The 230,686-nt window shown below is 69.8% G+C and carries 174 protein-coding genes, 1 tRNA gene, 2 pseudogenes and 1 riboswitch (2 of these 178 only partly in view); of the genes and pseudogenes, 100 read left to right on the top strand and 77 right to left on the bottom strand.

What is annotated here, in order from left to right:
• The 4 genes from dgoD to OG912_RS33310 form a co-directional block, all read left to right on the top strand.
• Nucleotides 1-591: the 3' portion of a galactonate dehydratase gene (gene dgoD, locus OG912_RS33295; protein WP_327712519.1), read on the top strand. 555 nt of this gene lie to the left of the window's left edge; only the last 591 of its 1,146 coding nucleotides appear in the window; its start codon lies off the left edge, out of view; it ends in the stop codon at nucleotides 589-591.
• Nucleotides 592-678: 87 nt separating this feature from the next.
• Nucleotides 679-1,320, top strand: a complete 642-nt coding sequence (locus OG912_RS33300; protein WP_327712520.1) for a bifunctional 4-hydroxy-2-oxoglutarate aldolase/2-dehydro-3-deoxy-phosphogluconate aldolase — start codon at nucleotides 679-681, stop codon at nucleotides 1,318-1,320.
• Nucleotides 1,317-2,324, top strand: a complete 1,008-nt coding sequence (locus OG912_RS33305; RefSeq protein WP_327712521.1) for a sugar kinase — start codon at nucleotides 1,317-1,319, stop codon at nucleotides 2,322-2,324. The genes OG912_RS33300 and OG912_RS33305 overlap by 4 nt, the downstream gene beginning before the upstream one ends.
• Before the next feature lie 33 nt (nucleotides 2,325-2,357).
• Nucleotides 2,358-3,281 carry an SMP-30/gluconolactonase/LRE family protein gene (locus tag OG912_RS33310; RefSeq protein ID WP_327712522.1) on the top strand — a complete coding sequence of 308 codons (924 nt, stop codon included), beginning with the start codon at nucleotides 2,358-2,360 and terminating at the stop codon, nucleotides 3,279-3,281.
• Between the two features lie 79 nt (nucleotides 3,282-3,360).
• Here the strand turns inward: OG912_RS33310 and OG912_RS33315 are convergent, their stop codons facing one another.
• Nucleotides 3,361-4,638, bottom strand: coding sequence for a cellulase-like family protein (locus OG912_RS33315; RefSeq protein ID WP_327712523.1), 1,278 nt, complete (start codon nucleotides 4,636-4,638; stop codon nucleotides 3,361-3,363).
• Between the two features lie 75 nt (nucleotides 4,639-4,713).
• Nucleotides 4,714-6,042, bottom strand: coding sequence for an ABC transporter substrate-binding protein (locus OG912_RS33320; RefSeq protein WP_327712524.1), 1,329 nt, complete (start codon nucleotides 6,040-6,042; stop codon nucleotides 4,714-4,716).
• A gap of 259 nt (nucleotides 6,043-6,301) precedes the next feature.
• On the opposite strand from OG912_RS33320, the gene OG912_RS33325 reads away from it, so the two are divergent.
• Nucleotides 6,302-7,039, top strand: coding sequence for a FadR/GntR family transcriptional regulator (locus OG912_RS33325; RefSeq protein WP_327713603.1), 738 nt, complete (start codon nucleotides 6,302-6,304; stop codon nucleotides 7,037-7,039).
• 248 nt (nucleotides 7,040-7,287) lie between these two features.
• Here OG912_RS33325 and OG912_RS33330 read toward each other — a convergent pair whose 3' ends face one another.
• The 3 genes from OG912_RS33330 to OG912_RS33340 form a co-directional block, all read right to left on the bottom strand.
• A complete protein-coding gene (locus OG912_RS33330; RefSeq protein WP_327712525.1) occupies nucleotides 7,288-8,604 on the bottom strand; it encodes a right-handed parallel beta-helix repeat-containing protein in 1,317 nt (438 codons plus the stop codon).
• Between the two features lie 253 nt (nucleotides 8,605-8,857).
• Nucleotides 8,858-9,958 carry a GDSL-type esterase/lipase family protein gene (locus tag OG912_RS33335; protein ID WP_327712526.1) on the bottom strand — a complete coding sequence of 367 codons (1,101 nt, stop codon included), beginning with the start codon at nucleotides 9,956-9,958 and terminating at the stop codon, nucleotides 8,858-8,860.
• A 62-nt stretch (nucleotides 9,959-10,020) separates the two neighbouring features.
• Nucleotides 10,021-12,750 (bottom strand): exo-rhamnogalacturonan lyase family protein, encoded by a 2,730-nt coding sequence (locus tag OG912_RS33340; protein ID WP_327712527.1) that lies wholly within the window; start codon nucleotides 12,748-12,750, stop codon nucleotides 10,021-10,023.
• A 986-nt stretch (nucleotides 12,751-13,736) separates the two neighbouring features.
• On the opposite strand from OG912_RS33340, the gene OG912_RS33345 reads away from it, so the two are divergent.
• From OG912_RS33345 to OG912_RS33360, 4 genes are all read left to right on the top strand, one after another.
• The gene (locus OG912_RS33345; RefSeq protein ID WP_327712528.1) at nucleotides 13,737-14,249 is read left to right on the top strand and encodes a hypothetical protein; all 513 of its coding nucleotides are present in this window, start codon (nucleotides 13,737-13,739) and stop codon (nucleotides 14,247-14,249) included.
• Nucleotides 14,250-14,529: 280 nt separating this feature from the next.
• On the top strand, nucleotides 14,530-14,904 hold the full coding sequence (locus tag OG912_RS33350; protein WP_327713604.1) for a hypothetical protein: 375 nt from the start codon (nucleotides 14,530-14,532) through the stop codon (nucleotides 14,902-14,904).
• 94 nt (nucleotides 14,905-14,998) lie between these two features.
• Nucleotides 14,999-17,038 carry a beta-galactosidase gene (locus tag OG912_RS33355; protein WP_327712529.1) on the top strand — a complete coding sequence of 680 codons (2,040 nt, stop codon included), beginning with the start codon at nucleotides 14,999-15,001 and terminating at the stop codon, nucleotides 17,036-17,038.
• A gap of 400 nt (nucleotides 17,039-17,438) precedes the next feature.
• The gene (locus OG912_RS33360) at nucleotides 17,439-18,578 is read left to right on the top strand and encodes a right-handed parallel beta-helix repeat-containing protein (RefSeq protein WP_327712530.1); all 1,140 of its coding nucleotides are present in this window, start codon (nucleotides 17,439-17,441) and stop codon (nucleotides 18,576-18,578) included.
• 251 nt (nucleotides 18,579-18,829) lie between these two features.
• Here the strand turns inward: OG912_RS33360 and OG912_RS33365 are convergent, their stop codons facing one another.
• From OG912_RS33365 to OG912_RS33375, 3 genes are all read right to left on the bottom strand, one after another.
• Nucleotides 18,830-20,998 (bottom strand): polysaccharide lyase family protein, encoded by a 2,169-nt coding sequence (locus tag OG912_RS33365; RefSeq protein ID WP_327712531.1) that lies wholly within the window; start codon nucleotides 20,996-20,998, stop codon nucleotides 18,830-18,832.
• Between the two features lie 462 nt (nucleotides 20,999-21,460).
• On the bottom strand, nucleotides 21,461-22,729 hold the full coding sequence (locus tag OG912_RS33370) for an ABC transporter substrate-binding protein (protein WP_327712532.1): 1,269 nt from the start codon (nucleotides 22,727-22,729) through the stop codon (nucleotides 21,461-21,463).
• Nucleotides 22,730-23,561: 832 nt separating this feature from the next.
• Nucleotides 23,562-24,563, bottom strand: a complete 1,002-nt coding sequence (locus OG912_RS33375; protein ID WP_327712533.1) for a LacI family DNA-binding transcriptional regulator — start codon at nucleotides 24,561-24,563, stop codon at nucleotides 23,562-23,564.
• A 263-nt stretch (nucleotides 24,564-24,826) separates the two neighbouring features.
• Here OG912_RS33375 and OG912_RS33380 point away from each other — a divergent pair, with 263 nt between their 5' ends.
• The 10 genes from OG912_RS33380 (at nucleotide 24,827) to OG912_RS33425 (ending at nucleotide 36,352) form a co-directional block, all read left to right on the top strand.
• The gene (locus OG912_RS33380; protein ID WP_327712534.1) at nucleotides 24,827-26,092 is read left to right on the top strand and encodes an ABC transporter substrate-binding protein; all 1,266 of its coding nucleotides are present in this window, start codon (nucleotides 24,827-24,829) and stop codon (nucleotides 26,090-26,092) included.
• 54 nt (nucleotides 26,093-26,146) lie between these two features.
• Nucleotides 26,147-27,118 carry a carbohydrate ABC transporter permease gene (locus OG912_RS33385; RefSeq protein WP_327712535.1) on the top strand — a complete coding sequence of 324 codons (972 nt, stop codon included), beginning with the start codon at nucleotides 26,147-26,149 and terminating at the stop codon, nucleotides 27,116-27,118.
• Nucleotides 27,115-28,002: a carbohydrate ABC transporter permease gene (locus tag OG912_RS33390; protein WP_327712536.1), complete on the top strand. Its 888-nt coding sequence runs from the start codon at nucleotides 27,115-27,117 to the stop codon at nucleotides 28,000-28,002. The genes OG912_RS33385 and OG912_RS33390 overlap by 4 nt, the downstream gene beginning before the upstream one ends.
• 2 nt (nucleotides 28,003-28,004) lie before the next feature.
• Entirely contained in the window at nucleotides 28,005-28,601 is a 597-nt protein-coding gene (locus OG912_RS33395) for a hypothetical protein (protein WP_327712537.1), read from the top strand.
• On the top strand, nucleotides 28,598-29,710 hold the full coding sequence (locus OG912_RS33400) for a Gfo/Idh/MocA family protein (protein ID WP_327712538.1): 1,113 nt from the start codon (nucleotides 28,598-28,600) through the stop codon (nucleotides 29,708-29,710). Before OG912_RS33395 ends, OG912_RS33400 begins: the two co-directional genes overlap by 4 nt.
• A gap of 194 nt (nucleotides 29,711-29,904) precedes the next feature.
• Nucleotides 29,905-31,893: a polysaccharide lyase family protein gene (locus OG912_RS33405; protein WP_327712539.1), complete on the top strand. Its 1,989-nt coding sequence runs from the start codon at nucleotides 29,905-29,907 to the stop codon at nucleotides 31,891-31,893.
• Between the two features lie 134 nt (nucleotides 31,894-32,027).
• Nucleotides 32,028-33,074, top strand: coding sequence for a family 43 glycosylhydrolase (locus OG912_RS33410; protein ID WP_327712540.1), 1,047 nt, complete (start codon nucleotides 32,028-32,030; stop codon nucleotides 33,072-33,074).
• Between the two features lie 284 nt (nucleotides 33,075-33,358).
• On the top strand, nucleotides 33,359-33,898 hold the full coding sequence (locus OG912_RS33415) for a LacI family DNA-binding transcriptional regulator (protein WP_327712541.1): 540 nt from the start codon (nucleotides 33,359-33,361) through the stop codon (nucleotides 33,896-33,898).
• 175 nt (nucleotides 33,899-34,073) lie between these two features.
• Nucleotides 34,074-35,003, top strand: a complete 930-nt coding sequence (locus OG912_RS33420) for a PmoA family protein (RefSeq protein WP_327712542.1) — start codon at nucleotides 34,074-34,076, stop codon at nucleotides 35,001-35,003.
• A gap of 191 nt (nucleotides 35,004-35,194) precedes the next feature.
• Nucleotides 35,195-36,352, top strand: a complete 1,158-nt coding sequence (locus OG912_RS33425; protein ID WP_327712543.1) for a hypothetical protein — start codon at nucleotides 35,195-35,197, stop codon at nucleotides 36,350-36,352.
• A 97-nt stretch (nucleotides 36,353-36,449) separates the two neighbouring features.
• On the opposite strand, the gene OG912_RS33430 is transcribed toward OG912_RS33425, so the two are convergent.
• Nucleotides 36,450-37,601, bottom strand: coding sequence for an ISAs1 family transposase (locus OG912_RS33430; RefSeq protein WP_327712544.1), 1,152 nt, complete (start codon nucleotides 37,599-37,601; stop codon nucleotides 36,450-36,452).
• Nucleotides 37,602-37,887: 286 nt separating this feature from the next.
• Between OG912_RS33430 and OG912_RS33435 the strand changes: the two genes are divergently transcribed.
• Nucleotides 37,888-38,238, top strand: coding sequence for a hypothetical protein (locus OG912_RS33435; protein ID WP_327712546.1), 351 nt, complete (start codon nucleotides 37,888-37,890; stop codon nucleotides 38,236-38,238).
• Between the two features lie 520 nt (nucleotides 38,239-38,758).
• Here OG912_RS33435 and OG912_RS33440 read toward each other — a convergent pair.
• The 3 genes from OG912_RS33440 to OG912_RS33450 all read right to left on the bottom strand — a co-directional run bounded on the left by OG912_RS33440 (nucleotide 38,759) and on the right by OG912_RS33450 (nucleotide 43,394).
• Nucleotides 38,759-39,154 (bottom strand): S8 family serine peptidase, encoded by a 396-nt coding sequence (locus OG912_RS33440; RefSeq protein ID WP_327712548.1) that lies wholly within the window; start codon nucleotides 39,152-39,154, stop codon nucleotides 38,759-38,761.
• A gap of 593 nt (nucleotides 39,155-39,747) precedes the next feature.
• Nucleotides 39,748-42,972, bottom strand: a complete 3,225-nt coding sequence (locus OG912_RS33445; RefSeq protein WP_327712549.1) for a S8 family peptidase — start codon at nucleotides 42,970-42,972, stop codon at nucleotides 39,748-39,750.
• Nucleotides 42,973-43,061: 89 nt separating this feature from the next.
• Nucleotides 43,062-43,394 (bottom strand): sulfurtransferase TusA family protein, encoded by a 333-nt coding sequence (locus OG912_RS33450; protein ID WP_327712550.1) that lies wholly within the window; start codon nucleotides 43,392-43,394, stop codon nucleotides 43,062-43,064.
• A gap of 223 nt (nucleotides 43,395-43,617) precedes the next feature.
• Between OG912_RS33450 and OG912_RS33455 the strand changes: the two genes are divergently transcribed.
• Nucleotides 43,618-44,628 carry a LuxR C-terminal-related transcriptional regulator gene (locus OG912_RS33455; protein ID WP_327712551.1) on the top strand — a complete coding sequence of 337 codons (1,011 nt, stop codon included), beginning with the start codon at nucleotides 43,618-43,620 and terminating at the stop codon, nucleotides 44,626-44,628.
• Nucleotides 44,629-44,719: 91 nt separating this feature from the next.
• Here the strand turns inward: OG912_RS33455 and OG912_RS33460 are convergent, their stop codons facing one another.
• Nucleotides 44,720-45,184, bottom strand: a complete 465-nt coding sequence (locus OG912_RS33460) for a MarR family winged helix-turn-helix transcriptional regulator (RefSeq protein WP_327712552.1) — start codon at nucleotides 45,182-45,184, stop codon at nucleotides 44,720-44,722.
• An 87-nt stretch (nucleotides 45,185-45,271) separates the two neighbouring features.
• On the opposite strand from OG912_RS33460, the gene OG912_RS33465 reads away from it, so the two are divergent.
• Together OG912_RS33465 and OG912_RS33470 are read left to right on the top strand one after the other, a co-directional pair.
• Nucleotides 45,272-46,354 carry a hypothetical protein gene (locus OG912_RS33465; RefSeq protein ID WP_327712553.1) on the top strand — a complete coding sequence of 361 codons (1,083 nt, stop codon included), beginning with the start codon at nucleotides 45,272-45,274 and terminating at the stop codon, nucleotides 46,352-46,354.
• Nucleotides 46,355-46,547: 193 nt separating this feature from the next.
• A pseudogene (locus OG912_RS33470) lies at nucleotides 46,548-46,955 on the top strand (transposase); the annotation flags it as partial.
• Between the two features lie 173 nt (nucleotides 46,956-47,128).
• Here the strand turns inward: OG912_RS33470 and OG912_RS33475 are convergent.
• From OG912_RS33475 to OG912_RS33485, 3 genes are all read right to left on the bottom strand, one after another.
• Nucleotides 47,129-50,839, bottom strand: a complete 3,711-nt coding sequence (locus OG912_RS33475; RefSeq protein ID WP_327712554.1) for a S8 family serine peptidase — start codon at nucleotides 50,837-50,839, stop codon at nucleotides 47,129-47,131.
• 445 nt (nucleotides 50,840-51,284) lie between these two features.
• On the bottom strand, nucleotides 51,285-53,960 hold the full coding sequence (locus OG912_RS33480) for a M4 family metallopeptidase (protein WP_327712555.1): 2,676 nt from the start codon (nucleotides 53,958-53,960) through the stop codon (nucleotides 51,285-51,287).
• Nucleotides 53,961-54,262: 302 nt separating this feature from the next.
• Nucleotides 54,263-58,051 carry a S8 family serine peptidase gene (locus OG912_RS33485; RefSeq protein WP_327712556.1) on the bottom strand — a complete coding sequence of 1,263 codons (3,789 nt, stop codon included), beginning with the start codon at nucleotides 58,049-58,051 and terminating at the stop codon, nucleotides 54,263-54,265.
• Between the two features lie 252 nt (nucleotides 58,052-58,303).
• On the opposite strand from OG912_RS33485, the gene OG912_RS33490 reads away from it, so the two are divergent.
• On the top strand, nucleotides 58,304-60,226 hold the full coding sequence (locus OG912_RS33490) for an AAA family ATPase (RefSeq protein WP_327712557.1): 1,923 nt from the start codon (nucleotides 58,304-58,306) through the stop codon (nucleotides 60,224-60,226).
• On the opposite strand, the gene OG912_RS33495 is transcribed toward OG912_RS33490, so the two are convergent.
• Nucleotides 60,129-61,139, bottom strand: a complete 1,011-nt coding sequence (locus OG912_RS33495) for a helix-turn-helix domain-containing protein (protein WP_327712558.1) — start codon at nucleotides 61,137-61,139, stop codon at nucleotides 60,129-60,131. The genes OG912_RS33490 and OG912_RS33495 overlap by 98 nt on opposite strands.
• A 162-nt stretch (nucleotides 61,140-61,301) precedes the next feature.
• Here OG912_RS33495 and OG912_RS33500 point away from each other — a divergent pair, with 162 nt between their 5' ends.
• The gene (locus tag OG912_RS33500) at nucleotides 61,302-64,415 is read left to right on the top strand and encodes an ATP-binding protein (RefSeq protein ID WP_327712559.1); all 3,114 of its coding nucleotides are present in this window, start codon (nucleotides 61,302-61,304) and stop codon (nucleotides 64,413-64,415) included.
• Between the two features lie 400 nt (nucleotides 64,416-64,815).
• On the opposite strand, the gene OG912_RS33505 is transcribed toward OG912_RS33500, so the two are convergent.
• A complete protein-coding gene (locus tag OG912_RS33505) occupies nucleotides 64,816-66,810 on the bottom strand; it encodes a hypothetical protein (RefSeq protein WP_327712560.1) in 1,995 nt (664 codons plus the stop codon).
• Between the two features lie 655 nt (nucleotides 66,811-67,465).
• On the opposite strand from OG912_RS33505, the gene OG912_RS33510 reads away from it, so the two are divergent.
• From OG912_RS33510 to OG912_RS33550, 9 genes are all read left to right on the top strand, one after another.
• Entirely contained in the window at nucleotides 67,466-68,167 is a 702-nt protein-coding gene (locus tag OG912_RS33510; RefSeq protein WP_327712561.1) for a hypothetical protein, read from the top strand.
• Nucleotides 68,168-68,174: 7 nt separating this feature from the next.
• The gene (locus tag OG912_RS33515) at nucleotides 68,175-68,810 is read left to right on the top strand and encodes a MauE/DoxX family redox-associated membrane protein (RefSeq protein ID WP_327712563.1); all 636 of its coding nucleotides are present in this window, start codon (nucleotides 68,175-68,177) and stop codon (nucleotides 68,808-68,810) included.
• On the top strand, nucleotides 68,786-69,334 hold the full coding sequence (locus tag OG912_RS33520; RefSeq protein ID WP_327712564.1) for a hypothetical protein: 549 nt from the start codon (nucleotides 68,786-68,788) through the stop codon (nucleotides 69,332-69,334). Before OG912_RS33515 ends, OG912_RS33520 begins: the two co-directional genes overlap by 25 nt.
• Entirely contained in the window at nucleotides 69,331-70,248 is a 918-nt protein-coding gene (locus OG912_RS33525) for a peptidoglycan-binding domain-containing protein (RefSeq protein WP_327712565.1), read from the top strand. Before OG912_RS33520 ends, OG912_RS33525 begins: the two co-directional genes overlap by 4 nt.
• Entirely contained in the window at nucleotides 70,249-70,437 is a 189-nt protein-coding gene (locus OG912_RS33530; RefSeq protein ID WP_327712566.1) for a hypothetical protein, read from the top strand.
• Between the two features lie 72 nt (nucleotides 70,438-70,509).
• The gene (locus OG912_RS33535; protein WP_327712568.1) at nucleotides 70,510-71,013 is read left to right on the top strand and encodes a hypothetical protein; all 504 of its coding nucleotides are present in this window, start codon (nucleotides 70,510-70,512) and stop codon (nucleotides 71,011-71,013) included.
• A gap of 185 nt (nucleotides 71,014-71,198) precedes the next feature.
• Nucleotides 71,199-71,933 (top strand): D-Ala-D-Ala carboxypeptidase family metallohydrolase, encoded by a 735-nt coding sequence (locus tag OG912_RS33540; RefSeq protein ID WP_327712569.1) that lies wholly within the window; start codon nucleotides 71,199-71,201, stop codon nucleotides 71,931-71,933.
• A 209-nt stretch (nucleotides 71,934-72,142) separates the two neighbouring features.
• Entirely contained in the window at nucleotides 72,143-73,891 is a 1,749-nt protein-coding gene (locus OG912_RS33545; RefSeq protein ID WP_327712571.1) for a glycoside hydrolase domain-containing protein, read from the top strand.
• 34 nt (nucleotides 73,892-73,925) lie between these two features.
• Nucleotides 73,926-74,864: a penicillin-insensitive murein endopeptidase gene (locus OG912_RS33550; protein WP_327712572.1), complete on the top strand. Its 939-nt coding sequence runs from the start codon at nucleotides 73,926-73,928 to the stop codon at nucleotides 74,862-74,864.
• A 55-nt stretch (nucleotides 74,865-74,919) separates the two neighbouring features.
• On the opposite strand, the gene selD is transcribed toward OG912_RS33550, so the two are convergent.
• Complete coding sequence (gene selD, locus OG912_RS33555; protein ID WP_327712573.1) at nucleotides 74,920-75,963, bottom strand: selenide, water dikinase SelD; 1,044 nt, start codon at nucleotides 75,961-75,963, stop codon at nucleotides 74,920-74,922.
• A 56-nt stretch (nucleotides 75,964-76,019) separates the two neighbouring features.
• Between selD and OG912_RS33560 the strand changes: the two genes are divergently transcribed.
• From OG912_RS33560 to selB, 3 genes are all read left to right on the top strand, one after another.
• Nucleotides 76,020-76,113: transfer RNA gene (locus OG912_RS33560), tRNA-Sec, on the top strand.
• A 23-nt stretch (nucleotides 76,114-76,136) separates the two neighbouring features.
• Nucleotides 76,137-77,456 carry an L-seryl-tRNA(Sec) selenium transferase gene (gene selA / locus OG912_RS33565; RefSeq protein ID WP_327712574.1) on the top strand — a complete coding sequence of 440 codons (1,320 nt, stop codon included), beginning with the start codon at nucleotides 76,137-76,139 and terminating at the stop codon, nucleotides 77,454-77,456.
• A gap of 2 nt (nucleotides 77,457-77,458) precedes the next feature.
• A complete protein-coding gene (gene selB / locus OG912_RS33570) occupies nucleotides 77,459-79,228 on the top strand; it encodes a selenocysteine-specific translation elongation factor (RefSeq protein ID WP_327712575.1) in 1,770 nt (589 codons plus the stop codon).
• A 29-nt stretch (nucleotides 79,229-79,257) separates the two neighbouring features.
• On the opposite strand, the gene OG912_RS33575 is transcribed toward selB, so the two are convergent.
• Complete coding sequence (locus OG912_RS33575; RefSeq protein ID WP_327712576.1) at nucleotides 79,258-79,437, bottom strand: hypothetical protein; 180 nt, start codon at nucleotides 79,435-79,437, stop codon at nucleotides 79,258-79,260.
• A 403-nt stretch (nucleotides 79,438-79,840) separates the two neighbouring features.
• Nucleotides 79,841-80,014 (bottom strand): hypothetical protein, encoded by a 174-nt coding sequence (locus tag OG912_RS33580; protein ID WP_327712577.1) that lies wholly within the window; start codon nucleotides 80,012-80,014, stop codon nucleotides 79,841-79,843.
• Between the two features lie 166 nt (nucleotides 80,015-80,180).
• On the opposite strand from OG912_RS33580, the gene OG912_RS33585 reads away from it, so the two are divergent.
• On the top strand, nucleotides 80,181-80,621 hold the full coding sequence (locus OG912_RS33585; RefSeq protein ID WP_327712578.1) for an ATP-binding protein: 441 nt from the start codon (nucleotides 80,181-80,183) through the stop codon (nucleotides 80,619-80,621).
• Nucleotides 80,622-81,029: 408 nt separating this feature from the next.
• On the opposite strand, the gene OG912_RS33590 is transcribed toward OG912_RS33585, so the two are convergent.
• Nucleotides 81,030-82,022, bottom strand: a complete 993-nt coding sequence (locus tag OG912_RS33590) for an AraC family transcriptional regulator (protein WP_327712579.1) — start codon at nucleotides 82,020-82,022, stop codon at nucleotides 81,030-81,032.
• A 126-nt stretch (nucleotides 82,023-82,148) separates the two neighbouring features.
• On the opposite strand from OG912_RS33590, the gene OG912_RS33595 reads away from it, so the two are divergent.
• The 9 genes from OG912_RS33595 (at nucleotide 82,149) to OG912_RS33635 (ending at nucleotide 90,656) form a co-directional block, all read left to right on the top strand.
• Entirely contained in the window at nucleotides 82,149-83,123 is a 975-nt protein-coding gene (locus OG912_RS33595; protein ID WP_327712580.1) for a quinone oxidoreductase family protein, read from the top strand.
• Between the two features lie 105 nt (nucleotides 83,124-83,228).
• A complete protein-coding gene (locus tag OG912_RS33600; RefSeq protein ID WP_327712581.1) occupies nucleotides 83,229-84,107 on the top strand; it encodes a TauD/TfdA dioxygenase family protein in 879 nt (292 codons plus the stop codon).
• 57 nt (nucleotides 84,108-84,164) lie between these two features.
• Entirely contained in the window at nucleotides 84,165-85,217 is a 1,053-nt protein-coding gene (locus OG912_RS33605; RefSeq protein WP_327712582.1) for a 3-keto-5-aminohexanoate cleavage protein, read from the top strand.
• 92 nt (nucleotides 85,218-85,309) lie between these two features.
• On the top strand, nucleotides 85,310-86,659 hold the full coding sequence (locus OG912_RS33610; protein ID WP_327712583.1) for an MFS transporter: 1,350 nt from the start codon (nucleotides 85,310-85,312) through the stop codon (nucleotides 86,657-86,659).
• Between the two features lie 41 nt (nucleotides 86,660-86,700).
• Nucleotides 86,701-87,291: an RBBP9/YdeN family alpha/beta hydrolase gene (locus OG912_RS33615; RefSeq protein WP_327712584.1), complete on the top strand. Its 591-nt coding sequence runs from the start codon at nucleotides 86,701-86,703 to the stop codon at nucleotides 87,289-87,291.
• A complete protein-coding gene (locus OG912_RS33620; RefSeq protein WP_327712585.1) occupies nucleotides 87,288-88,052 on the top strand; it encodes a CoA transferase subunit A in 765 nt (254 codons plus the stop codon). Before OG912_RS33615 ends, OG912_RS33620 begins: the two co-directional genes overlap by 4 nt.
• Nucleotides 88,049-88,741: a 3-oxoacid CoA-transferase subunit B gene (locus OG912_RS33625; RefSeq protein WP_327712586.1), complete on the top strand. Its 693-nt coding sequence runs from the start codon at nucleotides 88,049-88,051 to the stop codon at nucleotides 88,739-88,741. The genes OG912_RS33620 and OG912_RS33625 overlap by 4 nt, the downstream gene beginning before the upstream one ends.
• Entirely contained in the window at nucleotides 88,741-90,270 is a 1,530-nt protein-coding gene (locus OG912_RS33630) for a long-chain-fatty-acid--CoA ligase (protein WP_327712587.1), read from the top strand. The genes OG912_RS33625 and OG912_RS33630 overlap by 1 nt, the downstream gene beginning before the upstream one ends.
• The gene (locus OG912_RS33635; RefSeq protein ID WP_327712588.1) at nucleotides 90,267-90,656 is read left to right on the top strand and encodes a carboxymuconolactone decarboxylase family protein; all 390 of its coding nucleotides are present in this window, start codon (nucleotides 90,267-90,269) and stop codon (nucleotides 90,654-90,656) included. The genes OG912_RS33630 and OG912_RS33635 overlap by 4 nt, the downstream gene beginning before the upstream one ends.
• A gap of 155 nt (nucleotides 90,657-90,811) precedes the next feature.
• Here the strand turns inward: OG912_RS33635 and OG912_RS33640 are convergent, their stop codons facing one another.
• The 5 genes from OG912_RS33640 to OG912_RS33660 form a co-directional block, all read right to left on the bottom strand.
• Complete coding sequence (locus tag OG912_RS33640; RefSeq protein ID WP_327712589.1) at nucleotides 90,812-91,243, bottom strand: hypothetical protein; 432 nt, start codon at nucleotides 91,241-91,243, stop codon at nucleotides 90,812-90,814.
• A 54-nt stretch (nucleotides 91,244-91,297) separates the two neighbouring features.
• A complete protein-coding gene (locus OG912_RS33645; protein WP_327712590.1) occupies nucleotides 91,298-91,528 on the bottom strand; it encodes a hypothetical protein in 231 nt (76 codons plus the stop codon).
• A 239-nt stretch (nucleotides 91,529-91,767) separates the two neighbouring features.
• Nucleotides 91,768-94,545, bottom strand: a complete 2,778-nt coding sequence (locus OG912_RS33650; RefSeq protein ID WP_327712591.1) for a CDP-glycerol glycerophosphotransferase family protein — start codon at nucleotides 94,543-94,545, stop codon at nucleotides 91,768-91,770.
• Between the two features lie 309 nt (nucleotides 94,546-94,854).
• Complete coding sequence (locus tag OG912_RS33655; protein ID WP_327712592.1) at nucleotides 94,855-95,856, bottom strand: PIN domain-containing protein; 1,002 nt, start codon at nucleotides 95,854-95,856, stop codon at nucleotides 94,855-94,857.
• A 420-nt stretch (nucleotides 95,857-96,276) separates the two neighbouring features.
• Nucleotides 96,277-96,834: a TetR/AcrR family transcriptional regulator gene (locus tag OG912_RS33660; protein ID WP_443061115.1), complete on the bottom strand. Its 558-nt coding sequence runs from the start codon at nucleotides 96,832-96,834 to the stop codon at nucleotides 96,277-96,279.
• A 90-nt stretch (nucleotides 96,835-96,924) separates the two neighbouring features.
• Between OG912_RS33660 and OG912_RS33665 the strand changes: the two genes are divergently transcribed.
• Nucleotides 96,925-97,974 carry a zinc-binding dehydrogenase gene (locus OG912_RS33665; protein WP_327712594.1) on the top strand — a complete coding sequence of 350 codons (1,050 nt, stop codon included), beginning with the start codon at nucleotides 96,925-96,927 and terminating at the stop codon, nucleotides 97,972-97,974.
• 113 nt (nucleotides 97,975-98,087) lie between these two features.
• Here the strand turns inward: OG912_RS33665 and OG912_RS33670 are convergent, their stop codons facing one another.
• Nucleotides 98,088-98,792, bottom strand: a complete 705-nt coding sequence (locus OG912_RS33670) for a hypothetical protein (protein ID WP_327712595.1) — start codon at nucleotides 98,790-98,792, stop codon at nucleotides 98,088-98,090.
• Between the two features lie 299 nt (nucleotides 98,793-99,091).
• On the opposite strand from OG912_RS33670, the gene OG912_RS33675 reads away from it, so the two are divergent.
• Nucleotides 99,092-99,643 (top strand): hypothetical protein, encoded by a 552-nt coding sequence (locus tag OG912_RS33675; protein ID WP_327712596.1) that lies wholly within the window; start codon nucleotides 99,092-99,094, stop codon nucleotides 99,641-99,643.
• A 42-nt stretch (nucleotides 99,644-99,685) separates the two neighbouring features.
• Nucleotides 99,686-102,673, top strand: coding sequence for an ATP-binding protein (locus tag OG912_RS33680; protein WP_327713605.1), 2,988 nt, complete (start codon nucleotides 99,686-99,688; stop codon nucleotides 102,671-102,673).
• Between the two features lie 49 nt (nucleotides 102,674-102,722).
• Here OG912_RS33680 and OG912_RS33685 read toward each other — a convergent pair whose 3' ends face one another.
• Entirely contained in the window at nucleotides 102,723-103,163 is a 441-nt protein-coding gene (locus tag OG912_RS33685; protein WP_327712597.1) for a hypothetical protein, read from the bottom strand.
• Nucleotides 103,164-103,310: 147 nt separating this feature from the next.
• Nucleotides 103,311-105,215: a family 20 glycosylhydrolase gene (locus OG912_RS33690; RefSeq protein WP_327712598.1), complete on the bottom strand. Its 1,905-nt coding sequence runs from the start codon at nucleotides 105,213-105,215 to the stop codon at nucleotides 103,311-103,313.
• Between the two features lie 426 nt (nucleotides 105,216-105,641).
• On the opposite strand from OG912_RS33690, the gene OG912_RS33695 reads away from it, so the two are divergent.
• The 6 genes from OG912_RS33695 to OG912_RS33720 all read left to right on the top strand — a co-directional run bounded on the left by OG912_RS33695 (nucleotide 105,642) and on the right by OG912_RS33720 (nucleotide 112,757).
• On the top strand, nucleotides 105,642-106,247 hold the full coding sequence (locus tag OG912_RS33695; RefSeq protein ID WP_327712599.1) for a class I SAM-dependent methyltransferase: 606 nt from the start codon (nucleotides 105,642-105,644) through the stop codon (nucleotides 106,245-106,247).
• Nucleotides 106,248-106,340: 93 nt separating this feature from the next.
• Complete coding sequence (locus OG912_RS33700; RefSeq protein WP_327712600.1) at nucleotides 106,341-107,180, top strand: helix-turn-helix domain-containing protein; 840 nt, start codon at nucleotides 106,341-106,343, stop codon at nucleotides 107,178-107,180.
• Nucleotides 107,181-107,385: 205 nt separating this feature from the next.
• Nucleotides 107,386-108,249 carry an ABC transporter ATP-binding protein gene (locus OG912_RS33705; protein WP_327712601.1) on the top strand — a complete coding sequence of 288 codons (864 nt, stop codon included), beginning with the start codon at nucleotides 107,386-107,388 and terminating at the stop codon, nucleotides 108,247-108,249.
• Nucleotides 108,250-108,375: 126 nt separating this feature from the next.
• Nucleotides 108,376-109,443, top strand: a complete 1,068-nt coding sequence (locus OG912_RS33710; protein ID WP_326734678.1) for an iron-siderophore ABC transporter substrate-binding protein — start codon at nucleotides 108,376-108,378, stop codon at nucleotides 109,441-109,443.
• Nucleotides 109,440-111,542, top strand: coding sequence for an iron ABC transporter permease (locus OG912_RS33715; RefSeq protein WP_327712602.1), 2,103 nt, complete (start codon nucleotides 109,440-109,442; stop codon nucleotides 111,540-111,542). The genes OG912_RS33710 and OG912_RS33715 overlap by 4 nt, the downstream gene beginning before the upstream one ends.
• Nucleotides 111,543-111,638: 96 nt before the next feature.
• On the top strand, nucleotides 111,639-112,757 hold the full coding sequence (locus tag OG912_RS33720) for a peptidase C39 family protein (protein WP_327712603.1): 1,119 nt from the start codon (nucleotides 111,639-111,641) through the stop codon (nucleotides 112,755-112,757).
• Here the strand turns inward: OG912_RS33720 and OG912_RS33725 are convergent.
• Nucleotides 112,724-114,232 (bottom strand): DUF4246 domain-containing protein, encoded by a 1,509-nt coding sequence (locus OG912_RS33725; RefSeq protein ID WP_327712604.1) that lies wholly within the window; start codon nucleotides 114,230-114,232, stop codon nucleotides 112,724-112,726. The two genes, OG912_RS33720 and OG912_RS33725, sit on opposite strands and share 34 nt — an antisense overlap.
• 45 nt (nucleotides 114,233-114,277) lie before the next feature.
• Entirely contained in the window at nucleotides 114,278-114,451 is a 174-nt protein-coding gene (locus tag OG912_RS33730) for a hypothetical protein (protein ID WP_327713662.1), read from the bottom strand.
• Between the two features lie 117 nt (nucleotides 114,452-114,568).
• Here OG912_RS33730 and OG912_RS33735 point away from each other — a divergent pair, with 117 nt between their 5' ends.
• From OG912_RS33735 to OG912_RS33745, 3 genes and pseudogenes are all read left to right on the top strand, one after another.
• Nucleotides 114,569-115,231 (top strand): DUF4230 domain-containing protein, encoded by a 663-nt coding sequence (locus tag OG912_RS33735; RefSeq protein ID WP_327712605.1) that lies wholly within the window; start codon nucleotides 114,569-114,571, stop codon nucleotides 115,229-115,231.
• Nucleotides 115,232-115,434: 203 nt separating this feature from the next.
• Nucleotides 115,435-116,610, top strand: coding sequence for a cellulose-binding domain-containing protein (locus OG912_RS33740; RefSeq protein ID WP_327712606.1), 1,176 nt, complete (start codon nucleotides 115,435-115,437; stop codon nucleotides 116,608-116,610).
• A gap of 463 nt (nucleotides 116,611-117,073) precedes the next feature.
• Nucleotides 117,074-117,619: pseudogene (locus tag OG912_RS33745) on the top strand (non-reducing end alpha-L-arabinofuranosidase family hydrolase); the annotation flags it as partial.
• Nucleotides 117,620-117,839: 220 nt separating this feature from the next.
• Here the strand turns inward: OG912_RS33745 and OG912_RS33750 are convergent.
• The 9 genes from OG912_RS33750 to OG912_RS33790 all read right to left on the bottom strand — a co-directional run bounded on the left by OG912_RS33750 (nucleotide 117,840) and on the right by OG912_RS33790 (nucleotide 132,988).
• Nucleotides 117,840-118,703, bottom strand: a complete 864-nt coding sequence (locus tag OG912_RS33750; protein WP_327712607.1) for a hypothetical protein — start codon at nucleotides 118,701-118,703, stop codon at nucleotides 117,840-117,842.
• Nucleotides 118,700-119,953 (bottom strand): glycosyltransferase family 4 protein, encoded by a 1,254-nt coding sequence (locus OG912_RS33755; RefSeq protein WP_327712608.1) that lies wholly within the window; start codon nucleotides 119,951-119,953, stop codon nucleotides 118,700-118,702. Before OG912_RS33755 ends, OG912_RS33750 begins: the two co-directional genes overlap by 4 nt.
• Before the next feature lie 57 nt (nucleotides 119,954-120,010).
• Entirely contained in the window at nucleotides 120,011-121,693 is a 1,683-nt protein-coding gene (locus tag OG912_RS33760) for a SulP family inorganic anion transporter (RefSeq protein WP_327712609.1), read from the bottom strand.
• A 255-nt stretch (nucleotides 121,694-121,948) separates the two neighbouring features.
• Entirely contained in the window at nucleotides 121,949-125,248 is a 3,300-nt protein-coding gene (locus OG912_RS33765) for an ATP-binding protein (RefSeq protein WP_327712610.1), read from the bottom strand.
• A gap of 311 nt (nucleotides 125,249-125,559) precedes the next feature.
• Nucleotides 125,560-129,816 carry a bifunctional nitrate reductase/sulfite reductase flavoprotein subunit alpha gene (locus tag OG912_RS33770; protein ID WP_327712611.1) on the bottom strand — a complete coding sequence of 1,419 codons (4,257 nt, stop codon included), beginning with the start codon at nucleotides 129,814-129,816 and terminating at the stop codon, nucleotides 125,560-125,562.
• Nucleotides 129,817-130,013: 197 nt separating this feature from the next.
• Nucleotides 130,014-131,102 (bottom strand): ABC transporter ATP-binding protein, encoded by a 1,089-nt coding sequence (locus OG912_RS33775; protein WP_327712612.1) that lies wholly within the window; start codon nucleotides 131,100-131,102, stop codon nucleotides 130,014-130,016.
• Nucleotides 131,099-131,959, bottom strand: coding sequence for a molybdate ABC transporter permease subunit (modB, locus tag OG912_RS33780; RefSeq protein WP_327712613.1), 861 nt, complete (start codon nucleotides 131,957-131,959; stop codon nucleotides 131,099-131,101). Before modB ends, OG912_RS33775 begins: the two co-directional genes overlap by 4 nt.
• Entirely contained in the window at nucleotides 131,956-132,771 is an 816-nt protein-coding gene (modA, locus tag OG912_RS33785; protein ID WP_327713606.1) for a molybdate ABC transporter substrate-binding protein, read from the bottom strand. The genes modB and modA overlap by 4 nt, the downstream gene beginning before the upstream one ends.
• A 34-nt stretch (nucleotides 132,772-132,805) precedes the next feature.
• The gene (locus tag OG912_RS33790; RefSeq protein WP_327712614.1) at nucleotides 132,806-132,988 is read right to left on the bottom strand and encodes a hypothetical protein; all 183 of its coding nucleotides are present in this window, start codon (nucleotides 132,986-132,988) and stop codon (nucleotides 132,806-132,808) included.
• A 255-nt stretch (nucleotides 132,989-133,243) separates the two neighbouring features.
• Between OG912_RS33790 and OG912_RS33795 the strand changes: the two genes are divergently transcribed.
• Nucleotides 133,244-133,831 (top strand): hypothetical protein, encoded by a 588-nt coding sequence (locus OG912_RS33795; RefSeq protein ID WP_327712616.1) that lies wholly within the window; start codon nucleotides 133,244-133,246, stop codon nucleotides 133,829-133,831.
• A 54-nt stretch (nucleotides 133,832-133,885) separates the two neighbouring features.
• Here the strand turns inward: OG912_RS33795 and OG912_RS33800 are convergent, their stop codons facing one another.
• The 4 genes from OG912_RS33800 to OG912_RS33815 all read right to left on the bottom strand — a co-directional run bounded on the left by OG912_RS33800 (nucleotide 133,886) and on the right by OG912_RS33815 (nucleotide 138,943).
• Complete coding sequence (locus OG912_RS33800) at nucleotides 133,886-134,323, bottom strand: tail fiber domain-containing protein (RefSeq protein ID WP_327712617.1); 438 nt, start codon at nucleotides 134,321-134,323, stop codon at nucleotides 133,886-133,888.
• Entirely contained in the window at nucleotides 134,320-134,634 is a 315-nt protein-coding gene (locus tag OG912_RS33805) for a hypothetical protein (protein ID WP_327712618.1), read from the bottom strand. The genes OG912_RS33800 and OG912_RS33805 overlap by 4 nt, the downstream gene beginning before the upstream one ends.
• A 108-nt stretch (nucleotides 134,635-134,742) precedes the next feature.
• On the bottom strand, nucleotides 134,743-136,590 hold the full coding sequence (locus OG912_RS33810) for a WD40 repeat domain-containing serine/threonine protein kinase (protein WP_327712620.1): 1,848 nt from the start codon (nucleotides 136,588-136,590) through the stop codon (nucleotides 134,743-134,745).
• A gap of 223 nt (nucleotides 136,591-136,813) precedes the next feature.
• Nucleotides 136,814-138,943, bottom strand: a complete 2,130-nt coding sequence (locus OG912_RS33815) for a sigma-70 family RNA polymerase sigma factor (RefSeq protein ID WP_327712621.1) — start codon at nucleotides 138,941-138,943, stop codon at nucleotides 136,814-136,816.
• A 381-nt stretch (nucleotides 138,944-139,324) separates the two neighbouring features.
• On the opposite strand from OG912_RS33815, the gene OG912_RS33820 reads away from it, so the two are divergent.
• Nucleotides 139,325-140,806 carry a pectinesterase family protein gene (locus OG912_RS33820; RefSeq protein WP_327712622.1) on the top strand — a complete coding sequence of 494 codons (1,482 nt, stop codon included), beginning with the start codon at nucleotides 139,325-139,327 and terminating at the stop codon, nucleotides 140,804-140,806.
• 44 nt (nucleotides 140,807-140,850) lie between these two features.
• On the top strand, nucleotides 140,851-142,302 hold the full coding sequence (locus OG912_RS33825; RefSeq protein ID WP_327712623.1) for an RICIN domain-containing protein: 1,452 nt from the start codon (nucleotides 140,851-140,853) through the stop codon (nucleotides 142,300-142,302).
• Nucleotides 142,303-142,368: 66 nt separating this feature from the next.
• Here the strand turns inward: OG912_RS33825 and OG912_RS33830 are convergent, their stop codons facing one another.
• Entirely contained in the window at nucleotides 142,369-143,586 is a 1,218-nt protein-coding gene (locus OG912_RS33830; RefSeq protein ID WP_327712624.1) for a cysteine desulfurase-like protein, read from the bottom strand.
• 198 nt (nucleotides 143,587-143,784) lie between these two features.
• Between OG912_RS33830 and OG912_RS33835 the strand changes: the two genes are divergently transcribed.
• Nucleotides 143,785-144,171, top strand: a complete 387-nt coding sequence (locus tag OG912_RS33835) for a VOC family protein (RefSeq protein ID WP_327713607.1) — start codon at nucleotides 143,785-143,787, stop codon at nucleotides 144,169-144,171.
• Between the two features lie 48 nt (nucleotides 144,172-144,219).
• Here the strand turns inward: OG912_RS33835 and OG912_RS33840 are convergent, their stop codons facing one another.
• The 3 genes from OG912_RS33840 to OG912_RS33850 are packed head-to-tail and all read right to left on the bottom strand — an operon-like array spanning nucleotide 144,220 to nucleotide 148,337.
• Nucleotides 144,220-145,788, bottom strand: coding sequence for a mucoidy inhibitor MuiA family protein (locus OG912_RS33840; RefSeq protein WP_327712625.1), 1,569 nt, complete (start codon nucleotides 145,786-145,788; stop codon nucleotides 144,220-144,222).
• Between the two features lie 8 nt (nucleotides 145,789-145,796).
• Entirely contained in the window at nucleotides 145,797-147,851 is a 2,055-nt protein-coding gene (locus OG912_RS33845) for a DUF4139 domain-containing protein (protein WP_327712626.1), read from the bottom strand.
• 36 nt (nucleotides 147,852-147,887) lie between these two features.
• Nucleotides 147,888-148,337, bottom strand: a complete 450-nt coding sequence (locus OG912_RS33850) for a Fur family transcriptional regulator (protein WP_327712628.1) — start codon at nucleotides 148,335-148,337, stop codon at nucleotides 147,888-147,890.
• Nucleotides 148,338-148,575: 238 nt separating this feature from the next.
• Here OG912_RS33850 and katG point away from each other — a divergent pair, with 238 nt between their 5' ends.
• On the top strand, nucleotides 148,576-150,807 hold the full coding sequence (gene katG, locus OG912_RS33855) for a catalase/peroxidase HPI (RefSeq protein ID WP_327712629.1): 2,232 nt from the start codon (nucleotides 148,576-148,578) through the stop codon (nucleotides 150,805-150,807).
• Nucleotides 150,808-150,935: 128 nt separating this feature from the next.
• Here katG and OG912_RS33860 read toward each other — a convergent pair whose 3' ends face one another.
• On the bottom strand, nucleotides 150,936-151,559 hold the full coding sequence (locus OG912_RS33860; protein ID WP_327712631.1) for a hypothetical protein: 624 nt from the start codon (nucleotides 151,557-151,559) through the stop codon (nucleotides 150,936-150,938).
• Between the two features lie 417 nt (nucleotides 151,560-151,976).
• On the opposite strand from OG912_RS33860, the gene OG912_RS33865 reads away from it, so the two are divergent.
• Nucleotides 151,977-152,525 (top strand): FABP family protein, encoded by a 549-nt coding sequence (locus OG912_RS33865; RefSeq protein ID WP_327712632.1) that lies wholly within the window; start codon nucleotides 151,977-151,979, stop codon nucleotides 152,523-152,525.
• 74 nt (nucleotides 152,526-152,599) lie between these two features.
• Nucleotides 152,600-153,034 carry a hypothetical protein gene (locus tag OG912_RS33870; RefSeq protein WP_327713608.1) on the top strand — a complete coding sequence of 145 codons (435 nt, stop codon included), beginning with the start codon at nucleotides 152,600-152,602 and terminating at the stop codon, nucleotides 153,032-153,034.
• Between the two features lie 6 nt (nucleotides 153,035-153,040).
• Here the strand turns inward: OG912_RS33870 and OG912_RS33875 are convergent, their stop codons facing one another.
• Both OG912_RS33875 and OG912_RS33880 read right to left on the bottom strand, forming a co-directional pair.
• Nucleotides 153,041-155,251: a HelD family protein gene (locus OG912_RS33875; protein ID WP_327712633.1), complete on the bottom strand. Its 2,211-nt coding sequence runs from the start codon at nucleotides 155,249-155,251 to the stop codon at nucleotides 153,041-153,043.
• 187 nt (nucleotides 155,252-155,438) lie between these two features.
• A complete protein-coding gene (locus tag OG912_RS33880) occupies nucleotides 155,439-156,305 on the bottom strand; it encodes a peptidoglycan DD-metalloendopeptidase family protein (RefSeq protein WP_327712634.1) in 867 nt (288 codons plus the stop codon).
• 144 nt (nucleotides 156,306-156,449) lie between these two features.
• Here OG912_RS33880 and OG912_RS33885 point away from each other — a divergent pair, with 144 nt between their 5' ends.
• The gene (locus OG912_RS33885; protein WP_327712635.1) at nucleotides 156,450-157,532 is read left to right on the top strand and encodes a GH25 family lysozyme; all 1,083 of its coding nucleotides are present in this window, start codon (nucleotides 156,450-156,452) and stop codon (nucleotides 157,530-157,532) included.
• 79 nt (nucleotides 157,533-157,611) lie between these two features.
• On the opposite strand, the gene OG912_RS33890 is transcribed toward OG912_RS33885, so the two are convergent.
• Nucleotides 157,612-158,427, bottom strand: a complete 816-nt coding sequence (locus OG912_RS33890) for an alpha/beta fold hydrolase (RefSeq protein WP_327712636.1) — start codon at nucleotides 158,425-158,427, stop codon at nucleotides 157,612-157,614.
• 142 nt (nucleotides 158,428-158,569) lie between these two features.
• On the opposite strand from OG912_RS33890, the gene OG912_RS33895 reads away from it, so the two are divergent.
• The 4 genes from OG912_RS33895 (at nucleotide 158,570) to OG912_RS33910 (ending at nucleotide 161,167) form a co-directional block, all read left to right on the top strand.
• On the top strand, nucleotides 158,570-159,028 hold the full coding sequence (locus OG912_RS33895) for a MarR family transcriptional regulator (protein ID WP_327713609.1): 459 nt from the start codon (nucleotides 158,570-158,572) through the stop codon (nucleotides 159,026-159,028).
• A 171-nt stretch (nucleotides 159,029-159,199) separates the two neighbouring features.
• On the top strand, nucleotides 159,200-159,604 hold the full coding sequence (locus tag OG912_RS33900) for a VOC family protein (RefSeq protein WP_327713610.1): 405 nt from the start codon (nucleotides 159,200-159,202) through the stop codon (nucleotides 159,602-159,604).
• Nucleotides 159,605-159,828: 224 nt separating this feature from the next.
• Nucleotides 159,829-160,398 carry a PadR family transcriptional regulator gene (locus tag OG912_RS33905; protein WP_327712637.1) on the top strand — a complete coding sequence of 190 codons (570 nt, stop codon included), beginning with the start codon at nucleotides 159,829-159,831 and terminating at the stop codon, nucleotides 160,396-160,398.
• Nucleotides 160,385-161,167 (top strand): SGNH/GDSL hydrolase family protein, encoded by a 783-nt coding sequence (locus tag OG912_RS33910; RefSeq protein ID WP_327712638.1) that lies wholly within the window; start codon nucleotides 160,385-160,387, stop codon nucleotides 161,165-161,167. The genes OG912_RS33905 and OG912_RS33910 overlap by 14 nt, the downstream gene beginning before the upstream one ends.
• Nucleotides 161,168-161,245: 78 nt before the next feature.
• Here OG912_RS33910 and OG912_RS33915 read toward each other — a convergent pair whose 3' ends face one another.
• Nucleotides 161,246-161,677 carry a DUF6083 domain-containing protein gene (locus OG912_RS33915; RefSeq protein ID WP_327712639.1) on the bottom strand — a complete coding sequence of 144 codons (432 nt, stop codon included), beginning with the start codon at nucleotides 161,675-161,677 and terminating at the stop codon, nucleotides 161,246-161,248.
• A gap of 242 nt (nucleotides 161,678-161,919) precedes the next feature.
• Between OG912_RS33915 and OG912_RS33920 the strand changes: the two genes are divergently transcribed.
• The 5 genes from OG912_RS33920 to OG912_RS33940 are packed head-to-tail and all read left to right on the top strand — an operon-like array spanning nucleotide 161,920 to nucleotide 169,158.
• Nucleotides 161,920-162,423 (top strand): hypothetical protein, encoded by a 504-nt coding sequence (locus OG912_RS33920; protein WP_327712640.1) that lies wholly within the window; start codon nucleotides 161,920-161,922, stop codon nucleotides 162,421-162,423.
• The gene (locus OG912_RS33925) at nucleotides 162,423-163,811 is read left to right on the top strand and encodes a hypothetical protein (protein ID WP_443061116.1); all 1,389 of its coding nucleotides are present in this window, start codon (nucleotides 162,423-162,425) and stop codon (nucleotides 163,809-163,811) included. The genes OG912_RS33920 and OG912_RS33925 overlap by 1 nt, the downstream gene beginning before the upstream one ends.
• Nucleotides 163,808-165,238: a VWA domain-containing protein gene (locus tag OG912_RS33930; RefSeq protein ID WP_327712642.1), complete on the top strand. Its 1,431-nt coding sequence runs from the start codon at nucleotides 163,808-163,810 to the stop codon at nucleotides 165,236-165,238. The genes OG912_RS33925 and OG912_RS33930 overlap by 4 nt, the downstream gene beginning before the upstream one ends.
• Before the next feature lie 12 nt (nucleotides 165,239-165,250).
• Entirely contained in the window at nucleotides 165,251-166,363 is a 1,113-nt protein-coding gene (locus OG912_RS33935) for an ATP-binding protein (protein WP_327712643.1), read from the top strand.
• Nucleotides 166,360-169,158 carry a hypothetical protein gene (locus tag OG912_RS33940; RefSeq protein ID WP_327712644.1) on the top strand — a complete coding sequence of 933 codons (2,799 nt, stop codon included), beginning with the start codon at nucleotides 166,360-166,362 and terminating at the stop codon, nucleotides 169,156-169,158. Before OG912_RS33935 ends, OG912_RS33940 begins: the two co-directional genes overlap by 4 nt.
• An 88-nt stretch (nucleotides 169,159-169,246) precedes the next feature.
• Here OG912_RS33940 and OG912_RS33945 read toward each other — a convergent pair whose 3' ends face one another.
• Nucleotides 169,247-170,308: a YncE family protein gene (locus OG912_RS33945; protein WP_327712645.1), complete on the bottom strand. Its 1,062-nt coding sequence runs from the start codon at nucleotides 170,306-170,308 to the stop codon at nucleotides 169,247-169,249.
• Between the two features lie 175 nt (nucleotides 170,309-170,483).
• On the opposite strand from OG912_RS33945, the gene fes reads away from it, so the two are divergent.
• Complete coding sequence (gene fes / locus OG912_RS33950) at nucleotides 170,484-171,752, top strand: enterochelin esterase (protein WP_327712646.1); 1,269 nt, start codon at nucleotides 170,484-170,486, stop codon at nucleotides 171,750-171,752.
• 25 nt (nucleotides 171,753-171,777) lie between these two features.
• On the opposite strand, the gene OG912_RS33955 is transcribed toward fes, so the two are convergent.
• The 7 genes from OG912_RS33955 to OG912_RS33985 form a co-directional block, all read right to left on the bottom strand.
• Nucleotides 171,778-175,716: an amino acid adenylation domain-containing protein gene (locus tag OG912_RS33955; protein ID WP_327712647.1), complete on the bottom strand. Its 3,939-nt coding sequence runs from the start codon at nucleotides 175,714-175,716 to the stop codon at nucleotides 171,778-171,780.
• Nucleotides 175,713-175,940, bottom strand: coding sequence for a phosphopantetheine-binding protein (locus tag OG912_RS33960; RefSeq protein WP_327712648.1), 228 nt, complete (start codon nucleotides 175,938-175,940; stop codon nucleotides 175,713-175,715). Before OG912_RS33960 ends, OG912_RS33955 begins: the two co-directional genes overlap by 4 nt.
• A gap of 5 nt (nucleotides 175,941-175,945) precedes the next feature.
• Nucleotides 175,946-176,578 (bottom strand): isochorismatase family protein, encoded by a 633-nt coding sequence (locus tag OG912_RS33965; protein WP_327712649.1) that lies wholly within the window; start codon nucleotides 176,576-176,578, stop codon nucleotides 175,946-175,948.
• Between the two features lie 11 nt (nucleotides 176,579-176,589).
• The gene (locus OG912_RS33970; RefSeq protein ID WP_327712650.1) at nucleotides 176,590-178,293 is read right to left on the bottom strand and encodes a (2,3-dihydroxybenzoyl)adenylate synthase; all 1,704 of its coding nucleotides are present in this window, start codon (nucleotides 178,291-178,293) and stop codon (nucleotides 176,590-176,592) included.
• Nucleotides 178,290-179,495, bottom strand: a complete 1,206-nt coding sequence (locus tag OG912_RS33975) for an isochorismate synthase (protein ID WP_327712651.1) — start codon at nucleotides 179,493-179,495, stop codon at nucleotides 178,290-178,292. Before OG912_RS33975 ends, OG912_RS33970 begins: the two co-directional genes overlap by 4 nt.
• Nucleotides 179,496-179,634: 139 nt before the next feature.
• Nucleotides 179,635-180,432 (bottom strand): 2,3-dihydro-2,3-dihydroxybenzoate dehydrogenase, encoded by a 798-nt coding sequence (locus OG912_RS33980; RefSeq protein WP_327712652.1) that lies wholly within the window; start codon nucleotides 180,430-180,432, stop codon nucleotides 179,635-179,637.
• Nucleotides 180,429-181,424, bottom strand: a complete 996-nt coding sequence (locus OG912_RS33985; protein ID WP_327712653.1) for an ABC transporter substrate-binding protein — start codon at nucleotides 181,422-181,424, stop codon at nucleotides 180,429-180,431. The genes OG912_RS33980 and OG912_RS33985 overlap by 4 nt, the downstream gene beginning before the upstream one ends.
• A gap of 161 nt (nucleotides 181,425-181,585) precedes the next feature.
• On the opposite strand from OG912_RS33985, the gene OG912_RS33990 reads away from it, so the two are divergent.
• The 7 genes from OG912_RS33990 (at nucleotide 181,586) to OG912_RS34020 (ending at nucleotide 189,269) form a co-directional block, all read left to right on the top strand.
• On the top strand, nucleotides 181,586-182,668 hold the full coding sequence (locus OG912_RS33990; protein WP_327712654.1) for a FecCD family ABC transporter permease: 1,083 nt from the start codon (nucleotides 181,586-181,588) through the stop codon (nucleotides 182,666-182,668).
• A complete protein-coding gene (locus tag OG912_RS33995) occupies nucleotides 182,665-183,714 on the top strand; it encodes a FecCD family ABC transporter permease (protein WP_327712655.1) in 1,050 nt (349 codons plus the stop codon). The genes OG912_RS33990 and OG912_RS33995 overlap by 4 nt, the downstream gene beginning before the upstream one ends.
• 7 nt (nucleotides 183,715-183,721) lie before the next feature.
• Nucleotides 183,722-184,555 (top strand): ABC transporter ATP-binding protein, encoded by an 834-nt coding sequence (locus OG912_RS34000; protein WP_327712656.1) that lies wholly within the window; start codon nucleotides 183,722-183,724, stop codon nucleotides 184,553-184,555.
• 296 nt (nucleotides 184,556-184,851) lie between these two features.
• Nucleotides 184,852-185,036: riboswitch (cyclic di-AMP (ydaO/yuaA leader) on the top strand.
• 3 nt (nucleotides 185,037-185,039) lie between these two features.
• Nucleotides 185,040-185,918, top strand: coding sequence for a LysM peptidoglycan-binding domain-containing protein (locus OG912_RS34005; RefSeq protein WP_327712657.1), 879 nt, complete (start codon nucleotides 185,040-185,042; stop codon nucleotides 185,916-185,918).
• Between the two features lie 197 nt (nucleotides 185,919-186,115).
• A complete protein-coding gene (locus tag OG912_RS34010) occupies nucleotides 186,116-187,591 on the top strand; it encodes an FG-GAP repeat protein (RefSeq protein WP_327712658.1) in 1,476 nt (491 codons plus the stop codon).
• 122 nt (nucleotides 187,592-187,713) lie between these two features.
• Nucleotides 187,714-188,793, top strand: a complete 1,080-nt coding sequence (locus tag OG912_RS34015; protein WP_327712659.1) for an NAD(P)H-dependent amine dehydrogenase family protein — start codon at nucleotides 187,714-187,716, stop codon at nucleotides 188,791-188,793.
• Entirely contained in the window at nucleotides 188,790-189,269 is a 480-nt protein-coding gene (locus tag OG912_RS34020; RefSeq protein ID WP_326734625.1) for a carboxymuconolactone decarboxylase family protein, read from the top strand. The genes OG912_RS34015 and OG912_RS34020 overlap by 4 nt, the downstream gene beginning before the upstream one ends.
• A gap of 91 nt (nucleotides 189,270-189,360) precedes the next feature.
• On the opposite strand, the gene OG912_RS34025 is transcribed toward OG912_RS34020, so the two are convergent.
• Nucleotides 189,361-190,947, bottom strand: a complete 1,587-nt coding sequence (locus tag OG912_RS34025) for a GMC oxidoreductase (protein WP_443061047.1) — start codon at nucleotides 190,945-190,947, stop codon at nucleotides 189,361-189,363.
• A gap of 265 nt (nucleotides 190,948-191,212) precedes the next feature.
• On the opposite strand from OG912_RS34025, the gene OG912_RS34030 reads away from it, so the two are divergent.
• A complete protein-coding gene (locus tag OG912_RS34030; RefSeq protein ID WP_327712661.1) occupies nucleotides 191,213-191,401 on the top strand; it encodes an antitoxin in 189 nt (62 codons plus the stop codon).
• 199 nt (nucleotides 191,402-191,600) lie between these two features.
• Here the strand turns inward: OG912_RS34030 and OG912_RS34035 are convergent, their stop codons facing one another.
• Nucleotides 191,601-191,771: a hypothetical protein gene (locus tag OG912_RS34035; RefSeq protein WP_326734622.1), complete on the bottom strand. Its 171-nt coding sequence runs from the start codon at nucleotides 191,769-191,771 to the stop codon at nucleotides 191,601-191,603.
• A gap of 134 nt (nucleotides 191,772-191,905) precedes the next feature.
• Here OG912_RS34035 and OG912_RS34040 point away from each other — a divergent pair, with 134 nt between their 5' ends.
• Nucleotides 191,906-194,416, top strand: coding sequence for a SpoIIE family protein phosphatase (locus OG912_RS34040; RefSeq protein WP_327712662.1), 2,511 nt, complete (start codon nucleotides 191,906-191,908; stop codon nucleotides 194,414-194,416).
• A gap of 64 nt (nucleotides 194,417-194,480) precedes the next feature.
• Here OG912_RS34040 and OG912_RS34045 read toward each other — a convergent pair whose 3' ends face one another.
• A complete protein-coding gene (locus tag OG912_RS34045; protein ID WP_327712663.1) occupies nucleotides 194,481-195,941 on the bottom strand; it encodes a DHA2 family efflux MFS transporter permease subunit in 1,461 nt (486 codons plus the stop codon).
• Nucleotides 195,942-196,020: 79 nt separating this feature from the next.
• Between OG912_RS34045 and OG912_RS34050 the strand changes: the two genes are divergently transcribed.
• The gene (locus OG912_RS34050) at nucleotides 196,021-196,719 is read left to right on the top strand and encodes a TetR/AcrR family transcriptional regulator (RefSeq protein ID WP_326734619.1); all 699 of its coding nucleotides are present in this window, start codon (nucleotides 196,021-196,023) and stop codon (nucleotides 196,717-196,719) included.
• Nucleotides 196,720-196,732: 13 nt separating this feature from the next.
• Here OG912_RS34050 and OG912_RS34055 read toward each other — a convergent pair whose 3' ends face one another.
• Entirely contained in the window at nucleotides 196,733-198,061 is a 1,329-nt protein-coding gene (locus OG912_RS34055; protein WP_327712664.1) for a geranylgeranyl reductase family protein, read from the bottom strand.
• A gap of 604 nt (nucleotides 198,062-198,665) precedes the next feature.
• Between OG912_RS34055 and OG912_RS34060 the strand changes: the two genes are divergently transcribed.
• Nucleotides 198,666-201,260, top strand: coding sequence for a SpoIIE family protein phosphatase (locus tag OG912_RS34060; RefSeq protein WP_327713611.1), 2,595 nt, complete (start codon nucleotides 198,666-198,668; stop codon nucleotides 201,258-201,260).
• 70 nt (nucleotides 201,261-201,330) lie between these two features.
• Here OG912_RS34060 and OG912_RS34065 read toward each other — a convergent pair whose 3' ends face one another.
• Nucleotides 201,331-203,514, bottom strand: a complete 2,184-nt coding sequence (locus OG912_RS34065; protein ID WP_327712665.1) for a discoidin domain-containing protein — start codon at nucleotides 203,512-203,514, stop codon at nucleotides 201,331-201,333.
• 488 nt (nucleotides 203,515-204,002) lie between these two features.
• Between OG912_RS34065 and OG912_RS34070 the strand changes: the two genes are divergently transcribed.
• Nucleotides 204,003-205,421, top strand: a complete 1,419-nt coding sequence (locus OG912_RS34070) for a helix-turn-helix transcriptional regulator (RefSeq protein WP_327712666.1) — start codon at nucleotides 204,003-204,005, stop codon at nucleotides 205,419-205,421.
• A 161-nt stretch (nucleotides 205,422-205,582) separates the two neighbouring features.
• Here OG912_RS34070 and OG912_RS34075 read toward each other — a convergent pair whose 3' ends face one another.
• On the bottom strand, nucleotides 205,583-209,065 hold the full coding sequence (locus OG912_RS34075; RefSeq protein WP_327713612.1) for a M28 family peptidase: 3,483 nt from the start codon (nucleotides 209,063-209,065) through the stop codon (nucleotides 205,583-205,585).
• 479 nt (nucleotides 209,066-209,544) lie between these two features.
• Here OG912_RS34075 and OG912_RS34080 point away from each other — a divergent pair, with 479 nt between their 5' ends.
• Together OG912_RS34080 and OG912_RS34085 are read left to right on the top strand one after the other, a co-directional pair.
• Nucleotides 209,545-210,459, top strand: a complete 915-nt coding sequence (locus OG912_RS34080; protein ID WP_327712667.1) for an aldo/keto reductase — start codon at nucleotides 209,545-209,547, stop codon at nucleotides 210,457-210,459.
• A 99-nt stretch (nucleotides 210,460-210,558) separates the two neighbouring features.
• Complete coding sequence (locus tag OG912_RS34085) at nucleotides 210,559-211,551, top strand: aldo/keto reductase (RefSeq protein ID WP_327712668.1); 993 nt, start codon at nucleotides 210,559-210,561, stop codon at nucleotides 211,549-211,551.
• A 9-nt stretch (nucleotides 211,552-211,560) separates the two neighbouring features.
• Here the strand turns inward: OG912_RS34085 and OG912_RS34090 are convergent, their stop codons facing one another.
• From OG912_RS34090 to OG912_RS34100, 3 genes are all read right to left on the bottom strand, one after another.
• Nucleotides 211,561-212,697: a serine/threonine-protein kinase gene (locus OG912_RS34090; RefSeq protein ID WP_443061048.1), complete on the bottom strand. Its 1,137-nt coding sequence runs from the start codon at nucleotides 212,695-212,697 to the stop codon at nucleotides 211,561-211,563.
• A gap of 473 nt (nucleotides 212,698-213,170) precedes the next feature.
• Nucleotides 213,171-213,656 (bottom strand): Lrp/AsnC family transcriptional regulator, encoded by a 486-nt coding sequence (locus OG912_RS34095; RefSeq protein ID WP_327712670.1) that lies wholly within the window; start codon nucleotides 213,654-213,656, stop codon nucleotides 213,171-213,173.
• Nucleotides 213,657-213,792: 136 nt separating this feature from the next.
• Complete coding sequence (locus tag OG912_RS34100; protein ID WP_326734611.1) at nucleotides 213,793-214,383, bottom strand: lytic polysaccharide monooxygenase auxiliary activity family 9 protein; 591 nt, start codon at nucleotides 214,381-214,383, stop codon at nucleotides 213,793-213,795.
• A gap of 173 nt (nucleotides 214,384-214,556) precedes the next feature.
• Here OG912_RS34100 and OG912_RS34105 point away from each other — a divergent pair, with 173 nt between their 5' ends.
• Nucleotides 214,557-214,715 carry a hypothetical protein gene (locus OG912_RS34105; RefSeq protein WP_327712671.1) on the top strand — a complete coding sequence of 53 codons (159 nt, stop codon included), beginning with the start codon at nucleotides 214,557-214,559 and terminating at the stop codon, nucleotides 214,713-214,715.
• Between the two features lie 327 nt (nucleotides 214,716-215,042).
• Nucleotides 215,043-216,554, top strand: a complete 1,512-nt coding sequence (locus OG912_RS34110) for an FUSC family protein (protein ID WP_327712672.1) — start codon at nucleotides 215,043-215,045, stop codon at nucleotides 216,552-216,554.
• Between the two features lie 318 nt (nucleotides 216,555-216,872).
• Here the strand turns inward: OG912_RS34110 and OG912_RS34115 are convergent, their stop codons facing one another.
• Entirely contained in the window at nucleotides 216,873-217,325 is a 453-nt protein-coding gene (locus OG912_RS34115; protein ID WP_327712673.1) for a winged helix-turn-helix transcriptional regulator, read from the bottom strand.
• 111 nt (nucleotides 217,326-217,436) lie between these two features.
• On the opposite strand from OG912_RS34115, the gene OG912_RS34120 reads away from it, so the two are divergent.
• Together OG912_RS34120 and OG912_RS34125 are read left to right on the top strand one after the other, a co-directional pair.
• Complete coding sequence (locus OG912_RS34120) at nucleotides 217,437-218,687, top strand: MFS transporter (RefSeq protein WP_327712674.1); 1,251 nt, start codon at nucleotides 217,437-217,439, stop codon at nucleotides 218,685-218,687.
• A 184-nt stretch (nucleotides 218,688-218,871) separates the two neighbouring features.
• The gene (locus tag OG912_RS34125; RefSeq protein ID WP_327712675.1) at nucleotides 218,872-219,942 is read left to right on the top strand and encodes a lactonase family protein; all 1,071 of its coding nucleotides are present in this window, start codon (nucleotides 218,872-218,874) and stop codon (nucleotides 219,940-219,942) included.
• A 112-nt stretch (nucleotides 219,943-220,054) separates the two neighbouring features.
• Here OG912_RS34125 and OG912_RS34130 read toward each other — a convergent pair whose 3' ends face one another.
• Together OG912_RS34130 and OG912_RS34135 are read right to left on the bottom strand one after the other, a co-directional pair.
• Entirely contained in the window at nucleotides 220,055-220,978 is a 924-nt protein-coding gene (locus OG912_RS34130) for a sirohydrochlorin chelatase (RefSeq protein ID WP_327712676.1), read from the bottom strand.
• A 112-nt stretch (nucleotides 220,979-221,090) separates the two neighbouring features.
• Nucleotides 221,091-222,119 (bottom strand): N-acetylglucosamine kinase, encoded by a 1,029-nt coding sequence (locus OG912_RS34135; RefSeq protein ID WP_327712677.1) that lies wholly within the window; start codon nucleotides 222,117-222,119, stop codon nucleotides 221,091-221,093.
• A 157-nt stretch (nucleotides 222,120-222,276) separates the two neighbouring features.
• On the opposite strand from OG912_RS34135, the gene OG912_RS34140 reads away from it, so the two are divergent.
• The gene (locus OG912_RS34140; RefSeq protein WP_326734596.1) at nucleotides 222,277-222,954 is read left to right on the top strand and encodes a uracil-DNA glycosylase; all 678 of its coding nucleotides are present in this window, start codon (nucleotides 222,277-222,279) and stop codon (nucleotides 222,952-222,954) included.
• Nucleotides 222,955-222,991: 37 nt separating this feature from the next.
• On the opposite strand, the gene OG912_RS34145 is transcribed toward OG912_RS34140, so the two are convergent.
• The 3 genes from OG912_RS34145 to OG912_RS34155 all read right to left on the bottom strand — a co-directional run bounded on the left by OG912_RS34145 (nucleotide 222,992) and on the right by OG912_RS34155 (nucleotide 225,844).
• Entirely contained in the window at nucleotides 222,992-224,080 is a 1,089-nt protein-coding gene (locus tag OG912_RS34145; protein WP_327712679.1) for a WD40/YVTN/BNR-like repeat-containing protein, read from the bottom strand.
• A 131-nt stretch (nucleotides 224,081-224,211) separates the two neighbouring features.
• Nucleotides 224,212-224,739: a GNAT family N-acetyltransferase gene (locus OG912_RS34150; protein WP_327712681.1), complete on the bottom strand. Its 528-nt coding sequence runs from the start codon at nucleotides 224,737-224,739 to the stop codon at nucleotides 224,212-224,214.
• Nucleotides 224,740-224,785: 46 nt separating this feature from the next.
• Nucleotides 224,786-225,844, bottom strand: a complete 1,059-nt coding sequence (locus OG912_RS34155) for a LacI family DNA-binding transcriptional regulator (RefSeq protein WP_327712682.1) — start codon at nucleotides 225,842-225,844, stop codon at nucleotides 224,786-224,788.
• Nucleotides 225,845-226,058: 214 nt separating this feature from the next.
• Between OG912_RS34155 and OG912_RS34160 the strand changes: the two genes are divergently transcribed.
• The 4 genes in view from OG912_RS34160 to OG912_RS34175 are tightly spaced (at most 51 nt apart) and all read left to right on the top strand, a layout consistent with a single transcriptional unit that may run on beyond the window.
• Nucleotides 226,059-227,306, top strand: a complete 1,248-nt coding sequence (locus OG912_RS34160; RefSeq protein ID WP_327713613.1) for an extracellular solute-binding protein — start codon at nucleotides 226,059-226,061, stop codon at nucleotides 227,304-227,306.
• Between the two features lie 2 nt (nucleotides 227,307-227,308).
• Nucleotides 227,309-228,238: a carbohydrate ABC transporter permease gene (locus OG912_RS34165; protein WP_326734592.1), complete on the top strand. Its 930-nt coding sequence runs from the start codon at nucleotides 227,309-227,311 to the stop codon at nucleotides 228,236-228,238.
• Nucleotides 228,239-228,242: 4 nt separating this feature from the next.
• Nucleotides 228,243-229,136: a carbohydrate ABC transporter permease gene (locus OG912_RS34170; RefSeq protein ID WP_327712683.1), complete on the top strand. Its 894-nt coding sequence runs from the start codon at nucleotides 228,243-228,245 to the stop codon at nucleotides 229,134-229,136.
• A 51-nt stretch (nucleotides 229,137-229,187) separates the two neighbouring features.
• Nucleotides 229,188-230,686 carry the 5' portion of a glycoside hydrolase family 3 N-terminal domain-containing protein gene (locus OG912_RS34175; protein ID WP_327712684.1) on the top strand. The gene runs 916 nt beyond the window's last position, so 1,499 of the gene's 2,415 nt are visible here — the first part of the coding sequence; it begins with the start codon at nucleotides 229,188-229,190; the stop codon falls past the right edge of the window.

Genomic DNA, 230,686 nt, shown 5'->3' on the forward strand with positions numbered 1-230,686 from the left:
GGCCGGTTCAACGTGGCCAACTCCCGCCGGGTCCTGCCGTATCTCGCGCCGCTCAACCCGCTGTTCGTGGAGGAGCCTCTGCTGCCCGAGTACACCCATCGACTGCAGGATGTCGTGGCCGCGTCGCCGGTTCCCGTGGCCACGGGTGAGCGGCTCTATTCCCGGACCGACGCGCTGCCCGCGCTCCAGGCGGGTATCGCCGTTCTGCAGCCGGATCTCTCGCACGCCGGCGGCATTTCCGAGGTGCGCCGCATGGCGGCACTGGCGGAGACCTTCGACGTGCTGGTGGCACCGCACTGCCCACTCGGGCCCCTCTCCCTCGCCGCGAGCCTTCAGATCGCCTTCTCCGTACCGAACTTCCTCATCCAGGAACAGAGCATCGGCATCCACTACAACGCAGGAGCCGAGGTGCTCGACTACGTGGTCGATCGCGAGGTGTTCCGCTTCGACGAAGGACATCTGAACCGGCCCACCGGCCCGGGACTGGGGGTCGAGGTCGATGAGAAGGCCGTACGGGCGGCCGATGGGAACGCACCGGACTGGCGCGGTCCGATCTGGCGGCATCCGGACGGCTCCTTCGCGGAGTGGTGATCGGCCGCGCGCTGTCCTGACCACCGCACCGGCACCCGTACCGGCCACACACGTAACGTCACCATCTCACCGGAGCAGCGAACACACATGGAAACAGACGATTTCACCACCCGGCTGCGCCGCGACCGACTCGTCGCGATCGTGCGGGGTCGCGATGCCGAAGCCTCGCTGCGCACGGTGCTGACCCTCGCGGAGGAGGGCATCCGGCTCATCGAGGTGTCCCTGAACACGGCCGACGCCCTCACTGTCATCTCCCGATCGGTGAACGCTGTAGACCCCTCCATCGCGATCGGGGTGGGGACCGTCGTATCCGCCGACGACGCCCGGCGTGCGCAGGAGGCAGGTGCGACCTGGATCGTCACTCCTGCGCTCGGCGGCGGGTTCGCGGAAGCCGTTGCCCGGCACGTGCCCGTGCTGGCTGGCGCGCTGACCCCGTCCGAGGCGGTCGCGGCGAGCGCCGGAGGCGCGAGCGCCGTCAAGCTATTCCCCGCCTCGCTGGGCGGTCCCGCATACCTTCGCGCCCTGAGTGACCCCTTCCCGGACCTGCCGTTCGTACCGGTCGGGGGCGTTGACGCCCGGGCAGCCGCGGAGTACTTCGAGGCAGGGGCTGTCGCCGTGGGAGTGGGAAGCCCGCTGGCCGGGGACGCCCCGCACGGCGGCGACCTTGCCGCCCTGCGACAGCGGGCGAGGGACTTCCTGAGCGTCTGCCGTACGGAGGCGGGCACGTGAACTCCCCAGCCGTGGAGGTCCTCACCTTCGGAGAGGCCATGCTCTCGTTGCAGACCGAGGGCCCGCTGGGCGCGGGCGGTTCGGCGCGTACGACAGTGGCGGGGGCCGAGTTCAATGTCGCGGTGGGTGTGGCGCGGCTGGGCCACCGGGTGTCGTGGGCCGGACGCACCGGCAGGGACGAGCCGGGCCGGCTGATCCTTCGCACGTTGCGCGGCGAGGGCGTCGTGACCAGCCACGCCACGACAGACCCGCAGGCACCGACCGGTGCCATGCTCCGGGAGCGACGCGTCGCCGACCTGGCCCGTGTGCACTACTGGCGGTCACGATCCGCTGCTTCGCGCCAGCGGCCCGAGGACCTGGTCCCCGCCCTGGAAGCGGGGGCCCGCATCCTGCACCTGACCGGCATCACGTGCGCGCTGGGCGACGGTCCTCTGGCAGCGGTGAGGGCCGCCGCCGCGTATGCCGCCGAGCACGGCTGGACGGTCACCCTCGACGTCAATCACCGCGCGCGACTGTGGAGCGAGGAGGCCGCCACAACGGCGCTGCGCCCCCTTCTGCCGTACGTGGATGTCGTGATCGCATCTGACGACGAACTTCCCCTGCTTTCCGCCGCCTCCGGGGAGTCACCCGACGGAGGAGAAGCAGACCTGATCGCGGAACTGTTCGGTGCGGGAATCGGAGAAGTCGTCGTCAAACGCGGAGCTGACGGCGCCGACCTGCACCTTCCCGGGGCGGCCCCGGCGCACGCAGCCGCCCGCGGGGTGCCGGTAGCCGACACCGTCGGTGCAGGCGACGCCTTCTGCGCCGGGTATCTCTCCGGAATGCTCGACACCCTCGGTCCCGCCGCCAGGCTCCACCGTGCGACCACCACCGCGGCCTTCGCAGTCGCCTCCAACGGTGACTGGGAAGGGCTGCCCCACCGTGACGAACTGGCCCTGCTGGACGCGCCCCCCCGGCAGTGCCGTCCGCTGATCCTGCCCGAGCGACGACGCGCTCCGCGGTGACACGGGCCCCGGGGCGGACAGAGAGGTTGTGCCATGACGGCGTACGACGTGCCCACGGTCGGCACCTTCCGGCCGATGACGAAGGACCGGCTGGAACTCGGCGAGGGACCGCGCCTCCTTGCCGACGGGACGGTGGTGCTGGTCGACATCCTGGCGGGCCGACTGCTGAGAGCACCGGCCGAAGTCGACTGGCCATTGGAGGAGATGGCCCGGCTCGACGAACCCCTCGGCGCCGTGGCCCCGCTCGTCGAGGGCACGACAGGAGTAACCGGCCGAATCGGGTGGCTGGCCGCCGCCGGGACGGGATTCGTCGTGCTCGACAGTTCCGGGCAGGTCGTCCGGCGCATCGGTGGGCCCGAAGGGACCGGCCCCGCCTTTCGTATGAACGATGCGGTATGTGACCGGGCCGGGCGGATGTGGGCAGGCACGATGGCGTACGACGGCACCCCTGGGTCGGGCGCCCTGCACCTGCTCGACACCGACGGGTCGATGCGGACGGTGCTCGAGGACCTGACCGTCCCGAACGGCCCGGCCTTCAGCCCCGACGGCTGCACGATGTACCTGGCCGACAGCGCGGTGGGCACCGTCGACGCCTTTACGGTCGACCCCGCCGACGGCACGCTTTCCGACCGCCGCCCGGTGTTCCGGGTCGACCCGGCGGGAGGCAGCCCGGACGGCATGACCGTGGACACCGAGGGCCGGTTGTGGAGCGCCATCTGGGGCGCCGGGCAGATTCGCTGTTACGCCCCCGACGGAACGCTCCTGCTGGCGGTCCCGGTGCCGGCCGTCCAGCCGTCCAGCATCTGCCTGACCGGTGAGCACATTGTTGTGACCACGGCCGCCATCGGCCTGGAGAAGCCGGAGCCGCTGGACGGCGCAGTACTGATGGCTCGGTGCGACGCCACCGCGCCGGCCGCTTGCCCTGCGTTGTCAGTCTTCGCTGATCCGGTTCTCTGACCGGTCCCGAGACAGGAGCAACACCCGGCAATTGAGTGTGGCCGTGCGGCCGTGCCCGGCCCGCACGGCCACGGGCATGTCACACGACGGGGCGGTCGCGCAGCAGGGCGTTGCAATCCTGCTGGAGGCGGATGTCCTGCCACATGGGGTGCTGCGGGGCGGCGTTGGAGCACACGATGGACCCGCGTGCTCCGGCCCTGGCGGCCTCGATGACGGCGCGGCGGCAGAACGAGGCGCCGACCGGCCCCTCCTCGAAGGTGCCGTGCAGGGGTGTGTAGCCGATCCACCCTTCGCCGAAGACGAAGGGCACACCGGTCTCGGCGGCCCAGTCGGCGGCAGCCGCGATCCAGATGCCGAGCTTCGCCTCCATCGCGGAGCGGTGAACGGCGTAGCGGTCGTAGAGCCAGGCGTCGAAGAGGTCCGGGTCGCACCAGTCGTGGAGGTAGACCTCGCGCAGGCCGACGACGGTCGCTTCCAGACGCCAGCGGTCCTCCTCCGGCGGCGCCCAGTCCTCCAGGGCGGGCGCTCCGGCGCGCAGAAGCTCCCGGGCTGCGCGTTCCTGCGGGAAGGGCCTGGAGAAGTCACGCAAGGCGTAGGCGTCGAGGAGTTCGTCGAGGACGCCGTAGACATAGGGGTGGAAGACGGCTACGTCGATGTCGCGGGGGATGCCTCGCATGGAGCCGACAGGCACATGGGCGTAGTTGACGGTGACCGGCCGGCCGGGGTGCCGCTTGCGAAATTGGTCCAGGCCGCGTTGCAGACGGGGGCGGAGGGCCACGACGGTGTCGTCACCGGCGAGCCCTTCGGCCAGGCGGCCCGCCTGGACCTCGTTGTGCAGCTCGGTGAAGGCGATGCGATCGTCCAGGCCGTCGTGGGCGGCCAGGAAGTCGATGAGGTCGGCCAGTGCGTCGGCGAGTGCTTCCGCACGGCGCTCGGGAGCGATCGCCATGATCGCGTCGAACCAGGAACGGTCTCCCGCGAAGGAGGGTGACTGCTGGTACTCCCAGCTGGAAAGGATGACGAAGCAGTCGTGCCGCCTGGCCGCCTCGAACAGGGCGAGCAGATGGGCACGGGCGTCGATCTCAGTGGTCCCGCCCACGTCGTACCAGCGCACCCGCTGCCCGTACTCACCACCGAGGGGGCCGAGCCGGAGCTCGGTGGTGTCGAGGCCGGTACCGAACAGAAGCAGCGGCATGGCACAGATGCGGACGGTGTTGTAACCGCGCTCTACCGCTTGGGCGAAGGCCCGGTCAAGGTCGGCGAACGGCTCGTCGGGGCCGGTACGGGTGTACCAGGTGAAGTCCCACAGAGAGATGGTGAGGGTGGCGGGAAGATGGCCGGGCAGCGGGGTGGGCATGGGTGGAGCGCGCCTTCCATGGTCGGCTTGCGGGTGAGCGGGGGCGGGGAACAGTGACGGGGGCGGAGGATGTGGTCATCGCTTCACCTGCTGCCGATAGGCGTCGAGCCCGGCCTTGATCGCGGCGGCTGCGGAGGTACGGCCCTTGAGCGCGTCGAGAACGGGACCGCCGAGGACGTCGCTCAGGATCTGCATCCCGGGCGCCTGGTAGAAGAGGGGCAGGTCGGCAGCGGCTCGACCGTAGACGTCGAACACCTGCTGGCCGTCCAGGAAGGCGTCCTTGACGCCGAGGAGCTCGGGGTCCCGGTACAGCGGCTTCAGAGTCGGCAGGAAGCCCCCGGACCTGTAGCGCAGGATCTGTCCCTCACGGCTGAGGTAGACGCGCCGCAGCAGCTCCAGGGCCGCATCCGTATGGGGCTTGCCTTTCAGCACAGTGAAAGCGGTGCCACCCAAGGTAGACGCAAGATGGCCGCCGCCGGCGAAGCGCGGCAGTGTCCGCATCCGCCACCTTCCCTTCTGGTCAGGCACGTTGGCCTGCAGGCCGTAGGCGTTGTACCAGTTGGGCATGGCCGTGGCTGCCAGCCGCCCGGACTTGAGCGCTGCGGCGCACGCACTGCCGTACGGGTCCGGAAGGGCGAGAAGGACACCGGTGCGCACACCGTGGCTCATGAACTCCAGCACCTCGACGGCCTCGGGGGAGTCCAGCACCAGTTCGCCGGTAGCGTCGAAGAGGCCACCGCCCCGTTGCAGCAGGAGTTGCAGGAATCCGTTGACGATGGATCCGTTGTCGCCGGTCGCGACCATGCCCAGGCTGATGCGGTGGCGGGAGAACAGCCGCTCGCCGATCGCGGCCAGTTCCTCCCACGTCTCGATGTCCTCGGGGACGCGGTATTTGTCGAAGAGGTCCTGCCGGTAGTAGAGGACGGTGATCGAGTTGTCGGAGTCCAGGCCGTAGGGGATGCCATCGACCACGTAGGGGGCGAGCTTGAGAAGGTCGTCGCCCGACGGACGTACGGTTTCCGTCAGGTCGACGAACAGGTTCTCGGCGATGGAGGAGCCCATCACACGGGGGAACTGGTCAATGACGATGCCTGCGAGGTCGGGGGTGTTTCCGTCGGCGACCGCTTGGGCGATCATCCGGGTGACCACATCGGAGGGGGCCGAACTGGTGGCCCGAATGCGATAGTCGAAGTGCGAACCGCGCATCAGCGCAGGGTTCTTCACCGCTGTCTCGAATGTCTTGATGTAGCCGGGGTCATGGGTCCACAGGCTGACGCCCACCCTGCCGGACTCGACCAAGGTGGCGTCGGCGCTACCGCACGCGGCGAGGGCCGGGGCAGTCAGCAGACTCAGGCCGAGACCGCCGGCGCCGCGTAGCAAGGCTCTGCGGCCGAGGCCGGTCACAGCTCCTCGCGCCCTTGCGAGCCGCGCTTCGGAAGGTGCCCGGAGAACTGTGCGTGTGACTTTCGGACGGGCAACGACAACATGACAGGCGGCTCCTGCGTGTGTGGCTCGGTGAAGTGGCTTCATCGTGAGCGCGAGCCCCTACCGTGTCAAGATGTATTCATAATTAATGCATGCCGGTAGGATGTGATCACTCTGCATGCGCGGCAGTACCCACACCGCGCGCACCACGGTGCGCGTATCGAGAGGAGAGCGCGACATGGCGTCCTACAGTGGACGAGGTGTCCACGGTCAGGTTGTGCACATCCTCGGAGCACGCATCGTGAGCGGCGGCATCCCGGTGGGAGCGACCCTGGACATTCGCGCCCTGGGCGAGGAACTCGACGTGAGCCTCACCGTCATGCGTGAATCGCTCAAGGTCCTTGCGAGCAAAGGGCTCATCGACGCACGTCAGAAGCGAGGAACGTTCGTCACCGAGCGCAGCCGCTGGAACCTCCTCGATGCGGACATCATCCGCTGGAGAGTCGATGGTGGCGGGGGCGAACGACTGATGCGCGACCTCGCGGACGTCCGTTCCATCGTCGAGCCCGCGGCCGCGCACCGCGCCGCCCTGTACCGAACGGACGCAGACCTGGCCGCGCTCCGGGACGCCCTGGATGCCATGGGACGGGCCCAGGCTGATTCGACCGCTGCGGCAGAGGCCGACGCAGCCTTTCACCGGGCGCTGTTGGCTGCCACCGGCAATGAAATGCTGACCCGCATGGACATGTTGCTCGAACCAGGTCTCCGGGAACGTGACCGGCTCGTCCACACCCATGCCGCGGCCGACGACCCGGTGCCCAGCCATCAGGCAGTGCTGGACGCGGTCCGGGAGCGTGACCCGGCGCGTGCGGAGCTCGCCATGCTCGATCTCCTGGCCAAGGCAGCGCACGACCTCGATCAGATAGCCGTGAGTTCCGAGGACTCGCTGACGCAAAGGCCTGCCGCGGACCGCTGAGCCAGGCATTGTCGAAACTCTGATTCGTGGCGTGGCCGAGGTGTCTCCCGTCACCTGCTGCGGCGTTCCGGGAAGCCTTTTTCGGCGAACTGACCGGCGAAACGCCTTGTTCGTGGCTCTGAGGTGCGCAGACCCGGGTTTCCGGGTGTGATCGCCGGGTTTGGGCCGGTCACACCCGGAACGTTGATCCGTTGTGCCCTGGGAGTCAACAGTGCCTCAGCGCGATGGGATGGGCAGCTGAGGATGACTCAGGAGACTTCGAAAGCGCCGAGGTCGGGAGCAATGCCCTTGTACGACAGCCCGACGTCGGTGCCCTGGTCGATCAGGCCGCCCGCCTTCGCGGGGCGCAGGTACGGGAGCGACGGAAGGGAGCCGTCAGCCTTCCTGGGGGCATCCCACCCGGTGGTGGCCACGCTCTGGAACTGATCGTCGGACAGCGGCGTACCGAGGTCCCAGGTGTTGTGGGCGGAGTCGGTTCCCGTCATGTGCGAGGTGAGGGTGCCCCCGTAGGCGATGTCGTTGCGCAGGGTGCCCATGCCGACGGCGCCACCGCTCGAATCGACACCGAGCATGTTGAAGTCAGGGTGATTGTTGTACCCGGTGTCGTTGAAGAAGTCGTTCGCCACCGTGTGGTGGTTCGCGTAGAAGCCCGCTGCCCCATTGTTGAAGGCTACGGACTGGCGCACGGTGTGTTTGACCCCGTAGTCGACGTACCCGCCGCCGTAGCCGCCGGCCTTGAAGCCGTTGCCGTCTCCAGCCCGCGTGCTGGTTCCCGGCACGTATCCGCTGGACCACGCCTGCGACGACTCGATGGTTACCGAGGAGCGGGCGTTGATGAGGTCGAACCCGTCGTCCGAATCGTTCCAGGCCCGGCACCCCCGGAACACGTTGCCGGGTTTGTTCGCAGGCATGTGCGCGCCGAAGCCATCGGCGTTGGTTCCTGCGCCGCTCGAGCTGTTCGCGTCGTAGTTGTCGTGCGAGTCCGTGTTGAGGACCAGGTTGCCGCCGCCGTCCTGGAGAAACACGCCCGGACCCATGATGTGGTGCACGTCGAGCTGCTCGAACGTGTTGTTGCTTCCGGAGTTCCAGATACCCCAGGACTCGTGGTTGAGGGTGTTGTTCTGCGGAGTCCCGGTGACTTCCAGGCTCTTGAGGTGGATCCAGCTGCCGGTGACGTCGAACCCCTTTATCCGGCAGTCGTCCGTCATGCCCGAGAAGTCGAAGACAGGCTTCTCCCCGGGGTAGGCCCAGTAACGGATCGGGCTGCCGGCAGTGCCGCTCTTGTTCAGCGTGACCGCGTCGACGCGGGCGGTCTGGCTCGCGCAAGTGGAGTTCGCATGGGTGTAGGCGTAGGTGCCGCCGCGGAAGTAAACCGTGTCGCCAGGCTGAACGACGTCCTGGGCATGGGCGAACGACCCCCAGGGAGACTGCTCCGTGCCCGCTGCGCTGTCGCTGCCGCCCGGTGCGACGTAGTACACGCCGGCGGCCTTTAGATGCGCATGGTGATGCCTTGCGTCATGCGCGACTGCCGGGCTGGTGACGGCTGCGAGGACGCTCACGATCACGGCTGAGCTCAGCAGAACCTGTACAGCGTGCCTGGATGTTCTCATGCACTCACTCCGAATCATGTGATCCTGCTTATGAGTTGCGGTGCACCGGGACCGACAGGACCTGCGCACCGCATGTGGATGGCCAGCAGCCCCCGCGCGCGGGTGGACGTCGCTCGCTCGCCCGAGTGGGCCCGGCTGCTGATCGGCGTCCGTGGACCGCCCCGCGGCAGCATTTCGCACACGCCACGTGCCGGCCCACGCTCGTGGCCTATTGCTCGTCCGCCTCCGACGACGCCTTGACGAAGCCCGCTGCCGGCAGGTGCGCACGGTCGATCTCCCGTGCCACCAGACCGGCCACGGTGGTGGCGCCCGAGGCATTGAAGTGAGTCTGGCTGCGGCCGGCCGGAAGGTCGGCGTACATCTGCCAAGAGGCATCCGGGCCGAGCTGTTCGAGGAGCGTTTCGCTGTCGGCCGTCAGGTCCAGCAACGGTATGTCCTGCAGCTGAGCGACGTCACGCATCACTGCGGGGAGGTCCACGCCCAGGCTGTTCACTATCCGCCCAGTCGGGGTGATCCTCCCGTTGGCGTCGAACAGGTGCCGCACCGGCGGGGTGACCAGGACGGGCCGGCCTCCTCTGGACCGCACGCCGTCGATCAGGCTGAGAAGGTTGGCGCGGTACGTGTCCTCGGGTGTGGTCTTGTCGTTGTGCGCGAGCTGGATGAGTACCTCGTCGCCCGAATGGACCTGGGGCTTGAGGGCCGCGAAGAGGGTGGAGCTGTGCAGCCAGGACACGGTGCTTGAGCCGGAGACGGCCCAGTTGGCGACATCGAGGCCCGGGCCGAAGTACTGCGGCAGCTCTTGCGCCCAGCCGCGTTGCACGGTGTTCAGCCAGTCAGCCGCCGTCGAGTCGCTGACCACGAAGAGCCGTGGGGCGTGCGGACGGGGGGTTACCCGCAAGCCGGCGAGAGCGGGGGCCGATCCGGTGAACCTGAGCTGCAGGCCCGGAGTTCCTTCGCCTTCCTGGCCGTCGGGCATGCTCTCCGGGGTGCGCACATCGACGGTGGCGGACCGTACGACCGTGTGGCCGGACCGGGTGGTCACCGGGGCGATCACGGACCGGTTCGCCTCGACCTCGAGCCCGGTGTTCGCGGCGGCGGTGCGGCTACCCAGCACGACGCTCACTTGGTACGCGCCGGGCGGGACATTGAACGAGCAGTTCAGAACGGTGCCGTCGGCGTTGTGGGTGCAGTTCCGGGCGATGGGACCGGGGGGCAGCGGCGCACCGGCGGCCGCGACAGCGGTTCCCGGCGCGACCGTGGCGGCCAATCCGACAGCCGCTGCGGCCAGTGAACGGCCGAATCTGCGCATGAGTGATCCCTTTCATGAGGGCGGGCGGGAAACAGGTGCGGCGTGGACGGGCCGGCCCGCCGTCAGGGAGCCTGGTCGGGGGCGACGGCGAGCAGCGCGATGATCGCCAGGTTGTTCTGCGCGATCCCGTTGGTGCTGAAGCCGGCCTGGGGCAGCTCGTCGACCTTGCTGAACGCCGCAGTCCCGTTGACGTGCACGGGTGCGGGCCAGCTCGTGCCCCCGCCGTCCTTGGTGAACGCATCCCAGCCGCGCTGCTGCACAGCGGGCTCCTTGGTCTGCTCGCCCGCCCACGCCGTCATCCGCGAGTAGAACACCCCGGGCGCGCCGGTGCTGAACTTGAAGCCGTAGTGATCGGTGAGTTCGGAGGCCGGAGCCTGGACGTAGCGGCAGAACTCGACCAGCTTCGCCCGGAATTCGGGCACCTCGATCAGGCTGATCGTCTCCCACAGGATCTGTTCGCCGCAGAAGACCATCGTCAGGTTGACCTTGCCCCAGTCGCCGCCGAGCTTGAGGTCGCTGATGTGGCCGGTGGCGGGGTCGTAGCCGACCGCGCCACCCTGCTGGCCGGTGAACAGCCCGGCCGGAAGCTGGGCGATGTCCCGCATGCCGGTGACGATGCGGTCGCGCCATTTGGTGTCGCCGGTACGTTCCCATTCGGTGAGCCAGTTGCTGACGAGCGCGTACCAGTCGGGGCCGAGACGGATCACGGTGGGGACCCCCGCAGGTGGGGCGAGGTAGTCACGCAGCGGCGGATACTTCAGCAGGGTGGAGTCCAGCTGCAGGGGCACGCGCATGGCGTCACCGATGAACTCGTCCGCGGTCAGGTAGTACATGAAGCGCTTGGTGTAGGCCTCGGAGACACGGGGCTCCTTGCCGCCGTCGGCGAAATGCTGCACGTCGTGGCGTGAACCGAGCCCGGCGAAGGGGCCGGTGTGGATGGTGTCCGTCTCGGTCACGTGCCGGGTCATCGCGCGCGCGAGGTGGAATGTCTGTGGGTCTCCCGTTCTGAGGAACTGGTACCACAGTGCCGCGTCCGAGCCGAGTTCCGCGTTGTCCCAGGCGAAGCCGCCGACGTCGTAGCGCCAGGTGTGCCGGTCGCTGTCGTAGGTGTGCATGATGTCGCCGTAGTCCCAGAACCCATACCACTGACGCTGCTTGACCTGCTCGGCGTAGAACGAAACGCTGCTGGCGATCGAGTCCTCGAGCCGCGTGCGGCCCGGGGTGCTTCGGTTGGGCAGGCTCCAGCGGCCGAACACGTTGATGCCGTGGTAGGTCTCCGGGGTGGCGACCAACTGCGGGCGGTCGAGGGCGGCGGCGAGGACGGCCACCCGCTCCCGGGACGGTGTGGCGTCGAGTGCCCACAGCTGCATGTCCGTGGACCGGGCCATGCCGGTGGACATGCCGAAGCCGTAGCGGTCGTCCTCGTAGGCCAGATCAAGGCCGTGGCTGGCGGCATCGTAGGAGCGCAGGTCCATCGCCTCGGCGTGCGGCGACCAGGACCACAAGGTGACCGTCGCCGTGTCCGTGTTCGCGTCACGGATGTCGAGGGCGCGCGGGAACTGTTGCCAGAAGTCCCGCAGGCCGACCCCCAGCCCACCGCTGACCCCGCCGACGTACCCGAAGCCGGGCGCGTGGTCGGCGAAACCGGCGTGCTTGAGGAAGGCGGCCTCGGACGACGTCCGCTTCCACACCGCGCATTGGGCCGCCGAGTGCTGCACCAGGCTGAAGTCCGCCCACTGAGGCAGGTCCTTCCAGCCGGCCTGCACCGTGGACTCCCACTGCGCTACGGGCGGTGTCGCCGTCCCGGCGATCTGGGCCGCCCGTACCGCGGCACCCGGGTCACGGCGCAGCCCGGTGAGCCCGACGACCGCCTCGCCCCATACCCCCTTGTCCGGGCCGGCGAAGCGGACATGGCGGTCGTAGAACTGGTCCCTCATCGGCACGGCCAGCTGAAGACCCAGCCCGCGGATGAAGTCGGCTGACGCATCGCCGTCCCAGACGAACTGGTGCATCACCCGCAGCGACTCGTCCTCGGCACCGAGGTACACCCGCATCGTCCAAGGAAGGATCGCCCGGCCGCCGATGCCGTGTCGCGAGGACGAGTCCTGCCGATAGCGACCCGTCAGCTTGACCACGGCACGCACCGGCCCGGACTGCTCGATCTCGGCCTTCTCAACGACCCCGCTCCATGAGGTGTGCCGCGGGTTCTTCGTGTCGTCAGGCTTGTTCTGCAGCATCAGCACCAGGCGGCCGTCGTGCGCCTTGGTCCTCCCGCCACGAGTGATCGACCGGATCGCCACCGGGCCGCTGCGCGCGAGTCGGATGTCCACGATGCCGTTGCCCAGCTGGATCTCATCCCCGTTGCGCTTCGCCGTCACCGGCTGTTTCGGGGCGGCGGGCGTGCCCGGAGCCAGATGGAATCCCTCGGCGACGGCGCTGGAGGACACGGCGTGGCCAGTCCATTTCAGTGACCCGTCCGGCCAGTACGCCAGTGGCCAGGACTGCACGGGTACCTGGTCACCGCCCTGGTCCTGCAGCGCGAAACCTGTGTCGGCGGCGACCTTGCCCTGGGGCCACGGCACGCCCCAGGCCGTGCCGGTGGTGGCGTCAGGTTTGCCGTCCAGCCAATGCAGATCCACCCCCGAAACCGTCTCGCCCGACGACGTGCCCGATGCGGAAGCCGGCTGACCGGCGGCGGCCGCCGGGCTGCTCTGGCCGAGGGCGAGTGCGGCCGCGGCGATGGTTGCGCCGCTCAGAAATGTGCGGCGGTTGAGTGGGGATCCCTCGGACATGGGCAGTCTCCAGTCGGGTCACAATGGTGTAGGTGAGGGTGGTGAGTGAACGGCAGGTGCCGGTCTGTGCCTATGTCGACAGGAGGCCCCGGTGGCTGAGGCTGGGCCGACCAGGCGCCTTATCAGGCACGGTCAGTGAATGACTGTCAGGTAGTGGCGCTCATGCGGCCGGGCACGGCTGACCTCTGCGGGAGTCTCGGGCGAAGCGTCCTCGTCGAGGTACCTGCGCGGTTCGCGACCTGTCTCTCCATCAGGGGGCCGACGTTGGAGTGGCCCGCGGGGACGGCCGAGTGGCAGACGATCGACCCGCTCCCGGCATGTCCATTGGACAGATGGAACTCGGCGGCGCCGAGGGCGTGCGACACCACGCGCGCCGGTGCCGGCAGGCCACCAGCAACTGCGGTGGGAAGAACAGCGCAACGTGCCCTTGCGTTCCGCGAGATGGGCATCGGCATGGCTGTGAACCTTTGCTGTCTTGGCGCCGCCGTTCCGTCGCCCGTCGGCCGTTGAGCTTCGGGGAGCGGGGAAGCGAGCCAGTTCGGGGCGCGTGGGGTGATGCCCATGGCCAGGCTGGGGTCTTGGGCACGGAAGGGAACAGAGGGCCGGGGTACTTGCGATCTGGCGACTGGTACTTTGATTCAGATCTGTGCGGCCGTCAATATCTAGAGCAGATTGATTCATGAGGCCTGCTGATGAGCAACCGCGTCGAGGGCGGCTCCGCGGAACCAGAATCCATCTTGACCAGGCAACTTAGAGCAAGGAGGGCTCGTGGCTGGTATCCGTGGAGTTCACAGTCATCGCGCACGATGCCTCACTCTGCTCGTATTGGTTCAGTCGGTGCGGTGCCCTTATCGAGGGCGCCGACGCCAGCTGGGCGTCACAGGTGGGGGCAAACGGTGTACCTGGGGCAACAGGGATGGCGGGCAGCAGGACCTGCTGACCATCCTGGAGTCGTATGGCGCCACCGCGATAAGCTCCGTACCTTCGTGAGCCCGTCCGACGACCCGCACGACAGCCACTGCTCCATAGAAGAGACCGCCGCGATGGCGGTGCGTGCGAAGAATGCCGGGATGCATGTGGTGATCAACTACATCTTCGACGACACCTGGAACTCCCGTCGGCAGGCAAGTAACGCCGGCTGCCTGAGCCTCGATGACGGACAGGCAGATGCGCGAGGCCATGGCCGAGTACGTCTACCGCTCCATGAACGTTCTCAAGCACTACGGTCAGCCCGACAGGGGTGGCGATCGGGTGCCTCTACGGCAAGCCCGGTGGTGCACGTCGAGTATGGCGGCCTGTCGGGCAAGCCGGCACGGGTGCGCGACTCGTTGAGCGCCTTCATTACCGGGCGCAGGACTTCGGCGGGCTGGCACCTTCTTCTGGGGGCGTCGAGGCTATGCACCGTTCAGGGTGGCTGCAACAGTTGCGCCTGGGATCCCACCACGCTTCGCCCCGCCGCCGCTTTTGCCGGCATGCGGTGTCCCGCCATCTCCTCTTGACGTGTTCCGGCGGCGCATCCATGCCGCTGTGACAAGTCTTGACGGTCATGTAGCGCCGCCGTAGCGTCTGCGTGCACTGGCCGTGAACGCTCACGGTCCGCATGTCAAGGTTGCCCGAGAGGGCGCCGGATGAAAGCGCGCGGAGAAGAGGCAATGTCGCGTGATGGCAGCATCATGCGTCGATGGCGCGGAGAAGAGGCGACCGCTGTGGGCAGCAGAGGAAAGCGGAGCCACGGCGGGCTCCCTGGTTGCCGACGTCCTGGGTGACTGGCGGGAAGGAATGTTCCTGGCAACACCCGACAGCTCCGCTATGCGGATCTACGCCGGCAGCGAGCTGACCGACCATAGGTGTACACGATCATGCATGACCCGCAGTGCCAGGCTGAGCTGGCGCGCCAGCAGACCACCTAAGGGGCTGTTTCGCAATCCCTGGCAGGCGCACGGCGGCGGCTACGGCACCTCACCGCGTTGTCAGAACGCCCGATTACATCCAGTATGCGGATGCCCCTCCGCCTTGCGATGCACAGCGTATGACGCCGCGCGCCGTCCACCAGTAACTACGGGACAGCCCATAGAACCAGCTTTCCTGCACCGGCTTCTACCTCGCCTCCGACATGGACTGGGCGCAGGTCCCGATCCGCGGTCGCCCTGCTGAGCAGAAGCCACCGCCGGGCGAATGATCGTCAACCGGCGTGTCCCCGATGGGGGAGACACGTATTTCCAGGACCGAAAACCACGGGAGCTTCTTGATGACCTATCAGGTCGAGCGGGGTGAGTGCTCGCCCGCCAAGTTGTATGTCGGAGCCAACTACCATCCGCATGATTCGGATCCACGGCAGTGGGAACGCGACATCCGCCTGATGAAGGAGGCCGGCCTCACCGTCGTGCGCCTCGGCCACCTGGCTTGGGACAGTTTCGAGCCCACGGATGGTCAATTCGAGTTCACCTGGTTCGACCAGGTCATGGACTTGATGCACGACGCGGGAATTGAGGTGATTCTCGACATCGCCGTCCGGCCGGCCCCGATCTGGCTCCACCGGAAGTGCCCGAGCATCAGCATCACGGACTCGAGCGGCAATCGTCTGTACCCCAACACTCGCTACATGGTGGATGTCGGCGACCCCGCGTTCCGCGAACACGCGCTCCGCTTCGCCGACACACTGACCCGTCACTACGCCGACCACCCGGCTCTGCTTGCCTTCGGCGTCGACAACGAGCCGGGTGACGGACCCTACTCGTACTCGGAGACGGTTCGCTCGCGCTTCGCCTCCTGGCTGCGAGGGCGGTACTCGACCGTCGACAAGCTCAACCATGCCTGGGCAGGCCAACGGTGGTCCCGTCGTATCGGCGATTTCGACGAAGTCGGACTGCCGGTATCAGGCAAGGTCGAGGGCGCCCCGGAACGTCTGTTGGACTTCCGGCGCTTCGTCTCCAGTGAAATAAACGAGTTCCTGCTCTCCGTCGTCAGCCGCGTCGAGGAGAACGCGCCCGCCGTGCACCGCACCGGAAACTCCTGGTACTACACGGAGGCTGGGCGCTACTTCGACTACGCGGAGATCGCCTACTCAGGAAGGATGAACCGCGACGGCATGGGGTTCTACCCGGGGCCGTCGCTCGTCGATAACAAAGGTCTCCACGAAGCCCTACTTGGGATCGCCCGGATTCGCTTCGAGGCCGACACCCCTTTCTGGTGCACAGAGTTCACGACCATGACCGCGGCCCCCGGCTCGGTGCGGAAGTCCGCTTACGCATCGCTGATCATGGGCAACCAGATGGTCTGCGGCTGGACCTGGCAGTCGATGCACGGGGGAGAAGAGCAATACCTGCAGGGGATGGTGGACTGGGACGGCGTACCCAACCGGAAGTACGACGAGTACCGACAACTTGCCGAGGAGTTCGCCAGGATCCAGGACTGCGGTTTCCCGTACCGGTCACGGGCCGAGATCGGACTCGCCTTCTCCTTTCCGAGCCAGCTTGCGAGCGCCTCCCTGCCGGAGAAGCACGACGTCCAGCTCCAGACATGCTTCGATGCGGTCCTCGAGCGGAATCTCGACCAGCGCGTGGTCGATGTGAGCCGTAGCAGTCTGGAATACCAGATCCTCGTCCTCCCGGGCGTCGCACTCATGGACGAGGAATCGGCAGCGCGCATCCGGCGCTTCGTCGCCGACGGCGGAACGGCCGTCATGACCTCCTACTCAGCTTTCGTCAATGTGACCGGACAGGTCTTCGACACCACCAGGCCGGGCCACCTCGACGACGTGTTCGGCATCAGGCTCGGGTCCTACCAGGAGCCACATGTGCTCAACGAGCTGACTGGCGGAAAGCTGAGGGGCGAGGAGCTGGACATCGTCTACGGGGACAGGCGCCTTCGCGTCGAGGCCCCGCGCATCGACGAGATCCACCCCCGTACGGCACGCGTAGCAGCCTCCGCAGTCGGACTCGACCGCGACTACCCGGTGGTCACGGTCAACTCTTACGGGAAGGGCCGCGCCATCTATGTCGGCACGCCGGCGCGGCGCGCGCTCATCGATATCGTCCTCGAATCCGAGATCGACCTGAGGGGTATCCGCCCCGACCTCATGGTGCCGCAGGGTGTCCTGGCGCGAGCCATCGACGCTTCGCACCTGCTGTACGTGAACCTAGGCGGCGAAAGTAAGGCGATCACCACCCCCGGGCCGTCCCGCAGCGTGTTGCACGACCATGCCTATGGCGAAGACGGCTTCACGCTCGCTCCGTTCGACTCCGATCTCATCGAGCTCGTCCAGCCGGCAGCACCTGCAACAAGCTGACAATTCAATTCGCCGGCGAAACGACCCTCCGGACGTACCAGCGAGGTGTTGGAGACCATGTGCGACTTCGTTCGCCATGCTGCTGCGACCCTTGCCGGACCGTTCACCCCCGAGCGGAGCCCCCAGTCCCGGCCGAGCGCTGCTGTGCACCCTTCAGCCGCAACGGCCGAAGCAGACACCCGACACCGTCCACGACTGGGCAGTTCAACGCCACGCGTGTGGGCGAGTTTGACCGCACAGGGTGCGGGTCGTGCAGCAGCACGCCCCCACGAACAGCCCGTACCCCACCATCCCTCCACGACTGCAAGGAACCCGAATCATGCGACACAACAGGACTCAGCACCGGAGTCGGCGTAGGACCCGTTCGATCACGGCGGCGAGTGCCACGGTACTGGCTGTCGTGGCGGCGACCGCGGCGGTGCAGAGCAACGCCTTCGGCACAGAAGAGGAGCCAACTGCCGTGTCGCAGTCGCCGACCGAGGCGCAGGCACAGGATTGCGGTGCGGGCACGTTCCAGGCCCAGGTCGCGAAGGCGGGGGACACATGGAAGGCCCGTCACGGCGACACGGTCCTCTACACGGGCGACGACATGTTCGCTGCCATGAACGCCGGCCTGGACAGCCTGACGCCGAACCGCACGACCAAAGAGCGCTTGGTTGTTCTGGGATCCGGGACGATCAGCGCATCGGAGCGGCTCAAGCTGCCCAGCTACACCGTCCTGGACGTCTGCGGCACCATCAATGCGACCGGCGCCGTCGCGACCGATACCGGGCCCATCTTCTCAAGGGACACGACCGACGTCGAGGTGCAGCATGCCAAGATCACCGGCGCCCCGATGTATGGGATGTTCTTCCGCAGCGTCAGCAACCTCACCTTGGGGCAGATCGACATGCGCTTGAGCGGTGGCCTGGGCATCCGGATCGACAACGGCAGCAAGACCACCCCCGCGACCAACACCCGGATCGACGACGTCTATGTCTCGGGCGCCAGCTCCCACGCGGTCGAAACCGCCGGCTTGGACGGCGTCACCATCGGCACGGTGACAGCCCGCGACGTGGGTGAAGCCGGTCTGCTACTGAACACCACCACGCATGCAGAGGTGGGGACGGTGGACGCCCAGAACGTTGGCACCGGAACCGGATACGCAGCCTTCCGGATGGCCAATCGGAACGGCCGGATCGGTGACGGCTACGAAAACAACATCCACGTCAATCAGGTGATCGCTCGGGGAGGCGGGCGCGGCATCTTCTGTGTCTCCGAGAGCGGGGGAGCGGTGATTGACCGTGTCGACATCGCTGACACCGGTAACAACGCGATTCTGGTGGAGAACTGCTACAACGTCACCATCGCGGCGGAGGGCGGCACCGTTTCCGGGGCCGGAGGCATCCGGATTGCGGCGCGGGACGAATTCGCGAACACCAGCGATGTCACGCTGGAGAACCTGACCGTGACGGACTCATTCATCAAGGAAAGCCCGTGTGCTGAGAACACCGTCATCAAGAATGTCGAGTTGGTGAACACCACGAAGGACGTCTGCTGATCCCTCACACGATCCAGTGCCGCGGGCCCCGGCCGCCCGGGGCCCGCGGCACTGGATCGTGTGAGGGCGATTCATGAGTCTTTGCGTGTCCCCGCTGTCACTTGGTGGTGCGGGGGCGATGGCTTCGAGCGTGCGGTTGGCCTGCAGTCAGGGATAAGCGGCTGCCCGCTGGACCGTCACCGGCCGGTCCCTGCGCGCGGGGGCCCCTCCCGTCTGCGCCGAGGGGCACCCGCAGGAACTGGCAGAGAGTGTCAGGGGTGTACCTGGAGACGGATGGTGTCGTACATGACACCGGCCATGGGCTGCATCCAATTGTCGGTCGTGGGTGCTTCTGCCGGTGCCGCGGGGGCAAGAGCCAGGACGTTTTCGCCACGGTGGATGAGGTTGGCGGGGAAGCTGATGGTCTGGAGCCGACGGTGCATGCCGCGGACGGCCAGTCGGTAGCTGCAGGCATCGCGGTTCACACCGGGGACGGGATCGAACGAGGCGATTGCTGTGCCATTGAGCGTCACAGCGAGTGTGCCGAAGACGGCCCCGGTCAGATGGATGTCGAGATAGCCGGTTCCGCGGCGGTAGCCGTTGGAGTCGAAGCGAATCTTCCAGGTTTCGAGGGAGCTGTCGCCTGTTGTGCCGCGCCACGCCAGCTGGGTGGGAGTCCCCGGCGTCCTGACGGCGGGGTGGAAGTAGTTCCAATCGGTTGCCGGGTCGTCGACGCCGACCTTGAAGTCGACCCCCGCGGGGAAGTCGTAGGGGTACTCCAGCCACGTCAGGGTGTCGCTGTAGCCGTGCTTGCCGCCGGAGATGTGGAATTCCTGGGCGGAGCGGTTGGGGGTGCCTATCTGCCAGAGCGTGGTGCCGTGGCTCGTGGGGGCCCAGACATGGGTGCCCGTGCTGACTGTTGAGGACGCAGGCACCTTGATGCCAGGGCGGCGGTATTCGCCGAGAACGCCATCGGAGAAGGCAGCGAGTGTGTACGTGCCGGGCCGGACGGCGGGGATGGTGAATCGGCCGTCCCTGCCGATCTTCGCAGAGTAGACATATCCGTGCCCGTTGTGCTGCCAGTCGTTGCCGTCGAGCGTGGCGCTCTGCCATTCGCGGTCGGGTTCGGGCTGGTAGAGCAGCGCCCAGCCGTTGTCGGCGGGGCCGTGGGACGAGATCACGAGCTGGCCGCTCACGGTGGAGCGCGTGGTCGCTGCGTAAGTGGGATCGGTAATCCACCGGTAGGGCCAGGACTTCTGCTCCTGTGCAGCAGCTTGCTTGGCGTCCTCCCAGAGAGTGGCGACGTTGGTCCTCTCGTCGCCGGCCGAGACTTCTCCGACGTGCAGGTAGGAGGGGCCGTAGACCTTTTCCCAGCCCTTGGGCGGCTGAACGTCAATGCCGTAGTGGCTCGAGACCGGGTGCCAGAGCAGGATCATGCCCTTGTAATAGTCGTGGGTGGTCAGCTCCTGCCGCGTCGGGCCGCCGAACCAGTCCTTGTTGGCCTGGATGAGGGAGAGACCCACCCGGCCGTTGGACATCATGAAGACATTGCTGTCTCCTTCGAGGTTCGACTTGTTCTGGTACTTGGAGTAGATGGAACCGTCCGGCAGGGCGTAGACCGAGTCCTGGAGGGTGACCCCGTTCTCCAGCTCTTCCGCGGTCGGGCGCTGCTGGACCCCGCGGTCGTCGTCGACGACGAACCAGCGGAACGCCGGGTCGTCGGCGGAGTATGCGTATCGCAACTGCCCCAACGAGAGGTCGTCGGGCATGGTCTCGGGGTACTTGATGATCCAGTAGTTGTACAGACCCGATCGCCCGCGCTCGAGGACCAGACGGATGTCGAGGTAGAAGCCAAGCAGCGCGGGGTCGTTGTCGAGCATGGAGATCTCGACTCGCTCGGCCGTTTCAGTGATGACGCTGTAGGCGGCGTTCTTCAGGCCGACGGCGCCTGGCGCTCCGGAGTAGTTGATGGTGGTGTAACCGTGGCCGCTGCGGCCGCCCGGGAGCAGGTTGGTGTCGCTGTTGCCGTGGCTGCTGGCGAGGAGACGGAGGTCGGTGATTTCGGCGGTGGCCTTGACGACGGTGAACTGGATGATGCCGTTGGCGAGTGTGGCGGTGGTGCCGTTGTCGACGAGCGTCACGCTGGGCCCGTCTGAGGAGCTTGCCGGGGTGGAGGCGAACGCGGTGGCCGCAGGGAAAGAGAGGGCTGCTGTTCCAGCGGCTGCGCCTATGAGACCAAGCGCGCTGCGGCGGGTGAGAGGGCTGGGCATGGTTGTTTCCCTTCGAACTTCGTTATTGCCTGAGAGGTGGGACTCGGCTCGACAGCCCGACGGGGCACATGAGCCGGCTCGTGCCAGGCCGGCCGACTGCGTGCAGGGCGGCACGCCTGTCGACCAAGTGACTGAGGAGAAGGGGCAGCGAATGCTCCGCTGCCCGGGCATGTCCGTTCAGCCAACGCTCGATTGGCTGCTTGCCGGGCAGAGCAGCCACCCCTGCCGTCGAGTTCGGCGAGCACCGCCTGCCGGTCGGCCGCCGCGAGTGCCTGGGCGACTGCGGGCGCTCAGGGAAGGGCACCCAGGGAAGGGCCCTCATTCCTCACCCTCGTGCACGATGCACCGGACACCCGGGGGAGAGTGTGCGGGCGGTCCTCAGCCCATGTGAAGGTGGCGGACGCTGTGATGCCGTGGTGAGCGAGAAGACAGGGATGTAGAGGTGGGCGAGGAGGTTGCGCCGGGAGGAAGGTGCGCGGAACGAGGCTCGGCCAGATGCCTAGGATGCGGCCACTACTCGTAGTGCAGCCGGCCCTTGCCGATGCTCAACCGGCCTCATGCCGACTGCGCCAACTGCTGTCGAGCTGGATGATCCGGTTCTGCCGCGGACGCGATTTCCACAGAAGTCGATGCTTACCTGTCCAGACCCTGCTCGGCGTTCTCCACGACCTTGTCCGCGCCGGCGGACACGCTTGTCTTGCCGAAGATCACGTCGTCGTAGACCCGCTGGAAGTCGGACTTGAGCGCAGCGCTACCGCTGGGCCAGAACCAGGAATCCGACGGCATGAGCCGGTCGGCCACCTTCGTCTGGAAGTCGCATGTCTGCTTGTCAGGACCGGTTGCCTGAGCACATACAGCGTTCTTGTTGTCGGAGTTGGGCGGTGTGCCGCGGGTCGTCCCCAGGATCTTGCTGGCCTCGGCGTCGTTGACAAGGAAATTCAGCAGAAGTGCGGCGGCTTCCTTGTGAGAGGACTGCTTGCTGACCCCGTAGTACACCGGCGGCAGCGCAGGCATGCCGGACGCGGTTGTGCTGTCGCTCGGCAGAGGCGCGAGTCCGAGCTCGCCACCCTGGTAGCTGGAGACGTAGCTGGACACCCCGGAGTCGTAGGAGGTCTCCGAGGCCGATTCCTTGGCGATCAGAGGGGAGTTCTGAACCGAGCCATCTGACTTGGTGGTGACCTCGGCGGAGGTGATGCCCTTCTTCTGGCGCAAGGACCCCAGCATGTTCCAGTACTTGGCGAGGTCGTCCTTGGTGAAGCCAAGCTCCGTGCTGCTGGTGTAGAGGGCCTTGCCCTGCTGGTGAAGCCATGTCTCGAACAAGTCTGCCGACCAGCCGAAGTCCGACGCCCCCGCCTGGCCGGTCTTGGTGTGGACCTTGGTCATGTCAGCGGCGAACTGCTTCCACGTCCAGCCGTCTTCGGGGATACTCACGCCGGCCTTGGCAAAGATGTCCTTGTCGTAGACGAAGAGCTCGGTCGTGAGCCCGGCGGGCATCGCGTACTGCTTGCCGTCGGCCTTGCCACCGGCAAGGAGGCTGGCGGGGATCTTCTCGGTCTTGAGTGACTTGCCGACGTAGGGCGTCAGGTCGGCAAGCTGGCGCTTTTGCTGGTACTCGCCGAAAGTGGGGCGGTCCAACTGCAGCAGGTCCGGCGCGGCACCGCCGGCGATCTGCGTGGTCAGCTTCTGTACGTAGGCGGGGTATCCGCTGAACTCGGTCTGGACCTTGATGTTCGGGTGTTCCTTCTCGAACATGGCCACCACCTTCTTGGTGGCTGCCGCTCGGTCCTCGTTGCCCCACCAGACGAAGCGGATGGTCTGTTTGGAGTCACTGCTGACGTCGTCCGACGACGACGAACACGCGGTGAGCGTTCCCGCCAGGGTGAAGGCGGCTACGACAAGCACGCTCCAACGGCCCCGACTGGGGGTGCGACCTCTCATGGGAGTCCCTTTTGCTTTCGACAGTAGTCTGCTTCGGTCGGTAGGAGTGACTCGCTCGGCTGAGGTACGAGTTCTCCTCGATCCGTGATCGCTCACGTGAACGCTCACGGAGGATCGGCGGAGACGTTACGTCCGTGGGTCTGCAGCGTCAATAGTTTGTTCAGAGCTGTGAGTTGGCGCGGCTGCGTCCTTCGGCAAGGGCTCAGGTCCGGCTGACCGAGGCAGGCGGACCTGGACGCTTCGGTGATGTGCTGAGCATGCGCAGATCGTGGTGTGGACAGGGCTCATCGCGGGCGCAACGCCGCCGCGATCTGAAGGGGGGCCCGTGTCAGGGGCCCCGGTTTGCCACAGTCGCAGAACTCTCCTCCGACGGGGCCTGATCAGGCATGAACCCTCAATGAGGGGCGGCGGTGCATGTGGCCGACGTTGGGTTCGCTCCCGCGGGCTGTCAGCTTTGCCACCAGGTCATTGCGGAACCGACGGTGGTGACGGTGCCCCTCTGGGGTCGAGGATGCCGCCCTACAGCAGGTGTCTCGCCTGTGAGTTCGGCGAGGCACGGTTCCTCGGAGGAGGCAGCCGTCTGAAACGCTGAAGAAGTCCTGGTCGCCGATGAGGCGGCGGCCAGGAGAGCGGGCGGGGCGGACCCATGCGGGCAGCTGAACCGGGGCTGATCGGCGGCCGGGGAGCCTACCGGTCGTGCATGTGCGCCAAGGACTCGTGCCTCGTCGGTCAGTATCGGCGGAGAGTTGCGCAGCCCGGCAGCCCGGCAGCCCGGCAGCCGGCGGATCGGGTGGAATCAGGCGGATTCGCGCCACAGGGGTCGTGGAGTGACCGTGCGGACGATCGACTCGTGCGGCCCGGCATCATGCTTCTTGATGAGCGTGTCGACGATGTCCGCTGCTGCTTTTGCCACGGCGAGTCGGTCGATGGACAGCGTGGACAGTGAGGGCGTGGTGACGCTGCCGAGCGAGAGTCCGTCGATGCCCACGATGCGTACGTCGGCGGGGATGGAAACGCCAAGCGTGTGGGCGCTGTGGACGGCTCCCATTGCCATGAGGTCGTTGAACACGAGCACTGCGTCGAGCCCGGGGGAGGAATTCCACAACCGCTTGAAGCCGTCGGCCCCGCCGCGCATCGACTCCTCGGCCACGACGATCGAGGGGAGGGACTCGGGTCCCGCAAGCTTCTCGTACGCGCGTCGGCGCTGTGTGGGCTCATACGGGCTGGGGCCCGTTGCGGCGTCGGATTCGATGAGGCCGAAGCGGGAGGCGCCGCGATTCCTGAGCTCTGTCAGTAGCTCTTCGAGCCCTTGCTCGAAGTCGAGGTCGACCGAGTGCAGCCCGGGCACGGCGGCTGTTCGCTCGAACATCACCACAGGGACCCCCCGGGCGGCGGCTGCCAGGGAGGCCTGGTCAGGGGCGACGAAGTAGCCGAATATGGCATCCACCTGCCCGGCCAGCGTGGAGATCAGTTCGAGATCGGTGCCCTGCTCGCGCGAGCACACGACCACTTGCCAGCCGCGAGCCGTGGCGACGTCCAGAACCTCTGCGGCCAGCTCCGTGTAGTACGGATTGCGGAAAGAAGCGATCACGAGTCCGATCGCGTGGCTCCTCTGGCGTGAGGCAAGGTTGCTGGCGAACCGGCTCGGGCGATACCCGAGTGCTTCCGCCGCTTCCAGTACGCGCTGCCGGGTCTCGGGCCTGATCTCCGCCATGTCGTTCATGGCCCGTGTGACGGTCTGGCGTGAGACCCCAGCCGCCTGGGCTACGTCCTCGATCGTGATCCGCTGTTTGGCCACTGTCTCTCCCCGCTGATGGACGACGTTCATTATGCAGGTGCGCCGTTCGTCAACTCGTCACGCTCGCGTCACCTATTGACGCTGCCGACTCACGGACGTAACGTCTCCGCCAGCCTACCGTGAGCGTTCACGTGAACGTTCACGGGCGCGGGAAGCGGCTCTTGAGACGGTCGAGGGCTTCCTCCGTCCATTCAACCGATACACCGTCGAAAGCAAAAGGGACTCCCATGAGTGGTCGCACCCCCAGTCGGGGCCGTTGGAGCGTGCTTGTCGTAGCCGCCTTCACCCTGGCGGGAACGCTCACCGCGTGTTCGTCGTCGTCGGACGACGTCAGCAGTGACTCCAAACAGACCATCCGCTTCGTCTGGTGGGGCAACGAGGACCGAGCGGCAGCCACCAAGAAGGTGGTGGCCATGTTCGAGAAGGAACACCCGAACATCAAGGTCCAGACCGAGTTCAGCGGATACCCCGCCTACGTACAGAAGCTGACCACGCAGATCGCCGGCGGTGCCGCGCCGGACCTGCTGCAGTTGGACCGCCCCACTTTCGGCGAGTACCAGCAAAAGCGCCAGCTTGCCGACCTGACGCCCTACGTCGGCAAGTCACTCAAGACCGAGAAGATCCCCGCCAGCCTCCTTGCCGGTGGCAAGGCCGACGGCAAGCAGTACGCGATGCCCGCCGGGCTCACGACCGAGCTCTTCGTCTACGACAAGGACATCTTTGCCAAGGCCGGCGTGAGTATCCCCGAAGACGGCTGGACGTGGAAGCAGTTCGCCGCTGACATGACCAAGGTCCACACCAAGACCGGCCAGGCGGGTACCACAGACTTCGGCTGGGCGATCGACTGGTTCGAGAGCTGGCTGCACCAGAACGGTAAGCAGCTCTACACCAGCGACCGCAAGCTCGGCTTCACCGAGGGTGACCTCGAGCAGTACTGGAGCATGCTTGCTTCAATGCGGAAGCAGAAGGCTGTGACTGCTGCTGAGGACACCACGAAGATGGACGGCTCGGCGCAGAACTCGGCGCTCGTGGCGAAGCAGTCCAGCTCCGAGATCGCATACGACTCCAGCGTGACCAGCTACGTGTCGACCTACCAGGGGAAGCTGGGATACGCGCCACTGCCGAGCGACAGCAAGACGGAATCGGGCATGGCTGCCCTGCCTCCCGTCTACTACGGCGTCGCCAAGACGTCGTCCCACAAGGACGCGGCCGCGCTTCTGCTCGACTTCATTCTCAACGATCCCGAAGCGGGCAAGGCGCTCGGGGCCACTCGCGGTACGCCTCCGAACTCCGATGTCGCGAAGACCGTATGCTCCTCGGCCGCCAGTGCCGACAAGGAGGTCTGTGACTTCCAGGCCAAGGTCTCGGACAAGCTCAGCCCCTCCGATACCTGGCTGTGGCCGAGTGGGAGCTCGGCCATCAAGTCCGACTTCCAGCGGATCTACGACGACGTGATCTTCGGAAAGAGCAGCGTTTCCGCGGGCGCGGCGAAGGTTGTCGAGAACGCCAAGCAGTCCCTCGGACAGTAAGACACGCGTTGCCGGCGGTCCGCCGCGACCGCGAGGTGCAGAAAGGATCACGCGATGCCAACCATCGCACGGGCTCGTTCCGTAGGAGAGCGAGCCGAGGCCTCCGCGGCCAAAGTGCCAGCACAACCGCCCCAGCGCCGGCGACAGCGGAGCGGAGCAGCGTATGTCTTCCTCTCGCCATGGCTCATCGGTGCGGCGCTGCTGACCGTCGGCCCCATGCTGGCCTCGCTCTACCTGTCCTTCACCGACTACAACCTCTTCGACACCCCCCGGTGGGTCGGCCTGCGGAACTTCGAGCGCATGTTCACCCAGGATGACCGCTACTGGAACTCCGTTTGGGTCACCGTGAAGTTCGCGCTGATATCGGTGCCGCTCAAACTCGCTGTCGCACTCGGCATCGCGCTGCTCCTCAACAAGCCGCGACGCGGAACAGCGTTCTACCGTTCCGCCTTCTATGCGCCGTCGCTCTTGGGCGCCAGTGTCAGCGTGGCACTCGTCTGGCGTTCCCTGTTCGGATCCAACGGCGCGGTCGACCACTTCCTGGGCATCTTCGGCATCCACGTCGGCAGCCTGGTCGACCAGCCCCGCTACGCGCTGCTCACCGTGATCGCGCTTGCGGTCTGGCAGTTCGGGGCACCGATGGTGATCTTCCTGGCTGGCTTGAAGCAGGTACCCAGTGAGCTCTACGAGGCGGCGGCCCTGGACGGTGCCGGCCCGGCTCGACGCTTCTTTTCGGTCACGTTGCCCATGATCACTCCGGTGCTCCTGTTCAACCTCGTTCTGGAGATCATCCAGGCGTTCCAGTCGTTCACCGGCGCCTTCGTCATCGGTAGCGGACGCGGAGGTCCCAGTGACTCGGCGCTCCTCTACACGCTCTACCTGTACCAGCGCGGCTTCAACAACTTCGAGATGGGCTACGCCTCTGCCATGGCCTGGGTGCTGCTCGTCGTGATCGCCATCATTACCGTCCTGCTGTTCCGCAGCTCGCGGAAGTGGGTCTTCTATGCCGGGGAGGGAACCCGATGAGTGTCCAGACAGCGGCTCCTGCTCCCTCCACCTCAGTCACCAAACCGCGGGGTCCCGCAGCGCGCAGCGCGCTGTGGCACGTGACGGTCATCGTGCTGGTCCTGGCGCTGATGTACCCCGTGCTGTGGCTTGTCTCCAGCTCGTTCAAGCCGGCCAACGAGGTGCTTTCCAACCTCTCGTTGCTCCCCGACCACGGCACCGCCTCCAACTACAGCCAGGTGTTCGACGGCGTAGCCGGCTACAGCGTGTGGCGGTACTTCGGTAACTCGCTGCTGGTCTCCGGGCTTGCCGTTATCGGCAATGTCCTGTCCTGCGCGCTGGCCGGATACGTGTTCGGCCGGCTGCAGTTCCGCGGCCGAGGACCGCTCTTCGCCTTCATGCTCTCCACGATCATGCTGCCGCACCACGTCGTGCTGATCCCGCAGTACATCATCTTCCAGAAGCTCGACATGGTGAACACGTTCTGGCCGCTGGTGCTGCCGAAGTTCTTCGCCACGGATGCCTTCTTTGTCTTCCTGATGGTGCAGTTCGTACGCGGCCTTCCCAAGGAACTGGACGAGAGTGCCACCATCGACGGGTGCGGACCGTTCCGCACCTTCTGGTACGTGATCCTTCCGCTGCTGCGACCGGCCATCATCACGACGTCGATCTTTACGTTCATCTGGACCTGGAACGACTTCTTCAGCCAGCTGATCTACCTGAACGACCCGTCGAAGTTCACGCTGCCGCTCGGCCTGCAGATGTACGTAGACCAGACCAGCCAGTCGGCATTCGGACCGATGTTCGCCATGTCCGTCCTAGCCCTCATTCCCATCGGGCTCTTCTTCATCGCCTTCCAGCGCTTCATCGTCGACGGCGTCTCCACCTCGGGCCTGAAGGGCTGACCATGCAGACGACTGCCCCGCGGGCCGCCGGCCGCGATAGGCGTACCGGCCTGATGCGCCATGTGGAACTGCCCGCCGAGGTCCTGCTCATCGGCGTTCTGGTCAGCATCGCCTCATTGCCCCTGGTGACCTCCCTTGCCGCGGCGGGGGCCGGCGCAACTCTGCTGCGAGAGATGACAGAAACGGAGCGAACTCCAACCCTGCGGCGCTTCGGCGCGCTGATCATCGAGTCCGTGCGGCAGCCGATCGTGGTGCTCGCCCCCATTGCCGCGGTCGCGGTGGCAGGCATGGACCTGCTGGCGCTGGCGGCCGGGTTGCCCGGAGGGCGGCCGATAGGCGTACTGACAGCCCTGGCTCTGGTGTTCGTCGTCCTCGTCGCCATCCGCAGTGCCGCCCAGTGGCGGCCCGGGACGGCGTGGCGAGATGCTCTGGCCAGTGCCATCGAGTCCGTTCAGCGGGACTGGAGGGGCAGCACCATGCTGGTCGGCGCCGTCGTGGTGATCGGGGTCGTGGCGTTCGAGGTGCCGGCGTTCATATTGATCCTCCCCGGCCTTCTCGTGCTGGCCGCAGTTGCTGTGGAAGCGAGGCCGACCTCGTGACCAGGACGATCGTGCTCGCGGGTGCGGCGGGATACGGCGGCACCTACCTGCGTGAGATCGCCGAGCTGGAAGCACGGGGGCGCGTTCGTCTTGTGGGGCTGTGCGATCTGCACCCCTTGGACACGGACACGCACAAGCAGTTCGGTGACCGGCCCTTCGATAGCCGCCTCGATCGCCTTCTCGCCGAGACCAAACCTGACCTGGCCATCGTCGCCACCCCCATCCACACCCACCTGCCCTTGAGCCGGCACGTGCTGAACGCCGGCAGCCACCTGTTGCTGGAGAAGCCGCCCGCCCCGAGTGCCGCCGAATGGCGCGAGGTCCTGACGCTCGCCCGGCACAAGGGCCTGAGCTGCCAGGTCGGCTTCCAGAGCCTCGGCTCCGGGGCCTACGCCCGGCTCGCCAAGCTGATGGCCGCCGGGGAACTCGGGGAGATCCGCGGCATCGGCTGCTACGGCGCGTGGTCACGCGACGCTGCGTACTACCAGCGTGCCGCCTGGGCCGGTCGACGGGAGCTCGACGGTGTCCCCGTCGCGGACGGCGCACTGACCAACCCCTTCGCCCACGCCGTGGCCACAGCTCTGGCCCTGGACCGCAGCACCGGTTGGGACGACGTGGCCGACCTGGACGCGGAACTCCTGCGGGTCCGCGACATTCAGGTCGATGACACCTCATGCCTTCGGCTGAGGACCCGACACAACACGGTGATCACCATTGCGGTCACCCTTGCCGCGCAAACGCCCACGGAACCGGTCGTCGTCGTCCACGGCACCCAGCGCAGAGCAGAGCTGCACTACACGCGCGACCTCCTGGTGCTCGACGGACAGCTCGAGCACCACGGTCGCACCTCCCCGCTGGAGAACCTCCTGGCGCACCTGGACGACGGGGCCCGACTCCAGTGCGACATCGAGGCGTGTGGCGCGTTCACACGAGTCCTCGAGCACATCAATGCCACCCCTGCACCCAGGCTGATCAGCGAACAATGGCTCACGCGCGAAGGTGACGGACCCACGGCCCGGACTCACATCCCTGGCGTGGAGCAAGCGGTTCGTGCGTCGGCCGAGAAACTTGCGACGTTTACGGAGCTCGCCGAGTCATGGGCGCTCTGAACGCAGCCGCACCAAGGGGTCGTGCCACTGCTGCCCGCTGAATCGTGCAGCACAACCGGCACCACGGCGGCCTCGGCTGATAGATCCGGACCGGCTCACCGCCTCACAACGTCGCCTGGCCTGTGAACTCCCACCTCGGCGCTGGTTCTCAGCGCTGTCCTTCACCCAGCAATGACGCTCGAAGGGAATCATCCATGTCTTCTCCGATAGCCCGACGCACTGTGCTCGGCCTGATGGGCGCAGCAGCCTTGTCGATTCCGCACGCCACCGCCGCTGTCGCATCAGGGCCTGCGCCGGCAGTGGCCGGACCCGACGTCACGCTCGTGGACAACGGCAGTTCCGTCACCCTGTCGAATGGCCTCATCCAGTTCACCGTCGTCAAGAGCACCGCGAGGATCACCGATCTTCGCCTGCTCGCCGGGCCTCAGGCGGACAGCAGCACCAACCTGTTCGCAGGTGCTCACGGCAATGGCTACACGGAGTTCAACTACTCCGGCGCGCCGAAGGCCGTGGCCCTCACCGGCGCCGTTTTCAGCGTCGTCTCGCAGACGTCCGACCGTGTCGAGATATCCATGCTCGCTGACGATCCCTCGAGCCTGGGCTTCTACGTGGACATCCGGATGGCCATCGAACGCGGTCGGCCCGGCATCTACAACTACTGGATCGTCAAGTACCCCGAGGACATGCCGGACGGCCTCACTCTCACCCAACTCCGTTATGCCTACGCCGCGGACACTCCGGCTTTCCGCTGGTTCGTCGTGGATGACGAGCGCGGTGTCCAGCAACGCCCGACCGCAGCTGAGCTCAAGGAAGCCGTCACTCTCCAGGACTCCACCGTCGTCCTCCCTGACGGCACCCTTTACTCCAAGTACCAGAACAAGTCGAACCTTGAAGGCGACAACCACGTCTTCATGATCTCCGACGGCAAGGTCGGACTCTCTCTCGTGCAGGCGAGCAAGGAGTCCTTCGGAAGTCCCACGCGTCAGGAACTGACCTGCCACGACTACTACGACGGCATGATTCTGCTCTGGCACCCGATCGCGAGCCACTACACGGCGAACGTGGAGGTCTCCAGGGGATGGGCGAAGGTCTACGGGCCCTCGTACCTCCACGTCAGCGGGACTGCGGTCGGAGACGAGCGGGCGAATGTCGAAGCCCTGTGGAAGGACGCCAAGCGGGCCGCCGCACGTGAGCAGGCGGAATGGCCGTACAAGTGGATCACGGACGCCACCTACGCCGCCACTGAGCGGTCCACCGTCAGCGGCAAGCTGTCCATCGCCTCGCTCGGCACCGTCGCCAACGGCTGGGCCGTGCTCTACCAGCCCGAGCCCGACCGTCAGTACCAAGAGATCACCCTCGACGGAAACGACTGGCAGTACGCCGGCCGCGGATACGTCTACGCTGCGAAGATCGCCCCGAACGGCCGATTCGCCATCCCTGCGGTTCGGCCCGGAACATACACCCTCGCCGCATTCGCGAAGGGCGCCATGGGCGAGTACCGGCACTCGGGCATCAAGGTTCCGGCCGCGGCCACCGTCAACGTGGGCAACCACGTCTGGAAGCCGACCAGCCATGGCAAGACCCTCTGGCAGATCGGCAACCCGGACCGCACGTCCCAGGACTTCCACATCCATGGTGGCGACAACGGCTACTACAAGTCCCTCACCTGGCTCGAGTACCCGTACGAGTTCCCCAACGGAGTCGACTTCAAGGTCGGCGTCGACGATCCGGCGACCGACTGGAACTACTTCCATCCTGCGGTCAGGACCCCAGGGACCCCCGCCCAGCTGCAGTGGCGAGGAACCAATCCGGACAGCACGCTCGAAGCCTGGAAGATCCGGTTCGACGCCCGGCGCTACCGGCGCGGCACCGGCTACCTCGACATCTCCCTGGCCGCTTCGGTTTTCAGCACCCTGGCCGTGACTCTCAACGGCGAGGAGATCGCCTCCTTCGCACCCGTCCCCGGAGTCCGGGGAGACGGCAGCTCCTACCGTCTCGCGGCGCGGGCAGCACACCGTCAGCTCCCCACCATCACGTTCCCCGCCGGCCTCATCCGGGCCGGCGAGAACGTTCTGACCCTCACGCCTGTAAGCCCCGCCGAGGCTCCGACGGCCGACAACTGGATGCAGCCCATGTCCGGTGTCATGTACGACGCGATCAGGCTGCAGGTCGACAGGACCTGATCCGTACTGACCGATCCCGACCGCGCCGCGTCAGGTGTGCAACCGGCACCCTGGCCCGGCGTCGGCCATCGGCTTCACGAAACCCCGCTGTCGTGCGGATGCCGTTCACGATCAACGTAATGAAAGAGTAGGGAATGTACGACTCCATCCGCCCGGGCCAGATCTGGCTGGACACCAACGGCAACCGCATCCACGCACACGCGGGCTCCTTGCTCTTCGAGGACGGCACCTACTACTGGTACGGGGAGAACAAGGAGCACTCGAAACCGGGCGACAACGTCTGGACGTGGGGGATCCGGTGCTATTCCTCGACGGATCTCTACAACTGGACCGACCTTGGACTCATCATCCCCCCGGACCTCGATGACCCCGAGTCGCCCCTGCACCCGTCGCAGTTGATCGACCGTCCGCACATCATTCGCAACCCGCGAACCGGAAAGTACGTCTGCTGGCTCAAGATCATGGGGGAAGGTGAGGAACAACTCTGTACAGTCCTCATCGCCGATTCGCTGCTGGGACCCTACGAGGTCGTCCGCACGGGATTCAGCCCGCTGGGGATGTTCGCCGGCGACTTCGATCTCGTCGTTGATCCGGTGGACGGCAAGGGCTACTACTATTTCGAGCGGGTCCATAGCGAGATGATCTGCGCCGACCTCACCGACGACTTCACGGACGTCACCGGGTACTACTCGACGCACTTCCCGCAGCCGCACCCTCCCCTGGTACGTGAGGCACCCGCGTACTTCCGGCGGAATGGTAAGCACTACCTCGTCACTTCCGGTACGACGTGGTACTACCCGAACCCCTCGGAGGTCGCCGTGGCGGACACCTACCACGGGCCCTACACCGTCATCGGCAATCCCCATCCGCAGGCCGACACCCGCACCTCCTACCGGTCCCAGATCAGTTCGGTCTTCAAGCACCCGACGCAGGAAGACCTCTATATAGCCCTCGCGGACCGATGGCTCCCGCAACTTTCGGAGGAGGAGTCGGACCAGGACGACTTCTTCCACCAGCACTATTCCGAGAGAGCAGCCGGAAGGAGTGTCGCACCCATGCAGTTGCCGGATGCTGACACCTCAGTCGCCGACTACGTATGGCTTCCCATCCGATTCGACGGGGAGACTCCGGTGATCGCGTGGCAGGACGAATGGCGTATCGAAGACGCCAAGACACCATGACCGCAGGAGTGAACTCTCAGGATCGTGAACTCTCCTGAGAGCGGACGTGATCCGGGCCGGGGTTCCAGGAGGCATTCACCCGGCCCGATGGCGCCCCAGCGATTGGCGGCCGGCCCATTCGTGGCCGGCCGCCAACAAGTGACTTTCGTCAGGCCGAGTGAGAATGCGGCAGATGCTTGTCGAACCCGCCCCGACCCGAGATTGGCCAACCGGACGTCTCAGTGAGGTCAGACGAGCGATGCAGGCCGACGAGCAGAAGGGAGTACAGCAGGATGCAGCCACGCGTGGGCATCGCGGATGTTGCCCGAGAGGCTGGTGTGTCCAGCGGTACGGTTTCCAACGTGTACAACAGGCCGGACATCGTCGCGCCTGCTACGCGTGCCCGTGTGGTGTCGGCCATAGAGCGCCTTGGATACGTCCGCAGCGAGAATGCCCGAGTGCTGCGCGGACAGCCCTCCCGCATCATTGCCATCCTCGTCCACGACCTCACGAACCCTTACTGCATGAACCTCGTCCACGGAGCAGAGGAGGCAGCTCGCGCGGCGGGGCTGGCTTTGATGGTGTGCACAAGTCCCCGGAACACCGCTGAAGAAGCAAGCCGCCTCGCCCTACTGGCAGAGCATCAGGTGCGAGGCGTGCTGATCATGCGGACAGACATTTCCACCGACTTCATGGTCGCCCTGGAGCGATCCGGCATCCCGTGCGTTCTGATGGATCACGATGCACGGCAAGGGCGCCCGCGTGCGTGTTCCGTAGCGTCCGGCGACGCCACCGGTGGACGGCTGGCTGTACAGCACCTCCTGGCCAGCGGCCATCGCACGTAGGCTTCATCGGCGATCCGCCCTGTCGAACGTCGGGCAGATGTGCTTGAGGCCCTGGCCCAGGGGCGTATGGCCACTGCCAGGCAGCGGTCGAAATGCCCGCCGTACCTTCGAGTTCGCTGCAAACAACCCCTAGTACCGGGCCGTGTACGGCCGCCCCTGACTGGAGACCCAAGCGATGACGATTCAGGTCACCCATAGCCGTGGCGAGCACATCACCGTCCGGTCGGGCGACGTCGAGCTGCTCAGGTATGTCTATGCGCCGGACGCGAACGCCTTCGAGGCCCGCAAGCCGTACATCCACCCCTTGCGCACCCTCGCTGGACATCAGGTCTCGGGGTACCGCCCGAATGACCACCGCTGGCACAAGGGTCTTCAGATGACCGCGAGCCATCTGTCGGGACAGAACTTCTGGGGTGGCAACTCCTATGTCCACGGCAAGGGCTATCTGCGCCTGCCGGAGCGGATCGGATCCATGCGTCATGACGACTTTCCCGCTCTCGACATCGAGAGCGAACGCTTCCACCTCGCTGAAGCGCTGACCTGGATTGAGAACGGCGGCAACGAATGGGCCAGGGAGCAGCGCGGCATCACCGTCCACTCGGTCGACGAGAAGGCCGGATCTTGGGCCCTTGACTGGACGATCCGGCTGACCAACACCCGCGGTGAGCCCCTGCGCTTCGGGTCACCGACCACTGCTGGACGCGAGATGGCCGGCTACACGGGCCTGCAGTGGCGCGGACCGCGCGACTTCTCCGGCGGCACTGTGTTCGGTCCCGACGACGACGTCACGGCCGGCACGGCCGAACTGATGGGCACCCAGAGCCCATGGCTGGCCTTCACCGCCGAACACGACGACGTGGATGCGCACTCCACCCTCGTCTTCGCGCACGCACCTGAGAACCTCGATGGCGCGAGCGCGATCCACGATTCGCACTGGTTCGTACGCTCCGAACCAAACCCCACTGTTGCCTTCTCATGGGCGTTCTTCGAGGAGTTCGAGCTGGCTCCCGGTGCCTCCTTCGCCTATCGATACCGGGTCGTGGTCGCCGACGGTGTCTGGGATCGTGATCAGGTGGCCACGCACCTGCAGGGGCTGACATGGTGAGCCTGCCGCACACGCCCGACTCAGGCCGAACGCGGAGAGGGCCTCGTTTCTGGGTCTTCCAAGATTCTCGTAAGAGGCTCCTCCCGTGCCGATGGCTGGCTGGTTTCGGGCCGTTGCGGAGGGGTAGCGCACCCTCGGGCTATCGGTTGTTGTGGCGCCAGCGTGTCAGTGCCCCGCAGTAGCCTTGGCGCATGAGGGCCAGCGACTTCTTCCGAACGGTCAGCACCGGCACTGGCGGCTGGGGAGAGCCATTGACGGCCTCTGCGTTCGAGATTGAACTTGTGGAGCGGCTACGCAAGGGGCCCCTGGAAGGCACCTTGGACCGTGCTGCAGCCGAGGGCTTGTCCACGCTGGTGCACTCGGAGTTGGAGCACTGCGGAACCGACAGCGGGCAACGGCTGGACGATGAGGAGATCGCCGCTGCGATCAGGTGTCTGAAGGCCATCCTTCGTCGGCTTGGCATCCCGTTCAACCCGCCTTTCCGGGACTTTCGAGGGTTTCACGGCTATTGGAGCGCCCAGGGGATGGGCGGCGAAGGCGGCTGGGCCGCACGTCGCGGATACCTGAACATGCTCTTCTCGCCGGTTTGGCTGGCCCTGGACGAGTTGGAAGCGACTGAGGACGAGGGTATCGGTTTCCGCGGAGTCGACGGAGCGCCCAAGAACATCATCTTCGCCTCCACCGGGTTCAAACCCGAGATCGTCATGAGTCAGGTCATCGACGGGGCAATCGATATCGTGGAGCACGAAGATAACTGTCTGGTCTACGACCGGCCCTTGACAGAGGCTGGAATGACATGGGGGCAGCTTGTTGACTGGTGGCGTGAGCGGAACGACATGGGTGATGCAGATGATCGCGCCGTGGCCCTCTCGCTGTATGAGCGACTCAAGGCGTCCCTGGCCTCGGACGCTGAACGGTATGTCTTTCACGCATTCGGCAGCCGTTATGCCGGGCCCAACGCCTTGCAGGAGCCCGCTCTGCTGCCGCAGGTGTATCTACACTTCGATCCGCTCACGGAGCGGCAGCGACGGGTCCTGAACAAGCCCCGTCGGCTCGGCCGTGAGCGAATGGACTTCCTCCTGCTGTTGCCCGGTGGGGTTCGCGTCGTGATCGAGGTGGATGGAAAGCATCACTATGCACGAGAGGTTCCCCCCGAATCGGGAAGGTGGGAGGTGGCTGCAGACCTCTACTCCGAGATGGTCGCAGAGGACCGCGAGCTACGCCTCAAGGGCTACGAGGTCTTCCGCTTCGGTGGGAGAGAGATACTCGAATCCCGTGAGGACCTCAGCTCTATTCGCCGATTCTTCGGTGACCTGGAGGCCCGATACTGGCCCGTAGTAGGGCCATGAACTTTGCTGTTCCGGTTCGACATGCTCCAGGGCCCGGCGGTCGTACCGGCAGGGCCAGGGTTGATTCAAAGTCTTGGTGATCTTTCTGCGCTGCAGGTCAGGGGATCTGCAGGGGGTTCAGGGGGCGGGTGAAGGGCTCGTAGGAGAGGTGGCGGAGTCCGGCGGCGATGCTGTGGTGGCCGTGATCTCGGAGGGTGTTGATCGCCAGGTTGCGCAGGGCGGTCATGTTCTCTGGTCCGTGTCCGGTGCGGACCTTGGAGGCGTCCTCGCGGTAGGCGGTGTCGCGGACGAAGTGGAGTCGGTTCTCGATGGTCCACTGTGCGCGGGCGAGTTCCCCGATGCGTTGAGGTGATGCCTGCTGGTGCGTCAGGTCGGTGAGCACGTAGACGGTTTGTCGGGGCAGCCTTCCTGTCTTTATGTCGGTTCGGTAGCGGGTGATCCGGGCGGCTTGGACTGCGTGGGGGAAGTCCAGGCCCAAGTCGGTGATGGTGAGCGCGCGCACCGCGCGGGTCTCTCGGCGACCGTGCCCGCGTCCGCGCTGGTAGTGGCGGGCGCTCACTTTGGGCCAGGGCAGTGACCGCAGTGCCGCGAACAGCGCCGGCTGGTTGGCCTTTACGACCAGCAGGTAGTGCGCCTGCTTCTGTTCGACCAGGAACCTGGCGTGGGCGCGCTGAGTGTGGAGCGCGTCGGCGGTCACCGTTACCTCGTGCAGGTCGAACGGGGCCAAAAGTGCAGCGAAGCAGGTGATCTCGTTGGTGCGGTCCGGCACCCGCAGTTGTCCGATCGTCTGCCCGCTGCCGGTTACCGCCGCGAGCAGGTGAGCTGCCAGTTCCTGGTCGTGCCGTGAGCCCCGCGCCGCTTTGCCGTCCACGGCCAGCGAAGAGGCACCGTCTGGATCCGCGCCGGTCAGCTCGGCCAGGCCGCCGGGGCAGACCAACGAGATCACGCGGCGGATCGTGGCGGTGCTGGGTGCTACCCGCACGCCGAGCAGGCCGACGGTACGGGCGCCGAGGCGGACCAGCGTGTGCTGGGGAGCGGAGGCGGCCCACTGCCCGATCGCGGCATAGGAGCACGCCCCGGCCAGCACCGCCGCGGCGGCCAGCAACGGCACACTGACCAGGGAGTGCCGCCGGCCTCGACGGCCACGCGGGTCGGGAAGTGCGACCAGTCGCCCCATCAGCGTTCCGGCCCCGCGCTCGGCGCGTGTCGGAGTCTTGGTCAGACAGACGGTGGCAGACTGGCGGCACATCGAAACTCCGGCTGGCGTGGGCGACTTGGCGGTCACCTGGGCCAACCGGAGTTCCGTTGCTTTCGTGGCGGTCTGCCAGCAACGGGCCACGTGCCGCTTGCCTGCAGCTTCACATGATCACCTGGGCCCTGGGCAGGTGCTGCCGCCTCGCGACCATGCAGACGGCGCCTGAACAGCAAGTATTCGCTTGCAGGGACGGGCCACGGCGGTGAGGATCGTCGGTTGTCCAGGTCTTGGGCACCCGGTCGACCATGCCCATCGCGGTGTGTCATTCAAGGAGATCACCATGACAGCCGCGGACATGGCAGACGAGACGTCCTGGTATGCGGTGCGCTGCGTGTTCCAGTGGGATGCCTGGGAGGGCGCACCGTACGAGGAGCGCCTGACGTTGTGGCAGGCCGTCTCGATGGACCAGGCCATCGCCAGGGCCGAGGACGAGGCACGAACCTATGCCGGGGACAACGGCCATCGTTACCTGGAGATGGCCCAGTGCTATCGCCTGGCCACGGCAGGACGGCCGGACGACGGCGACGAGGTCTTCTCGCTCTTGCGCGACAGTCCCCTCGGCAAGGAAGCGTATCTGGACCACTACTTCGATACCGGGCACGAGCACCAGGGCACCCCGACCGAGGACTGACGGCCGCACCGGGTCCGGGCTGCGAAGCATTATGGGGTCAGCCCCCAGCGGATGTGCCCGCTGAGTCGCTGCCCGGCCTCCACCCCACCTGAGTCGATCCTTCCCCCAGGATCGACCTCCTGGATGCCCTCTGACCAGCCGACGGGCTTGATCACCAGGACTTTGAATCAGCCCTGCCGGCAGGGCTGCCGGATAGGGGCTCGAGGAGAGCCCGGTGCTACGGCGATTTGCGTCCACCTCGGGAACCGGCGACGACGCGAATAAGTTGCGTTCACCTTCGTGGTCCGAGCGATAGTCAAGAGTTGTGGATGGGGCCTCCGGTGCGGTGATCTCGGCGGCCGCGAGCCGGGCGTTCTCGCGCACCTTCGAGGCGGTATCGGCGGACAACGGTGCGGCGGTAGCCCCCAGTATGACAACATCAACGCATGGGCATCTTCGACTCCATCGCGCGTGGCCTCGGTAGCCTCCGCCCGCCGTCCGACGCGGAACTCGAAGACGAGCGCGAGGCGCTGCGACAGCGTTACGTATCTAGCGGGGATGCGTGCAGTCCGCCCGCTGTTCGCCCGGCTGGTGGAGGTACGGCCTGACTCATCGGGTCGGTGCCGTCGGTGGAGGTGTCCGCCCCGAGACTCATGCTGACGACTTTGGCGCCACTGTGCGCGGCCCACTCCATGCCTGCGAGCACCCCGGACTCGGTCCCGGAGCCGTCGTATCCGGCGGCCCACGCGGTGGGGGCCCCGATCTGCGGCACGCTCTTGTCGAGGGTGGGGGTGACCTTTCCGTCGAGCCACACCTTCCGCACACCGTCGGCCAGCCGCTTCGCCGTGGCACCGTCCTGCTTGTTCCGCAGCCCTGCCCAGAACCTCTGCGCCTGCTCCGGATCGACCGCCGCGGCCGTGGCCTTGATGGCCGGCAACCGCCGCACCTGCCGGGAGTTGGCCGGCGTCTTCCCCGCCGGGACATCACGGTCGTCCCGGCGGAGGTCCGGCCGCTACTGGACGCCGGCGTAGGATCGACGCGGTCCCGGTCGGGCTGTCGGAGTCGGGGGCGAACGACACCTGGCGGTTGGCACCACTGCCGGTCACCACGACCCGGTCGCCGGTCACCAGTCGCACCGTATGGGCGGAACTCGTCACCTTCGAGGGCTTGAGGACGGACACGGACGAAAGATCGTCCGAGGAAGCGCCCGCCGGAGAGGCGAGGCTTACGGCCAGTAGAGCCGCCAATACCGCCACGGCCGGCAGGGGTCCCTGTCTGAAGGGTCTGTGCATGGTGAGGAAAACTCCTTCGCGTCGGGTGGGCAGGGACGCAACTCTTGCAACTCACCCGCCGCGCATAGGTGAGTTCGTGGCGTGTGCGCGTCAGTGTCCGAGCACGCCAAGGTACCCAACGGGACTTGTATGTCATGGAGTTCAGGTGCACGGCCGCCCGGGAGGCTGCCCGGTCACGACATGACGGTGCCACCACCCCTCCGGGGGTGGTGGCACCGTCATGTCATGCCGTGCGGGGTCAGCTGACGGGGATCGCCCGGGGAAGGGCGGAATCCACGGTGTTGCCGTGCTTGTCCTCGGCCGTCACGCGCACGCCCAGGAAACCACCCGGCTTCAGCGCCGTGTGCGGCGCGAGGAACCGGTACTCACCGTCGTGGCCGAGGATCACGACCTGCTTCCAGGTCGCACCGTTGTCGGAGGTGACCCAGGCGCGGACCTTGCGCAGGCCGTCGACCGCACCGGTGACATCGGCCTTGACCAGCAGCGGGAGGCCGGCGCGTGCCTGGTTCAGGTTGTTCAGCGGCGCGTCGAACGACACGTTGAGGAGGTTCACCGGTGTCGCTGTCTCACCCGTGCCGCCGGCGGTGAAGGTCCACTTGGAGGTGGCCTCGCCGCCCATCGGGAAGATCCCCGCGGAGGTGTAGGTGCGCCGGAGTTCGTACGACGCCTTGTCGGCGTCCGCGAATGTCTTGTCGATCATCGCGCCGGTGCCGGCGACCAGCGTGCCGTTGCGGGAGAGCTGGCTCGTGGACTGGGCGCGCTGCGGGACGTTGAAGTCGCCGAGCTGTGGGGCGAGCCCCTTCGGGTTGACGGCGTCGTCCACCTTCAGCTGGAGACGGGCACCCGTTGCCTGGCCCGTGGTGCGCACCGAGAGCGGTCCGCCGAACCAGGTGTCCTTCGTGGAGGTTTCCGGCTTGTACGTGCAATTGACCGGCGCGTAGTTCATCGCCACGCCGCCCTGGTTGCGGTAGCTGAACCGCATCCAGGTCCTGTCCTCGGCCTGGATGTACTCCGTGCGCTCGCGCGGGACGGTCAGGTAGGACGGCGAGGAGGTGTTGAGGCCGTTCAGCCCGGTCCCGTACGGTGTACTGCCCTCCTGGTAGCGGAGCTTCTCGTTCATACCGCGGTACGTCGTGCGGACCTTGGCGAACTTCTCGATCTCACGGCGGGTCAGCCGGCGCTCGGGATTGTCGGCTACCTCGGTCCGGGCGTAGGCCGCGTCATAGAGCACGGACGTGTCGCCCACGGTGTTGTCACTGTCCGCGTCCGCGAGGCGCCAGCGCTCGTTGAACGCGACCTTGCCGAGGTGGGCCTCGGTGGTCGGAGTGATCCAGAGGGCGTCCTTGGGGAAGGCCCCGTAGGCGCCGCCGGCCAGCATGCTGTGACGGATGCCGTACTGGCCGTCGTCGGTGGTGCGGGACAGGTTGCCCATCATGAACTCGGGGCGGGTGTCCTTGCCTTCGACCGAGGCGGTCCAGCGACGGGCCTTGCGGGCGTCGAAGACGATCTCGTTCGTGCCGGCCTTGAGGTCGGCGCTCACGATCGCGATCTGCTGGATGCCGTCGATGGTCATGCGGATCGTCGCCAGGCCCAAGTAGGTGCCCTCGGGGACCCGCAGGTCACGGGTTCCCTCGGCGCGGACCTCCGCGTTCAGCGAGGCGCCGCTCTCCGCGTTGAGCAGGGAGATCTGGGCGGGGGCGGGCTTGCCCGCGCGGTCGAGCGTGGTGACCTTGACGGACTGTGCCCGGTCCAGGAGTAGCGGGATGCGCAGCGCCTGGCCGCCGCCGTCGGGGAGCGCCGTCAGCGCACCACTGTACGTACCGGTCGGTGTGTCCGTGGCGTCGACGGTCAGGGCGACGTCGGTGGTCTCGCCGGCGCCCAACGTCACGGAGGAGGCGGACAGTTCCAGCATGCCGTCCGGTGGAGTCGAACCGGCGGCGGCCAGCGCGCCCGTGAGGTTCAGGGTGACGGCCGCGTTGCCCTTGTTGGTGAGCTTCACGGTACGGGTCGCGGTGTCGTCGGTAACGTCCAGGTGCCCGAAGTCGACGGCGCCGGTGTCGGCCACGACGGTCTGCCTGAGGGCCGCGGGAAGGTTCACCACGCCGGTGCCGACGTCGTACAGCGACTGACCGCTCTGCGGAGCCGTCGTGGTGCCCATCAGGGTGTGCTTGATCTGGTCCGGGGTCCAGTCGGGGTGCTCCTGCGAGAGCAGGGCCGCGGCGCCCGTGATGTGCGGGGCGGCCATCGACGTACCGGACAGTGCAGTGTACGCGGGGTCGCTCTGGACGGTGCCGAGGTTCGTGCCCGCGGCGCGTGCCGCGACGATGTTGACGCCGGGGGCGGCTATCTCGGGCTTGACCGTGCCGTTGAACGACGGTCCGCGGCTGGAGAACGAGGCGGTTCCGCCCGTGAAGTCCACCGCCGCGACCGACAGGGCGTGCGGGGCGATCGACGGGGCCGACACGGTGCTGATGTTGGGACCGTTGTTGCCCGCCGAGACCACGAACAGGGTGCCGGACGAAGTGGCCAGCGCTTCGAGCGACTGGGTGACCGGATCCTGGCCGTTCGTGGGCCCGCTGCCCAGCGACATGTTGACGACCTTGGCGCCCTGCGCGACGGCCCACTCCATACCGGCGATGACGGACGAGTCCGAACCGGACCCGTCGTCGCCCAGGACCTTGCCGACGATCAGGTCGGCGTCCGGTGCTACGCCGGAGCGCGTACCCGCCGCTCCTGCGCCGCTGCCTGCCACGGTCGCCGCGACGTGCGTGCCGTGGCCCTGCTTGTCGAGCGTGTTGCCGCTGCCCGAGAAGTCCTTGGTCTCGCTGATCCGACCCGCCAGGTCCGCGTGCGTCTGATCGACACCGGTGTCCAGCACGGCGACCTTGACACCCTTGCCCGTGCGGCCGGCCTGCCAGGCGCTGTCGGCGCCGATCTGCGTGAGGTTGCGGTCCAGCGCGTCGGCGTGGACCTTGCCGTCGAGCCAGATGCTCTTGACGCCGTCCAGCGCGTCCTTGCTGTCGAGGGCGTCGCCGACCTCGGCCGCGTCGTCCTTGTCGAGGACCGCCGTGCTCGCCCTGAGGGCGTGGAAGTCCCGCTTGGCGGGCATCAGTCCGTCGCTCGCGAGCGCTTCCGGACGGTCGGCGCCGGTGCGCCGCACGATCAGCGGGAGCGCGTCGACGCGGGAGTCGTCGTAACCGTCCCGGACCAGGCCGTCGACGTTGAACAGTTGCGGGTCCAGGAGTGAGCCGACCTTGCCGATCACATCGCTCGGGTAGAAGTACGCGTCGCCGTCGATGTCCGTACGGGCCAGAACCGTGCCCGGAGCCGAGTCCGCCGCGGGCACCGCGCTGTACGACTTCCGGCCGTCCGGTGTGGTGGTGACCGTCACCCGGTCACCCGTGATGAGCGTGACCGTGTGGTTCACCGACGCGCCGAACGCGGCGGTGGTCGGCTCCGGCACGGGCGTGGCGGTCGCCGTAGGGACAACGGCAGGCGAGCACAGGGCGGCTACGCTGACCGCCGCAACAAGTCTGGCGCGGGCAAAGGGTTTCACGGGGACTCCGGCTTCGGGACGGGGAACGGTGTCGGTGTGCCGTGCACGGGGGGCGGCGGCAGCTTGATGCGGTACGCACTCACATCGCGCGTCTCCTCCTCGGCGAGCAGAGTGGAACCGGTGAGCCGGCACCACTCCCGTACGGAGGAGCGGACCTGAGGGTTGGCACTGTGCAGTTCCAGCACGCTGCCGAGTGGCAGCTCGCACCGGCGCCGCTCCAGCAGACCGAGGATCCGTGACCACGGTTCGCCGCCTGCGTCCACGACGGCACGGACCGAGTCATCCGGACCTGTCGCGTCGGACGACGCGGCGGGCGAGGCAGCACTCATGGGCAGTTCATCCTCGGCGGGCGGGAGCGGGTACACACCCCGCGGGTCGGGGTTGCCCAGACCGTAGGCAACGCCCGTTACCCGCGAATTACCGCTCGGAGCGGCACCTCAGCACCGGGTACGGCCTTGACGCCGGGCACTTGGTCATGGCAACGCCCGGGTAACGGGTGTGGTCTAGCGTCCGCTGCCCGAGGAGAAACACGGCAGGGAACCGGGGTGGGAGATGCGGCGCGCACGACGCCGGAGCAAGGAGACCTCAGATGTCGGACTCGCAGCCCTGGGGGTGACCATGGCCGACGAGGAGCTCTACCGGCACCTGCTGCGCTCCGGCCCGGCGTCCGTCGAGGAGCTGGCCGATGCGCTGCTGGAGCCGCACGCGGAAGTGGCGCGGCAGACCGAGGCGTTGGCTGCACTGCAGCTGGTTGCCCTGACCGCCGGCGAGCCTGAGCGGTGGGTGGCCGCGGCTCCCGACGTGGCGGTCGAGCGGCTCATGGAGTGCCGCCAGCGGGAGCTGAACCGGGCCCGCAGTGGTCTGGCCCGGCTCATGGGCGAGTACAGGTCGGGCCACCGGACGGGTGCGGTGGAAGGTCCGGTCGAGGTGGTCGAGGGCGCGGAGCGATGCAGGCGCCGGTACGCGGAGACCGTGGCGAACACCGCCCGCGAACTCCTCGTGCTCAGCAGACCGCCGTTCGTCATCCACGGTGGTGTCTCCCTCGATGTCCTGAGCATTCTCGACCGGAACGTCCGCTGCCGGTCGATCTACGACCGGCGCGCCCTGGACCTGCCGCACTCGGTCGCCGACATAAGTTCCTACCAGGCCGCGGGCGAGCAGGTACGCGTCGTCGACGAACTCCCCTTGAAGCTGCTGATCTCGGACCGGACGACGGCGCTTCTCCCCGGCGGCGACGACCGGCCCGGCGAGTGGTTCGTGGTCTCCGGCAGCACGCTCGTGGAAGGTCTGGTGTCGTTGTTCGAGCTGCTGTGGGAACGCAGCGTCCCGCTCGTCCCGGTGGAGGCCGAGACCGACGTGACGGAGGCCGGACTGCCGTCGTCCGACATCCAACTGCTCGGCCTGCTGTTCGCCGGGCTCACGGACGCGGCGATCGCCCGCCAGCTCAGTACGAGCGTGCGCACCGTGCAGCGCCGCCTGACCCGCCTGATGGAGCGTGCGGGGGTGGGGAACCGCGCACAGCTCGCCTGGCACGCGGCGCGCGGCGGGTGGCTCACCCCTTAGAAGCCACCTCCGCCATGAACGACAGCTACCGAACCAGCCAAATGAGCCGTCTTCCAAGGCCCTGCCCTGGGGGTGTTCGGGAGGTCGTGGGTCAGCCGGTCGGCTGTTGCGGACTGTCGGGATCACCGGCCGAGTTGTAGCGGAGCAGGTGCGTGGCGAAGAGGGCGAGGTCCTCGGCCGTCCAGTCCGCGAGCCGCTCCTGGTAGGCGGCGCGTCGGCTGGCCTGGGTCGAGGCGAGTGCCTGGGTGCCGGACTCGGTGGGATGAAGCACCTGGATGCGGTGATCGCCCGGATCCGCATGGCGCTCGACCAGGCCCAGTTTCTCCAGGGTGCCGAGCTGCCGGCTGACAGTGGACTTGTCGAGCATGTAGTGCGCCGCCAGATCCGTGGCGCGGCAGCCGTGCTGGTCGTCGATGTGCGCCAGCAAGGTGTACGACACCAGGGGCAGCTCGGGATGGAGCCTGGCCGCGGCGGCGCGCGCCCTGCGGGCGAAGGCGGTCAGTTCGCGCTGGATGACGTCCAGCGACTCTTCGCGTTCTCCGGGGGTGCCTGGCATGCGTCGCCTTCCTCGAGTTCAGTTGTATAGTACAACGGAATGTGAGTTGTAAAAGCCAACCATCTGTCGATCGTCTGGAGAGTTCCGATGTCCACAGGCCCGAGCACCGCTGCCGGCTCCACTTCCGCCGCCCTGCGTCATGTGCTGAGCCACCTCGTCACGCCACTGCTGATGTGTGTGGGCATGGGGCTCGCCTACCTCGGGGCGTTCCACGCCCCGGAACCGCACGATCTGCGGGTGGACGTGGTCGGCTCGGGACCGAGTGCGCAGGTGCTGGCGCAGACCCTCCAGGACAAGGGGCACGGAGCGCTGAGCGTCCGTACGGTCGCGGACCGGGCCGCGGCGGTCGACCACCTGAGGACGCAGGACAGCTACGGCGCCTATGTGCCGGGCCGGAGCCCCGAACTGCTGGTGGCCACGGCGTCCTCCGACACCAGCGCGACCGTGGTGGAGAAGGTCTTCACAGAGGTGGCGGCGGGACAGGGCGCTCCGCTGAAGGTCACGGACACGGCACCCACCGCGGACGGTGACCCGACCGGGCAGGGGATCTTCTTCCTGCTCGTCGCGGTGAGCATCGGCTCGTACGCCTCCGTCGCCGTGATCGGCGGAGCCGGCGGGGTGCTGCCCCTGCGGATCCGGGCGGCGCTGGCCGTTGCCGCCTCGCTGGTGGTGAGCGTGATCGGGGCGGTGTTCGCCGGCCCGCTCTTCGGCCTCGTCGATCACGGGCTCGGGGGGCTGTGGGCGATGGCGTGGCTCTACGCGGCAGGCATTCTGCTGATCGGTGTCGGGCTGCACACCTTCCTCAAGCGGTGGACCACGCTCGGCGTCATGGTGTTGTTCGTCATGCTGAACTTCACCAGCTCCGGCGGCATCTTCCGGCCCGAGATGCAGCCGGGGTTCTTCGGCGCGCTGCACGCGTTCTGGAACGGAGCGGGCTTCGTCGAAGGTGTTCGCAGTCATGTGTACTTCGGCGGGCACGCGCTCGGCGGACATCTGCTGGTGCTCGCCCTCTGGTTCGTGGCCGGCATCGTGGCGATGGCGCTGGCGGGTCTGGCCGAGCGGAAGCGGCGGGGCGCCGGGACGGTCGCCGCGCCGTCGGCGGGAGAACTGCTTGGGGTACAGGCCGGCGCGGAGACAGAAGAGGAGATCGAGGAGGCGGTGGCCGTCTGATGCGGCCGCCTGCCCGAGTCGTCTGACGAGGCCGTCCAACCAGGGCCTTGGCCGGGCCGGACGGTGGGGTTCTCGGCCTGGTCGGGATGCGGGGCGGGCGTTGCCCCCAGGCGTCCCGGTCGGTTGTTCAGTTGTCCCCGGGGCCAGACGGATATCGGCGGACGGCGGCACCGTCATCGGCAGTTGATGCTGGATCGATTTGCTCACCGAGCGAACCGGTCTGCCCCTGTCCGTCGCAATCCCGGGGGCCAGCCTGCACGACAGCCAGGCTCTGATCCCGCTGGTGCAAGGATTACCTCCGATCCGCTCGCGCCGCGGACCGCGGTGCCGCAAGCCCGCAAAGCTCCACGCGGACCAGGGCTACGAGTGCTCCTGCCTGCGGCGATGGTTACGTCAGCGTGGCATTCCGCAACGCATCGCACCCAAGGGAATCGAGCTGTCACAGCGACTGGGACGCCACCGCTGTACCGTCGAACGCACCATGTCGTGGCTCGCCGGCTGTCGCCGTCTCCGCCGCCGCTACGAGCGCAAAGCCAAGCACTTCCTCGCCTTCCCAAGCATCGCCTGCACCCTCATCTGCTACCGCAGACTCCCCAAATGAGATGGACCCGTCACGCGAGAGGGCCGTCGCCCGCATCAGCGGGCGACGGCCCTCCCTTTCACCGTGCGTCGCGGGTTCACGCACGAGGGCCGGACTCCGGTGTACTTCACCGTGAGTCCGGCCCCGTTCACGGCCGCGCGTTGCCGCCGGCCGGCCCCGGCGTTCTGTTCACGTCACTTCGCGACGCGCACCGCGTTGATGACGGTCTGCTCGATGCGACTGCCCGCGGCGTTCTCCCCCTTCACGCGGAGGGAGACCGAAGCGGCCCCCTTCGGAGCCCTCAGCTGCACTGCCGCCGCCCGTGAGGTCGTCTGCGAGGCCGCGCGGTGCCAGGTCTTCCCACCGTCGTACGAGACCTCGACCGACGCGGACCTGAGCGGCGACCGCGAACCGTCGCCGCTGCGGAAGGAGACGGTGAGCTTGTGTGCCGCCAGTGGCTTGACCGAGCTGTCGAGCGCTACTCCCCGGAGGTCGTAGTCGGCGTGGAGCAGGGGAAGCGTGTGCCAGTCGACGCCCTCCGGTTGCGCGGAGTCGAAGGTCCACGCGGTGTGCGTCTCCGTGCTGGTCTGCCACCACGCCTGGGTCCGCTTCGCGTCGAGCTCGAAACGGTACCGGGACTTCTGCGCCGGCAGTCCGGTGATCGTCGCGAACGGGTAGGGCGCGGTACCGATCAGCGTACCGTCGCGGTAGACGCGGAACTCGTCCACATCGCCCTCCGCCATGGAGCTGCCCTCGTAGAAGTGCCCGTCCGGCGAGGCCCACACCGGGATCTGGACGACCATCTCCTCACTGTTCCGCGACGGCGTCATGCCGGTCCCGGGGGCGTAGACGTCGACGGGCGACGTCGGACGTTGTACCGGCTTGAACCACTCCTCCGAAACCTCCTTGCCCGGTGTGTACGGCCGCAGCATGGAGACCATGGAGGCGCCGTTGCCCGGCAGGACGAGGCGCTGCCACTTGGCGTTGTCGGTGTTCACGTACACGTGCTGCGTCGTGCCGAACGCCATGTCGGCGAACGCCCCCGCACCGCGCTGCGAGACGGTGCTGTATCCGAGCCAGCCGTCCTGGTTGTTGCGGATGTCGTCGGGGTTCGCGGCCGGCGAGTAGGTCTTGACCGCGATGTCGGCGAACGTGCGCCGGTCGGGGTCGAAGGTCTGGTCGGCGGCGATGCCGTCGTCCTCACCGCGCACCAGACCGTAGAGGTACGACGGGTTCTTCTCGACGGTGAGCTGGACACGGACCGGGCCCCGAGTGAGGGCCTGGGCCAGCAGGTCGCCCCGGCTCTTCGGGACGCCGAAGACGGGCACCGGGGCGGGGATCGAACCAGGGAGGCGTTCGTCGGCCGAGTTGACCACCATGATCGCGGCGGCGCCGGCCTCGACCAGGTGCGGCAGGACCGTGTACACGTCGGCGGTCCGCCGCACCATCGCCAGCTTGCCCTTGACGTCGACGGCCGCGAGCTCGGCGGCCGATCCGGTGCCTACGTCGGCGACGGTCAGGCGGCGCTTGCCGTCGAAGCGGCCCGAGAAGCTGAACGACTCGGCCTGCAGGTCCATGTCGTCGCGCAACTGCGCCTTGGCGATGATCGGAGGGCTCTGCAGGATCCAGTTGACGTTCGTCCCGAACGTGCCGTCCTTGGGCTTGGCGCTCGGCAGGGCCCACTGGTGGCCACCGGCGCGGCCGAGCACGAAGGTGGAGGAGGCGCCGGTGGACTGCTCTTCGGACCGGCGGCCCACGGAGAGGATCAGGCTGCGCAGTTCGCTGCGCTGGGGTGTCTCCGCCTTGATGGGTCGGGCTTTGCGGCCGTCGGCGGAGACGGCGACGTCCTGCTCGCCCACCTCGATGTCGGGAATCCCGAAAGTGACGAAGTCGCTGTCCTTACGGAGGTGGCCGAAGATCGTGTATCGCCCCGGCTTGACGTGTGCCGTGGCCACACCGTCGGCTCCCACCCGAAGGAACGCCGGCGGGCCCGAGTTGGTGAGATCGCGCAGCGTGACGACGCTGGCGCCGGTCGCGGGAGTTCCGTCAGGCATCAGCCCTGTCAGCGTCACCTTCACCGTGGGCTGTTCGCGGTTCAGCGCCACGGTCGCGTGTGCGGTGACGCCCTCTCCGGTCGCGGTGATGGTGCCCGTGTACGTGCCGTAGGCGGTGGCGAGGTCGGGGGTCATGGTGACGTCCACGTCGGCGCTGCCGCCTGCGGGAACGGTCACGGTCTTGGCGCCCAGGGTCAGCGCGTCGGCGTCCACGGAGCCCGAGCCCGCGTCGAGCGTGAGGTCCGACGTCAGTGCGAGGGTCACCTCCCGGTCGGCGGTGTTGTGGAACGTGACCTTGCGGGTGCTCGGGGCCGCGGAGTCATGGCCGGTGACGGTGCCGAAGGACGCGTTGGTGGCCCAGACGGTCTCGTCCAGAGCGGCCGGGATGTCGACGCGCCCCGAGCCCTCGGCGAAGGCTCCGCCCGCCAGTGTCTTCGCGCTCGACATCAACGCGCCCTTGAGGTCGGCGGCTTTCCACTCGGGGTGGGCCTGGGCGAGGATGGCGGCGGCTCCGGCCACGTGCGGGGTGGCCATCGACGTACCGCTGGCGGTGGTGTACCGGTCGCTGACGGGCGTACCCATGGTGGTTCCGGCCGCCCGCGCCGCGACGATGTCGACTCCGGGGGCTGCGATGTCGGGCTTGAGTGCGTTGTCCCCGAAGCGCGGGCCCCGGCTGGAGAACGAGGCGAGCTGGTCCTGCTTGTCGACGGCGGCGACGGTCAGCGCCGCATCGGCGGAGCCGGGCGATCCGATCGTGGTCTGGTCGGGGCCGGTGTTGCCGGCCGCGATCACGAACAGCGTGCCCGTCTCGGCGGTGAGCTCGTCCACGGCGGCACTGAGCGGATCGGTGCCGTCGGAGGGCTCGTCGGAGCCCAGGCTCATGCTGACGACCCTGGCGCCGCTGTGCGCGGCCCACTCCATGCCGGCGAGGACCATTGAGTCGGTGCCCGACCCCTTGTCGTTCAGGACCTTTCCGACGAGCAGCTCCGCACCCGGCGCGACGCCCTTTTCCTTTCCTTCGGAGGCGGCTCCCGAGCCGATGATCGTGGACGCGACGTGTGTGCCGTGACCGTGGTGGTCGACCGCGTCGTCGGCGTCGCTGAAGTTTCGGGCCTCGCTGACCCGTCCTGCCAGGTCGGGATGGGTCTGGTCCACCCCGGTGTCCAGCACGGCGACCTTGACCCCGGTGCCGTCCTTGCCCGCCGCCCAGGCCTCGGGAGCGCCGATCTGCGCAACGCTGTCGGCCAGGGTGGCCTTCACCTTGCCGTCCAGCCAGACCTTCTCGACGCCGGTGGCAAGCTTCTTGGCCGAGGCGCCCTTCTGCTTCGACCGCAGCCCGGACCAGAACGTACCGGTGTGGCCCGGTGCGACGTGTGTCGCGGCCGACTTCAGCGCGCGCAGCTTGTGCACCTTCCCGGCACCCTGCGGGAGCGGCACGTCCGCTGTGCTGCCCTGGACGATCAGCGGCAGTTCGGCGCCGTTGTCGTAGCCCTGCGCGATCAGCGCGTCGATGTCGAACAGGCGGGGGTCGAGGCTTCCGGCGTCGAGGAGCGGGCGCACCTCGTCGGGGATCACGGTGATCTGGTTACCGGTCTGGTCGATGCGCGCGATGCCGTCGGGGCTGTCCGCGTCGGGCTTGAAGGACACGATCTGTTCGGCGCCGGTGCCGGTGACCACGACGGTGTCACCGGTGATGAGACGGACGGTGTGGATGGCCGTCGACGTCGAGGGGCTCAGGGCGCTCACCCCGGGTTCTCGCGCAGAGTCGGCTCCGAGGGCGGCGGGCGCCGTGGTGCCTATCAGCGCGGCGAGCGCGACGGCTGTCGATGCTCTGAGTATGGGTCGGTGCATGGCAGTGATGTCTCCTGTAGGAAAGAGTGGCCGGGGCCGCACACCCACTGCGGGGCACGGCCTCGGACGGTCGTCGGGAAGCGAATCGCTCACGCCTGTGGGTCGGGCGAGGTCATGCAGGTGAATGCGCGGTGCGGTTCGCCGTGCGCACGCACGTGGCGAGGGCCGCTCAACGACCCCGGATCGCAGCCGATGTGGCGGCTGATCCGGGAGGAACGGTTCCAGTTCGGCGCCGCTCCGTACAGACATTCCGCTGGCACGTCGGCGTCAGTGACCTCAACACGCCACCTGATGCGCTTCTGCTCAGGTCCACGGGCTCTCGCGTCCCGGCGGCTACCCGCGAACCCTGCGTACTGGCGACAGCGAGGGTTCTCAGCATCATTCGGCCGCCGGCTGGGATGTACGGCCGTGGGCCAGGCCTGTGGAGTCCACGGCCGCGGTGTCGTCAGCAGCGGGTGCGGTGGACGTCCCGGGTCACCAGGCTGGTGTCGCCGAACGTCGAGTCGAGCCATAGGACCCGTCGGCCCTCACCCAGGACCGGTGCCTCCTGCGCGCCGGGGTTGCAGCTCACCGGTTCGGCGGTCCCGCCCTTGACCGGCATGATCCACAGATTGGGCAGCATGTCCTCGGTGGCGGTGTCCGAGGTGTAGTAGCCGCGGTAGTCGCTGTAGACCAGCCACTTGTCGTTCACCGTGATCTGGGGTGCGAAGGGGGTGTCGGGAGTGCCCTGGGGGACGAGCACCCGGTCGTCACCGCCGTCGGCATCGGCGCTGCGGAGCTGGAGGTCCTCGTCGAAGTCCGTCTCCGACCAGACGACCCGGGTGCCGTTGGTGTCCACCTGCACCGCGTATGCCATCGGGTTGCCGGAGGGGTCCTTGCCCGCGGGCAGGATCGTGCGGCGGTCGGTGGCCAGGTCGTACGTCGCTGCGTTGCGGCCGTTGAAGGAGCCCGCCACGTGGATGTAGGCGATCGTGTCGCCGGAGATCCGGGGGAAGTAGCCCTGGACCCTCTGATCAGGAGTGAGGTTGGTGACCGGCGCGTCGCCGGACTTCACGAACAGGTCGTTGTGGTCGCCCGTTCCGCCCAGGGGTTCGTCCCCGCTCCACACGAACGTGTCACCGGAGACATCGGCGTTGCCCTGCATGCCGCCACCGGGGTGCAGGGCGGTGACCGTACCGCCGTCGAACGAGCCGCGGACGACATCGGCGTTCACCCAGTACGGGTTGACCCGGGTCAGCCGGGTCCACACCACGGTGTCGCCGCTGATCCGCGGAGCGGTGTTGCCGATGACGCCGTTCACCGTCCTGGACCCCGTGATGGGCTCCGAGATGACCCGGGTCCGTGTGCTGCCCAGGGTGCCGACCCTGATCTGCGGGTCACCCGTGACGGGGTCCGTCTCACCGATCACCCAACGCTTGCCGTCCACGTCCGGGGCGCCGCTCGCCTGTACGCCGCTCAGCACGGTCCGGGAGTCGTGCGGCAGGCGCTGCTGCCAGGACCTGGTGATGCCGTGAGCGTCGAATGCCTTTAATATGGAGACGAGTTCACGCTGACTCGAGCCGAGGGACCGGGCCGCGTCGAGGACCGCCAGCCGGCCCGCGTAGAAGTCGGTGAACGGGGTGAAGTACTGGGTGAGCGCGGTGTAGATGATCTTGTCGGCGGTCTTCGGGTCGAGCTTCTCCCTGATGTCCCACAGGGCTCCGGAGAAGATGGTCGAGTTGAGGTGCACTCCGCCGTTGTCCACATCGGGCGGCAGCGACAGGTAGTCGCGCTCGGCCCTGCGGCCGTCGTTCATGTCGCGCAGCGCGCACTCCTGCGGGGAGGTCCCCGGGCAGAGGTCCTCTCCCAGGAGTCCGGCGGCCGGATCGCCCATGGGGGTACGGGAGTCGGTGACGTCGATGGCGTTTCCGAAGTAGTCGGAGACGGCCTCGTTGATGGCGCCGGACTGCTGGAGGTAGATCAGTCCTCCGGAGTGATCGGTGACGCCGTGGGTCATCTCGTGGCCCACGACGTCGAGGTCCGCGGCGAAGGACCGTCCGTTGGACGACCGGCCGTAGACCATCTTCGTGCCGTCCCAGAAGGCGTTGTCGAACGGGCGGCCCCCGTAGGTGACGTCGACGACCGAGCTCATGGAGCCGCCCTTGCCGTCGATGCCGTCGCGGCCGAGGGAACGGTAGAAGTCGTACACCTGGCCCGCGCCCCAGTGGGCGTCCACCGCACCGGAGTCGGTGTTCGTGCCGTCGAAGTGTGCGGCGCCCGAGAGGGCGAGCTTGGCATCGGAGGGCATCGTGCCCTGGTACTTGGCGATGCTTGCCCCCGCCGCGTCGTAAGTGAGGATCTCGCCGCCCCGACCGGCCCACATGGGCTTGGAACGGTCGCGCAGCTCATACCCGCTGTCCGTGTCGTACACCGCGAGGGGCTTGGTCACGCCCTGCTGGTCCACACCGGTGCCGTCGGCCGGGCCCGCCTGCTGAAGATTGTCGTAGCCGAGCGCGAGGGTGCCGTGGTGAGCGTCCAGGTACACCTCGCGGCGGCTGGGCTTGCCTGCCGGAGTCAGCCCGGTGACGGTCAGGTGGTAGGCGAGCGTGCCGGTTCCGTCGGGAAGGACCACGAGCCCGTGTCCCTCGGTCTCGCGCGTGCCGTCCGTGTACGGGGTGGTGTCCACGAACGGGAGGAGGCTGATGGCCGCCTGCTCGGTGAAGGCCGGTTCGGTGTCCACGGTCAGATCGGTGAAGAGCGATCCGGCGGCGCTGGTGACGCCCGACGTGTCCGCGTGCACGAGATACGTGCCGCCGAGCACAGGAACACCGTGGTGGCGCTGGATGAAACGGACGGTCGTGGTGTCTCCGGCCACGGACGTTCCCGCGGCGGCGAGGCCGAGGCCACGTGCGTGGTACACGTCCTCATGGTCGGCAAGATGCCGACGGGCCCGCTCCTGCGGGGAGGCAGAGGCGGTCGGGGTCTCGCCTTCCAGACCCGTGACGTGGGTGGGCGTACGGGAGTTCAGACCGGCGATGATGTCCGGCGGTGGCTCGTCGGCTGCGGCAGAGATACCCCCGAATGCGAGGGGCACAGCGAATGCGGCGGCCATACCGGCACCGGCAAGGCGTCTGAGACGCATGGCTTTTCGGCCTCCAGGTCGGGAACAGTTGCCGCACGTTAGGCAGCCGCCGTTACCCGGCGATTACCAGCGCCGCTCCATGGAGGCCGACGAAAGGAGGGGGCGGGCCGTCGCTCGATCCGTGCCCCTGGAGCGTCGCGTCCGCCGCAGGCACTCTGATCCGCCCGCGCCGACGCTCGGCTGGAAGCCCCAGCCGAGCGTCGGCACAAGCTGTTCGCGGCCTGATCAGCGTAAACACGTGTTGCGACAACCCCTGGGAACCGTCCTTCGGCGGAGAGACGGTGCCGTTTGTGCCAGCAGGGTCAGTCCAGGGCGTACGCCCGCTTGATGGTCTGCGTCGTGCGGTTGCCCGCGTCGTCCCACACCTCGACGCGCAGGGCCACGAATCCGTTGGTCTCCGCACGACTCGGGTGGCGGACGCTCACGCGGTGGCTCCCGTCGTCGCCGACCCGCACGTCGGCGTCACGCCAGGTGGCGCCGTCGTCGTAGGAGACGGAGACCTTGGCACCGGTGATGTCCTTGTCCCCGGTGTATCCGGCCTGGCGGGAGGTGGTGAGTGTGAATCCGAACCGCTTGCCCGCCTCAGCCCGGTTGAACACGTCCACCGGCACGTCGAAGCCGGTGAGGATCACCGGCAGGGTCGAGCAGTCCGTCGGAGCCCCGTACGCGGCGCGGCACTCCTCGGACTGGACACCCTTCGGCGCGGCCGAGCGGAACGTCCAGGCCGTCTTCTGCTCCGTGCCGAGCCGGACGCCCGAGCCCAGGGCCCGGGTGACGTCGTACTCCATCCGGTAGCTGGCTTCCTCGGGAACGAGCAGCTCCGCGAGGTTGTCGATCTTTGTGTCGTTGCGGTAGTAGCGAGCCGTCATCGCCGTCGCGCCGTACATCCCCCAGTGCGATGACTCGGAGTCTCCGGCAGTCGTGTAGGCGAAGGTGATCCGCTCCGGGGTGCGGCAGAACGCGCACGGCGTGAGCTGCGGCGTCGCGGCGTGCACGGGCCCGCGGTACCAGTCCCGCTCGCGATTCTGACCGGCCTTGAAGGAGGCGACGGGCTCGCGCATCTCGGTGCCCGGCCGACCGGAGTTGACGGACTGCTGGTACGTCATGCCGGGCGCGTACACGTAGTCCTGCCGGGTGGCGGGGGCGTTCAGGTAGGCCTTGGTGCGGAAGGCATAACCGCCCCACGGGTGCCAGGCGCTCATCGTCTCGTTGGCGAGGCGTGGTTCGAGGTCGCTGTAGAAGTGGTTCTCCGTGACGGCGTACTGCTTCCTGTAGGTGGTCATGACGGGCTTTGCGGGCAGGGCGCCCTGGAAGGCAAGCGGGACGAGGTAGGTGAAGCGGCTCTCGGCACGCGTGGCCACCTCCACCGTGACGGGCCTGCGGGCCAGTTCGCGCAGCAACTGCCGGCTGGAGGCCCGGGTGGTCGCGAAGACGGGGATCCTGCGGCCCTCGGTGTCCGTGATCGCCCCGGAACCCGGTTCGGTACGGGCGATCAGCACACCGGCCGCACCCTTGGCCACCGCCGTGTCGACGAGCTTCGACACGTCGACGGCCATGGTGGTGACCACGGCCAGCCGGCCGCGTACATCGCGTCCGGAGTATTCGGCGTCCGAACCGCCGCCTACCGGGACCGACTTGAGGTGGTGTGAGGTGTCCTTCCGCATGCCCAGCGCCGGCGTCACGATGTTCAGGCGGTCCGAGCCCGGCAGGTCCGCCTCGGCGGTGACGAGTGGGTCACGGAGGCCGGTGTCCCGGCCGAAGGTGAGCGTGCCCGTCTCGGCCGTCGACTCCGACGGGATGACGCCTTCGGTGACGACCCGGTCTCCGGCGAGGCCGTAGCTGGTCAGCGAGCCGACGAAGTTCCCCGGACGGGTACGCGTCAGCGACGTCGAGTACCAGGAGTCGGCCGTCGGCCGCTTCTCGTCGGCCACATGCGCCCTCACATCGGCCGCCTTGCGGGCGTCGATGCTGAACTCCATGTCCTTGGCCAGGTCGATTTCGGGCTCGGCGTAGAAGTCGGAGGCGGACTCCGTGCCGTTCACGTCCGTACGGAGCCGGGCGATCACCGAGTAGCGGCCCTTGGGAACGGTGACGGAGTACGAGTCCTGGTTCTGCAGAGTCGCGCTGCGGAACACGACGTCGTCCGTGACCATGTCGAACACCTGGATCGTCGCCAGCGCGGGCGCCTTGCCGTTGCGGTCGGCCAGGTGCACCGTGACATCCGCCTGCGGGGCCCACCTGATGTAGCCGACCGCCGTGACGAGTCGGACGCCGTCGGCGGTGGCGTGCACGAAGCCACTGTGGTAGCTGAAAGCCCCGAGGAACTGGTCGACGGAGAGCGTCACATCGGCGGCACCGTGCGCGGGCACGGTGACGGTGCCGGAGGAGAGGCGGACCTCGTCCTCGACCGTGTCGACACCGCGGTCCATGTCGAGCCCGAGCGAGAGTGTGACGTCCTTGTCGCCGATGTTGGTGTAGGTGAGGGTGCGGTTGAGGGGATCCGTCGGCGTGTCGGAGGCGATGAACGTCCCGAAGTCGGCCTTGGCGCTGGCGAAGACCGTCGACCTGATGCCGTTGGTGAGGTCGACGCGGCCCGCGCCCTCTTCGAAGGGGGTGACCACGGGGAGGTTCTTCGCGGTGCTGGCCAGGGCGTTCTTGAGCTGCTCGCCGGTCATGTCCGGGTGCTTCTGCGCCATGAGCGCGGCGGCGCCCGCGACATGCGGGGTCGCCATCGAGGTGCCGCTGAGCGTCGTGTAGTGGTCGTCGACCGGCGTGCCCAGGGTGGTACCGGCGGCGCGCGCGGCGACGATGTCGACGCCCGGCGCGGAGATCTCGGGCTTCAGCGACCCGCCGCTGTTGCCGGGCCCCCGGCTGGAGAAGTACGCCATCTTGTCGTCGCGGTCGACGGCGCCGACGGTCAGCGCCTTGGCTGCCAGGCCGGGTGATCTGACTGTGCCGGCAGCGGGTCCGGCGTTGCCGGCGGCGATGACGAACAGCGTGCCGTACTGCGCGCTGAGCCGGTTGACGGCCTGGCTCAGGACGTCGTTGGGGGTGCCGTCGCCGCCGAGGCTCATGCTGACGATGTCGGCACCCTGTGCCGCGGCCCACTCCATACCGGCGAGCACCCACGAGTCCTCACCGGAACCGACGTTGCTGAGGACCTTTCCGACGAGCAGGTCGGCGCCGGGCGCGACACCCTTGCGCAGTCCGCCGGACGCGGCACCCGAGCCGACGATGGTCGACGCGACGTGCGTGCCGTGCCCCTGCTTGTCAGTGACGGTCTCGGTCGGTACGAAGCTCTCCGAGGCAGAGATCCTGCCTGCCAGGTCGGGGTGGTCGAGGTCGGCCCCGGTGTCGAGGACGGCGACCTTCACACCCTTGCCGTCGTACCCGGCGGCCCATGCGTCGGGTGCGCCTATCTGCGGCACGCTCTTCTCGAGGAGCGGCTTGACCTGCTGGTCGAGCCACACCTTCTTGATTTCGCGGGCGGCTTTCGCGGGCTGGTCGCCGCCGGTACCGAGTGCGTCGAAGAACTCGTCCGTGTCCTTCTTGCCGAGAGTGGTGGCCGCCGCGGCGATGGACGTGAGGGGACGTGCGCTCGCGTCGGCGAGCGTCTCGGTCCGCGTGTCGAGCGTGCGGGCGGACGGCTTGTCCTTGTAACTGACGATGACGGGGATGGTGGCGCGGTGGGCGTCGTCGTATCCGGCGGCTATCAGCCCCGTGACGTTGAAGAGTTCACGGTCGAGCTTGCCGGAGGCGATGCCGCCCAGTGCGCTGTCCGGGTAGACGTACACGTCGCCGTCGGGCGTCGTCTCACTCTGGAACGACGTGGCCTGCCGGTCCCCGGGGGCGGCCGTCACCGACGTACGGCCGCCCGCCGTGGTGACGTTGACGGTGTCGCCGGTGAGCAGGGTGACGGCGGCCGTGGTCGACCTGGCGGCAGTGGAGGGACTTCGGTCCGTTCCGTAGGCATGCCCCGCGGGCTCGGCCGCGGCGGGTGTCACCGGGCTGATCGCCGAGACCGCGATCGTTGCGGCGACTGCGGCACTGCCGAGCGCCGCGCGCACCGGTCTTCTACGTGTTGGTCGCATGATGAGGTTGTCTCCGGTTCAGTTGCAGTCGGGACCAGGATGCTTGCGGATGTCACGGCCACTGGCGACAGATCCGAGTGGCCGGGTTGTGCCAATGACGCAAGTGCGCCGTGCTGCTCGAGTCCCGAAGTGGCACGCGGGGTGCGACTGCTCGCGCGGGAGGGCCCGGGTGCCGCACTCGGGTAATGACGGGGTAACGCGGGCTTCGTACCGTCTGCCTCCACGTGGTCGTCCGATGCGGGGAGGAACGTCGTGGAATCGGCGGAAGCACCCGTTGTCACCGTCCGCGTTCTCGGCGGATTCCGGGTCGAGTGCCAGGGACGGGAACTGCATCCCGACCGGTGGGTGCGGCTCAGTTCGCGACGCCTGCTGAAAGCCATGGCGCTCGCCGAGGGGACTCGCATGCACCGGACGCGGCTGGCCGCGATGCTGTGGCCCGGTGCCGCACCCCGAGCCGCGGCCGGAAGTCTCCGCGTGGCGCTGCACGCCGTACGCCGCACGCTGGAGCCGGAACTGACGGAGGGCAGACGTTCGGCCTACGTCCTGTCGCACCGGGACGGGTCGGTCTCCCTCGCCGAAGGCCGCGTGGAGGTCGATCTCGGGTCCGCCCTCGCGATCGCCTCGGAGGCGCCGCAGCATGCGGCCCGCGCTCTCCTGGCCGAGGTGCTCCCCGACGACGGGCACGAACCCTTCGTCCTGGCGGCCCGTCGTGCCCACGCCGAGCTGCGGCGCAGGACGGCTCTGGCCTGTGCCGCCCGGCTGCCGGAACGCGAGCTGATCCGCCTCCTGAGGGACGTGCTCCTCATTGATCCGCTCGCGGGAGAGGTGTGCCAGACGCTCCTCGACCGCCTGATCGCGGCGGAGCGCCCCGGAGAGGCGGTGCGCCAGTACCACACGTATCGCGGGGCTCTGCTCGACGCCTGCGGCATGGAGCCCGACCCGCCCTTGCGGGAACTGTTCGCACAGGCCCAGGCCGCGTCCACTGCCCTGCCGCCGCCCCGCGAGGAGGTCCGCCGGACTCCCCTGGTCGGTCGTGACGCCGAGCTGGCCTTCCTGACGAGGCCGCCGGGCCCCGGCGCTTCCCGGGTCGTCGCGGTCACCGGTGAACCCGGTATCGGGCTGACCCGCCTCCTCGATGAGACCGCCTCACATCTGAGGCGGGGAAAGGCCGTCCACGTCCTGCGCGCGAACCCCGCGGACGGGCCCGCGGACGGGCCGTTCGCCGCGGTCCTCGCTGCCGTCGACGCCGGTGTGGCACGGCTGACCCCAGGGGCACGCACCGCCCTGGCTGCGGCACACCCCGGCGCGGCGGCCGTTCTGCCGGCCTTGGACGGAGCCATGGGCCGGGCAACACCCGGAACAGCCTCGGACATTCACGCGCTGGTCGGGACGCTGGCCCGCCGTCTCCCTGTTGTGTGGCTCCTCGACGACCTTCACCAGGCCTCCGCGCCCGCCCTGCGGATGATGGGGAACCTGATCCGTAGGGCGGCCGGACTTCCCGTCCGGTTCGTGTTCTCCCACCGGTTCGCCGGACTGCGGCCACCGCGGGTGCTGGCGGCCGCGCACCCCCTCGTCCTGCGCAGACTCACCCGCGACCAGTGCGTCCTGATGGCCCGTGACCCGGCCGGAGGACACGTCATGTATCTCGCTTCCCGGGGAAACCCGTTGTGCGCGGTGGAGCCGGGGCGTGTGCGGCAGCGGCTGGCACGTGAACCGGCCGCGGTGGTCGAGGTCGTCGACAGGCTGTCGGCGCATTCCGACGGCCTTTCCTACGTAGCTCTGGTGCGGGAGATCGAGCCGGGCCGGAGAACCGGCTTCCTGCAGGGCCTCGAGCAGGCTCTCCGTACGGGATGGGTGGTCGCTGGACGGGGAGCGGCCGGCCCGCACTACGAGGTCGCCCTGCCCGCCGCGCGAGCGGTGACCGAACCGACGAGGGACGAACGGCCCGAAGCGGAGCCTGCGCAAGGCGCGGGCTCCGAGCCCGTACCCGCGGTGGCGGAGACGGTCCGGATGCTGGTCTCGGCCCGGCCTCCTCTCCAGGCGGACGAGCCCGCCTCCCATTCCCCGCCGCGCGATGTCAGTGGCCTTCGGGCCAATGGGACCACCCTTGTCGTGCCGCGTACCAGCCCAGCTGCATACGTGTCGACGCGCCCGCCCGGTCCATCAGTGCCTTGACCCGGCGCAGGACCGTCCTCCTCCCCAGGCCCAGGTGACGGGCGATACCGTCGTCGGTCAACCCGCTGAGCAGGAGGGTGAGTAACTGGGCGTCCTCCTCGAACAGTTCGCCGGCAGACAGTTCGCGGCCGGGGGGACGGCCGGCCAGAGCGGCCAGGGAGATACCGGTGTCCCAGAACCGTTCGAACAGGGCGATCAGGCCGCTGAGCAGGGGACTCGGGCGCACCAGTACCGAGCCGAGGCCGCCCGGGGCATCGTCGTTCGACGCGGGGAGGATCGCCAGTTCCCGGTCGACGATCATCAGTTTCATGGGGAGAACGGGACCCGACCTCGCCTCCTCGCCCGCCTCGACGTAGCGGCTGATCCGGACGATCGCGCTGGGCGCCTCCAGGGCCCGGGGGTCGTACAGAGTGCGGTAGCGCACACCGGCCGACAACTGCTCCAGCTCCCGGACGTTTGACGCTCGAGCGTCGCCGCCGTGCCGGATGACGTACGGCGGCACATCGAAGATGAGGACCTCGTCACGTGCTTTGCTCTGGATCTGGTCGACACGCTGGGCGACCGCCTCGTCCGGCGTGAACTCGACGGACAGGTCCGTGTCCGGTCCGTGGGCGGGCGCCGGGTGGGCGAGGGCGAGCCGGCTCAGCGCCGCGTGAGCGGTGTGCACCTCCTGCAGCCGCCGCAGCAACAGGACTTCGCCCGCGATGTCCGGTGGGGACGCGATGACACGGGGCTGTGCGCCGGCCGTGCGGCTCAGCAGGCCGAGATCCGTCAGATTCGTCAGTACCGCCTCTACCCGCTCCGCCGCCAGCCCGACGAGGCCGGGCAGGCGGCGGATCTCACACGGGCCCGTGCGTATCAGCTCGCTGTAGACGCGGGTCTCTTCCTCCGAAAGTCCGAGTGCTTCGAGCACGACAACCCCTCCGTGTCAGGTGCCTTCGTGAGGAGCCTCGGGGCTGCCGGGCGCGTACGGAACCATGCCGTCCGTGTCGGGTGCGCACAGTAACGCTCGAGTAACACCAAGGTGGCCCCCTGCCTGTCGTCAGGCATCGAGCGGGTGGTTATGGTGTGCGCCATGTCAGGACCCGCCCGATTCCCCGCCGCCGCGCAGCTGTCGCTGAACCTCCTCGGCGGGTTCACGGCGGTGCGCGACGACGACGTGGACATACCCCGGCGATGGCGGCGCAGCACGGCCCAGACTCTGGTGAAGCTCCTCGCGGTGGCCCCCGGCCTGCGGCGGCACCGCGAAGAGGTGATGGAGCTGCTCTGGCCGGGTGTGTCCATGGAAGCGGCCGCCAGGAACCTCCGCGTCACCCTGCACGCCGCCCGGCACGCGCTGGAGCCGGAACTCGCTCCCCGCACCCCGTCTTCGTTCCTCCTGACCGAAGGCGACCTGCTGCTGCTCCCGGCCGACCGGGTGCGGGTGGACGTGGACGAGGCCGAGGAAGCGGCCCGTTCCGCCCTTGCCTCCGGCGATGTACGGGCGCTCGATACCGTTCTGGTTGTCTTGGGCCACGAACTTCTGCCGGAGGACCGGTACGCCGACTGGGCGGGCGAACGACGGCGGCGCCTCGACGTCCTGCGCGAGCGGCTCGTCAAGGCACTCGCCGAACGACTCCTGGCCGACGACCGGACGGACGAAGCGGTCGCCGTGCTCCAGGTGGCGGTGGACCGCACCCCGACCGACGAGGCCCTCCACCTGCTGCTGGCCCGCACATGGTGCGCCATGGGCCGGCCGCGTCAGGCCATTCGTCAGTACCACGCCTGCCGTGAGGCCCTCGCCGACGAACTGGGCACCCGTCCCGGCGCCGGCCTCGAAAGCGTGCACCGCGCCGCCCTGGCGGCCCTCGACACACTCGGGACCGCGTCGGTCGCCCGCCCCGCCACGAACTCCGTGCCGCTGCCCGCGGCCATCCGCCGCCCTGAGCGGCTCCCGCTCTTCGGCCGGGAGCGCCCGCTCGACCTCCTCGTCCGGCACGCCATGTCCGGCCCTGACGAGACTCCGCTCGTCGTGGTGCGCGGAGAGGCGGGAATCGGGAAGACCCGGCTTGTCGCGGAAGCGGCCCGCCGAGCTGCCGCGGAGGGCGTCCGCGTGCTGTGGGGCACGGGACACGAGGCCGAAGGCCAGACACCGTACGGCGTCTTCGCCGACGCGCTCGACGGCCACCTCGCGCAGTACGGCGCTGACGAACGGTCCCGGCTCAGCGCCGAGCACGTCGGTCTCGCCGCCCTCGTACCTTCGCTGGGCGCCGCACCGCCCGCCGCCGCGAGCCCGGAGGAGGAGCGGGCCAGGCTGTTCCGCGCCGTCGACGGAGTGCTCACCGACCTCGCGGCGGACCGGCCGGTTCTCGTCGTCCTGGACGACCTGCACGCCGCCGACCCCGGGTCGCTCGGGCTCCTGCACCACCTGGTGCGGACGGGGCAGGGCCGGCGCCGACGGTTCATCGCCACGTACCGGGACGAGATGCTCGCGGCGGACGACCCGCGCCGACAGGTCCTCGACGGCATCGTCCGTCAGCGCATGGCGGTCGATATCGACCTTCTCCGGCTGAGCCGCGCCGACTGCGCGGGACTCGCCACCGCGGCGTCGGACCTCGCCGGACGAGCCACCGACCGCAGAGCCGCCTCGCGCCTCTTCCGGCTCTCACTCGGCAATCCGCTCTTCGCCCTGGAACTGGCCACCAGCCCGGACGGGGACCTGGAACGCCTGGCGCCGGCCCACCCGACGCCGGCCGAGCCCGGCACGGACGCCGTTCCGGACAGCATCCGCCAACTCGTCCGCGGCCGGCTCGCCCGTCTGCCCGAGGACGCGCGGCGCGCACTGAGCGCCCTGTCGGTCGCGGTGGGGGCCGCCGTCTCGCTCGTCGAGATCGAGACCGTGGCGGCTGACGGCCTCCACCCGCCTCTCACCGGACCCGAGGTGACGACAGCACTGGACGCCGCACTGGACGCAGGCGTCATCGAGGAGCGGGACGTCGTCCTCGGCGGAAGATCCGCACTCGGCTACGCCTTCCGGCACCCCCTGGTGCGACTCGCATGCGCCGAGCAACTGAGCCGGGCGAGCCGCAGGAGGATCCACCAGAGCTACGCCGACGTCCTGCTGCGCCTGCGCCCGGACGCCGTCGACGCGCTGGCCCACCACATGTCGGTGGCCCAGGACCCCCGCGCACCCCTCCAGTTGCGGGCGGCCGCCGACCGTGCGGCCGCCCTCTACGCCAACGACAGCGCCTGCGTCTACTACCAGGAGCTGCTGGCATGCCTCGACGCGACCGACCCCGCCGCGGCACCCGAAGCGCGGCTGGCCTGGGGCCGGGTGCTGTGGCGGGCAGCCCGCTACGCCGAGGCCGAAGACGTACTCCGACGCGCCTACGACGACCTCATGACGGCAGCGGACCACGTCGGAGCCCTGCGGGCCGCGGTGTCCCTGGCCGAGGCGCTCGGGCGCGCCGGGCGCCCTCTGGACGGTCTCGCCGTCCTTGCGGCAGCGCCCGAATCGCCCCGGTCCGCGGCGGCCGACCGCGCCCGCCGGGAGCTCGCTGTGGGCGCCCTCAGTTTCTACGCCGGGCGCTACGACGACACGCTGGCTGCCCTGGACCGTGCCGAAGGGGAGACCGCCGACCTCGCAAGCCGCGACCGCTTGCCCCTCCTCGCGCGTCTGTTCACGATCCGCGCCGCCGCGCAGCTCGTCTCGGGACGGCTCATCGAGAGCCGTGAGGCCGCCCAAGAAGCCCTGCGCGCCGCCGAGAAGAGCGATGACGCCACCCTGCTCTCCAGCGCCCTGTCCGTCGTAGGCGAACTGGCACGCGAAGAGGGACGGCTGGACGCGGCGCGGGACATCGCGCGGCGCGCCGTGTCCACGGCCAGGCGGACGGGGGACCCGACCCTGCTCGCCTTCGACCAGAGCAATCTCGCCGGTGCGGAGCTCCTCGCGGGCGACCAGGTGCGTGCCGCGGCACTGGCCGACGCCGCTGTCCGACTGGCCCGTTCGCTGGGCTCTTCGTGGGTGCTGCCCTACGCCCTGGTGGTGCTCGCCGAGGTGGAACTGCGGTGCGGGCGCCTGCCGCAGGCGGAGGCGGCGCTCGGCGAATGCGCCGAAGCCGTCGCGCTCACGAGGGATCCGCAGGTGCTCGACGGCATGCGACGGCTGTCGGAGGAGCTCGCCGCAGCCTGGACCCGGCGGTCCGGGTGAGGGAGTGCGCCGGCGGTGGTGCCGATTTGATGGCGCCGTTCCATGGACAGGTATTCACCGGCGAGACGGCGCGGGAACCGGCCCCGGCTGCGGCCGTCGCTCCATGCTCACCCTCAATGGCCGGCTTCCGGCCACCCTCCCGCCCGACCTCGTGGACCTCACCCCGGCCGAGATCCGCCGTCTACTGGCAACTGCCCACCCCTGTCCACCCTCTACCGCCCCGGCTGTCCTCCCCCGACCGGCCGGGGCTTTCTCCAAGGGCTGTCGTCCCCGTGCTGCGGCTCCTCCGGAGTGGGGATGTGGGCGTGCGGACGCCGGCAACGGCGAACGCCCGGCGGCACGACCGCCGGCGCGCTTCGAAGGCGTCGGGGGAGGACCCCGACGCCTTCGTGTCGTTGTCCTATCCTTGGCGGCGCCGGCGGATCATCAGCAGAGTGCCGAGCCCGACGCAGCAGACCGCGATGGCGGCGAGTAGGCCCAACGGGCGGTCACCGCTGCCGGTGTCGGGGAGCATGTCGTGCGGGTGGGGGTGCGGGTGCGGTGGAACGGGGCCCGTGTGGGTCGGCGTCGGGGTCGGAGTGGGGGTCGGGGTCGGAGTGGGGGTCGGGGTCGGAGTGGGGGTCGGACTGGGCCCGGCCTTCACGAGGACGGTCTCCGCCTGAAGGCCGAGGCCATGGCCCACGGGCACCTGGCCGCCGGTCAGGGCGTCGTGAGTCACCTCGGCGTCGAAGCTGTAGCAACCGGCGGCTTCTGGGTGTGCGGCGTCGGTCGTCTTCGTACCGTCCGAGGTGAACACCAGGGGGGTGAGGCGGGCCGCCACCGGCAGGTCCGGCGCGGACCAGTCGATGCCGGCGCAGGTGCCGTCGGCGCCGGGCGCGAGGGGTCCGTAGAGCGTGACGGCGGCGGTCAGCGTGCGGCTGCCGGGCAGGCCGGACACCGTGACGTCGTCGCTCACACTGTCGCCCGCCTGCACGGTGGTGGCAGACGCCCGGGTGGTGACGGAGAGAACGGGCGGTACGTACCGGGGCTCGACCAGGAACGTCTCGTGCGGTTCGCCCGGGGCGAAGGAGACGTCCTCGCCGACGGCCGGGTCCAAGGTGGCGCCGAAGGAGTAGCAGCCCGGCTCGTCCATGGTCTGTTCCGGCGTGGTGGTGCGGTCGGAACCGGTCAGCGTCACCGAGTCGAAGCGACGCGCGACGGGCGGTGTGCCGGTCCAGTCGACGTCGGCGCAGCCACCGTTCACCGCGCTCAGGGGCCCGTAGAGAGTGATGTCGAGCGAGCCATTCCCGGTGAGGCCGGAAACGATGACGGTGTCGGTGACGGTCTCACCGGTGGTGAGCGTGGCAGCGGAGACCTCGCTGGTCATCCGGGGCGGGTCGCCGGCCGCGATGTCCACGGTCACGGCCGACTTGCCCTTGAGCGGCAGTGCCTCGGCGAGCATCATCGCCTGCACCTTGTAGGCGGGGTCGCCCTTCATGAGGGTGCCGATCTGTGCCGTCACCGGCCCGGTGGCGGCCAGGGTTGCGGAGGCGGGCGTGACCGAACGCAGCCAGAGCAGGCCACCGGGAGCGACGGTGCCCCCGCTCGTGAACGGCTGGGTGCCCGCGGCGTCGGTGAACGCTTCGGCGCCCTCGACGGTGACGGTGACCGGACCGGTCGCGTTGGCACCGATGGTGAACGGGCCGATCAGCTCTCCGGCCGCGCCGCCGTCGGGGCCCTCGATCGTTGGGGTGGGATCGGCGGCGGCTGGGGCCGGGCCGGCGGCCAGCACGTCGGTGACGATCTTCTGCACGACCTCGTAGAGCGCCTTGTCCTGGTAGTCCGGCGGCATCACGATGCCGTCGGTGAAGTAGTGGATGGCCATCGCTACCGTGCCCGAGCGCTGACGGTTGGCCACCGTCGCATTGGTGGAGGGCACCGCGGGCAGGTCCGTGGCGGGCCAGTACTCCTGCAGGATGCGCTGGACGTAGCCCGCGTTGCGGATGGTTCCGGCCGGCTCCGGGTCATAGCCGGTCCCGGTGCGCTGGCCCTGCGCCCACTGGACGCAGTAGGCGGAGCCGATCACCGTCGTTCCGGTGGCATCGCGGAAGTTGTAGCGGCAGGCGTTGGTGCCGTTGGTGACGGTGAAGCCGAGGCCGGCCGGGTCGTAGCCGAAGTCCGGGTAGGCGTGGGCGGTCGGGTCGTAACTCTCGGGGGCCGCGTACGGCTTGGGCTGGGTCTCCCGTACACCGACCTCGATGCAGCCGTTCGTGCCGTACTGCACGGCGGCGAACGGCTCGGAGGGCGGCACCTCATCCGCCTTCGCACGGGGCAGAACCGCCACGGCGCAGGTCATCAGGACGCCGAGGACGAGTGCCAGAGAGGTGACGAACGTGCCGATGCGTGAGCGCGGCATGAAGCAGCCTTCCGTTGAGAAAATATGACAAAACAGACTCTCGGTCAGTGCCGGCCGGTACAGGACCGTCCACGCCGGACACGCCTCAGCGATCCCCCGGCTGCCGCATTCGAGGTCGCGGCCGGGACTGAGCGTCTGCCAGTACCAGTCCGTCTCGTCGTTGTCAGGGCTGCTCCCACCCTCACCGGCACTTCCCGGATCAGGCTGCCCTCAGCTCTAACCGTCTGCTATGACAGAACGGCCGAGTAGATCTCTCACCCAACTTCGGAATCACGACGCCTCATGGCGCACAGCTCTGCGAGTCTTCTCGCTGCTCGAGTCGGAGGGCCCTCCGGCCTTCGTGGAGAGCGCTGGGACGTTGGCCCACACGGCGAACTGGAGTAGTCGCCAGGTCCCCTGGTGGTGAGCGTGCCTTCCTGGATGCGCGGGAGGCGTTTGCGCGCGCAGCCCAGGCAACTCTCGCACGATAGAGACCCAGCGCGGACACGGCTGCGCGCCCCGAACCACGGCGCGGGCACGCCTCGTTCAGGCGACGAGCCGGCTCGGCTTCGTCGGCTCTGGGCGACCCCAAGGGATTGACAGGGGCATGACTTATGTCTAGCTTCCTCAGCGGCTGCGGTGTCACATCAGACCCCCTGCCCCCGGGAGGATGCACATGGCCGCATCGTTCGCCACTCATCGCGCACTCGATGGTGGGACGTACCACTTGGAGGGCGACATCGACCTCCAGGCGCCGTGCACTTCGGCTGTCGAGGTCCTGGCCGGTGGCCGGCTGGTCGAATTCACCGCCGGCCCGGCCTCTCTGGGGGACGATGTCGCCGCCTCCCTGGGTATCGGGTCACCCGAATCCGAGCTCACCTTCCAGAAGGGCGCGCTGCGCATCTTCCGGTCGGTCGAGCGCGAGCCGCGCTCGGGGCTCGTGGAGCGGCCGTCGCTCGTCGTGTGGCGTGGCGAGCGCCACTCACTCGTGACCCGGTTGTACGGCATGGGCGTGGCCGAGGTGCTCGGGCTGCTCCGGTCGGTGCGTATCGGGGAGAGCGAGTACGGGCTCACCCTCCAGCCGGACCCCTCGGCCGGAAGCGCCTTCGCGCGTCCCGCGACGCTGATCAAGGAGGTACCCGGCCTCGGGCTGCTGGAGCTGTCGCGGCGCACGAAGGAGCACACCGCCCAGCTCCCGCCTTGGAAGGGGGTGGCGGTCGCGTCCGGCGAGCTTTTCCGCGACACGCTCTCCGACGGCAGCCCGTTCTTCGTGCTCTCCTCCACCGCGATCTGGGCCACGGTGGTGCCACTGGCGTCGACTCCCGTCGAGAGGGTGCCCGAACTCGTCGGGCGACTCACGCTGCGGCACACCGGGTGATCCGCCGGTGATCGGCTTCTGCGGCGGGCTGACCGCCTCCCTCGTCATCCTGACCCTGCTCATGGGTGCGGGCTCCCATGCCGCCAGTCCGGCTGCCCTGGGCGACGCGCTGTGGGCGCACGGCGTGCTGGGTCCGCGGTTCCGCAGGTCGGCGGCCGTCGTGCTGCCGGTCGCGGAGGGTGTCCTGGGGGCGGCCGGCGCGGCCGCGCTCGTTACAGGTCACCAGCGGGGGCTGCAGGCCGTACTCGTCGCGGGAGCCGCCGTCTTCGCGCTCTACGCCGGCTATACGCGTCACGTCCTCGCCCTCGGCCGTGGAGGGCCGTGCGGCTGTTCCGGCCAGGATGTGCCCCTGAGCCGCTGGGTGACCCGGCGGGCCGCGGCCCTCGCCGTGTTCGCGATGAGCGGCGCCGCCGTCGTCGGGGCCGGCCCCGTACGCCTCTCCACGGCGGAGCTGATCACTCTGCTGCTCGCGGCTCCCGCCTGCACAACGCTGCTGTGGTACCTGCCCGCTGCCATGCACGAGCCGACCCCAGCCTCCGTCCACCCGCCGACCAGGGCCACTGCTCACCAGCAGGACAGGGCCACCGTGCACCGGACCGCCGAAGGAGTGCCAACGCGATGGACTTCACCACCAGCGCCCTGATTGCCTCGTGGGCGGCGATCGCGCTGCTCGCGCTGGTCGTCTCGGGGCTCATCAGGCAGGTGCACCAGCTGTCACGAACGCAGCCGCACCGCCCCGGGCGGGTGGGCATCGCCCCCGGCGCACAGGCGCCCGGGCTCGATGCGACCCGGCCCGATCCGGCAGGGCTCGACGGCCTCCTGACACCGGGCCGCGCCGCGCTGCTGCTCTTCCTCGACGCGGACTGCCGCACCTGCGGCCAGGTGCTCGCCGAGGCCGGTGCCTGGACGGTCCGCCAGAGCGACGCGGCCGCCCCGCAGGTACTCGGGCTCTACGCGGGCGCCGGGCCGCAGGCCGGCGACGGCGCCGTCCCGGTCAGGGACCACCGTCCGGAGCTGTTCACGGCCTACGACATCCCCGCCACCCCCTACGCGGTGGCCATCGATCCGGAACTCCGGATCGTGCGTTCCGAGCCGCTCGGTTCACCCACCGCGCTGCTGCGGCTGCTCGACGACATCGCACCCGCAACGCCGAGGAGCCGGCCGTGACTTCACTGCAGGACGTGCCCACGCTGCGCCGCTCAGGGAGCGGTGGCCGCCGCTCCCGGACCGGGCGCGGGGCCCTTCCCGCCTTCGCGCCGTCCAGGCGCACCGTGCTGCAGGCGGCGACCGCCGCGGGCTTCGCCGCGCTGGGAGTGTTCTCCGCCGCCCGGGAGGCGTACGCCGACGGATACGACATCTGGACCGGTGCATGCCCGAGTTACGCCGAGGACCACAACTGCTCCCCGGGCTGCGGGCCCAGCACCATCTATGCCGACGCGTGCGTGACCTCGGGGACGAACACCGGCTTCCACCGGACGGACGGAGTCACCTGGACCCTGCGGCCCAACCAGTGCTACGCCGGTACCTACGACGGCTGGCTGTGGCGCTACAGCGCGGCTTGCGGCAGTTGCGGCTGCGGTATCGAGAGGCGGTGCCACGACGGGTACCGCAACACCGGCTCCGGCTGGGTGAAGTCCATCTGCCGCTGGACCACCGACTGCGACTGCCCCGGCTCCGTCACCTGGCCGACCATCGGCAGCGGTGCCACCGGGCCCGACGTCTTCACCATCCAGCATCTGCTCACCCACCACGGGCATCCCACGGATGTCGACGGCATCTTCGGTACGGACACCGAGGCGCAGGTCGAGGCGTTCCAGTCGGCGAACGGACTCAGCCCCACGGGAAGCGTCAGCGCGGCGACCTGGCCGGTCCTGGTGGTCACCGTGCGCCAAGGAGACGTGAACGATGGCGTACGGGGCGCGCAGCGGCAGCTCAACAAGCACGGTTCCGCACTGACCGTCGACGGCAACTTCGGTTCGCTCACCCGGCAGGCCGTCGTCTCGTTCCAGTCCCTGCACGGCCTGACCGCCGACGGAGTGGTCGGCCCGAACACCTGGCTCACACTGACCGGGACGGTCTAGGTGGGCGAGTCCGTCCGTCCCGCGGACCGGCCGAGCGGCGCCCGTGCCGTACGGGTGCTGCTCACCGACCCCGTTCTGCCCGTGGCGGCCCTGGGGATCGCGGTGATCGCCGCCGTCCTCCACGCCCCCGTGCTGACCTGGGCGATCACCGGTGGTCTGGCCGGCTACTCGCTCTCCGGCTCCGTTTGAACGCGTAACAGCGCTTTCGCGCTGGCCTCGCCAGGTTGGCGGGCAACGTACAGACAGGCGCTGGTCCTCGGCGTGTTCACCTGTGGTCTGCTGGCCGGAGGGGTGCTTTCGGCCGGGGTGCTGTGGCTCGTATCCGGTCTCTTCACGCCGCTTCCGGTCGGCGTGCGGCAAGGGCTGATCGTGGCTGTCGCGCTGCTCGCCGCGTTGCGTGACGCGGGCAAGCTGTCGCTGCGGCTGCCGCAGAACGCCCGGCAGATACCGCAGGACGTCCTGCGGCGTCATCTTGCGCGCGGAGCACTGCAGTTCGGCTTCGAGCTCGGCACGGGCGTGCGCACCTACGTCTCGGCGAGTGCGCCGTACGCGATGGCGGTAGCAGTGCTGCTGTCCGGGGGCTCTTACGCGCCCGCCCTGGCCGCCGGACTCGGCTTCGGAGCCGGCCGGGCACTCACCCCGGCCCTGCGCAGGCTCTCCGGAGACGGGGAGTGCTGGGACGACCGCCTCGCGGAGCGGCTGAGCGGCATGACCGTCGTGTGCTCCGTGCTGATGGCCGCTGCCGCCTGCGGGGTCTGGCGGTAGTGGCTTCGCCCTGCCTCGGCCAGGAGCCGGGCACCTCATCGCGCCAGGTGGCGTCTGCAGGCCGGTTGTGCCGTAGGTCTGGTCCTGTGGCAGATGGTGATGGTGTGGACACGTCACGCAGGGGGAGGCCAAACTCGCCTCAACCCTCTAGCGGGGAATCGGGAAGGACTCACAACGGAGGCGCCATGTTGAGGCGTACGATCCAACTCGCTCTCGCATTTGTCATGATCATGGCTGCATCGGTAGGGGGAGTGCTGGCCACCGCCGGCCCTGCCCAGGCCGACGAGTGCTACAGCTGGGGCCGCACGCTGTTGGAAGGCATGTCGGGAGCCGACGTGACCCAGCTGCAGATCCGGGTGGCCGGGCATGTCGACTACGGCGAGATCCTCTCCGTCGACGGCAACTTCGGCCCGCGGACCAAGGCCGCGGTCATCAAGTTCCAGCAGGCGTACGGACTCGGAGCGGACGGCATCGCGGGCTCCCAGACGTTCAGCAAGATCTACGCACTGCAGGACCCGGACTGCACCCCCATCCACTTCACCTACGCCGAGCTGAACAACTGCAACTCCGACTGGTCCGGTGGTGCGGTGAGCGCCGCGACGGCCAAGTCCAACGGCCTGCGCACGATGTGGAAGCTGGAGGCACTGCGGCACGCGATGGGAGACGTGCCCATCGTCGTGTCGAGCGGATTCCGCTCCACGGCCTGCAACAATGCGGCGGGCGGTGTGTCGAACAGCAGGCACCTCTACGGTGACGCCGCCGACCTGATCGGCAGCCCGTCGTTCTGCGCACTCGCCCAGCGGGCTCGCTCGCACGGCTTCGGCGGCATCTACGGCCCCGGCTACCCGAACCACAACGACCACACCCACGTGGATGGCAGCACCAGCCGCTCCTGGTCAGCCCCCAACTGCGGGGTCTGACCGGCACGTCGCCACCGTACCCGCACAGCAGCCCGCCTTCCCGGGGCCGGAGTCCGGCCCGGGGAAGGCGGGCCCGTACCGGCCGCAGGGTGCGCGGCCGATCAGGCTCCGGTTCGTCCACGGGCAGGCACCGCCGTGGACGGACCGGAGCAGACCTGCTGAGCCGCTGCCCCTCACTCTCCCCCCCGCATTCGAGTAGGAGTGAACCGATGTCCTCCCGGATCCCCTGGCGTGCCCGCGCCGGAACTGCCCTGCTGGCGGTGCTCGCCGGTACCGGCGCGTTCGCCGCCCCCGTTCCCGCCCAGGCAGATTCCCAGCCCGAGAGCCTGCGGAGCGTCACCTACCACGGCTACCGCATCGAGGTGCCCGCCGACTGGCAGGTGGTCGATCTGGCCGAGAACCCGCGTGCCTGCCTCCGGTTCGACAGACCCGCCGTCTACCTGGGTGAGCCCGCCGAGCAGAACGACTGCCCCGCCGGAGTCGTCGGCCGTTCGGCGGGCATCGTCGTGGAGCCCATCACCGCCCGCTCCGCCGGGCAGGCGACGGCGGCGACCGCACGGACCCAGCGCGGCAAGGCCATCGCCCCGTCCGCCGCTTCCAGCAACGACACCATCCAGATCGCGGTCGAGGACGCCGGCGTCCTCGTGACCGCCGCCCACACAGCGGAGACGGAGAACCTCGTACGCGGCGTTCTCGCCTCCGCCGAGCTGACCGAGGGCGCCGAGCGCACCGCGCTGCCGGGCGCGGCCCAGCGCTCAGATGCCACCCCCCTGGCCGCGGCCGGACCGCAACCCGGCAGTTACCAGGGCAAGGGCTTCGACGCCTGCGCCGCTCCCTCGCAGGCCGCGATGAACGCCTGGCAGGCGAGTTCGCCGTACAGCGCGGTCGGCGTCTACATCAGCGGATCCTTCCGCGGCTGCGCCCAGCCGAATCTGACGGCGAGCTGGGTGACCAGCCAGACCGCCAACGGATGGCGTCTGTTCCCCATCGACGTCGGCCGCCAGGCCCCCTGCACCAGCTACTCGCTGAAGATGTCCACCGACCCGGCCACGGCCAAGTCCCAGGGCGTCACCGCGGCCGCCGGTGCCATCACCGCCGCGTCGAACCTCGGCATCCCGGCGGGCAGCGCCATCTACAGCGACATCGAGGCGTACACCTCCACGGCCTCCTGCAAGGCGTCCGTGCTGTCGTACCTGTCCGGCTGGACCGAACGGCTGCACAGCAGCGGCTACCTGTCGGGCTTCTACTCCAGCGCCGCCTCCGGCATCAAGGACGCCGCCGCCGAGTACAACAACGGCGCCTACACACGCGTCGACCACCTCTTCTACGCGTGGTGGAACGGCGCCGCCGACACCAACACCGGTTCCTACGTGCCGTCCTCCTACTGGTCCAACCACCAGCGGATCCACCAGTACGCGGGTGAGGTCACCGAGTCCTACGGCGGCTACTCGATCAACATCGACCGCGACTACCTGGACGTCGGCAACGGCTCCACGCCCACACCCGGCTGCAGCGGGGCGAACCTCGACTTCACCGCGTACTCCACCGTCCGGAGCGGCTCGACCGGAGACCGGGTCAAGGCCGCCCAGTGCCTGCTCAAGGCCGCCGGATTCGACCCGGGTACCCCCGACGGGATTTTCGGGCCCGACACGACCGCCGCCGCCCGGAACTTCCAGGCCGGCAAGGGGCTCACGGCGGACGGTGTGGTCGGCGCGAAGACCTGGACGGCCCTGCTGTCCCGCGGATCCACCCCGACCGTCCAGAGCGGCTCGACGGGCGAGGCCGTCACCCGGCTCCAGCGCGCCCTGACCGCCGCGCTCGGCCGGACGGTGGCCATCGACGGCGTCTTCGGCTCGGGCACCGCCCAGGCCGTACGCGACTACCAGTCCTCGCGCGGGCTGGGCGCCGACGGCATCGTCGGCCCCGCCACCTGGGGCGCCCTCCAGTCCGGAAAGTGAGCGGGCGAATGAACAGGAATGTGAGGCAGAGACCGTGAGACGACTCGCACGCATCATCACGCTGTTCACTGCTCTGACGGGCCTGTTCCTCGGGCTTGGCGTCCCCGCGCAGGCCTTCCCGCAGGCGGCGTTCCCGCTGACCAGCAACGGCAACCGGGGTTCCGACGTCGTCGCGCTGCAGCACCTGCTTGCCGCGCACGGCCGCTCCGTGGCGGTGGACGGCGCCTTCGGCTCGGGCACGCAGAGCGCCGTGGTGGGCTTCCAGCAGTCCAAAGGCCTGACCGCGGACGGCGTTGTGGGGCCCGCTACCTGGGGCGCCCTCGCCATCACCGTCCGCCAGGGTGACAACGGGCCTGCGGTGGCAGCCCTCCAGTCGCTGCTCAACGCCAAGCGGGGCGCCGGACTCTCGGCCGACGGGGCATTCGGACCCGCCACCGGCACCGCCGTCCGTGCCTTCCAGTCCCATGCGGGGATCAGCGCGGACGGCGTCGTCGGGCCGACCACCTGGCAGAACCTGCTGTGGCACTACGAGAACATCGACTTCGGCGGCAGCACGATGTGCGCACAGAGCCCCGACGGCAACACGGGTGCCCACTGGGCGACAGCCGGCGCCGTCGGCCAGCTGGAGGCCGCCGCCGCCACCTTCGCCGCCACAGGGAACGGCAGACTGCCGGTGGGCGACGCCGGCTTCGAGCACGGCGGGGACATTCCCGGCCACGGCAGCCACGAAGTCGGGATGGACATCGACGTGTGGCCCGCCCGCACCGACTCGGCGCAGTGCACCGCGGGGCGCATCACCTGGCAGTCGAGCACGTACGACCGGGCGGCCACCCGCAGGCTCGTGCAGGAGATCCGCGCGAAGGCCCCCGGCCACGTCCAGCTGATCTTCTTCAACGACCCGCAGCTGATCTCGGAAGGGCTGACCACGAGCTACGCCAACCACGACAACCACCTGCACATCCGCTACCGGTAGCGGCCCGGCCGCGGGACCCGGGCCTCGCCCGCGGACCCGCGGCCGTCCGCAGCGCTCAGCGGATCACCAGTGTGGTGCCGGCCACGGCGGGAACCAGTTCCCCGATGACCAGATGTCCGGGTACCTCCCCGGCGATCAGCAGCCCGCCGGAGGTCTGTGCGTCGGCAAGCAGGTGCAGCTCGTCCTGGCTCGCCCGTCCCGCGTCAAGGTGCGGGCGCACCCAGTCGAGGTTGCGCCGGGTGCCGCCGCTGACGTACCCGGCCCGCAGGGACTCCCGGGCGCCGTCGAGCACGGGGACGGCGGCGGCGTTCACCACGGCCGTGACGCCGCTGGCCCTGGCCAGCTTGTGCAGATGGCCGAGCAGCCCGAATCCGGTCACATCGGTGGCGCACACGGCGCCGACCTCCAGGGCAGCCGCGGCTGCCCTGTCGTTGAGCATTGTCATGGTGGCGACGGCGTGTGCGAAGACCTCGCCGGTCCGTTTGTGGCGGTTGTTGAGTATGCCGACGCCCAGCGGTTTGGTCAGGGTCAGCGGCACGCCCGGCCGGCCGGCGTCGTTGCGCAGCAGCCGGTCCGGGTCCACCAGGCCCGTCACGGCCATCCCGTAGAGCGGTTCCGGGCTGTCGATGCTGTGGCCGCCGCCGACGAAGCAGCCGGCTTCGCGGGCCACTTCGAGCGCTCCCGCCAGGACCTCCCGGGCCAGCTCCGCGGGCAGTACGTCACGGGGCCAGCCCAGCAGGTTGAGCCCGACGACGGGCCGGCCGCCCATCGCGTAGACGTCGGACAGGGCGTTGGCCGCGGCGATCCGGCCCCAGTCGCGGGCGTCGTCGACGACGGGTGTGAAGAAGTCGGCCGTCGACACCAGGGCCGTGCCGTCACCGGTGAGCACCACGGCGGCGTCGTCACCGTCGTCGAGTCCGACCAGCAGCCGGTTCTTGTTGCCGCCGAGGGCCTGCCCGGGGTTCCCGGGCGGCAGCAGTCCCGCGACCATCGCCTCCAGTTCCCCCGGAGGAATCTTGCAGGCGCAGCCGCCTCCGTGTGCGAACTGGGTCAACCGCACGGGCGCGGCCGGTACGGCGGCGGGGCCAACTGTCGTCATACGGCGATCCTTTCACCCCTTGCCCCAGCAGTGTGCGGGGACCACAATCTTGCTCCGGAGGCGTTGGGCGGGCTGGTGCCCCTCCCGATCTTCAAAATCGGTGTGGTCCGGGAACCGGGCCAGGCGGGTTCGATTCCCGTCCGCCTCCGCTGACTTCGATCGGGGTGGCACGGGTGGCGGACAAGACGGACGAGCCGCCCGCGGACATCCGGAGGCAGGTGCCGAGCACCACGGTGCTCCTCGGCGACCCCCGGCTGAGCGAGGCATCCGCACGGCTGGGCAGGCCGCTCGTCAAGGCCGCGGTCGGTACCGCCCAACAACTCGTACGCGAAGGACGGATCGGACCGGGCGACGCGGTCCACGCCGCACTCGCCGCGCTCCCCGCACACACAGGCGGACTGAGGCCCGTGCACAACGCCACCGGCGTCGTACTGCACACCAACCTGGGACGGGCCCCGCTGTCGCGGTCCGCACTGGAGGCCGTGGCGGCGGCAGGCGGATACACGGACGTCGAGCTGGACCTGAGCACCGGCAGACGGGCGCCACGCGGCCGCGGCGCCATGGCCGCCCTGCGGGAAGCGGTGCCGGCCGCGGAGGCGGTGCACGTGGTCAACAACGGAGCCGCCGCCCTGGCCCTGGCGGCGGTGACGCTGGCCCCGGGGCGCGACATCCTGCTCAGCCGGGGCGAGTTCGTCGAGATCGGCGACGGATTCCGGATACCCGAACTGCTGGTCTCCTGCGGCGCACGGATACGCGAGGTCGGCACCACCAACCGGACCCGTCTCGGCGACTACGCGGACGCCGCGGGCCCGGACACAGGTTTCATCCTCAAGGTCCACCCGTCGAACTTCACGGTGAGCGGCTTCACCGGGGGAGTGGAAACCGAGGAACTGGCGTCCCTCGGCCTTCCCGTCGTCGTCGACATCGGCTCCGGCCTCCTCGCTCCCGACCCGGTGCTGCCGGACGAGCCCGACGCGGCCACGGCCCTGCGCGACGGGGCCACCCTGGTCACCGCCAGCGGGGACAAATTGCTCGGCGGGCCGCAAGCCGGGCTGGTCCTCGGCGTGGCCGCCGTCGTGGAACGGATGCGCCGCCATCCGCTGGCCCGAGCCCTGCGCGTGGACAAGTTCACCCTGGCCGCGCTGGAAGCGACACTGCGCGGTCCCGAACCTCCCGTGCACACAGCCGTGCACATGCCGCTGCCGCAGCTGCGCATCCGCACGCTGCGCCTGGCCGAGGAGGCTGCCCGCCGAGGCCTGGACGTGCGCGTCGTACCCCACGAGGCGGTGGTCGGAGGAGGCGGTGCGCCCGGGACCGTTCTGCCGTCCTGTGCGCTCAGCATCCCCGACAACCTGGCAGAATCCCTGCGCACCGGTGAACCGGCCGTGCTCGGGCGGGTGGTGCGCGGCCGGCTGCTGCTGGACCTCCGGTGCGTACCGGAGGAGTCCGACAGCGACATCCTCGCCGCGGTGCTTCGCGCGGCGGGGCGGTGAACATGCGGGTCATCGCGACGGCCGGGCATGTCGACCACGGCAAGAGCACACTGATCCACGCGCTGACCGGCACCCACCCCGACCGGCTGGCGGAGGAGCGGCGCCGTGGCCTGACCATCGACCTGGGCTTCGCATGGACGGATCTGCCATCGGGCGAACGGCTGGCGTTCGTCGACGTCCCCGGACACGAGAGGTTCGTGCCCACCATGCTGGCCGGCGTGGGACCCGTGCCCGCGGTGCTGTTCGTCGTCGCCGCCGACGAAGGCTGGAAGCCCCAGTCCGCCGAACACCTCGCCGCCGTGAACGCCCTCGGCGTACGGCACGGACTGCTCGTCATCACCCGCTGCGACATGGCCGACCCCGGTCCGGCCACGGTGCAGGCACGGGACCGGATCCGGTCCAGCACCCTCGGCAGCGTCGAGGCCGTGGCCGTCAGCGCCCGCACCGGCGCGGGAATCGCCGAGCTGCGCGCCGCCCTCGACCGGCTGGTCGCGCGGCTGCCGGACGGGGACGCCGAATCCCTGGTGCGGCTGTGGATCGACCGGTCCTTCACCGTGCGCGGCAGCGGGCTGGTGGTCACCGGCACCCTCGGGGCGGGGCGGATCCGCAGGGGCGACGTCCTGGTGACCGCACGCTCCGGCAGCCCCGTGCGCGTCAGAGGGCTGCAGGCCCTCGGCGAGGAGACCACCCTGGTGCGGGCCACCGCCCGCGTCGCCGTCAACCTCCGAGGCCTCGAAAAGGAGTCGACGGGCCGTGGTGACGCCCTCCTCACACCCGACAGTTTCCTCCCCTGCCTGAGCTGCGACGTGCGCGTACACGGCGGAACACCTGCCACAGAACTGCCCCGCACCGCTGTCGCCCACATCGGCTCGGCGGCGGTGCCCGTGCGCGTACGGACGCTCGGTCCGGACCTCGTCCGCCTGACCCTGCCGGAACCACTGCCGCTGCGCATCGGCGACCGCGCGGTGCTGCGCGATCCCGGCCTGCGACGGGTGCTCGCCGGTCTGACGGTGCTCGACCCCCAGCCGCCGGAACTGCGGCGCCGCGGCGCGGCGGCACGGCGGGCCGCCGAGCTGGGCGACGCCCACGGCGCGCCGGCCGAGGCCGCCGAGCTGCGGCGCCGACTTCTGGTCAGGCGGGGGCAGTTGACCGCGATGGGGGTGGCAGTCCACACCGCGCCTGTCGTGGGGGACTGGCTCGCCGACCCTGCACACTGGACCACCCTGCGCGCCCGGCTGGCCGAACTGGTGGCGGCGTACCTCTCCGAGCGGCCCACCGAGGACGGCATACCGGTGGAGGCCGCCCGACATCGTCTGGGGCTGCCCGCGGTCTCCCTCGTTGAGGCACTGGTCACGCCGCCCCTGCGGATGAGCCGCGGGCGCGTGACCGCCGGGCCCACGGCACAGCCTGCCCCTGTGGCGGACGCGGTGCGCCGGCTCACCGCTGAACTCGACGGGCGGCCCTTCGCCGCCCCCAACGCCCAGCGGCTCCTGGAACTCGGCTTCGGCCGCCGTGAGCTCGCCGCGGCGGTGCGCCACGGAGCGGTACTGCGGCTCGCGGAGCACGTGGTGCTGCTGCCGGACGCCCCCCGACTGGCGGCCGACCGGCTGAGCGAACTCGACCAACCGTTCACCGTGGGAACGGCGAGTCGCGCCCTGGACACCAGCCGACGCGTCACCGTTCCCCTGCTGGAGCACTGTGACGGTCAGGGCATCACCCAGGTGCTTCCTGACAAGCGCCGCCGGTGCACGCACCAGCGGCGGTCGGCGTGACGGCAGGGTGCAGCCGGTACCCCATGTAGTCAGCCTTGGGGTTCGGCGCCGCGGTATGCCGAGCACATGCCGATGAGCCCGCCGTTCCTGGTAAGGGCGAAGTTGTAGGCATCGTCGCGGTCCCATGGCATCGTCGCGCTCACTTCGCGTCGGGGCGGTGGCTGGGACTGCTTGTACTCCTCGAACTCCGGTCCCTGGCCGGATCGCACTTCGCCGCTCCGCCGCAGGCCGGGCACGTGCACTCTGTCCTTGCGCCATGACGTGCGGCGGCCGGGACCGCCAAGGTCCCGGCCGGTCCGCGGTTCACGCGGAGGTACCACACGATGACAGCGCCTCGGCCCTCAAAGGGGCCTCCCCGTCCGCACAGGGAGCGGCAACACGCCCCACCTCTCTCATGCGCCGGACGGCCGCGCGCATCGTGGAGCGCAGTGCGTCCGGCGGACCGGCCGTCGGCACACGCCTGGTCGAACGGGCGCTCGCCGATGCAGAACACCAAGGTCCGGCTGAAGTACCGGGGTGGATTTGCCTTTACGGGGTTGGGAGACACGTTCTGCGTGGTGCGGGGGAGGAGCCCTGATGGCGCGCTCCTCCGCCGGGTTCCCGCCGGTGCCGTCAGCGTCTGCGGGAGGGGCGGCGGCCGGCTCCGATTCCCGCTATGTGCAGGGCCAGAAGTGCCAGACCCAGGAGCATGAGGTTCACGGAGGAGAAGACGTCGTTGGTGGTGATGTCTGCTGCGTTGATCAGGAAAGCGATGACGAACAGGACGGCTGCGGCTATGCCGAGCATGGAGTGCTCCTCTCGAAGGCGTGCAGTGCGTGTGCCCTGATATCCCAAGGGCAGACCCCGATTCCGCCTTGGCTTCGAGACGGCGACCGGGCTGTGTGTGGGGGTTCCGGGGGTGTGCTTCGCAGCCGGGGGTAGGAGAGGGAGGAGAGCGGAGTGAGGAGGATCGATGGCGAAGGACGCGTCGCTGCGCGCAGTTGGATGGGCGCAATCGTTTCCGGTGTCGCAAGGCGTGCGGGCCGGCCGTCGGTGGACGCGGGAACACCTGATGTCCCTGGAGTGGACCGGGAGCGCCCCCGAGACGGTGGACGCCATACTGCTCAGTGTCTCCGAGCTGATCACCAACGCGCACATACACGCGCACAGCGACGCCCAGCTGGTACTCACCTGGGACAGCCACTGCCTGCACGTGAGTGTCCACGACTCCGACCCTGTTCCTCCTGCCAAGCAGTCCGAGGACCTCACGACGACCGGAGGGCGGGGACTGGCCATCGTCGATGCGCTCGCCGATGGCTGGGCCACGCATCCGCAGGCATCGGGCAAGACTGTCACCGCGTGCTTCGTGCCACCAGGTGCTCCGAAGCCTCGGCATGGCGGGGACGTCAGCTGAGGTCCGGGCGGAAGCGACCCGGAGTTGGAGGAAGGGCGCCCCGGTCCGACCTGGCGCACGCCTCACGCCCGTGCCGCCCGACATGCTCGTTGCCAGGCCGTGCCGGGCGGATCGTGGAGAGGGTGCGTCGCGCTCTCAGGAGCCAGTGCTTGAAGGCCCCTTTCACCTTCTCCGGCCTGTGACGTGGAGCCCGCAGTCTGCGGCAATCCGAGGTTGCCTTAACGGACGTTGGTGGATGCCCACCAGGACAATCCTCGGCGGCAGGTCCGGTTGTCGTTCCTTGGGTGACGAGGGGTGCCGACCGCAGGCGGGAGGATGCGGCAGTGCGCGAATGATTCGTGGGCTAGGCCGCTGAACTGGCCGCTACAGAGGGTGAGTTGCGCCCCGGGGTCCCGAGATGCGTCGGTCCTAATGTGTCGGCCAGTGGCTGGGGGCGCAGCCGAAACGAGTGCGGAACCAGCGGGAGAAGTTGCTCGGCGCCGAGAAGGAGAGGAGTTCGGCAACCTCGGTCTGCGAGTATCGCCGGCTCTCCAGCAGCCGGACGGCGAGCTCGGCCCGCGTGTCGTTGAGGACGCTGGTGAACGTCTGTCCGTGCAGGGCAAGTTGGCGGTGGACGGTTCTGCGGTCGACGCCGAGGCTGCGGGCGACCTGCTCCATCGAGCAGCGCCCGGTGGGCAGCAGGAGCTCGATCAGCTCGCGGACGCGCTCGAGCACGGTCGTGTCCTTTGAGGGCTCCAGGCCGTCCAGGAACTGAAGTGCGTAGGCGAGGAGTTGCGGGTCCGACATCCGGTTCGGCGCGTTCAGGTCTGCCGCCTCGAAGGCGATCCCCGTGAAGGCGTGGTCGAAGGTGACGGCCGGACCGAAGATCCGCTGATGGGTGGATGGATCATCGGGCGGTCCATGGGTGAAGCACACGGCCAGTGGCTGCCAGTGGGGCGCGAGGAACCCGCGCAGCAGTCGGTGCAGGACGTTCACCGCGAGTTCCACGGACTGCCTGGTCTCCATGTGTTCGCCCGGTTCCAGGCGGACCCGGATGACGGCAGAACCGTTGGCCTCGGACAGGTGCAGGCGCAGCGCCTCGTTGTAGACGTGCTCGTAGCGGATGAGGACCTGCAGGGCGCTGCGCACATCGGGTTCTTCCCGGATCACCAGGCTCAGCGGTCCGAGGTTGGAGAAGCGACGCAACTCCCCGAGCCGCAAACCGAAATCCTGACGTCCGGACTCCGCCGCCGACTCTTCGAGAAGTCGGATCACCGCGGCCGAGGGCAGCCAGCGGTCCTGCAGGCTCATGCTCGCCGGATCGAGTCCGTTCGCCCGCATGAGCCGCGCCGGATCGATGCCGGCCGAGCGGCTCAGGTCGAGGTAGCCGCTGAGGGACGCGTATCGGGACTGTGGTTTCAACGGACCTCCGATGTCCCCAAAGGATAAATCTGATGGCCGTTGAGGATAAGCACGTTTCGGCTGTCACGCCTAGCGTCTTAAACGTCAAACCCCGGTTCGACCAGTACACAGCGCGAGGAGAACACCGTGGCGCACGCCATCCGCTTCTACGAACCCGGTGCCCCAGAAGTGATGCGGTGGGAGGCCGTCGAGGTCGGTGAGCCCGGGCCCGGAGAGGTGCGGGTGCGGCACTCCGCGGTCGGGCTCAACTTCGCCGACACCTATTTCCGTACCGGTCTGTACCCGGCCGCCCTGCCCGCCGGCCTCGGCGTGGAGGGCGCGGGCGTCATCGAGGCCGTGGGTCCGGGAGTCATGGACTTCGCCGCCGGGGACCGCGTCACGTACACCGGCAGTCCCCTCGGCGCGTACAGCACGGAACGGGTGTTGCCGACCGCATCGCTGATCAAACTGCCGGAGGTCATTCCCTTCGACACCGCGGCGGCGATGACGATGCGGGGTCTGACGACCGCCTACCTGCTGCGCCGCATTCATCCGCTGAAGGCCGGGGACACCGTGCTGCTGCACGCCGCGGCGGGCGGCGTGGGGCTGATCTTCTGCCAGTGGGCGAAGCTGCTCGGCATCCGCGTCATCGGCTCCGTCTCCACTGAGGAGAAGGCCGAGGTCGCCAGGGAGCACGGCTGCGACGAGGTCGTTCTGTATCCGCGGGAGAAGGTGGCGGACCGTGTGCGCGAGCTGACGGATGGCGCGGGCGTCCCCGTGGTGTTCGACAGCATCGGCGCCGCCACGTATGCGACATCGCTTGAGTCGTTGTCCGCACGCGGACTGCTGGTCTGCTTCGGCACCGCCTCCGGCCCCGTACCGCCGATCGACGCCATGCAACTCGCGGTCAAGGGCTCGCTGTTCGTGACCAGGCCGGCCTTGGCCGACTACATCGCCGACCCCGAGGAGCGTGCCCGGTTGGTCGGTGAGCTGTTCGGTCACGTCGGGTCGGGGCGCATCCGCATCGAGATCAATCAGCGGTACGCCCTTGCCGATGCCGCCCAGGCGCACCGTGACCTGGAGGCCGGCCGGAGCACCGGCTCCTCGGTCTTCTCGCTCTGAGAGGGCCGACGAGGGCCGACGAAGGCCGACGAGGGCCTACGTGGGCCGACGTGGTCCCCCCGGACCCTGCCCGTTCCCCCTGTACCCCGACGAGAGGAGACAGCGATGAGCACGGCGACCAGTGTCGCTACCACGATCACGGCACAGCCCCTCACCTGCCATATCGGAGCCGAGCTGTTCGATGTGGACCTCGGTGACGTCGCCCGCGACGACACGCTGTTCGCGGAGCTGAAGGCGCTGCTGCTGAAGCACAAAGTGCTGTTCCTGCGTGATCAGCACTTCACCCGTGCCGAACACGTCGCACTGGCCGAGCGGTTCGGGTCGCTCGAGGACCACCCGGTGGCGGGAAGCGATCCGGACCACCCCGGACTCGTCCGGATCTACAAGGACCTGGACAGCCCGCCGGAGCACTACGAGAACGCGTACCACTGCGATGCCACCTGGCGGGAGAACCCGCCCATGGGCTGCGTGCTGCGAAGTGTGGAGGCACCTTCTGTCGGGGGCGACACCATCTGGGTCGACATGGCCGCGGCGTACGAGAAGCTGCCGGCCGAGGTCAGGAATCGGATCGACGGACTGCGCGCCCGGCACAGCATCGAGGCGTCCTTCGGTGCCGCACTGCCGGAGGAACAGCGCCACGAGCTCAAGCGACGGTTCCCCGACGCGGAGCACCCCGTGGTGCGCACCCATCCGGAGACCGGGGAGCGGATCCTCTTCGTCAACGCGTTCACCACGCACTTCGTCAACTACCACACCCCGCAGAACATCCGGTGCGGCATCGACTACGCACCCGGTGCCGCCCACTTGCTCAGCTACCTGATCAGCCAGGCCACCATCCCGGAGTACCAGGTGAGGTGGCGGTGGACGCCGAACAGCGTCGCCATCTGGGACAACCGCTCCACGCAGCACTACGCCGTCCAGGACTACTGGCCGGCCGTCCGCAAGATGGAGCGCGCCGGGATCATCGGCGACCGCCCCTTCTGAGCGGCTCGAACCTCCTTCTCAACCACCCGCACGAGCACCCGTGAACGGAGTACACCCATGCATTTCCACGATGATGCGCTCTTCCCCGAGAACCAGGACAAGCTGGTCATCACCAGTGCGCCCTACGGCCCGGAATGGGAGCCGGACGACTTCCGTGAGGACCTGCCGCTGACCATGGACGAGCACGTCCAGCAAGCGGTGGACTGCTTCGAGGCGGGCGCCACCGTCCTGCACATCCACGTGCGGGAACTGGACGGCAAGGGCTCCAAGCGGCTGTCGAAGTTCAACGAACTGCTCGGGCGGCTGCGGGAGGCGGTGCCGGAGATGATCCTTCAGGTCGGCGGGTCGATCTCGTTCGCGCCCGAGGGCTCGGGCGCCGATGCCAAGTGGTTGTCCGACGACACCCGCCACATGCTGGCCGAGCTCGACCCCAAGCCCGACCAGGTGACCATCGCGATCAACACCAGCCAGATGAACATCATGGAGCTGATGACCCCCGACGACATCGCGGGTACCTCCATGACGCGTCCCGAACTCGCCGAGGCATATCGGGAGATGACGGTGCCGGCCGGTCCCGCCTGGGTCGAGGAGCACCTGCGCAGGCTGCAGGCGGCGGGCATCCAGCCGCACTTCCAGCTGTCGAGCATCCCGCAGCTGGAAACCGTCGAGCGGCTGATCCGCAGGGGCGTCTACACCGGCCCGCTGAACGTCACCTGGGTGGGCATCGGGGGTGGATTCGACGGCCCGAACCCGTACAACATCATGCAGTTCATCAACCGGGTGCCGGACGGGGCGATCCTCACCCTGGAGACCCTCATGCGCAGCGTCCTACCGGTCAACGCGATGGCGATCGCCATGGGACTGCACACGCGGTGCGGCAACGAGGACACTCTGTGGGGCCGCCAGGGCGCCAAGGCCACCTCCGTCGAGCAGATCAAGCAGCTGGTCCGGATCGCCGGTGAGCTCGGCCGCGAGGTAGCCACCGCGAAGGACGCCCACGAGATCTACAAGATCGGTACCAGCTACGCGGATGCCGACGAGACGCTGGCCAAGCTCGGTTATGCGCCGAACCGCAGGCCCGGCCAGGTCGGTTTCACCCACCACGCCTGACCGGTCGACAGCGACCGTCACCTGCCCCCGGCCCGGTGTGCCGCCGGCCGGGGGCGAACCACCGGCAGTTCCCGCAGCTGTGAGGAGTGACCGTGACATCGCGCGAAACCATGGGCGGGGCGCCGACGCCACCCACCGCAACCGCAACCGCAACGGGTGCTGGTGCTGGTCCCGGTACAGGGACCAGCAGAACGTACCCCTGGCTCGTCTTCGCCCTGGCCTTCGGGCTGCTGCTTTCGGACTACATGTCCCGGCAGGTGCTCAGCGCCGTCTTCCCTGTCCTGAAGACCGAGTGGTCGTTGTCCGACGCCCACCTGGCCTCGCTGAGCAGCGTCGTGGCGCTGATGGTCGGGCTGCTCACCCTGCCGCTCTCACTCGTGGCCGACCGCTGGGGCCGGGTCAGGAGCCTGGCCGTGATGGCGGTGGTGTGGAGCGTGGCCACGCTCCTGTGCGCGGTCGCGGGGAACTACCACGAGATGCTCGCCGCACGGTTCCTCGTCGGGGTCGGCGAGGCCGCCTACGGCAGCGTCGGAATCGCGGTGGTGCTCAGCGTCTTCGCCCCACGAGTCCACGCCACGCTCGGCGGGGCGTTCATGGCCGGCGGGTCCTTCGGCTCGGTGGTCGGCGTCGCCGTCGGCGGCAGTCTCGCCGTGCACGTGGGCTGGCGCTGGTCCTTCGCAGCCATGGCGGCCTTCGGGCTGCTGCTGGTCGCCGTGTTCCGGGCCGTGGTGAGCGAGCAGAAGCTGGACCAGTACGCGGTCGAGCCGAGATCCCCCGCGGCGCCGGCCGGTGGCCGCGCACCGTTCACGAGCCTGTTCACCAACCCGGCACTGCTGTGCGCCTACATCGGCGGCGGGCTGCAGATGTTCACTCCGGCCGTGCTGCTCTCCTGGACACCGAGCTACTTCAACCGCTACTACCACCTTCAGACGGATGAGGCTTCCGTTATCGCCGCGGTCTTCGTCCTGCTCATCGGCAGCGGCATGGTGATCTGCGGAATCATCTCCGATCGGTTCACCCGCTCACGCTCCGACGCCTCCGGCCAGTGGACCGCAGGAGTGGCGTTCTGCGTCGTATCGCTGGTCTGCCTGTCGGCCGGCTTCGGCCTGGCGCCCGGTGCGGCGTCGCTGATCCTCATCGGCTGCGGGTCGTTCTTCGCCGCCGGTTCATCGGGGCCCACCGCCGCCGTCGTCGCCGAACTGTCCCACCGTTCCGTACGGGCGACCGGGCTCGGGACGCTCACGGTTGCCAACAACGTGCTGGGTCTTGCCCTCGGCCCCTTCGCCGTCGGGATGGTCGCCGATCACCTCGGACTGGCCGGAGCCCTGCGCCTCGCCCCGCTGATGTACCTCGCCGCCATCGCCGTGCTGCTGCTCGGCAGGCGGCTCGCCCCGGCCGGAAAGCTCCACCTCGACCGGCTCGCCCTGCCCACCGCCCGCTGAACCCCGAACCAGCCGAATCCCCCGATCCATCAGGGACGAACATGACAGACACCCCGCCACCGACCGTGGTGATCGTGCCCGGACTGCGTGACCACGTCGCCGACCACTGGCAGACCTACCTGGCCGATCGGCTCGACGGCGCGCGTACCGTACCCCCGCTCGTGCACGACAGGCTCAGTCGGGCCGCCCATGTCGCCGCCCTCGACGAGGTGCTCGCCTCGGTCTCTGGCCCCGTCGTACTCGTCGCCCACAGCGCCGGGGTCATCACCACCGTGCACTGGGCCCGCAAGCCGACCCGGCAGATCCACGGTGCTCTGCTGGCGACCCCCGCAGATCTGGAACGACCGCTTCCCGAGGGCCATCCCTCCGTGCGGGAACTTGAGCGCGAAGGGTGGCTGCCCGTGCCACGCTGCCAACTGCCTTTCCCCAGCATCCTCGGCATCAGCAGCAACGACCCGCTCGCCGCGCGTCGGCATGTCGCCGGTCTTGCGGAGGTATGGGGCAGCCGTCCGGTCGACCTCGGGCGGGTCGGGCACCTCAACCCGGCTTCCGGGCACGGGTACTGGCCGCGCGCGGAGGAGCTGGTGCGACAGTTGCTCGGCAGCCGGGAGACCGAGAGGGCAGCCTCGTGACCCAGGTCTGTGCAACAGCGGCCGAGGCGGTCGCCGACATCCCCGACGGCGCCTCGCTCACCGTCGGCGGCTTCGGCCTCTGCGGTGTCCCCGACGCCCTGATCGCGGCCGTGGCCGCCGGGCCGGCCACCGGGCTCCACGTGATCTCCAACAACTGCGGGACGGACGGCCACGGGCTCGGGCAACTGCTGCGGCGAAGGCGGGTCCGGCGGGTGACGGCCTCGTACGTCGGCGAGAACGCCGAGTTCGCCCGGCAGTACCTGGCGGGGGAGTTGGAGGTCGAACTGACTCCTCAGGGCACCCTGGCCGAGAAGCTCCGCGCCGGCGGGGCGGGCATCCCCGCCTTCTTCACCCCGGCCGGGGTCGACACCCCCGTCTCCGACGGAGGGCTGCCCTGGCGCTACGACGCCGACGGCTCGGTGGCGGTGGCCTCCCCGCCCAAGGAGACACGCGAGTACGGCGGGCGGCGCCACGTCCTCGAGGAGTCGATCACCGCCGACTTCGCCCTCGTGCACGCCCTGATCGGGGATACCGAGGGGAACCTGCTGTTCGACAAGTCCGCACGGAACTTCAACCCGCTCGCGGCGACGGCCGGGCGGGTCTGCATCGCCCAGGTCGAACACCTCGTGCAGCCAGGCGAGTTGGACCCCGGACTCGTACATCTGCCCGGAATCTTCGTCGACCGGATCGTCCACACGGGCGTCCAGGACAAGCAGATCGAAAAGCGCACGGTGACAACGGCGAAGGAGAACGGCGCATGAGCGCGACAACGGCGGCGCCGACGAGTGCGGCACCCGGCAGGACACACGGCTGGACCCGGGACCAGATGGCGGCAAGGGCCGCCTGCGAACTCGTACCGGGCGAGTACGTCAACCTCGGCATCGGACTGCCGACGCTCATCCCCGACCATCTGCAGCCCGGCCTCGGCATCGTCCTGCACAGCGAGAACGGGATCCTGGGCACGGGCGCCTACCCCGACGAGGACTCCGTGGACCCGGACCTGATCAATGCGGGCAAGGAGACCGTGACCGTCAATCCGGGCGCCTCCTTCTTCGACTCCGCGCTGTCCTTCGCGATGATCCGCGGCGGCCACATCGACACCGCGGTCCTCGGTGGCATGCAGGTCTCCGCGGCCGGCGACCTGGCGAACTGGATGGTGCCCGGCGCGATGGTCAAGGGGATGGGCGGGGCGATGGACCTCGTGCACGGCGCCCGCCGGGTGATCGTGCTCATGGAACACACCAGCAGGTCCGGGGCGTCGAAGGTCGTGCGCCGGTGCACCTTGCCGTTGACGGGGCGGGGTGTCGTCCATCGGATCATCACCGACCTCGCCGTCATCGACGTCACCGGACAGGGGCTGGTGCTGCGTGAATGCGCGCCCGGGGTATGCGAGGACACCGTACGTGCGGCCACCGACGCTCCGCTGGCACGACCGAAGGCGAGCTCCTGATGCTGAACCTGTCCGTCGTCCTGGAGGACTCCGTCCGGCGCTGTCCCCGTCGCGTGGCACTGGTAGCCGGTGACCGTCGGCTCAGCTACGCCGAGGTCGACGCCCGAGCCTCCCGGGTCGCGCATCTGCTGGTGGCGCGCGGTGTCAGGCCGGGGGACCGGGTGGCCCTCTCCTGTCCGAACCTGCCCGAGTTCCCGATCGTCTACTTCGGCATCCTCAAGGCCGGCGCGGTGGTCGTACCACTGAACATCCTGCTCAAGCCCCGCGAGATCGCCTACCACCTGGCGGACTCCGGAGCCGTGCTGTACTTCTGCCACGAAGGCACGGCGGACCTGCCGATGGGGGAATACGGGCGGGAAGGCTTCGAGGCGACCGCCGGTTGCCGGGAGATGTTCCTGATCACCGACGACATGTTCCGGGACAGGCCCGAAACCTTCGAGTCCGTACCGCGCGAGCCCACGGACACGGCGGTGATCCTTTACACCAGCGGCACCACCGGACGGCCCAAAGGCGCCGAACTGTCGCACGCCAACATGGTGCTCAACGCCCTGACGGCCACCCGTCTCTTCGACAGTTCTCCGGCCCGGCCCGACATTCATCTGCTGGCACTTCCGCTGTTCCACTCCTTCGGACAGAGCGTGAGCATGAACGCGGGCCTGTCAGCCGGCGCCACCCTGGTACTGATGCCGCGCTTCGAACCACAGGCGGCGCTACGGCTGATGCACGAGGAGCGGATCACTGCGTTCGCCGGTGTGCCCACCATGTACTGGGGGCTGCTCGGCGCGCTCGATCACCACACCGACGACGTCGACCACCTCACCCGCAACCTCCGCCTGGCGGTCTCCGGTGGCTCCGCGCTGCCGGTGGAGATCCACACCCGGTTCGCCGAGCGGTTCGGCGTCCGGATCCGCGAGGGCTACGGCCTGTCCGAAACTTCTCCACTGGCCCTGTTCACGGACCCGGAGGGCGAACCGAGACCCGGTTCGATCGGGGTGCCCGTCTGGGGCGTCGAGGCCCGGCTCGTCGACAGGGAAGGGGAGAGGATCACCGGCGACGGGCAGGTCGGCGAGCTCGTGCTGCGCGGCCACAACGTCATGAAGGGCTACCACAACCGCCCCGAGGAGACCGCCCGCACACTGCGCGACGGCTGGCTCCACACAGGTGACTTGGCGCGCGTCGACGAGGACGGCCACTACTACATCGTCGACCGCACCAAGGACCTGATCATCCGAGGCGGGTACAACGTCTACCCGCGCGAGATCGAGGAGGTGCTGATGAGCCACCCCGACGTGTCCCTGGCATCCGTCATCGGCGTCCCGGACGCACGTAACGGCGAGGAGGTCAAAGCCTTCGTCATCCTCGAAGCGACCGCCCTGATCACCGAGACGGAGCTGATCGCCTGGTGCAAGGAGCAGATGGCGGGATACAAGTACCCGAGGTCCGTCGTCTTCAGCAGCTCGCTGCCGATGACCGCCACGGGAAAGATCCTCAAACGGGAACTGAGCGGCCGAACGGGGGCGGGCGCATGACCGAAGCCTCCGATGCCGTAACTCCCTTCCTCGACCGGATGCGCGAGCGCGGTGAATGGAACCCGTTGTGGGACGGGCTGGCCGAGCTGGACCCGCACTGGACCGAGGACTACCTGCGGACGGCCACTCAACCGTGGCGCAGCGGAGTCCTCCCGCCGAAGGTGATCGAGCTGCTCTGCATCGCCGTGGACGCGGCCTGCACCCACATGTACGCGCCCGGGGTGCGCCGTCACATCCGAGCCGCCCTCGACCTCGGCGTCACCGCCGAGGAGATCCTCGAAGTCCTCAAGCTTGCCACCGTGATCGGCATTCACTCCTGCAACATCGGCGCACCGATACTGATGGAAGAGCTCGACGCGCGGGAAAAGGGAGCCGCCTCCCCGTGAACGAGCCGTCCTGAGCATGAATGGTGTGGTGGGTTCTGTCGCGGTTTCAAGGCCGACGAGGCCCACGCCCCCCCCGGGCTGCATATCCGAAGGTCAACGGTGGCAGAGGCGTTCTGCGGCGGCTCAGCCGGGCACTGCACAGGAACGCGAGGCGCTCAGGCCGCGGCTTCGCCGCCGTCCTCTTCCTCCGAGGCGTCGTCCAGGTACATCCATCGGCGAACCACGGTGTAACCGGACGGGAGCTCGTTGCCCGTCAGCTCTCTGTACCTCGCCTTTGCCGCATCGCTGGCCCGATGCCCAGGAGGGAGCCTCCGAAGGAAGGGATCGCGGTCCGGGTCGAGGGAGGACTGACGCGGCTCCGTGGGCTCACTGCCGGACTCATGCTCGGGGGAATCCTCGATGTCCCCGGATTCGTATTCTTCGCCGTCCTTGCGCAGGTAGAGATGGGCGACGACGACTAGGCCTACGGCCAGAGTCACGCCGAAGGCGACACGGATCTTCGGCTCGTGCTTCTTGTACCAGTCCTTCGTCTTCTGACCGAAGGAGGTGGGCTCGTCGTCCTCGGGCGTCAAGTCAGTCACGCGCACACATCTACCGGACGCATCCCGCACCTGTCAGCCAATCAGCTGACTTCGCCCTATTCACAGGGCGAAGTACGTCTGTACGTCTTCTGTGCATGCAAGTACGTAAGTCGCAAGGCTTGAGCCCATTCCGGGGCTCGCCGGCCGAGCGGTCTCCGCCAGGACCGCGTCGACCAGCTCGACCAGCTCGAACGGCACGACGGCCGTCGGCTCGCACAGATGCCCGGGCGCGAACCGACCCGCGGCCGCCGTGACCGTAGGGGTGATGGCCGTCGGGGGCCGACAGGCCATGATGAAACGGCAACGGAGCTCCTCAAGTACAAGCTGTCCTGGATGGCTGCCTGTACCGACGAGCTCCGTTGCTCTGCGTCGAAAATCCTTCAACTGGCTTGCATGACCTGCGAAAACGCTAACTGCCCGGCCTTGGGGCAAGGTCCGTCCACCCCGGCCGCGCCCGCATGCTCGCACAGCACTTCAGCCTCTGGATCCGAGGTGACCTGCACGGACGGGGTATTCGGCACACACAGCGCTCAGGCGTCGGTCGGGGCGGCGGCGTGCGGTCCGTCGACGAGCATGCGGTCCACGACCCGGGCTGTCGCGAGACCGTCCCCGGGCTCGCAGAAGTCCCTCTTGAACTGAGCGTACTTCTCCCGGTACTCCGCTTCGACGGAATCGACGTCGCGCAGGGCCTTGAGTAGTTCTTCGGAGGTCTCCAGCAGCGGGCCGGGCGCCCGGGTGGTGAAGTCGAAGTACAAGCCGCGCAGCGAGTCCCGGTAGTGCTCCAGGTCATAGGTGAAGAACAGCATCGGCTTACCCGAGTGCGCGAAGTCGAAGAGCGCCGAGGAGTAGTCGGTGATCAGGACATCGGCGACGAGGTACAGATCGGCGATGTCCGGGTAGCGGGTGACATCCCACACGAAGCCCCGGCCGGCGCCCGGTACGTTGTCATGGACCCTCGGGTGCTTGCGGAAGAGCAGCACATGGTCCTGACCGAGTTCGGTCTGGGCCGCGGCCAGGTCGATCCGCAGATCGAGTTTGTACAGATTGCTCGCGTGCCGCTGGTCTTCCCGCCAGGTGGGAGCGTAGAGCACCACCTTCTTGCCCTCGGGCAGGCCGAGCCGCTCCCTGACCCGCGCGGCCCGCGCGTCACGGTCGGGGGCGTGGAAGGCGTCGTTGCGCGGATAGCCGCTCTCGAGCAGGTCGCCCTCGATGGAGTACGCCCTGCGCATGATCTCCGTGGTGTACGCGTTCGGCGACACCACGAAGTCGAACTGCCGGTAGCTGTGCGGCAGGCCGGCGATATAGGAGGGACTCGACTGGGGAGAGCCGAGCAGGTCCTTGCCGATCTTCTTCAGCGGCGTGCCGTGCCAGGTCTGCACGACCCGTTGCCCGGGGCGGGTGACGAACCAGTCGCCCACCGCCGTGTTGACGACGACGTAGCGGCTGCGTGCCAGTGCCTCGTACCACTCGCGGCTGCCCCAGCCCACCACACGCGCTTCCGGCGGCATCTCGGGCAGCCCCGCGTCCGTGGTCCAGATGTGCTCGACCTCGACCCCCCGGCGCACCAGCTCCTCGTAGACCGCCCGCGGGGAGTCCGAGAACTGCTTGCCCCCGAGGCTTATGTAGAGGACCGCGTCGCGCAGGGGGAGCTCGCGCTGCTCCTGGAAGTACGTCTCGCGCAGAATGCGCTGCCGGTAGGCGCCGTGCTCATCGGGGCCGAGCAGCCGTTCCGGCTCGATGAAGATGCGGTCGAAGTAGCGGCGGTCCACGGTGTAAGCACGCTGCGGGCCATTCGAGCGCAGGGGCAGCTCCTGCACCTGCTCCGGACGCAAGGTCACCGGGACGTCCCCGGACTTGTCCCAGGCGTCCGCGTCGCGGAAGAACAGATACCAGCGACCGGGGCACAGGGGAAGCTCGGGGCCGTGTGTCTGGGGGGCCGCCTCGGGCTTGATCCGAAGAGTGAACCGCCCGTCGGTGAGCTCGACCGGCAGCTCCTTCTCCTCGAAGCGGACGCCGTGCCGCAGGATGAACTTCTTCCCGGCCGCCGCCTCACCGGGATACGTGCCTGCGAGCACCAGCTCCCCCGATCCCTCGACGGTCATCGCGTCGACGACGGGTCGTACTGCTCGCGTCGCCAGCATCAGCCTGCCGGGCCCGTCGCGGTGAATGGCCAGCTCGCGGCCGGGGGCAAGCCCATGCCTTGCAGTCGTGAAGCCCTCGGCGAGGGTGGCCTCCTGGCCCTGCCCGTCTTCTCCGCGCAAGGTCACTTTGAACTGACGGGTCCTGATTCCCGGCAGGTCGTTCTCGGCCAGCCGGGCGAGGCTGAAGACCGCTTGGTAGCGCCGGAACGCGTCAGAGGAACCGGCCAGGGGAGTGAGCGGGCCGTCGAGTCTGTCGTCGCCTTCGACGATCCTCACGGCGGTGGGGGCCTCGGCGCCACTCCGCGCCCTGGCGACGATTCGCAGTTCGCCGTCCGCGACGGTGCAGGACTCGACCTCGACAGCGGGCTGCTGCACCGTGATGCTCACGGCGTCCTTGGTGAAGCCGACCACGAGACGTGAGCCGTCCGCCAGATGGCGAACCTGGTTGTGCCCGGCCGTGCCCGCGTCGCGCTGGCGCACCCGGGCGCCGTAGGTCCCGCCCGGTCCCAGTATCCCGATGCGCAGAAACCACTGGCCGGCACCGCGCCCCGCGAGCTCGCTCAGCCGACGAGCAGGGACGACGACTTCGAAGCCCGTGTGGTCGTAGCAGTGCAGCGCCTGTCCGGAGGCGACGGTGGCCTGTTCGTTTCTGGTGCGGCGCATGCGCAGCTTGATGCGGCGGCCGGTCTCGCCGTGCTCCAGCAGCGCGAATCGGCCGATGACGCGGCCCGATGGGCGCGGCAGGTTCGCGGCAAACGCGTACCCTTCCCACACCAGATCGTCGCCGCGCCAGTCGACCGAGGTGAGCTGCGCCGTCACCGGCAAGTCGCGAGGCTTGAGCGCTGCTATCCGTTCAGGCAGTGCAAGGCCCCGCAGCCCCGGCAGCACCAGGCGGGGGCGGCGGGCGCCTGCCACGAGGAAGGCGCCCGGGTCCCTGCGCTGGTTCCGGACCACCTCGACAAGATCCTCGGCACGCCCCTCGGCAGCGAGGTACCACATGACGCGCTTGGTCGCAGGGAGGCGAGTGAGCACCCCCTCACCGTGGACGTCGAGCAGTTCCCGCGCCGTGGCACGCAACTCCTCGCGCTCGGCCTGCGAGCTCTCGGGAAAGAATCGCAAGATTCTCTGCACTCTTGCCGATGCGAGATCGGCGAGAGACTGCGCCATGAATATGGCCCTTCTTCTTCGATGTGGCGGTTGACTTAAGTAATTGAACGTCAAGCGAGTAACTCGCGTGCCGCACTCTTCGCGTGATAACAGCACGGGCACATGAGGCGTGGATCCGTCGAACTTGTGGGGCTCTTTTATGAATGATCGAGGCTGGATAGCCTCTCCGCCCTCAAAGATCAGGTCGACCACTCCTGCTTGGGGGGCAAGGGTCACATTGAAGATCAACCGCGCCGGCTGCGTGATGTAGGCCCAGACCATGTGGTCGTTCCCATGGGAGTCGTGCACCTCCAAGCCGTCAAGATCAGCCTACTTCTGTGCGAAGCCGTCGAACTGCACCTCTGCCTCGACGGTGACTGAAGCCAACTGGGTTCCCTCTTCGTACGTTTCATAGACGGACCAGTCGAGCGTGCCTTCACCGAGATCTATGTATTCGATCATTGGATTCTCCAGTGCGCCCGGAAGGCTCAAACCCTCGAAGGTGTAACCGCTGGAGAAGTCATCGTCGTTGACACCGGCACCTGGGAGCGACTTCTCGCAGGCGTTCTTCACCCATTCAAGAATGGCTTCACGCGTGCTCGTCGCCGGATCGATGAGGAGCTCTCCGACTCCGTCGGTTACGGAGACCTCCGGCAAGCCGTCCAGTGCATGCTGGAGAGCGGCACATCGCTTCACCTGCGGAACTGGTACGGGCAGGTCAGCCAGAAGACTGGAACTGACCGAGGTGTCATCCTTTGTTCCGTCGCAGAAGTCACTGTGTTTCGCCGTAACAAAAACCAACAAGTCCGAGCTGGAGAGGGCAGTTGCCGCCTCTGCGATACTCAGCCAAATCAACACGTCTCGATACCCGTCGGGCCCTTTGTTTTCCGGGTCGCGAGCTTTCATTCGGAATGGATTTGTTTCGCTCATGGCCCGCCTCGGAAGCACCTCGTGAGGAACTGAGGGGAACGGCAGGATCGTCGCGCCGGCGTTGCTGAGAGCCGACCGTAGCCGCGTCTCGTAACCCTCCGCCTTGCTTCGAACGCTCTGTTCGAGCTCGTCGTGGTCCGGAACGATGCCTTCGGTCAAGCGCAGACCGCGTACGCCACTCAGGCCGGTCCGCATGTTCCGAATCGCCTCTTCGAGCCTTCGAGCGTGCAGGCGGACAACCTCACGAACGACCACTTCCGGTATCCAGAGCCGGAGTTGCCCTCGACTGCACCGCAGGAGAGTCGTGTTCCAGGCCTGGTTCTGCAACTCAAGATCGCCATAGAACGCGTTCGTATCCACAGCCAGGACGGGCGGGACCCGCACGTCTGAAGTCTCCGGCACGACACTCCTTCTCCGGAGCCGGGTCGCATACGCACTCGGCACCGGCAGTTTGAAAGATGGATCTTGTCCCTAGACAGGCCATGCCACCAAATGGTTGTATGCCGCCCAAAAATCGTCTGTTCCGCCCGGCCCATCGGCTGGTCCAAGCCGGCCCGGCCTGCGCGCGACGGTCGAGTTGGCGGACGACGGTCGACCTTCAGGCTGCAGGAGAGGTCGTCGAAGAAATTCCACGTGTCCAGCAGCAGTCCTGCCGGGGCCGCGCCAAGGTCAGGGTGCTCGACCCGTCGGGTGTGGTGGCGGTGGAGCCATCGGAAGGCGTCGAGTCAAGCCCGGTGCTCGAGGGAAGAGGGACGGGGTGCGCGCCGGACCGCGTCGGACGCGCCCAGCCCGGTGGACGGCGGCGGCTTGTCGAGAGAGCGGCTACGGGCGGGGCGGTGCGCTGGATCGAACCAAAACTCGTGCCAAGGCGGCGCTCTCCGGGACGCAGTCGAGCGAGAGGGGCTGCGTGGCGACGGCGCCCTCGTGCAGTACGAGGAGTTGGGTGGCGAGGGTGGCCGGGTGCGAGCAACCCGCCGCGGTGGCGAGTTCCTTGAACAGGTCGAGCAGCCAGAGCTTCTGGTTCGCGGCGATGCGGTGGGCAGGATGCGAGGGGTCCGGGAGTTCGGCCAGTGCGTTGATGAAGGCGCATCCGCGGGTGCTGGTCCCGGTCCAGGTCCGCAGGGCCTCGAAGGGTGCGGTGACGGCCCCGGCGGGAGTGTCGGCGGCGTCGACGGAGGCCCGGACGAGCGAACGCCAGCGTCGGTCGCGTTCCGCGAGACAGATCGCCACGAGGTGGTCCTTCGAACCGAACTGGTTGTACAGGGTCCGCTTGGTCACGCCTGAGTGCTCGGCGATCAGATCCACGCCGACCGCGGTGATTCCGCGGCTGTAGAACAACTCGTCGGCAGCCGCCACGATGCGGCGGCCGGCCGGCGTCAGAGGCCGCACTTCCTGCACGAGATTCCTTCACTGATCGGTGTACGGTGGGAGAGGTTCACAGATCAGTATACCTGTCAGGAGGTTCAAGCGATGAGTGTGGCCGATTCCATGCGAGTGGTGCGCATCACCAGGCACGGAGGACCGGAGGTCCTTGAGCCGGCGGAGGTCGCCGTCCCCGCGCTTCAGGCAGGGGAGGTGCTGGTCCAGGTCGGTGCGGTGGCGCTGAACAACACCGACCTGTGGACCCGGGAGGGCGCCTACGGTCGTCCGGACGACCCGAAGGCGCTGTCGGGGTGGCGGGGCCCGGTCGACTTCCCGCGCATCCAGGGCGCCGACGTGGCCGGCCGGGTCGTGGCCGTCGGGGCCGGAGTGCAGGGGAGCCTCGTCGGACGCCGCGTGGTCGTCGACCCCGCGATCTACGACAGCGAGGGGCCGCACGCCAACCCGGTGGGCCTGATGGGGAGCGAACGCGACGGCGGATACGCCGAGTACGTGACAGCGCCGGCGAAGCGCGTGCACGGCGTGACGGATTCCCCGCTCACGGACGACCAGCTCGCGGCATTGCCGACCGCGTACGGCACAGCGCTGGGCATGATCGAGCGAGGCCGGCTGCGGCAGGGAGAGACCGCCCTGGTCTCGGGCGCGTCCGGCGGCGTCGGCCTCGCGCTGGTGCAGATCGCCCGCGCGCGCGGCGCGAGGGTGATCGTCATCAGCAGCGGGCCGAAAATCGACGCGGTGCGCGAGGCGGGCGCGCACGAAGTCGTCGACCGCGCAGGAGACATCGCCGAGCAGATCCGCGCCATCGCTCCGGAGGGAATCGACGTCGCACTCGATGTCGTGGCCGGTGAGCTGGTGAGTGAGGGGCTTCCGCTTCTGCGCGAAGGGGGCCGGTGGGTCATCGCCGGCGCACTCGGTGGATACGGCGTGACCTTTGACGTGCGCCGGCTCTACCTGCACAACGCCCAGGTCATCGGTTCCGCGATGCATACGCCGACACACTTCGATCTCCTCATGGACCTGGCCCGCCGGGCAGAGGTCCAGCCCGTCGTCGCCGCGGCCTTCCCCCTGGACCAGGCCGCTCAGGCGCAGGAGGAACTGTCACGCAGGGGGCATGTGGGAAAGATCGTCATGCATCCCTGAGGTTCCGTCCGAGGATCGCGGGCGGAACCAGGAGCCATGAGCGGACCGCCGCGACGGTGACGGTGCCGTGGAAGGCGGAGTCCTCCTGTCGCGGCGGGTGGAGGAGCGAGGGATCAGTCGAGGGGAAGACCCTGTATCTGCCCGAGCGTGCGCGCTCCCGAGCCGTGGAGCAGAGTGCCGTCACAGGCGGGCAGTTCGCCCTGCACCTTCTCCATGTGCCGGGCATCCACATAGCCCACGGAGATGTCTCCCTTGTCGGTGAAGACCTTGGTGTAGCTGCGGTCGTGATCCGTCCCCATGGCCAGCAGGCGCTTGCTGTCGAGGAGTACGCCGTAGTACAGCCTGTCGGAGTTCAGCCTGTCCACGGAGGAACAGAGCACGGGGACCTCTTCGCCACGTTGCGGGTGGCAGTCGGGCTTTGCCTGGTTGCACAGTTCGCGATCACCGACCTTGATCACCTTGCAGCTCTCCTCGGACTCGCCCGTGCAGGAGACCGGCATGATGTTGAGGGGCGGGCTCACGGTGGGGTGGCTGTAGACGCTGACCCAGGCCGCGCGGACGGCTGTGCGATGCACTTCGGGACGCGCACACAGATCGATGTCCGCCGTCCCCCCGAACTTGTCGTCCTGCACGGTCACCGCGTGCTTGTCGGGGCAGTCCCCGGACGCGCCCTCGTCGGCCGCACGCCCCTCCGGTGCACTGCCCGCAGACGTCGAGCCCGGGACGGCCGGGTCCTTGTCCGCCGTGGATCCGCAGCCGGCGAGGGACAGCGCCAGGACCACTCCGAGCATGGGGGAGACGGGGACGCGGTGTGACACGAGAGCACCTCCTGATTGATGGGCGAATCATCCGCATGCCGACAGCGACGGCGCGTTGCTGCACCGCGGCACGAGGGCCGATGCTCGCAGGAGCCGCTGCCGCCCTGCGTCGGTGGAACCACGTACTTCGCTACGTAAAGGGTGGGCGGACGACCGCACACGCTCTGAATTACGTAGCGCACGTCAGGGAAACCACGGACTCGCGGCACCCGTAACGGGTGGGAGGGTCGTTTCGGTCGGGGAGCCGAACCCAGCACAGGTGGTCTGTGTGACGGCCGCCTTCGAGGAGGGCAGGCGGTGTGGCGCGAGCGGCAGGGACATGGCAGCGGAGAGTGGGCCTGACCGGAGCGGTGCTGAGTCTCGCTGTCGCGGGGTGGTTGATCTGGCTCTTCCCGGCAGCCCACCTGGCGGCCGTCCTGGGGCTCGGCCCCGTGGACGGCGTCATGACGATCACTTCCTGCTACGAGGCCACTGACGCGCAGGGAAGCCAGGTCGGCACCAACTGCCGAGGCACGTACGAGCCTCGTGCGGCGGGGGAGCCCCGGCGCCAGGTCACGCTGGACAAGGCCGCCGGGCCGCACGAGCCCGGCAGCACCGTTGAGGTGCGGATGGCGCGAGGCAGAGCCCACGAGCTGTCGGGCTACGCGCTGGGTACGTGGGTCACCGTCACCGGCGTCATCCTCGCCCCGTTCCTCGCCCTGTCGCTGTCGTTCCGCGCCTGCGCGCGGGATGCCACGTGGCGCCACCACGGTGACTACGTCTTCGTCTTCATCGTCGCCGAGCTCGCCGCCCTCGTCCTCGGCGTCGTGGTGGGCGTCCTCGTCTCGATCGCCCTGGCCCTGTTCGGCTGACGGGGCGGGGCGATGCAGGACCCCGCATGTTCGGCGGAGGTGATGGACGCGGCGTGTGCGCGACTCCCGAACAGCCGTACGCTCAACGTGGTAGACAATGCCGTGGAGTTAGGTGGAGAGATCGCACGCGGGGGAGCATCGGAGGATGCTGCCGGGCATCACGGAAGCGGGAGCCCCCTCGTCGGCCGCACGGCCGAACTGGGTCTGCTCGACACGGTGATCGACCGACTGGGTCATGGGGCGCCGCCCTTCGTCGACATCACCGGCGCGGCAGGGATCGGCAAGAGCCGGTTGATGGCGGAGTTCTGCCTGCGGGCACGGCGACGCGGGGTGACCGTGCTGCGCGGCCGGGCGGCCGAGTACGAGCGGCACCTCCCCTTCCATCCGTTCGCCGACGCGTTCGCCGATCTGGCCGACGGCCCGCCGCATGCGCCCGGCCTGCTGGACGCGGTCTCCCGTATCCGCGGCGGCCGGGCCGCCGAGCCGTCCCCCGGACCGGTGCAGCCCGCCGCCGACCGCTTCGGTCTCCATCGGTCGGTGGCTGCCCGGTTGGCACAGCTCGGCCGGGCCGGCGGCCTGGTGGTGGCACTGGACGACGTGCACTGGGCGGACCCGGCGTCACTGGAGCTCCTGGACCATCTCGTCCGGCATCCCGTACCCGGCCCGGTCGTTCTCGTCGTCGCCCGCCGCGACCGGCAGACTCCGACCGCACTCACCGCGGCGCTCACCCGCGAAGCCGACACTGATGCGGTGCTCCGAATCGCTCTGGCACCGCTCGCGGAAGAGGAATGCATCGAAGGGCTCGCCCCCGATCTGCCGCGCGAACGGTCCGCGCAACTGTACGCCGCAGGGGAGGGCAATCCGCTCTACTTCCTCTCCCTCCTGCACGCACACCGCGAGGACGCCGCGCGGCGTCGTGCGTCCTCCGCCCAGGCCTCCGCCGGGAACAGCCTCGGCGAACTGCCCACCGGACTCGGGGCGGTGCTGATGAACGAACTGGCACCGCTGACCCCGTCGCAGCACCGGACCCTGGAGGCGATCGCCGTGCTGGGCGATCACGCCATGTCCCGGGTGATCCGCAGGGCGACCGGACATACCGATGCCGAGCTCGACGACGATCTGGACAGTCTGGCGCGACGCGACCTGGTGCGGCCCGGTCCGGGCGGCCGGATGATGCTCCGCCACCCGGTGATCCGGACCCTGGTCCACGAGTCCACCGCCGCCCGGCGGCGCGTCGAGATCCATCGTGCCGCCGCCGTCGAGCTGTCCCGCACCGGCGCACCGGCCGTCGAGCAGGCCCGGCACATCGAACGGTCGGTGACCTCGTGGGACCCGCAGGCGTACGCCGTACTGAGGCAGGCGGCCGAGCAGACCGCGTCGACGGCTCCCACGAGCTGCGCACACTGGCTCCGGGCCGCACTCACGCTGCTGCCCGACACGGTCGAGCGCGGGGCCGAGCGGCGCGATCTGATGCTGCGGCGCGCCCGCGCACTCGGTGTCGCCGGTGGGCTGCGGGAGAGCCGCGACCTGTTGCACAAGGTGATCAGCACGGCCGGTCCCGACGAGACCGGCGTCAGGACGTCGGCGGTCGTGCTGTGCGCCCTGACGGAGCGGCACCTCGGAAGATATCCCGAGGCGATCGCGCTCCTGCGCCGCGAGCTGAGCAGGCAGCCGGAACTGTCACCGTCCGACCGGGTGTCGATCGGTCTCGAACTGAGCTCGTCCGCACCGCACAACGTCTCCTATCCGCAGATGCGGGGCGAAGTCGCACGGACCCTCGCGGATGCCCGCGCCCTCGGCAACGAACTCGGCGAGGCGGGGGCACTGGCGGTCGCGGCGTTCGGCGAGGCCTACGAGGGCGGTGTGCCCGCGGCGAGCGCGTACGCCGCGCAGGCGGCCGGGTTGCTCGACGGTCTGCCCGACGACGACCTCACGGCGCTGTGTGAACCGCTGGGCAGACTGGGCTGGGCGGAGGCGTTCCTCGGCCGCTTCGCCGATGCCGAGCGCCACGCCGACCGGGGCCTGGGGATTGCCCGGCGCAGCGGGCAGGTCTACCTCCTGCCGCTCCTGCTGCTGTGCAAGGCACACGTACGCATCCAGACCTGCCGACTGCCGTCGGCCTGCGAACTCGCCGACGAGGCCGAGGACATCGCCCGGGGCATCGGCAGCAGCGAACTCCTTGCCTTCGTCCTGGCCAACAAGGCCCAGGTGCGCATCGCGGCGTCCGCCCCCGGTGACCCGGAGGCACTGGCGGCCGCCGAGGAGGCCGTTGCGACCATGGGGCCGAGCGACAACTGGCGGGCCTCCATGGCGTGGTGCATGCTCGGCTACGCCGCGCTCACCGGCGGCGATCCGCACCGCGCCCGGGACGCCCTCCTCCGGGCCGGCGGCGACGACCTGGGCGGCCTGCAACCCTCGATGCGCCCCCTCCTGTCGGAACTTCTCGTCACGGCGGCCCTCGCCACCGGCGACGTCGGCTCGGCGTCCGCATGGGCCGAGCGGGCACGCCACGAGGCGGAGCAGCTCGGCCTGCCCGTGCAGCGCGCCTCCGCGATGCGGAGTGCGGCACAGCTCGCACTGCACGGTGGCGACCCCGCCGGGGCGGCGACGCTGCTCTCCGAGGCGGCGGCGCTGTGCGCACGGGCCGGTGCGGCGTTCTGGGAGGCGCGGTCGCTGCTGCTTGCGGCCCCGGTGATGACGGCTGCCGGGCTCGGAGCACGCGGTGCGGCCATGTGGGAGCAGGGCCACCGGCTGGCCACCGGCGGAGGCGCGGGCCTGCTGGTCGGCCTGGCGGAGATGACTCGGCCGTCCGAACCCTGCACGTCCGCCACCGCCCCGCCGTGGCTGGCCTCCTTGACGGCACGCGAACGGGAGGTCGCCGAGCTGGTGGCCGAGGGGCTCACCAACCAGGCGATCGCCACGAGGCTCTACCTCAGTCCGCGTACCGTCGAGACCCACCTCTCCCGGGTGTTCCGCAAGACCGACGTCGCCACCCGCGCTGCGCTCGCCGCACTGGTGGCCCGTTCCTGACACCGGGAAGCGTCCCTGGGCGGCACGTCCAGGCGCGCCGCCGTGTGGGTCAGCGGCGGCCGGCGGCCAAGATGACGAGGAACTGGCCGCCGCCCGGCTCGATGTCGGCCGTCACGGGCAGCCCCGGTACCAGTCGGGAGAACCGGTCCACCAGCCAGTCCGCCGCCTCCTGGGCGTCCCGCCTGGTCGGACAACGGCCCACCATCTCGCGGCCCCCCTTGCGCTCCAGCCTCCCGGCCACGGTGATCAGCGGCGCGGGTTCGACCACGTACACGTGGTCCGGCCAGGCGATGGTCACCTTGACCGCGCCCTTGCGGGTGTTGCATCCGCGGTGCGCGAGCCGCTCGGCGACCTTGGCCTTACGGTCGGCGGTCCGGCTGTCGACGCTGGGGCCCCGCGGGTCGTTCACCGACTCGTCGGGGTCGACCGCTTCGTCACACACCCAGCATCGCCAGCCGTCGCGCTCGGCCACATCATCAAGGAGACTCATCCGAGCAAACTAGCCTGCCCGGCCGCCACCCCGCGCATCCGGGCCCCGTAGCCCGCTGTGCGGGGGCGGCTGTGCCGAGCGCGCTGAGAGAGCAAGGGGCACCGGCACGGCTCAACGGCGACTCCGTGCACCGTTGAGCCGTGCGACTCAGGCCAGGACCTCGAAGGAGTAGAGGGAGTAGCCGTAGCCGGTGGCGCGGGTGATGCCCTGCATGCGGACATGGCGCGCCGTGGTGGCGGGGAACGTCAGCGTGTCGACGCCGGCCGTGGCCAGGCCGCGGCGCTGAGCCACGGTCCGCCACGTCGTACCGTCGTCGGAGACCTGGATGTCGTAGTCCTTGCCGTAGGCCGGCTCCCAGTCGAGGTTGACCTTCGAGAACGGCTGACGGCTGCCGAGGTCGACGCTCAGCCACTGACCGTCGGTGTACTGGCTCGCCCAGCGCGTGCTGGGGATACCGTCCACCGCGTTCGACGGCACCAGGCTCGACGTCTCCGACGAGGAGGCCGTTGCCGCCCGGTTGAAGGCGAGGTCTCCGGGAGTCGGCTCGGGCTTGGGGAGCGTGTCGGGAAGGTAAGCGGTTCCCGGTCCCTGGCCGACGGTGCCCACCCGGTTCAGGAACGCGGCGTAGTTGGTGCCTCCGCGAGTGCCGGACCACATCTTCTGGGCAAGTGCGGCAAAGCTCTTCTCGACCAGGCCGTGTACCTGGAGTTCGGTGTACGTGGCGCGGACAAGGTCGTTCCACACGGCCGGCATGGCGCCGAGAAGCATCGGATCCTGGAAGGTGAGATCACTGGTTTCGCCGAAGACGTGCGGTTCCCAGCTGTCGAAGATGTACTGCCCGTCCAGCCCCTGGCCGTGGTAGTAGTTCGCGAACGGGACCACGTAGAGCAGGCCGTCGTTGGAGTTGATGACCTTGTAGCCGTCCGCGACAGCGGCCTTGGGCGAGTACCAGCCGTTGTTCCAGCTGTTGATCACCATGTTCTTGTCGTAGCCCGCTCCGCTGCCCGACATGGCACTGAAGCTTCCCCAGGCATTGACCTTCTTGCCCAGTGACCGCACGTACGGGGCGATGGCGTTGACGTACGTCTTGTACTGCGAGACCAGCGACGCCGGATACTCGTCGATGCCGATGTGCACCGTCGGCCCGCGGAACCACGGCGCGAACTCGGCATAGACACTCTTCATGAACTCGGTGGCGGCCGGATTGCTCAGGTCCAGGTGGTCGGAATTGCCACCGTCGAGCCCGATCTCGGGCTTGAACCTGACGAAGGCGCGCGCATGGGCAGGGGCATCGATCTCGGGGATGATGGTGACGCCATGCGCGGCGGCGGTGTCCTCGAAGGAATCCCAGTCCTGCCGCGTGTACCCCTGGTCGGCGCCGAGTCCGGCGAAGGCGGGATTGCTGCTCTTGAGCCGGAACGCGGACACGGCCTGCGACCAGTCACCGTCCGGTGCCTGGATCTCGTTGTCGTTGAGGTGCAGTTGGAAGGTGTTGAGCTTCAGCCAGCCCATCCAGCGCAGATAGGACTTGATGAACTCGGGCGTGAAGTACCGTCGCCCGACATCGAGCATGAAACCGCGTACGGCGTAGTTGGGGTAGTCCACGGCGGTGCCGACCGGGATGCTGTTGCCGTCGGCGGACCCGAGGACCGACTGCAGGAGAGTGCGGGTGCCGTAGTACGCACCCTTCTGACCTCCGCCGACGATCTCGGCAGAGCGGCCGGTCACGGTGAGGCGGTACGCCTCGGGGCGCAGTTCGCTCTTCGCGGAGCCGAAGTCGGCGGCGGGATCGATGCGCAGGAGGATGTCGCCCGCGCGAGGGTTTCCCGTGGTCGTGGTGAGCCGCAACGAGGTCAGTTCGGCGGCCTCGGCGGCAACCTGGACCGCCAGCGCCTTCAGAGCCGCCGACGCGCCGCGGGGGACGACGACGCGGCTCGACGAGGTCAGGGTGAGGTTGCCGGTGCCACCGGTCCACTGCTGCAGCGCGGGCACCACGCCGGGAGGTGCTGTGTTGACCTTCGCGGCGGCGGGGGAGGTACCGGTGAGGGTCACGATGGGTATGAGCAGGAAGCTGCCCAGAATGGTTCTACGCGCCGGTTTCCGTTGATTCACAGATCTCTCCGGGGATGGGCGTGAAAGGGGCGTGAGTTGCCTTCACCGACAGGCGGAGGCAGCGTTCGAGAACGTGCCAGGAGCGGTGCCCACAGGGTTGCGGCGCGCCCTCGCACGGTCAAGAGGTGTAGACCTCTCGATCGGTACTGCTGCCGCCCGGCCATGGACGAACGGCAGAAGGCGCAGGTGGGGACTTCGGGCGCCGGAGTGCCGGCATCGAAAAGTCCAAGCACTCCGACGTGGGAGTCCATGCTCACGCGGTGGGCGGCTTCCCGGGAAACCTGACGTCCGGCACTCGCTGCTCCTTCCGCGCTGCGACTCCAGCCGCTTCTTCGCGCAGTCGTGCGGGCCCCTATAGTTGGCCCCATGAGCCGTTGGTCGGATTTGGCCGGGAAAGCCTCCGGAGAGGACTACGCCGCACGATTCGCGGCCCTGGCCCGCAGCGGCAAGAACGTGCACGGTGAGGCGCGGTTCTGTGCGGCTCTCGTGCCCGTCGGAGGGCGGGTGCTGGACGCCGGGTGCGGTACCGGACGCGTCATGATCCGGCTCGCGGAACTCGGGTACGACTGTGTCGGGGTGGATCTTGACGCGTCGATGCTGGCCGTGGCGCGGAAGCAGGCGCCCGGACTGCCGTGGTTCCAGGTTGATCTGGCCGAGTTCGAGCCGGACTCGCTGGGCATCGCGGGGGGCTTCGACCTTGTCGTCGCTGCGGGCAATATCTTCCCGTTGCTCGCCCCCGGCACCGAGAGCGTGGTGGTGGAGCGCCTGTCCGCGGCACTGCGTCCGGGCGGCCTGCTGGTCGCAGGCTTCGGTCTGGACGAAGCCCACCTGCCGGTGCTGCCCAACCTCACGCTGTCCGATTACGACGACTGGTGCGCCGCGGCCGGACTCACTCTCGTCGACCGGTTCGCCACCTGGGATGCCGACCCCTACGGCGGCGGCGGTTATGCCGTCACTGTCCACCGCCGGTGAGGGTGTACGCGACGTCTTGTCGGCCGCGTCCGCCAGGCGGGCACGGGGCCACGGGCCGGGGAGGGATCACGGGCCGGGGATAGACTCGGCCGCATGGTCCGATCGTCCTGCGGTGAAGCGATGCCCGGGATGTGGCGGCGCGAGGCGGGCACTGTGGTGCGCAGCGCCGTGCCGGCTTCGGACCAGGGAGTGGCCCCCTTCGCCATCAGCGCCGGATTCCGGATTCCGCGCGTTCCCACGGAGTGGGAGCCGCACTCGCATCCTCTGCACGAACTCGTCTGGGTACGCGGGGGAACGCTGACGTCCCACGTGGGGGACCGCATCTTCACCGTGTTCGAGGGCAACGGGCTGTGGATGCCCGCGGGAGTGGTGCACGGTGGCCGGGCGACGGCGGGTGCGGAGTTCCACGACGCCCTCTTCGCCCCTGACCGGACGCCGTTCGCGTTCGGGGAGCCGAAGGCGATCGAGATGACGCCTTTGCTCGAGTCGCTGCTTGCCCACCTGTCCCGCACGGATCTCGACGCACCGGCCAGGGCGCGGGCCGAGTCGGTGGTGTTCGATGTGATCCGGCCGTCGCCGCGCCAGTTCGCCTTGCAGTTGCCGGGTGATTCCCGGATCGACGCGATGGCCGAAGCGCTGCTGGACGATCCTGCCGACGGCCGCTCACTGGAGGACTGGGCCCGGCTGCTGGGGACCAGCGAACGCACGATCACCCGCGCGTTCCGCCAGGCGACAGGTCTCTCCTTCGCCCAGTGGCGGCAGATGCTGCGGGTCCATCGGGCCCTGATGCTCCTTGCCGAGGGTTTCGATGTGATGACGGTTTCCGAGACGCTCGGCTACGCGCAGCCCAGTTCCTTCATCGCCGCTTTCCGCCGAGTCATGGGTACGACGCCGGGCGCCTTCTTCGACGCGGCGCCCGACATCGCCTCGTGAAATGTCCGGAATCCCGTATCGCGTGTCCAGAACACCTGGTTGTCGACACGGCGAGCGGAATATAACCTTCTCGGAGTTAGGTAACCCTTAGTTGTTGCTTGCCGCGAACGGTGCTGCCCGTACGCGGGAGAGTTCGCTGTCCGGCTCGTGAAGACCGGACGGAGGGTGCCGCAGTCCTCACCCCTTCGAAACTCCGGACGCATCAATGTTCACAAGCCCCTTCCGGCAAGCCGCCGCCCCCGTGGCAGACCCCGCCGCGCCGGCGGCCGCGCTCAACGGGCACGACCTGGTGCTGAGCTACGGCGGCAAGCCGGTCGTCCACGGCGTCTCGCTCGCCCTGGAACCCGGCCGTGCGACCGCACTGGTGGGGCCCAACGGCAGCGGCAAATCCACGGTATTGCGTGCACTCTCGCGACTGCACCGGGTGGACGGCGGCCGGACGACGCTCGGCGCCCCCGGCACAGCGGACGAGCGCGACACCGCACTGCTCAGCGCCCGCCGATTCGCCCGTGAGGTCACGCTGTTCTCCCAGTCGAGGCCCGCGCCCCAAGGGCTGACGGTCAAGGAGGTCGTGGCCTTCGGGCGCCACCCGTACCGGCGTGGTTTCGCAGGGCTGACGGCCGAGGACCGGAGCGCCGTCGACCGCGCCATGGGCGTCACCGGCGTACGGGACATGTCAGACCGGCCGGTCGGGGAACTCTCCGGCGGCGAGATGCAGCGGGTATGGCTGTCGGCCTGCCTGGCCCAGGAAACCGGCGTCGTGCTGCTGGACGAACCGACCAACCACCTGGACCTGCGCTACCAGATCGAGACCCTCGACCTGGTGCGCGATCTCGTCGAGACGCACAAGATCGCCGTCGGGATCGTGCTGCACGACCTCGACCACGCATCCCGCGTCGCGGACACGTTGGTCCTGATGCGCTCCGGTTACGTGCACGCGGTGGGAACACCCGCCGATGTCCTCACCGCGCAGAACATCAGCGAGGTCTACGACATCCGTGTCGAAGTCGGCATCGACCCCCGCACGGGCCGTCTCCGTATCGACCCGATCGGACGCCACCCCGTCTGAACCCCCGCGCCCACCCCCTCTCGGACCTTGGGCCCACCCCGTCCGGAACGGCCGGACCGCACTCGCCTGCAGTCGCGGCGGTGCATCATGCGCCGCTGCAACTCATCGTAAGAAAGAGGATCGTTCATGAACCGTGCCCACCGCCTGGCGGCGTCAGCCTCCGCGGGGCTCATAGCCCTCGCCGCAACGGCTTGCGGCACGACCTCCGTCGACAAGACCGACGCCGCCGGCAGCAGTGCCAGCGCGGCGCCCGCGTCGGCGAGCTGCGCCGAGGACACCACGACCACCTCGACGAAGCCGGTCTCCTTCAAGGACGGCGTCGGCCGGCAGGTGAAGCTGGACAAGCCCGCCAAGCGGATCGCGGTCCTGGAATGGCAGCAGGTCGAGGACGCGCTGACCCTGTGCGTCACCCCCACCGCGGTCTCCGACGCCAAGGGATACAGCACCTGGGTCAGCGCGGAGAAGCTTCCCAGCGGCGTGACCGACATCGGCACCCGTGAGGAGCCCGACCTGGACACCCTCTACGCGGCGAAGCCCGACCTCATCGTCGTGGAGGCGTTCAAGGCCGACGACGAGACCATCGCGAAGCTGGAGAAGCGGGGCGTGCCCGTGATGGCCACGCTGGGGGCGAACCCGAAGGACCCGATCGGGAACATGCAGGACGTGTTCAGCATGATCGGCAAGGCGACGGGGCGCACCGAGCGCGCCAACCAGGTGATCAAGGAGTTCGACGACCACCTCGCGACGGCGAAGAAGCAGGTCGCCGACGCCGATCTGCCGACGAACGACTTCCTGTTCTTCGACGGATGGCTGGAGGGAGGCAACCTCACCGTCCGCCCCTACGGCAAGGGCGCCCTGTTCACCCAGATCGGCGAAGAGCTCGGCATGAAGCCGGTGTGGACCGACGACGTCAACAAGGCCCATGGCGACGGCGGCGTCGATCCCTCCTACGGCCTCGCGCAGACCGATGTCGAGGGGCTCACCGCGGTGGGAGACGCCAACTTCTTCTACGCCAATGACGACGGGGCCGGCGGGTACGTCGCCGCGCTGGAGAAGAACCCGCTCTGGAAGACCATCCCGGCCGTGAAGGAAGGCCGCGCGCACGCGTTCCCGTCAGGGGTGTGGGGCGCAGGCGGTCCGCGCTCCTGCGAGCAGGCGATCGACGCCTTCGTCGACGTACTCGACAAGAAGTGAGCACCTCTCAGACATCGGCACCCCGGAGGGAAACGCTGCCGCGCACCGAGCGCGGCAGCGGTCCCACCGGGGCGGCCGTCCTGGCCGTCCTGACCGTCCTGACCGTCCTGGTGGGCATGTGGCACCTGACACAGGGAACGTCGGGTGTCGGCGTCGGAGACCTGGTGAGGTACTTCACCGGGGAACGGGAGAACGCCGGCGGAGCGCCGGTCGGTGAGATCCTCATCGGCTCGCGTCTGCCGCGCCTGCTCGCGGGTGTGGCGGTGGGATTCGCCCTCGGATCGGCCGGCACGCTGCTGCAGTCCGTCACACACAACACACTCGCCTCCCCGGACACCCTCGCGGTCACGGCCGGCTCCTATTTCACGCTCTCCCTCGTCGCCGCCTTCGGTCTCACCGTCCCCCTCTGGGCGTCGGGCGCCGTGGCGTTCACCGGTGGCCTGGCCGCGGCGGCACTCGTGCTGCTCCTCGCGGGCCGGGCAGCGGGCACCTCGGGTACCCGCCTCATCCTCGCCGGGTCGGCGATAGCGATGGCCCTGGACTCGGCGACCGCGATGGTCCTCATCCTGTTCAAGGAGAACACCACCGGTCTCTTCGCCTGGGGGAGCGGTTCGCTCGCCCAGATGAACATCGACGCATCGGTACGCGCCCTCCCGGTCGTGGCCGTCGTGCTGTGCGTCGCCCTGGCACTGTCCCGGCGACTCGACGTGATGAACCTCGGCGACGACGCCGCGTCCACCCTCGGCGTGCCGATCCGGGCGACCCGTGTGATCGCCGTGATCTGCGCGGTGGTCCTGACCGGCACGGCAGTGACACTCGCGGGCCCGATCGCCTTCGTCGGCCTCGGCGCCCCCGTGTTCGCCCGGCTGATCGCGGGACGGGTCCGGGCGCTGCGCCGCCACCTCTTCCTGGTGCCCGCGGCCGGACTGCTCGGCGCGCTGCTCATCCTGCTCGCGGACGCGACCCTGCGTGCGGTGCAGGGCGCGGACGGGGCCGCCTCCATTCCCACCGGCGTGCCGACCGCGCTGCTCGGTTCCGTCGTGATCGTGGTCCTCGCGATGCGTCTCCGTGACACGGGCCATCTCCGCCAACCACCGCACGCACGGGTCGCCGCACGATCGCGCCGCGCGTACCTCCTCGTCCTGTTCGCCGCGGTGGCGCTCCTGCTCGTGGCGGCCGTCGTGGCCGTCCTGGCCGGAAGCCTCTGGCTGCGGACCGGCGACATCACGCTCTGGGTCCGGGGCGCCGCCCCCGACCTGATCGGACAGGCCCTCGACGACCGGGTCCCGCGTGTGGTCGCCGCGATCCTCGCCGGCGCGGCACTCGGACTGGCCGGCTGCGTCGTACAGGGCGCGGTACGCAATCCGCTGGCGGAGCCGGGCGTGCTGGGCATCACGGCCGGCTCCGGCCTCGGCGCCGTGGTCATCGTCACGTCGGGGCTGTCCGGCGGTCGTACGCTGCTCATCGTGGCCGCCGTCGTGACGGGCCTCGCCACCTTCGGGCTGATCGCCCTGCTGTCCTGGCGCGGCGGCTTCCTGCCCGACCGGTTCGTACTGATCGGCATCGGCTGCGGGTACGGCCTCAGTTCCATCACCACCTTCCTCCTGCTGCGCGCCGACCCGTGGAACACGCCCCGGATCTTCACCTGGCTCTCCGGTACGACCTACGGGCGCACGTTCCCCGACGTCGTACCGGTCGCGGTGGCGCTGGCGCTCGCGCTCCCCGTGCTGCTCGCCATGCGAAACCGACTGGACCTGCTCGCCGTCGACGAGGACACCCCGCGCATCGTCGGCATCAGGCCGGTACGCGTACGCTTCGCGGCACTGGCGATCGCCGCGGTGCTCGCGGCGCTCAGCGTGGCCGCCGTCGGCGTCGTCGGCTTCGTGGGTCTGGTCGCCCCGCACCTCGCCCGGTCACTGGTGGGTGCTCGGCACGGGCGGTCGATCCCGGTCGCGATGCTGCTCGGCGGACTGCTGGTCTGTGTGGCCGACGCCCTCGGCCGCACCGTCGTCGCCCCGTCCCAGGTGCCGGCGGGCCTCATGATCGCCCTGGTCGGTGCCCCGTACTTCGTCTGGGTGCTCCGGCAGTCCCGCGCGTGACACCGGGCGGCGGTCCGTCTCCGCACAGCGACGTACCCGGGAGTGAATGCCCGTCCTCCTTCCCCCTTCCCTCTCCGTCCCACGAGGAGCACTGGAATGTCGTCCCAGCAGGAAACGCCAGTGAAGAGCATCGTCGTCCCGTTCGTGCCCGATGATTCGCCGGCCTTGTCGAGGCGGCTCGGAGGACATCGGGTGCCCGAGCGCTGGCAGGCGGTCGACCGCTCGGTTCATGCCCCTCACATCGTTGCCGTTGCGAGTGACGACGGTGAGGAGTGGACCGCTGCCGCGCTTGTGACGGCACGCCCGAACACGGCCTATCTGAAGATCGTCGATGCCGTCGGCGATGTGCAGGCAGCCATTGCGGCAGTCGTCGCACTCGCACGCGACCGGGAGCTCGCGCAGGTCAAGTGGGAAGGCTGGACGGCAGACCCCGAGGACGCCGCTGCCGCCGGCTTCGCCCCCCTGAGCCCTCCGCTCTCGCAGTCGGAGGGTGCGGACGGACCCGTTTCCGGTTACGTCCGCTGGCTGAGCGACGGCGTGGTCGCCGAACCCCCGTACTACGGGCAGACCACGCACTTCACGTGCGGTGCCGTCACCGCCCTGGTCGCGCAGGCGCACGCGGGAACGCTGCCGGGGGAGGCCCTCGACCGCCGGGCGGAGCTGACGCTGTGGCGAGACGCGAACAACTTCCTCGCATGCGAGCCGGTCGGACTGGGCGTTGCCGTGCGCCGGGCCTGGCCGTCGTCCCCCGTCGAGGTCCACCTCGACACGGAACGGCCCGTCCTGCTCGACCATCACCCGGAGAAGGAACAGGAGTGGCGTGCCCTGCTCCAGCTCGCGTCGCGTACGGACGCCGGACGGATGGGTGTCCCGATCGACCCGGGCCACCTTTCCATGACCCGGATCCGGGACGCGATCGGCCGACGGGAGCACGTGCTGCTCCTGCTCTCGCTCGCCGACATGCAGGGGTTCGACGTGCCGCACTGGGTGCTCTGCCACGGGCTCGTACCAGGCGCTGTCGTGATCGAGGATCCGTGGGCCAATGCGGCAACGGGGGACACCTGGGTCGATGCCCACCTTCTGCCGGTCCCCGACGCGTCGCTCGACACGATGTCGACGCTCTCACCGGACCGCTTCCGGGGTGCCGTGACCATCGGCCGCCCGGAGCGGCACGGTGTGGTTCAGTGCTCGCAGAGGGAGAACTCTCGTTCGTAGACCTGCTCGTTGTGCTCGTCGACGAAGAACTTGCGTTCCTGCATGAGCTGTTCGCGAAAGCCCTTGGCCTGTTCAAGCGTCATCGTCGAGGTGTCGGACCATGGTTGTTGCGATGGCACATCGGATGTCGAAACGATCTTCTCCGACGGGTCGACGAGGAAGAACGCGAGAATTTTGCGAGATCCCGGGCGGGTGGGGTCCGCGAGGCGGAACGATTCGACACGGTGTTGCAGGATGTTCGGGAATGCCAGGCAGCGGCCCGCCGGGGTCGATGCCGATCCCAGCGTCTGGTTCAGGGCGTCTTCGTCCTCCAGACCGTAGACCTCACGCAGACCGTTGTCGTCGTTCTGCTCGTAGCGCGGGTCAGCGAGTGCTGCCCGGAAGCTCAGCCGGCTTTCGGTGATGTTCTCGCTGTCCCAGTAGTAGATGCCGGTCGACACGATCCGCTCGTTCAGCATCCCCTCGACATGCCAGGAGCCGCCGGGGTATTCGGGCTCGTCCGAAGTGAGATGAATGGTGGCGAGCTTGACGATCACCTGGAGACGGCGGCCGCGCAGGTCGACCCGGGCGGATGGATCGGGCAGCTCGGGCGGGGTGAAGACCGGGGCGTCCGGGATGGCCGGGCGGCGGTTCTCCCACCAGGTCTCCTGAGCCTCCTCCCATGCGTCGAGGGCCTCTTCGTAGGCCCCCTTGTCGCTGTAGGAGGACTGGTCCGGATACTCCGGCTCCGAGTCGTACCACCCGTAGGGATCGGCCTCGATCCGCAGGGGCCGCGGATGGCGCAGATCGGTGAGTACGTTCTCGAACAGAGGGCGCAGGCACGCGAACAAGTCCGGCAGGACGGAGGCCAGTTCGTGATGAGTCTCGGGGTGGACGTTGTTGACGTACGAACGGAAGGTGACGTCGCCCTCGGTACTGACGTCCACGTCGGTGGGCAGCCACTGGAACTTCTCCGAGAATTCGTACGTCGAGTAGCGGTTCGTCGGGTTCTGCCAAGCCCGCTCGGGCGCGCCGCTCACCTCTCTCACCAGACAGAACAGTGAGGGATGGACCAGATCCAATACCTGGCCGTCGGATCCGGGATGCCAGTCCTGTTCTGCTTCGGGGACCTGTTCCAGAACCCGAACCGCCTCGCGCAGCCGGGATCCGAGCTTTTCATCGACCAGTGTGTCCGACTGCCACACCCCGTCGACGGCGGAGACCTCGATGCCGGTCCGCCCGTCCCGCAGCGTCGCGTAATGCACAAGTTCGGCAAGGACGAAGCGGACCTGCGCTTCGGTGAGCCCCTGGGCGACCGCTTCCCGCGTCCACCTGTCGAGGATGTCGGCGTCGTTCATCTTGTCGAACCACCCCGGCTTCGCCCGGATGTGCGAGCTGCACTGCATCATCTGCAGTTCCCGCAGCGTCCGGGGGGTCGCGAACGATATGGCGCGGGTGGCGCGAAAGGGCAGCGGGAAGGCGGACTGGGCGGTCAATTCTCTTGGTCCTCCGAGTCGGTGTGTGGTGGCGGGAACGATACTTCAGCCGACTGACACCTCCCGCTCGACCTCCTGCCGTCCCGGCTGGGCGCGGTAGAGGTCGGCCGGCGCGGACCAGTCGTACGGGGGGTGGCGAGCGAGCAGTACGGCCATCAGGTCCGCCGCCGAGAGACTGGAGGTGGGGTGCCCGGATCCTGCGGACGTGCTGGAGCGCACCGTCCGCACCGCCCCTTTCCCCGCCCGAATCCGCGGGCTTCCTTGTGCGTTCCTCAACTCGCCTGTCTCGTAAGGGTTTCTGGGGGCATCCGAAGTACAGGAAAGGAGGGCCGTCGGATGACGATTTCCCCCAGTTACCTGCCCAGACGCATGCCCGCTTGGGCGAAGGTGGTGACCGCCTTCGTGCTGGTGCTCGTGGTGCTGTTCGCCGGAATCAGGCTGGCCGTACTGCCGGGCATCAAGGATCTGTTCGGAACCGAGACGACCGACCGCTCGGGCCCCGCTGTCCTCAAGTCCATCAAGGACATGAGCCGTTTCGACGCCGCCTCCGGAAACTTCCAGGTGGTGGTCGACCTCGAGAAGGACACCAAGTATCTACCGGACGCAGTGCGCGGCTCCCGCACGCTCTATGTGGGTGCGGGCACGGTGGAGGCGTACGTCGACCTCGCCGACGTGGGCGGGAACGGCGTGACGGTGAACGACGACCGCACCTCCGCCACACTGCGGCTCCCGCACGCGCAACTCGGCAAGCCCGCCCTGGACGCTGACCACTCCTACGCCGTCTCCAAACAACGGGGCCTGCTCGACCGCCTCGGAGACGTGTTCTCGGACAATCCCAACAGCGAACACGCCGTCCAGAAACTCGCGGTCTCGCACATCGCCGATGCGGCCAAGGACAGCGGACTGACCACGAGGGCCGAAGCCAACACCACCAGAATGCTTGAGGGTCTCCTGCACTCCCTGGGCTTCAAGGACGTGCACATCTCCTACGGGCCCTGACAGCGCCCCTGGAACGGAGATTCCGCCACGTTCTCGGCATCGGCGGCCGAATCGCCCTCTGGTCGCCCACGGCAATCGTGCCGCGCCCGGGGGCGGGTTAACTCGGGCGGACCATCATCTTGACAGTACGCAGTCATGTCGATGAGATAAATGGGAGCGCTCCCATCATCTGTCCTACGGTTCCCCACCCCGAGGAGGCGCACATGTCGAATCTTCTCCCGCGATTACTGCACAGACCCTGGACGGCGGCCGCGGCCGCTCTCGCGCTGGTGTTCTCGGTCTTCGTCGTGGTGCCTGCCAGCGGTTCGGACATGGCGTCCGGATGCCGGGTCGACTACACCGCCAACGAGTGGACCGGCGGCTATACGGCCCAGGTGCGCATCACCAACACCGGTTCGGCGCTCAGCGACTGGCAGTTGGCGTGGACGTACGGCGGCGACCGGCACGTCACCTCCGCCTGGAACGCTACCGTCACTCAGGCCGGCCACTCCGTGACCGCCGTCAATACTGTCTGGAACGGAGTGCTGGCCGGCGGCGGTTCCGTCGACTTCGGTCTGCAAGGGGTCGGGCAGTCGGCCGAATCGGTGCCCACCGACTTCACCCTCAACGGCGTGTCCTGTGGTGGTGAGGACACCTCGCCGCCGACCACGCCGCCTCCCACGACACCACCCCCCACCACACCGCCCTCTGCGGAGTGCGATGACGCCGCTGTCTGTGAGGACTTCGAGGACCAGGCCGGTCCTGCCCCGGCAGGGAACTGGCGGTTCACGGCGCCCGACTGCCAGGGCTCGGGCACGGCCGCAGTCGACACGGAAATCGCGCACAGTGGCACGCAGTCGCTGCGTCTGGACGGGCGGGCCGGCTACTGCAACCACGCCTTCGTGGCCGCCACCGCGGACTTGTCGTCGGTCGGCCCGGTGCTGCACGTCCGCATGTGGGTGCGGCACACCACCGCGTTCCCGGCCGCGCACGTCACCTTCGTGTCGATGCCGGACAGCTCCCAGGGCGGAAAGGCGCTGCGGATCGGCGGACAGAACGGAGCCCTGCAGTGGAACCGGGAAAGTGATGACGCCACGCTCCCCGCGCAGAGCCCGGTCGGGGTGGGGCTGAGCCGGCCTCTGCCGACGGGCAGCTGGCAGTGCCTGCGGTTCGCGGTCGACACCTCGGCACCGCAACTCGACACCTGGCTCAACGACGAGCAGGTGCCGGGGCTGCACGCCGACGGCGTACCGACGCAGGACGTCGATCAGCAGTGGCTCTCCCGGTCCACTCCGCCGAGACCGCTCTCCCTGCGGCTGGGCTGGGAGAGTTACGGGACCGGTGACGACACCCTGTGGTTCGACGATGTGGTCGTAGGCTCCTCGCCGATCGGCTGCTGACGACCGGCTGCCCGGCGGGCGGAGGAGTGCCGGTGACGGAGGGCCGGTGACGGAGGGCCGGTGACGACGGGCCGGTGATGGCTCCGCGAGGGCGGAGTCCGTCAGCCCGTCTTCGCCGGTTCTCGCCCGTGGTGGGTCAGGGAGTGCCGACAGTCACCAACTCGTGGGGTCGAAGGAGATATCCCGGCCCCTTCCCTCGGTCACCTGAACGGGGTCGAAAGTTCGGACTCCACCCTGAAATTTGTGGTGGCCTGATGCCAGGGAGGTCGTCAACTGCGCCGACCCTGTGTGCGGAAATGGGTCGCCTCGCGGTTTGGTTCTGGTGCTCTGCTCGCTTGAACTGTGCCTTCTCATCCACCAACCTTCTCGAATCTTTCGCAGCGACTGGCGAATCCTGCGTGAGGTGTTGACGCCGTGACTCGAGTGCCTATGCCATGTCCGACCAGTTCGTGAAGGGAACAAACTGTTCACCGGCAGCATCTCCGGCTCCGGCACCGGCCCGATCGACCAGACCCTGATCGGTGACGGCCAGAACATGTACCTGTTCTTCGCCGGTGACAACGGCAAGATCTACCGGGCGAGCATGCCGATCGGGAACTTTCCGGGCAGCTTCGGCTCGTCGTACACGACGATCATGAGCGACTCGACGAACAACCTGTTCGAGGGTGTGCAGGTCTACAAGGTTCAGGACCAGAACCAGTACCTCATGATCGTTGAGGCGATGGGTGCGAACGGGCGCTACTTCCGTTCGTTCACGGCCGCCGGCCTGGGCGGTTCGTGGACCCCGCAGGCCGGCACCGAGAACAACCCCTTCGCGGGCAAGGCCAACAGCGGTGCCACCTGGACCAATGACATCAGCCACGGTGACCTGGTCCGCAACAACCCTGACCAGACCATGACCATCGACCCCTGCAACCTGCAGCTTCTCTACCAGGGCAAGTCCCCTACCGCGGAAGGCCCTTACGATCAACTGCCGTGGCGGCCGGGCGTCCTTACCCTGCAGCGCTGATCTTCCTGATTCACGGCGAATGCGATGGGCGCGGTCTGACGGCGCGTGGACGAGCGGTTCACGGCCTGGGTGGCTCCACCTGCTGACCGGTACTCACTGCCTTGTGGAACCCCGGCCGTGTCGGCTGGGGTTCCACTCTTCTCCGGGCGCTTCTCCGGACACTCGTGGGAAAGGCCCTAGGAGGCCACGGGGGACACTCGTCGCCGGCCGCGCACCGTGTTCACCCTGTCCGCCGCGGCGCGACCTCCACGGAGAGGTCGTTGTCGACCGTGTAGTACGGACGTGCCGATACCCCGTCGAGCAGCGCGGCCGGGTAGACGAAGACCGCCTTGCGTTCCGCGATGTCGTCCAGCAGCCGGCCCACCCGGATCCGCGGCGCGCCGGTGGCCGGGCGGACGTACACGTCCCAGAACACCGGTGCCTCCCCGGCTCCCGGCCCTCCGCCCTCGGCTACGAGCTCCTTGTAGTCGACGGTGAACGAGAACTCCTGGCCCCCCTCCGCCCGGAGTGCGATCTGCCGTACGACGGAGCCCTGCCCCCGTCGGTGCACCGTCGCCGCCGCACCCTCCCCGAGCCGCGCGCCGAACAGCCGTGCCGTCACGGTCATCGAGTCATCCGCCGGATCGATCCGGCCGGCCTCCGCGTGCATGGCCCGCCACCAGGCACGCACGGCGAGCCGCCCGTCCTTGGTGGCGTACGGGATCCGGACCGCCACCGGCGTGGCCCGGCCGTCGCCCCCGCCGGACACCAGCGCGCGCAGATCACGCAGGCCGGGCAGCAGGGGTGTGCGCTCTTCTTCCGGCGCGCCCACGACGTAGGCGTCCCAGTGGCCTTCCTCAAGAGCCGGGGCCGCCTCCAGCACGGCCCGCCACTGGTCTGGCCCCGCGGGCTCCAGCTCCACATAGTGGCCGGTCCCCTCCGGCTTGCCCTTCTTCGGGCGCAGCTGAAGCAGCAGCCGGGGACGTGCCGAGGCGGGCAGCGGCAACCGTACGCCTACGGTCAACCGCCCTTCCGCCTCCACCGTTACCTCCGCGCGGGGCCTCTCCACCGGTCCGTTCACGCCATCGCTGTCGCTGCTGCTCATCGTCGCGCCTTTCGTACGATCCTCGCGACGCTGCCGGCCGCGACGAGCATCGTGTCCCTGGCCGCGTAACCGCCACTCAGCAAGGAGCGGTCGGTCCCGCGTACCGACCGGCCGTCGCTCCGGGCCGCCAGCAGTTCCTCGAACAGCCGCTCCGCCTGGGCCACGACGGGGGCGGGGGCGTAACGCCGGGAGTTCTCCAGCGCGGCGCGCCCCATGCGCCGGCGCAGCTCGTCATCGCCCACGAGGTCCAGCAGAGCACCGGCCAGTGCGTTCCGGTCTCCGACGGGAACGAGCCGGCCGTCCTCACCGGGGGCGATGATCTCGCCGGGGCCGTACGCACAGTCGGTGCTCACGACAGGCAGCCCGCAGCGCATCGCCTCGACGATGGTCATGCCGAAGGGCTCGAAACTGGACGTCGCCGCCCCGATCGAGCCCTTGACCCACTCGGCTTCCATCGGGGCCACCGCGCCCATAAGGAAAACGTTGTTGTAGAGCCCGAGCCGGTCGATGAGACCACGCAGCCGCTGCTGCTCCTCGCCCCTGCCGTAAATGCGCAACTTCCAGTCGGGATACTCCGCGGCGACCGCGGCGAAGGCCTCGATCAGCAGGTCGAACCGCTTCACCGGCACCAGCCGTCCGGCCGCGACCACGACGCGCTCGCGGCCGTCCGCCGGGGGGAGGGTCGGGGTCGGGACACTGTTGGGCAGCGCCTGCACCCGTACGCCCGGCAGCCGCATCTTGCGTCGGTAGGCGGCGGCGTCGGTCTCCGTGACGGGCGTGATCGCGTCCAGGCGCGGATAGACCTGGCGCAGCGTGTTGCGCAGTCGCGGCGGGTGGTTGTCGAGCGTGAGGTGTTCCTGCCCGACCCGTACCGTTCGCGCGGGGGCCTGGAGGGCCAGGTGGACGTTGAGGCCGGGGCGGGTACCTACGGCCACGTCGGCGTCGAGCGACGCGAGCGCCTCGCTGATGCGCTCATCGGTGAGCGCGCTGTACTCCCGGTAGCGGTACTCGGACGAGGGAAAGACCTTCGCCGGTGTCAGATGCCGCGGGTCGTTCTTCTCGTGCCGCAGATCCACCAGGGGGCGCAGCCGCACGCGCGGGTCGGGTGTGAGGTTCGGTCGTTCCCGTGTCCGGAGAACCGAGATGATCTCCACGTCGTGCCGATCGGCCAGCGCTCGGGCCAAGTTGAACGTAGTAGTGATCGTCCCTCCTATCCCATACGCGTTGTGTATAAGGAATGAGATTTTCATGCCGTACATGACGGTCGGCAGCTACGGAAGGTTGCCTGTGCATCACCTTCGAGTGCCTCACACCTGTCCGCCGGCCGCCGCCGAGACGGCGTCGTCCACCGTGCGATGGCGGCCGTGCGGTCCGAGATGATCCGCCAGGGCGTGCCGGGCCAGGTCCTGTTCCGCGCGTGACCGTACGTGAGCCAGGTGCAGGGCGATGTCCTTCCTGGCCAGTTCCTCTCTCAGCTCGTCGAGTTCGTCGAGGACCGGAATGCTGAGCCGGTAGCTTCCGGTCAGGTCCAGGACGACGGCTCGTGGCAGAGGCGTCGTACCCGCGACCCGGTCGCGGACGGCGAGACGGACGCGGTTGACGTTGCCGAAGAACAGGCTTCCGTCGGGCCGCACGGCCAGCACGCCGGAGACCGTGGCGGCGTCCGGGTGCTGCGCCGTGTCGCCGTACAGGCGGGTTCCGGGCAGGAGCCCGAGGACGGCGACGTTGCGGCGGCTGGCCGCGGCGATGAACAGCACGAGGGAGAGCGCCACGGCGAGAAGCAGTCCGGGCAGCAGGTCGAAGAGCAGCACCCCGATCAGCGCGGTGAGCGCCACCCAGAGGCTGCGCCGGTCGTACGCCGCGTAGCGTCGCAGTTCGCCCACCCTCATGAAGCTGCGTACGGCCACGATCACGATGGCGCCCAGGACCGGCTCGGGGAGGTCCGTGAAGAGCGGCGTGAGGAAGGCCCCCGTCAAGAGGACCAGGGCGGCGGCGACCAGGGACACCATCGGGGTGCGGCCGCCCGCGCCGATCGCGGCGGCGCTGCGTGACGCGCTGCCCGAGACGGCGAAGCCCCGGACCAGGCCGACGGCGATGTTGCTGAGGCCGACCGCGGCCATCTCCCGGTCGGCGTCGACCTCCTGGCCGTGCTCGCGCGCGAAGCGGTTGGCGATGCTGAACGCTTCGGCGAAGACCACCAGGGCGACGCCGAGCGCGCCTGCGGCCAGGGCGATCCAGTCCTCTGCCGGGATGCCCGGCAGATGCGGAACCGGGACGGCGGAGGGGATCTTGCCGACAGTGTCCACGCCGTGGCCCTCCAGGCCCAGCGCGGCGGACAGGCCGAGGCCCAGGACGAGCACGATCAGCGCGGCGGGGAGGCGGGGTACGAAGCGTTCGAGCAGGAACAGCAGGGCCAGTGCGGCCGCTCCGACGGCGAGTGTGGCGAGCGACCAGTCGGGCGCCTTGCTCAGGAGGGTCCACAGCCGCTCGAAGAAGTCGCCGTCCCCGCTGGAGACACCGACGAGCTTGGCGCACTGGCGCACGACGATGGTCAGGGCCATCCCGAACAGGAAGCCGACCAGGGCGGGTTCGGCGAGGAAGTTGGTGATGAACCCGAGGCGGGCGATACCGGCGACCAACAGCACCACTCCGACGATGACCGCGAGAGCGGCCGACAGGCCGACGGCGTCCTTGGGGTCGCCGCTGATCTCGGACACCGCTGCGGCGGACAGGACCGCTGCCGCCGATGTCGCCCCGATGATGAGGAAGTTGGAGCGCCCGAACAGCGCGTACACCAGCAGAGCCACCGGGGCCGCGTAGAACGCGTTCTGCGGAGGCACGCCGGCGATCTGCGCGTAGGCGACACTTTCGGGGACGATGAGGGCCCATGCGGTGAGTGCTCCCAGCAGGTCGCCCCGTAGCCTGCCCTTGCGGTAGTTCCCCAGCCAGCCGGCCACCGGCAGGCTCCGTCGGCTCTGCCCTGCGCTCATGCGCACCCTCCCTCAGGAGCGTTCGCGAGCGGCAACGGCGTGCCCCTCGTGTTCCACATCCTCGCGCAACTCCCTCACGCCAAGGGGTCCACACACCCCACCGCCCGGCCCTGGGACGCCGAACCCGGACCCGGCGTCCTGTTCATTACGCCTTCTCGTGCGGCCGACCGCGCACGCTGTAACCCGAACAGGTGAATGGGTGATCTGTTCGCGGGCGGCAGCATCAGCCGCCCGGACGCGCCCGGTGCGAAGCCGCTACGGGCCGAACCGCAGGCCGCGGGCCTCGGCGACTCCGAGGGCACCGGCCGGGTAGGGGAGCTCCTCGGAGAGGGCCGCAGCCCTGTCGAACTCCTCCGTGGCCTCGCGCTGCCGGCCCAGGGCCATGAGCGCGGCGGCGCGCACCGTGCGTGCCTCGGTTTCCGCGAGACGCTCGCCTGCCCGCTCCGCGCGCGCCGTCTCCTCGGCGGCGTGTTCGGCCGCCCGCTCCGGCTGACCTGACAGCAGCTCGGCCCAGGCAGCCAGATGAGCGGCGCCGGGGCCACTGCCGTGGGCCAGCAGCGCGAGCGCCTCCGCCGGGCTCCCGGACCGTATGAGCAGTTCGGCCCTTGCGGTCCGCACCTCGTGCACGGCCTGCTGGTCGCCCTGCGCCGCAGCCACCTCTCCCGCGCGGGTGAGCAGCTCCACCGCTCCCGGCTCGCCGGTCCTGATCAGGACCCGGGCGAGAGCGGCCAGGGCGTAGGGGGTGCACCACTCGTCCCGACCGTCCGTCTCGCGCACCGCGGCTCTGGCGGAGCTTTCCGCCTCGGGGAGCTCGCGCAGCAGGAGGTGGAGTTCCGCCAGGTTGGCGCGTTCGAAGGCGATCGCCGTCGGGTCTCCCGTCTGCTCGGCCAGGCCCAGTGCCCGTCGGCCGGTGGCGACGGCTTCGTCGAGGTGGCCCGAGCGCCGGGCATGCTCCCGCTGCACGGAGAGAACCGTCACGAGGAGTTCACGGTCGCCGTACGCCTCCGCGTGCGGCAGCGCCAGGTCGGCCGCCGGACGCGCCTCGGCCAGCCGGCCCGCCAGGCCCAGCGAGGTGGCCTGCACGCCCAGGGCACGGGCCAGCAGCCCGCGCCGTCCGCTGCCCGATACCGCGTCGGCCGCCTGCTGAGCGGTGCGGGCGGCGATGTGCGCGTCCTCGTAGGCACCCGTCACGAACGCGAGTATGGCGGAGGCCAGGTGGTAGGCCGCCACCGTGAGCGGGGGTGTGTCCGGGCCGGGCGGATACGCGCGAAGGAGTTGCTCACCCTCGTTCGTGGAGCGGTGCTTCACCAGGACCTCGGTCAGCCGGGCCGCGGCCAGCACCTGGCCGTCGTGGTCGCCGCGCCGCACCGTGTCGGCCAGCGCCTCGCGGAGCACCGTCGCGGCCTCGCTGTACCGCGCCATCCTCCGCAGCACGGCTCCGCGGTCGATCCGGGCCTGCGCGGCGTCGGCGGCCAGCGCGTCCAGCCGGCCGGTGAGTTCGGCGTAGTAGCGGTCCGCCGTGTCGTTGGCGCACAGTGCGGCGGCGCGCTCGGCAGCCTGCCGAAGATAGTGCGTGGCGCGTGGATCGTCGGCGCGTGTCAGGTGCGAGGCCAGCGTGTCGACGGCGTCCGGCCGGCTGCGCAGGACCGCCTCCGCGTACGCCGCGTGCAGATGGCGGCGACGGGCCTCGGACAGTCCGTCGTAGCAGGTGAGACGGACCAGTGGGTGCCGGAAGGCGAGCCCGGCCAGTGGCCGTCCGCCGACCACGACGGGCTGTTCCGTGACCACGGAGGCTGCGACGGCCGCGTCCACCGCGTCCGTCGCCTCGGCGGCCGAAAGCGGCGGGTGCAGCCCGTGCTCCGCGACGTCGAGCACCTCGGACAGAGCGGCGCCCCCACCCGCCACGGAGACCGCCTCGACCACCCGCCGTGAAGCGGGACCCAGCCGGGCCAGCCGCGTGGCGACCAACTGCCGTACCCCTTCCGGGGCGCTGATCGACGCCGGGTCCGTTCCCTCGTCGACGGTACGGGCGAGTTCGAGTGCGAAGAGCGGATTGCCGAGCGACAGCTCCCAGATCCGGCTCAGTCCGGTCCTGGCCCCCGCGTCCTCGGCGACGGCAACACATGCCTCGCGGCCGAGCCGCGCCAGCTCGACGGGGCGGGCGAGCTCCTGGCGTATCAGGGTGTCCAGCGCCGCACGCCGGGGGTCCGTCGCGTCGAACTCCTCGGCGCGGTACGTCACGAGGAACCGCCAGTCGGCTCGGGTGGCCACGGCGCGGCGGGCCAGATGGCTCAGCAGCTGGTACGAGCCGATGTCCGCGGCGTGCAGATCGTCCAGGACGAGCAGGACGGGGGCGGTCACCGCGAGGTCGCCCAGCAGGCCGGCCGCGGCCCGGAACAGCCGGTCGCGCTCCCTCTCGGGACTGCGCTCCGCACCTGCCCCGATCTGGCCCAGCGAGGGAAGCACCGCGGCGAGTTCCGGGTACTCGCTGCCGGCCCTGGCCCGCTCGGCCGCAGGCCGGTCGGCGAGCCAGGCGTCCACCGCCTCGACGAACACGCCGTACGGGGTGTGTCCCTCGGCGTCGTGGCCCGCCCCCCACAGGACGGTGGCCCCGGACCCGGCCGCGCTCCGGGCCGCCTCCGCCGTCAGACGTGTCTTGCCGACGCCCGCCTCTCCGCAGATGAGCCGCACCGGGGGCCCGTCGGCGGTGAGCAGTACGTCGAGTTCTTCGGCCCGGCCGCGCAGCGGGGGGCCGGGCGGGGTGCGTATCGGGGGAGGGAGGACCGGCGAGGAGAGGAGGGGCGGCACAGTCGTGGCGGCGTCGAGTGCGAGCAGGTGCAAACGTTCGGTGGCGGGCCCGGGACGTACGCCGAGTTCCGCGTCGAGGGCTTCCCTGCACAGGTGGTACTGGCGGGCGGCCTGCCTGCGCAGCCCCTGGCGCAGATAGGCGTCGATCAGCACCCGGTGCGCGCGCTCCTCGGCGGGAGCGTCAGCCAGTGCGCGCAAAGCCACTTCCGTGGCCAGCTCGGTCTCACCATCCGCCAGATGGGCCTCGGCGAGTGTGAGCCGGACCCGGTCCCGGAGCGTCGACAGCTGCTTGCGCCGGGTGTCGGCCCACGGTGCGTAACGGTCCTCCGGCAGCAGTTCACCGGTGAACGCCGCGAGGGCCTCGGCCAGCGGGGCGGCCGCCCCTTCGGCCAGCGCACGCTCGGCAAGAGCCTCGGCGACATCGGCGTCGATCACGACGGTCTGCGGGTCGAGCCGCAGCAGAGTGCCTTCGCTGGTCAGATAGGACGAGGAGGCGCGAGGGGCCAGCTCGGGCTCGATCGCGTGGCGGGCGGCGTGCAGCGCCACCCGCAGACTGCCGAGCGCGGCCTGCGTACCGGAGTCGCGCCAGCAGATCTCCATGGCCTGCTCGCGGTGGAGGCTGTGGCCGGGGGAGACGGCGAGGAGCTTGACCAGGGAGCGGGCGCTGGGGCGGGCCCATTTGTCCGCGAGTGGGGCGCCACCGTCACGCTCGACCTTGAATCCACCGAAAAGGTACACACGGAGCATGGGGGGATCATGCGGAGTGCTCGGTGCCGTTTCGTACGGATGTGCTGCTGCCATGAGAGCAGCCACTCTAACCACCGGTTCCGCGCCCTTTGCCGGGGCGCGGTAACGGTGGTGTGAACGGCGCAGGTCAGGAGCGGGTCGGCTTCGGGACGACCGGGTCGGGCAGGCCGTCGTCGGCCGGTCGGATCCGGATGCTGCCGGTACGGCGGGGCTGGGCCCTGTGTCACCCAACGCCACGTGGGTCATCTCGATCTGCGCCGTACCCCTGGCCGCCCACCCGCGGCCCGGTGCCGGCCCTGTGCGCCGGCTCGTCAGTAGACGTCGCGTACATAGCGTTTGTCCGCGGCCAGGCGCCTGACGTAGGCGGCGGCTTCGTCGTGCTCCATGCCTCCGTGGGTGGCGACGATCTCCGTGAGCGCCCGGTCGACGTCCTTGGCCATGCGCGCCGCGTCGCCGCAGACGTAGAAGTGGGCCCCGTTGTGGAGCCACTGCCACAGGCGCGGGCCGTGTTCGCGCATCCGGTCCTGGATGTAGATCTTGTTGCGCTGGTCGCGGGAGAACGCGAGGTCGAGGCGGTCGAGGTGACCGGATGCCCGGTAGGCCTCCAGGTCCTCGCGGTAATAGAAGTCGGTGGCCTGGCGCTGTTCGCCGAAGAAGAGCCAGTTGGGGCCGGTGTGGCCGCGGGCCCGGCGGTCCTCGAGGAAGCCGAGGAAGGGGGCCACGCCGGTTCCGGGCCCGACCATGATCATGGGAGTGGCGGGGTCGGCGGGCGGGCGGAAGTGCGGGGAGCGCTGCACGAAGACCTGGACCGGGCCGTCGTCCGCGCAGTCGGCGAGGTAGGTGGAGCACACCCCCGTGCGGTCCCGGCCGACGTCGTTGGTGTAGCGGACGACGGAGACCGTGAGGCGGACCTCGCCGGGGTGGGCGAGCGGGCTGGAGGAGATGGAGTACAGGCGGGGCTGGAGCCGCTTGAGGACCCCCGCCCACTCCGCTGCCGAAGCCCGGACGGGGAATGCCGCGACGACGTCGGCCGCCTGGCGGCTCCAGCTCCACTTCGCGAGGGCGTCCTTGTTGTCGGGGCGCAGCAGGCGCTTCAGGTCGTGACTTCCGGTGCGGTCCGCTGTGAACTTGAGCAGCCCGGTGGTGATGCGGGCGATGTCCAGGCGGGTGCGCAGTGCTTCTTCCAGGGGGATGGGTGCGCTGTCGCCGAGGTCGACCGGCTCGGCGGGGTCGAGTCCGGTGAGGGCGAGCCATTCGGCGACGAGCGGCGTGCTGTTGGTCGGCCAGACGCCGAGAGCGTCGCCGGCGTCATAGGCGAGTTTGCCGTCACGGGTGTCGAAGGCGAACTGCCGGACCTCTTTCGCGGAACCGGGCAGGCTCAGCAGCCTGTTGCCGACGAGCAGGGTGGCGAAGGGGGATGCCTTGGTGTAGCCGGTCGGTACGGGCTTCGGTGAGGGCGCGGCGTCGGCCGGTGGGGCCTCGACGGTCGTGGTGACGGAGGGTGCGGTGGGCGTGAGCGCGGTCGTCGCGGCAGCGCCTGCGGTGACGGGTCGCAGATCGTCGGCTGCGGCCAGAGCGGTGATGACCTGGCCGAGCCACTGTTCGGCGGCCTCCTCGAAGTCGGGTTCGCAGTCGGTACGGGGGGCGAGCCGGGTGGCCCCGAGGGCGTCGAGGCGTTCGTCGAGCCGGCGGCCGTGGCCGCAGAAGTCGGCGTAGTCGGAGTCGCCGAACGCGAGGACCGCGTACCGGATTCCCTCCATCCGCCCGGCGTCCGGTTCGGACAGCGACTGCCAGAAGTCGGCGCCGTTGTCGGGGGCGTCCCCGTCGCCGAAGGTGCTGGTGACAAGAAGGAGGTCCGTGCCGGGAGTGAGATGTGCCGCGGACGCGTCGGCCATCGGGATCAGTGCGGGGGTGTGGCCTGCCCGGGTGAGGCGGGTGGCTGCGACCTCGGTGAACTCCTCGGCGTTGCCGGTCTGCGAGGCCCACAGGATGACCAGGCGGCGGGCCGGTCCGGCCGTGCCGGCGGCGGGTGCTCCGGCCTGTTCGGGCACGCGGGCGGGGGCCGTGGCAGTGGGCATGGCGGTACGGGAGAACATGCCGGCGAGGACCCCGTCGACCCACTGGGCGTGGCCCGGTTCGAACGGGGCGTCCGGCGGCAGGACGGGAACGCGTCCGTCGGGCGGCGTCAGGGCGAGACCGGAGAGGTAGCCGGACAGGTAGTGGCGTTCGTGCTCGACCAGGGGCGCGGGAGCGAAGTCGGTGATGCCGAACAGGGTGGCGAGCGCATGGACGGGGGAGACCGCGGCGGCCGATGCCGGCACGGGGGCGGGAGGCACGGGCGTGGTCTCCGGCCGGGTGCTCGGATGGGAGGCCGGTACGGGGGCGGCTGTCCTGGCGAGGGTGACGGCGCAGACCTTGAACTCGGGCTGGAAGGAGACCGGGTCGACGGCGTCGTTGGTGACGGCGTTGATGCTGAGGTATTCGCCGAACAGATCGTTCCAGTGGAACGGTGCGAAACAGTTGCCCGGACGTACGCGGTCGGTGACCACCGCGGGCAGGACGGCGCGCCCTCGGCGGGAGGCGACCTCCAGATGATCGCCCTCCGCGATCCCGAGGGCGTCGGCGTCCGCGGGGTGGACCTCCACGAACGGACCGGGGTTGAGCTTGTTGAGCTTGGCGACCTTGCCGGTCTTGGTCATCGTGTGCCACTGGTGCTGCAGGCGGCCGGTGTTGAGAACGAACGGGTAGTCGTCGTCGGGGAGTTCCGCCGCCGGGAGGTGCGGGCGGGCGAAGAACTGCGCGCGTCCGCTCGCGGTCGGAAAGGCCAGACGGGGGCGGGTGCCGTCCTCGCGCTCCAGCAGAGCCTGACTGATGCCGTCGTTGAGGTAGCGGATCGGGTTGCGGTCCGGGCCGTCGGCGGCCGCTGCCGGCCACTGGACCGGTGTGGCGCGCAGCCGCTCGTACGTCACGCCACGCAGGTCCCACCCCGTCCTGGGATTCCACGCCTGCTTGAGCTCCTCGAACACCTCCTCGGCGCAGGTGTACGTGAACCCTTCGGCGAACCCCATCTCGCAGGCGACCCGGGCGATCAGTTTCCAGTCGGGCAGCGCCTGCTCCGGCGGGTCGACGACGCCCTGGACGAGGGTGAGATTCCGCTCGGAGTTGATCATGATGCCGTCGGACTCCGCCCACAGCGTCGCGGGCAGTACGACATCGGCGTAGGCGTTGGTCTCGGTCTCGGCGAACACATCCTGGGTGATGACGAGTTCGGCGGCCTCCAGGCCGGCGATGACGGTCCTGCGGTTGGCGACCGAGGCCACGGGGTTGGTGCAGATGATCCAGCATGCCTTGATGTCACCGGCGGCCATCCGCTCGAACATCTCCACCGTGCCGCGACCGGCCTCGGTGCGCAGCGAGCCCTTCGGGATACTCCACAGGTTCTCGATGAAGGCGCGCTCGGCCTCGGCCAGGACGGAGCGCTGGCCGGGCAGGCCGGGGCCCATGTAACCCATGTCCCGCCCGCCCATGGCGTTGGGCTGGCCGGTGAGGGAGAGGGGTCCGGAGCCCGGGCGGCAGATGGCGCCGGTGGCGAGGTGCAGGTTGACGAGGGCGTTGGTGTTCCAGGTGCCGTGCGTGGACTGGTTCAGGCCCATGGTCCAGCAGCTCATCCACTGACCCGCCTCGCCGATCCACTGTGCGGCCTGCCGGATGTCGCTCTCGGGAATGCCGGTGATCTCCGCGACCTTCGCGGGCGGGTAGTCCCCGAGGAAGTCGGGGATCCCCTCCCAGCCCTCGGTGAACTCGGCGATGAACGCCTCGTCGGTGTGGCCGTTCGCGACCAGCAGGTGCAGCAGGCCGTTGAGCAGCGCGAGGTCGGTGCCGGGCTTGATCTGGAGGAAGAGATCGGCCTTGTCGGCGGTGGCGTTGCGGCGCGGGTCGACGACGATCAACCGGGCCCCGGCCGATTTGATCCGGTCCATCATGCGCAGGAAGAGAATCGGGTGGCAGTCGGCCATGTTGGCGCCGATCACGAAGAACGCGTCCGCGTGATCGAAGTCCTCGTAGGAGCCGGGAGGGCCGTCCGCACCCAGCGACAGCTTGTAGCCGGTTCCCGCGGAGGCCATGCACAACCGGGAGTTCGACTCGATCTGGTTCGTCCGGACGAAGCCCTTGGCCAGCTTGTTCGCCAGGTACTGCGCCTCCAGGGACATCTGTCCGGACACGTAGAAGGACAGGGCGTCCGGCCCGTGCTCGTCCAGGATCGCCCGCAGCCTGCCGGCCACGGACGCTATCGCCTCGTCCACGTGCGCCTCGGCGGGCTGGACGCCTCGCTCCGTGCGAACCAGGGCCCTGGCGGCACGCCCGGACGCGGCCATCATGTCCGCGCTCGTCGAGCCCTTGGTGCACAAGCGGCCGGCGTTGGTGGGATGGGCCTTGTCCCCGGAAGCCTTCGACGCACGCCGCCGGCCGTCGGCGGGGTCCCGGGTGATGTCGAGCACGATTCCGCAGCCGACCCCGCAGTACGAACAGACCGTACGGACACTGTCCTTCTTCGAGCCAGCTGGCACCGAACCTCCACTTTCCGGCCTGCATGCCGCTTGAGTGGGCCCGCGCGGTGTGCTGCGGCCGGCCCCTTGACCAGCACCGTAGAAAGATCCGGTTTCCGCTCGGTCACGCGCCGGGAGCGCCCGGGATTACGCCTCACGCACACGCCCCGGCGTCGGCATGTGAGGGCGCCGGCTCGTCCCGCCGCTGCGGCGCGCCCTCAGACCGGGTAGGCGTGGGTCTGTGTCGCCTTCACCGTCGCCCAGACTGCCGCGCCCGGGTGCAGATCGAGCTCGGCGGCGGCGACCGTGGTCAGGTCGGCGGCGAGCGGGAGCTCTCCGGTGAGGTCGGCGCGGATCTGGTCCCCGTGGGTCTCCAGGCCCGCGATCTCGCAGTGCCAGAGGTTGCGGGCGCTGGCGCCGGCGGGCCGGTCGCGGTGGAGGGTGACCGCGTTCGGCGGGAAGGCCACGAAGACCGGGCCGGACAGCGATTCCGTGGTGGTGATGCCGGGGCCGACGTCGAGGCGGACGGTGTGTCCGTCGGCTGTGCCCCGGTAGAGGTTCAGGCCGACCAGCTGGGCGATGTAGTCCGTCCGGGGATGACGGGCGATGTGGGACGGTGCGCCTTCCTGGACGACCCGGCCGTCCTCGACCACGACCAGACGGTCGGCCAGCACCATGGCGTCCAGTGGATCGTGCGTGACCAGGACGGCGACGGCCTCGAAATCGGCCAGGTGCCGCCGGAGTTGCGACCTGACCTCCAGGCGGGTGCGGGCGTCCAGCGCCGCCAAGGGCTCGTCCAGGAGCAGCAGGCGCGGTCGGGTGGCCAGTGCGCGGGCCAGGGCGACCCGCTGGGCCTGGCCGCCGGACAGCCTGCGTGGCTTGGCGCCGACGTGGTCCGCGAGACCCAGACGGTCGAGCCACTCGGCGGCCTGGGCCCGGGCCGCCGGTTTGGACACGCCGTGGCAGCGCGGTCCGAAGGCCACGTTGTCCAGGGCGGTGAGGTGTGGGAAGAGCAGATAGTCCTGGAAGACGACGCCGACCGGGCGGGATTCCGGCGGCGTACGGTCCAACGCCGCTCCGTCCAGCCGCAGATGGCCACCGGTGAGCGGTGTCAGGCCGGCGAGGGCCCGCAGGGCCGTGGTCTTGCCGGCTCCGTTGGGGCCGAGCAGCGCGACGACCTCGCCGGGCGCGGCGCTGAGCGTCACGTCGAGACGGAAGGCGCCGCGCTCGACGACGAGATGGGCATCGAGGCCCTCTTCGGATGCACCGGAGCGGGCGCTGCGGGTGGAATCGGGGGTCTGGGTCATCCTGCTGTCATCCAACGGTCGCGCAGGCCGGCCAGCACCGCGACGGACACGGCGAGCAGGACCAGGCTGAGGGCGATGGCCGCCTCCGGATCGCTCTGCAGCGCCAGGTACACGGCCAGCGGCATGGTCTGGGTGCGGCCGGGGAAGTTGCCGGCGAACGTGATCGTCGCACCGAATTCACCCAGAGCGCGGGCCCAGGCCAGCACGGCGCCCGCGGCGATGCCGGGCGCGATCATCGGCAGTGTGACCCGGCGGAACGCGGTGAAGCGGGAGGCGCCCAGCGTGGCGGCAGCCTCCTCGAAGCGAGGATCGGCGGCGCGCAGGGTGCCCTCGACGCTGATGACGAGGAACGGCATCGCGACGAACGCCTCTGCGATCACGACTCCCGCCGTGGTGAACGGCAGGGTGATCCCGAACCAGTCGTCCAGGGACTTCCCGACGATGCCGTTGCGGCCGAGCGCCATCAGCAGTGCCACACCGCCGACCACGGGAGGAAGGACGAGCGGCAGGGTGACGAGCGCCCGTACGAGGCCGCGGCCGGGGAACTCGACGCGGGCCAGCAGCCAGGCCAGTGGCACACCGATGACCAGACTCACCGCGGTGGCGGCCGTGGCGCAGATCAGCGACAGCTGGAGCGCCTGCCACACCTCGGCGCTGGTCAGCAGCTCGGGCAGGCTGCGCCAGGGAGCCCGTACGAGCAGGGCGACCAGCGGCACGATCAGGAACGCCAGGCCGAGCAGTGCGGGCACCAGAAGCGGCAGCGGCACGGCCCGGCTGCCGCCCGTCCGGACGCGCCGACGCTGCGGCTCGCCCGGGACGGGGCTGGTCGCGGCGCCGGACCTGTCGAGCTTCGTCACGGCTTGAGGAACCCGGCCCCGGTCAGGATCTCCTGGCCCCCGGAGGACTGCACCAGGGCGATGAACGCCTTGGCGGCCTCGGCGTTCTCCGTGTCCTTGAGCTGGACGATCGGGTAGTCATTGATGGCGTCTGCCGACTCGGGGAAGTCCACACCCTCCACCTTGTCACCCGCCGCGTGGACATCCGTCTTGTACACGACGGCCGCGTCGGCCTCCTTCAGCTCGACCTTGGTCAGGGCGGACTTCACGTCCTGCTCGTAGGAGACGGGGGTGAGCTTGAGCTTGCTGGCGTCGAGGGCCTTCTGGGCGGCCGCGCCACAGGGCACCTCCTTGTCGCAGAGGACCACCTTGAGGCCGGACTTGGTGAGGTCCTTCAGAGAGGCGATCTTGTCAGGGTTGCCCGGCAGAGTGGCGATCTCCAGTTGGTTGCGGACGAAGGTGGCGGGTGTGCCGGAGGCGCCCCCCGCGTCGGTGACGATCTTCATCGTCTTGGGACTGGCCGAGGCGAACACATCGGCGGGGGCGCCGCCGGTGATGCTCGCGGCGAGGGAGTCGCTGCCGCCGAAGCTGAAGGCGACCTTCGTGCCGGGGTGCGCCTTCTCGAACTGCTTGCCCAGGGCCGTGAAGCTCTCCTTGAGGGAGGCGGCGGCGAACACGGTGACCGTCCCGGACAGCTTGCCGGACGCGGAGGAGTCCGACGTCGCCGACGAGGTGTCGTCGGACGACGAACACGCGCTCAGCACCAGCAGGGCGGCGGTTCCTGCACCGGCCATCCGAAGAGTCCGGCGGGTCCGGCGCGCGGTACGGGTTATCACGGGTCTGCTCCCTCTTGTCCTGACGGACACATCACCTGCGGTCCTCGCGGACCGTGCACGGCTTCTCGACGACCACGTTGGCCGACTCGATCACGGCAATCACCGGAGCGCCGGGCTCCGGCTTCAGTTCCTCAACCGACTCGCGGTTGCCGGCGCCACCCGCCGGACCGGCCCGGCGGGTGCGCAGGTGCTGATGATACTTCCGCAGGTGCAAGGAAAAAGTCTCCTGTTGGTTTGCATGAGTCGGAATCATGATTGTCATGGCTGGTATGTGCGTTTGTACGGGGAGTGGGTCCGGGTACGGTCACCCGGGAGGTGGTAGCCCATGGGTCAGTCCCTCTCGGTAGCCGGTACGACCGCCGGCAGGGTGCCGGAGCTCGCCCTCGGCGGCGACCTGGCCCGGCGATCCGGCACCGTCCGGCCTGGGTCGACGCAGCCCTGTCATCCTTGACCTGACCGAGGAGGGCGTATGGCATTCGCGGAACACTTGGAACGGGCTGTCGGTGAGGTGGTCGGAGAGTTCCCGGCCGATGCCGGAATCTACGCCGTGACGTTCCGGATCGACAGTACCGATCAGGATCCGCGGTATCCGTACGTATCGGTCGGCTACGCGACCGAGGCCGATGCCGCGAAGTCGGCGCGGACGGCGTCGGACGCCTGGGAAGCGCGCTGGAGTCATGCGTACTTCCCCGAGACGGGGCTCGAAGGCGTGCGGGTCGTCGGGTGTGATCCGGAAGGTGCGGAGGCGCACCGGCGGGAGGCGGAGCGCCGGGGGCTCTGGTACGAAGGCGACGAAGAGCCGTACGGACGAGACGAGTTGCTGGTCGAATGGTTCTACGAGGTGTGCGTCGGAGTGGCTCGGCGCCTCCACGGGAGTGGTCGGATCGTGGAGGCGCTGGGGCGGCCGGTTCCGGTGATCCTCTACGACATGTTCGACCTGGACGCGATGTTCCGGCTGACCGCGGATGCCAATCCGGCCGAGCTCGTGTTGGAGTTCATGGCCGAGGACGCGGGTGCGGACCTGACCGTCGGATCCGGTGAATCGCCAGGGGCCTGATCGGGGGCGGATGTCCCGTGATACGTAGGTCGGTTCATGTTCTGGGCCGGCCATTCATTCCGGGTCGGTGGCTCCAGGACCGCCGGGGAGGTGTGCCGGGGAACTGCGGGCCTTCAGGGCCGCGACTTCGCTTCGTAGTTCGGCCAGCTCCCGGTGCAGTGCCTGGATGGCGACGATGGCCACCCCGTTGGCATCGGTGCAACAGATTGTCCGGTCGTTCTCACCGACCCCGAATGCCCGCCACCAGTCCTGTGCCATGGGGCCCAGATGGCGTACGTGCGGCGGGTCCCAGTGGTACCGCCATGTGCTGACCGGAAGCTGCACCACCTGCTCCAGCACCTGGTAACCATTGACCGGATCGCCGCCGCGCACCGCACCCGACACGGCATCGGACGCCAGACCGGCCGCGGAAGCACCCTGCCGCAGGCGCGTCCTGACCGGCGTGGACGTCCGGATCCTGGCCAGGGCCCCTCTCAACCGCCGGTAGCTCATCGCTCCCAGACCACCGCGGTAACCTCGGTCTTCAGTTCGCGATCCGAGAAGAGCAGGCTGCCCCCACCACCGCGGTTCTCGGGGCTGCTCACGGGCAGCTGGACCAGACCGCTGCCCACCCCGCTGCTGTAGGCCGTCACGCCAACTGCCGTGACCTCACGTTCCTTGTTGACCATCGTGGTGTCGTGAGCGGAGTTGCCGGCCGCCAGGATGTTCGTGCTCGCCATGGCCGGAACGCTCAATGCACCTACACCGGTGGCCGCCGTGGCTGTCAGCACCAGCAGGCGGCGGGTAACGCGTTTCGTGGGCATCAGGCATCCTTCCGGCCGGAACGCCGAGTGCGTCCGCGACACCCCTAACGGCGTAGTGATCGAAAGGACACGTAGCACGGTCTGCCCCGAGGAACCGGTCCTGACGGCTCAGTTACGGGTCGCCCAGAGGCGGATGCTCCCGTCGAAGCAGCCCACGGCGAGTGTCCGGCCGTCCGGGCTGAAAGCGAGCGCACGGACCCTCTCGGACCGCTCGGGCAGGATCAGGAGCTGCGCGCCGGAGCGGGCGTCCCGGACGATGACCGTGCCCCCGTGATCGCCGGACACGAGCAGCCTGCCGTCCGGGCTGTAAGCCAGCGCGGCCACATCGTCCGTGTGCCCGGTGAGGCGGCGGTGCCCCCGCCCGGTGCGCGCGTCCAGTACGTTGACCAGCCCCTTGTCCTCGGAGGCGAGCGGTGAGCAGACGGCGGCGATGCTGTGGCCGTCCGGGCTGAACGCGAGGAGACGGACCTGACCGTTCGGCTTGAGGGACCTGGGCCTGTGCGACTTGCCGGAACGCGAGTTCCAGCGGCGCACGTAGCCTTCGGTGCCGCCCGACACGAGGAGGCGGCCGTCGGTGCTGAACGCTGCCGGGCCCGTGGCCCCGGGCAGGTCGGTGATGTGCTTCGCGGTGTCCGCGTTCCAGAGGCGCAGCGCCGCGTAGCTGCCGACGGCGAGGGTGTGACCGTCCGGAGCGAACACCACGTCCGTGACGGTTCCCGTGTGCCCGGTGAGCTGGGCCCTGAGCGCGTCTGTGCGGCCGTCCCACAGACGTACCACCGGGCCTTCGCCCCCCGTGGCAAGCGTGCGGCCGTCGGGTGTGAACGCCAGGGAGTGGACGCGGTCTTCGGTGCCGGCAAGGCGACGGAGCACCTTGCCCGTGTTCGGGTCCACCAGACGGACGCCCGAGTGGCTGTGGCTGGTGGCGAGGGCCCGCCCGTCGGGGCTGAATGCCAATGCGTCGACACAACCGCCGGATGCGCTCTTCAGGGTGCGAAGCAGCCCGAACACCGGGCTCGCGGCGTCGTCCCGTGCCGGGTTCGCCGCGAGTGTGGGTGTCCGAGGTGTCCGGGGCCGCCGGCCGCGGTCGTGCCGGGAACCCCGCACGGATCCGGCCTCCGCGGTCGGCAGGGAGTCCCGGGTGGCCAACTCCGCCAGTTCCTCGGCCACTTCCCGGGTGTCCGGCCGGCGTACGGGATCCTTGGCCAGCAGCCCCATGACCAGCTTCTCCAACTCGCGCGGGATACCGGGGCGCAAGGCGCTGGGGCGTGGCGGGGCGACCTCCACGTGCTGGCGCATCAGCGCGTAGAGGGGCTGGTCGACGGGGAACGGGAGGACGCCCGTGAGCATCTCGAACATCACGACGCCCAGGGAGTAGAGATCGGTGCGCGCGTCCGCCGTCCGCCCCTGGTGCTGCTCGGGCGACATGTACGCAGGCGTACCGAGTACCGGACCCGTCGAGGTCAGTGTCTCGGACGTGTCGGCGACGCGGGCGATGCCGAAGTCGCAGACCTTCACGCGGTCGCCCGCCTGCACGAACAGGTTGGCCGGCTTCAGGTCGCGGTGGACCACCCCGTGCCGGTGGGCCGCCGCCATGGCATCGACCGTCTGGCTCGTCAGGTCCACCACACGGCTGAACGACAGGTGCCCCGGGTGCTCGCAAAGCAGCTGGGCCAGGTCGTGGCCGATCAGCAGTTCCATGACGATGAAGCGGTACGTGTCATGGCGGCCCGCGTCGTGCACCACCGTGATCCCCGGGTGGTGCAGCCCGGCAAGGATTTCGGCCTCCCGCTGGAAGCGCCGTTCCGACACGGTGTCCCGCGCGACGGGCATCACCTTGACCGCGACCTCGCGTCCCAGCACCGAGTCCCGGCCCAGCCACACCTCGCCCATGCCACCGCGGCCCAGCAGCCGGCGCAGCGTGTACCGGTCGGCAAGGGTCACCCCGGCCGTCGCCATCCCAGACTCCACCATCGGCTCCGTTTCGCAGGCTCCGTGCACCTCGGACATCGTGCGGCACCGGCCTTTCGACCGGTGACCATCCAAGCGTGTGACATCCGGCAGGTCGAGAGGATCGGATGACGCCGAGCGTGCGGGCGGGGCGGCGAAGGGGGAAGCGGATCGGTCAGGAAACGATGGAGTGCCGGTCCGATGCCGCGTGCTGCTCTCGCGCCCGGTGCGGTCAGGAGACGGTCATCGTTGCCCCGCGCGCCGTGTCGCCCGGAGTGCGCGGGCGGAGGAAGGACGTCGGTGGCAGACCGCCACCCGCCGGCCGGGCAGACCTGACGGTGGCCGGGTCGGTTGAGAGGAACAGCCCGGTGCCCCCGACGCCACCGTCCCAGGTGTTCCCCGTTGAACGGATGCCGTCGCCGAGCGCCGCGTCGCGCCCGTTGGCCACCGCCGCGTTGGCGTGTGCGAGCGCGGCGGCCGTGGGGAGGTGGAAGCCGTCGACCCCATTGCGGTAGGCCGTGTTACGGGTCAGCGCGATCCGGCCCGGATTCCCCTCGTCGTTGAAGCCGAGGCCGGTGTTGTCCCAGGCGGCGTTGTTCCGTACGACGTGGGCGACGGCGGCCCGGGTGCCGCCGCCGCCGAGGGTGAACCCGTTGCCGTTGCCCTGCCAGTCCGCGTCCTGCCACCGGTTCACGCCGTTGCCGAAGGACCAGTTGCTCTCCACCGTCACCGCACTGGTGAAGCCACCGAGGTCCAGGCCGTCGTTGGCGTTGTCGTACGTACGGCAGCCCCGCACCACGTTGCCCCCGCCCGAGCCGAACTTGATCGCCAGTCCGACCCCGCTGCGGCCGTGGTCCTCGGTGCCCCGGTTGGCGTAGAAGTCGCTGTCGAGAACGGAGTTGGCCACCGTCCCGCTGCCTCGAAGCGTGAGGCCGGATTCGGCGTTGTCGTGCAGGGACAGGCGCTCGAACACCGTGTGGGCGCAGCTGGTGCAGACGTACGCGTGGCTGGCGGAGCCGCGGATCTCCAGCCCCCGCACGGTCCACCAGCTCGCGGTCTGGGTGATCGTCCAGGACGGGGCGGGCAGAGCGGAGGCATCCAGTACCGGGCGTTCGCCCGGGTAGTTGGTGAGGGTGATCCGCTGCCGCGCGGTGCCCGGCGTGGAGATCTTCACCGGCGTGGTGGGCCGGTAGGTACCGCCGCGCAGATAGATGGTTCGGCCCGGCCGTACCCGGGACACCGCTTCACCGAGGGTGGCGAACGGGTGGTCGAGGCTGCCGTCGCCCGCGTCCGAACCGCCGGGAGCCACATAGAGGTCCTGGGCGACGACGTCGTTGCCGGCCGACGGCGTCCCCGCGCCGGGCTGTGCGGGCGTCGTGGCCGGGGGCGCCGGAGCGGCGTCGGGCGGAGAGGTCGGTGACTGCCACAGCAGGATGCCGACCGTCCCGGCCGCCAGGGCCGCCGCGGCTGCCGCAGCCGCCTTCGCGGCGACGGGGTGCAGAGCCTCGCGGACTCGGTCGAGGAGGGTGGGGGCGAGGGATCCGGCGGCTCCGGCGGACGCCGTCGTGTGCCGGAGCGCCGCGAGGAGCACAGCAGGCACGGCGACCAGCCCGATGCCGGGCAGCAGATTCTCCGGCGCGACGAGGCCGCGTGCGTGGGTGCCGCACTCCTCGCAGGTCCGCACATGGCGGGTGAGCCGCTTGCGCCACAGCGGGCTGCTCGTGCCGTCCCACTCCCGCGCCTCGGACCTGAGCCGGGGGCAGCGAGGCGCGGCCGCGAGCGCGTGGACCAGGGTGCGCGCGGCGTCGAGCCGCTCCTTCATCCGCTGGAGCCGCACGGCCGTGTGGTTGCGGTCGAGGCCGAGAGCCCCGGCGACCTCGGACCGTGTGAGGCGCCCCGCGGCCTCCTCCCAGTACAGGGCGAGAAGGCGGCGGTCGTCGGGTTCCAGCCAGCGGGTGGCATGGGACAGGTGCCGTCGCTGGCCGGTCAGTGCCAGCTCGGCGACCGTGCGCTCGGCGAAGTCGGGAAGCGGATCGGCCACGCTCTCGACATCCCGGCGGGACGGTGCCGCACTCGCTCCGCGCCGCTGGTGCTGCTGGATCTCGCGGTACGCGATGGTCACGGCCCAGGAGCGGAACCGTTCCGGCTCGCGGAGCTTCGGCAGACCCCGGACGATCCGCAGCATCGTCTCCTGGACGAGATCGTCGACGTCGGCATGCCCGTCGAGCGCCCGGCCGATGATGCCGTAGAGCAGGTCCAGGTGCAGGGCGACGAGTCGTTCCACTGCCTCCGGATCACCGCTCCGCGCGGCGTTCGCCAGGGAGGTGACGTCCTCCGCGGCATCGGAACGGCGCTCTGCCATGGTTTCCGCCCTACCGGTCATTCATCCGATCGATCATGCCGAGCGCCCGCATCGTGGCACAGCGTCGGGGGACTGTAAAGATCCGGTTGCGTGGTGCCGGCACCGTTCACCGGAGGCATGAACTTCCCCTCGTCAGCGCCCGGTCGGCCCGATGTGGAGCGAGGCTGCGGCGACCCGGGTGGCAGCCGGGTCGCTGGACCGCCGGAGGTGTCCCGGCCGCCCTGTCTCCCAATCGGTCCGCTCTTTCCAGAAGATTTCTCGGAGATTTCTGTTATCCCCTTCCGGCCCACGCATCTACCAGGACACCGCGGCCCTTCCCGCCGCGGCCGGCGCCGGGCGAAGCCGCCCGCGTGCCGCACCCGCTGTCCGAAGGAGCATCAGATGTGGCGTGAACCGGAGAACCGGCCCGGCCCCGGGGAGGGGCACCGGCACCGGAGAACCGCGACCCGTTTGGGTGCAGTGGTGGTGGCGTTCGTGCTGGGGGTGTGGGGCCTGTTGGCCGGTGGTGCGGTGTTTCCGGCTGCTGCTGCCGAGCTGCCGGCTGCGGGCGGGGTGTACCAGCTGGCGGTGACGAAGAGCGGTAAGTGCATTGACGTACCGGCTGCTTCGACGGCGAACGGTGCGTTGCTTCAGCAGTGGGGTTGTACGGCCGATTCGCCGTGGCAGCAGTTCACTCTCGCCTCGGCGGGCTCGGGTTCGTACCGGCTCGTCAATGTGCACAGTGGTAAGTGTGTGGACGTGCCGGACTTCTCCACGGCGAGCGGTGCCCGGCTTCAGCAGTACAGCTGTGCGGGGCAGACCAATCAGATGTGGACGCTGACCGCGAGCGGGTCGGGCACGTATCAGATCGTCAACGTGAACAGCGGTCTGTGCATCAGTGACCAGGGCGCCTCGACCACCAACGGCACCGCGATCATCCAGGAGACCTGCACCGCCAACAGCAACAAGCAATGGGCCTTCAAGCCCGTCTCCGGCACCCGCGACACGGTCGCCGCCGACGGCACGGGCACGTACACCACGGTGCAGGCGGCGGTGGACGCCGTGGGCACGGGCAACGCGAGCCGCGTGGTCATCACCATCAAGCCGGGCATCTACCGCCAACCCGTGAAGATTCCGGCCGACAAGCCCTTCATCACCCTCCAGGGCTCCGGCGATTCCCCCGACGACGTCCTGCTCGTCGGCAACCGCAACGCGGGGGACTACGGCACGGCGGGCAGCGCCACCGTTGTGGCACTCGGCCACGACTTCGCCGCGACCAACCTCACCATGTCCAACGACTTCGACGAGAACAGTTCGGACACCGGCGACCAGGCCCTCGCGCTGTATCTCGACGCCGACCGCGCGGTCCTGGACGACGTACGCCTCCTCGGTGACCAGGACACCTTCCTGGTGAACAACAACGCCCGCGTCTATGTATGGAATTCGTACGTGGAAGGCACGGTGGACTTCATCTACGGCGGCGGGATCGCCGTGTTCCACAACAGCCGGATCCACGAGAAGCGGACCACCGGCGGCCCGATCACCGCGGCCAGCACCCCGGCCGAGCGCGCCTACGGCTTCCTCTTCTACAAGTCGTCGGTCACCGGGGCCGTCGCGGGCACGACCCAGCTGGGCCGGCCGTGGCGTCAGGACGCCCAGGTCCTCTACCGCGAGTGCACCCTGTCCGCGGCCGTAGCCACCGGCCAGCCGTGGACGAACATGTCCACGAGCACCTGGCAGAACGCCAGGTTCCGCGAGTACCGCAACACCGGCGCCGGGGCCACCGTCAACGGCAACCGCCCGCAGCTCGCCGACGCGCAGGCGGCCTCGTACACCCCGCAGAAGTACCTGGCGGGCACCGACGGCTGGAACCCCGTCCGATGACACCGACTTCGTCGTTCCCGACGGCCGAGAAGAAGGAGCAGAACATGGCAGGAAGCAGAACGACCCGTTTGGGTGCGGTGGTGGTGGCGTTCGTGCTGGGGGTGTGGGGTCTGCTGGCCGGTGGTGCGGTGTCTCCGGCTGCTGCTGCCGAGCTGCCGGCTGCGGGCGGGGTGTATCAGCTGGCGGTGACGAAGAGCGGTAAGTGCATTGACGTACCGGCTGCTTCGACGGCGAACGGTGCGTTGCTTCAGCAGTGGGGTTGTACGGCCGATTCGCCGTGGCAGCAGTTCACTCTCGCCTCGGCGGGCTCGGGTTCGTACCGGCTCGTCAACGTGCACAGTGGTAAGTGTGTGGACGTGCCGGACTATTCCACGGCGAGCGGTGCCCGGCTTCAGCAGTACAGCTGTGCGGGGCAGACCAATCAGATGTGGACGCTGACCGCGAGCGGGTCGGGCACGTATCAGATCGTCAACGTGAACAGCGGTCTGTGCATCAGTGACCAGGGCGCCTCGACCACCAACGGCACCGCGATCATCCAGGAGACCTGCACCGCCAACAGCAACAAGCAATGGGCCTTCAAGCCGGCCGGGAGCGGCAGGGTCTGGTCCGACAAGGCGGACGGGTTCGCCTCGACTGGCGGCGGGACCACGGGCGGGGCGGCCGGGAGCACCGTCACCGTGACCACCTACGCCGACCTGGTCAAGTACTCCACCGCCTCCGCCCCGTACGTCATCAAGGTCGCAGCGGCCGTCACGGCCAGCCCGTACGGGCACGAGATTCCGGTGACGTCCGACAAGACGATCGTCGGCGTCGGCACGAAGGGCGAGATCGTGCACGGCGGCTTCTTCCTGGGCACCGGCGTCCACAACGTGATCATCCGGAATCTCACCATCCGCGACGCGCAGATGACCGACGACGACCCGGACGACAAGGTCTACGACTACGACGGCATCCAGATGGACACCGCCGACCACATCTGGATCGACCACAACCGGATCGAGCGGATGAACGACGGTCTCATCGACAGCCGGAAGGACACCAGCTACCTCACCATCTCCTGGAACGTCATGGGCTCGGAGAACAAGGCGCTCGGCATCGGCTGGACGGACAACGTCACGGCCCGGATGACCATTCACCACAACTGGATCCACGACACCAACCAGCGCAACCCGAGCATCGACAACGTGGCGCTCGCCCACCTCTACAACAACTACCTCCAGAACGTCACCTCCTACGGGAACCTGTCCCGTGGTGCCTCGAAGACCGTGGTGCAGAACAGCTACTTCGAGAACGTCGCCAACCCGTTCAACGTCGACACCTCGGCGGCGTCCCTGACGCAGTCGGGCAGCATCATGGTCGGCTGCACGGGGAAGCAGGTGACCAACGGCACGACGTTCGACCCGGGCAGCTACTACTCCTACGCCCTCGACCCGGCGAAGGACGTCCCCACCCTGCTCAAGCAGTACGCCGGACCGCAAGCCTCCATCGGCGGCTGAGCCCCACCGGCACCCTGCCCGCCCGTCTCCCGCGTCCGCGGAAGGCGGGCGGGTGTGGGGCCGGGGTCAGCCGCGCGGGGTCTGCGCCAGGAAGGCCGCCAGACCCTCCAGCAGCCGGTCGGTGTCCTCATCGCTGCTGTACGGGGCCAGGCCGATCCTCAGCCCTCCCGCGTCGCCGAGCCCCAGATGACGCGAGGCCTCCAGGGCGTAGAACGAGCCCGCGGGCGCGTCGACACCGTGCTCCGCCAGGAACCGAGAGGCGTCCGCCGCCGACCGTCCCGGGAAGGTGACCAGCAGCGTGGGGGTGCGTACGGCCGCGCGCGAGTGCACGACGACGCCGTCGAGAGCGGACAGACCCTTCTCGATACGGAGCCGCAGGGCGTCCTCGTGGGCCTCGATCTCCTCGAAGGCCGCGGCCAGCCGCTCCCGGCGGGTGCCGTCGACGCCCGCAGCGAGCGAGGCGAGGAAGTCCACCGCGGCCCGGGCCGCGGCCAGGAACTCGTACGGCAGGGTGCCCAGCTCCAGTCGCTCCGGGACCGCGTCGGTCGACGGCAGCAGCTTGTCGGGCCGCAGGGTCTCCAGCAGTTCGGGGCGGCTCGCCAGTACGCCCATGTGCGGGCCGAGGAACTTGTACGGGGAGCAGACGAGGAAGTCGGCGCCGAGCGCGTCCAGCCGGACGGAGGCGTGGGCCGCCAGGTGCACGGCATCCACGTGCAGAAGGGCGCCTGCCCGGTGGACGATCTCCGCGATCGCCGGGAGGTCGGGACGGGTGCCGATGAGGTTGGACGCCCCGGTGACAGCGACCAGGCGGGTCCGCGCGGACAGCACCTCGGCGAACCTGGCGGGCAGCAGCTCCCCGCTGTCCGGCTCGAAGTCGACCCACCGGACCGTCGCGCCGACGGCCTCCGCCGCCTGCACCCAGGGGCGGATGTTGGCGTCGTGGTCGAGACGGCTGACCACTACCTCGTCCCCCGGCCCCCAGCCCTTGGCCAGGGTCCGCGCCAGGTCGTACGTGAGCTGGGTGGAACTGCGTCCGAACACGATGCCACGAGGCTCCGCGCCCACCAGGTCCGCGAGCGCCGACCGCGCCCCGGTCACGATCGCCTCCGCGTTCCGCTCGCCCTCGTTCTGCGTGCCCCGTACGGCGAGCGGGCGGGACAGGGCGTCCACGATCGCGTCGATCACCGGTTGCGGAGTCTGGGTGCCACCGGGCGCGTCGAAACGGGCCGACCCGGCAGTCAGGGCCGGAATCTGCGCGCGGAGCGCTGGAACGTCGAGGGGCATGCGCGTTCTCCTGGGCATGAGCGAGGCTGGACCTGGACGGCCCGGGGGCGGCGGCTGCGGCTCCCGAAGGCGATCCTGCCCTGTGCGTGTACAGGGCACGCGGCCGGGGCGCCGACTGCGGTGTCGCCCGTTTCGTTGACGGAGGAATCGGCGCGATCCGGTGGTGCGGCCGGCGTTGCCTGGGGCAGGCTCATCTCCATGATCTCGGTAGTGCAGAACATTGCGATCGATTGTGCGGATGCCTACGCCCTGGCTCGGTTCTGGAGCGAGGTGGTGGGATGCCCACTGCATCCGGAGGACGAACCGGGTGCGGTGGAGACCGAGGTGATGCTGCCGGTGGGTCCGCTGCTGCACTTCAACCAGGTACCGGAGCCGAAGACGATCAAGAACAGGGTGCACCTGTGCCTGCGTCCGACGAGTTCTCGCGAGGAGGAGGTTGCGCGGCTGCTGGGTATCGGCGCCACCCTTGTCACTGATCGCCGGGAACCCGACGGCGCCGGCTGGGCGGTCCTGGCGGACCCTGAGGGCAATGAGTTCTGCGTGCTCCGCAGTGAAGCCGAGCGGGCGGCGATGCCCCCGTCCTGAGGTGGCCGAGGGCAGGCCGCTGCGCCGGTGTGCAGCGGCCTGCCGGCCTCAGAGCCCGGTGACCTTGGCGCTCGCCGACAGCTCGTAGACCAGGGTCACCGTGCGCCGGCCGCCGGGCGGAAGGGCGACGTCCCAGCGGGCGATGCCCTCGGCGTCGATCACGTCGGGTGGCGGGGAGCAGGATTCCTTGTGTACGCGTATGTTCACTGCCGCGACTTCGGAGACGGGGACGCGCTCCCGAAGCGCGACCACCCGGTCGCCGTGCTCGCCGGGGGCGGAGAACCGGGACAGGTGCAGCCGGACCGTGCGAGTGACCACGGTCCGCTGGGTGAGGGCGGCCACGTCGCGGGACTCCGTCGCGCGGCGGACCACCCGGTAGTCGTCGCGGCTGCCGAAGGCCAGTTCGGCAGGGGCGCCGGGGGCGGTGAAGTCCAGGGTGCCGCGGCCGCTGAATCCGTTGCCGCGGACCAGGTCCACAGGTCCGGCGAGCAGCGCGTGGCCGGACAGGTTGTCGAACCGCACCACCTGGGTGACCAGGGGAGACAACTCCGGTGAGCAGGCGTACTCGCTGGGCGCGGTCGCCGTGAACGCGGAGAGGCGCACCCGGTGGGCGCGGCCGTCACCGGGTACGGAGACCGGTGTGGGGGACTTCAGCACCCGCGCCTCGCCGCCGTCGTCCACCCCCGGCAGCCCGAGCACCGAGGCCGGCCCGAGGTCTCCGATCTCCTCCTCGCGCAGTTCGACGTCGACCGTGCGGCGCTCCGCCGCGGAGCGGTCCTTGAGCGTCAGCCGGTCCTCGTCCAGCCGTGGCGGCTCGGCGGCCAGTGCCGAGCGGGCCGTTGACAAGGTCAGCCGTACGCCGGACCAGTCCTCACCGGTGCGCTGCCAGACCATCGCGTCGGTCTCCAGGGTCAGCGAGTCCCCTTCGAGCACGGCCCGGTAGGCGGGGCGCCACAGCGCACACGGGGTGAGGTGGCTCAGGCGCAGCCCGACGGGCCCGGCGACCGCGGCCTCCACGGTCAGCTCGATATGAGCGACCAGCTCGGCCGGTTCCTCCTCCGAGAGATGCAGTGTTCGCCGGACGTCCGTGAGTTCGGCGGTAAGAGAGGTCAATCGGGCCTCCAACGCGCGGAGTTGCTCACCGTGCGTGTCGCGCTCGGTGTCGACCCGGTCCAGCTCGTGGGCCCAGCGCTCCCGCTCCGACTCCCCGGATCCGGCGCCTTCGCCGATCTCCCGCAGCAGATCGGCGGCGAGGCGGCCGAGCAGGTCCAGGCGGGCGTGGAGCCGGTCGCGTCGCTGTCCCAGGGCCAGTTGCTCATCTTCGAGGGTGTGTACGCGCCGGCGCAGAGCGGAGTCGTCGGCCGTGGAGGACGACGGATCGCGCGGCGTCCAGCTACGGACGATCCGCACGTCGAGCACGGTCGCGGGGTGATCGGAGGCCAGCTCGGCATGGAGGGTCCGGTCGACGGCCAGCGCACTGACCGGCCCCAGACGCAGCCGCTGGACCCCGGCCTCCAGGTCGAGCACGGCGGCGCGCTCGACGTGGGCGCGATCCTCCAGGCAGGTGACGGCGGTGACGGGAAGGGCGACCGGGTTCGGCTTCGGTTCCGTGGACATGGGGTGAGTCAGCTCCTGCGGTTGCCGCCGACCAGGGCCTTGCCGGTCGGGATGCGGATCTCGTAGCCGCCGTCGAGAGCGGCAGTGGCGCCTGCGGGCAGATCCAGCCGCCAGAGCCGGGTGCCCGGGGCGTGCCGGTCCGGGCCCGCGCCGTCGTCGGGTGCGGTCCAGTCGGCCCGTTCCTCGATCCTGACGTCCGGTTCGGAGGTGACCGGCACCCGCTCGTGGACCTCCACGGTGACGGGCCTCGCGAGCCGGTTGGCCAGCTCCACGTGGACGCGGTGGTCGAGCACGGTGGTGTTGTTGCGCAGACCCGCGGTCGACTCGTGCACGCTCGTACGGTGTGTCACCCGGATGCCCTCGGCCGGCCCGAGCCCCACCCGGCGGACACCGCCGGGGGCCAGCGTGGGCAGCGCGGTGGTCAGCAGGAACTCGTCGTCGACGGTGACCTCCACCGGGCCCGCCAGCAGCGCCTGGTCGGTGGCGTTGGAGAGCAGCAGCGTGGCGTACACGACCTGCTCCACGGACGGAACGCAGAGGTACTCGGTGCGCAGTCCGACCGGGATCTCGCCGACGGTGACGGTGTGCCAGGTGCCGTCCGACGGAATGTCGGCGCGCGCGGTGGCATCGAAACGGTGGTCGAAGGATCCCGCCGACTCGCGGGGCCGCACGGCCTGTCCGGGCAAGGGCAGCGAGGCCACCGACTCGGCGCGGCGGCGGTACTCGGCCGCCACCGGGTCGAAGGAGGATCCGGGGAACAGTCGGCCTCTGCGACCACCCTGCTCTTCCGGGCCGCACAGCGTGAGGGCGGCGTAGTCGAGCTCGGCGCCGCTCGGCTGCGGCGGGCCGGCCACCGGGGCCGGAGGGGGCGGCGCGGCCATTCCGGGAGCCGGGGGCGCGGGGGCGTCTGCGACGGGGCTGCCGCCGGATCGCGTCCTGTTGCGGGGCAGGCCTGTTGCCGGCTGCGCGAGGGCAGGCATCCCGCTGCCGTAGGCCGCCGGCGGAGCGCCGCCCGGCGCCGCCGGCATCGGCGGGGGAGGCGGCGGACCGGGACGGTACGCGGATCCGCCCGCTGCGCCCACGGGTGCGGCGCCGGCCCCGACAGCCACGGGTCCGGTGGTCCTCTCCGGGGCGGGGCCCGCCGCGTCGTATCCGCTGAACAGGTCGACGAGTCCCGCCGGGGGTTCGCGCCAGCCGGAGGGCGCGGGGGCGGGCTGACTGCGGCCGATCCGGACCGAGCGGAGCCTCGGCAGGTCGGTGCGGCGCCGAAGGTCGGCGGTGGCCAGGGCGATACGTACGCCGGTCCAGTCCTCGCCCGTCCGCTGAGCGACCGAAGCACGCAGCACCAGCCGGCCGCTGCCGTCTCCCTGACGGTGAGCGAGGCGGTACGCAGGCACCCAGACAGCGCCGGGTACCCCGTATTCCAGCTCCAGTTCCACCTCGGCGCCGCCCGCGGCACCGGCACCGTCGAGCGTCAGGAGTGCGCAGACCGTGGTCTCCACGTGCGCTGACGGCGCGTCGGTGGAGCCGCGCTCGAACCTGTCCGTGGCGACCGTGAGCTCGTGCTCGGCGGTGCGCAGCGCCTCCTCCAGCTCGGCGAGGCGGTCGTGCAGCCCCGTCAGCCGCTCGTCGACGAAGTCGGCGAGCCCCAGCCATGCGTCGACCGGGGTGCGGCGGTGCGGGTCCTCGCGTTTGCGGGCAGGCGGGACCGGGTGAAGAGCCCTGACCTCCTCGATCACGCTCAGCTGTCGGTCCCGGCGTGCCCGCGCCGCGGCGTACGCGTCGCTCAGCCGCTCGTATGCGCGCCGCAACGTGTCCGGCGCGTCCGCGCCCGGCAACTCGGCCTCGACTTCCACCCGGGCCTCGGTGACCCGCACCCCTGGGGCGCCCACGACCTGGACCCGCAACGAGCCCGGGTCCAGCGACCGGGGCAGCCCCGTCACCCGCACCCGGCCGTCGGACGGCACGCCGCCCCGGGCCAGGCGGCGGCAGAGCGCGCCCTGTGCGTACACCACGACGGAATCGAGGGTCGATCCCCACCTCTGTGCTGCTTCAGCCGTCATGCGCTCCGCCCCCGCCGCGTCCATGGTCAGCGAATCCTACGCCCGGGGCCGACTGCTCGTCGGCGTCACCGAGGAGGGGCCGCAGCCCGGGCACAGGCCCCGGTAGGTCACCTCCGCCGCGGAGACGGTGAAGCCGAACCGTTCGGACTCCGGCAGTTCCGCCAGGAGATCGCCGGCGGGATGGACGTCCCGGATGATGCCGCAGCCGGAGCACACCAGGTGCTGGTGGGGGTGGTGGGCGTTCGGGTCGTAGCGCTTGGCGCGGCCGTCGGTGGCCACCTCGGTCACCTCGCCCAGCGCGACGAGCTCGCCGAGGGTGTTGTACACGGTGGCGCGGGATATCTCCGGCAGCCGGGAGGTGGCGCGTGCGAGCACTTCGTCCGCGGTGAAATGGACGTGTTCGCCGGCGAGCACCTCGGCAACCACCCTGCGCTGAGCGGTCATCCGCCAGCCACGTGCGCGAAGCCGTTGCAGCAGGTCACTCATGCCCACCAGCCTAACTGTGCGTTGTCCGACGAATGGATCCGTACACGCCTGTCGTTCGTATTGACTTGGACTATGTCCATCGTAGGATCGGTTCCGGCCAACAGCCAAGGGACAGGACAGCAGCGCGGAAAAGTACGTACGTCAGGAGACGGGGCCGCCGGCCCCGGCATCCCGGCCCGGCTCTTCCACCGTCCGAAGTTCCTCAGCACCGCGATCCGCCCCGTCCGGAAGGATTTCCATGACTGAGAACCACGACGCGATCGTCACCGACCCGAAGGCAGAGGAGACCGGCGGCTGCCCGGTCGCGCACGGTCGCGCGCCGCACCCGACCCAGGGCGGCGGCAACCGCCAGTGGTGGCCGGAGCGGCTCAACCTGAAGATCCTCGCCAAGAACCCCGCCGTGGCCAATCCACTCGGTGAGGAGTTCGACTACGCCGAGGCGTTCAAGAGCCTCGACCTCCCGACGGTGAAGCGGGACATCGCCGAGGTGCTGACGACGTCGCAGGACTGGTGGCCCGCCGACTTCGGCAACTACGGCCCGTTCATGGTCCGGATGGCCTGGCACAGCGCCGGCACCTACCGGATCAGTGACGGGCGCGGCGGCGCCGGAGCCGGTCAGCAGCGCTTCGCCCCGCTCAACAGCTGGCCGGACAACGCGAGCCTCGACAAGGCCCGCCGACTGCTGTGGCCGGTCAAGAAGAAGTACGGCAAGAACCTCTCGTGGGCCGACCTCATCGTCCTCACCGGCAACGTCGCCCTGGAGACGATGGGCCTGGAGACCTTCGGCTTCGGCGGCGGCCGGGCGGATGTGTGGGAGCCCGACGAGGACGTCTACTGGGGCCCCGAGACCACCTGGCTGGGCGACGAGCGCTACACCGGTGACCGGGAGCTGGAGAACCCCCTCGGCGCCGTGCAGATGGGCCTCATCTACGTCAATCCCGAGGGCCCCAACGGCACCCCGGACCCGATCGCCGCGGCCCGCGACATCCGGGAGACGTTCCGCCGCATGGCGATGAATGACGAGGAGACGGTCGCCCTGATCGCGGGCGGACACACCTTCGGCAAGACGCACGGTGCGGGCCCGGCGGACAACGTCGGCCCCGACCCCGAGGCCGCCCCGATCGAACAGCAGGGCCTCGGCTGGAAGAGCACGTACGGCACCGGCAAGGGCGCCGACACCATCACCAGTGGTCTCGAAGGCATCTGGACCGACACCCCGACCACCTGGGACAACAGCTTCTTCGACATCCTCTTCGGCTACGAGTGGGAGCTGTTCAAGAGCCCCGCGGGCGCCCACCAGTGGCGGCCGAAGGACGGCGCAGGCGCGGGTACGGTCCCCGACGCGCACGACCCGTCGAAGACCCACGCGCCGACGATGCTGACGACGGACCTCTCGCTCCGGCTCGACCCCGCCTACGAGGAGATCTCGCGGCGCTTCCACCAGAACCCCGACCAGTTCGCCGACGCCTTCGCCCGCGCATGGTTCAAGCTGACGCACCGTGACATGGGTCCGGTCGTCCGTTACCTCGGTCCGGAAGTCCCGGCGGAGACCCTGGTGTGGCAGGACCCGCTTCCCGCCCGGACGCACGAGCTGGTCGACGCGGCGGACATCGCCTCCCTCAAGGCGCAGGTCCTCGCCTCGGACCTGTCAGGGTCCGAACTCGTCTCCACCGCGTGGGCGTCCGCCTCGTCCTTCCGTGGCAGTGACAAGCGGGGCGGCGCCAACGGCGCACGCATCCGCCTCGAACCGCAGAACGGCTGGGAGGTCAACGACCCGGACCGGCTGGCGACGGTGCTGCGCACCCTCCAGGGGATCCAGGAGTCCTTCAACTCCGCCCAGTCGGGCGGCAAGCAGGTCTCCCTCGCCGACCTCATCGTGATCGCGGGTGCCGCGGCCGTCGAGAAGGCCGCCGGGGACGCCGGCTTCGCCGTCGAGGTCCCCTTCACCCCGGGCCGCGTCGACGCGTCGCAGGAGCAGACGGACGTGGAGTCGTTCGTGGAACTGGAACCGTCCGCCGACGGATTCCGCAACTACCTCGGCAAGGGCAACCGGCTCCCCGCCGAGTACCTGCTGCTCGACCGGGCGAACCTGCTGACCCTCAGTGCCCCCGAACTGACGGTCCTCGTCGGCGGTCTGCGCGTCCTGGGCGCCAACTACCAGCAGTCGTCACTCGGTGTCCTCACCGAGACGCCCGGGGCACTGACCAACGACTTCTTCGTCAACCTGCTCGACCTGGGCACGACGTGGAAGGCCACGTCCGACGACGCGAGCACCTTCGAGGGCCGCGACGCCGCCACCGGCCAGGTCAAGTGGACCGGCAGCCGCGCCGACCTCGTCTTCGGCTCGAACTCCGAGCTGCGCGCGGTCGCGGAGGTCTACGCGAGCGACGACGCGAAGGAGAAGTTCGTCAAGGACTTCGTCGCCGCGTGGGACAAGGTGATGAACCTGGACCGGTTCGACCTGGTCTGAGCGTGACATCCGGGCCGGCCCCACGCGGGCCGGCCCGGGACCGCCACCGGGCTACCCGAGCCGGGCGGGTGCCCGCCCGGATGGCAGGAGGGGGGAACCGTCCGGCGGTGCAGGCTGCGCGCCGAGGGTCATTGCGCCTGGGACATCTGCCAAACCGTCAGCTCGAAGTTGAGCGGTGGCAGAGATCCGCTTCCCTTGCCGACGTACCGAATCCACGCCACGTTCTCGTCGTCGGACACAATGCAGAATGCGTCACCGGGCTTCAGGTCGGAATGATCGAGTTCGCCGATCGCGCTGCGCTCGGCATCCTGAATGCATTCTTCCGCGCTGCTCGGGCGCTGGGCAGATGATTTCCCGACGAAGGCGTCGTTGTCCGCCTTCAACTGACCCCAGGTGGAGTCGTATACGAGTTCCGCGCCATCCTTTCCGCCACGACTGGCTCTGATCCTGTCGATGTCCAACTTGCCCGGAGCGTACGTGTCCGGCTTGGGCAGGCTGATGGCGACCCGATCTGCCTTGATCGCGTACGCGGGCAGCGGAGACTCGGCAACCGGCGAGACGGACGCCTCGGACGGCGGAGCCGAAGTGGCTCCCGCGGGCGAAGGAGTCGGCGTCGTCGGTACCTGCGCCGATGGTGACGCCGCAGCCGGCCCGGGACTCGCCTTGTTCGAGCCGTCAGGCTGGAACAGTCCGGTCACGACAGCGGCAGTGACCGCCGCCGCGAAGGCTGCCACCCCGCCGATGACGGCCACGAGTATCTTGATCTTCTCTTCCCTGGGAAGAGCTCCGAACCTCGCCGCCGGCGTCCGCCTTGCACGAGGTCCGGGCGGCGGTGCGCCCGGACCTGGCACCGGCGGGCCACTGCTTGCCATGCCTTCCCCAATCGTCGTACGGACAGCAGATGGCAGACACGGTCCCAGACGCCCATCCTGCTTACGCTCAGTACTCAGGATTTGGCATATGCCATCACTCAAGCCTGTGATGGCCAACCAAATAAGGGTTACTCACGCGGCGTCATCGAATACGCTCTGCAATTTTGGTGCGCCCCTGTACGAGCGAAGTCGGGCAACGGTCTCGCGGTGCAGGCGCCGGCAGGACCCTCCGTCTCACGGGGCGGGACAGCCCTTAGGCTGCGAACCGGCAACGGCCCCGACCCAGGAGCGCACCTCATGTTCGACCCCGCCCGGAAGCACCCGTACGGCGATGCCCTTCGGCCGGACCAACTGCCCGCACCGCACCCCCTGTTGGAACCTCTGCTCGGATTCCTGGGCAGCTGGACCGGCGGGGGCCGCGGTGGGTATCCGACCCTTGCCGAGGAATTCGTGTACGGGCAGGAGGTCACCTTCAGTCATGACGGGCGGCCGTTCCTCCACTACGAGGCGCGCGCCTGGCTGCTGGACGCGGACGGTGACCCGCTGCGCCCTTCGGCGCGGGAGAGCGGCTGGTGGCGGATGCAGCCGGACGGGCGTGTAGAGGCGCTGATCACCCAGCCCACCGGCGTCGCGGAGATTCTGACCGGCCGTGCGGCCGACGGAGCGGCCGACCTCGCCACCCACCGAGTCGCCCTCACCCCCACTGCCAAGCAGGTCGACGCCACCCGTCGGCGCTATACGCTCAACGACGACGACACGCTCGACTTCACCCACGACCTCGCGGCGGTCGGCCTGCCCCTCCAGCACCACCTCTCGGCGCAACTGCGCCGCGCGGGCCGCGACTGACCTGCTGTCGGGGAACGCAACGGACTCGTGCCGTGGGCACGGGACCACGAAATCGGTGGGGTGGGTCCGTGGGAATGGTCGGGCGGCTGTGGGCGGCCGGAGAGATGCCCTACGAGGACGCGCTGTACCGGCCGGACGACACCGCCCCGGAGATCCATGTGGATGGTCCCGGGGCCTACCACCCGGACGCCGGACGGCCGATCCCGTTCCGTCTCGGCGGGCCGGTCGACGTGGCCCAGCTCATCGAGTTGAGCGGGACCACCGAGGTGGACCCCCACTTCGAGAGCCTGCTGCCGGACGGAACGGGATGGATGTGCGGCGGCGGCAGCGGGATGGGCAACGTCGGCTACCTCGCCCGTCTCGGCAGCGACCACTCCTTGCGGTGGGTGGCCGTCATGTGGAACTCCAATCCCTTCGTGGGGGTGCACTACGAGGGCGCGACCGCCGTTTTCACCAATGACTGGAGAAACCGGCTGCGCCTCGACCTCACGGACCCAGCTCTGGCCTGAGTGGACTCAGCGCAGCGCCTCGGGCAGCTTCTCCCGGTGGATGATGCCCAGGCACTGCGTGGCCCGGGTCAGGGCCACGTACAGATCACTGGTCCCGAACAGCGCAGGCTCCACGACCAGCACATGGTCGAATTCGAGCCCCTTGGCCTGCCGGGGATCGAGCAGGACCACCGGGTGGGTCAGATCGGGCTCGGTGCCGGCCGTGACCCCCTCCAGGGGAGCGGCGATCTCCTGGTGGAGCGCCCTGGGCGCGATCACGGCGAGGCGCCCCTCCTCGGGCGTCAGCTCCACCACCGCCCGAGCCACCGCGCCCGCCAGGTCGTCCCCGGCGTCCCGCATCCACGGCACCTCGCCGGTGGACCGCACCGAGGCGGGCGGCTCGAAGGAGGGGTCGTGGGCGCGCAGTACCCTGGCGGCCAGCTCCATGATCTCGGCGGGCGTACGGTAGTTGACCTTGAGCGCGACGTGCTCGAAGCGGTCGTCGACGTACGGACCCAGGATCTTCTCCCACGAGCCGACCCCCGCCTCCTCCGAGGTCTGCGCGGGGTCGCCGACCAGGGTCATCGAGCGCGTCGGTGAGCGGCGCATGAGCAGCCGCCACGCCATCGGCGACAGCTCCTGCGCCTCGTCGACGATGATGTGCCCGAAGGCCCAGGTACGGTCGGCGGCGGCGCGCTCGGCCGCGCTGCGGTGATCGGCCTCCTCCTGCCGTTCCGCCATCCGCTCGGCGTCGATGATGTCGTGGGCGGCCAGGACCTCGGACTCCTCGTCCTCGAACTCGAAGGACTCCGAGCCCCTCGACAGCTCCAGCACGCCCTGCGCATACGCGATCCGCTCCTGGCGCTCGGCCTCCGCGGCCGCCTGCTCGGCGCTGTCGTCTACCCCGAGCAGTTCCGCCGCCTCGTCGAGCAGCGGTACGTCCGCGGGGGTCCACCGTCCGTCGCCGGGTGCACGCCGGATCGCCGCCGCGTCATCCTCCGGTACGTAGACGGGCTCGGCCAGGTAGTCGCCGAGGAACCCCTCCGGGGTGAGCGGCGGCCACAGCTCGTCGATGGCGCTGTGCACTGCCTTGCTGACGGCGACACCCTTGCCGAGCTGGGCGATGTCGTCGGGGCCGAGGAAGTTGGGACCGCCGTACGGGTCGGCACCGATGCGCTCCGTGAGCTGTGCGGTGAGGGCGTCGATGATCCGGAACGCGAAGTGCGGGCGGGCCAGGTTGTGCGGCAACAGGGTTTCGCGGGCCGCCTGCCGGGCCTCGTAGGCGATCTCCCAGTCCAGGATCAGGTCCCCGTCGTCGTGCCGGATGATCAGCGGGGCCCCGGGCTCGGGCAGCACCTGCCGGTCGCGTACGGCCATGGCGAGCGCCTCGGCCATGGGCTCAGCGCCCTTGACGGCGGCGGCGCGGGGCGTGTCGGTCCCGTCGGCGTGGACCCCGGGAAAGAGCTCGGCCTGAGTGGCGAGCAGCACTCCGGTCTCGCCGAGCGCGGGCAGCACTTCGCCGATGTAGCTCAGGAAGGCCGGGTTGGGGCCCACGATCAGGACGGCGCGCTTGGCGAGCAGCTCACGGTGTTCGTACAGGAGGAACGCCGCCCGGTGCAGTGCCACCGCCGTCTTTCCGGTACCGGGCCCGCCCTCGACGACGAGCACACCGCGGTGCGGGGCGCGGATGATGCGGTCCTGCTCCGCCTGGATGGTCCGCACGATGTCGCCCATGCGGCCGGTCCGGGCGGAGTTCACGGCGGCGAGCAGCACGGTGTCGCCGCTCGGGTCCTCGAATCCGGTGCGCCGGCGGTCTCCGACGTCGAGGATCTCGTCGTGCAGCTCGGTGACGGAGCGGCCCTCGGTGGTGATGTGCCTGCGCCGGCGCAGTCCCATGGGCGTGTGACCGGTGGCGAGATAGAAGGGGCGGGCGACCGGCGCACGCCAGTCGATCAGCAGAGGGGTGTGCGCGGTGTCGTCCTCGCGGATTCCGATGCGGCCGATATGGTGCGCGGCGCCGTCGGAGAGATCGATGCGGCCGAAACAGAGCGAGCCGTCCACCGCATTCAGGGCGGCCAGCAGACCCGAGCGTTCGGAGACGAGCACATCGCGTTCGAGACGGGCCTGCAGCCCGTTGCCGACCGGCGTCAGCGCGTCCTCGACGTGCTGAGCGGCGACTCCGCGCACCGCGTCGACACGTTCGTAGAGCCGGTCGATGAATTCCTGCTCTTTCTGCAACTCATCGATTTCCCGAGTTGACAACATTGCTCCCTGCCGGATATGGTGCTTCTTAGTGGCCCCCTGAGAGGGGCCTTTTCTGTGGGCGCACAGAAAGAATCAATATACCCGGGAAAACCCCCGGTCCACCATTGCGGACCGGGGGTTTTCTGTGCTGTATGTCAGGTGATGTCGACCGTGGTGCGGTTCAGTCCCACTGGTCCTGGTTGATGAAGCGGCTGTAGCCCCGCCAGGAGTTGGGGCCCATCACGCCGTCGATGGGTCCCGTGTAGCCGTGGGCCGCGGCCAGCCGCTGGACGGCGGCCCAGGTGTTGGTTCCGGGTACGCCGTCGAGGGGGCCGGTATAGCCCCAGTTACGCATGTTCAGCTGGAGTGCCGCGTAGGTGTTGGGGCCCGGGACGCCGTCGATCGGTCCGGTGTACCCCGACTGGATCCGCAGCCAGTTCTGCGTCCGCTGCCACATCACCGGCCCCGGAACACCGTCCTGCTCCGTCGACGTCTTCGGCAACCCACCACCGCCCCCGAGGTAGTTCAGCGGGTTGACGCGGGTGCCGCCCGGGGTGATCAGATGCCAGTGCACGTGCGGTCCGGTGGAGCTCCCGGAACCGGGCGCGCCGACGGCACCCCCGGAGCGGCCGACGATTCCGCCCTTGCCGACCGAGGCGCCGTTGGCCAGCAGGAACTGCGACAGATGCATGTACTGCGTCCGGTAGCCGTCGCTGTGGGTGATGGTCACCGTGTGGCCGCCGGTGCCGTTGTCCGGGATGTTCGTGATGACTCCGGCTCCCGCGGCCGGCAGCGCGGTGCCGACCCCCATCCCGTAGTCGATTCCACCCAGGGAGCCGTCGTTGAGGTGGTCCTGCCAGGTGCCGGTGATCTGATAGCCGCTGAACGGGTTGTAGATGTCCAGCGCCTGGGCGGGGTTGCCCGAGAACAGGACCCCGCCGGCCGCCAGGCCGAGCGTGGTGACCGAGCCCCGCAGTAACGTGCGCCTGCTTATCTCAAGCCGCGGCCGGATCTCCCGGCCGTCTTCGGATCCGTGCTTCTCACACACAGCAACTCCCTTATGAATAAGGCTACTTGGCCTGGCCAGAGGGTGCGGGGTCACGGTAGCCTACGCGCATAGATTTTGATAAGCACATGACATGTTCACTCCTGGTGCATCCGCGCCGGGATCCCCGCCCCCACCGGAGAAGACATGCGTAGGAGAACCCTGATTCGTGGTGCCGTGGCGACGGCGCTGGCCCCGGCCGGAATCGTCCTGGCCGCCGGTGCCGCGGCTGCCGACGGTCCTGTCGGCACCCGGGCGGCCGACCTGGAGGGCGTGGACGTCTCCAACTATCAGCAGGGCATCGACTATGCCCGGGTGGCGGCGGAGGGTCGGCGCTTCGTCATCGCCAAGGCCGGGGGGTGTCAGCTTGCCGAGGGCCCCTACACCACATCCTCCTATCCCGGCCATGTCGACGGAGCCCGAGCCGCCGGACTGCGAGTGGGGCACTACTGGTTGTCGGGGGACTTCCTCGCTCCCACTGCCGCCGCCGACTACTTCGTGGACCACCTGCACGACTACCGGGTCGGCGACGTGCTCGCGCTGGATGTCGAGGTGCTGGACGACTCGACCCGCCTGTGGGGCGACGCGGACGTGTCCGCCTGGTTCAACCGTGTGCGGGAGCGGGTCGGCAGTTATGTGCCCTGGTTCTACATCAGCACCGGAGCACTGCGGTCCGGCACCTGGAGCCGCACGATCGCCGCCGGCGCCCATCTGTGGGCCGCCTCCTGGGGGCCGAACGACGGCACCTGGCCCGGTGCACCCGACCTCGGCGGCCGCTATCCCGACTGGGCGGCGCACCAGTACACCTCCGTGGGGTCCGCCGGTGGCGCTTCCCCGGTCGATCTGAACCTCGCCCGCTCCTGGGCGTTCGACCTCACCGAGCCGACCGACCCGCCACCGGACGGTGGGTTGCCGAAGACGTCGACGGAGCAGGACGGTGTTCCGGGGCCGGTGATGTGGCAGCGGACGCAGAACTGGCTGCGGATCCAGTCGGGGTACACCGGACCGATCGACGGCGTCCCGGGCCCCAACACCTACGCGGCACTCCAGCTGAACATGCGTAACTGGGGCTATACCGGCCCCCTCGACGGCGTACCCGGAACCAACACCTGGGCCGCCGTCCAGCGGCTGGCCGCGGCCCACGGCTACACGGGACCCATCGACGGCGTGATGGGCCCCAACTCCTGGCGGGGCTACAGCCGCTTCATCAACCAGGACCAGTGGGACTGAACCGCACCACGCCGGCACCCGCATCCCGCGGGCGGCGAACCGGCGTCGGTTCAGGGGCCCGGCCCTCCGGTTGTCGCGGTCACGCCCGGGTGAGTACGTCCTGAAGCCGTGCCGCGTACGCACGGGGGTGCGTGGTGTTGCCGTTGTGCCCGCCGGGAAACGGCACGGTCCGCCGGCCCATCAGTTCGGCGAGGCTCTGGGCGCACTGTCCGACGAAGGCCGACGGCGCCGTGGTGCTGCCGCAGGCGGCGACGATGCGTACGGGCGCTGCCCGCAGGGACTCCGGGGCGAGTTCGGCCTCGGCCACTGCCGTGAAGTCGCGGTCGATGAAGAAGTCGAAGTTGGCGAGGCGGCGCGGGGTGAGCGGCATGGGGGTGAGGTCGGGCTCGGTCTCCTGGTGTGCGGGATCGATGCCGAGCACTCTGGCGATTTCGGGGAAGGCCGCTTCGAGCCCGCCGTCGCGGTAGACCTTCTGCAGGTGCGCGAGTTCGGCGGTGTGGCGCTCGCGCTGCCCGGTGGGCAGCAGTGACGGTGTGACGGGATCGTGGGCGACGAGCCGTTCCAGCTGTTCGGGGTGGGTGATCGCGAGGTGCAGTCCGATGGCGGCGCCCATGCTGCATCCGAGCATCAGGGCGGGCTCGTCCGTCAGTTCGGCCAGGATCCGGTGCACGTCGTCGGCGTGCTGCGTCATGCTCACCCGTTGCCCGGGATCGGCGAGCGTGCTGCGGGACAGGCCCCTCCGGTCGTATGTGACCACCGTGTAGCGGTCGACGAGCAGATCGACCAGGTCGGTGCTGCGGTCGGCGTCGCCCTCGCCGCTCTGGGAGACGAGCAGCAGCGGGCCGGAACCGCGGACTTCGTAGTGGAGTGTGGCGCCGTCGGTGGCAAGGAACATCGGACCTCCTGTGTCGGTGGGGCATGCGGGGCGGCGAGCACCTCGACTGTCCTCCGTAACGTAGTGCATCTATGATGATGCATCAATAAAGATGCATCGTTAGTGATGAATCTGGAGTAGCATGCGGGCCATGAGCCCCTCGATGACCCCGGTTCGGCTGTTCCTCCTCGGCCGGACTCTGATGAAGATCGGGGAGGAGGCCCTTCCGGAGCCGCCTCCCTCGGCGGACACGCGCCGCGTCGGCACCCGTGCGGCTCTCGTCGTGCTGAGTGACCTCCTCGGCCACCCGGACACCTCGGTGAGTGCGATCGCGGTGCGCACGGGGCTGCCCCAGAGTCAGGTCTCGGGCGCGGTGGCCCGGCTGAAGGACGCGGGTTCGATCGTGACGGCGCCCGACCCCGCCGACGGCAGGCGGCAGTTGATCCGAAGGGCGCCCGATGTGTCCGATCGGGTTGCCGAGGTGCGGGCGTCCCGGATCGACGACGCGCTGGCCGCAGCCCTCGGTACGGACGACCCCGGGCGGCTGCGCGAGGTCGCCGAAGCTCTCGATGTGCTGGCCCGGCACCTCACCCCTGAGGCGGTGGGCCGCCTGCGGGCGTGAAGCGGGGCCGGGTGCCCGCGTAGGCCGAACGGCTCGGGGCGGGGGGTCGGCCCGATATCGCTCGACAGGCCGACGGCGGCGCTCATATGATCGCGGGACGGCATCGCGTGCTGGTCACCGGCTGGGTGAGGCATGGAGGTGTCCGTGAGATGCCTTCGGAGGCATTCCACTTTGTCTGTCGAGTTGAATCACACGATCGTCCACGCCCGGTCCAACCGGGAATCCGCCGAGTTCCTGGCTCATCTTCTGGATCTCGAAGTAGGCACGGAGTGGGGTCCGTTCATTCCGGTCTCGCTCAGCAACGGCGTCACGCTGGACTTCGCCACCATTCCGGCCGAATCGATCACCCCGCAGCATTACGCCTTTCTCATCGGCGACGCCGAGTTCGACGTCGCGCTGCAGCGTATTGAGGCGGCGGGAGTGACGTACTACGCCGATCCGCACCTCAAGCAGCCCGGCGAGATCAACCGCCACCACGGCGGGCGCGGGCTGTATTTCATGGATCCCGCAGGTCACGGCATGGAGATCATCACGCGCCCGTACGGAAGTCACGAAGTGACGCCCGCGGCGTCGTAAGGCCGCTCCCGCGTCCTTCTCCGCACGCGCGCGGTCGCGCCCTGTGCCGGTCGGCTGCCGCGGCTCCGACGGAGCCGCGGCAGTGCTGTTCCCGCTGTTCGTCAGGGCTCGCTCTCGCGGAAGCTTGTACGCAAGGATTTGACTAGTCATATTCTTGAGTACGATGTACTGCGGCCGGTGTCACCGGGCTGACGGGCGAGGGGCGAGAGAGGGAGGCTGCTTCGATGGCCTTGCGACATGCCGTGCTGGCGGCGCTGCTGGACGGCGAGTACAGCGGATACCAGCTGGCGAAGGCGTTCGACATCGGCGTGGCGAACTTCTGGCACGCCCTGCCCCAGCAGCTGTACACCGAACTGGCCAGGCTGGAGAAGGAAGGGCTGGTCGTGGGCCGCCAGGTGGTTCAGGAGACCCGGCCCAACAAGCGACTCTTCCACGTCACCGACGCCGGGCGGGACGAGCTGGAGAAGTTCGCCGCAACGCCGTCGAAGCCGTCGTTCATCCGCGACGACCTCCTCGTCAAGGTCCAGTCGGCCGACGGCATCGGCACCGCGCAGGTGATCGAACAGCTCGAAGAGCGTGTGTCCGCGGCCGAGGCGAAGATCGAGCTTCTCGACAAGCTGCTGCGGCAGATGCGCGGGGACGCCGACGAAGAGGAGTTCCTCCGCCACGGCGACCGGATCGGGCCGTACCTCACGTGCCTGCGCGGCGTGGCCTTCGAGCAGGGCCACCGGGACTGGTGCCTGCGGACCACCGCCGTGCTGCGGGAGAGGCAGGCAGCCCATGCAGAGCGGTGAGTTCCTGAGGTACGTCGCGCTGGGCGACAGCCAGACCGAAGGCATCGGCGACGGCGACGACACCGTGGGCCTGCGGGGCTGGGCGGACCGGTTCGCCGAGCATGTCGCGGCGTCCAACCCCGGCCTTCAGTACGCGAATCTGGCCGTTCGAGGACGTGTCGCCGGTCAGGTGCACAGGGAGCAGCTGGGCCCCGCGCTGGCCCTGCGCCCCGACCTGGCCACCGTCGTCGCCGGGGTCAATGACGTGCTCCGGCCGCGGTTCGACGCCGCAGAGGTGGTCGGGCACCTGGAGGAGATGTTCGCCGCGCTGACGGCCGCCGGGGCCCAGGTGGCAACGCTGACCTTCCCCGACGTGGGAAAGATCGCGCCTGCCGCCCGGCCCCTCGGGTCCCGGGTGTCGGACCTCAACACCCATATCCGTGCCGCGGCGGCCCGCCACGGGGTCGCGGTCGCCGAGATCGACCTGCACCCGGTGGCCACCGATACGCGCCTGTGGAGCGTGGACCGGCTCCACACCAGCTCCCTCGGCCACGCGCGGATCGCTGCCGCCGTCGCCCAGGCCGTCGGCCTGCCCGGCAGCGACGACACCTGGACACACCCCCTTCCGCCCCAGGCGCTCCCCACGGGCCTGCGGTCCGCAGGAGCCGAACTGCGGTGGGCGGCCGCCTTCCTCGGCCCCTGGCTCGGACGCCGGCTGCGCGGTCGGTCGTCCGGCGACGGGCGTACCGCCAAGCGCCCGCAGCTCCTGCCGTTGAGCGACGGTTCCTGACGACCCGGGGCGCGTAACAGCGGGTGAGGCGGAAGCCGTCCGTACGCCGGCCGCTGTGGCCCATGGGCCGGACGTCCGTCAGCAGGCGTCGGGCGGGTCCCCTTCGTCCGGGACCTCGAACAGCCGCTGCGCCCGGTGTTCGTTCTTCTGCCGGAGCCCGGTGAGCCACGAGGGGGCGTCCTCAAGGGCGAGGCAGGGGCAGACGGCGCGGTGCGCGATGCGGCACCGGGTGCCGGGCAGCGGTTCGGCATCCCAGAGGTTCATGGCGGTGCCGTCCGGGGCGAGGATCCAGCGCCGGCGCGGCGGGACGGTGTGGGCGGCGACGACGACCCGGGGTTCGAGGAGGACCCAGTGCCCGTCGTAGCCGGTCGGATGGCGGTCCTGGACGAGGCCGCAGTGCGGGCAGTCGGGCGGGGCGGGCGGAGGCGGGGCGGTGGCACCTTCGAGGGCCGCCTGCGTCGCGTCGTCGGGTCGGTCCGGACCGGTGGCGGAATTCTCGATGTCCCCCATACCCCACAGCGTCCATACAGGCCGTCGGGTCCGGTAGGCCGCAATCCGGCCGTACCGGGTCGGAAGAACCCGCGCGGTGTGCTGCCATGCACCGCGCGAGAAACGGACCGGACACAGCGGCGGTGGGTCGGTCGTCCTGCCCGAGTACCTGAGCGACCGGCGTTGTCAGTGGTCGCACGTAGGTTCAGTGGTGTTCCGCCGTTGTGGCGCGGACACCCCCTCGGTGCATAGGAGATGGTGCGTTGTCGGACTGGGAGAGGTCGAGCACGGCGCGGGTGACCGCCCCCGCGCGGCCACGCAAACTGGCCAAGGTCCCGTTCGTCGAGCTGGCCGGCGGGCGCCTGCAGGGCGTCGTGTCGAGCGGCTCGGACATCGGGCGGGTCTACGTCTCGTCGGTCGCCGCCGGCGCGTACGCGTTCGCCTGCAGCACCAACAACAACAGGCCCTGCGGCGGCGCGCGCGGTTCGTTCTGCAATCACATCAGGGCCCTGATCAACGAGGCGGTGCTCCAGTACGGCGCCGAGCGCGTGGCCGGCTATCTGAAGGTGGAGACCGCGGACGGGGAGCCGAGCGCGCAGACCATCGAGGCCTGCATGAGCGGGACCCGTCCCTCGCAGGGGGACACCAAGGACGCCGCCCCCGTATTCAGCCGCTTCCTGCGCCACCTGGCCTACCTCGAACTCGAGCCGAGCACCGCACCGTTGCCGGAGATGCAGTGGTTCCCGCCGACCAGGACGGTGGCGTGATGCGCACCGATCTGCTCCTCGAATCCATTCCGGGGCTCGACGAGGCCCTGGAGGCCGTCGACTCCTTCGACCGGGCCCTCGTCGACGGTCTGCTGCGCCCCCGGCCCGACCGGGCCGCCGCCCTGGCAGAGTTCGCCCACGCCGTCGCGGGCACGCCACTGGCCGAGAGGGTCGCCGAGGCGGCCGGGAGGACCGCGGACGGATCCGCGGGCGAGGACGACTTCGTCGCCCTCGCAGCCGCCCGCACCGCGCTGCTCGGCTCCGTCCACGACGCGCTGATGAGTCGCGTCGAGGAAGCGATCGGCAGACCGGGCGGCGAGGCCGGAGTACCGGCACCTGAGAGCAGGGCCGCGGTGAATCTGCTCACGGCCGCTCGATCCTGGCTCGCCGATCTGGCCCGTGCCGGCTGGCAGGGAATGGACCACGACGTCGTCTCGGGGGCGGCGCCCGTCGTCGCCGCGATGCTCCCCGACCCCGCTCTGCGCCGGCTTGCGACCCTGCTCGACGGATTCGCAGCCGAACTCGCCGCGTCCTGCCCGGGTGCGTCTGCGAAACGGGTGCCGGCGCGCCGCTGGGCCGACCTGTGGTCGCGCGCGCTGCTGCTGACGCTGCCCGGTGCGGCCGAGGCGTCCGCGACGGACACGGCCACCGGCCGGCTCCTGCCCCTCGGCGTCGACCTGCATGAACACCCCACCGCAGCGCAGGCCCAGGTCCACGCGGTGTTCGAGCCCGCCGACGGCACCGCTCCCCGTCTGGTGCGGGCCGGCATAGCGGTGCCCAAGCCCGACACGGTGGTCGGAGCCGGCGTCTGGCAGCTGCTCCGCCCGCACATGTCCCTTCTGGCCGCCGTCGGTGAGGGCCGCTCGATGGAGCTCGACGCCATGCCGGTCACCGGTGCGGGCGACCTGATCTGGAGCGAAGCACACGCACGTCAGGGCGAGCCCGCCGACGCCTTCGTCACCGCCAGGGTTGCCCTGCCCGCTGCCACCGACACGGTCACGGCACCCCTGGACCGCCATCCGGCGCGCATCGCCGTTCCCGTGTTCCTGGAGGGATATACCGTGCAACAGGACGACGGCACGCTGACCTTCACCGTGGCCGGTCATCCGCTGGAGGTCGACACCGACCGCATTCCGGCCGCCGGGCCGCTCACACCGGAAGCCGTCGCCGGGTCCGGCGCGTGCATCGCCCTGCTGCGTTGGGACGCAGGAGCCTACCGCCTCCAGCCCCTGGCCGTCGAGACGACCGTACGGAAGAAGGCCGTCGCGCTGCACGCCGGTGGCTGGGCCGGCGGCACGACCGACAAAACCGGCGTCAGGGCCGAGAAGGCCGCCACCGACGCCATGGCCGTACTCAGGGAGCGTGCGGGAAGGCTGCTGCGGAAATGACGGAGCACATGACCGACCAGTCGGCCCGGTCCGCGTCGGACCCGGCCGTGTCCCCGCGCACCCCCGAGGCCGACCCGCACGAGAACCGCCGCCAGGTCCTGTACTGGCGCCTCCTTGCCCGCCTCTTCGACCCCGAGGAGCAGCCCGCGCTGGAGTCGGCGAGCCTCGCCGTCGTCGAGGACCTCCGGTTGCCGTCCGCACTGCTGGACCCGCAGGCCTCGGTCGACTCGGTCGTGCAGCGCCACCCCGAGCTGGCCGACGAGTTCGACGGTCTGATGACCCCCGGGCCCGACGACGACGGCACCCGGGACCGGGCCGCGGAGGTGCGACGGGCGGCGCTGGTGTCGAAGGTGCTCCTCAACGTCTTCTCGTCCGGCTCCGGTACGGTCACCGCCGGACAACTGGCGCGCTGGCAGTCCGACGCGGGATGGCTGGAACGTGCGCTCGGCTGCACGCCCGGCGAACTGCGCGGCGGCCGCACCGGGGGAGGAGGCTCCGGGCGTGGTCCGCAGCCCGACCTCGCCCGGCTGATTCCCACGATCGGGCCCGAACTCGGCGCCCTCGAAGCCGACCTCGTCCGGCGGATGCACCTGCGTGAGGTGCTGGCCGACCCCGTCCTCGCGTCGCAGCTCACCCCCAGCATGTCGCTCATCGAACAACTGCTGCGGGACAAGAACAACCTCTCGGGCATCGCTCTGGCCAACGCCAAGGCCCTGATCCGCCGCTTCGTCGACGAGGTCGCCGAAGTGCTGCGTACCCAGGTGGAGAAGTCCACGGTGGGAGCCGTGGACCGCTCCGTCCCGCCCAAGCGCGTGTTCCGCAATCTCGACCTCGACCGCACGATCTGGAAGAACCTCACCAACTGGAGCCCGGAGGAGGAGCGGTTGTACGTCGACCGCCTCTACTACCGGCACACCGCGCGCAAGACGACACCCCAGCGGCTGATCGTCGTCGTGGACCAGTCGGGCTCGATGGTCGACTCGATGGTGAACTGCACCATCCTGGCGTCGGTCTTCGCCGGACTGCCGAAGGTGGACGTCCACCTGATCGCGTACGACACCCAGGCGCTCGACCTCACCCCCTGGGTGCACGACCCCTTCGAGACCCTGCTCCGCACCAAGCTCGGCGGGGGAAACGACGGTCCCGTCGCGATGGCGATGGCCCGTCCGAAGATCACCGACCCCCAGGACACCGTGATGGTGTGGATCTCCGACTTCTACGAGTTCGACCGCTCCCAGCCGCTCTACGAGGGCATCGAGGCCGTCCACCGCTCCGGAGTGAAGTTCATCCCCGTCGGCTCGGTCACCAGCTCCGGCCGCCAGGAGGTCAACCCCTGGTTCCGCGAGCGCTTCAAGGCCCTTGGCACGCCGGTGCTCTCCGGCCACATCCGCAAGCTCGTCCACGAGCTCAAGACGTTCCTCGCCTAGAAAGGGCCTCTCATGTCCGACCTGTTGCGCGCCCCCGCCGAGATCAAGTACGCCGAGGAACTGGCGTGGCTCGAGTCCGTCGACGACAGCCCCAAGCCCTTCTCCTGGCGGCTCTCCCCGAAGATGGTCCGCCTGTTCATCCTGGGCTCCGAACGTGCCGACGGCCTCGACCGGGAGATCACACAGAAGTGGTACGGCGACCGCAGTTTCGTCGAGCGCTCCATCGTGACCCTGGCCTCCGACCGCGGACTGCTGCTCATCGGCGACCCCGGCACCGGCAAGAGCTGGCTGGCCGAGTTGCTGTCCGCCGCGATCTGCCGCAACTCCACGCTGGTCGTGCAGGGCACGGCCGGTACCACGGAGGACCACATCAAGTACTCCTGGAACGTCTCCATGGTCATCGCCAAGGGACAGTCGCGGCAGTCCATGATCCCCTCACCGATCATGACGGCGATGGAGGCCGGTGCGATCGGCCGCTTCGAGGAGCTGACCCGTTCCACCAGCGACGTCCAGGACGCGCTGATCTCGATCCTGTCCGAGAAGTACATCTCGGTCCCCGAGCTGGACAGCGACAACATCGTCTTCGCCAAGCCCGGCTTCTCGATCATCGCCACGGCCAACAGCCGGGACCGGGGTGTCAACGACCTGTCCTCGGCGCTCAAGCGTCGCTTCAACTTCGTACGCATCCCGGTGGTGACGAACAAGAAGAGCGAGGCGGAGATCGTCCGCTTCCGCACCGAGGAACTGCTGCGCCGCCACAGCATCGAGCTCGACGTGCCCCCGACGCTCCTCGACGTGCTGCTGCAGAGCTTCGCCGATCTGCGTGCCTCCGCGGCCGCGGCCGGCAGCGACGACGAGAAGCTGGAGTCCGCCCTGTCCACCGCCGAGCAGATCGGCGTGCTGGAGGACGCGATCCTGCACGGCAACTTCTTCGGTGAACGCGACCTGACCGCCCGCACCCTGGCATCCTCGCTCGTCGGCTCGCTGGCCCGGCGGGACCCCGAGGACCTGGCCATCCTCAACAAGTACCTGCACGGCGTCGTCGAGCCCCGCAGCAAGGAAGAGGGCGGATCCTGGCCCGAGTTCCTGGAGGGCGGCCGCGAGACGATCGCCACCCTGTCATGACCGGCTCGCACGAGCGGAGCTTCGAAGAGCTGCGCACGCAGTTGCAGGAGGCCGCCGCGACGTTCGCCGACGGACCCGACGCCCTGGAGTCCATCCTCCTCGGCATCGTCGACGACGTGGACCGTGCCGTGCGTGAGCCCCTGGAGATCTTTCCCGTCTGTCACCACTCGCCCGCCTCGGCGATCGCGATGGCACGCCGGCTGCGGGAGAAGCAGCCGAAGGTCGTCTACCTGGAGCTGTGCGAGGACATGGCTCCGCTCCTGGCCGAGCTGCGCAACTGCCGGCTCCCCGTGGCGGTCCAGGCGTTCGCGACCGAGACTGACGGCTTCCCGGCCGAATGGGCCCCGTTGTCGGTGGTCGCCCCGATCACCGAGGCCTCGGCCGAGTACCAGGCGATCGCCTACGCACTCGACACGCCGGGCGTCGAACTGGTCCTCGTCGACCGCTCATCGGACCACGTCTACCAGTGGGACGCCCGAGCCGAACACCCCGACAACGACTCGGCGTCACCCGGCTCCGAGGCGCCGCCCGCCGAGGAGGAGGCCGCCCTGCACGGCGACGCGGTCGGCGTGGGCATCGGCGACCTGCGGCCCCGCTTCGCCGAGCTGGAGGAGCATCTGCTGCGTCACGGCAAGGTGCGGCACTGGTCGGAGTGGTGGCACCAGTACGTGGAACTGCCGCTGGGCGAGGGCGACCGCGACACCTACCGCCAGGTCATGCTCCTGATCGGCAGCCTCTTCCGCCACCTCGCTCCGGGCGACCCGCACCGGGTACGCGTGGACGAGGACCGCGAACGCCACATGTGGACGCGGATGCGCGCCCACCTGGCCGCGACCGGGACCGACCCCGCCGACGGTCTCTACGTCTGCGGCGCCTTCCACGCCGCCAGCCGGGTCGCGGAGTTCGGCATCCACGGCAGCGACACCTTCGAGATCGCCCCGCGCACCGCCACGAAGTGGCAGCACGGACTGATCCCGTCCAGCCACGCGGCGATCGAGGCACAGTTCGGCCTTGCCGCCGGCTCGGTGTCGATCGCCGCGACACTCTGGGCGAAGAACCTCCGGCGCACCCGCGTGGAGCCGTTCCGCCTGGCCGGGCAGGCGGGCGGGAGGAAGCCGAGGGCCAGAAAGGCCGTGGCCGCGCCGGTTCCCGGACCGGCGGCCGAACCCGACGACAAGCTGTCCGGATTCCTCCGGCGGCCGCCCGTCCTCGACCGGCTCGACGAGGCCGAACTGCTCGGCTGGTGCGTGGAGATCGTGCGCGCCGCCCGCCGCAACGGCTATCTCGCCTCCACCGCCGATGCCATCGCGGTGTTCGAGACGTCGATCCTGCTGGCCGGAATGCGCGACCGGGCGAGGCCGACGCCGTACGACTTCCAGGACGCGGCCGTCACCTGCATCGAGAAGGACACCGTGCCCGGCCGGCGCGATGTGCGCCGGCTGGTGGAGATCATGATGGGCGGCGACCGGGTCGGCCAGGTCGGCTACGACGCCCTGCCACCCTTGGCCCGCGACGTGCACGACCGGCTCGCGGCTCTCGATCTGCGGCTCGAACAGCGCGGTGTGCAGCGGGCACTCCTCGACATCGCCTCCCGGCCGGAGCTGGAGCGGTGCTCCGACGTCCTGTGGATGCTGCGCCGACTGATGCCACCGGGCGCCGCGAGGCCGATCATGGGTGAGCGGAGCCTGGGGGAGCGGTCGATCCAGGAGTCGTGGGACCTGGCTCTGGGCACCCACCAGCGGGCCCTCATCGAGCTCGGCTACGAGGGCGTCAGCATCGAACAGGTCCTGGAGCAGCGGCTGCGCCGTGCGGCCTACGCCCCGCAGGCCACCGCGGCGAGCGTCCTGGAAGCCGTCGAGGACGCGACGCTGTACCTGCGCAGCAGCCGCCTGGCCGACGAACTGGGCACCCGCGCGCTGGATGTGCTGGCGGCCGAACGCAACGTCGACGGGGCACCGGAGGTACTGCGCAGGGTACGGCGGCTGCTGGCGTACTACCGCACCAGCGAGCCGGTACTGCCTCCATGGATCGAGTCCTTCGTCAAGACCGGGTACGCGCACTACTGCACCCTGCTGCCGATGTCGTTCACCGACGACGACGCCACCGTCCGCCAAGTGGCGGCCATGCTCGGCTTCCTGTTCAGCATGGAGAACCTGGCCCTCTCGCTGGGCTGCGACCGTGCCCAGCTCCAGCTGGCCCTGGCCCAGTCGCATCCGCAGGAGCCGTCGAGGACGGCGCTCCTGTGGGCAGCACAGGTGCAGCTCGGGCATCTCTCCCGCGCGGAGCTGCGGTCACGGTGCGACGCACTGCTGGGCAACCCCCTGGTGGTGCCCGCGTACCCGCGCTACCTCAGCGGCCTGGTCCACGCCCTGGAACCCGTCCCGGGCCTCACGGACTTCGTGGTGGAGGCGGTGTCGCAGGCGTTCGGACGGCTGCCCGACCCGGTGCTCCTGCCCTGGCTGCCGACCCTGGTCACCACCTTGCGGGCGGGCGGCGCCGACCTGGCCCCGCTGCTGATCCGTGAGGCCGGACGGACCTTCCCCGGCAGTCTCGCGGCGCTCGACGCGTGGATACCGCCGTGGCGGGTGCAGCCGGAGGCGCCGTCGGCCGGCCGTCGGGAGGCTGCCCGTGGCTGCACGCTGCTCGCCGCCCACCCGGGGACCTGCGACGCGGTGGCGGCTCTGCTGGGCTGCGAAGGGACATGGGAGGAGCCCGGTTCCGGCCGGGCGGGGGTGGCCCTGGCCGACAGGCACCCGGACACCGCGGTGGCTCTGGAAGCACTGCTGGCCGGCTGAGGGCCGGGGGTGCGGCCCGATGGCGCCGAAGGGGTCCGGCCCACCGCGTGACACGGTGGGCCGGACCCCTTCGGCGGGTGATGAGGAATCAGCGTGCGAGGCGGATGCGGTGCAGCTGGTCCTTGCCGTCGGCGCCCGCGCCGGACTTGTCGACGACGTAGGCGGAGCCGCCGGCGACCTCGATGTGGTTGGGGTTGGCGCCGGTGGTCACGGTCTCCACGACGCCGCCCTTGCGGGGGTCGACGACCGAGACGGTGGCGTCCGTGCGGTTGACCACGAGCACGTTGCCCGAGCGGGTGTCCGTGGCGACGGACAACGGGCCCTGGCCGGTGGCGACGGACTTGGTGACGAGGCCCTTGCGAAGGTCCACGACCGAGACGTCCCCGCCGGTCTGGTTGGCGGTGTAGGCGGTCCGGCCGTCCTTGGACAGGGAGACGGAGATCGGGCCGTCACCGGTGGGGATGAGCCGCGGGGCCGTGGAGCGGGTGGTGACCTGGATGATCCGGTCGTTGGTGAGGTCGGCGGCGTAGACGGTGCCGGACTTCTCGTCCAGGGCCAGGCCGGCCGGGCCCGAACCCTCGACCGTGACGCGCTTCTTCTCCTTGAGGGTGCGGCTGTCGAAGGCGACGAGCGTGCCGTCCCCGTAGGAGCTCGCCCACACGGTGTCGTGGCGCTCGTCGACGACGATCTCCCGGGCGTGCGCCACGTTCGGGAGCGTGGCGAGGTGCTCGCCGGTGCGCTGGCTGTAGACGGCGACCGAGTTGTTGCGGGTGTTGGTGGTCCAGACGGTGTTGTGCTCGTCGTCGACCGCCACCCCGTAGACCGCCTCGACCGCGCCGGTGGCGGCGTCCGTGACCGGCGGCGTGTAGGTCGCCTTCACCTTGAGCGTCAGGGGGTCCACCTTTGTCAGGGCGGAGTTCGTCACCGGCGGCCGCCCCACCGAAGAGGTGGTCCACAGAACGTGGTTCCGCTCCGAGTAGGAGGACTGGTAGAGGCCGGTGGCCACCGGCGCGGTGGTGACCGGCGAAACGGCCGGCCGGCTCTGCGCGGTCGCCGTGCCCGTCAGTGCCGCGGTGCTGCCTGCGGCGAGCACGACGGCGATGGCCGCACAGGTTCCGGTGCGACGCAGGCTGCGGGTGGGTGAGGTCATGCTGGGGTCAACTCCCTGAAGGTGGTTCACGGGGATTCGTACTCCAGAAATTTAGCTTAGGCTTACCTAAGTAACACTCTTTCAGGTGTGTGACCTGGATTACGCGACAACCGGCTGTGCGGTTTGAAGGTAAGGTGACCCTAAGTAGAACACCCCGTCATTCGGAGCCACTTTCATGATCACGTCCGTGCCGCCCCAGGGCGCCCCTCAGCGACCGCCCAGGACAGCACGGCCGGACCCGCTGACCCGGCTCATGGAACCCGTCTGCGCCCTGCCGGGCCCGGACGGCGCCGAGGAGTTCTGGGCCCGGGTGGCCGGATCCGGAACGCCGCTCGTCGGGCCGGACCCCATGGGCGGCGACGACCACGTCGCCGTGACGTTCCTCTGGCGCGGTGCCCCCGGCACCCGCGCCGTACAGGTGCTGCCCAACAAGCTCGGTGACCCGCGGGACCCCGAGGGCAACCTGATGGAGCACGTGCCCGGTACGGATGTCTGGCACTGGACGCTGCGTCTGCGGCACGACTGGCGGGGCACGTACGACTTCTACGTCGACGAGGGCGAGGGGCCCGGTCCGGAAGCGGCCGACTACTGGCAACGGCTGCGCACCCTGCGCCGTCACGATCCACTGAACCGGCTTTCGCTTCCCCGTCGTTGGGGTGGCGACCCGGTCTCCTGCGCCGAGCTCCCGGCCGCCCCGAGCGCCCGGGACTGGCGGCCGCGACCGGGCGTCGCCCGGGGAGAGGTGTCCGCGCACGAGGTTCCGTCCGAGCGCCTCGGCGGCAGCCGGCGCGTATGGATGTACGAGCCCGCAGGCGAGCACGGAGCGACGGAACTGCCGGTGCTCGTCCTCCTGGACGGCGAACACTGGCAGCCGCACCTCGGGCTCGCCCATCTCCTGGACAACCTCATCGCCGACGGACGCATCCCCCCGCTCGTGGCCCTCCTGCCGGAGTCCGTCGATGCGGCCACCCGCTGGTCGGACCTGGCCTGCAGCCCCGACTTCGTCGCGTTCCTCAACGACGAACTGCTGCCCTGGACGGCCGCGCGGCTGCCGGTCACGGACGACCCCGCGAGCACCGTCGTCGCCGGCCAGAGCCTGGGCGGACTCACCGCCGCCTATGCGGCGCTCACCGCGCCCGGCCGTTTCGGCAACGTCCTTGCGCAGTCCGGATCGTTCTGGTGGCCGGACGGTCCGGAAGCCGAGTGGCTCACCGCGCGGATCGCTGAATCCCCGCGCCTGCCGGTCCGGTTCTGGCTCTCCTTCGGCGAGCAGGAGTGGGTGGCCCTTCCCGCTGCACGCCGGCTGCGCGACACGCTCGCGTCCGCCGGCTACGAGGACGCCTCCTACCGGGAGTTCAACGGCGGCCACGACTACCTCTGCTGGCGTACGGAACTCGCGGACGGTCTGGTGGACCTGCTGACCCCGGGCACCCCGGCCCCCTGACCAATGGGGCCGGGCCGCCCCTCGGTCATGCGTCCAGCTTCTCCAGCCGTGCCGTCAGCACATCCCCGATCGTGTCCAGGAACCGGTCCTGCATCAACTGCGGGTGCGTGCAGTCCAGATCGTGGTTGACGACGGCGCCCGTCACATGGGTGCGCCACGCCTCACGCGTGAGCCAGTCCTCCGCCCGCGGAGCCGCCGCGGTGAAGAACAACAGGTCGCCCTCGTAACTCCGGTGCACGTGCTCACGCATCATGCGGGCATGGTTGGGCACGATGTCGACGATCTTCGACAGCGTCCCGTCCGCGAGCCCGGCGAGCGGACTGCCCGCCCGGCGCAGCGTGGCGAGCACGTCCTCGCGGGTGCGTTCCCCGGTGCGCTCGAAGCCCGCCATGCGCAGCACCGCGGTGAGGGCGTCGCCCTCCTCGGGTGCCGGCCGCTCCCGCCACTGTTCGGCGGGGAACGCGTCGAGCAGTGCGAGGAGTTCGACCTCCTGACCGCTCTCCTGGAGCAGCACGGCCACCGTGTGCGCGAGGACCCCGCCCACCGACCAGCCCAGCAGTCGGTAGGGGCCGTGCGCCTGCACCTCCCGGATGCGCATGACGTAGTCGGCGGCCTCGTCCTCCAGCGTCCTCGGCAGCGGTTCATCGCGGAGCAGACCGCGTGCCTGGATGCCGTACACCGGTTGATCCGGACCCAGACGGGCGGCCAGCCCGGCATAGCACCAGGCGATGCCGCCCGCCGGGTGGATGGCGAACAGCGGTGTCCGCGCGTTCCCGCCACGCAGTCGAAGGACGACGTCCAGGGCGTCCCCGGACGCGGTTCCCGCATCGTCGATCCGGGCGGCGAGCGCGGCCGGGGTGGACGCCTCGAACAGCGAACCGATCGTCAGCTCGGTGCCGAACTTCTCCCGCACCCGCCCCACGAGCCGGACCGCGAGCAGAGAGGTCCCGCCCAGGTCGAAGAACGCGTCGTCGGGCCCCACCGCGGCAGCCCCGAGCACCTCCGCGAACAGCAGCGCCAGCGCCTCCTCACGGGCGCTCATCACCCGCTGCCCGCCTCCGCCGCCGCCTCCGGTGAAGACGGGGGCGGGCAGTTCGCGGCGGTCCAGCTTCCCGTTGGGGCTCAGCGGGAAGGCGTCGAGCGCGACCACCGCCGACGGCACCATGTGCTCCGGAAGCGCACGGGCCAGTGCGGCCCGCACGGCCGCGGGATCGGCGGATCCCGTCACGTAACCGACGAGCCGCTGTTCGCCGGGCCCGTCCTCACGCACCAGGGCGCAGGCGCCGTCCACCTGCGGCAGGGCGGCCAGCGCGGCCTCGATCTCGCCGAGTTCGATGCGCTGCCCGCGCAGCTTGACCTGGTGGTCCGTGCGTCCGAGGTACTCGGCCTCGCCCTGCTCCGTCCAGCGCGCCAGATCCCCCGTGTGGTACATCCGCTGCCCCGGGGCCCCGAAGGGGTCGGCGACGAACCGGGCGGCGGTCAGCTCCGGCCGGTCCAGATAGCCGTCGGCGAGCTGCCGGCCCGCCAGGTACAGCTCGCCGGGCACCCCCGGCGGACAGGGCCGCAGCGCCGCGTCGAGTACGTACAGACGGGTGTTCCACACGGGCTGCCCGATCGGCACAGGCCCGGTGTCGTGGGCCGCGCACGCGTGGAACGTGACGTCGACGGCCGCTTCCGTCGGACCGTACAGATTGTGCAGCTCGACATGCGGCAGCCCGCGCCCGAAGGCGTGCGCGGTCTCCCGGGGCAGTGCCTCCCCGCTGCAGAACACCTGCCGCAGTCCGGCGCACGCGGCGGGGTCCGCCTCCGCGAGGAAGACCTGGAGCATCGACGGCACGAAATGGCAGGTGGTGACGGACCGGTCGCGGATCAGCCGGGCCAGATAGCCGGGGTCCTTGTGGCCGCCCGGCTCCGCGACGACCAGTGCCGCACCCTCGCGCAGCGGCCAGAAGAACTCCCATACGGACACGTCGAACGACGAGGGCGTCTTCTGCAGCACCCGGTCGTCCGCCGTCAGACCGTAGGTGTCCTGCATCCAGCGCAGCCGGTTGTCGATCGCGCCGTGCGACACGACGACACCCTTCGGCCGGCCGGTGGACCCCGAGGTGTAGATGACGTACGCCGGGTGGGCGGGTGTCAGCGGGCGCGACGGATCGCACCACGGGTACCCGGACACATCGAGGCCGTCCAGGATGACCTGCGCCGTCGCCGCGTCGTCGGGGAGGCGGCCGGCACGGTCGGTGACGACACAGACGGGTGCCGCGTCCCGCAGCATGTACGTGATCCGCTCCGCCGGGTACTCCGGGTCGAGCGGCAGGTACGCGGCTCCCGCCTTCAGTACGGCGAGCAGTGAGACGATCAGCTCCACGGAGCGCGGCACCGCCACGGCCACCACGGTCCCCGGCCGGGCGCCCAGGGTCCGCAGGTGCCGGGCCAGCCGGTTGGCGCGGGTGTTCAGCTCCGCGTAGGTGAGGGCGGCGTCCCCGTACACCAAAGCGGTCGCGCCCGGGGTGCGGGCGGCCTGCGCCTCGATCGGCCCGATCAGCGTCGTCGGCGGCAGCACCCGGTCCGTGCGGTTGAACTGATCGACCACCAGGGCGTGTTCGGCAGGGGTCGCGATGCCGTGCGCGGCAAGCGCGGCGTGCGGGTCCGCCGCGGTCAGCCGGTCCACGAGGTGCAGGAAGCGCTCCTGATGGGCGGCGAGGGCGTCCTCGTCGTACAGGGCCGGATTGCCGTCGTGGTCGATGCGCAGCCCGCGGCCGTCCGCGCGGTCGTAGATGTTGACGGTCAGGTCGTCCACCGGGCCCGCGGACAGGTTGCGGGCCCGGACCGGCGCACCCGCGAAGTCCACGTCGTAGTCGAAGGGCATCACATTGACGAGCGGACCCACCAGGCCCCGGTTCTCGCCGAGCAACCGCAGATCGCGGCGGATGTCCTCGTAGCGGTAGCGCTGATGGCGGCGGACCTCGCGGATACCCACCACGACCTGGCGTACCAGCTCGGCGAAGCTCCCGCCCGGGGTGACGGTCAGCCGCAGCGGCAGGACGTTCATCACCATGCCCGGCACGCGCAGCGCGACCGACCCGACCCGGCCCATCATGGGCAGCCCGAGCACCACCTCGGAGCAGGCGGTCGCCCGGGAGGTGTAGAGCGCCTGTGCGGCGATCAGCACCTCCGGCCAGGTCGCGCGGAGGCGCGTCGCGAGTTCTCGCACCCGGTCGGTCGAGTGCGGGCCGAGGTGGGCGCTGCGGCGCAGGAACGTGCGCGACGGCAGCGCGCCACGGCCCGCGAGCCTCGGCACCTCGGGCCGGTCGGCGAAGGTCTCGGACCAGTGGGTGCGGTCGGCCGTGAACGCCTCCGACGCCCGGTAGCCCGCGTCGTGCGCGACGAGGTCGCGGAGCGTTCCGAAGACCCGAGGGCTCGGACCCTCCTCCCGGACCAGTGCCGAGTAGATCTCGGCCGTGCGCCGGACGAGCAGGGAATAGCCGAAGCCGTCCATGACGAGGTGATGGATCCGCTGATACCAGAGCCAGCGTTCCTCCCCGACGCGGAAGAGTGCGTGCCGGAACAGCGGTCCGGCCGTCAGATCGCACGGCTCGGCAAGGTCGGCACGCATCCACGCCTGCGCCTGCCGGTCCGCGTCGGGCACACCCGTCAGGTCGTGCACCGTGAACGGGAGCTCGATCGAGGCCGCGACGATCTGACGCGGGCCCTGCGGACCGTCCTCGATCCGGACGCGCAGCGCGTCCGCCTCGGCGGTGACCCGGCGCAGAGCCGTGGCGAACACCTCAGGGTCGAGCGGTCCGTCGATCTCCAGGAACTCCGCGGTGTTCTGCGCCGGACTGAGTGGGTCGAGCGACTGCGCGTACCACATGCCCGACTGGGCAGCGGTCAACGGCAGTACGGTGTCCGGCCCTTCCGTCGCCGTGCCGACGCCGGTGCCGTCGGTGAGCAGGGCCGTCATGAGACCCCCAGCAGCGGGGCCCAGGCCTCGATGGCGGGCTGTTCGGCGAGATCGGCGAAGTCGGCCCGCACGCCGTGATCGCGACGCCACCGCCCGAGCAGTGCCATGATGCGGACCGAGTCGAGACCGTAGTCGAGGAGGTTCTCGTCGAGGGGGATGTCCGAGGGATCCTCGCCCAGGGACTCGGCGACGTCGTTGCGGATCCGTTCCAGGGTGAGGGCCACGGTGCTCAGATCTCCTTCAGGAGGGCGTCGGTGGTGGTCACGACCGCGCAGCGGCCCGCTGCCCAGCGCAGCGCCATGTCGTGGTCCTCGCGCGAGAAGTCGGCGACGGCATCGGCCACGACGAAGGCCTGGATGTCCCGCATCCACGCATCGGCGGCGCTCATGAGTACGCCGATGTGTGCGTACACACCGGTGATCACCAACTGGTGGCGGCCCGACTTCCGTATCAGGGACTCGAGTTCGGTACGGACGAACGCGCTGTACTTCCACTTGGTGAGCACCGTGTCACCGGCGGCCGGTGCGACGGAGTCCGGCATGGCCAGGGCCTCGGCGTCGTCGGCCGCTCCGGGGCCCCAGAAGTCGAGCTGGAGCCCGCGCTCCTCAGCGGTCTGGCCGCCGCGCTGCGCGGAGTAGACCACCGGGACGCCGGCGCCTCGGCACTCCTCGATGATGCGGGCCGTGTTGCCGAGCATGCCGGTCAGTGGCTGTTCGCCGGCGCGGTAGGCGCCGAGGAAGTGGTTCTGTAGGTCGTGGACGAGCAGCACGGCGCGCGCCGGGTCGACGGTCCACGCGACCCGGTTCGCGGGGAGGTCGTCCGCGCCGGGCAGGGGATAGGGGGCAATGGCGGGAAGTGCCATGGGGCGGCCTTTCAGTGCCGGGCGTGTTCGGCGGAAGCGGAAGCGGGGGCGGGGGCGGAACCGGGGGCGGGTGCGGAGCCGGACCTGGAGCGGGGCGCGGAGCCGGAGCGCAGCCCCTTCTTGCTGACCTTGCCGATCCCGGTCTGCGGGAACGCGTCGACGAACTCGACGAGGTCGGGAACCTTGTACGCGGCGACTCCGCGCTCGCGTACATGCCGTTTCACCGCGACCGGCCGCAGCGGTTCGGTGCCGGCGCGCAGGATCACGTACGCGAGCGTGCGTTCACCCAGGAACGCGTCCGCGACGCCCACCACCGACACGTCGTGCACGGACGGATGGGTGAGGATGATGTTCTCGATCTCCTCCGGCGCGACCTTCTCGCCGCCCCGGTTGATCTGGTCCTTCGCCCGGCCCTCGACCACGAGACTGCCGTTCGCGGTGCGGCGCACGATGTCGCCCGTACGGTAGAAGCCGTCGTCGGTGAAGGCGGTCCTGTTGTGTTCGGGGGCGCGCCAGTAGCCGCGGATCGTGTACGGGCCACGGGTCAGCAGATGCCCGAAGTCGCCCTCGGCGACGTCCTGTCCGGCGTCGTCCACGATCCGGATCTCGTCGTCCTCGGAGATCGGCCGGCCCTGTGTGGTGACCACGGTCTCCTCGTCGTCGTCCAGCCGGGTGTAGTTGACGAGGCCCTCGGCCATGCCGAAGACCTGCATGAGCCGGCAGCCCAGCGCGGGCTCCAGCCGACGGGCCGCCGCCTCGCTGTACTTGGCACCTCCGACGAGGACCAGTTCCAGACTGGACAGGTCCTGCTCCGCGTCCGCCGCGGCCTCCGTCCATACCAGGGCGAGCGGCGGCACCATCCCCGTCATGGTGACCCGTTCCTGCTCGACGACCGGGAACGCCGTCGCCGGATCGGGGCGCGGACACAGGACGACCGTGCCGCCCGCGTACAGCGCGCCGAGCCAGCCCGGCGAACTCATCGGGAAGTTGTGCGCGGCCGGCAGCACCACGAGGAAGCGGGTGTCCTCGTCGACGCCGCAGATCTCGTTGGAGCCGCGCAACGAGTAGATGTAGTCGTCGTGCGTACGCGGGATGAGTTTGGGCACTCCCGTCGTGCCGCCGGACAACTGGAGGAAGGCCAGGTCGTGCGGCTCGGGCCCGTCGAGCGGACCGCCCTCCTCGCAGGGCACCTCGGACAGCGCGGTGTGCTCGCCCGGGTCACCGATGACGAACACGTGCTCCAGCCCGGGAGTCCGCGCCTTCACCGCGGTTGCCAGCGCACGGTGGTCGAACCCGGCGTGCCGGTCCGGGATCACATAGGCGACGGCCTCGGTGAACGAGCAGAAGTAGCCGATCTCCGTCTCCCGGTGGGCGGGCAGGGCGAAGACGGGCAGCGCACCGATCCGGAAGAGGGCGAAGACGACCTCGACGAACTCGGCGACGTTGGGCAGCTGGACGACGACCCGGTCGCCCTTGGCGATGCCCCGGTCCGCGAACCCCGTCGCCAACCGGCCCGCACGCGCGTCGAGTTCGCCGTACGTCCAGGCGCGGCGCCCGCCCGCGGGGTCGATGACCGCCACGCGGTCGCGGTGGGCGGCGGCGCGCGCCCGGAGTACGCCGGTGAACGTCTCGCCGCGCCAGTGACCGGCCGCGCGGTAGCGCTCGGCGAAGCCGGCGGGCCAGGTGGGGGCGTCGTCCTGCGGGGCGGCGCTCACAGCGCGGCCCCCACGGCGCTGAGGAAGGTGCGGAACTTGGCAGCGGTCTCCGCGGTCTCCGCCTCGGGCGAGGAGGCGGCCACCACACCGGCGCCGGCGAACAGCCGCAGTGAGCGGCCCTCGGCCTCGGCGCAGCGGATCGTCACGACCCACTCGCCGTCGCCGTCCGCGTCCTGCCAGCCGACCATGCCGGTGTAGGCGCCGCGGTCGAAGGGTTCCGACTCCGCGATGACGGCGCGGGCCGTCTCGGTCGGGGTGCCGCACACCGCCGGTGTGGGGTGCAGCGCCGAAGCGAGATCGAGGGAGGTGGTGGCGTGGTCGGCGAGTGTTCCGGTGACGGTCGTCGACAGGTGCCACATGGCGGCGGTCCGTACGAGCGTGGGGTGTTGGGGGACGTCGAGGCCCGGGCAGAACGGGGCGAGGGCTTCCCGTACGGCGTCGATGACCACCGCGTGTTCGTGCAGGTCCTTGGCGGACTCCAGCAGTGCGGCCGCCCGTCGCACGTCCTCGGCCAGATCACTGCTGCGCGGTGCGGAGCCGGCCAGCGGGTTGGCGGTGAGTACGTTCCCGGCTCGGGCGACCAGCAGTTCGGGGCTGGCGCCGATCAGGGTGCGGTCCGGCCCGCTGGGCACGGCGAAGGTGTAGCCCTTCGGGTCGTGCTGCGCGAGCCGGCGCAGCATGGCGGGCAGGTCGAGCTCGTGCGGGGAGGTCAGCTCCAGGGTGCGGGCGAGGACGACCTTGTCGAACTCCCCGGCCCGCATCCGCCGGACCGCCGCGGCGACGGCCGCGGTGTACGCGCCGGCCTCGGGGACCTCGCGGGTCTGCCAGGTGCCGGGCTCCGCCGAAGGGCCGGGGAGCGCGATGAGCGGGTCCTCGCAGAGCGCCGAGGTCCGGCGGACGGACTGCGGGACCGCCAGTGAGTGGGGGGCGCCCGGTGTGAAGGGCAGTGCGCCCACCACGATCGGTGCCGGGTCCCCGGCGCGCCGCCGGGCATCGAGCACCTCCCGCACCCGGGTGCTCAACGGCCTTGCATCGTCTGGGACTTGGGCTGCTGTGCCGGATGCGAGCAGGGTCCGGCGCGACGAGGCGAGGAAGCGGTCGGTGCCGGGCCGGTAGGCGTCGAGCAGTGCGGTGGCCGCACCGGGGGAGGCGTGGGGAGTGGACGGGGCCGGGGCGGTGGGTACGCGCAGTGAGGCAGACATGTCTTCTTGTCTCCAGTGGGGGAGGGCTGCGATCCGCTGTCGAAGGTGCCGAACGAGAGGTCCTGGGGCGTGTTCCGGCAGTACCGCCGCGAGCGTGCGTGCCGGGCGTCGCCGGGCAGGCGGGACTTTCGGAACAGGCCTAGGCCCGCAGCGTGGCGCCGCCGTCGACGTAGAGGTCGTGCAGGGTGATGTGGCGGGCGCGGTCGGACACGAGGAAGGCGACGGCGTCGGCGATGTCGGACGGGTCGGCGATCCGGCCGAGCGGAATGCCGGTGCGGTAGCTCGCCGGGTCCCCGTCGATGACGCGGCGGGCGGCGGCCGCTTCGACCTGTGCGTCCCCGGCCGGCCACATGCCGCGCTGCATGTCGGTGAGGGTCGAGCCCGGTGAGACGGTGTTGCAGCGGACGCCCAGGGGGGCCAGTTCCAGGCCGAGGCACTTGGTGAACATGACGGCCGCGGCCTTGGACGCCGCGTACGCGGCCATGTCCGTGCGGGGGATGCCCGCGGCGTTGGATGCGACGGTGACGATGCTGCCCGTTCCGCGTCCGGCCATCCGGCGTGACACGGACCGCGAGACATGGAACACCCCGTTGGTGTTGACGGCGAACGTGGCCGCCCAGTCCTCGTCCGTCAGCTCGGCGACCGCCGAAGTCCGCAGTACTCCGGCGACGTTGACCACGATGTCCAGCGGGCCGAGCGTGTCCTCGGCCTCCGCGACGAGTGCCTCCACGGCTTGGGAGTCCGTGACGTCGAGTGTGCGGGCCACGACCTGCCCGCCGTACTTCAGGGCGAGCGCGCGGACGCCGTCGGGGGCGACGTCGGTGGCCAGGACCCGGGCGCCGCGCTCGACGAGGGCGTGCACCACCGCCTCGCCGATCCCGCGGCCCGCCCCCGTCACGAGGGCGAGCCGGCCGGTGAGTTCCGGGGCGGGGTTCACTTGACCATGGCCTTGCGGATGTCGTCGAGCACCGAGACGGCCGCCTGCGCGCCGCCCAGGCTCGTCCACTTCGTTCCGTCGATCACGGTCGCACGATCGTTGCTCACGGCCTTGAGCTGCTTGTACGCAGGCTTCTTGGACAGTTCGCCCACAAGGTCCTGGTCCGATCCGGTGGAGGTGAGCGTGCCGATGAAGAGCCAGTCCCCGTCGATCTCCTTGAGGTTCTCGTCGCTGATCGGGGTGGAGTGGCCCTCGCCCTTCTCGTTCTGGATTCCGGGGCGGGTGAAGCCCAGGTCCTTCAGGACGTCGCTGATGAACACGCCCTGCTGCATGACGGCCGAGCCCTTGGCCGAGTAGCGGGCGACGGACACGCTCTTGCCGGCCTCCGCGCCCAGGTCCTTCTTCAGGGCGGCGGCCCGGGTGTCGTAGTCGGCGAGGAACGCCTCGGCCCGGTTGCCCTTGCCGAGCGTCTTCCCGGTGAGCGAGAGCGCCTTCTTCCAGTCCTTGGCGCCGTCGATCGTGACGACCGTGGGCGCGACCTTGCGCAGCTGCTGGAGGACTTGTTCGTCGGCGAGCTGACCGGCGAGGATCACATCCGGCTTGGCCTGGACGACCTTCTCGATGTCCGGTCCGGTGACCGCGCCCACCACGGGGATGCCCTTCGCCCGGTCCGCGAGGTAGCCGGGCGCGCCCTTCTGGCCGCGGCCGGCGGTCAGACCCACCGGCTTCACGCCCAGTGCGAGAGCCGCGTCCAGGTCCATCTCGCTGAGGACGACCACCCGCTCGGGCGCCGAGGGGACCTTCACCGACGTCCCGGTCGCGTCCGTCACCTGAGTCGTCGTCGCGGACTTGGACCCGCCCGAACCGTCAGATCCCTCCGAGGCATCCGAGGACCCGCAGGCGGTCAGCGCCAGGGCACAGATGCCGATCAGAGAGGCCGCCACCGAGGGGCGGGCAAGGCCGTGGGAAGAGAAGGTCGAATTCGGGGCCATGGCCTGGAATCTCCGTTGCGTTCGAGTGATGGGGTCGGTCCGGGTGGCTGCTCCGCCGCACCGAAGGGGGACAGGGCAGGGCGATTGACGCCGTTTCAGGGCATGGGGGAGCCCTGGGGGCCGCCGACATCCACCCGGCTTACTTAGGTTAGGCTAACCATATGTCGATCGCGCAAAGGGGACGGCCCGAAGCCGAGTCCCGCCCCACCGAAGCCCTGCCGCGGGAGGGACGCGCGGCCGTGTGGGCGGCCGCCGGTCTCGTGCTCCTGCTGCCCGTCCTCGTCCTGCTGTCTCTGCTCGTCGGCACCGGGTCGAGTTCGGCGGGAGGCGCCTGGCACTACCTCGTCGGCGATCCGGCCGCCCGGGCGGACGCGCAACTGCGCCTGGCCGTCGTGGACGTACGCCTGCCGCGCACGCTTGCCGCGGTCCTGGTCGGGGCGTGTCTGGGAACGGCGGGATGCCTCCTGCAGGCCGCCACCCGCAACCCCCTCGCCGAGACGGGACTGCTCGGCGTCAACTCGGGCGCCGCCTTCGCCGTGGTGCTGGGGCTCACCTTCTTCGGTGCGGACTCTCCCGCCTCGTTGCTGGTGTGGGCCCTGGCCGGAGGGATGGTCGCGAGCGCGGCCGTCCTGCTGTTCGCCGCGTCCGGACGCGGCGGCGGATCCCCGCTGCGTCTCGTCCTGGCCGGATCGGCGCTCGGCGCCACCTTCCACGGACTCACCTCGTACGTCCTGCTGGGTACGCAGTCCACTTTCGACACCTACCGCTACTGGACGATCGGCTCGCTCGCCGGCGTCGAGCTCTCCGACCTGCTGCCTCTCCTGCCCCTGATCGCGCTGGGGCTGCTCACCGCATTCTGCAGCGCCCGCCCGCTGGCGGCGCTCGGGCTCGGGGACGACGGAGCCCGCTCCCTGGGGCACCATCCCGGCCGGATCCGCCTCGTCGTCGCCGCGGCCGTCTCGCTGCTCGCCGGATGCGCCGTCGCCGTGGCCGGGCCCATCGCCTTTCTCGGCCTGTTCGCGCCCTACGCGGCCCGGGCACTGGCCGGAGCGCGGATGACCGCCCAACTCGCCCTGTCCGCCCTGATCGCGGCCGACATCATGATCATCGCGGACCTTCTCGCGCGGATCGTCATCCGGCCCTGGGAGACCCCGGTCAGCGTGCTGCTCGCCTTCGTCGGCGGCCCCCTGCTCGTGTGGATCGCCCGCTCCTCCCGGCTGTCCACCGCGGGGGTACCGGCATGAGCGACGTGACCCCGCCCGACAGCGTCGTGGTCCGCACCGGGACGCTGTCCTGGCTCCTTCCGAGGCGCAGCGCGCTCACTGCCGCGCTGCTCCTTCCGCTGCTGGCCCTTCTCATCACCCTGGCGGTGATGGCGAGTTCGACCGGCATGAGCCTTTCGCAGACCCTCTCGGGACTGCTGGGAACCGGTGATGCCGGCACCGTCATGATCGTGCGGGACTTCCGGCTTCCCCGCATCTTCACCGGTCTGCTGGTCGGCGCCGCTCTCGGTGTCGCGGGCTGTCTCACCCAGACCCTGGCCGGCAACCGGCTCGCCACACCGGACCTGGTCGGGGTCAACGAGGGAGCCACCGCTGCCGTGGTGGCCGCCGCCGCGGGGTCCGCCACCGGCATGGTCGGCAACTGGTGGCTCGGGCCGCTCGGCGCCATCGCCGCCGCGGTCCTCGTCGTCCTCTGCGCCGGGGGAGCGGGCAGTGCCGGATACCGGCTGCTGGTGGCCGGTATCGGCGTCTCCACCTTCATCGGCGCGGTCAGCGACCTGATCATGTCGCGCGAGAACGACAACACCGCGGGCGGCGTGTTCCTCTGGGCCGTCGGCAGCCTCAACGGACGCGACTGGGACGCCGGAGTGCCGCTGGCCGTGGCCCTGCTGTTCCTCGTCCCGCTCTCGCTGGCGGCCGGGCACCGCCTTCAACTCCTGCGCTTCGGCGACGAGGTGGCGAGCTCCCTCGGTGTCGACCTGCGGCGGGTACGTACCTGCGCACTCGTCCTCGCCGTACTGCTGGCCGGTACGGCCGTCGGGGTCGGCGGTCCCATCGCCTTCGTGGCACTGGCCGCGCCGATCCTCGCCCAGCGGCTGAGCGGTCCCACCCGGGTCCCGGTCACCGGCTCGGCGCTGACCGGGGCCGCGCTGATTGCCGCGGCCGATGCGATCGGACGCGTTGCCGCGCCGGTCGAACTGCCCGTCGGGGTCGTCACCAGCGTCCTCGGCGGCCCCTTTCTCCTGTGGGTACTGCTGCGGCCCGACCGGGCCGCCGGAAAGGCGTGAGCCGCACATGACCGAGAATCCGACCGCTGCGAAGGCGGGCCTCGAAGTCCTTGGCCTGCACGCCGGATACCCGGGCCGCCCTGTCGTCGAGAACGTCGAACTCACCGTCCCCGCGGGACAGGTCGTCGCGATCGTGGGCCCCAACGGCTGCGGCAAGTCGACCCTGCTGCGGACCGTCGCCCGGCTCCACCGGCCCGAGTCCGGCAGGGTCCTGATCGGCGGGACGGACATCTGGGAGACCGGCCGGCGCCGGGCCGCCCACCATGTCGCCCTGCTGCCGCAGTCGCCGCGCGCCCCCGAGGCGGTCACCGTGGCCGGCCTGGTGCGCTACGGCCGCAGCCCGCATCAGGGGCTGCTGCGCCAGTGGTCGCGCGAGGATGAGCGGGCGGTACGCGACGCACTCGACGCCACCGGCACCACCGCACTGGCCGGCGAGCGCATCGACCGGCTGTCCGGCGGCCAGCGCCAGCGCTGCTGGCTCGCCATGGTCCTCGCCCAGCAGACCCCGGTCGTCCTGCTCGACGAACCCACCAGCGCCCTCGACCTCGGCCATGCCGTCGAGGTCCTGGAACTCGTCCGCGAGGTCGCGGCCACCGGCCGCACCGTCGTCATGGTCCAGCACGACCTCGCCGCCGCGGCCCGTTACGCCGATCTGCTCGTCGCGATGAAGGACGGCCGCGTCATCGCCCGGGGTGCTCCCCGCGAGACGGTCGACGAAGCCCTGGTGAAGGAGCTGTACGCGCTCGACGCGGACATACTCGACGCCCCGGGCGACGGCTCACCCGTCGTGGTGGCGCGCAGCCGCACCGGCGTGACCACGAGGCCGACTCTCACTCCGTAATGTCGCATTTGGGCGATTGTTCGGAATAGTTAAGAATGCTCGACGGAGTCACCTTTCTCCGGGTCATAGCTTCTGAATATCGAGCAAATCGCCCCTTTCGGGCGCAGTGGCCAGCGTCACGTTTTCGGCCTCCGACGCAGAATCGGAGGCTCTGGTTCCCTGTCGTGCCAAGAAAGTTGACCCGCCCCGGTGTGACCGGCGTCCCACATTTCCTTTGATTGATCTTGCGAATTAATTGCGATCAAGAATTCCGGGCTTGTTTCGCCTGCCCTTTCTCGCTTACGGTCGCCGTCAATCCGGATGGAACGCCGAATCCTGCCGCCGTCCGGTAACCCGACCACTCACGTACGGCAGGAGCGGGGGACCCAGGTTTGCCGCCGTTCCGGAATCCGGAGCGGCTAGGGGTGAAGTCGCCATGTGCGGCCGGACATCTCCAGTCCGAACCCGACAGCTCACCTCGCAGGCGGCGGAGAGGAAAAGCGCCATGCCCTTCAAGGGTCACCACCGTCGTTCCAAGTCCACGTCCCTGACCCGCGGTTTCATCGCCGTGAGCGCGGGCGGAGTCGTTCTCGCGCTCCCCCTGATCGCTGCCGGTTCGGCTTCCGCCGCACCCGCCCAGGCGGTCGTCGCAGAAAAGGCCGCGGCCCCGACTTCCGTGTCCGGCAAGGAAATTGCCGCACAGAAGACCGAGTCCACCACCTATTCCGTGATCTCCGGTGATTCCCTTTCCAAGATCGCCCGGGGGCATTCCCTCAGCGGCGGCTGGGAGCGGCTGTACCAGGACAACCGAAGTGTGGTGGGCGGCAACCCCGACCTCATTCACCCGGGCCTGAAGCTGACCATCGGCGCCAAGTCCGCGGCCGCTGCCCCCAAGGCGGCGACCAAGAGCGAATTCAAGGCGGAGAACACCTCCGGCAGCGCCTCGCAGCCGTCGGCCGACCGGGCCGAGAGCGCCGACCGCGCCGACCGTTCCCAGCGGACGGCGGCGCCCGTCGCCGTGGAAACCGCCGCGACCACCTCCACGCAGACCGCGACGGCGTACACCGACGACCTCGACGGCTGGATCAAGGAGTCGCTCGCCGTCATGGCCGAGCACGGCATCCCCGGCAGCTACGACAGCATCCACCGCAACATCCTGCGCGAGTCCTCGGGCAACCCGCAGATCGTCAACAACTGGGACTCGAACGCGGCCGCCGGCACCCCGTCCAAGGGTCTCCTCCAGGTCATCCAGCCCACGTTCGACGCGTACCACGTGCCCGGCACCTCGCTGGACATCCTGGACCCGGTCGCCAACATCACGGCCGCGTGCAACTACGCCGCCGCCACGTACGGCTCGATCGACAACGTCTTCGGGGCCTACTGATCCACCGCGGATCCGCCCCCGCGCGGAGCCGTGAACAGGGGTGGAAGGGAGCTGAACAGCTCCCTTCCACCCCTGTTGCGATGCCGTACAACCCTTGTGCCGCGGAGCCGGTCCAACAGGGCGTCAGGAGGGTAACGGGCCCTTCCCGGCGTCCCCCCCCGGACTCGCCCGGTCATCCTTGAACCGAGGAGCCGCTCGTGCGCACCTACCGACCCGCCGCCGTTGCCGCGGCCTCATTTCTCCTGATGGCGGGGGCCGCCGTCGCCGCGCCTTCCGCCTCTGCCGGTACCCCCGGCGGAACGCACGCGGACGACCGCAACACCGACTTCAACGGTGACGGCTACGAGGACGTACTCATCGGCGCGCCAGGCGGGACCATCGGCGGCGAGAAGGGCGCGGGCTACGTGACCGTGCAGTACGGCGGGCCGGGCGGCATCGGCACCAGCCGGGGTGCCGTCCTCAGCCAGAACACCACCGGGGTGCCGGGTTCCGCCGAGGCCGGGGACGGCTTCGGCCGCGCACTGGCCACCGGGGACCTCGACGGGGACGGGTTCGACGACGCGGTCGTGGGCCTCCCCGGCGAGAACATCGAACCGGTGGCCGACGCGGGCGGCGTCGTCGTCCTGTGGGGCTCCGCGCAAGGGCTCTCCGGCGCGGACAGCGACTGGCTGCAGACGGCGGAGCCTGCCTCCGGCGGCAGATTCGGCAGCGCGCTCGCCGCGGCGCACTTCAGCCCCGACATCCCCGGCGACCAGCTGGCCGTCACCGACCGTACCGACTTCACCCTGTTCCAGTACGACCCGGGAACCCGCCGGAACGCCACGTCGAGCATCAGCCACATCCCCGGCACCCCCGGGCGCGAGATCGCACCCCGCGCCCTGACCACCGGCGACTACGACGACAACGGTCTCGCCGACCTCGTCATCTCCGGTGTCACCGTCGGCGACGAGCCGGGGCACGGCTGGTCCGCGGTCCTCCTCGGCGAGGTACAGGGACTCCGCTACGACCACGACCTGCGCGGCGGCCCGGCCGTCGCCTCCGGAGACATCGACAACGACGGCTTCGACGACCTCGTCACCGGGGAGCCCGGCAGCCCCGACGGCGGCGAGTCGATGACCGGCGGTGCGGTCGGCGTGTACCACGGCAGCACGGGCGACGGACCCGTGGGCGCCGAGGGTCCGGGCACCCCGCCCGTGTGGTGGACGCAGGACACCACGGGCGTCCCCGGCAGCCCGGAGGCAGGCGACGGCTGGGGCGCCGACCTATCGGTGGCGGACACCGACGGGGACGGATACGCGGACGTGGCCGTCGGAGCCCCCGGCGAGGACATCGGCGCGGTCGCCGACGCGGGAGCCGTATGGGTGCTGCGCGGTGCGGCCGGCGGACTCACCGCCACCGGCGCCGCCTCATGGGACCAGAACTCGGTGGACGTGCCGGGCGTCCCCGAGAAGGGCGACCGCTGGGGCGGCCAGGTGCGGCTGACCGACCCGAACAAGGACGGCCGGTTCGGTCTGCTGACCGCAGCACCGGGAGAGAACGCCGGCGACGGCGTCGTCTGGGTGTTCTCCGCCGGCGCCGGCGGCGTGACGCCCGCCGGCTCGTGGACGTTCGACGCCCGGCCGTTCGGCGGTGCGAGGACGGGCGCCGGATACGGAGCCACGATCGACGAGTAGAGCGCCGGGAGAGCGGACCGGGGCGGGCCGCCGGACCCGCCCCGGTCCGCTCTCCCGTCCGCTCCGAACCCGGTGCGCGATGCCACTATGAACCTTTCATCCCGCGCGCTACCCTCCGCCGCATGATTTCCACGGTGGTCTGGGGTACCGGCAATGTCGGCCGCGCGGCCATCCGCGCCGTCGAGGCCCATCCGGCCCTGAAACTCGCGCACGTGCTCGTCCACGACCCCGCCAAGGTGGGCCGCGACGCGGGCCTCCTCGCCGGCCTGGACCGCGATCTGGGCGTCGCCGCGACCGACGACATCGACGCGGTGCTGGCCGGCTCTCCCCGGGCCGTCGTCTACGCGGCCTCCGGCGACATCCGCCCCGACGAGGCACTCGCCGACATCATCAGGGCGGTGGCCGGGGGCGCCGTCGTCGTCACCCCGGCGCTGTACGCGCTCTACGACCAGCGCGGGGCCCCGCCCGAGCTGCGCGATCCGGTGCTGGCCGCCGTCGCCGGCGGGGGCGGCTCGCTCTTCGTCTCGGGCGTCGATCCCGGCTGGGGCAACGACGTGCTGCCCCTGCTCATCAGCGGACTCGGCACCGCGGTCGACGCGATCCGCTGCCAGGAGATCTTCGACTACTCCACCTACGACCAGCCCGATTCGGTCCGCCACCTGATCGGTATGGGACACCCCATGGAGTACGAGCCGCTGATGCTCGCGGCCTCCGTCCCGACCATGGTGTGGGGTGGGCAGATACGCCTGATGGCCAGGGCCCTGGGCGTGGAACTCGACGACATCCGCGAGACCATGGCCCGGCGGCCGCTCGAAACCACCGTCACCACCAGGACGATGGGCGAGTTCGAGGCCGGCACCCAGGGCGCGGTCCGCTTCGAGGTCCAGGGCATCGTCGAGGGCGAACCCCGCATCGTGATCGAGCACATCACCCGCATCCATCCCTCCTGCGCGCCGGACTGGCCGTCGCCGCCCGACGGGGCCGGTGCCCACCGCGTGATCATCGAAGGGCGCCCCCGCATCGAGGTCACCGTCGAGGCCACCGACGAGGGCGAGAACCGGTCGGCGGGCGGCAACGCCACCGCGGTCGGCCGGCTGGTGAACGCCATCGACTGGCTGGTGGAAGCGGAACCCGGACTCTACGACGCCCTCGACGTCCCCCTGCGTCCCGCAGCCGGCCGACTCGGAAGGAAGCAGCCATGATCATCGATATCCCCGAGGGCCAGGAGCCGATCGGCTACGTGTGGGGCGACATGGTCCCCGGCATCGGTATGGCCGCCGCGAACTTCTCCCTGTCGGTGTACGAGCACACGACTCTCGGGCTCCGTGAGTTCGAGGCCGCCCGGCTGCGCATCGCGCAGATCAACGGCTGTCTCTTCTGCCTGGACTGGCGCACCGAACGCGACGGTCAGAAGGTCGAGGAGGAGTTCGCCGGTGCGGTGAGCGAGTGGCGCACCACCGGAGTCTTCGACGACCGGACCAGGCTGGCGGCCGAGTACGCCGAGCGGTACGCCCTGGACCACCACGGCCTGGACGACGCCTTCTGGGCCCGGATGACCGCGCACTACAGCCAGCACGAGATCGTCGAGCTCAGTATGAGCATCGGTTCCTGGCTGGCGTTCGGCCGGCTCAACCATGTGCTCGGCCTCGACGCGGTGTGCGTACTGCCGGGGCACTGAAGAACAGCCCGCGGGCCCTGTTGTGGCGCGCATCCGGTAGGAGGCCTGTCCGTCGCCTCCTACCGGAAGACTCACGCGAGGGGACCCGCCGTCACAGATCGGTGGCGATGATCTTCTCGATGTTCCGTTCGGCGAGTGCCGTGATGGTGACGAACGGATTGACGCTGGTGTTGCCGGGGATCAGCGAGCCGTCGATGACGTAGAGGCCCGAATAACCGTGCAGACGGCCGTAGTTGTCGGTGGCCTTGTCGAGGACGGCGCCGCCGAGCGGGTGGTAGGTGAGGTGGTCGCCCCAGATCTTGTAGACGCCGAAGAGATCGGTCCGGTAGATCGTCCCCTCCCTGGCGTTGATCTTGTCGAAGATCGTCTTCGCCATGTCGATGGACGGCTGCTTCCAGGCGGTCTGCCAGTTCAGGTCGACCTTGCCCGTGGCGGCGTTCCAGGAGAACTGCGCGCGGTTCGGGTTCTTCGTGATCGACAGATAGAACGAGGCGAACGTCTCGATCCCGGTCGGCAGCGGTGCGACCTCGGCGAACGCGCCCCCGGCGGCCCAGTTGTCGATGCCGCCGCAGGGGATGCTCGACTGGACCGCGCCGGTCGCGTCCCACACGTGATTGGCGCGGCCGCACATGACGTTGCCGTTGTCGCCCCAGCCCTTGCCGATCTCGTCGTTCAGACCGGACAGCGCACCCGTGGCCTTCAGCCGGGTCAGCAGCTTGCTCGTGCCGACGCTGCCCGCGGCGAAGAACACCTTGTCCGCGGTGACCGTCTTGGTGGTCGCGACGCTCCCGTCGGTGCGGAGTTCGTCGATGACGACCGTGTAGCCGCCCCCCGTCGCCGGGGAGACCGAGGTCACCTGGTGCAGCGGTGAGACGGTGACCTTGCCCGTCGCCGCGGCCTGGGCGAGATAGGTCTTCTGCAGCGACTTCTTGCCGTAGTTGTTGCCGTAGAGGATCTCACCGTCCAGTGCCGACTTGGGTACGGTCCCGGCCGCCTCCTGCTCCATGTAGTCCCAGTCGTACACATCGGGCACGAACACGAACGGGAAGCCGGAGCGCTGGGCGTGCTTGCGGCCGACCCGGGCGTACTTGTAGCAGTCGACGGTGTCGAACCAGGCGGGGTCGACCGTGGCCACCCCGAGCCCGGAGTTGGCGCGCGGGTAGTAGGTCGCGTACATCTCCTCGGCGCTCACCGTCGGCAGGATGGCGCCGAAGTTCTCGCGCTTGGGTGTCACCGCCATGCCGCCGTTGACCAACGACCCGCCGCCGACCCCGCGCCCCTGGTACACCGTGATGCCGCTGAAGTCCTCGGCGTCCAGGATGCCGGTGTAGCGGGGGATGGCCCGGTCGATGGGGAAGCCGAGGAAGTTGCTGAGGGGCTGCTTGGACTTGGTGCGGAGCCAGTACGAACGGCCGTCGGGGTTCGTCGTGTTGGCGAAGATCTTGCCGTCCGCCCCGGGGGTGTCCCAGGCCATTCCCATCTCGATCATGTGGACGTGGACGCCTGCCCGGGCGAGCCGCAGGGCGGCCACGGAACCCCCGTACCCGGTGCCGACCACCAGAACCGGGACGTGGTCCCCGCTGCCGATCACCGCGGCTGCGCTGGTGGTACGCGCCTGGGCGGAGGTGGCGTGACCCGAGAGCGCTGCGGCTCCCAGGATGAAACCTGTTCTAGCCATGAATCTGCGCCGTGAAACACCGCTCGATCCCTTGTGGGGTAAGCTCGAATCCGTCATGTGACGTTCCTCACTCTCGATCGAATGGGAACGAGTTCTACTGGCGCTTGCGTGAGAAGTCACTACATACCTATGGGTAATTTCCCGGTCCCCGGCCGTCCGTCGACGGTGGCGGGCCGTGTTCGCTCCAGCGGGTCGCGTCCCGGGGTGCGGGGCCCGGGTATCGCATGGATGCTGGGAGGGTCAGCGTTCCATGAGGAGGAAAGTCATGAGCATGCTCGACAAGATCAAGGGCCTGATGAAGGGGCACCCTGACCAGGCCCGCCAGGGAGTCGAGAAGGGTGGCGACTTCATCGACAAGAAGACGGGTAACAAGTACAGCGGTCAGGTCGATTCCGCCCAGCAGAAGCTCCATGACCAGACCGGCGAACGCCGTCCGCCCGCCGACGAACGGTAGAACGCCCGCACCCTCCACCAGGCCTCCGCCCGTACGGGCGGAGGCCTGGGGTCTGTCGTGAGGTGATGAGGCGAAGGTGGTAACGGGGCCGTGGAGTCATCGCGACCGCAGGACGGCAGCGATGGAGTGGCAGCCGCCATGTCCTGGCCGCCGTCGCTCCGTCGTTGCCGTCCTGCGGTTGCGCCGGGTCGCCCGAAGGTCAGTTGTGGCCGAACTTCCGTTCGCGCTTGTGGGAGACCTGCTCGGAGATCGCCTTCACCGCGTCGGGTTCGGGCGTCGTGCCCGTCTGTGCCTTGGCTTCGGTGGTCGCGGCGTGCTCATGCCCCCCGGTGCGGGCGCCGCGGTTCTGCCGGCTCTGCTTCTTGCCCATGATCGTGCCTCCTCGCGGATGTCGGACGATGGGTCGCCTTCAGACTTGCACACAAGGACGAAGAGTGCATTTCGGTCACCGGTGCGGTGCTTCCTGAAGTGCGCGGCACGGCGGCGGGGGAGCATGCTGGCTGTGTGACCTGGTACGGCGCTGCCCGGCGTACTCCGCTCAGTGCGAGCGGCAGTCTGTCCGGGAGACTGGACAGTGGCCGGGCGCCGGACGAACTGTCCCTGGTGCTCGCGCAGGCTGTCGTGAACGCGATCGAGTCCGCCGGCGGGCAGGCCGGCGGCGTCTACCTGCCTTCCCTCACCCCGGGGCTGCTGCGTCTGGCCGTGCTTGCGGGGCTGCCAGGACCGTTGTTCCGCCCCTGGTGGCGGATGCATGTGAACCGCCCGTTCCCGGTCGCCGAAGCCTTCCGGTCGGGCCACGCCGTGCACCTCGCCGACGCGGAGGAGGCGATGCGGCGCTTTCCGCAGCTGATGGCGGGCCTGCCGTTCCCCTTCGGCTCTCTCTATGTACCGGTCGTCAGCGGGGGGAAGACGGTCGCGGTGCTGGTCGTACTGCGCCCGGCGACCCCCGGGAAGCCGGTGGGAACCGCCGACCGGCGCAGGCTGCGGAGCGTCGCCGAAGGGCTCGGCTCGGCACTGGCCGGACTGGAGTCCGCGGGAACGAAGGCGGCGTGGGACGAGGAGCCGCTTCCCGTCCAGCTTCCGGCAGGAAGTTCGCCACCGGTACGGATCGGCCGTTTCGACTGGGACCTCGAAAGCGGCGCCGTCGGCGCGGACGACGAGCTGTGCGCCATCCTGGGCACCGCACCGGAGGAGTTCCCCGGAACCATCGACGCGCTGGCGGCGCGGCTTGCCCCGGAGGACCTGTACGGGCTGTGGGCGCTGGGCCGCCAGGCGGTGGGCTCGGGCGGGCCGGTCGTCCGCAGGATGCGGCTGCGCGGCCCCGACGGACGCTCGCACCTGCTGGAGGTGTCCGGTCGCCGGGACAACGCCGCGGACCCCACCACCACGACCCATCTGGCGGGGTTCCTGGTGGACCTCGGGATCGGCCCGGTCGTCGCGGAGGCGGCCGACCGGCTGCCGCGCGGCATCTTCTCCCTCGACCGCTTCGCCCGGATCACCTACATCAACCACCTGGCCGAGGAGATCCTCGGCCGTCCCCGGTCGGAGCTGGTCGGACAGGTCCTCTGGGAGGCCCTGCCGTGGTTCGCGAACCCCGCCTACGAGGATCACTACCGTGCCGCGATGATCTCCGACGCGCCGGTCCACTTCCTCGCCCGCCGCGCCGTCCCTCCGTCGTGGCTCTCCGTCTCGCTGTACCCCGGTCACGACGGTCTGACGGCCGTCCTCGCCCCGACCGAACAGCCGGCCTACACACCGGGGTCCGTCGTCTCGCCCGGCCTGGGTCTCGGCTCGCCCGCCGACCGCTCCGCCGCGCTCTACCGGCCGGTCGCCCTGGCCATCGCCCTCACCGAGGCCGTCACCGCCCGCCAGGTGTCCGCCGTGGTCACCGAGGAGCTGCTCCCCGCCTTCGGCGGCCGGCAGCTCGCGATCTACCTGCTCAAGGAGCGCCACCTCTACCTGGAGTGGGAGACCGGCTTCCCGCACGGCTTCCTGGACCGGTTCGACGGCGTCGCCCTGGACGCCCGTATCCCCGGGGTCGAGACCCTGACCACCGGGCGCCCCATCTTCTTCGAGTCGATGCAGCGGCTGGCCGCCGCGTATCCCGGCATCCCCATGGACGCCGACGTCGGCGCGCGCGCCTTCCTTCCTCTGATCGCCTCCGGGCGGCACGTCGGCTCGTGCATTCTCGGCTTCGACCAGCCGCGCGGCTTCAGCCCGGAGGAGCGTACGGTCCTGACCGCGTTGGCCGGCCTCATCGCGCAGGCGCTCCAACGAGCCCAGCGGTACGACACCGAGGCGGCCCTGGCCCGCGGACTGCAGGACGTCCTGCTCCCGCACGGACTGCCCGTCGTGGACGGCGTGGACACCGCGGGCCGCTACCTCGCCGGCACCCAGGGTATGGACGTCGGCGGTGACTGGTACGACGTCATCGAGACCGGCCGCAAGCTCGCCCTGGTCATCGGGGACGTACAGGGTCACGGCGTCGCCGCCGCCGCGACCATGGGGCAACTGCGCAGCGCACTACGGGCGTTCGCGCTCAGCGGGCACGATCCGCAGGAAGTGATGAGCGGGACCAACCGGCTGCTCATCGATCTCGACCCCGGCCAGTTCGCCAGCTGCTGCTACGTCGTCATGGACCCGGCCACCGGCCGCACCCAGGCCGTGCGAGCCGGTCATCCGCAACCCGTGATGCGCCGGCCCGACGGCACGGCCGAGGTCATGGACCTGCCGGGCGGCATCGTCCTCGGGATCGACGCCGAGGCGTCCTACCCCGTCACCGAGCTGCACCTCGCCCCCGGCGCGATGCTCGCCCTGTACACCGACGGCATGGTCGAGGAGTCGGGAACGGACATCGACGTGGGCGTCGAGCGGTTGCGCAGCACGATCGCCGGATTCGGCCCGGCCTCCCTGGCGGAAACGGCCGACCATGTGATCGGCCGTGCCAGGCAGGCCGCGGACCGTCCCGACGACATCGCCCTGCTTCTCGCCGCCCGGTGGGCCGACGACCCCTGAGGTCCGCCGCCCGGAGGACGTACGGATCTCAGCCCTCGCGCAGCCCGGCCCCCGGGGCGTCCGGTCAGGCCGGGCCGGTCGCCGGATGGGCGGCAGTCGCCGGATCGGCCCCCGAGGGTTCGGGCTGCGGCCTGCCAGGGAGCAGCAGTCCCGCGACGAAGACCACGGCCGCCGCTGCGACGGGCCACCAGAAGGCGCGGGAGAAGGTGGCGGCCGTGGGTGTCGTGACGGAACCGCCGTCCTGGAGGATCAGCGCGACGACGGCGATGCCCAGCGACGCCCCGATCTGGTTGAGGATGAAGACGGCGCCGGTGGCGCCCGCCACGGCGTCACCCGGCACGGTCCGGTAGACCGATCCCATCGTCGGCGCGCCGACCAGTCCCATACCGAAGCCCGCGGCGAACTGCGCTGCGGTCAGTGCGAGTTGTGGGGTGTCTGCATCGGAACCTGTGAAGACCAGGGCGCCGGCCCCGATCAGCAGGGCGCCGGTGGGCACCAGCCGGCGGGCGCCGACACGGTCCGCCAGCCGGCCCGCCACCGGCATGCCGATGAGCGTGCCGAGGCCCAACGGGGCGAGCAGCAGACCGGACCGGAGCACGCTGTGCCCCTGCACCTGCTGGTAGTAGAGGGGCAGCAGGAAGAGCAGGGAGAACAGCCCGCCGCCGAGCAGGAACATGGTGGCGACGCTTGCCCCGAAGCCCTTGCCGGCGAACAGCCGCAGATCGAGCAGGGGCGTGCGAGTGGTGCGCAGAGCGTGTGCGGCGTACGCGGTGAACAGGGCGAGGCCGAGGCCCAGAGCGATGATCACCCCGGCATCGCCGAACCCTTCGCCGCCGGCCCGTGACAGGGCGAACACGAGCGCGGCAAATCCGGGGCAGAGCAGCGCGACGCCCAGCGAGTCGAGCGGGACGGGGCCTTTGTCCGGCGGCGGGTCGGCCGGCAGCACCCGTACCGCCAGCACGATCGCGGCGAGCGCGAACGGGATGTTGACCAGGAACATCCACTCCCAGGAGAGGTTGTCCAGCAACAGACCGCCGATGATCGGGCCGACCACCGGTCCGAGCGTGATCGGTACGGAGACCAGGCCCATGACCCGGCCGACCCTGGCAGGTCCCGCGGCACCCGCCACGACCGTCATCATGATCGGGTCGACCATTCCGCCGCCGAGGCCCTGGACGATACGGAAGGCGATCAGGCTCTCCGCGTTCCAGGCGAAGGCGCAGAGCGTGGACCCGGCCAGAAAGACCGAGAGGCCCAGCAGCCACATGCGCTTGGCGCCGAAGCGGACCATCGCCCATCCGGCCAGCGGAATGGCGAGGGCGACCGCGAGCAGATAGCCGGTGGTGACCCACTCGACGGTGGCCAGGGATGCGTGGAACTCGCCGCCCAGCGTGCTGATCCCGACGTTGACGATCGTCGCGTCCAGGTAGGACATCATCCCGCCGAGCACCATGACGCCGACCAGGGTGAGCAGGGCGCCATCGAGCCCGGCCGGCCCGCTTCCCACTCGCTTCTTGCCTAACACGGCAACTCCTTTTAACTGCTCTGCTTGGATAGTTTTACTGGGTAGTAAAATTCTGTGGCTGGCACGGTAGCATGGCGGGATGAGAGTCGGCGAGAACGCGCAGATGGCCGGTGGCCCGGCGGACCGAGGGCGGCTGGACAAACGCCGGGCGATCGTGGAGGCCGCCCTGCGGGTCTTCGCACAGGTCGGCTATGCGCAGGCGAGCCTCGATGTGATCGCGGCAGAGGCCGGGGTCTCCAAGCCGACGATCTACAACCACCTGGGGTCGAAGGAGAATCTGTTCCGGCACGTCATGACGGAGACGGCGGCCCGGGCCAATGCCAAGACCCTCGACGTGCTGACGGCCTTCCCCACCGATCCGGCGGAGCTGCGGTCGGGTCTGGAGGACGTGGCGCACAAGCTCGTCGACTGTTACTGCGACGAACAGTCCGAGGCCGTGCGGCGGCTGCTGTATGCGGAGGCCGTGCGTTTTCCGGACCTCTTCGACGTGGTCCGGGCCAGTGGGCCCAACCAGTTCACCGAGGCGCTCGCGGGCCGGATCGCCCGGCTCGCGAACGCCGGGTACCTGCGCATCGAGGACCCCGTCCGGGCGGCCAACCAGTTCATCGCGCTGGTCTACGAGGAGGTCCCTGCGATGAGTGCGCTGGGCACCCGCCCTCTCGACCCGGTGGACGTCTCGAAGGTCGTCACGGCGGGTGTGGACACGTTCCTGCGCGCCTTCGGCCCGGCTCCCTCCGGTGCGCCCATTGCGGGAGCGGGCGGAACCGGAGAGGCCTGACGGCGGCGGTGGCTCAGCGGCGCCGGGCGTTCGGGGCGGGGACCAGGCGCACCGCCGTGTTCAGGACATGGTCGATCACATCGCGCGAGGGCCTGTCCGTGAGATTGGTGAGCAGCCGGGCCAGGGTGTTGAGGAGGAACGGGGAGCCCATCACGTAGCGGTTGAGCACGGGCTGGAACCCCGACCGGCTGAACACCAGATCCGCGGCCGTGTTGCCGAGCCGGTAGTAGCTGCCCCAGCGGCGGTTCATCTCGACCGGGTAGTGGTGGAGCGCCCTCTCCCGCCTCGGGCCCGCCGGCAGGGCCAGTGCGAGCGCGGCCGTCTCGGCCGCCACCTCGCCGGCCTCCAGTGCCTGGCCGATGCCCTCGCCGTTCCAGGGGCTGATCATGCCTCCTGAATCGCCGACCAGGAGGAGTCCCCTGGTGTACAGCGGATGACGGTTGAAGCCCAGCGGCAGCGCGGCGCTGCGGACGGGCCCCTCGGCGTTCTCCTCGCGCAGCCCCCACGCCTCGGGTGTCCGGGCCAGCCACCGGTCCATCGTGGCCCGCAGGTCGGCCTTGCCGTGGCGGCGATGGGGGATCGCGCCGAGTCCCACGTTGACCCGGCCGTCACCCATCGGAAAGATCCAGCCGTAGCCCGGCAGGAAGCGGTCGCTCCGGGGATGGCGGAGGTCGGCCCAGAGCTCCAGGAACTCCTCACGGGACCGCTCGGGGCTGCGGTAGTAGCGGCGGGCAGCCGTGGCGATCTGCCGCTTCGTGTCACGCTCCAGCCCCATCGCGAGTGCGAGCCGCGCGGAGGCGCCGTCCGCCGCGATGACGACCGGAGCCCGGTGCACCACCTGCCCTCCTCCCGCACCGGACACCGCCGTGACCCCGGTGATCCGGCCGGTCCGGTCGGTCACCGGCTCCGTCACCTTCACACCGGTGCGCAGCCGGGCCCCGGCGGCCACCGCGTGGCGGGCCAGGATGTCGTCGAAATCGTGCCGGCTGCGCGTGAGGCCGAAGTCCGGGTAGCCGCCCAGTGCGGGCCAGTCGATCTGCACCTGCCGCTCGCCGGCCACCCAGCGCATTCCGCGCGACCGCGTCCACCCGGGGGCCTTGATGTCGACGCCCATCCGGATGAGCTGGTGCACCGCGCGCGGGGTGAGGCCGTCACCGCACACCTTCTCCCGAGGGAACGAGGACTTCTCCAGCAGCAGCACGTCGACACCCGCCCGGGCGAGGTGGAAGGCGGCGGACGAGCCGGCCGGCCCCGCACCCACCACGATCACCTGGGCGTCCTCGGACGGGCCGGGGGCGGAGCGTTCGTCCGGGGCGGACTGGTCTGCGTGCGCTTCCCGCATGGGAACCCTTTCCTGGGACGGCCGGCAACCGCCCGAGGGCGGTGACCCTGTACACCGACATCCTGCCGGTTCGCTCCGTGCCGCGGCAGGGCGATCAACCTCCCGGAGACCGCGGACAGCCGGACCCCGCTCCGGAACACACCTCGGGGCCGCACGGAGTGCGGCCCCGAGGGCAACGGATGATCGGCACGGGCGTCAGTACGGCAGCGGGCGCCCGGACGGGGTGCGCAGATCGAGCGGGGGCGGCCGGGACGGAAGCTGGGGACGTCGGACGATCCTGATGCGGCCCACTGACACCACCTCCTGTCGGTAATCCGTCCTATGCCCTCGCAGCGCGCCGTTCACACGTCCAGCGGTCATGAACGCGGCCGGTCCAGGACGGGCGGCCACGACGAATCGTGTTAAACCTGAAGATGTGGGTGGTACAGGTCGGTTCCGGACGCGGTTTCACCACTCCGCCCGGCAGCCGCATCGGCACGATGACGGACACCCGGGCGGTGACGAGCCTGCGCCCTCCGGCCCGAACCCCGGGCGGTCCTCACCGGGCCGCCGCCTGCGCGCCCTCTTCAGCGTTCGCACCGTGGCGGGGCAGGTCTTCCTCCTCATGCTGGGAATCGTGTCGCTGCTCGTCGTGACGGCCGTCGTCGCCCTGGTGGTGCAGGGCAGACACGACAGCATGAACGTGGCCAGGGCCCGCTCACTGAGCGTCGCGGAGACCTTCGCCCACGCGCCCGGCATCGCGGCGGCCCTGGACAGCAGGGACCCCACCGCCCTCCTGCAGCCCCGAGCGGAGGAGATCCGCCGCAGCACCGGGGTGGAGTACGTCGTCGTGGCGGGGACCAACGGCATCCGCTACACCCACCCTGACATCGCGCTGATCGGGAAGCACATCATCGGTCCGTACAAGGAAGCCCTGGAGGGCAAGCCCTTCACCAAGACCGTGACGGCAAGCCGAGGCCTCGCGGTCAATTCCGTGGTGCCCGTCCAACGGCCCGACGGCACGGCCGCCGGGCTGGTCTCCGTCGGCATCAAGGTCGACACGGTGAACAAGCGGGCATTCCCGAGCATCCCGCTCGCCCTGGGCGCCGCAGGGGCCGCACTCGCCCTCACAGCGGGCGGCGCGGCCCTGGTGAGCCGACGTCTGGGCCGCCAGACGCGCGGCCTCGGCCCGGCCGAGATGACCCGGATGTACGAACACCACGACGCGGTGCTGCACGCGGTCCGCGAAGGCGTCCTCATCATCGGCGCGGACGGCCGGCTGGTCCTGGCCAACGACGAGGCCCGCCGCCTCCTGGGGCTGCCCGCCGAAGCCGAGGGCCGCGCGGTGACGGAGCTGGGACTGGACCCCCGCACCGCGGAGCTGCTGGCCTCCGGACGCGTGGCCACCGACGAGCTGCGGCCTGCCGGGAGCCGGCTGCTGGCCGTCAACCTCCGCCCCACGGGCGAACGCGGCGGACCGCCCGGCACGGTCGCCACCATCCGGGACACCACGGAACTGCAGGCAGTCACCGGCCGGGCGGAGACCGTGCGTGAGCGGCTGCTGCTCCTGTACCGGGCGGGGGCCCGCATCGGGACCACTCTCGACGTCACCACGACCGCGCAGGAACTGGCGGACGTGGCCGCCCCCGGCTTCGCCGACTGCGCGACGGTCGACCTCGCCGACTCCGTACTGCGCGGAGAGGAACCGGCGCAGCCCTCCGGCGACGTGATGGACATGCGCCGCACCGCTGTGAGCGGCGTCGGCCCGGACCATCCCCTCTACCCGCTGGGCCGCGTGATCGGCTTCGTACCCACCAGCGTCGAAGGTCTCGGCAGCAGCAGCGGGCACACCTGGATGGTGCCCGACCTGACCGCGTCCCAGCAGTGGCGCCTGACCGACCCCGAGCAGGCCGCGCGGATCCTGGAGTACGGGTTCCACTCGCTGCTCTCGGTGCCCCTGCACGCGCGCGGGGTCATTCTCGGCATGGCCAACTTCTGGCGCGCGCAGAACGAGGCCCCCTTCGACGCGGAGGACCTTTCCTTCGCCGAGGAACTGGTGGCCCGGGCGGCGGTCAGCGTCGACAACGCCCGGCGTTTCACCCGCGAGCACGAGATGGCGGTGACCCTGCAGCGCAGCCTGCTCCCGAGCGGCCTTCCCGAGCAGAACGCCCTGGACGTCGCCTACCGCTATCTGCCGGCCCAGGCAGGGGTGGGCGGGGACTGGTTCGATGTGATCCCGTTGTCCGGAGCCCGGGTCGCGCTCGTCGTCGGCGACGTGGTCGGGCACGGTCTGCACGCCGCGGCCACCATGGGCCGGCTGCGCACCACGGTGCACAACTTCTCCACGCTGGACCTGCCGCCGGACGAACTCCTCGGCCATCTCGACGAACTCGTCGTCAGGATGGACCAGGACGAGGAGACCGGCGGCGGGTCGATCACCGGGGCCACCTGTCTGTACGCGATCTACGACGCGGTCTCCGGGCGGTGCTCGGTGGCCCGGGCCGGGCACCCCGGACCCGCCCTCGTCCTGCCCGACGGCACCGTGGAGTTCCCCGACATCCCGGCCGGTCTGCCACTCGGGATCGGTGGCATGCCCTTCGAGGCGATCGAGTTGGAGGTGCCCGAGGGGAGCCGTCTGGTGCTGTACACGGACGGTCTGGTGGAACGCCGTGACCAGGACATCGACGAGGGTGTGGCACAGCTGCGGAACGCCCTGGCAGGCCGCGACCGCACACCGGAGGAGACCTGCGACGACGTGCTGGAGGCCCTGCTGCCCACCCGCCCGGGCGACGACGTCGCCCTGCTCGTCGCCCGCACCCGCACCCTGGACCCGGCACGCCGCGTCCAGTGGCAGGTGGACCCGGACCCCGCAGCCGTCGCCGGCGTCCGCAAGGAGGCGATGCGCTGGCTCGCCGACCGTGGCCTCGACGAGGAGGGGTTCGTCACCGAACTGATCCTGAGCGAGCTCGTCACCAACGCGATCCGGTACGGCTCCGAGCCGATCAGCGTCCGGCTGCTGTACGACCGGGCCCTGATCTGCGAGGTGTCGGACTGCAGCAGCACCTCCCCGCACCTGCGCTATGCCGCGACGACCGACGAGGGCGGACGGGGCCTGTTCCTGGTCGCCCAGTTCGCCGAGCGCTGGGGCACCCGCTACACGGAGCGCGGCAAGGTCATCTGGTCCGAGCAGACGCTCGACGAGTCCCCGCCTTCCGGGTAGGGCACGTCGACGGGACGGGGCCCGGCAGCAACTGCCGGGCCCCGCAAGGTTCGTTCACCTCACAAGTGCGTCAGGGGAACGACACCACGTTCGATGGGACCGTGGAGGTGCCGGACGTGGGAGATCCGGTGTTGTTGATGACGTGTTCGTACTGGCCCTGGCCGCCGAGGGAGACGACGAGCAGGTCGTGGAACTTCACGCCGGGCTTCACCGGTGCCTCGAAGCCGTGGCCCTGAATGATCGTCGGGTCGACGTTGTAGTAGCAGTAGCTGCCCAGTCCCCAGCCTTCGTGGGTGGTGACGGAGTCGTCGACCTTGTAGGCCGCGAACCCCTTGGTGTCACCGTTCTGGACGGCGGCCTGGTTGGGGGCGTCGTACGACTTCTCGTTCTGGAAGAAGATCGTCTTGCCCCTCTCGCCGGACCAGCGGACGTCGTACTTGTTGAAGTGCTCGACGAACAGGCCGGTCGCCAGCACGTCGTCGCCGTTGACCTGGAGGCCGTAGTCGGAGCGGTTGGTCTCCCAGCCCACCCCGTCGCCATGGTCGGCGCGCCACAGCCAGGTGTGGTCGACGATCGTGTCGTCGTTGTTGATGACCATGGCGGTGGTGGCCTTGCCGGCCCCCGCGCCGCCGACCCGGACGAAGACGTCCTGGACGGTGGTCGGGTTCGCCGCGTGGTCGGCCGAGGCGCCGTCGGGGCCGACCTGCACCAGTACCTGCGAGTTCTGCGGACCGGCGTCGACGAGGAGTCCGGCGAGCTTGACGCCGTCCACGTCACCGACCTTGATGGCGGTGACCCCGTTGTCCGGGATGATCGTCGCGAGACCCAGGCCGAGTACGACCGTGTTGGCGCGGTCGATGTTGATCGTCTGGTCGACGTGGTAGATGCCGGGCGTGAACAGCAGGTGCAGGCCCTGCTGCACCGCCGCGTTGATGGTGGCGGCTGAGGCGCCGGGCTTGACCACGTAGAACTGGCTCAGCGGGATGGACTCGCCCTGCGGGGTGCCGTTCCAGGAGACCCCGCGGGCGTTGGTGCGCTTGGCGGGGACGAACACCTTGTAGTCGTTGCCGTCCAGGTAGAGGAAGGGCTTCTCGCGGGAGACCGGGGTGTTGTCGAGGGTGGTGTACGGGGGATTCGGGAAGCTCTGGGCGGGGGCGCCCTCGACGCCGGAGAACGTCATGTTCCAGACGCCGTTGCCCCAGCTGCCGATGGAGCTGTCCCGGGTGTACCACTGCTGCTGCGAGTACGGTCCGACCTGGCCGTCGATCTTGCTGTCGGCGATGTACCCGCCACTTGCCCAGCCGTAGCCGTTCGGCGCGAGGTTGAGCCCGCCCTTGACGTGCATGCGGCGGAAGGGCGCAGCCTGTGAGACGGCCCAGCGGTCGGTTCCGCTGACCGGGTTGAGCGCGAGGTTCTCGGCCGAGCGCCAGAAGTTCTGTGTGGCGTTGCCGTTGAACCAGCCCGCGTCGACGGTCACATCACCGTTGAACGTGGTGTCGTCCGGCTTCAGCCCGAGACCGGCGATCGAGGTGTAGAAGCCGATCTGCGCGTTGATGTTGTTGTACGTGCCCGGCTTGAACATCAGCGCGTAGCGGCCGGTGCCGAACTGCGCCGACTCCTGCTGCTTGAAGATCTGGTCGACCTTGGCCTGGATGCCCGGCGTCGACGGGTCGAAGACCAGGACGTTCGGGCCGAGGTCGCCGCCGCCGGGAATCTGCGGGCCGCCTCCGCCGCCGGTCGTGCCGAACACCTGGAACTCCCAGAGCGAGTACCCGTACTGGGTGGCCCTGGTGGTGCCGGTCAGCCGGACGTAGCGGGCGTTGCCGGAGACGTTGAGCGTCTCGGTGCCGCCGGGGCTCGTGGTGGTCGAGTAGGCGGTGCTCCAGGTGCTGTCGTCCGTGGAGAACTCGATCCGGTAGCTCTTGGCGTAGGCGGTCTCCCACTTCAGCGCGATCTGGCTGACCGAGGCGGTGGAGCCCAGGTCGACCTTGATCCACTGGGGGTCGGAGGCGGCGCTCGACCAGCGGGTGCCGTTGTCGCCGTCCACGGCGGACGTGGCGGGGGTGCCGTAGTTCTCCTGGCTGGAGGCGGTCACCGTCTTGCCCTGCGAGAGCAGCGAGGGTGCCGCGCTCGCGGAAGTGGACGGCACGAAGGCCAGCAGCGAGACGACGAGACCGGCGACGGCGGCCAGTACGCCGGTGCGTCTTCTTCCGGTCGACGGCGCGGGTCTGTGGAACAAGGGGGGTGCATACATGGGGGCTTGTCTCCTGAGTCGCGGTACGGGTGCACGACACGAAGCCGGAGAGCGCTCTCTCCGGCAGATGGGGATACTTCTCCCTTGCGTCCCCTTGCGTCAATAGGTGTGCAACCTCGGCTTGGACATGCGTCGTTGAGAACAACAACTGATGACTGATACGTCATGATTGAACGCATTGCCTACGCCTTGGTGCAGTCTCTGCGGGAGATCTGACGGGCCATCCGGTTCAGATGGTGATGCTGTGGCCAAGAGGGAGCGGGGCAGGCCGGCATGACGCGCCCGCCGTAGCCGGTCGGCTGCCGGACACCTGCGTGAAGAGCCGGGGCACGCACGCACCGGAAACCGCTGCGCCTGTTACCGGACATCTTGTCGACGTGCGGGGGACAGCGGGCACGGCTGCTCGCTATCCTCCGGGGCATGAGCCGTGAGCGTGGCACGCGTGGCGTCCTTGACCAGGCGCGACGGGGTTCCGGGTGAGCGAGGGCATGGGTCCTGCCCCGGCGGACGCCCGTACCGCTGAGGTGTGGCGGTCGTTCGGTGCCCGGTTACGGCAGTGGCGCAGACGGGCCGGGCTCACACAGGCCCAGGTGGGTGCCCGGGTCGGCTACGACCACACCGCCATCAGCAAACTGGAGCACGGCAGCCGCAGGACTCCACTGCCGCTCGCACGCCGGCTGGACGAACTGTTCTCTGCCGATGGAGAGTTGGTTGCGGCCTGCGAGGCCGCGGAGGAACAGGAGCGGGCGGGAGGGGAGCGCGGCGCGCCGGCCGCCGTACGGCGGGGACCGTTGCCCGGGGAGCCCGCGGGCGGAGCACTTCTGGCGATGCTTCCGCCGGGGACCGTGCTGCCCGCGCGCCTGCCCGCCTACGGGCTCGTCTGCCCGGTGCACGACCGGGCCGGCTGCTCGGTCCCCGTACTCACGGATGTCATCGCCCTGCACACGGCCTTCTGCGCACTGGGCCCGGACACCCGGTCACGCCCCGCTCTGGACAACGACACCGTGCACGCGCTGACGGCCCTGCTCGCGGTCTGTCTGCGTGCCGACGAGGAACGCGCCTGGCCGGGAGCGACCGCCGTCGTCGAACGCACGCTGCACGCCATGCTCCGCTGGATGGCGCTTCCCGCGGCGCCGTACCAGCGTCAACTGGCCCCGCTCGCGGCCGAGTACGCGCAGTCGGCCGGCTGCCTGCGGCTGCTGTGGGGCCGCAACGGGACCGCGATGGCCTGGCTCGACCGCTCGCTGCTCTGGGCTGCCATGGCCGGTCACGTCGGGACGCAGGTCGCGGCACTCGGCGATATGAGCACTCTGGCCCGGCTGGAGGGCGACGGACCGTCGGCGCTGGCCTACGGTGGGGCGATCGGCCAGGCTGCCGCGGGCCGGCCCTGGGCGGCAGCCATGAGCGATCTGTACCAGGCGCGCGGTCACGCGGTCCGCGGCGACGCGGCCCGGACCCTGAAGCACATCGACCGGGCCCGGTCGCAGATGGACCGGGCCGGTGAACGCGACGAGACGGAGGCGCCCTGGCTCTCTGTCGCCTCGGTACGCCTGCGCGTGGAGTCCGGTGCGGCCGGCGCCCTGCGCGATCTTGCCGCGGCCACCGGTGACCCCCGTTTCGCACTCCGGGCCGTTGACGCGGCCCGCACGGCGCTCGGCCTGCTGCCACCCGGCATGCACTCCGCGAGGATGCTGTTCCTGGCCCGGATGGCCGACGCCCACGCGTGCGCCGGCGACCCGGCGGCGGCGCAGGCCGTGGCGGGACCGGTCCTGGACACCACCGAGGTGAATCCGTCCACGCTGCTCGGCCAGGAACTGCGCGGACTGCACGCCAGACTGGCGGCCCGCTCCGGCGGCGGCCCGGAGACCGACGACTTCGTCAGGAGACTGGCGGCGGCGATCCGCTGAGCCACGAGCAGACGAACTCATGGCTTCCCCGAACCCGGGGTGAACAGTGAACACGGAGCCGGCGGAGCTCCGTCGCGTCGACGGACAAGCCCAAGGCGCCGCGCGCATCAGGGGGCGGAGCGTATGGATCACGCCCCGCCCCCGCGCTTTGCGACGGTGGATCAGCTCACGTCCAGTGCCACGTCGTCCACGACGAAGCTGGTCTGCAGGTAGGCGTCCTCCTTACTGGTGAACCCCAGCGTCACCGTCTGCCCCGCGGCGGATCCGACGTCGAAGGACTGCTGGACATAGCCGCTGCTCGCGTCGAGATTCGAGTACGTCGCCAGCGTCCGGGAGCCCAGCTTCACGGTGAACGTGTCGTAGGCGGTCGCATCGCCCGCCGACTCGTCGGTGTCGGTGCGCAGGTAGAACGACAGCCGGTACGTCGCGCAGCCCGCCGGAACCGTCAGTGACTGCGTGGCGATGTCGCTGTGGGTGCTGCCCCAGCCGCCGAACCAGGCCTGGTAGGCACCGCTGTGCGCGGGCTTCTCGGAAGTCCGGTTGTTGATGATCTCGTCCGACTGGGTCCACGGCGTCGTGCCGTTCTCGAAGCCGCCGTTGGCGACGACCTGCCGCGCCTGGCAGGTGCCGCCGCCACCGACGACCAGCGAGTACGTGGTGGTGTGGGTGGCGGTGCCCGTCCCGGTCACGGTGAGGGTGTACGTACCCGCGGTGGTCTGTGCCCCGGCGGAGACGGTCATCGTGGACGAGGAGCCCGACTGTACGGAGGACGGGGCGAAGGAGACGGTGACCCCGCTCGGCGCACCGGATGCGGTGAGCCGCACACTCTGCGCGGAACCGCCGGTGGTGGCCGTGGACACGGTTGCCGTGACGGAAGCGCCGGTCTGGACACTGCCGGACGCCGGGTTCACCGAGACGGAGAAGTCGTCGGTGGGTGCGGTGGTGCCGACGGCCGTCTTCCACACCGTGTAGGCGACCCCGTCCGCGCTGCGGTCGAGTGCGGTCGCGTTGATGTTGGCCGTGGTGTCGCACGACTGGTGGTAGCACGGATCGTACGAACGGCCCGCGGTGCCGCCCCACTTGGAGGCCTGGGCGGCGGACTTGGTGTCGCTGGCGCCGGTCGCGTATCCCGAAGTGGCTATGCCGCCTTGCTGGAACGAGTAGTCGTCCGAGCGCCCCTGGCCCTCGACGTTCTCCTCCGGGGCGAGGCCGAGCGAGGTCCAGTACTCCTTCATCGGGGCCGATGCGGCGGAGTTTAGGTTGTTGACGAAGTAGCCGCCGTTGGTGGAGGCGACCATGTCGAAGTTGTAGTAAGCGCTGATGGCGGTCCGCTGGGCGGCGGTGAGCTGGCCGACGTAGTACTCGGATCCCTCCAGGCCCTGTTCCTCGCCGTTCCACCAGGCGAAGCGCACATGCTTGGTCATGGTCGGGTTCTGCTGGGCCAGGGCGAGCGCGTTCTCCAGCAGGGTCGCGGAACCGGAGCCGTTGTCGTTGATGCCGGGACCGGCGGCCACCCCGTCCAGGTGGGCGCCGAACATCACGGTCCGGTCGGCCGGACCTCCCGGCCAGTCCGCGATCAGGTTGTTGCCGCGGTAGGTGCAGGTGGTGCAGGTCTGTTCGCTGACGGTGTAGCCGGCCGCCTGCAGCTTGCCCTTCACATAGGCGAGCGAGGCGGTGTAACCGGCGCTGCCGGCCCGCCGGTTGCCACCGTTCTGCGAGGCGATGGTGTTCAGCTGGGCGAGGTGGGTCTGCACGTTGGCGACACTGATGTCGGGGGGTGTGCCACCGGGATTTCCGCCGCCGTCGGTGAGGGTCAGCGTGTACTGGGCGGTGTGCTCCTGAGTGCCCGCGCCCTTCACGGTGAAGGTGTACGTCCCGGGCGCCGCGGCCGACGTCGTCGAGACGGTCATGGCCGAGGTCGCGCCGGACTGCACCGAGGACGGGCTGAACGACACGGTCGCCCCGCTCGGCAGGCCGCTCGCGGAGAGGTTCACGCTCTGCGCGCTGCCGGAGCTGACAGTCGTCCGGACCGTGGCGGTCACCGAACTGCCGGGCTTCACCGATCCGGAGGCCGGGTCCAGTGACAGCGAGAAGTCGTTGTTGCCGCTGGGCGCGCAGGTCGGGTCACCGCTCTGGGCGGGGACGCTGACCGCGTCCCAGGCAGCCTTCGCCCGGTTGAACAGCACACAGGTCGCGTCGAGGTTCTTGGCCGCGGTGAGCGTGGCGGTGCGGTAGCGCTTGTACGTCATGCCGCTGGTCTTGAGCAGCATTCCGCCGTAGAAGACCTTGCCGGCACTCTGGATGCCCACACCGGTGACCGAGGAGCTGTTGCAGGTGGGGCTGGACGGTTTGCCGCCGCCGGGGTTCGATCCCTCGGCCAGCAGATAGAACCAGTGGTTGAGGGGACCGGCCGCCGCATGCTCCTCGGTGCTGGGTATGGAGGAGCTGTAGCAGTTCGGGTCGCCGATCTGGCCCGGGTTGTACATGATCCGGATCGGCCCGTTGCCCACCAGGTTGATCTTCTCGCCGACGGTGTAGTCCGGGTCGTCGTACGGGGCGGGCTCGTTGGTGTAAGCCTCGGTCAGCGCCCCCATGATGTCGCCGGTCGCCTCCCCGAGGCCGGACTCGTTGTTCGCGCCGCCGGGCGTGTACTGGTCGATGCCGTGGCCGAACTCATGGCCCACGACGTCCATGGCGCCGATCCACTGATTGGCGTTGTTGTGGCCGATGGAGACGGTGGAGCCGTCCCAGTAGGCGTTCACGTCGTTGAGCCCGACCTTGACCGGCCAGCTGCGGCCGTTGCCGTCGTGGCCGTTGCGTCCCAGCCAGTCGCGCAGCATGTCCCACTCGTGCTGGGCCGCCCACATGACGTCGACGCAGCCGGTCTCCTTGCTGGAGGCACTGCCCGTTCCCCAGGAGTCGCTGGACTTGGTGAAGACGCTCCCGGTGCTGTAGTCGGCGCAGCTCAGCCCGGGGCGGGCCGGGTCGCGCAGCGAGTAACTGCCGCCCGAGGAAGTGGTGTTGATGGACAGCGGGGAGGGGCCGTTCCACTGGCTGTTGCCGGTCCCGGCCTTGACGTCGTCGTAGCTGTCGAGCACCTTGCCGGTGCCCGCGTCGACGAAGACGTGGAGCCGGCTCGGCGCCTTCGAGGTCCGGCCGGTGAGCACGGTCTCCCAGGCCAGCCGGGACTTCGTGCCGGTGGCCCGGACGACCAGACGGTGGCTGTCGACCCGCTCCACCGTGCTGAGCTTCCCGCGCGAGGTGGTTTCGGCGGCCTCGGCGGAGACGGTCGCGGTGGTCGGTACGTTGATGCGCCGGGAGACGGCCGACTGGGATCCGCGGATGCGCCCCTTGGAGTCGGCCACCACGACGGCGTCGCCGCCGACGACCGGCAGGCCGCGGTAGGTGCGTTCGTACGCGATGGAGTAGAGCCCGTTGACCCAGGGGGTCACCATCTGCCGCTCGTACCGCTCCTCGGGTCCCTTGGCCAGGGTGTCGAGGCCACTGGCTGCCGCGCGGTCGGCCGCCGACACGGCAGCCGAGAGTGCGGTCGGCGCGGGCGGGGACGGTTCTGCAGAAGCTGACTGGCCACTGGTGGCGACCAGCATTCCGGCGAGGACGGCCAGGGTTGTCCCGGCCGTCATCGGTCTGCGTTTCATCGAGGCTCCTCGGTTCGTGGGGACCTCGGTCACGGGCAGTGGCATGGGAAGTCGGGCCCGCCCACGCTGTCGGCGCCGGCCCGTCCGCCCAGGTGGTGTCCGTGATCGGGCGACCGAACACTCACACGTAGCCATGTCTCCGTCAACGAACTGCGGTCACAGGCAAGGGACTTGGCAAGTCTGGTCAAGTCGCCATGGTGCGATCGCACAGCAGATGCACAGGGAGAGGTGAGGCAGCGGGTCCCGGGCGAAGGCGGGCGTTCGAGGGGGCTCGTTGTGGCGCGATGGCCGGGAGGGCTGGACAGGATGACGGAGTGGATCTATCCTGCACTCGCATCAAGTGACGGAAGCGTCAGACGCGCTGGCGCCAACATATCATGAATGAAGGTATTGCGCAAGGTGTCTGACGTATCGTTACTTGGCGGATCTCGGCTCATCGCTCATACGGACGGAAGGCTTCAGTCTTGACTTCGCAAACCCCCGACGCAGCGGCAGCCGGTACCTGGAAGCTCGGCGATCTGACCGTCAACCGGATCGGCTTCGGCGCCATGCGCCTGACCCAGAACGGTGCCGCGTTCGGCGACGACCGCGGACCGCACGACCGGGAAAGGGCGATAGCCGTGCTGCGCCGGGCCGTTGAGCTCGGTGTGAACCACATCGACACGGCGGCCTTCTACTTCTCACCGCTGCGCTCGGCCAACGAACTGATCAACCGGGCCCTGGGCCCGTACGCGGACGACCTGGTCATCACCACCAAGGTCGGCCCCGGCCGCGGCCCCGGCGGCGACTGGCTGAACTGGGCCCGCCCCGAGCAGTTGCGCGGACAGGTCGAGGAGAACATCCGGCAGCTCGGCCGCGACCACCTCGACGTGGTGAACCTGCGGATGAACGGTCCCGCCCCGATCAGCGAGCAGTTCGGCGCGCTGGCCGACCTGCGGAAGGAGGGACTCATCCGCCATCTGGGTCTGTCCAACGTCTGGCCGGAGCAGATGGTCGAAGCCCGGGCCATCGCGCCCGTCGTCTGCGTGCAGAACAGATACGGCATCGGCGAACGGCGCGCCGACTCGCAGGACATCCTGCGCACGTGTGGTGAACTCGGCATCGCCTTCGTGCCGTTCTACGCCATCGCCGCCGGGGGTCGCGAGGCCGGGGCGAACATCACCGCGGAGCATGAGGCGCTGCTCGACATCGCCAGGGCCCACAACGCCTCTCCCGCCCAGGTCCGGCTCGCCTGGACGCTCCAGCAGGGCCCGCACGTCCTGGCCATTCCGGGCACGGGCAACCCGGCTCACCTGGAGGCCAATGTGGCGGCCGGGGCCCTTCGACTCACCGAGGACGAGACGCGGCGGCTCACCACGCTGGGCCAGAGCACCGACTGACCGGCCCCGGCAGGTGGCCGGTCGGGCGGGGAACGGCGCATCCAGCCCGGTGCGTGCGGTGACAGCGGCGCCCCGGGCCGGCCGCCCTGCGGACGTAACATGATCCTCATGGAGCAGCGCGAACTGGGCAGGACCGGACGGGACGTATCGGTCGTCGGGCAGGGCACATGGCAGCTCGGCGGGGACTGGGGCGAGGTGCGCGAGGAGGATGCCTTCGACGTCCTCGACGCCGCTGTCGGGGCGGGCGTCACCTTCTTCGACACCGCGGACGTGTACGGGGATGGGCGCAGCGAGCAGCTCATCGGCCGCTATCTGAAGGAGCGCCCCGACGCGGGCGTCCTCGTGGCGACGAAGATGGGCCGGCGTGCCGATCAGGTCCCGGAGAGCTACGTCCTGGACAACTTCCGTACGTGGAACGACCGGTCGCGGGCCAACCTCGGGGTCGACACCCTCGACCTCGTGCAGCTGCACTGCCCGCCCACGGCCGTCTACTCCTCCGACGAGGTCTACGACGCCCTCGACACGCTGGTCGTCGAGGAGCGGATCGCCGCCTACGGGGTGAGCGTCGAGACGTGTGCCGAGGCGCTGACCGCCATCGCCCGCCCCGGTGTCGCGAGCGTGCAGATCATCCTCAACCCGTTCCGCCTCAAGCCGCTGGACGAGGTCCTCCCGGCCGCGCGTGCGGCCGGGGTCGGCATCATCGCCCGGGTGCCGCTCGCCTCCGGCCTGCTCTCCGGCAGATACACCGCGGACACCGTCTTCGCGCCCGAGGACCACCGCACGTACAACCGGCATGGCGAGGCGTTCGACCAGGGCGAGACCTTCTCCGGTGTCGACTACGGCACCGGGGTGGCCGCGGCTGCCGAGTTCGCCGGGCTCGCTCCGGAGGGGGCGACTCCCGCTGGGACGGCCCTGCGCTGGATCATTCAGCAGGACGGCGTCACGAGTGTCATTCCCGGTGCCCGGTCGGTGGAGCAGACCCGGGCCAACGCGGCCGCGGCGGCGCTGGAACCGCTGTCGCCCCGGACCGTCGACGCGGTGCGGGACCTCTACGACCGCAGGATCCGTGCGGCGGTCCACGGCCGCTGGTGACGGGTCCGGCTACCGGCCGGTTGCGGGGGAGGGCGCGTCGCTCGTCGAGGTGCCGCCGCCCGGAGTGGTGGCGGAACTGGAATCGGGGGAGAACAGGCTCATCCCCAGGTAGACCGCGGCAAGGAAGGCGACCGTGCCCGCGATGGCGCTGGCCACTCTGGGCCGGCGTCTGATCGCCTCGCGGGTGCTGCGCCGCCGGTTGTTACGGGGCCGGCTCGCCGCACGCCGCCCACGGCCCTGTGCCTGGGGCAGGCGGTACGTCGTCGGGGAACCGGAGTCCGCGCCGCTGCGCTGCGCGGCAGGCGTGGGGGATGCGGGCGTCGGCGCATAGGCGACGGCCGGGGCTCGCGGGGGTGCGGGCCGGTGCTGCGGCAGTGGTTCCGCCTGCCCCCGCCAGGCCTCGCTGTGGAACCAGTCGGCGACCTGCTGGGCGGTGGGCCGGTCCTCCGGCTGTTTCGCGAGCAGGCCCAGAAGGTACGAGTCGAAGGCGGCGGACATGTCGACCCCCCGCTGCCGCAGTGGCACGGGAGGCGTGTCCACGTGCTGGTACAAGGTCGCGGTCGGGGTGTCCGAGCGGAACGGCGGCTGGCCGAGCAGCAGTTGGTAGATGACACAGCCGAGGGAGTACATGTCCGAGGCGGCACCGGCGGTGCGGCCGAGGGCCCGTTCCGGAGCGAGGTAGAGACTCGTGCCGACGATGTGGCCCGTCGTGGTGAGGGCGGCCGAGGGGTCGTCGACGAACTGGGCGATCCCGAAGTCGCCGATCTTGACGGAGCCCTCGGCGTCCAGCATCAGGTTTCCCGGCTTGATGTCCCGGTGGACGATGCCCTGCCGGTGGGCCGCAGCCAGTCCGGCGGCCGCCTGGCCGGCGATCCGGGCGACCTGTTCCGGACCCAGCCGCTCCTGTGACAGGAGCAGGTCGGAGAGGCTCCTGCCCTCGACGAGTTCCATCACCAGGAAGAGGCGGTCCTCCCAGGACCCGAAGTCGAACACGGCCACCAGATGCGGGTGGCTCAGCCGGGCGGCGGTCTGCGCCTCCAGCCGGAACCGCGCGGTCGCCGACTCGTCGGCGTGTTCCCCCAGCAGCAGCTTCACGGCCACGGCCCTGCCGAGGACCTCGTCCGTGGCCCGCCAGACCTCACCCATCCCGCCACGGCCGATGGCGGATATCAATCGGTACCGACCAGCAACCAGCACCTGTGCACACCTATCTCGAATAGCTCGCGTATCTCGAAAAGCCCGGGCCGGGGACCGCTCCGGCCGCCGCGGCGGCGACCTCGCCCGGAACGATGGACGGGGTGGGGGTACGCGGCAAGATCAGGATATCCGGCGCGCGGACCCGGGTCGACCGGCCGTCACCCCACCCCGGCAGCCCGCACGGTGACGGGCCGCCAGGCCTCGCGCGAAGGCGGCGCCGGCCTGGTTCGGGGAGCTGGAAAGGACCTAGGGCGTGTTTTGAAAGTAGCGCCGTCCGCCCGAAGGGCGGGCCCGGCGGCGTCTGGTGCGTGCGATCGCAAGGCGCGGAAGTGGTCTCGTAGCGGAGCTACTAGGGCATTTCCGCAACGCCGCGAGCGTGCGTGCCAGACGCCGCCGGGCAGGCGGGACTTTCAAAACACGCCCTAGCCCCGGCCGGGAGGGGCCGTCCGGCCCACCGACTCCACCAGCGGCAGCAGCCGGTGCGGCACGCGTTCGCGCAGCGCCACCTCGGTCCGGGTCCTGACCACGCCCGGAAGCTGGATCAGCTGCTGGATCACGTCCTCCAGATGCCCGTTGTCCCGCGCCACCACCCGGGTCAGCAGATCTCCGCCGCCTGTGGTGGAGAACGCCTCGACGATCTCGGGCACCGCGGCCAGCGCCTCGCCCACGTCGTCCAGATGCCCCTGCGTCACTTCCAGATGTACGAAGGCGAGGACAGGGTGGCCCAGGGCTGCGGGGGAGAGGAAGGGGCCGCTGCCGGTGATCACGCCGTCCCGTTCGAGGCGGTCGATACGGGCCTGGAGGGTGCCCCGGGCGATGGACAGGATCCGTGCGTACTCGCGCACGCTCGTCTGCGGCTGCTCGATGAGCAGTCGCAGGATCCGGGTGTCGAGCGCGTCCACCGCCATGGTCCGTCGGCCTTTCGTGGTCGGTCTCTCGGGGCAGTGACTGTACCAATGGCACACTGCCGGGCCGGCCACGTCGATGTGGCCTTCACTCCCGCGCCGGCACGCGGCGCATTGGCGCGGGAGTGAGGACCGGGCGTCAGAACTGCACGTCGGAACAGGCGTAGAACGCGTTGCCCGTGTCGGAGATCGTCCAGACGCCGAGGATCAGGTGCTTGCCGGACTTCTGCGGCAGCACGCCCGAGTGGGACACGGTGGAGCCGGGCAGCCGGCCGCCGAAGGGCACGGTGAGGAACGGCTGCGGGTCCAGGTCGGCCCGGGTGAGCGGCTTGGCCGGATCGTAGCCGTCCCTGGTGATGTAGTAGCGGAAGTCGGTCGTTGCGTGCCGGGCCTCGATCCGCCAGTTGAACGTGTAGTTCTGCCCTGCGGTGACCTGTGTCGCCGGCCAGGCGCCGCCCCGCGGGTCGTCGAGCTCGGAGAAGCGACCGATGCCGCCCGAGCAGATGTGACCGTCCGCCGGTCCGCGGGTGGGGAATCCCTTGGGCCCCTCGACGCTCGGCGGCTCCCACTGGATCTGGCCGCAGTGCTTGACGGTGCCGATGCCGCAGAGCTGCTGGCGGCTGATGGGGGAGTCGGTGTAGCCGTGGCTCTGCGCGCTGCCGGAGGTGGCGAACAGAGCCACGCCGGCCAGGCCGAGCCCGGCCAGTAAGGAGGTGATCTTTCTGCGCATACGTCGCTCCTGGAGATGTGGGGTGATGTCCGGAGAGTGCTGCGGTCTAGACCAAGGGTGAGCGTAGCCATGTCAATCCGGCGTGTCCACGTCATCGAGTGGAGTGCCGCTGGATGGCTGAATTGTCACCCGGCCGGCGATCGCCCGGCGCTGTCAGGCGCTGTCAACGCCGCGTGCACGCACTTGCCGCCCGGGAGCGGTTCGGTGAAGACCCGGGCTCCCGGGTCCTCGGCGATGAAGGCCTCCCGGTCGCCGTCGGCCGTCCGGAGCATCAGCTGGTCGAGATCAGGCTCGTCCGTCTGCTGACCGGCTTCCCCTCCGTGATCGGCTGATTGCGCCTGGATACCTCGCTGACGTGTCGACACCGGGCAGTGAGGCCGTTCCCGGGCGATACAGGCATCTCCCCCAAGGGCCGAATGGCGGCGGGCGTGGCAGTCGTTCGTGCGCCGTGTCGCGACAGGGGTGGTCCGTTGGCTCTGCTGTGGCTGGACAAGATGATGCAGGTCTGGGCCATTGGCTCATAAGATTGGGGCTGAGTTGAACCATTAGCTCCCTAGATGCTCAGATGGGTCTGTCAATGGCGCTGCGGGTCCCCGGGGGATCTCTGCGGCGCCTTTCTCATGTCCGGGCTGGTACATACGCGAAAAGGGCGGGACAACTTGCTGAAGAGGGCGTTCGTCGCACACGATCCGGGGCGGATCCGGCTGCGGTTCGCGTCCCGGGCCGTACTGGGCATCGGGCTCGCCGTCGCGCTGTGCGGAGCGGCCGGGCACTCCCTGGTGGCGGCCATCACCGGTGGCCTGGCGGCGCTGCTCGCACTGTTCACGGTGACCGATCCGACGGTGCGTGGGCAGGCGGTCACGACCGCGCTTCTCCCCGTTGTCGGTCTCCCGGTGCTCACGCTCGCCGCCGTGCTGCACGGTGTGCCCGTCGCCCGTGACCTGGCGTTCCTCGCCGTCGTGGGTGCGGGGGTATACGCGCGGCGGTGGGGACCTCGCGGGCACTCGCTGGGCGTGTTCGGCTTCATGGCCTATTTCTCGGCCCAGTTCCTGCACACCGTGCCCGGTCAGCTGCCCGAGCTGTACGCGGCCGTGCTGCTGTCGCTCATCGCGTCATCGGCGGTGCGGTTCGGGGTGTGGTGCTACGAGCGGCGGCTCGCGGTGCCCGTGGCAGTCGCTCTCCCGTCCGGGGCGGCGGGGCTCGGGAGGATCACGACGCGGCAGGCCGTGCAAGCGACGATGGGGGCGGGGTTCGCGCTCGCGGTGGGGCAGGTGCTCTCCGATCAGCGTTGGTACTGGGCGGTCGGCGCCACCTGGTGGGTGTTCGTGGCCACGACCTCGCGAGGCGAGACCGTCGTGCGCGGTTTCAGACGGTTCCTGGGGACGGTGCTCGGCATCGGCCTGGGCTTCGCCGTGGCCGTGCCGCTGCACCACGAGCCGGTCGTGGCCGCCGTGGTCGTGGCGGTGAGCGTGTTCGGGATCTTCTACACCGCCGCTGTCTCCTACACCTGGATGATGCTGGCCGTGACCGTGATGGCGAGCATGCTGTACGGACTGCTCGGCGTGCTCGACGCGGATCTGCTCATGCTGCGGGTGACCGAGACGGCGGCCGGGGCGCTCGGTGCCGTACTGGCAGTGCTGTTCGTGTTGCCGGTCACCACGCACTCGGTGACCGAGGCGTGGGTGGAGCGGGCGCTGCGGTGCGTGCACGCGTGCACGGCGCAGGCCGCCGCCCGGCTCGCCGGAAGCGAGGATGCCGATCCGCACCGCCGTGTTGTCGAGCTGGAGGCGATCCTCGGCCGGGTGCGCTTGTCACTTGCGCCGCTGGTGCATCCGCTCAACCCGATGAAGGCCCGCAAGCGACGGGCGCGGCAGGTGCTCGCGCTGCTCGACGACTGTGCGCGCGAGGTGCGCGGCCTGGCTTCCGTCGCTGCCGACCCGGAGGCCTCGCACGACATCCGGCTTGCCGCGGCCTGCTGGCGGGTGGAGGCCGCCGTCGAGGCCCTCACTGACGCGCCGGCCGTCGGGCGACACGTCCGGCTCGACAACGCGGTGGCCACGGAGCCGACGGGTACCGAACAGGTGCTCGCCCACCTCCACGCGTTGGAGCAGGCCCTGCTCGAGCTCGCCGTGCCCCTGCGCAGGGCCGGCCGCATTCCGGCCGGCACCTGAGCCGACGGGCGCGGCGGGGTGGGGCAGGCTGAGGGCGCCCTGCGGCGCGGCACCCCTAGGGCCTGTGTGGAGTTGTCCCGCGGCGTCGCGGGGCTGGGCACGCGCGCTCGCGGCGTTGCCGAAACGTCCTGGTAGCTCCGCTACAAGGACGCTCCGGCGCCTTGCGATCACACGCACCCAGCCCCGCTCCTTCCTCCACGGGACAACTCCACACAGGCCCTAGGGACGTCGAGGCCGGCAACGGGGCTGCGCCGTTCCCTCACCCGACCTCGGAATCATCGGCAGAGCGGTGGGTCGGCACTCTCTTCCCGGCTCGGATCACTGGGTCGAGACCTTGTGGACAGTGGTGTCATCGGGTCTCAGCAGTCGCCCGTCCGCCGACCGTACTTCCAGCGCGCGAAGGGGGTGCCCCTGTCGGCTGTCGACCAACTGCGAGTGCGGTTCGCCGGGGGCGAAGAAATTCTGTTCACCCCATTGCCGCAGCGCCACGATGACGGGGAAGAGGGCCTTGCCCTTCGGGGTCAGTACGTACTCGCGATAGGTGCTGCCGTCCGAAGCGGGGACGGATTCGAGGACACCGCCGGCGACCAGGGTGCGCAGGCGCGCGGTGAGGATGTTCTTCGCCACGCCGAGGCTGCGCTGGAACTCCCCGAAGCGACGGCTCCCGTCGAAGGCGTCTCGCACGATCAGGAGAGACCACCAGTCGCCGATCGCGTCCACTGACCGCGCGACGGGACAGTCGCTGTCGTCGAAGCGTGTCCTTGTCACCATGTCGTCCTCCACTCTCATTCCAGCACTCCCATTCTGGTTGCAAGATGCTACCAAAGAAAGCTACGGTCCTCGCTGGTAGCAAGATGAAACCAACTGTCGGAGGGGTGCTGAATGCTCAGCAACTGTGAGGCTGCGACGCCACGGGCCGCAGCCGGGGGCGGAGGCTCCGGGTTCGTCCTGTCCCGCGGCGTCGTCATACTGTTCGCCGTCGCCTGCGGGACCGCGGTGGCCAACGTCTACTTCGCCCAGCCGCTTCTGGTGACTGTGGGCCACGACCTCGCTATGAGCCCGGCACTTGTCGGCAGCGTCGTCACCCTCACGCACGTCGGATACGGGCTGGGACTCTTCTTCCTCGTGCCGCTGGGCGACGTGGCCGACCGCAGGCGGCTCATCGTGGCCCAGCTGCTTCTCCTGGTGGTGGCGCTGGCAGCCGTCGCCACCGCCCACACCGCGGCGGTCCTTCTCGCGGGCATGGCCGGGATGGGGCTTCTCGCGGTAGTCACGCAGACGCTGGTGGCCTTCGCGGCGTCATTGGCTCCACCCGCCCGGCGAGGACGCGTCGTCGGCCTGGTGACCAGCGGCGTGGTCGTCGGGATTCTGATCGCCCGCACCGCATCCGGGCTCATGGCCGACCTCGCGGGCTGGCGCTCCGTCTACCTCGCTTCAGCGGCGCTCACCGCTCTGCTCGCCCTGGTCCTGCACCGGGTGCTGCCGCGCCACAACGACGTCCCGCCGACATCCCTGCGTTACGGACAGCTCCTGCGCTCCACCATCACCCTGTTCGCACGGGAACGGCTTCTGCGGCTCCGGGCCCTGCTCGGTCTGCTGATCTTTGCGGCCTTCAGCACCCTGTGGAGCAGCATCGCGCTGCCGCTCAGCGAGCCACCGTACTCCCTTTCCCACACCGCGATCGGGGCATTCGGGCTGGTCGGAGCCGTCGGCGCCCTGGCCGCGACCGTGGCGGGCCGCCTGAACGACCGCGGACTCTCCCGACGGACCACCGGCACAGCCCTGGCGCTGCTCGCTGCCTCGTGGCTGCCCTTGGCCTTCACCCGCAGCTCGCTCTGGGCCCTGGTCGTCGGCGTGATCCTCCTCGACCTGGCCGTGCAGGCTGTCCATGTCACCAACCAGACCCTGATCTATGAGCTGCACCCGGACGCGGGCAGCCGGCTGATCGGCGGATACATGGTCTTCTACTCGATCGGCAGCGCCACCGGCGCCATCGCCGCGACCTCCCTCTACGCGGCGGCCGGCTGGGACGCCGTATGCGCACTGGGCGCCGCAATCAGCTGCCTCGCGTTTGCGCTCTGGGCGCTCACGCGGCACAGCAGCCCGGACCCCACCACCCGGACCGCCGACTGAGGTCCTTCCGTGGCTGTTGATGTACGTGCGACGAACCGCCCGCCCGCCTCCTTCCGCCCCCTACCCCTGGTCCCGGCCTGACCCGCACCCCTGGTCCAGACCACGGGCGGACACTGCTACGGTCGCCGCGGAAGATCACGGCGGCCGTCGCCGTCGCGATCAGTCGGCGGAGAGAGGCAGTGCGGTGGACAGCAGCAACAGTGCCGGGCGGGCATTCATCGGGTCGTTCACCTCGGCGGGCGGACGCGGTATCACCGTCGCCGCCGTGGACGAGGAGACCGGGGCGCTCACCGTCCTCGGTACGACGGACGCCGTACCCGATCCCTCCTATCTCGCACTCGGCCGGGGCACCGGTCCCGGCGGCGTGGTCCTCTACGCGGTCAGCGAGACCGAGAAGGGTTCGGCAGCGGCCCTCGACATCAGCGACGACGTACCGCGGCCCCTCGGGGAGACCCGGCCGGTCGACGGCAACGGCCCCACCCACCTCGCGCTCGCGGGGGGCCATGTCGTCACCGCCAACTACGGCTCCGGCAGCGTGACCGTCCTTCCCGTGCTCCCGGACGGCTCGCTCGGCGCGGCCGGCTGTGTACTCGCGCACGAGGGCAGCGGTCCGGTCGTCGAGCGTCAGGAGGGGCCGCACGCCCATCAGGTCCTCCCGGACCCGTCGGGGAACTGGGTGCTCAGTGTCGACCTCGGTACCGATTCCGTACGGATCTGCGCGCTCGACCCGGACACCGGGGAGTTGCGCCCGCACGGTGAGACGGCGCTGCGGCCCGGCGTCGGGCCGCGCCATCTCGCGTTCCACCCCGCGGGCGGCCACGCCTATGTGCTGAACGAGCTGGAGCCCACCGTCACGGTGTGCCGGTGGGACGCTGCCGCCGGGGTCCTGGAAGCCGTCGGCGATACGCCCGTGCTGCCTGCCGGGGTGAGTGGCGCCGGCAACCCGGTGAGTTATCCGTCCGAGGTCGTCGTGGCACACGACGGACGGTTCCTCTGGGTGGCCAACCGCGGCCACGACAGCATCTCCGTACTCACCCTCGACGCCACGGGCGAGCAGGCGTCCCTGGTCACGACCGTGAGCTGTGGCGGGCACTGGCCGCGCGACCTCGCCCTCGACCCCACCGGGCGGCGGCTCTACGCCGCCAACGAGCGTTCGGGGAACGTCAGCTGGTTCGCCGTGGACCCGGAGACCGGTGTCCCGGCTCCGGAAGGCTCTCTGGAGGTTCCTGCGGCCTCCTGCGTGATCTTCGCCTGAGGAACGGCAGACGCCCCGGGGCCCGTGAACGGGCCCCGGGGCGTACGTGCGGGCGGGGTGCGTCGGCCGCCCCGCTCCCGCGACGGACGGCGCCCCCGGCCTGCGGCCGGGATCAGTGGACCTGGGCCCCCTGCGCCATCGCCGGAGCGATGCCCAGCGTGGTCATGTACATCGACAGCACCAGCTTGCCGATCGCCGGGTACGCGCCGAGCGGCTCGGCGCCGGCGCAGCCGGCTTCCTTCACCGCGGCGTCCAGCAGGCCGCCGGCCACCTCGGGACCCACCAGGTAGGGCGCCACGGCCAGCTGCAGCGAACCGGAGCCCCTCAGCTGCTCGGCGATCGAGGCGACCGAGCCCTCGACGTCGAGCGCGGCGGCCATCACCGGCACCGCGAGCCGTGCGGCCAGCAGCATGCCGGTGATCCCGGCAGCCTGTACGGCCTCCTCGCCGCCCACGGTGGCCAGCACGATGCCGTCGGCGGCCGTGGCCACGGTGAACAGCCTGGCGCGGTCGGCGCGCGCGAGACCGGCCTCGGAGAGACGTACGTGCAGCGCCTCGGCGAGCAGCGGGTGCGGGCCGAGCACATCGGTCAGCTCGGCCGGAGCCCGGCTGTCCTCGATGGCGCGGCGTATCCGCTGCACCAGCGTGCTGTCGGGTCCCGCGAGCAGCGGCACCACGACGGCGGCCGGGCCCTCGGGCTCGGCGGCCTCACGGCCGACGGCCTTGGCCTGCTCGAAGCGCGCGATGCGTTCGGCGGCGGCGTGTACGAGAACGGACGTGAGAGTGGGGTACTCGGCGTCGTCGCCGTCGAGGTAACCGATCAGGGCGTTCAGACCGGGCAGCTCGGAGCGGGCGATGCTGATCACCTCTTCGGCCAGACTGCGGCTGGCCGAGGAGGGGGTACCGGGAACGGCAAGAACGAGCGCGGCAGCGCCCTCAGGTGCGACCACGGGCTCCGGGCGGCGGTGCCGTCCGGACTGGCGAGGTCGCGGCATTCGTACAGGCAGGCCGGAAGCGGGCCCAGTGGGGGTGCTCATGGCGCCGCATGCTACTGGTTTTGGGTACCCCGCTGCTCGGGGAGGGGCCGGTCGAGCGTTGTCTGTCCGCATTTATCCGATCAGTGGCTTACTGGTCAACTGCCCTGCTCTGTCACCCCGGGGAGCGGCCGGATTCCGGGGTGGGCACGGTGACCCGGAGCAGGGTGGGATGGAGCGGCAGCCGCAGCCCCCCCGTGGCCAGGGCCTGCGCGATGCGCAGCGAACCGGTCAGCGGATCACCCGAACCGGGGACTGCCCGTGCATGCGGCAGCTGCCGAGCCACCTCCTCGCGCAGTGGCATGAGCAGCGGCTCACCCATCCGGAACAAGCCACCCGTCAGCGCCACTTCGTACCCGGCGTCGTCCGCCCCGGCCTTCGGGCACACCGCGGCGGCCGCTGCGGCAATGTGTTCGGCGGCGTCGCGGAGGATTCCCCCGGCGACGGGATCATGGGCCGCGCACGCGGCCACTTCGGGAGCGAAGGAGGCCAGGACCGCGGGCCGGTCGGTACGCGGATAGAGCAGGCCGGGCAGTTCCGGCGCCGGACCGAACACCGCCTCCAGCCGGGCCAGCAGGGCCGGGGAGCCGCCGCGCCGCCCGTCATGGGCGCGCATTGCCGCGTCGAGGCCGGCCCGCCCGATCCAGGCGCCCCCTCCACTGTCGCCCAGCAGATGACCCCAGCCGTCGGCCCTGTGCCACTGCGTGAGATCCGTGCCCAGCGCGATCAGACCGGTGCCGCCCGCCACGACCGCGCCGGGCCGCTGCCCGACCGCCCCGGCGTAGGCGGTCACCGCGTCGGCGGCGAGCGCCAGCCGCCGAATCCCGAGGGCGTCCGCCAGGGCCGCGGGCAGTTCGGCGCGCAGCTGTTCGCCGAGTGTGGCCATGCCTGCTGCCCCGATTGCCGCGGCGGCGATCCGGTCACCGCCGCCGTGCCGGGCGAGCAGCCGGCGTGCGGTGGGCAGCAACTGATCGAGGAGGTGGGCGGCGTCGATGCCCAAGGGCCCGGTCCGCACCGGTTCGGCGCACATCGCCGTGCCCAGGGGGGCGTCCCCGCCCACGGTGCCCAGCGCCACCCGCAGTCCGGAACCGCCGGAGTCGACCCCGAGGACGTACTCCCCGGGCGCATGCCGGTGTGACTCCATGGAGCGGCTCCCGTAAGCAGAGGAATGACGGCGGCAGCCTATCTCCAGGCGCTTCGCGAGGATCCCGGGGTGCCGCGACAGGGCTGTCCGGCCTGCGAGTTCACCGGGGGTGGGGGAGTCGCGAGGCATCTGCCGTTACGCCGGTAGGGTGAGTCATGTGACAGCGCGACCGTTGAACGAAGTTGTGGAGCCCGGCTGGGCTCAGGCCCTGGCCCCCGTGGCGGGACGCATCGCCGAGATGGGGGACTTCCTGCGTGCGGAGGTCGCGGCAGGGCGTACGTATCTGCCGTCGGGGGCGAACGTGCTGCGCGCGTTCCAGCAGCCCTTCGACGAGGTGCGTGTGCTGATCGTAGGTCAGGACCCGTACCCCACACCGGGCATGGCGATCGGGCTGAGTTTCGCGGTCGCACCCGAGGTCCGTCAGCTTCCGGGCAGTCTGGAGAACATCTACCGCGAGCTGCACGCGGACCTGGGGCTGCCCCGCCCGTCGAACGGCGATCTGACCCCATGGACGCGGCAAGGTGTGCTTCTGCTGAACAGGGCGCTGACGGCTGCGCCCCGCAACCCCGGCGCCCACCGGGGCAAGGGGTGGGAAGAGGTCACCGAGCAGGCGATCCGGGCGCTGGTCGCACGGGGTACCCCGCTGGTGTCCATCCTGTGGGGCCGCGACGCCCGCAATCTCCGGCCGTCGCTGGGGGACTTCCCGGCGATCGAGTCCGCCCATCCGTCCCCCCGGTCGGCGGACGCCGGCTTCTTCGGGTCGCGCCCCTTCAGCAAGGCCAATGAGCTCCTGGCCCGCCAGGGGGCGCAGCCCGTGGACTGGCGCCTGCCGTAGGGGTCGGCGACCTCGGTCGTCGGGGCGCCCCTTTCGGTCACCCTTCGATGGCTGCCGCCCGAACACACAGGACGTCCGGCAGGTGCGAGGCGAGCTGCTGCCAGCTGTCCCCGTCGTCCGCGCTCGCGTACACCTCGCCGTTGCGGTTGCCGAAGTACACGCCGGCCGGATCTGCGTCGTCCGTACAGAGCGCGTCGCGCAGCACCGTGCCGTAATGCGCGCCATCGGGCAGGCCCGCAGACAGGGGTTCCCAGCTGTTGCCCGCATCGGTGGTCCGGAAGACCCGGCAGCGGTGCTCGGCGGGTACCCGGTCGGCGTCGGCGTTGATCGGGAAGAGGTACGCCGTGTCGGCACGGTGCGGGTGTGCCGCCACCGCGAAGCCGAAGTCGGAGGGCAGGCCGGCGCCGATGTCCGTCCAGTGACCGCCGGCGTCGTCGCTGCGGAATACCCCCCAGTGGTTCTGGAGATAAAGCCGGTCGGGATCGACGGCGTCCCGGCTGACCTTGTGCACGCACTGGCCGAACTCCGGATCGGGGTCGGGCAGGAAGACCGCCGAGACACCCTTGTTGGCCGGGGCCCAGCTCTCGCCGCCGTCCGCCGTCCTGAAAACCCCGGCGGTGGAGACGGCGACTGTGACCGCCCGGGGGTCCCGCTCGTCCGTCAATACCGTGTGCAGCCCCTCGCCACCCCCGCCCGGTACCCACTTCGAGCGCGTCGGGTGTTCCCAGAGCGGGCGCACCAGCTCGAACGACTCGCCCCTGTCCCGCGAGCGGAACAGCGCGGCCGGTTCGGTGCCCGCGTACACGACGTCGGGCGCCTCGGGGCCCGCCGGGTGCAGCTGCCAGACCCGCTCCAGCGATGTCCCGGTGAACTCCGGGAACTTCACGGCCGGTTGCTTCGGCTCGACCCAGGTCTCGCCCAGGTCGTCGGAGTGGAAGACGGACGGGCCCCAGTGCGCGCTGTCGCCGCCCACCAGGAGCCGGGGGGCTTTCGCGCGTTTGTCGATGGCGATCGAGTAGATCGCCTGCGCATTGAAATGCGGACCGCCGAACTCCCATGCCCCGCCGCGCCTGCGACCGATGAAGAGCCCCTTACGGGTGCCGACGGTGAGCAGAACATCGGTCATGACCGAACCTCCCGAAACGCCGTTGTGTCGGATAGGAGCCAGTCTGCACCCGGCCACTGACAGTGGCGCGCAGGACAGCTCCGGACACCGCCGCATTCGCGGCCGGCGACGGGTTTCGGAAGCCCGGACCCTCAGTGCCCCGGGCCGGGCACCCTGGGACGGGTGAGAAGACGGGTCGTGCTTCCGTCGTCCTCCGTGAGGTCGCGGACATGACGGAAGCCGATCCGGTTCAGCAGGGCGAGCGACGCCTCGTTGGTGGCGTCCACCGTCGCGTGCACCTCGGCCAGGCCCAGGGTGCCGAAGCCATGGGCGACCAGCGTCTCGGCGATCTCGGTGCCCAGTCCCTGTCCCCACGCCGTGGGGGTCACGGCGTAGACGATCTCGTGGCCATCCACGCCGGGGGTGGGGGACGGCTTGATCTCCGCGTGCCCGACCGCCCGCCCGTCGTGCCGCACCACCCAGACGCCGAACAGGTCCTGTGCGTACACCTTCGTGAAGAGCCGGCCGAAGAGTGCCCGGTCCTCGGCCTCCTCGTCCACGCCGTCGCCCATCCAGCGGCCCACCCGGGCGTCCTGGAAGAGCGCGACGAAGTCTTCCTCGTCGGTGGGTGCGTACGGCTCCAGCAGCAACCGCTGCGTCCGCAGGACAGGGGTCTTCATGCCGCGCGACGGTACCGACGCCCGCATACGGCCGCAACCGAGTTGATCAACGCCCGGGGGCCGCCGTGCTGCTGCGTACGACCAGGTTGGTGGCCAGGTCGACGCGGGTGGTCGCGGGCTGGCGGCCCCGGCCGAGGTCGAGGACCAGCCGGGCCGCGGTCTCCGCCATCTCTATGAGCGGCTGGCGCACCGTGGTCAGCGGCGGCCCGATCCACCGGGTGAGCGGCAGGTCGTCGAAGCCGACCACGCTGAGGTCCTCGGGGATGCGCAGTCCCAGTTCGCGCGCGGCCTCGTACACGCCGAGCGCCTGCAGGTCGTTCCCGGCGAAGATGGCGGTCGGCCGGTCGGCCATGCGCAGCAGCTCCATGCCCGTGGCGTAGCCCGCCTCGTGCTGGAACTCGCCCTCGCGGACCAGATCGGGGTCGATCGGCAGGCCCGCGGTTTCCAGGGCGGCGCGGTAGCCGTCCACCCGGGCGCGGCTGCACATCATGCGCGAAGGTCCGCTGATGACTCCGATCCTGCGGTGTCCGAGCCCGGTGAGGTGGCGGGTGGCGGCGAGCCCGCCCTGCCAGTTCGTCGTCCCGACCGAGGGGACGTCGTCGCCGGGATCGCCGGCCGGGTCGACCACCGCGTACGGGATGCTGCGGCTGGTCAGCTGGGCGCGCTGCGCGGCGGTGAGGTCCGACAGGACCAGGATCACCCCGACCGGCCTGCGGGCCAGTACGCCGTCCACCCAGGTCTGTCCGGGGGTGAGGCGGCCCGCGCTCTCCGAAAGGACCAGGCTCAGGCCCTCCTCGCGCGCGACGTTCTCCACCCCGCGCACGACCTCCATGGCCCATGCGCTGTCCAGCTCGTGGAAGACCAGATCGATCAGCTGCGACTGGGTCGTGGAGCCGCGTCTGCGGCGGTAGCCGTGCAGCAGCAGCAGCTCCTCCACCTTGGTGCGCGTGCCGGGGGCGACGTCGGCACGCCCGTTCAGCACTTTCGAAACTGTCGGAGCCGAGACTCCGGCCGCTCGGGCGATTTCCGCCAGGGTGGCGGTGCCGTCCGACGACTCGCCGGCAGGCGCATTCTCCTGATGTGACTGGACGTTTGCGGGGCTCATGCAGGGAATCGTAACTGCCCGGCGCCGGGAGGGAGGAGTGGGGCTCGGAGGAAAATTCCCCGCTCCGGACCTCTTGACTGGCCCGAAACACGACCGTACGGTTCCGGCAACATTCGCAAGCAGGGCCGAAACATTCGACAGAGGTGCGGTCATGGGGTCGGGAATTTTCACTCAGAGTACGCGTGCGGCGAGATGGACCGCGGCCGGTGCGGCCATGGTCATGGCGGGCGTGCTGGCGGGCTGCGGGTCGAACGGCGGCAGTGGTGGTGACGGTGGCACCCTCACCGCGTACGTCTACGGCGACGACGCGGTCAAGGTCCAGCAGGCGGCGGTCGAGGAGTTCAACAAGACCTCGAAGGTCAAGGTCAAGCTGATCCCGGTCCCGGGCACGGAGTACGTCAACAAGCTGCGCAGCGCCATGGGCTCGCCCAGCGCTCCGGACATCTTCTACAACTGGGGCAGCGGCTCCATCAAGCCCTACCGCGACGCCGGCCAGCTGGTCGACCTGACCTCGACCGTGAAGAACGACGCCACCCTCAAGGACGGCTTCCTCCCGTCCATCGTCGAGGCGGGCAGCCTGGACGGAAAGATCTACGGGGTGCCGATGCGCGGCATGCAGCCCGTGATGCTCTTCTACAACAAGAAGCTCTTCGCCGAGAACAAGCTGGAGGCCCCCAAGACCTGGGAGGAGCTCCAGCACGCCATCACCACGTTCAAGGACAAGGGCATCACCCCCTTCGCGCTCGGCGGCCAGGAGAAGTGGCCCGAGCTGATGTGGCTGGAGTACCTGCTCGACCGGATCGGCGGCCCCGAGGTCTTCAACAAGATCCAGAGCGGGGACGCGTCCGCCTGGGGCGACCCCGCGGTCCTCAAGTCAGCCCAGACCGTGAAGGAACTGGTCGACGCCGGAGCCTTCGGCAAGAACTTCAACTCCGTCGACTACGGCAGCGGCGCAGCCCCCACCCTGCTCAGCAAGGGCAAGGCGGCCATGCACCTGATGGGTTCGTGGGAGTACTCGACCCAGCTCGGCAAGGCACCGGAATTCGCCAAGAACGACCTCGCATGGGCCAACTTCCCGACCGTGGCCGGCGGTGTCGGTGACCCGGCCAACGTGGTCGGCAACCCCACCAACTACTGGTCGATCAACTCCCGCACCAAGCACAAGGAAGCGGCCATAGCCTTCCTCAAGACCATGGCGTCCACGTCCTACGCCCAGGCCCTGGTCGACAACGGTGACGTACCGACCACGTCCAACGCCGCCTCCATGCTGAGCGGATCGCCCAACCCGCAGTTCGCGAAGGACCAGTACGACATGGTCCAGAAGGCCCCGAGCTTCACCCTCTCGTGGGACCAGGCGTTGGAGTCCGATGTCGCCACCCCGCTGCTCACCGAGATCAGCAAGCTGTTCGCCGGCAAGTCCACGCCCGAGCAGTTCGTCGCCGCGATGAAGGCCGTCAAGTAACGATGTCCCACGTCTCTTCGTACAAAACAGTGCGCAGAGGAAGGAAGGCGGCCGCCGGTAACGTCGGCCGCCCCTCGGTCGCCTGGGCCCTGCCCGGCATCCTCTTCTTCGCTCTCTTCGCGATCGTCCCGCTGGCGATCGCCGTCTATCTCTCCTTCTGCCACTGGGACGGGCTGAACTCCCCGACCCCCATCGGCACGGACAACTGGACCCGGCTGTTCAAGGACCCCGAGTTCCGTCAGGCCGCCTGGCTCAGCCTGCTGCTCACCTCGATCAGCTGGGCGTTCCAGACCCCCGTCGCGCTGCTCCTCGGTGTCTGGGCGGCGGGCAAGCAGCGCAGCAGGGCCGTGCTCTCCGCGGTGTTCTTCATTCCGCTGCTGCTCTCCACCACGGCCATCGCGATGCTGTTCCATGCGCTGCTCGACCCCAACTTCGGCGTGATCAAGACCATCGGCCCCTGGGTCGGCATCGACCCGAACGTCATGGGTTCGTCCACCGGGGCCCTGCTCACCGTGGCGTTCGTCGGCGGCTGGCAGTTCATGCCCTTCCACACCCTGATCTACCAGGGCGGCACCCGGCAGATCCCGCAGGTCCTGTACCAGGCGGCGGAGATCGACGGAGCCGGCATGCTCCGGCAGTTCTTCCACATCACCCTGCCGCAGCTGCGCCACACGATCACGACCTCCTCGGTCCTGATGATCGTCGGCTCGCTGACCTACTTCGACACCGTGCTGATCATGACCAGGGGCGGCCCCGGCACGGACACCACCGTGCTGCCCTACCTGATGTACCGGACCGGTTTCCAGACCTACGACCTCGGCTATGCCGCGGCGATCGCGACGGCCCTGGTCGTGGTGGCCACCGCCCTGTCGCTGATCCTCGTCCGCTTCAGCGGTTTCGGGAACATGCGGTCCACCCGGGAAGGTATGTGACGAGATGTCGATCGACACCCGCCCCATGGCACGCCCCACGTCGCCCGTGACCCGGAGCCGGCTTGCCGCCGCCCGGCGCCGCAGGAAGTGGGGCAACCCACTGGCCGGCCTCGGCTCGATGGTCTGGCTCGTGCTCGTGCTCGTCCCGCTCTACACGCTGATCTCCTCGTCGCTCATGCGCCAGGACGAGGCGCTGAACGGCGATCCGCTGGCCGTCCCGACCAGCCCCACGCTCGACAACTACCGCACCGTGCTGGACAGCGGCTTCTCCACGATGCTCACCAACACCGCGATCGTCGCGGTGTCCACCGTGGTCATCGTGCTCGCCCTCGCGGTGCCCGTCGCCTATGTCGCGGTACGGACCCGGAGCCGGCTCTCCTCGCTCGCCTTCCGGACCTTCCTGCTCGGCGTCGCGATCCCCGCGCAGGCGGTGATCGTGCCGCTCTACCTGCTCATCAGCAAGATGGGTCTGTACGACAGCCTGCCGGCGATCATCCTGCCGACCGCGGCGTTCGCGATGCCGGTCGCGGTGCTGATCCTCAGCGGCACCATGCGTGACGTGTCCGAGGAGATGTACGAGGCGATGGCGCTCGACGGCGCGACGCCGCTGCGGATGCTGTGGCAGCTGGCGATCCCGATGTCCAAGGGCGGCATCAGCACGGTGGCCATCTACACGGCCCTCCAGGCGTGGAACGGCTTCCTGTTCCCGCTGATCCTGACCCAGTCGGAGGAGAACCGCGTGCTGACGCTGGGTCTCTTCAACTTCATGTCCCAGTTCGGGATGAACATCCCTGCCGTGCTGGCCGCGATCGTGCTCTCCGTCGTGCCGATCTTCGCCGTGTACCTCGTGGCACGGAAGGCGCTGGTCAACGGACTGATGGGGGTGGGCGGCAAGTAGCGCCTCGATGCCGCCCGTACCACCGCACTCTTGAGAGGAATCCCTGCCGCCATGGCAATCCCCCCTGTCCCGCACGCCCGCAGGACCGAAACGGCCCCGGCCGTCGACGGCCCCTGGCGCGATCCCTCCCTCACCCCGGAGGAACGGGTGGCCGACCTGGTCCCCCGGATGACCCTGGAGGAGAAGGCCGCCCAGCTGTACGGAATCTGGGTGGGCGCCGACGCCGACGGCGACGGGGTCGCCCCGCACCAGAACGACATGGTCGACCCGGTGGACTGGGACGACCTGACCACCCGTGGCCTCGGCCAGCTCACCCGGCCCTTCGGCACCGCCCCCGTCGACCCCGGTGTCGGCGCCCTCGCCCTGGCCCGCGCCCAGGGCCGGATCGCCGAGGCCGGCCGCTTCGGCATCCCGGCCCTCGCCCACGAGGAGTGCCTGGCCGGCTTCACCGCCTGGGGCGCCACCGCCTACCCCGTCCCCCTGTCGTGGGGCGCGGCCTGGAATCCGGAGCTGGTCGCCGAGATGGCCCACCGGATCGGCGCCGACATGCGGGCCGTCGGCGTCCACCAGGGGCTCGCGCCCGTCCTGGACGTGGCACGCGACCTGCGCTGGGGCCGGGTCGAGGAGACCATCGGTGAGGACCCCTATCTGGTGGCCACCATCGGTACCGCTTACGTCCGCGGACTGGAGTCCGCCGGGATCATCTCCACGCTCAAGCACTTCGCCGGGTACTCGGCTTCCGCCGGTGCCCGCAACCTCTCACCGGTACGGGCCGGGGCCCGTGAGATGGCGGACGTGATCCTGCCACCCTTCGAGATGGCCCTGCTGGAGGGCGGGGCGCGTTCGGTGATGCACTCGTACGCCGAGATCGACGGCGTGCCCGCGGCCGCCGACCCGGCCCTGCTCACCGGTCTCCTCAGGGACACGTGGGGATTCAGCGGGACCGTCGTCGCCGACTACTTCGGCATCGGCTTCCTGGAGACGCTGCACAAGGTCGCCGCCGACCGTGCGGACGCCGCCCGGCTCGCCCTGGGAGCCGGCGTCGACGTGGAACTGCCCACCGTCCGCAGCTACGGTGACGTCCTCGTCGCCGCCGTACGGGACGGGGCGGTGGACGAGGCGCTCGTCGACCGGGCCCTGCACCGCGTCCTGCTCCAGAAGTGCGAAATCGGACTGCTCGACCCGGACTGGTCGCCGCTGCCTGCCGCCCTGAAGGGCGCCGACCCCGAGGAGGCCCGCGACACCGTCGACCTCGACCCCCCGGAGAACCGGGCCCTGGCCCGGGAGCTCGCCGAGCAGGCCTGTGTGCTGCTCGCCAACCCCGGCGGCACTCTGCCGCTGGGGGACGCAGGGCGGATCGCCGTGGTCGGGCCCCGTGCGGACGACGCACTGGCCATGCTCGGCTGCTACTCCTTCCCCAGTCATGTCGGCGTCTCGCACCCCGAGTTCGAGAGGGGGATCGATGTGCCGACGGTGCTGGAGTCGCTGCGCGGGGAGTTCCCCGGCTCCGGCGTCGACTTCGCCGCCGGCTGCGAGGTGGACGGCACGGA

This window comes from Streptomyces sp. NBC_00464 (assembly GCF_036013915.1).
Lineage (GTDB): Bacteria > Actinomycetota > Actinomycetes > Streptomycetales > Streptomycetaceae > Streptomyces.

What these genes read in the sequence shown, in the direction of transcription:
- OG912_RS33300 (WP_327712520.1), top strand. Translation starts at nt 679, where the DNA reads ATGGAAACAGACGATTTCACCACCCGGCTGCGCCGCGACCGACTCGTC.
- OG912_RS33310 (WP_327712522.1), top strand. Translation starts at nt 2,358, where the DNA reads ATGACGGCGTACGACGTGCCCACGGTCGGCACCTTCCGGCCGATGACG.
- OG912_RS33315 (WP_327712523.1), bottom strand. Translation starts at nt 4,638, where the DNA reads ATGCCCACCCCGCTGCCCGGCCATCTTCCCGCCACCCTCACCATCTCT.
- OG912_RS33325 (WP_327713603.1), top strand. Translation starts at nt 6,302, where the DNA reads ATGGCGTCCTACAGTGGACGAGGTGTCCACGGTCAGGTTGTGCACATC.
- OG912_RS33335 (WP_327712526.1), bottom strand. Translation starts at nt 9,958, where the DNA reads ATGCGCAGATTCGGCCGTTCACTGGCCGCAGCGGCTGTCGGATTGGCC.
- OG912_RS33340 (WP_327712527.1), bottom strand. Translation starts at nt 12,750, where the DNA reads ATGTCCGAGGGATCCCCACTCAACCGCCGCACATTTCTGAGCGGCGCA.
- OG912_RS33350 (WP_327713604.1), top strand. Translation starts at nt 14,530, where the DNA reads ATGTTCCTGGCAACACCCGACAGCTCCGCTATGCGGATCTACGCCGGC.
- OG912_RS33355 (WP_327712529.1), top strand. Translation starts at nt 14,999, where the DNA reads ATGACCTATCAGGTCGAGCGGGGTGAGTGCTCGCCCGCCAAGTTGTAT.
- OG912_RS33365 (WP_327712531.1), bottom strand. Translation starts at nt 20,998, where the DNA reads ATGCCCGGGCAGCGGAGCATTCGCTGCCCCTTCTCCTCAGTCACTTGG.
- OG912_RS33385 (WP_327712535.1), top strand. Translation starts at nt 26,147, where the DNA reads ATGCCAACCATCGCACGGGCTCGTTCCGTAGGAGAGCGAGCCGAGGCC.
- OG912_RS33390 (WP_327712536.1), top strand. Translation starts at nt 27,115, where the DNA reads ATGAGTGTCCAGACAGCGGCTCCTGCTCCCTCCACCTCAGTCACCAAA.
- OG912_RS33395 (WP_327712537.1), top strand. Translation starts at nt 28,005, where the DNA reads ATGCAGACGACTGCCCCGCGGGCCGCCGGCCGCGATAGGCGTACCGGC.
- OG912_RS33405 (WP_327712539.1), top strand. Translation starts at nt 29,905, where the DNA reads ATGTCTTCTCCGATAGCCCGACGCACTGTGCTCGGCCTGATGGGCGCA.
- OG912_RS33410 (WP_327712540.1), top strand. Translation starts at nt 32,028, where the DNA reads ATGTACGACTCCATCCGCCCGGGCCAGATCTGGCTGGACACCAACGGC.
- OG912_RS33420 (WP_327712542.1), top strand. Translation starts at nt 34,074, where the DNA reads ATGACGATTCAGGTCACCCATAGCCGTGGCGAGCACATCACCGTCCGG.
- OG912_RS33425 (WP_327712543.1), top strand. Translation starts at nt 35,195, where the DNA reads ATGAGGGCCAGCGACTTCTTCCGAACGGTCAGCACCGGCACTGGCGGC.
- OG912_RS33430 (WP_327712544.1), bottom strand. Translation starts at nt 37,601, where the DNA reads ATGTGCCGCCAGTCTGCCACCGTCTGTCTGACCAAGACTCCGACACGC.
- OG912_RS33435 (WP_327712546.1), top strand. Translation starts at nt 37,888, where the DNA reads ATGACAGCCGCGGACATGGCAGACGAGACGTCCTGGTATGCGGTGCGC.
- OG912_RS33450 (WP_327712550.1), bottom strand. Translation starts at nt 43,394, where the DNA reads ATGAGTGCTGCCTCGCCCGCCGCGTCGTCCGACGCGACAGGTCCGGAT.
- OG912_RS33455 (WP_327712551.1), top strand. Translation starts at nt 43,618, where the DNA reads ATGCGGCGCGCACGACGCCGGAGCAAGGAGACCTCAGATGTCGGACTC.
- OG912_RS33460 (WP_327712552.1), bottom strand. Translation starts at nt 45,184, where the DNA reads ATGCCAGGCACCCCCGGAGAACGCGAAGAGTCGCTGGACGTCATCCAG.
- OG912_RS33465 (WP_327712553.1), top strand. Translation starts at nt 45,272, where the DNA reads ATGTCCACAGGCCCGAGCACCGCTGCCGGCTCCACTTCCGCCGCCCTG.
- OG912_RS33475 (WP_327712554.1), bottom strand. Translation starts at nt 50,839, where the DNA reads ATGCACCGACCCATACTCAGAGCATCGACAGCCGTCGCGCTCGCCGCG.
- OG912_RS33480 (WP_327712555.1), bottom strand. Translation starts at nt 53,960, where the DNA reads ATGCGTCTCAGACGCCTTGCCGGTGCCGGTATGGCCGCCGCATTCGCT.
- OG912_RS33485 (WP_327712556.1), bottom strand. Translation starts at nt 58,051, where the DNA reads ATGCGACCAACACGTAGAAGACCGGTGCGCGCGGCGCTCGGCAGTGCC.
- OG912_RS33500 (WP_327712559.1), top strand. Translation starts at nt 61,302, where the DNA reads ATGTCAGGACCCGCCCGATTCCCCGCCGCCGCGCAGCTGTCGCTGAAC.
- OG912_RS33505 (WP_327712560.1), bottom strand. Translation starts at nt 66,810, where the DNA reads ATGCCGCGCTCACGCATCGGCACGTTCGTCACCTCTCTGGCACTCGTC.
- OG912_RS33510 (WP_327712561.1), top strand. Translation starts at nt 67,466, where the DNA reads ATGGCCGCATCGTTCGCCACTCATCGCGCACTCGATGGTGGGACGTAC.
- OG912_RS33520 (WP_327712564.1), top strand. Translation starts at nt 68,786, where the DNA reads ATGGACTTCACCACCAGCGCCCTGATTGCCTCGTGGGCGGCGATCGCG.
- OG912_RS33540 (WP_327712569.1), top strand. Translation starts at nt 71,199, where the DNA reads ATGTTGAGGCGTACGATCCAACTCGCTCTCGCATTTGTCATGATCATG.
- OG912_RS33545 (WP_327712571.1), top strand. Translation starts at nt 72,143, where the DNA reads ATGTCCTCCCGGATCCCCTGGCGTGCCCGCGCCGGAACTGCCCTGCTG.
- selD (WP_327712573.1), bottom strand. Translation starts at nt 75,963, where the DNA reads ATGACGACAGTTGGCCCCGCCGCCGTACCGGCCGCGCCCGTGCGGTTG.
- selB (WP_327712575.1), top strand. Translation starts at nt 77,459, where the DNA reads ATGCGGGTCATCGCGACGGCCGGGCATGTCGACCACGGCAAGAGCACA.
- OG912_RS33580 (WP_327712577.1), bottom strand. Translation starts at nt 80,014, where the DNA reads ATGCTCGGCATAGCCGCAGCCGTCCTGTTCGTCATCGCTTTCCTGATC.
- OG912_RS33585 (WP_327712578.1), top strand. Translation starts at nt 80,181, where the DNA reads ATGGCGAAGGACGCGTCGCTGCGCGCAGTTGGATGGGCGCAATCGTTT.
- OG912_RS33600 (WP_327712581.1), top strand. Translation starts at nt 83,229, where the DNA reads ATGAGCACGGCGACCAGTGTCGCTACCACGATCACGGCACAGCCCCTC.
- OG912_RS33605 (WP_327712582.1), top strand. Translation starts at nt 84,165, where the DNA reads ATGCATTTCCACGATGATGCGCTCTTCCCCGAGAACCAGGACAAGCTG.
- OG912_RS33615 (WP_327712584.1), top strand. Translation starts at nt 86,701, where the DNA reads ATGACAGACACCCCGCCACCGACCGTGGTGATCGTGCCCGGACTGCGT.
- OG912_RS33625 (WP_327712586.1), top strand. Translation starts at nt 88,049, where the DNA reads ATGAGCGCGACAACGGCGGCGCCGACGAGTGCGGCACCCGGCAGGACA.
- OG912_RS33630 (WP_327712587.1), top strand. Translation starts at nt 88,741, where the DNA reads ATGCTGAACCTGTCCGTCGTCCTGGAGGACTCCGTCCGGCGCTGTCCC.
- OG912_RS33635 (WP_327712588.1), top strand. Translation starts at nt 90,267, where the DNA reads ATGACCGAAGCCTCCGATGCCGTAACTCCCTTCCTCGACCGGATGCGC.
- OG912_RS33645 (WP_327712590.1), bottom strand. Translation starts at nt 91,528, where the DNA reads ATGGCCTGTCGGCCCCCGACGGCCATCACCCCTACGGTCACGGCGGCC.
- OG912_RS33650 (WP_327712591.1), bottom strand. Translation starts at nt 94,545, where the DNA reads ATGGCGCAGTCTCTCGCCGATCTCGCATCGGCAAGAGTGCAGAGAATC.
- OG912_RS33665 (WP_327712594.1), top strand. Translation starts at nt 96,925, where the DNA reads ATGAGTGTGGCCGATTCCATGCGAGTGGTGCGCATCACCAGGCACGGA.
- OG912_RS33680 (WP_327713605.1), top strand. Translation starts at nt 99,686, where the DNA reads ATGGACGCGGCGTGTGCGCGACTCCCGAACAGCCGTACGCTCAACGTG.
- OG912_RS33685 (WP_327712597.1), bottom strand. Translation starts at nt 103,163, where the DNA reads ATGAGTCTCCTTGATGATGTGGCCGAGCGCGACGGCTGGCGATGCTGG.
- OG912_RS33695 (WP_327712599.1), top strand. Translation starts at nt 105,642, where the DNA reads ATGAGCCGTTGGTCGGATTTGGCCGGGAAAGCCTCCGGAGAGGACTAC.
- OG912_RS33700 (WP_327712600.1), top strand. Translation starts at nt 106,341, where the DNA reads ATGGTCCGATCGTCCTGCGGTGAAGCGATGCCCGGGATGTGGCGGCGC.
- OG912_RS33705 (WP_327712601.1), top strand. Translation starts at nt 107,386, where the DNA reads ATGTTCACAAGCCCCTTCCGGCAAGCCGCCGCCCCCGTGGCAGACCCC.
- OG912_RS33710 (WP_326734678.1), top strand. Translation starts at nt 108,376, where the DNA reads ATGAACCGTGCCCACCGCCTGGCGGCGTCAGCCTCCGCGGGGCTCATA.
- OG912_RS33720 (WP_327712603.1), top strand. Translation starts at nt 111,639, where the DNA reads ATGTCGTCCCAGCAGGAAACGCCAGTGAAGAGCATCGTCGTCCCGTTC.
- OG912_RS33735 (WP_327712605.1), top strand. Translation starts at nt 114,569, where the DNA reads ATGACGATTTCCCCCAGTTACCTGCCCAGACGCATGCCCGCTTGGGCG.
- OG912_RS33740 (WP_327712606.1), top strand. Translation starts at nt 115,435, where the DNA reads ATGTCGAATCTTCTCCCGCGATTACTGCACAGACCCTGGACGGCGGCC.
- OG912_RS33750 (WP_327712607.1), bottom strand. Translation starts at nt 118,703, where the DNA reads ATGAGCAGCAGCGACAGCGATGGCGTGAACGGACCGGTGGAGAGGCCC.
- OG912_RS33755 (WP_327712608.1), bottom strand. Translation starts at nt 119,953, where the DNA reads ATGAAAATCTCATTCCTTATACACAACGCGTATGGGATAGGAGGGACG.
- OG912_RS33760 (WP_327712609.1), bottom strand. Translation starts at nt 121,693, where the DNA reads ATGAGCGCAGGGCAGAGCCGACGGAGCCTGCCGGTGGCCGGCTGGCTG.
- OG912_RS33765 (WP_327712610.1), bottom strand. Translation starts at nt 125,248, where the DNA reads ATGCTCCGTGTGTACCTTTTCGGTGGATTCAAGGTCGAGCGTGACGGT.
- OG912_RS33775 (WP_327712612.1), bottom strand. Translation starts at nt 131,102, where the DNA reads ATGACCCAGACCCCCGATTCCACCCGCAGCGCCCGCTCCGGTGCATCC.
- OG912_RS33795 (WP_327712616.1), top strand. Translation starts at nt 133,244, where the DNA reads ATGGCATTCGCGGAACACTTGGAACGGGCTGTCGGTGAGGTGGTCGGA.
- OG912_RS33800 (WP_327712617.1), bottom strand. Translation starts at nt 134,323, where the DNA reads ATGAGCTACCGGCGGTTGAGAGGGGCCCTGGCCAGGATCCGGACGTCC.
- OG912_RS33805 (WP_327712618.1), bottom strand. Translation starts at nt 134,634, where the DNA reads ATGCCCACGAAACGCGTTACCCGCCGCCTGCTGGTGCTGACAGCCACG.
- OG912_RS33810 (WP_327712620.1), bottom strand. Translation starts at nt 136,590, where the DNA reads ATGGCGACGGCCGGGGTGACCCTTGCCGACCGGTACACGCTGCGCCGG.
- OG912_RS33815 (WP_327712621.1), bottom strand. Translation starts at nt 138,943, where the DNA reads ATGGCAGAGCGCCGTTCCGATGCCGCGGAGGACGTCACCTCCCTGGCG.
- OG912_RS33820 (WP_327712622.1), top strand. Translation starts at nt 139,325, where the DNA reads ATGTGGCGTGAACCGGAGAACCGGCCCGGCCCCGGGGAGGGGCACCGG.
- OG912_RS33825 (WP_327712623.1), top strand. Translation starts at nt 140,851, where the DNA reads ATGGCAGGAAGCAGAACGACCCGTTTGGGTGCGGTGGTGGTGGCGTTC.
- OG912_RS33830 (WP_327712624.1), bottom strand. Translation starts at nt 143,586, where the DNA reads ATGCCCCTCGACGTTCCAGCGCTCCGCGCGCAGATTCCGGCCCTGACT.
- OG912_RS33835 (WP_327713607.1), top strand. Translation starts at nt 143,785, where the DNA reads ATGATCTCGGTAGTGCAGAACATTGCGATCGATTGTGCGGATGCCTAC.
- OG912_RS33840 (WP_327712625.1), bottom strand. Translation starts at nt 145,788, where the DNA reads ATGTCCACGGAACCGAAGCCGAACCCGGTCGCCCTTCCCGTCACCGCC.
- OG912_RS33845 (WP_327712626.1), bottom strand. Translation starts at nt 147,851, where the DNA reads ATGACGGCTGAAGCAGCACAGAGGTGGGGATCGACCCTCGATTCCGTC.
- OG912_RS33850 (WP_327712628.1), bottom strand. Translation starts at nt 148,337, where the DNA reads ATGAGTGACCTGCTGCAACGGCTTCGCGCACGTGGCTGGCGGATGACC.
- katG (WP_327712629.1), top strand. Translation starts at nt 148,576, where the DNA reads ATGACTGAGAACCACGACGCGATCGTCACCGACCCGAAGGCAGAGGAG.
- OG912_RS33865 (WP_327712632.1), top strand. Translation starts at nt 151,977, where the DNA reads ATGTTCGACCCCGCCCGGAAGCACCCGTACGGCGATGCCCTTCGGCCG.
- OG912_RS33870 (WP_327713608.1), top strand. Translation starts at nt 152,600, where the DNA reads ATGGTCGGGCGGCTGTGGGCGGCCGGAGAGATGCCCTACGAGGACGCG.
- OG912_RS33885 (WP_327712635.1), top strand. Translation starts at nt 156,450, where the DNA reads ATGCGTAGGAGAACCCTGATTCGTGGTGCCGTGGCGACGGCGCTGGCC.
- OG912_RS33890 (WP_327712636.1), bottom strand. Translation starts at nt 158,427, where the DNA reads ATGTTCCTTGCCACCGACGGCGCCACACTCCACTACGAAGTCCGCGGT.
- OG912_RS33895 (WP_327713609.1), top strand. Translation starts at nt 158,570, where the DNA reads ATGACCCCGGTTCGGCTGTTCCTCCTCGGCCGGACTCTGATGAAGATC.
- OG912_RS33905 (WP_327712637.1), top strand. Translation starts at nt 159,829, where the DNA reads ATGGCCTTGCGACATGCCGTGCTGGCGGCGCTGCTGGACGGCGAGTAC.
- OG912_RS33910 (WP_327712638.1), top strand. Translation starts at nt 160,385, where the DNA reads ATGCAGAGCGGTGAGTTCCTGAGGTACGTCGCGCTGGGCGACAGCCAG.
- OG912_RS33915 (WP_327712639.1), bottom strand. Translation starts at nt 161,677, where the DNA reads ATGGGGGACATCGAGAATTCCGCCACCGGTCCGGACCGACCCGACGAC.
- OG912_RS33925 (WP_443061116.1), top strand. Translation starts at nt 162,423, where the DNA reads ATGCGCACCGATCTGCTCCTCGAATCCATTCCGGGGCTCGACGAGGCC.
- OG912_RS33930 (WP_327712642.1), top strand. Translation starts at nt 163,808, where the DNA reads ATGACGGAGCACATGACCGACCAGTCGGCCCGGTCCGCGTCGGACCCG.
- OG912_RS33935 (WP_327712643.1), top strand. Translation starts at nt 165,251, where the DNA reads ATGTCCGACCTGTTGCGCGCCCCCGCCGAGATCAAGTACGCCGAGGAA.
- OG912_RS33940 (WP_327712644.1), top strand. Translation starts at nt 166,360, where the DNA reads ATGACCGGCTCGCACGAGCGGAGCTTCGAAGAGCTGCGCACGCAGTTG.
- OG912_RS33945 (WP_327712645.1), bottom strand. Translation starts at nt 170,308, where the DNA reads ATGACCTCACCCACCCGCAGCCTGCGTCGCACCGGAACCTGTGCGGCC.
- fes (WP_327712646.1), top strand. Translation starts at nt 170,484, where the DNA reads ATGATCACGTCCGTGCCGCCCCAGGGCGCCCCTCAGCGACCGCCCAGG.
- OG912_RS33955 (WP_327712647.1), bottom strand. Translation starts at nt 175,716, where the DNA reads ATGACGGCCCTGCTCACCGACGGCACCGGCGTCGGCACGGCGACGGAA.
- OG912_RS33965 (WP_327712649.1), bottom strand. Translation starts at nt 176,578, where the DNA reads ATGGCACTTCCCGCCATTGCCCCCTATCCCCTGCCCGGCGCGGACGAC.
- OG912_RS33975 (WP_327712651.1), bottom strand. Translation starts at nt 179,495, where the DNA reads ATGTCTGCCTCACTGCGCGTACCCACCGCCCCGGCCCCGTCCACTCCC.
- OG912_RS33985 (WP_327712653.1), bottom strand. Translation starts at nt 181,424, where the DNA reads ATGGCCCCGAATTCGACCTTCTCTTCCCACGGCCTTGCCCGCCCCTCG.
- OG912_RS33990 (WP_327712654.1), top strand. Translation starts at nt 181,586, where the DNA reads ATGTCGATCGCGCAAAGGGGACGGCCCGAAGCCGAGTCCCGCCCCACC.
- OG912_RS33995 (WP_327712655.1), top strand. Translation starts at nt 182,665, where the DNA reads ATGAGCGACGTGACCCCGCCCGACAGCGTCGTGGTCCGCACCGGGACG.
- OG912_RS34000 (WP_327712656.1), top strand. Translation starts at nt 183,722, where the DNA reads ATGACCGAGAATCCGACCGCTGCGAAGGCGGGCCTCGAAGTCCTTGGC.
- OG912_RS34005 (WP_327712657.1), top strand. Translation starts at nt 185,040, where the DNA reads ATGCCCTTCAAGGGTCACCACCGTCGTTCCAAGTCCACGTCCCTGACC.
- OG912_RS34015 (WP_327712659.1), top strand. Translation starts at nt 187,714, where the DNA reads ATGATTTCCACGGTGGTCTGGGGTACCGGCAATGTCGGCCGCGCGGCC.
- OG912_RS34020 (WP_326734625.1), top strand. Translation starts at nt 188,790, where the DNA reads ATGATCATCGATATCCCCGAGGGCCAGGAGCCGATCGGCTACGTGTGG.
- OG912_RS34025 (WP_443061047.1), bottom strand. Translation starts at nt 190,947, where the DNA reads ATGGCTAGAACAGGTTTCATCCTGGGAGCCGCAGCGCTCTCGGGTCAC.
- OG912_RS34030 (WP_327712661.1), top strand. Translation starts at nt 191,213, where the DNA reads ATGAGCATGCTCGACAAGATCAAGGGCCTGATGAAGGGGCACCCTGAC.
- OG912_RS34035 (WP_326734622.1), bottom strand. Translation starts at nt 191,771, where the DNA reads ATGGGCAAGAAGCAGAGCCGGCAGAACCGCGGCGCCCGCACCGGGGGG.
- OG912_RS34050 (WP_326734619.1), top strand. Translation starts at nt 196,021, where the DNA reads ATGAGAGTCGGCGAGAACGCGCAGATGGCCGGTGGCCCGGCGGACCGA.
- OG912_RS34055 (WP_327712664.1), bottom strand. Translation starts at nt 198,061, where the DNA reads ATGCGGGAAGCGCACGCAGACCAGTCCGCCCCGGACGAACGCTCCGCC.
- OG912_RS34060 (WP_327713611.1), top strand. Translation starts at nt 198,666, where the DNA reads ATGCTGGGAATCGTGTCGCTGCTCGTCGTGACGGCCGTCGTCGCCCTG.
- OG912_RS34065 (WP_327712665.1), bottom strand. Translation starts at nt 203,514, where the DNA reads ATGTATGCACCCCCCTTGTTCCACAGACCCGCGCCGTCGACCGGAAGA.
- OG912_RS34070 (WP_327712666.1), top strand. Translation starts at nt 204,003, where the DNA reads ATGGGTCCTGCCCCGGCGGACGCCCGTACCGCTGAGGTGTGGCGGTCG.
- OG912_RS34075 (WP_327713612.1), bottom strand. Translation starts at nt 209,065, where the DNA reads ATGACGGCCGGGACAACCCTGGCCGTCCTCGCCGGAATGCTGGTCGCC.
- OG912_RS34085 (WP_327712668.1), top strand. Translation starts at nt 210,559, where the DNA reads ATGATCCTCATGGAGCAGCGCGAACTGGGCAGGACCGGACGGGACGTA.
- OG912_RS34090 (WP_443061048.1), bottom strand. Translation starts at nt 212,697, where the DNA reads ATGGGTGAGGTCTGGCGGGCCACGGACGAGGTCCTCGGCAGGGCCGTG.
- OG912_RS34095 (WP_327712670.1), bottom strand. Translation starts at nt 213,656, where the DNA reads ATGGCGGTGGACGCGCTCGACACCCGGATCCTGCGACTGCTCATCGAG.
- OG912_RS34100 (WP_326734611.1), bottom strand. Translation starts at nt 214,383, where the DNA reads ATGCGCAGAAAGATCACCTCCTTACTGGCCGGGCTCGGCCTGGCCGGC.
- OG912_RS34115 (WP_327712673.1), bottom strand. Translation starts at nt 217,325, where the DNA reads ATGGTGACAAGGACACGCTTCGACGACAGCGACTGTCCCGTCGCGCGG.
- OG912_RS34120 (WP_327712674.1), top strand. Translation starts at nt 217,437, where the DNA reads ATGCTCAGCAACTGTGAGGCTGCGACGCCACGGGCCGCAGCCGGGGGC.
- OG912_RS34130 (WP_327712676.1), bottom strand. Translation starts at nt 220,978, where the DNA reads ATGAGCACCCCCACTGGGCCCGCTTCCGGCCTGCCTGTACGAATGCCG.
- OG912_RS34135 (WP_327712677.1), bottom strand. Translation starts at nt 222,119, where the DNA reads ATGGAGTCACACCGGCATGCGCCCGGGGAGTACGTCCTCGGGGTCGAC.
- OG912_RS34145 (WP_327712679.1), bottom strand. Translation starts at nt 224,080, where the DNA reads ATGACCGATGTTCTGCTCACCGTCGGCACCCGTAAGGGGCTCTTCATC.
- OG912_RS34150 (WP_327712681.1), bottom strand. Translation starts at nt 224,739, where the DNA reads ATGAAGACCCCTGTCCTGCGGACGCAGCGGTTGCTGCTGGAGCCGTAC.
- OG912_RS34155 (WP_327712682.1), bottom strand. Translation starts at nt 225,844, where the DNA reads ATGAGCCCCGCAAACGTCCAGTCACATCAGGAGAATGCGCCTGCCGGC.
- OG912_RS34160 (WP_327713613.1), top strand. Translation starts at nt 226,059, where the DNA reads ATGGTCATGGCGGGCGTGCTGGCGGGCTGCGGGTCGAACGGCGGCAGT.
- OG912_RS34165 (WP_326734592.1), top strand. Translation starts at nt 227,309, where the DNA reads ATGTCCCACGTCTCTTCGTACAAAACAGTGCGCAGAGGAAGGAAGGCG.
- OG912_RS34170 (WP_327712683.1), top strand. Translation starts at nt 228,243, where the DNA reads ATGTCGATCGACACCCGCCCCATGGCACGCCCCACGTCGCCCGTGACC.